At 73.8% G+C, this 230,686-nt stretch carries 215 protein-coding genes, 5 tRNA genes, 3 rRNA genes and 6 pseudogenes (2 of these 229 only partly in view); 154 read left to right on the forward strand and 75 right to left on the reverse strand.

Annotation, left to right across the window (positions count from 1 at the left end):
* The 5 genes from F1C76_18915 to F1C76_18935 all read right to left on the reverse strand — a co-directional run.
* Positions 1-316, reverse strand: partial view of a ferredoxin family protein gene (locus F1C76_18915; GenBank protein ID QNG38364.1) — the 5' portion only. Its footprint begins 14 nt before the window's first position; the window shows 316 of its 330 coding nt (coding positions 1-316); it begins with the start codon at positions 314-316; its stop codon lies off the left edge, out of view.
* 22 nt (positions 317-338) lie between these two features.
* A complete protein-coding gene (locus tag F1C76_18920; protein ID QNG38365.1) occupies positions 339-1,349 on the reverse strand; it encodes an NAD(P)/FAD-dependent oxidoreductase in 1,011 nt (336 codons plus the stop codon).
* Positions 1,346-2,917 (reverse strand): benzoate-CoA ligase family protein, encoded by a 1,572-nt coding sequence (locus F1C76_18925; GenBank protein ID QNG39372.1) that lies wholly within the window; start codon positions 2,915-2,917, stop codon positions 1,346-1,348. The genes F1C76_18920 and F1C76_18925 overlap by 4 nt, the downstream gene beginning before the upstream one ends.
* 78 nt (positions 2,918-2,995) lie before the next feature.
* Entirely contained in the window at positions 2,996-4,477 is a 1,482-nt protein-coding gene (gene boxB / locus F1C76_18930) for a benzoyl-CoA 2,3-epoxidase subunit BoxB (protein ID QNG38366.1), read from the reverse strand.
* A 2-nt stretch (positions 4,478-4,479) separates the two neighbouring features.
* Entirely contained in the window at positions 4,480-6,189 is a 1,710-nt protein-coding gene (locus tag F1C76_18935) for a benzoyl-CoA-dihydrodiol lyase (GenBank protein ID QNG38367.1), read from the reverse strand.
* Positions 6,190-6,322: 133 nt separating this feature from the next.
* Between F1C76_18935 and F1C76_18940 the strand changes: the two genes are divergently transcribed.
* Complete coding sequence (locus F1C76_18940) at positions 6,323-6,952, forward strand: hypothetical protein (protein ID QNG38368.1); 630 nt, start codon at positions 6,323-6,325, stop codon at positions 6,950-6,952.
* Between the two features lie 66 nt (positions 6,953-7,018).
* Complete coding sequence (locus F1C76_18945; GenBank protein QNG38369.1) at positions 7,019-7,879, forward strand: PaaX family transcriptional regulator; 861 nt, start codon at positions 7,019-7,021, stop codon at positions 7,877-7,879.
* 19 nt (positions 7,880-7,898) lie between these two features.
* Here F1C76_18945 and F1C76_18950 read toward each other — a convergent pair whose 3' ends face one another.
* The 7 genes from F1C76_18950 to F1C76_18980 all read right to left on the reverse strand — a co-directional run bounded on the left by F1C76_18950 (position 7,899) and on the right by F1C76_18980 (position 13,516).
* Entirely contained in the window at positions 7,899-8,324 is a 426-nt protein-coding gene (locus F1C76_18950; GenBank protein ID QNG38370.1) for a DUF1772 domain-containing protein, read from the reverse strand.
* Positions 8,321-8,635 (reverse strand): hypothetical protein, encoded by a 315-nt coding sequence (locus F1C76_18955; protein QNG38371.1) that lies wholly within the window; start codon positions 8,633-8,635, stop codon positions 8,321-8,323. Before F1C76_18955 ends, F1C76_18950 begins: the two co-directional genes overlap by 4 nt.
* A gap of 70 nt (positions 8,636-8,705) precedes the next feature.
* Positions 8,706-9,497, reverse strand: coding sequence for an ABC transporter ATP-binding protein (locus F1C76_18960; GenBank protein ID QNG39373.1), 792 nt, complete (start codon positions 9,495-9,497; stop codon positions 8,706-8,708).
* A gap of 56 nt (positions 9,498-9,553) precedes the next feature.
* Positions 9,554-10,585: an ABC transporter ATP-binding protein gene (locus tag F1C76_18965; protein QNG38372.1), complete on the reverse strand. Its 1,032-nt coding sequence runs from the start codon at positions 10,583-10,585 to the stop codon at positions 9,554-9,556.
* On the reverse strand, positions 10,575-11,573 hold the full coding sequence (locus tag F1C76_18970; protein QNG38373.1) for a branched-chain amino acid ABC transporter permease: 999 nt from the start codon (positions 11,571-11,573) through the stop codon (positions 10,575-10,577). The genes F1C76_18965 and F1C76_18970 overlap by 11 nt, the downstream gene beginning before the upstream one ends.
* 4 nt (positions 11,574-11,577) lie before the next feature.
* Positions 11,578-12,825 carry a branched-chain amino acid ABC transporter permease gene (locus F1C76_18975; GenBank protein QNG39374.1) on the reverse strand — a complete coding sequence of 416 codons (1,248 nt, stop codon included), beginning with the start codon at positions 12,823-12,825 and terminating at the stop codon, positions 11,578-11,580.
* Positions 12,826-13,117: 292 nt separating this feature from the next.
* The gene (locus F1C76_18980) at positions 13,118-13,516 is read right to left on the reverse strand and encodes a PaaI family thioesterase (protein ID QNG38374.1); all 399 of its coding nucleotides are present in this window, start codon (positions 13,514-13,516) and stop codon (positions 13,118-13,120) included.
* A 61-nt stretch (positions 13,517-13,577) separates the two neighbouring features.
* On the opposite strand from F1C76_18980, the gene polA reads away from it, so the two are divergent.
* A complete protein-coding gene (polA, locus tag F1C76_18985; protein QNG38375.1) occupies positions 13,578-16,331 on the forward strand; it encodes a DNA polymerase I in 2,754 nt (917 codons plus the stop codon).
* 3 nt (positions 16,332-16,334) lie between these two features.
* Here polA and F1C76_18990 read toward each other — a convergent pair whose 3' ends face one another.
* Positions 16,335-17,177, reverse strand: a complete 843-nt coding sequence (locus F1C76_18990; GenBank protein ID QNG38376.1) for a methyltransferase domain-containing protein — start codon at positions 17,175-17,177, stop codon at positions 16,335-16,337.
* Positions 17,178-17,377: 200 nt separating this feature from the next.
* On the opposite strand from F1C76_18990, the gene F1C76_18995 reads away from it, so the two are divergent.
* Positions 17,378-18,889 carry a 30S ribosomal protein S1 gene (locus F1C76_18995; GenBank protein QNG38377.1) on the forward strand — a complete coding sequence of 504 codons (1,512 nt, stop codon included), beginning with the start codon at positions 17,378-17,380 and terminating at the stop codon, positions 18,887-18,889.
* 182 nt (positions 18,890-19,071) lie between these two features.
* Here the strand turns inward: F1C76_18995 and F1C76_19000 are convergent, their stop codons facing one another.
* Positions 19,072-19,338: a hypothetical protein gene (locus F1C76_19000; GenBank protein QNG38378.1), complete on the reverse strand. Its 267-nt coding sequence runs from the start codon at positions 19,336-19,338 to the stop codon at positions 19,072-19,074.
* A gap of 193 nt (positions 19,339-19,531) precedes the next feature.
* Here F1C76_19000 and F1C76_19005 point away from each other — a divergent pair, with 193 nt between their 5' ends.
* Complete coding sequence (locus F1C76_19005) at positions 19,532-20,125, forward strand: dephospho-CoA kinase (protein ID QNG38379.1); 594 nt, start codon at positions 19,532-19,534, stop codon at positions 20,123-20,125.
* A gap of 42 nt (positions 20,126-20,167) precedes the next feature.
* Here the strand turns inward: F1C76_19005 and F1C76_19010 are convergent.
* The 5 genes from F1C76_19010 to F1C76_19030 form a co-directional block, all read right to left on the reverse strand.
* Positions 20,168-20,242: transfer RNA gene (locus tag F1C76_19010), tRNA-Val, on the reverse strand.
* 56 nt (positions 20,243-20,298) lie between these two features.
* A tRNA-Cys gene (locus tag F1C76_19015) sits at positions 20,299-20,369 on the reverse strand.
* 39 nt (positions 20,370-20,408) lie between these two features.
* A tRNA-Gly gene (locus F1C76_19020) sits at positions 20,409-20,480 on the reverse strand.
* 107 nt (positions 20,481-20,587) lie between these two features.
* The gene (locus F1C76_19025; protein ID QNG38380.1) at positions 20,588-21,481 is read right to left on the reverse strand and encodes a CapA family protein; all 894 of its coding nucleotides are present in this window, start codon (positions 21,479-21,481) and stop codon (positions 20,588-20,590) included.
* Between the two features lie 135 nt (positions 21,482-21,616).
* The gene (locus F1C76_19030) at positions 21,617-22,069 is read right to left on the reverse strand and encodes an SsgA family sporulation/cell division regulator (protein QNG38381.1); all 453 of its coding nucleotides are present in this window, start codon (positions 22,067-22,069) and stop codon (positions 21,617-21,619) included.
* 138 nt (positions 22,070-22,207) lie between these two features.
* On the opposite strand from F1C76_19030, the gene F1C76_19035 reads away from it, so the two are divergent.
* From F1C76_19035 to F1C76_19050, 4 genes and pseudogenes are all read left to right on the forward strand, one after another.
* On the forward strand, positions 22,208-22,864 hold the full coding sequence (locus F1C76_19035; protein QNG38382.1) for a sigma-70 family RNA polymerase sigma factor: 657 nt from the start codon (positions 22,208-22,210) through the stop codon (positions 22,862-22,864).
* Positions 22,861-23,729, forward strand: a pseudogene (locus F1C76_19040) (anti-sigma factor). Before F1C76_19035 ends, F1C76_19040 begins: the two are co-directional and overlap by 4 nt.
* 104 nt (positions 23,730-23,833) lie before the next feature.
* Positions 23,834-24,211: a TIGR02611 family protein gene (locus F1C76_19045; GenBank protein ID QNG39375.1), complete on the forward strand. Its 378-nt coding sequence runs from the start codon at positions 23,834-23,836 to the stop codon at positions 24,209-24,211.
* Between the two features lie 32 nt (positions 24,212-24,243).
* Positions 24,244-24,318 (forward strand) — tRNA-Val (locus F1C76_19050).
* A gap of 62 nt (positions 24,319-24,380) precedes the next feature.
* Here F1C76_19050 and F1C76_19055 read toward each other — a convergent pair.
* Entirely contained in the window at positions 24,381-25,583 is a 1,203-nt protein-coding gene (locus F1C76_19055) for an LLM class flavin-dependent oxidoreductase (protein QNG38383.1), read from the reverse strand.
* Between the two features lie 116 nt (positions 25,584-25,699).
* Here F1C76_19055 and F1C76_19060 point away from each other — a divergent pair, with 116 nt between their 5' ends.
* The 20 genes from F1C76_19060 (at position 25,700) to F1C76_19155 (ending at position 45,438) form a co-directional block, all read left to right on the forward strand.
* Positions 25,700-26,071: an HNH endonuclease gene (locus tag F1C76_19060; protein QNG38384.1), complete on the forward strand. Its 372-nt coding sequence runs from the start codon at positions 25,700-25,702 to the stop codon at positions 26,069-26,071.
* Between the two features lie 11 nt (positions 26,072-26,082).
* The gene (locus F1C76_19065) at positions 26,083-26,622 is read left to right on the forward strand and encodes a sulfurase (GenBank protein ID QNG38385.1); all 540 of its coding nucleotides are present in this window, start codon (positions 26,083-26,085) and stop codon (positions 26,620-26,622) included.
* 63 nt (positions 26,623-26,685) lie between these two features.
* The gene (locus tag F1C76_19070; protein ID QNG38386.1) at positions 26,686-28,707 is read left to right on the forward strand and encodes a threonine--tRNA ligase; all 2,022 of its coding nucleotides are present in this window, start codon (positions 26,686-26,688) and stop codon (positions 28,705-28,707) included.
* Positions 28,704-29,234 carry an HIT domain-containing protein gene (locus F1C76_19075; protein ID QNG38387.1) on the forward strand — a complete coding sequence of 177 codons (531 nt, stop codon included), beginning with the start codon at positions 28,704-28,706 and terminating at the stop codon, positions 29,232-29,234. Before F1C76_19070 ends, F1C76_19075 begins: the two co-directional genes overlap by 4 nt.
* Positions 29,234-29,860 carry a CDP-alcohol phosphatidyltransferase family protein gene (locus tag F1C76_19080; protein ID QNG38388.1) on the forward strand — a complete coding sequence of 209 codons (627 nt, stop codon included), beginning with the start codon at positions 29,234-29,236 and terminating at the stop codon, positions 29,858-29,860. The genes F1C76_19075 and F1C76_19080 overlap by 1 nt, the downstream gene beginning before the upstream one ends.
* Before the next feature lie 5 nt (positions 29,861-29,865).
* The gene (locus tag F1C76_19085; GenBank protein QNG39376.1) at positions 29,866-30,768 is read left to right on the forward strand and encodes a phosphatidylinositol mannoside acyltransferase; all 903 of its coding nucleotides are present in this window, start codon (positions 29,866-29,868) and stop codon (positions 30,766-30,768) included.
* On the forward strand, positions 30,765-31,976 hold the full coding sequence (locus F1C76_19090) for a glycosyltransferase family 4 protein (GenBank protein ID QNG38389.1): 1,212 nt from the start codon (positions 30,765-30,767) through the stop codon (positions 31,974-31,976). Before F1C76_19085 ends, F1C76_19090 begins: the two co-directional genes overlap by 4 nt.
* A 25-nt stretch (positions 31,977-32,001) precedes the next feature.
* Complete coding sequence (locus F1C76_19095) at positions 32,002-32,541, forward strand: hypothetical protein (GenBank protein QNG38390.1); 540 nt, start codon at positions 32,002-32,004, stop codon at positions 32,539-32,541.
* 45 nt (positions 32,542-32,586) lie between these two features.
* Complete coding sequence (gene pdxS, locus F1C76_19100; GenBank protein ID QNG38391.1) at positions 32,587-33,492, forward strand: pyridoxal 5'-phosphate synthase lyase subunit PdxS; 906 nt, start codon at positions 32,587-32,589, stop codon at positions 33,490-33,492.
* Positions 33,489-34,148 (forward strand): pyridoxal 5'-phosphate synthase glutaminase subunit PdxT, encoded by a 660-nt coding sequence (pdxT, locus tag F1C76_19105; GenBank protein ID QNG38392.1) that lies wholly within the window; start codon positions 33,489-33,491, stop codon positions 34,146-34,148. The genes pdxS and pdxT overlap by 4 nt, the downstream gene beginning before the upstream one ends.
* Entirely contained in the window at positions 34,145-34,903 is a 759-nt protein-coding gene (locus F1C76_19110; protein QNG38393.1) for a YebC/PmpR family DNA-binding transcriptional regulator, read from the forward strand. The genes pdxT and F1C76_19110 overlap by 4 nt, the downstream gene beginning before the upstream one ends.
* Before the next feature lie 77 nt (positions 34,904-34,980).
* Positions 34,981-35,586: a crossover junction endodeoxyribonuclease RuvC gene (gene ruvC / locus F1C76_19115; GenBank protein ID QNG38394.1), complete on the forward strand. Its 606-nt coding sequence runs from the start codon at positions 34,981-34,983 to the stop codon at positions 35,584-35,586.
* Positions 35,583-36,230: a Holliday junction branch migration protein RuvA gene (gene ruvA / locus F1C76_19120; GenBank protein QNG38395.1), complete on the forward strand. Its 648-nt coding sequence runs from the start codon at positions 35,583-35,585 to the stop codon at positions 36,228-36,230. The genes ruvC and ruvA overlap by 4 nt, the downstream gene beginning before the upstream one ends.
* The gene (gene ruvB / locus F1C76_19125; GenBank protein QNG38396.1) at positions 36,227-37,306 is read left to right on the forward strand and encodes a Holliday junction branch migration DNA helicase RuvB; all 1,080 of its coding nucleotides are present in this window, start codon (positions 36,227-36,229) and stop codon (positions 37,304-37,306) included. The genes ruvA and ruvB overlap by 4 nt, the downstream gene beginning before the upstream one ends.
* Positions 37,307-37,463: 157 nt before the next feature.
* A complete protein-coding gene (gene yajC, locus F1C76_19130) occupies positions 37,464-37,835 on the forward strand; it encodes a preprotein translocase subunit YajC (GenBank protein QNG38397.1) in 372 nt (123 codons plus the stop codon).
* A gap of 74 nt (positions 37,836-37,909) precedes the next feature.
* Positions 37,910-39,682: a protein translocase subunit SecD gene (gene secD, locus F1C76_19135; GenBank protein QNG39377.1), complete on the forward strand. Its 1,773-nt coding sequence runs from the start codon at positions 37,910-37,912 to the stop codon at positions 39,680-39,682.
* Entirely contained in the window at positions 39,679-41,064 is a 1,386-nt protein-coding gene (secF, locus tag F1C76_19140) for a protein translocase subunit SecF (GenBank protein QNG38398.1), read from the forward strand. The genes secD and secF overlap by 4 nt, the downstream gene beginning before the upstream one ends.
* 5 nt (positions 41,065-41,069) lie before the next feature.
* Positions 41,070-41,657 (forward strand): adenine phosphoribosyltransferase, encoded by a 588-nt coding sequence (locus tag F1C76_19145; GenBank protein ID QNG39378.1) that lies wholly within the window; start codon positions 41,070-41,072, stop codon positions 41,655-41,657.
* 90 nt (positions 41,658-41,747) lie between these two features.
* The gene (locus F1C76_19150; GenBank protein ID QNG38399.1) at positions 41,748-44,174 is read left to right on the forward strand and encodes a bifunctional (p)ppGpp synthetase/guanosine-3',5'-bis(diphosphate) 3'-pyrophosphohydrolase; all 2,427 of its coding nucleotides are present in this window, start codon (positions 41,748-41,750) and stop codon (positions 44,172-44,174) included.
* A gap of 238 nt (positions 44,175-44,412) precedes the next feature.
* A complete protein-coding gene (locus F1C76_19155; GenBank protein ID QNG39379.1) occupies positions 44,413-45,438 on the forward strand; it encodes a hypothetical protein in 1,026 nt (341 codons plus the stop codon).
* Here the strand turns inward: F1C76_19155 and F1C76_19160 are convergent.
* The gene (locus tag F1C76_19160; protein ID QNG38400.1) at positions 45,428-45,988 is read right to left on the reverse strand and encodes a DUF3105 domain-containing protein; all 561 of its coding nucleotides are present in this window, start codon (positions 45,986-45,988) and stop codon (positions 45,428-45,430) included. The genes F1C76_19155 and F1C76_19160 overlap by 11 nt on opposite strands.
* A complete protein-coding gene (locus tag F1C76_19165) occupies positions 45,985-46,830 on the reverse strand; it encodes a peptidylprolyl isomerase (protein QNG38401.1) in 846 nt (281 codons plus the stop codon). Before F1C76_19165 ends, F1C76_19160 begins: the two co-directional genes overlap by 4 nt.
* A 143-nt stretch (positions 46,831-46,973) precedes the next feature.
* On the opposite strand from F1C76_19165, the gene F1C76_19170 reads away from it, so the two are divergent.
* Genes F1C76_19170 through F1C76_19190 form a run of 5 tightly spaced genes read left to right on the forward strand, consistent with a single transcriptional unit; the run spans position 46,974 to position 52,791 of the window.
* Complete coding sequence (locus F1C76_19170; GenBank protein ID QNG38402.1) at positions 46,974-47,657, forward strand: MBL fold metallo-hydrolase; 684 nt, start codon at positions 46,974-46,976, stop codon at positions 47,655-47,657.
* Positions 47,654-48,919, forward strand: coding sequence for a histidine--tRNA ligase (locus F1C76_19175; protein ID QNG38403.1), 1,266 nt, complete (start codon positions 47,654-47,656; stop codon positions 48,917-48,919). Before F1C76_19170 ends, F1C76_19175 begins: the two co-directional genes overlap by 4 nt.
* Complete coding sequence (locus F1C76_19180) at positions 48,916-49,911, forward strand: aldo/keto reductase (GenBank protein ID QNG38404.1); 996 nt, start codon at positions 48,916-48,918, stop codon at positions 49,909-49,911. Before F1C76_19175 ends, F1C76_19180 begins: the two co-directional genes overlap by 4 nt.
* A gap of 28 nt (positions 49,912-49,939) precedes the next feature.
* Positions 49,940-51,682: an aspartate--tRNA ligase gene (aspS, locus tag F1C76_19185; protein ID QNG38405.1), complete on the forward strand. Its 1,743-nt coding sequence runs from the start codon at positions 49,940-49,942 to the stop codon at positions 51,680-51,682.
* 23 nt (positions 51,683-51,705) lie between these two features.
* Positions 51,706-52,791 carry an alanine--glyoxylate aminotransferase family protein gene (locus tag F1C76_19190; protein ID QNG38406.1) on the forward strand — a complete coding sequence of 362 codons (1,086 nt, stop codon included), beginning with the start codon at positions 51,706-51,708 and terminating at the stop codon, positions 52,789-52,791.
* Positions 52,792-52,877: 86 nt separating this feature from the next.
* On the opposite strand, the gene F1C76_19195 is transcribed toward F1C76_19190, so the two are convergent.
* Together F1C76_19195 and F1C76_19200 are read right to left on the reverse strand one after the other, a co-directional pair.
* The gene (locus F1C76_19195; GenBank protein QNG38407.1) at positions 52,878-53,747 is read right to left on the reverse strand and encodes a DUF559 domain-containing protein; all 870 of its coding nucleotides are present in this window, start codon (positions 53,745-53,747) and stop codon (positions 52,878-52,880) included.
* Between the two features lie 155 nt (positions 53,748-53,902).
* The gene (locus F1C76_19200; protein ID QNG39381.1) at positions 53,903-54,703 is read right to left on the reverse strand and encodes an aldo/keto reductase; all 801 of its coding nucleotides are present in this window, start codon (positions 54,701-54,703) and stop codon (positions 53,903-53,905) included.
* A 52-nt stretch (positions 54,704-54,755) separates the two neighbouring features.
* On the opposite strand from F1C76_19200, the gene F1C76_19205 reads away from it, so the two are divergent.
* The 15 genes from F1C76_19205 (at position 54,756) to nusB (ending at position 68,748) form a co-directional block, all read left to right on the forward strand.
* Complete coding sequence (locus F1C76_19205) at positions 54,756-56,174, forward strand: replication-associated recombination protein A (protein ID QNG39380.1); 1,419 nt, start codon at positions 54,756-54,758, stop codon at positions 56,172-56,174.
* A gap of 95 nt (positions 56,175-56,269) precedes the next feature.
* Positions 56,270-56,686, forward strand: coding sequence for a DUF948 domain-containing protein (locus tag F1C76_19210; protein QNG38408.1), 417 nt, complete (start codon positions 56,270-56,272; stop codon positions 56,684-56,686).
* On the forward strand, positions 56,686-56,991 hold the full coding sequence (locus F1C76_19215) for a hypothetical protein (protein QNG38409.1): 306 nt from the start codon (positions 56,686-56,688) through the stop codon (positions 56,989-56,991). Before F1C76_19210 ends, F1C76_19215 begins: the two co-directional genes overlap by 1 nt.
* A gap of 63 nt (positions 56,992-57,054) precedes the next feature.
* On the forward strand, positions 57,055-59,724 hold the full coding sequence (alaS, locus tag F1C76_19220) for an alanine--tRNA ligase (GenBank protein ID QNG38410.1): 2,670 nt from the start codon (positions 57,055-57,057) through the stop codon (positions 59,722-59,724).
* Complete coding sequence (gene ruvX, locus F1C76_19225; protein QNG38411.1) at positions 59,721-60,215, forward strand: Holliday junction resolvase RuvX; 495 nt, start codon at positions 59,721-59,723, stop codon at positions 60,213-60,215. The genes alaS and ruvX overlap by 4 nt, the downstream gene beginning before the upstream one ends.
* Positions 60,212-61,996 carry an endolytic transglycosylase MltG gene (gene mltG, locus F1C76_19230; GenBank protein ID QNG38412.1) on the forward strand — a complete coding sequence of 595 codons (1,785 nt, stop codon included), beginning with the start codon at positions 60,212-60,214 and terminating at the stop codon, positions 61,994-61,996. Before ruvX ends, mltG begins: the two co-directional genes overlap by 4 nt.
* Positions 61,993-62,799 carry a shikimate dehydrogenase gene (locus F1C76_19235; GenBank protein QNG38413.1) on the forward strand — a complete coding sequence of 269 codons (807 nt, stop codon included), beginning with the start codon at positions 61,993-61,995 and terminating at the stop codon, positions 62,797-62,799. The genes mltG and F1C76_19235 overlap by 4 nt, the downstream gene beginning before the upstream one ends.
* 4 nt (positions 62,800-62,803) lie before the next feature.
* Complete coding sequence (locus tag F1C76_19240) at positions 62,804-63,436, forward strand: prepilin peptidase (GenBank protein ID QNG38414.1); 633 nt, start codon at positions 62,804-62,806, stop codon at positions 63,434-63,436.
* Between the two features lie 36 nt (positions 63,437-63,472).
* Entirely contained in the window at positions 63,473-64,654 is a 1,182-nt protein-coding gene (gene aroC / locus F1C76_19245) for a chorismate synthase (GenBank protein ID QNG38415.1), read from the forward strand.
* A complete protein-coding gene (locus F1C76_19250; protein ID QNG39382.1) occupies positions 64,645-65,193 on the forward strand; it encodes a shikimate kinase in 549 nt (182 codons plus the stop codon). The genes aroC and F1C76_19250 overlap by 10 nt, the downstream gene beginning before the upstream one ends.
* A gap of 5 nt (positions 65,194-65,198) precedes the next feature.
* Positions 65,199-66,266, forward strand: a complete 1,068-nt coding sequence (locus F1C76_19255) for a 3-dehydroquinate synthase (protein QNG39383.1) — start codon at positions 65,199-65,201, stop codon at positions 66,264-66,266.
* On the forward strand, positions 66,263-66,697 hold the full coding sequence (gene aroQ, locus F1C76_19260) for a type II 3-dehydroquinate dehydratase (protein ID QNG38416.1): 435 nt from the start codon (positions 66,263-66,265) through the stop codon (positions 66,695-66,697). The genes F1C76_19255 and aroQ overlap by 4 nt, the downstream gene beginning before the upstream one ends.
* A complete protein-coding gene (locus F1C76_19265; GenBank protein ID QNG38417.1) occupies positions 66,697-67,776 on the forward strand; it encodes an aminopeptidase P family protein in 1,080 nt (359 codons plus the stop codon). The genes aroQ and F1C76_19265 overlap by 1 nt, the downstream gene beginning before the upstream one ends.
* The gene (gene efp / locus F1C76_19270) at positions 67,777-68,337 is read left to right on the forward strand and encodes an elongation factor P (GenBank protein ID QNG38418.1); all 561 of its coding nucleotides are present in this window, start codon (positions 67,777-67,779) and stop codon (positions 68,335-68,337) included. It begins immediately after the preceding gene.
* Between the two features lie 3 nt (positions 68,338-68,340).
* On the forward strand, positions 68,341-68,748 hold the full coding sequence (nusB, locus tag F1C76_19275) for a transcription antitermination factor NusB (GenBank protein ID QNG38419.1): 408 nt from the start codon (positions 68,341-68,343) through the stop codon (positions 68,746-68,748).
* A gap of 54 nt (positions 68,749-68,802) precedes the next feature.
* On the opposite strand, the gene F1C76_19280 is transcribed toward nusB, so the two are convergent.
* A complete protein-coding gene (locus F1C76_19280) occupies positions 68,803-69,348 on the reverse strand; it encodes a transcriptional regulator (GenBank protein ID QNG38420.1) in 546 nt (181 codons plus the stop codon).
* A 226-nt stretch (positions 69,349-69,574) separates the two neighbouring features.
* On the opposite strand from F1C76_19280, the gene pyrR reads away from it, so the two are divergent.
* The 15 genes from pyrR to F1C76_19355 all read left to right on the forward strand — a co-directional run bounded on the left by pyrR (position 69,575) and on the right by F1C76_19355 (position 86,065).
* A complete protein-coding gene (pyrR, locus tag F1C76_19285) occupies positions 69,575-70,171 on the forward strand; it encodes a bifunctional pyr operon transcriptional regulator/uracil phosphoribosyltransferase PyrR (protein QNG38421.1) in 597 nt (198 codons plus the stop codon).
* A complete protein-coding gene (locus tag F1C76_19290) occupies positions 70,168-71,085 on the forward strand; it encodes an aspartate carbamoyltransferase catalytic subunit (protein QNG38422.1) in 918 nt (305 codons plus the stop codon). The genes pyrR and F1C76_19290 overlap by 4 nt, the downstream gene beginning before the upstream one ends.
* The gene (locus F1C76_19295) at positions 71,082-72,365 is read left to right on the forward strand and encodes a dihydroorotase (protein QNG38423.1); all 1,284 of its coding nucleotides are present in this window, start codon (positions 71,082-71,084) and stop codon (positions 72,363-72,365) included. The genes F1C76_19290 and F1C76_19295 overlap by 4 nt, the downstream gene beginning before the upstream one ends.
* Positions 72,362-73,477 (forward strand): glutamine-hydrolyzing carbamoyl-phosphate synthase small subunit, encoded by a 1,116-nt coding sequence (gene carA / locus F1C76_19300; protein QNG38424.1) that lies wholly within the window; start codon positions 72,362-72,364, stop codon positions 73,475-73,477. The genes F1C76_19295 and carA overlap by 4 nt, the downstream gene beginning before the upstream one ends.
* Positions 73,464-76,784, forward strand: coding sequence for a carbamoyl-phosphate synthase large subunit (carB, locus tag F1C76_19305; protein QNG38425.1), 3,321 nt, complete (start codon positions 73,464-73,466; stop codon positions 76,782-76,784). Before carA ends, carB begins: the two co-directional genes overlap by 14 nt.
* Before the next feature lie 50 nt (positions 76,785-76,834).
* A complete protein-coding gene (locus tag F1C76_19310; protein QNG39384.1) occupies positions 76,835-77,740 on the forward strand; it encodes a dihydroorotate dehydrogenase electron transfer subunit in 906 nt (301 codons plus the stop codon).
* 50 nt (positions 77,741-77,790) lie between these two features.
* The gene (locus F1C76_19315) at positions 77,791-78,735 is read left to right on the forward strand and encodes a dihydroorotate dehydrogenase (GenBank protein QNG39385.1); all 945 of its coding nucleotides are present in this window, start codon (positions 77,791-77,793) and stop codon (positions 78,733-78,735) included.
* Entirely contained in the window at positions 78,732-79,562 is an 831-nt protein-coding gene (gene pyrF / locus F1C76_19320; protein ID QNG38426.1) for an orotidine-5'-phosphate decarboxylase, read from the forward strand. The genes F1C76_19315 and pyrF overlap by 4 nt, the downstream gene beginning before the upstream one ends.
* Positions 79,559-79,837, forward strand: coding sequence for a hypothetical protein (locus F1C76_19325; GenBank protein QNG38427.1), 279 nt, complete (start codon positions 79,559-79,561; stop codon positions 79,835-79,837). Before pyrF ends, F1C76_19325 begins: the two co-directional genes overlap by 4 nt.
* Before the next feature lie 351 nt (positions 79,838-80,188).
* The gene (locus F1C76_19330) at positions 80,189-80,515 is read left to right on the forward strand and encodes an integration host factor (protein ID QNG38428.1); all 327 of its coding nucleotides are present in this window, start codon (positions 80,189-80,191) and stop codon (positions 80,513-80,515) included.
* Positions 80,516-80,552: 37 nt separating this feature from the next.
* On the forward strand, positions 80,553-81,122 hold the full coding sequence (locus F1C76_19335; protein QNG38429.1) for a guanylate kinase: 570 nt from the start codon (positions 80,553-80,555) through the stop codon (positions 81,120-81,122).
* Positions 81,123-81,179: 57 nt separating this feature from the next.
* Positions 81,180-81,443 carry a DNA-directed RNA polymerase subunit omega gene (locus F1C76_19340; protein ID QNG38430.1) on the forward strand — a complete coding sequence of 88 codons (264 nt, stop codon included), beginning with the start codon at positions 81,180-81,182 and terminating at the stop codon, positions 81,441-81,443.
* A 77-nt stretch (positions 81,444-81,520) separates the two neighbouring features.
* Positions 81,521-82,741: a bifunctional phosphopantothenoylcysteine decarboxylase/phosphopantothenate--cysteine ligase CoaBC gene (gene coaBC, locus F1C76_19345; GenBank protein QNG38431.1), complete on the forward strand. Its 1,221-nt coding sequence runs from the start codon at positions 81,521-81,523 to the stop codon at positions 82,739-82,741.
* 118 nt (positions 82,742-82,859) lie between these two features.
* Entirely contained in the window at positions 82,860-84,065 is a 1,206-nt protein-coding gene (locus F1C76_19350; GenBank protein ID QNG38432.1) for a methionine adenosyltransferase, read from the forward strand.
* 44 nt (positions 84,066-84,109) lie between these two features.
* Positions 84,110-86,065 carry a primosomal protein N' gene (locus F1C76_19355; protein ID QNG38433.1) on the forward strand — a complete coding sequence of 652 codons (1,956 nt, stop codon included), beginning with the start codon at positions 84,110-84,112 and terminating at the stop codon, positions 86,063-86,065.
* 12 nt (positions 86,066-86,077) lie between these two features.
* Here F1C76_19355 and F1C76_19360 read toward each other — a convergent pair whose 3' ends face one another.
* Positions 86,078-86,584, reverse strand: coding sequence for a hypothetical protein (locus F1C76_19360; protein QNG38434.1), 507 nt, complete (start codon positions 86,582-86,584; stop codon positions 86,078-86,080).
* A gap of 65 nt (positions 86,585-86,649) precedes the next feature.
* Between F1C76_19360 and def the strand changes: the two genes are divergently transcribed.
* The 13 genes and pseudogenes from def to F1C76_19425 all read left to right on the forward strand — a co-directional run bounded on the left by def (position 86,650) and on the right by F1C76_19425 (position 98,597).
* Complete coding sequence (gene def / locus F1C76_19365) at positions 86,650-87,207, forward strand: peptide deformylase (GenBank protein QNG38435.1); 558 nt, start codon at positions 86,650-86,652, stop codon at positions 87,205-87,207.
* The gene (locus tag F1C76_19370) at positions 87,204-88,133 is read left to right on the forward strand and encodes a methionyl-tRNA formyltransferase (GenBank protein ID QNG39386.1); all 930 of its coding nucleotides are present in this window, start codon (positions 87,204-87,206) and stop codon (positions 88,131-88,133) included. Before def ends, F1C76_19370 begins: the two co-directional genes overlap by 4 nt.
* Before the next feature lie 3 nt (positions 88,134-88,136).
* Positions 88,137-88,217: pseudogene (locus F1C76_19375) on the forward strand (acetyl-CoA carboxylase biotin carboxyl carrier protein subunit).
* Complete coding sequence (locus F1C76_19380; protein QNG39387.1) at positions 88,217-89,572, forward strand: methyltransferase domain-containing protein; 1,356 nt, start codon at positions 88,217-88,219, stop codon at positions 89,570-89,572. Before F1C76_19375 ends, F1C76_19380 begins: the two are co-directional and overlap by 1 nt.
* 91 nt (positions 89,573-89,663) lie before the next feature.
* Positions 89,664-91,259, forward strand: a complete 1,596-nt coding sequence (locus F1C76_19385; GenBank protein QNG39388.1) for a hypothetical protein — start codon at positions 89,664-89,666, stop codon at positions 91,257-91,259.
* Positions 91,256-93,193 (forward strand): acetate--CoA ligase, encoded by a 1,938-nt coding sequence (gene acs, locus F1C76_19390; GenBank protein QNG38436.1) that lies wholly within the window; start codon positions 91,256-91,258, stop codon positions 93,191-93,193. The genes F1C76_19385 and acs overlap by 4 nt, the downstream gene beginning before the upstream one ends.
* A gap of 9 nt (positions 93,194-93,202) precedes the next feature.
* Positions 93,203-93,880 (forward strand): ribulose-phosphate 3-epimerase, encoded by a 678-nt coding sequence (rpe, locus tag F1C76_19395; protein ID QNG38437.1) that lies wholly within the window; start codon positions 93,203-93,205, stop codon positions 93,878-93,880.
* A 95-nt stretch (positions 93,881-93,975) separates the two neighbouring features.
* Complete coding sequence (gene ribD, locus F1C76_19400; GenBank protein QNG39389.1) at positions 93,976-95,007, forward strand: bifunctional diaminohydroxyphosphoribosylaminopyrimidine deaminase/5-amino-6-(5-phosphoribosylamino)uracil reductase RibD; 1,032 nt, start codon at positions 93,976-93,978, stop codon at positions 95,005-95,007.
* A 1-nt stretch (position 95,008) separates the two neighbouring features.
* Complete coding sequence (locus F1C76_19405) at positions 95,009-95,617, forward strand: riboflavin synthase (GenBank protein QNG38438.1); 609 nt, start codon at positions 95,009-95,011, stop codon at positions 95,615-95,617.
* The gene (locus F1C76_19410) at positions 95,614-96,918 is read left to right on the forward strand and encodes a bifunctional 3,4-dihydroxy-2-butanone-4-phosphate synthase/GTP cyclohydrolase II (GenBank protein QNG38439.1); all 1,305 of its coding nucleotides are present in this window, start codon (positions 95,614-95,616) and stop codon (positions 96,916-96,918) included. The genes F1C76_19405 and F1C76_19410 overlap by 4 nt, the downstream gene beginning before the upstream one ends.
* Positions 96,915-97,427 (forward strand): 6,7-dimethyl-8-ribityllumazine synthase, encoded by a 513-nt coding sequence (locus tag F1C76_19415; GenBank protein QNG38440.1) that lies wholly within the window; start codon positions 96,915-96,917, stop codon positions 97,425-97,427. Before F1C76_19410 ends, F1C76_19415 begins: the two co-directional genes overlap by 4 nt.
* Positions 97,424-97,708: a phosphoribosyl-ATP diphosphatase gene (locus F1C76_19420; protein ID QNG38441.1), complete on the forward strand. Its 285-nt coding sequence runs from the start codon at positions 97,424-97,426 to the stop codon at positions 97,706-97,708. Before F1C76_19415 ends, F1C76_19420 begins: the two co-directional genes overlap by 4 nt.
* A gap of 25 nt (positions 97,709-97,733) precedes the next feature.
* Positions 97,734-98,597 carry an ATP phosphoribosyltransferase gene (locus tag F1C76_19425; GenBank protein ID QNG38442.1) on the forward strand — a complete coding sequence of 288 codons (864 nt, stop codon included), beginning with the start codon at positions 97,734-97,736 and terminating at the stop codon, positions 98,595-98,597.
* Between the two features lie 72 nt (positions 98,598-98,669).
* Here the strand turns inward: F1C76_19425 and F1C76_19430 are convergent, their stop codons facing one another.
* Together F1C76_19430 and F1C76_19435 are read right to left on the reverse strand one after the other, a co-directional pair.
* Positions 98,670-99,782 carry an MFS transporter gene (locus F1C76_19430; GenBank protein ID QNG39390.1) on the reverse strand — a complete coding sequence of 371 codons (1,113 nt, stop codon included), beginning with the start codon at positions 99,780-99,782 and terminating at the stop codon, positions 98,670-98,672.
* Between the two features lie 261 nt (positions 99,783-100,043).
* Positions 100,044-101,033, reverse strand: coding sequence for a DUF2877 domain-containing protein (locus tag F1C76_19435; protein QNG38443.1), 990 nt, complete (start codon positions 101,031-101,033; stop codon positions 100,044-100,046).
* A 238-nt stretch (positions 101,034-101,271) separates the two neighbouring features.
* Between F1C76_19435 and F1C76_19440 the strand changes: the two genes are divergently transcribed.
* Positions 101,272-103,179, forward strand: a complete 1,908-nt coding sequence (locus F1C76_19440) for a PucR family transcriptional regulator (protein QNG38444.1) — start codon at positions 101,272-101,274, stop codon at positions 103,177-103,179.
* Between the two features lie 46 nt (positions 103,180-103,225).
* Positions 103,226-104,416 (forward strand): amidohydrolase family protein, encoded by a 1,191-nt coding sequence (locus F1C76_19445; GenBank protein ID QNG39391.1) that lies wholly within the window; start codon positions 103,226-103,228, stop codon positions 104,414-104,416.
* Here the strand turns inward: F1C76_19445 and F1C76_19450 are convergent.
* Positions 104,413-105,222 carry a DUF998 domain-containing protein gene (locus F1C76_19450; GenBank protein QNG39392.1) on the reverse strand — a complete coding sequence of 270 codons (810 nt, stop codon included), beginning with the start codon at positions 105,220-105,222 and terminating at the stop codon, positions 104,413-104,415. The two genes, F1C76_19445 and F1C76_19450, sit on opposite strands and share 4 nt — an antisense overlap.
* A gap of 79 nt (positions 105,223-105,301) precedes the next feature.
* Between F1C76_19450 and F1C76_19455 the strand changes: the two genes are divergently transcribed.
* The 3 genes from F1C76_19455 to F1C76_19465 all read left to right on the forward strand — a co-directional run bounded on the left by F1C76_19455 (position 105,302) and on the right by F1C76_19465 (position 107,345).
* Positions 105,302-105,694 carry a GntR family transcriptional regulator gene (locus F1C76_19455; protein ID QNG38445.1) on the forward strand — a complete coding sequence of 131 codons (393 nt, stop codon included), beginning with the start codon at positions 105,302-105,304 and terminating at the stop codon, positions 105,692-105,694.
* Positions 105,691-106,023 (forward strand): YnfA family protein, encoded by a 333-nt coding sequence (locus tag F1C76_19460; protein ID QNG38446.1) that lies wholly within the window; start codon positions 105,691-105,693, stop codon positions 106,021-106,023. Before F1C76_19455 ends, F1C76_19460 begins: the two co-directional genes overlap by 4 nt.
* Positions 106,024-106,202: 179 nt before the next feature.
* Positions 106,203-107,345: an alcohol dehydrogenase catalytic domain-containing protein gene (locus tag F1C76_19465; GenBank protein ID QNG38447.1), complete on the forward strand. Its 1,143-nt coding sequence runs from the start codon at positions 106,203-106,205 to the stop codon at positions 107,343-107,345.
* Here F1C76_19465 and F1C76_19470 read toward each other — a convergent pair.
* Complete coding sequence (locus tag F1C76_19470; GenBank protein QNG38448.1) at positions 107,326-107,751, reverse strand: hypothetical protein; 426 nt, start codon at positions 107,749-107,751, stop codon at positions 107,326-107,328. The two genes, F1C76_19465 and F1C76_19470, sit on opposite strands and share 20 nt — an antisense overlap.
* Entirely contained in the window at positions 107,748-108,704 is a 957-nt protein-coding gene (locus F1C76_19475; GenBank protein ID QNG38449.1) for a hypothetical protein, read from the reverse strand. Before F1C76_19475 ends, F1C76_19470 begins: the two co-directional genes overlap by 4 nt.
* A 191-nt stretch (positions 108,705-108,895) precedes the next feature.
* Between F1C76_19475 and F1C76_19480 the strand changes: the two genes are divergently transcribed.
* A complete protein-coding gene (locus F1C76_19480) occupies positions 108,896-110,020 on the forward strand; it encodes an MFS transporter (protein QNG39393.1) in 1,125 nt (374 codons plus the stop codon).
* A 3-nt stretch (positions 110,021-110,023) separates the two neighbouring features.
* Here the strand turns inward: F1C76_19480 and F1C76_19485 are convergent, their stop codons facing one another.
* The gene (locus tag F1C76_19485; protein QNG39394.1) at positions 110,024-110,350 is read right to left on the reverse strand and encodes a hypothetical protein; all 327 of its coding nucleotides are present in this window, start codon (positions 110,348-110,350) and stop codon (positions 110,024-110,026) included.
* A gap of 50 nt (positions 110,351-110,400) precedes the next feature.
* Positions 110,401-112,317, reverse strand: a complete 1,917-nt coding sequence (gene malQ / locus F1C76_19490; protein ID QNG38450.1) for a 4-alpha-glucanotransferase — start codon at positions 112,315-112,317, stop codon at positions 110,401-110,403.
* On the opposite strand from malQ, the gene F1C76_19495 reads away from it, so the two are divergent.
* Positions 112,316-112,981: an alpha/beta hydrolase gene (locus tag F1C76_19495; GenBank protein ID QNG38451.1), complete on the forward strand. Its 666-nt coding sequence runs from the start codon at positions 112,316-112,318 to the stop codon at positions 112,979-112,981. The two genes, malQ and F1C76_19495, sit on opposite strands and share 2 nt — an antisense overlap.
* A 1-nt stretch (position 112,982) precedes the next feature.
* Here the strand turns inward: F1C76_19495 and F1C76_19500 are convergent, their stop codons facing one another.
* From F1C76_19500 to F1C76_19510, 3 genes are read right to left on the reverse strand one after another with little or no spacing between them, the layout of a single operon-like run.
* Positions 112,983-113,822: a CoA ester lyase gene (locus F1C76_19500; GenBank protein ID QNG38452.1), complete on the reverse strand. Its 840-nt coding sequence runs from the start codon at positions 113,820-113,822 to the stop codon at positions 112,983-112,985.
* Positions 113,823-113,853: 31 nt separating this feature from the next.
* Positions 113,854-116,304 (reverse strand): ATP-dependent helicase HrpB, encoded by a 2,451-nt coding sequence (hrpB, locus tag F1C76_19505; GenBank protein ID QNG38453.1) that lies wholly within the window; start codon positions 116,302-116,304, stop codon positions 113,854-113,856.
* Between the two features lie 50 nt (positions 116,305-116,354).
* A complete protein-coding gene (locus F1C76_19510) occupies positions 116,355-116,831 on the reverse strand; it encodes a hypothetical protein (protein QNG38454.1) in 477 nt (158 codons plus the stop codon).
* Positions 116,832-116,915: 84 nt separating this feature from the next.
* On the opposite strand from F1C76_19510, the gene F1C76_19515 reads away from it, so the two are divergent.
* From F1C76_19515 to F1C76_19530, 4 genes are all read left to right on the forward strand, one after another.
* On the forward strand, positions 116,916-117,965 hold the full coding sequence (locus tag F1C76_19515) for a TIGR03885 family FMN-dependent LLM class oxidoreductase (GenBank protein QNG38455.1): 1,050 nt from the start codon (positions 116,916-116,918) through the stop codon (positions 117,963-117,965).
* Positions 117,962-119,641, forward strand: a complete 1,680-nt coding sequence (locus F1C76_19520; protein QNG38456.1) for a trehalose synthase — start codon at positions 117,962-117,964, stop codon at positions 119,639-119,641. The genes F1C76_19515 and F1C76_19520 overlap by 4 nt, the downstream gene beginning before the upstream one ends.
* Before the next feature lie 109 nt (positions 119,642-119,750).
* Positions 119,751-120,260: a hypothetical protein gene (locus tag F1C76_19525; protein ID QNG38457.1), complete on the forward strand. Its 510-nt coding sequence runs from the start codon at positions 119,751-119,753 to the stop codon at positions 120,258-120,260.
* A 75-nt stretch (positions 120,261-120,335) separates the two neighbouring features.
* On the forward strand, positions 120,336-120,899 hold the full coding sequence (locus F1C76_19530; protein ID QNG38458.1) for an isochorismatase family protein: 564 nt from the start codon (positions 120,336-120,338) through the stop codon (positions 120,897-120,899).
* Positions 120,900-120,901: 2 nt separating this feature from the next.
* Here the strand turns inward: F1C76_19530 and F1C76_19535 are convergent, their stop codons facing one another.
* The 4 genes from F1C76_19535 to mmuM all read right to left on the reverse strand — a co-directional run bounded on the left by F1C76_19535 (position 120,902) and on the right by mmuM (position 126,013).
* Entirely contained in the window at positions 120,902-121,663 is a 762-nt protein-coding gene (locus tag F1C76_19535; GenBank protein QNG38459.1) for a sulfite exporter TauE/SafE family protein, read from the reverse strand.
* The gene (locus tag F1C76_19540; protein ID QNG39395.1) at positions 121,660-122,436 is read right to left on the reverse strand and encodes a sulfite exporter TauE/SafE family protein; all 777 of its coding nucleotides are present in this window, start codon (positions 122,434-122,436) and stop codon (positions 121,660-121,662) included. Before F1C76_19540 ends, F1C76_19535 begins: the two co-directional genes overlap by 4 nt.
* 84 nt (positions 122,437-122,520) lie before the next feature.
* The gene (locus tag F1C76_19545; GenBank protein QNG38460.1) at positions 122,521-125,091 is read right to left on the reverse strand and encodes a DUF3516 domain-containing protein; all 2,571 of its coding nucleotides are present in this window, start codon (positions 125,089-125,091) and stop codon (positions 122,521-122,523) included.
* A gap of 25 nt (positions 125,092-125,116) precedes the next feature.
* Complete coding sequence (gene mmuM, locus F1C76_19550) at positions 125,117-126,013, reverse strand: homocysteine S-methyltransferase (protein ID QNG38461.1); 897 nt, start codon at positions 126,011-126,013, stop codon at positions 125,117-125,119.
* A 6-nt stretch (positions 126,014-126,019) separates the two neighbouring features.
* Here mmuM and F1C76_19555 point away from each other — a divergent pair, with 6 nt between their 5' ends.
* Positions 126,020-126,466 (forward strand): aminoacyl-tRNA hydrolase, encoded by a 447-nt coding sequence (locus tag F1C76_19555; GenBank protein ID QNG38462.1) that lies wholly within the window; start codon positions 126,020-126,022, stop codon positions 126,464-126,466.
* Between the two features lie 98 nt (positions 126,467-126,564).
* On the opposite strand, the gene F1C76_19560 is transcribed toward F1C76_19555, so the two are convergent.
* The 7 genes from F1C76_19560 to F1C76_19590 are packed head-to-tail and all read right to left on the reverse strand — an operon-like array spanning position 126,565 to position 132,662.
* Positions 126,565-127,170, reverse strand: coding sequence for a methyltransferase domain-containing protein (locus tag F1C76_19560; protein QNG38463.1), 606 nt, complete (start codon positions 127,168-127,170; stop codon positions 126,565-126,567).
* A 56-nt stretch (positions 127,171-127,226) separates the two neighbouring features.
* Positions 127,227-128,012 carry a hypothetical protein gene (locus F1C76_19565; GenBank protein ID QNG38464.1) on the reverse strand — a complete coding sequence of 262 codons (786 nt, stop codon included), beginning with the start codon at positions 128,010-128,012 and terminating at the stop codon, positions 127,227-127,229.
* Between the two features lie 41 nt (positions 128,013-128,053).
* On the reverse strand, positions 128,054-128,941 hold the full coding sequence (locus tag F1C76_19570) for a uroporphyrinogen-III synthase (protein QNG39396.1): 888 nt from the start codon (positions 128,939-128,941) through the stop codon (positions 128,054-128,056).
* The gene (locus tag F1C76_19575) at positions 128,887-129,765 is read right to left on the reverse strand and encodes a polysaccharide deacetylase family protein (GenBank protein QNG38465.1); all 879 of its coding nucleotides are present in this window, start codon (positions 129,763-129,765) and stop codon (positions 128,887-128,889) included. Before F1C76_19575 ends, F1C76_19570 begins: the two co-directional genes overlap by 55 nt.
* Positions 129,766-129,785: 20 nt before the next feature.
* On the reverse strand, positions 129,786-131,030 hold the full coding sequence (locus F1C76_19580; protein QNG38466.1) for a YeeE/YedE family protein: 1,245 nt from the start codon (positions 131,028-131,030) through the stop codon (positions 129,786-129,788).
* Between the two features lie 16 nt (positions 131,031-131,046).
* On the reverse strand, positions 131,047-131,637 hold the full coding sequence (locus F1C76_19585; GenBank protein ID QNG39397.1) for an AAA family ATPase: 591 nt from the start codon (positions 131,635-131,637) through the stop codon (positions 131,047-131,049).
* Complete coding sequence (locus F1C76_19590; GenBank protein QNG39398.1) at positions 131,616-132,662, reverse strand: MBL fold metallo-hydrolase; 1,047 nt, start codon at positions 132,660-132,662, stop codon at positions 131,616-131,618. Before F1C76_19590 ends, F1C76_19585 begins: the two co-directional genes overlap by 22 nt.
* Positions 132,663-132,698: 36 nt before the next feature.
* On the opposite strand from F1C76_19590, the gene F1C76_19595 reads away from it, so the two are divergent.
* The 10 genes from F1C76_19595 (at position 132,699) to F1C76_19640 (ending at position 141,738) form a co-directional block, all read left to right on the forward strand.
* Positions 132,699-133,163, forward strand: a complete 465-nt coding sequence (locus tag F1C76_19595; protein QNG38467.1) for a PH domain-containing protein — start codon at positions 132,699-132,701, stop codon at positions 133,161-133,163.
* A gap of 280 nt (positions 133,164-133,443) precedes the next feature.
* A complete protein-coding gene (locus tag F1C76_19600) occupies positions 133,444-134,112 on the forward strand; it encodes a translation initiation factor IF-3 (protein ID QNG38468.1) in 669 nt (222 codons plus the stop codon).
* A gap of 33 nt (positions 134,113-134,145) precedes the next feature.
* Positions 134,146-134,340, forward strand: coding sequence for a 50S ribosomal protein L35 (gene rpmI / locus F1C76_19605; protein ID QNG38469.1), 195 nt, complete (start codon positions 134,146-134,148; stop codon positions 134,338-134,340).
* A gap of 42 nt (positions 134,341-134,382) precedes the next feature.
* Positions 134,383-134,772, forward strand: coding sequence for a 50S ribosomal protein L20 (gene rplT / locus F1C76_19610; protein QNG38470.1), 390 nt, complete (start codon positions 134,383-134,385; stop codon positions 134,770-134,772).
* A gap of 76 nt (positions 134,773-134,848) precedes the next feature.
* Positions 134,849-135,640, forward strand: coding sequence for an RNA methyltransferase (locus F1C76_19615; protein ID QNG38471.1), 792 nt, complete (start codon positions 134,849-134,851; stop codon positions 135,638-135,640).
* A 144-nt stretch (positions 135,641-135,784) separates the two neighbouring features.
* Positions 135,785-136,531, forward strand: coding sequence for an ABC transporter ATP-binding protein (locus F1C76_19620; GenBank protein QNG38472.1), 747 nt, complete (start codon positions 135,785-135,787; stop codon positions 136,529-136,531).
* Positions 136,528-137,286, forward strand: coding sequence for an ABC transporter ATP-binding protein (locus F1C76_19625; protein QNG38473.1), 759 nt, complete (start codon positions 136,528-136,530; stop codon positions 137,284-137,286). Before F1C76_19620 ends, F1C76_19625 begins: the two co-directional genes overlap by 4 nt.
* Positions 137,283-138,548 (forward strand): MFS transporter, encoded by a 1,266-nt coding sequence (locus F1C76_19630; GenBank protein QNG38474.1) that lies wholly within the window; start codon positions 137,283-137,285, stop codon positions 138,546-138,548. The genes F1C76_19625 and F1C76_19630 overlap by 4 nt, the downstream gene beginning before the upstream one ends.
* The gene (locus F1C76_19635; GenBank protein ID QNG38475.1) at positions 138,545-140,026 is read left to right on the forward strand and encodes an ABC transporter substrate-binding protein; all 1,482 of its coding nucleotides are present in this window, start codon (positions 138,545-138,547) and stop codon (positions 140,024-140,026) included. The genes F1C76_19630 and F1C76_19635 overlap by 4 nt, the downstream gene beginning before the upstream one ends.
* Before the next feature lie 11 nt (positions 140,027-140,037).
* A complete protein-coding gene (locus F1C76_19640; protein QNG39399.1) occupies positions 140,038-141,738 on the forward strand; it encodes an ABC transporter permease subunit in 1,701 nt (566 codons plus the stop codon).
* Here F1C76_19640 and F1C76_19645 read toward each other — a convergent pair.
* The 3 genes from F1C76_19645 to F1C76_19655 are packed head-to-tail and all read right to left on the reverse strand — an operon-like array spanning position 141,715 to position 144,033.
* The gene (locus tag F1C76_19645) at positions 141,715-142,902 is read right to left on the reverse strand and encodes an MFS transporter (protein ID QNG38476.1); all 1,188 of its coding nucleotides are present in this window, start codon (positions 142,900-142,902) and stop codon (positions 141,715-141,717) included. The two genes, F1C76_19640 and F1C76_19645, sit on opposite strands and share 24 nt — an antisense overlap.
* Entirely contained in the window at positions 142,899-143,456 is a 558-nt protein-coding gene (locus tag F1C76_19650; GenBank protein QNG38477.1) for a TetR family transcriptional regulator, read from the reverse strand. The genes F1C76_19645 and F1C76_19650 overlap by 4 nt, the downstream gene beginning before the upstream one ends.
* Positions 143,449-144,033, reverse strand: coding sequence for a sugar O-acetyltransferase (locus F1C76_19655; protein ID QNG38478.1), 585 nt, complete (start codon positions 144,031-144,033; stop codon positions 143,449-143,451). Before F1C76_19655 ends, F1C76_19650 begins: the two co-directional genes overlap by 8 nt.
* A gap of 23 nt (positions 144,034-144,056) precedes the next feature.
* Here F1C76_19655 and F1C76_19660 point away from each other — a divergent pair, with 23 nt between their 5' ends.
* Genes F1C76_19660 through F1C76_19675 form a run of 4 tightly spaced genes read left to right on the forward strand, consistent with a single transcriptional unit; the run spans position 144,057 to position 149,077 of the window.
* Positions 144,057-144,746 (forward strand): TetR/AcrR family transcriptional regulator, encoded by a 690-nt coding sequence (locus F1C76_19660; protein ID QNG38479.1) that lies wholly within the window; start codon positions 144,057-144,059, stop codon positions 144,744-144,746.
* 29 nt (positions 144,747-144,775) lie between these two features.
* The gene (gene pheS / locus F1C76_19665; GenBank protein QNG39400.1) at positions 144,776-145,843 is read left to right on the forward strand and encodes a phenylalanine--tRNA ligase subunit alpha; all 1,068 of its coding nucleotides are present in this window, start codon (positions 144,776-144,778) and stop codon (positions 145,841-145,843) included.
* Entirely contained in the window at positions 145,840-148,302 is a 2,463-nt protein-coding gene (locus F1C76_19670; GenBank protein ID QNG38480.1) for a phenylalanine--tRNA ligase subunit beta, read from the forward strand. The genes pheS and F1C76_19670 overlap by 4 nt, the downstream gene beginning before the upstream one ends.
* Positions 148,295-149,077: an SDR family oxidoreductase gene (locus tag F1C76_19675; protein ID QNG38481.1), complete on the forward strand. Its 783-nt coding sequence runs from the start codon at positions 148,295-148,297 to the stop codon at positions 149,075-149,077. The genes F1C76_19670 and F1C76_19675 overlap by 8 nt, the downstream gene beginning before the upstream one ends.
* On the opposite strand, the gene F1C76_19680 is transcribed toward F1C76_19675, so the two are convergent.
* Entirely contained in the window at positions 149,074-150,006 is a 933-nt protein-coding gene (locus F1C76_19680) for a diacylglycerol kinase (protein ID QNG38482.1), read from the reverse strand. The two genes, F1C76_19675 and F1C76_19680, sit on opposite strands and share 4 nt — an antisense overlap.
* Positions 150,007-150,062: 56 nt before the next feature.
* On the opposite strand from F1C76_19680, the gene F1C76_19685 reads away from it, so the two are divergent.
* The 15 genes from F1C76_19685 to F1C76_19755 all read left to right on the forward strand — a co-directional run bounded on the left by F1C76_19685 (position 150,063) and on the right by F1C76_19755 (position 169,019).
* Positions 150,063-151,316, forward strand: a complete 1,254-nt coding sequence (locus F1C76_19685) for an MFS transporter (GenBank protein ID QNG38483.1) — start codon at positions 150,063-150,065, stop codon at positions 151,314-151,316.
* Positions 151,313-152,353: an N-acetyl-gamma-glutamyl-phosphate reductase gene (locus F1C76_19690; protein ID QNG38484.1), complete on the forward strand. Its 1,041-nt coding sequence runs from the start codon at positions 151,313-151,315 to the stop codon at positions 152,351-152,353. Before F1C76_19685 ends, F1C76_19690 begins: the two co-directional genes overlap by 4 nt.
* Positions 152,350-153,501 (forward strand): bifunctional glutamate N-acetyltransferase/amino-acid acetyltransferase ArgJ, encoded by a 1,152-nt coding sequence (gene argJ / locus F1C76_19695; GenBank protein ID QNG38485.1) that lies wholly within the window; start codon positions 152,350-152,352, stop codon positions 153,499-153,501. Before F1C76_19690 ends, argJ begins: the two co-directional genes overlap by 4 nt.
* 77 nt (positions 153,502-153,578) lie before the next feature.
* Entirely contained in the window at positions 153,579-154,490 is a 912-nt protein-coding gene (gene argB / locus F1C76_19700; protein QNG39401.1) for an acetylglutamate kinase, read from the forward strand.
* Positions 154,487-155,671 carry an acetylornithine transaminase gene (locus tag F1C76_19705; protein QNG38486.1) on the forward strand — a complete coding sequence of 395 codons (1,185 nt, stop codon included), beginning with the start codon at positions 154,487-154,489 and terminating at the stop codon, positions 155,669-155,671. Before argB ends, F1C76_19705 begins: the two co-directional genes overlap by 4 nt.
* A complete protein-coding gene (gene argF / locus F1C76_19710) occupies positions 155,668-156,600 on the forward strand; it encodes an ornithine carbamoyltransferase (GenBank protein QNG38487.1) in 933 nt (310 codons plus the stop codon). The genes F1C76_19705 and argF overlap by 4 nt, the downstream gene beginning before the upstream one ends.
* A 7-nt stretch (positions 156,601-156,607) precedes the next feature.
* Positions 156,608-157,129, forward strand: coding sequence for an arginine repressor (locus tag F1C76_19715; GenBank protein QNG38488.1), 522 nt, complete (start codon positions 156,608-156,610; stop codon positions 157,127-157,129).
* A complete protein-coding gene (gene argH / locus F1C76_19720) occupies positions 157,126-158,568 on the forward strand; it encodes an argininosuccinate lyase (protein ID QNG38489.1) in 1,443 nt (480 codons plus the stop codon). The genes F1C76_19715 and argH overlap by 4 nt, the downstream gene beginning before the upstream one ends.
* Before the next feature lie 70 nt (positions 158,569-158,638).
* A complete protein-coding gene (locus F1C76_19725; GenBank protein QNG39402.1) occupies positions 158,639-159,034 on the forward strand; it encodes a hypothetical protein in 396 nt (131 codons plus the stop codon).
* Entirely contained in the window at positions 159,031-160,326 is a 1,296-nt protein-coding gene (locus F1C76_19730) for a tyrosine--tRNA ligase (GenBank protein QNG38490.1), read from the forward strand. Before F1C76_19725 ends, F1C76_19730 begins: the two co-directional genes overlap by 4 nt.
* Positions 160,327-160,689: 363 nt before the next feature.
* A 16S ribosomal RNA gene (locus F1C76_19735) occupies positions 160,690-162,217 on the forward strand.
* Positions 162,218-162,671: 454 nt separating this feature from the next.
* A 23S ribosomal RNA gene (locus F1C76_19740) occupies positions 162,672-165,815 on the forward strand.
* A gap of 119 nt (positions 165,816-165,934) precedes the next feature.
* Positions 165,935-166,051, forward strand: a 5S ribosomal RNA gene (gene rrf, locus F1C76_19745).
* The 16S, 23S and 5S rRNA genes sit together here, the layout of an rRNA operon.
* Positions 166,052-167,546: 1,495 nt before the next feature.
* On the forward strand, positions 167,547-168,575 hold the full coding sequence (locus F1C76_19750) for a hypothetical protein (protein ID QNG38491.1): 1,029 nt from the start codon (positions 167,547-167,549) through the stop codon (positions 168,573-168,575).
* A gap of 84 nt (positions 168,576-168,659) precedes the next feature.
* The gene (locus F1C76_19755; GenBank protein QNG38492.1) at positions 168,660-169,019 is read left to right on the forward strand and encodes a single-stranded DNA-binding protein; all 360 of its coding nucleotides are present in this window, start codon (positions 168,660-168,662) and stop codon (positions 169,017-169,019) included.
* Between the two features lie 16 nt (positions 169,020-169,035).
* On the opposite strand, the gene F1C76_19760 is transcribed toward F1C76_19755, so the two are convergent.
* Positions 169,036-170,349: a DUF1015 domain-containing protein gene (locus F1C76_19760; protein ID QNG38493.1), complete on the reverse strand. Its 1,314-nt coding sequence runs from the start codon at positions 170,347-170,349 to the stop codon at positions 169,036-169,038.
* 78 nt (positions 170,350-170,427) lie between these two features.
* On the opposite strand from F1C76_19760, the gene F1C76_19765 reads away from it, so the two are divergent.
* On the forward strand, positions 170,428-171,486 hold the full coding sequence (locus F1C76_19765) for an HAD-IIA family hydrolase (protein QNG39403.1): 1,059 nt from the start codon (positions 170,428-170,430) through the stop codon (positions 171,484-171,486).
* A 13-nt stretch (positions 171,487-171,499) separates the two neighbouring features.
* On the opposite strand, the gene F1C76_19770 is transcribed toward F1C76_19765, so the two are convergent.
* The gene (locus F1C76_19770) at positions 171,500-171,838 is read right to left on the reverse strand and encodes a sterol-binding protein (GenBank protein ID QNG38494.1); all 339 of its coding nucleotides are present in this window, start codon (positions 171,836-171,838) and stop codon (positions 171,500-171,502) included.
* Positions 171,839-172,236: 398 nt separating this feature from the next.
* On the opposite strand from F1C76_19770, the gene F1C76_19775 reads away from it, so the two are divergent.
* Genes F1C76_19775 through recN form a run of 3 tightly spaced genes read left to right on the forward strand, consistent with a single transcriptional unit; the run spans position 172,237 to position 175,860 of the window.
* Positions 172,237-173,034, forward strand: coding sequence for a TlyA family RNA methyltransferase (locus F1C76_19775; GenBank protein QNG38495.1), 798 nt, complete (start codon positions 172,237-172,239; stop codon positions 173,032-173,034).
* Positions 173,031-174,080, forward strand: coding sequence for an NAD kinase (locus F1C76_19780; protein QNG38496.1), 1,050 nt, complete (start codon positions 173,031-173,033; stop codon positions 174,078-174,080). The genes F1C76_19775 and F1C76_19780 overlap by 4 nt, the downstream gene beginning before the upstream one ends.
* The gene (recN, locus tag F1C76_19785; GenBank protein QNG38497.1) at positions 174,067-175,860 is read left to right on the forward strand and encodes a DNA repair protein RecN; all 1,794 of its coding nucleotides are present in this window, start codon (positions 174,067-174,069) and stop codon (positions 175,858-175,860) included. Before F1C76_19780 ends, recN begins: the two co-directional genes overlap by 14 nt.
* Positions 175,861-175,869: 9 nt before the next feature.
* On the opposite strand, the gene F1C76_19790 is transcribed toward recN, so the two are convergent.
* On the reverse strand, positions 175,870-176,769 hold the full coding sequence (locus F1C76_19790) for a TetR/AcrR family transcriptional regulator (GenBank protein QNG38498.1): 900 nt from the start codon (positions 176,767-176,769) through the stop codon (positions 175,870-175,872).
* A 198-nt stretch (positions 176,770-176,967) separates the two neighbouring features.
* Between F1C76_19790 and F1C76_19795 the strand changes: the two genes are divergently transcribed.
* From F1C76_19795 to F1C76_19830, 8 genes and pseudogenes are all read left to right on the forward strand, one after another.
* Positions 176,968-178,152 carry a hypothetical protein gene (locus tag F1C76_19795; protein ID QNG38499.1) on the forward strand — a complete coding sequence of 395 codons (1,185 nt, stop codon included), beginning with the start codon at positions 176,968-176,970 and terminating at the stop codon, positions 178,150-178,152.
* Positions 178,149-179,234 (forward strand): annotated as a pseudogene (locus F1C76_19800) (copper transporter). Before F1C76_19795 ends, F1C76_19800 begins: the two are co-directional and overlap by 4 nt.
* Positions 179,123-179,953, forward strand: a complete 831-nt coding sequence (locus F1C76_19805; protein ID QNG38500.1) for a hypothetical protein — start codon at positions 179,123-179,125, stop codon at positions 179,951-179,953. The pseudogene F1C76_19800 and the gene F1C76_19805 overlap by 112 nt, the downstream one beginning before the upstream one ends.
* Before the next feature lies 1 nt (position 179,954).
* Positions 179,955-181,598 (forward strand): virulence factor MviN, encoded by a 1,644-nt coding sequence (locus F1C76_19810; GenBank protein ID QNG38501.1) that lies wholly within the window; start codon positions 179,955-179,957, stop codon positions 181,596-181,598.
* A complete protein-coding gene (locus tag F1C76_19815; GenBank protein ID QNG38502.1) occupies positions 181,595-182,713 on the forward strand; it encodes a glycosyltransferase family 4 protein in 1,119 nt (372 codons plus the stop codon). Before F1C76_19810 ends, F1C76_19815 begins: the two co-directional genes overlap by 4 nt.
* Positions 182,700-185,102, forward strand: coding sequence for a hypothetical protein (locus tag F1C76_19820; protein QNG38503.1), 2,403 nt, complete (start codon positions 182,700-182,702; stop codon positions 185,100-185,102). Before F1C76_19815 ends, F1C76_19820 begins: the two co-directional genes overlap by 14 nt.
* Positions 185,103-185,112: 10 nt before the next feature.
* Positions 185,113-186,810: a CTP synthase gene (locus tag F1C76_19825; GenBank protein QNG39404.1), complete on the forward strand. Its 1,698-nt coding sequence runs from the start codon at positions 185,113-185,115 to the stop codon at positions 186,808-186,810.
* A 74-nt stretch (positions 186,811-186,884) separates the two neighbouring features.
* The gene (locus F1C76_19830) at positions 186,885-187,391 is read left to right on the forward strand and encodes an NUDIX hydrolase (protein QNG39405.1); all 507 of its coding nucleotides are present in this window, start codon (positions 186,885-186,887) and stop codon (positions 187,389-187,391) included.
* Here the strand turns inward: F1C76_19830 and F1C76_19835 are convergent.
* Positions 187,356-187,991 carry a hypothetical protein gene (locus F1C76_19835; GenBank protein ID QNG38504.1) on the reverse strand — a complete coding sequence of 212 codons (636 nt, stop codon included), beginning with the start codon at positions 187,989-187,991 and terminating at the stop codon, positions 187,356-187,358. The genes F1C76_19830 and F1C76_19835 overlap by 36 nt on opposite strands.
* Before the next feature lie 84 nt (positions 187,992-188,075).
* Here F1C76_19835 and F1C76_19840 point away from each other — a divergent pair, with 84 nt between their 5' ends.
* The 13 genes from F1C76_19840 (at position 188,076) to F1C76_19900 (ending at position 199,270) form a co-directional block, all read left to right on the forward strand.
* On the forward strand, positions 188,076-188,999 hold the full coding sequence (locus F1C76_19840; protein ID QNG39406.1) for a site-specific tyrosine recombinase XerD: 924 nt from the start codon (positions 188,076-188,078) through the stop codon (positions 188,997-188,999).
* A gap of 185 nt (positions 189,000-189,184) precedes the next feature.
* Complete coding sequence (locus F1C76_19845; GenBank protein ID QNG38505.1) at positions 189,185-190,096, forward strand: ParA family protein; 912 nt, start codon at positions 189,185-189,187, stop codon at positions 190,094-190,096.
* Positions 190,093-190,614 carry a hypothetical protein gene (locus F1C76_19850; protein QNG38506.1) on the forward strand — a complete coding sequence of 174 codons (522 nt, stop codon included), beginning with the start codon at positions 190,093-190,095 and terminating at the stop codon, positions 190,612-190,614. The genes F1C76_19845 and F1C76_19850 overlap by 4 nt, the downstream gene beginning before the upstream one ends.
* Before the next feature lie 10 nt (positions 190,615-190,624).
* The gene (locus F1C76_19855; GenBank protein ID QNG38507.1) at positions 190,625-191,467 is read left to right on the forward strand and encodes a segregation/condensation protein A; all 843 of its coding nucleotides are present in this window, start codon (positions 190,625-190,627) and stop codon (positions 191,465-191,467) included.
* Positions 191,464-192,309: an SMC-Scp complex subunit ScpB gene (gene scpB / locus F1C76_19860; protein QNG38508.1), complete on the forward strand. Its 846-nt coding sequence runs from the start codon at positions 191,464-191,466 to the stop codon at positions 192,307-192,309. Before F1C76_19855 ends, scpB begins: the two co-directional genes overlap by 4 nt.
* Before the next feature lie 88 nt (positions 192,310-192,397).
* Entirely contained in the window at positions 192,398-193,180 is a 783-nt protein-coding gene (locus F1C76_19865; GenBank protein QNG39407.1) for an rRNA pseudouridine synthase, read from the forward strand.
* Positions 193,181-193,248: 68 nt separating this feature from the next.
* Complete coding sequence (gene aroH / locus F1C76_19870) at positions 193,249-193,611, forward strand: chorismate mutase (protein ID QNG38509.1); 363 nt, start codon at positions 193,249-193,251, stop codon at positions 193,609-193,611.
* Positions 193,608-194,300 (forward strand): (d)CMP kinase, encoded by a 693-nt coding sequence (locus F1C76_19875; GenBank protein ID QNG38510.1) that lies wholly within the window; start codon positions 193,608-193,610, stop codon positions 194,298-194,300. The genes aroH and F1C76_19875 overlap by 4 nt, the downstream gene beginning before the upstream one ends.
* On the forward strand, positions 194,297-195,634 hold the full coding sequence (locus tag F1C76_19880) for a ribosome biogenesis GTPase Der (GenBank protein QNG38511.1): 1,338 nt from the start codon (positions 194,297-194,299) through the stop codon (positions 195,632-195,634). The genes F1C76_19875 and F1C76_19880 overlap by 4 nt, the downstream gene beginning before the upstream one ends.
* A gap of 76 nt (positions 195,635-195,710) precedes the next feature.
* Positions 195,711-195,784, forward strand: a tRNA-Pro gene (locus F1C76_19885).
* Between the two features lie 898 nt (positions 195,785-196,682).
* Positions 196,683-197,033 (forward strand): peroxiredoxin, encoded by a 351-nt coding sequence (locus F1C76_19890; GenBank protein QNG39408.1) that lies wholly within the window; start codon positions 196,683-196,685, stop codon positions 197,031-197,033.
* Between the two features lie 122 nt (positions 197,034-197,155).
* On the forward strand, positions 197,156-198,292 hold the full coding sequence (locus F1C76_19895; GenBank protein ID QNG38512.1) for an ANTAR domain-containing protein: 1,137 nt from the start codon (positions 197,156-197,158) through the stop codon (positions 198,290-198,292).
* 342 nt (positions 198,293-198,634) lie between these two features.
* The gene (locus tag F1C76_19900; GenBank protein QNG39409.1) at positions 198,635-199,270 is read left to right on the forward strand and encodes a GAF and ANTAR domain-containing protein; all 636 of its coding nucleotides are present in this window, start codon (positions 198,635-198,637) and stop codon (positions 199,268-199,270) included.
* Between the two features lie 214 nt (positions 199,271-199,484).
* Here the strand turns inward: F1C76_19900 and F1C76_19905 are convergent.
* Positions 199,485-200,245 (reverse strand): annotated as a pseudogene (locus F1C76_19905) (NADPH-dependent F420 reductase).
* Between the two features lie 23 nt (positions 200,246-200,268).
* Positions 200,269-201,108, reverse strand: a complete 840-nt coding sequence (locus tag F1C76_19910; protein ID QNG38513.1) for an SDR family oxidoreductase — start codon at positions 201,106-201,108, stop codon at positions 200,269-200,271.
* Between the two features lie 179 nt (positions 201,109-201,287).
* Here F1C76_19910 and F1C76_19915 point away from each other — a divergent pair, with 179 nt between their 5' ends.
* Complete coding sequence (locus F1C76_19915; GenBank protein ID QNG38514.1) at positions 201,288-202,166, forward strand: helix-turn-helix transcriptional regulator; 879 nt, start codon at positions 201,288-201,290, stop codon at positions 202,164-202,166.
* Here F1C76_19915 and F1C76_19920 read toward each other — a convergent pair.
* Positions 202,163-203,056, reverse strand: a complete 894-nt coding sequence (locus F1C76_19920) for a helix-turn-helix domain-containing protein (GenBank protein ID QNG38515.1) — start codon at positions 203,054-203,056, stop codon at positions 202,163-202,165. The genes F1C76_19915 and F1C76_19920 overlap by 4 nt on opposite strands.
* 138 nt (positions 203,057-203,194) lie before the next feature.
* Between F1C76_19920 and F1C76_19925 the strand changes: the two genes are divergently transcribed.
* The gene (locus tag F1C76_19925) at positions 203,195-204,175 is read left to right on the forward strand and encodes an aldo/keto reductase (GenBank protein QNG38516.1); all 981 of its coding nucleotides are present in this window, start codon (positions 203,195-203,197) and stop codon (positions 204,173-204,175) included.
* A gap of 57 nt (positions 204,176-204,232) precedes the next feature.
* Here F1C76_19925 and F1C76_19930 read toward each other — a convergent pair whose 3' ends face one another.
* Positions 204,233-205,555 carry a metallophosphoesterase gene (locus tag F1C76_19930; protein QNG39410.1) on the reverse strand — a complete coding sequence of 441 codons (1,323 nt, stop codon included), beginning with the start codon at positions 205,553-205,555 and terminating at the stop codon, positions 204,233-204,235.
* Here F1C76_19930 and F1C76_19935 point away from each other — a divergent pair.
* Complete coding sequence (locus tag F1C76_19935) at positions 205,554-206,321, forward strand: SDR family NAD(P)-dependent oxidoreductase (protein ID QNG38517.1); 768 nt, start codon at positions 205,554-205,556, stop codon at positions 206,319-206,321. The genes F1C76_19930 and F1C76_19935 overlap by 2 nt on opposite strands.
* 32 nt (positions 206,322-206,353) lie before the next feature.
* Positions 206,354-207,409: an aldo/keto reductase gene (locus tag F1C76_19940; protein ID QNG38518.1), complete on the forward strand. Its 1,056-nt coding sequence runs from the start codon at positions 206,354-206,356 to the stop codon at positions 207,407-207,409.
* Positions 207,410-207,561: 152 nt separating this feature from the next.
* Here the strand turns inward: F1C76_19940 and F1C76_19945 are convergent, their stop codons facing one another.
* A complete protein-coding gene (locus F1C76_19945) occupies positions 207,562-208,542 on the reverse strand; it encodes a polyprenyl synthetase family protein (GenBank protein ID QNG39411.1) in 981 nt (326 codons plus the stop codon).
* A 116-nt stretch (positions 208,543-208,658) separates the two neighbouring features.
* The gene (locus tag F1C76_19950) at positions 208,659-209,333 is read right to left on the reverse strand and encodes a TetR/AcrR family transcriptional regulator (GenBank protein QNG39412.1); all 675 of its coding nucleotides are present in this window, start codon (positions 209,331-209,333) and stop codon (positions 208,659-208,661) included.
* Between the two features lie 195 nt (positions 209,334-209,528).
* On the opposite strand from F1C76_19950, the pseudogene F1C76_19955 reads away from it, so the two are divergent.
* A pseudogene (locus F1C76_19955) lies at positions 209,529-210,964 on the forward strand (MFS transporter).
* A gap of 252 nt (positions 210,965-211,216) precedes the next feature.
* Here the strand turns inward: F1C76_19955 and F1C76_19960 are convergent.
* Entirely contained in the window at positions 211,217-212,695 is a 1,479-nt protein-coding gene (locus F1C76_19960) for an aldehyde dehydrogenase (protein ID QNG38519.1), read from the reverse strand.
* Positions 212,696-212,993: 298 nt separating this feature from the next.
* Between F1C76_19960 and F1C76_19965 the strand changes: the two genes are divergently transcribed.
* A complete protein-coding gene (locus tag F1C76_19965) occupies positions 212,994-213,203 on the forward strand; it encodes a molybdenum-binding protein (GenBank protein ID QNG38520.1) in 210 nt (69 codons plus the stop codon).
* Between the two features lie 40 nt (positions 213,204-213,243).
* On the opposite strand, the gene F1C76_19970 is transcribed toward F1C76_19965, so the two are convergent.
* The 8 genes from F1C76_19970 to F1C76_20005 form a co-directional block, all read right to left on the reverse strand.
* Positions 213,244-213,711, reverse strand: a complete 468-nt coding sequence (locus tag F1C76_19970; GenBank protein ID QNG39413.1) for a DUF779 domain-containing protein — start codon at positions 213,709-213,711, stop codon at positions 213,244-213,246.
* The gene (locus F1C76_19975) at positions 213,708-215,231 is read right to left on the reverse strand and encodes an aldehyde dehydrogenase family protein (GenBank protein QNG38521.1); all 1,524 of its coding nucleotides are present in this window, start codon (positions 215,229-215,231) and stop codon (positions 213,708-213,710) included. Before F1C76_19975 ends, F1C76_19970 begins: the two co-directional genes overlap by 4 nt.
* A 131-nt stretch (positions 215,232-215,362) precedes the next feature.
* Positions 215,363-216,688, reverse strand: coding sequence for a GAF domain-containing protein (locus F1C76_19980; GenBank protein ID QNG38522.1), 1,326 nt, complete (start codon positions 216,686-216,688; stop codon positions 215,363-215,365).
* A 25-nt stretch (positions 216,689-216,713) separates the two neighbouring features.
* A complete protein-coding gene (modA, locus tag F1C76_19985) occupies positions 216,714-217,526 on the reverse strand; it encodes a molybdate ABC transporter substrate-binding protein (protein QNG38523.1) in 813 nt (270 codons plus the stop codon).
* Between the two features lie 255 nt (positions 217,527-217,781).
* A complete protein-coding gene (locus tag F1C76_19990; protein QNG38524.1) occupies positions 217,782-218,171 on the reverse strand; it encodes a hypothetical protein in 390 nt (129 codons plus the stop codon).
* 97 nt (positions 218,172-218,268) lie between these two features.
* Positions 218,269-218,877, reverse strand: a complete 609-nt coding sequence (locus F1C76_19995; protein QNG38525.1) for a DedA family protein — start codon at positions 218,875-218,877, stop codon at positions 218,269-218,271.
* A 50-nt stretch (positions 218,878-218,927) separates the two neighbouring features.
* Positions 218,928-220,247: a HAMP domain-containing histidine kinase gene (locus tag F1C76_20000; protein QNG38526.1), complete on the reverse strand. Its 1,320-nt coding sequence runs from the start codon at positions 220,245-220,247 to the stop codon at positions 218,928-218,930.
* Complete coding sequence (locus tag F1C76_20005) at positions 220,244-220,918, reverse strand: response regulator transcription factor (protein ID QNG39414.1); 675 nt, start codon at positions 220,916-220,918, stop codon at positions 220,244-220,246. The genes F1C76_20000 and F1C76_20005 overlap by 4 nt, the downstream gene beginning before the upstream one ends.
* Positions 220,919-221,026: 108 nt before the next feature.
* Between F1C76_20005 and F1C76_20010 the strand changes: the two genes are divergently transcribed.
* Complete coding sequence (locus F1C76_20010) at positions 221,027-221,833, forward strand: hypothetical protein (GenBank protein QNG38527.1); 807 nt, start codon at positions 221,027-221,029, stop codon at positions 221,831-221,833.
* Positions 221,830-222,645 carry a phosphatase PAP2 family protein gene (locus tag F1C76_20015; GenBank protein ID QNG38528.1) on the forward strand — a complete coding sequence of 272 codons (816 nt, stop codon included), beginning with the start codon at positions 221,830-221,832 and terminating at the stop codon, positions 222,643-222,645. Before F1C76_20010 ends, F1C76_20015 begins: the two co-directional genes overlap by 4 nt.
* A 438-nt stretch (positions 222,646-223,083) precedes the next feature.
* Here F1C76_20015 and F1C76_20020 read toward each other — a convergent pair whose 3' ends face one another.
* Positions 223,084-224,229, reverse strand: a complete 1,146-nt coding sequence (locus F1C76_20020; GenBank protein QNG38529.1) for a glycosyltransferase family 9 protein — start codon at positions 224,227-224,229, stop codon at positions 223,084-223,086.
* A gap of 128 nt (positions 224,230-224,357) precedes the next feature.
* Here F1C76_20020 and F1C76_20025 point away from each other — a divergent pair, with 128 nt between their 5' ends.
* From F1C76_20025 to F1C76_20035, 3 genes are all read left to right on the forward strand, one after another.
* Positions 224,358-225,203, forward strand: a complete 846-nt coding sequence (locus F1C76_20025) for a GNAT family N-acetyltransferase (protein QNG39415.1) — start codon at positions 224,358-224,360, stop codon at positions 225,201-225,203.
* 291 nt (positions 225,204-225,494) lie between these two features.
* Positions 225,495-225,758 carry a type II toxin-antitoxin system Phd/YefM family antitoxin gene (locus F1C76_20030; GenBank protein QNG38530.1) on the forward strand — a complete coding sequence of 88 codons (264 nt, stop codon included), beginning with the start codon at positions 225,495-225,497 and terminating at the stop codon, positions 225,756-225,758.
* Complete coding sequence (locus tag F1C76_20035) at positions 225,755-226,015, forward strand: type II toxin-antitoxin system RelE/ParE family toxin (GenBank protein ID QNG38531.1); 261 nt, start codon at positions 225,755-225,757, stop codon at positions 226,013-226,015. The genes F1C76_20030 and F1C76_20035 overlap by 4 nt, the downstream gene beginning before the upstream one ends.
* A 936-nt stretch (positions 226,016-226,951) precedes the next feature.
* Here F1C76_20035 and F1C76_20040 read toward each other — a convergent pair.
* The 4 genes and pseudogenes from F1C76_20040 to F1C76_20055 form a co-directional block, all read right to left on the reverse strand.
* Positions 226,952-227,779 carry a mycofactocin-coupled SDR family oxidoreductase gene (locus F1C76_20040; protein QNG38532.1) on the reverse strand — a complete coding sequence of 276 codons (828 nt, stop codon included), beginning with the start codon at positions 227,777-227,779 and terminating at the stop codon, positions 226,952-226,954.
* Between the two features lie 5 nt (positions 227,780-227,784).
* Positions 227,785-228,963 carry an LLM class flavin-dependent oxidoreductase gene (locus tag F1C76_20045; GenBank protein QNG38533.1) on the reverse strand — a complete coding sequence of 393 codons (1,179 nt, stop codon included), beginning with the start codon at positions 228,961-228,963 and terminating at the stop codon, positions 227,785-227,787.
* A 134-nt stretch (positions 228,964-229,097) separates the two neighbouring features.
* Positions 229,098-230,365, reverse strand: a pseudogene (locus F1C76_20050) (bifunctional 3,4-dihydroxy-2-butanone-4-phosphate synthase/GTP cyclohydrolase II).
* A protein-coding gene (locus F1C76_20055) for a flavin reductase family protein (GenBank protein ID QNG38534.1) crosses the window boundary here: on the reverse strand, positions 230,362-230,686 show its 3' portion. The gene runs 131 nt beyond the window's last position; 325 of the gene's 456 nt are visible here — the last part of the coding sequence; its start codon lies off the right edge, out of view; it ends in the stop codon at positions 230,362-230,364. The pseudogene F1C76_20050 and the gene F1C76_20055 overlap by 4 nt, the downstream one beginning before the upstream one ends.

The raw sequence follows: 230,686 nt of genomic DNA on the forward strand, positions 1-230,686 counted from the left end.
CCAGCTCGGTGTCCACGCCGATCCGGCCGGTCTTGCTCGCCCCGCCGGGGTTGCCCAGGGGCGCGTCCCGCCCGGGCAGCAGCTCCAGGAAGAACCGCCGGTTGTCCTCCACGTGCGGCTCGTTCTCCTCGGTGACCCGACGGTCCTGGGCGATGGCCTCGACCGGGCAGGCCGGCTCGCACGCCCCGCAGTCGATGCACTCCTTGGGGTTGATGTAGAGCTTGGTGTCGCCCTCGTAGATGCAGTCCACGGGGCACTCGTCCACGCAGGACATGTCGGTGGTGCCGATGCACTCGTTGCCGATCACGTAGGGCACGGTTGATCTGTCTCCAGTCGGTTCAGGCGGTGGCGAGCGCGGGGGTGCCGGTGCCGGCGGGGTCGTCGCTGCTGTGTCCGGGGAACAGCGGCTGGTCGGGTAAGAGGTGGGTGGCGGCGTTGTTCACGGCGGTGGCGGCCTCCCCGAACCCGACCGAGATCAACCGCACCTTGCCCGGGTACTCGGTGATGTCCCCGGCCGCGTAGACCCCGGGGACGGTGGTGCGCATGGCGGTGTCCACGGTGATCTTGCGGTCGACCACGTCGATGCCCCACCGCTCGAGCGGGCCGATGTCGGCGGTGAAGCCGAGCGCGGCGATGACGGCGTCGGCCCGGTGCTCGGTCACCGTGCCGTCCTTCGCGCGGACGTGCACGGCGCGCAGGACGTCGTCCCCGGTGAGCTCGTGCACCTGGGCGTCGGTGACGACGACGGTCGACCCGGCGTGCATGTCGGCCACGCTGGCCGCGTGCGCCCGGAAGGCGGCCCGCCGGTGCACGACGGTGACCGAGGCGGCCAGCGGTTCCAGGGCCAGGGCCCAGTCGACGGCGGAGTCCCCGCCGCCGACGACGACGACGTGCTGGTCGGCGTGGGCGGCGAGCTCGCGGACCACGTAGTGCAGGCCGCGCCCCTCCCAGACGTCCCCGCCGGGGAGCGGGCGGGGGGTGAAGGTGCCGATCCCACCCGTCACGACGATCGCACCGGTGTCGATCCGGGTGCCCCGGTCGGTGGTGACCACCAGCCGGCCGTCGGGACGGCGCTCCAGCTCCTCGGCCCGTTCGCCCAGCACGTAGGTCGGGTCGAAGCGCCCGGTCTGGGCGACGAGCCCGGCCACCAGGTCCCGGCCGCGGACGGCGGGCATGCCGGCGATGTCGTAGATCTGCTTCTCCGGGTAGAGCGCGGTGACCTGCCCGCCGGGTTCGCTGAGGCTGTCCACGATCGCGGTGCGCAGCCCGCGGAACCCGGCGTAGTAGGCCGCGTAGAGCCCGGCAGGTCCGGCACCGACGACGAGCAGGTCGACCTCGACGTCCCTCACGCGTCGGCCCCGGTCAGCCGGGCCACGGCCAGCTCGCGCACCCGGAAGCGCTGCAGCTTGCCGGTGGCGGTCATGGGGAGCTCGTCGAAGACCAGCACGTGCCGCGGGCGCTTGAACGCCGCCAGGCCCTCCCGGCAGAAGGCGACCAGGTCCGCCCCGGTCGTGTTCGAGGCGGGGTCGAGCACCACGCAGGCGACCGGCTTGTCCAGCCCGTCGGCGTCGGGGATGGACACCACGACCACGGAGCTGACGTCGACGTGCTCGCGCAGCCGGGTCTCCACCTCGGTGGGGGAGACCCAGATGCCACCGGCCTTGATGATGTCGTCGGTGCGCCCCAGGGAGGCGAAGTACCCGTCGGGCCCGCGGACGTAGGTGTCCCCGGTGCGCACCCACGGGCCCTGGAAGACCCGGCGGCTGACCTCGGCGCGCTGCCAGTACCCGGTGGCGGCCGAGGACCCGCGCACGTAGAGGTTGCCCGGGGTGCCGTCGGGGACGGGCCGGCCGTCGTCGTCCTCGATCTTGGCGTCGTACCCGGCCACCAGCTCCCCGGTCGAGCCGGCCCGCGCCCGCCCGGGACGGTTGCTGATGAAGATGTGCAGCATCTCGGTCGACCCGATGCCGTCGAGCATCTCCACGCCAAAGCGGTCGGTGAGCCGGGTGAACAGCGCGGCCGGGAACGCCTCGCCGGCCGAGACGCAGGCCCGCACGGAGGCGAACGCGTCGGGGGGCAGCTGGGCCGCCATCAGCGCGGCGAAGTAGGTGGGGCCGCCGAAGAACAGGGTGGGCCGCAGCTCGGTGAGCACGCGCAGCGTCCCCGCGGGGCTGGGCCGGTTGCGGTCCAGGACGGTGCTGGCCCCGGCGCCGAACGGGAAGGTGAGGGTGTTGCCCAGGCCGTAGGCGAAGAAGAACTTGGCCACCGAGAAGGTGACGTCGTCCGGACGCATCGCCAGCACGTCGCAGGCGTAGGTCTCGTAGGTGTCGCGCAGCGAGCCGTGCCGGTGCATCGCGCCCTTGGGGGTGCCGGTGGTGCCCGAGGTGTAGAGCCAGAACGCGGGGGAGTCGGCCACGGTCGGGTACGGGTGGACCTCCCGGCCCTGCCCGGTGGCCACGAAGTCCGTCCACCGGTGCACCCGGGCGCCCCGGACCTCGGGCAGGTCGCCGTCGGTGAGGACGACGACGTCGGCCAGGCCGGGCAGCCCGCCGACGGCCGGGGCCAGCGCGAGGAACTCCGAGCTCGTCGCGAACAGCCGGGCCCGGCTGTCCCGGGCCAGCACGGCGACGTCCTTGGGCGTGAGCATGGTCGACACCGGTACCGGGACCGCACCGATGCGCAGGCCCGCCAGGAACGCGGTGAGGAGCTCGGGGGTGTCGCCCATGCACAGCAGCAGGCGTTCCTCCGGCCGGACGCCGGAGGCCAGGAAGGCCGCGGCCAGCGCGGACACGGCCGCGTCGAGCTCGCCGTAGGTCAGCGTGCGGACGCTGCCGTCCAGGTCGATGGCGGTGATCGCGAGCCGGCCGGCGTCGGCCCGGGCGTGCCGGGTCACCAGCCACTCGGCGGCGTTGAACAGCTCCGGGCCCGCCGCCCCTGCGGCGGAGGGGACGGGCCCGGTCACGGCGTCGGCGCTGACGTCGAGGGTGGTCATCTCCTAGAAGCGGACGTAGTCGTACTCGACGGGCATGTCGTTGATGCCCACCGACGGCGGCGCGATCCAGGAGGCGAACTCGCCCTCCTCGTAGTGGGGCGTCATGAGCGCCGCGACCTGCTCGCGGTCGTCGGGGGTGGGCAGCCAGTCACCGACCGAGCGCTCCCAGGTGGCGTCGTCCACGATCTCGCCCTGCGGGCTGACGTGGTGGCCGGAGAAGGCCCCCACCCGGCGGTTGAAGCCGTCGTGGGGCAGGTAGAGGCGCTCCTCCAGGCCGGCGTCCTCCAGTGCCTGGTTCCAGCGGCGCACGCCGTTGACGCAGTCGGCGGTGTACTCGTTGCGCAGGTCCAGGTTCAGTGCGGTCAGCAGCGGGACGGTGCGGGTGGTCAGCGCGCCGTCCTCGATGCCCGGGACGTCCATGGTCAGGTCGTGCAGGAGGTGGTCGTCCTTGCGGCGGGTCTCCATCCACCGGCCCTTGAGCCCGGCGGTGTAGTACTTCGCCACGTTGGACGACGTCTCGGAGCCGAAGAGGTCCATCGAGACGGAGAACTGGAAGTTCAGGTACTTCTGGATCACGGTCAGCGGGATGGCCCCGTGCTGCCAGAGGTCCTCGGTGCCGTGCTCCGCCATCAACGCTGCCGTGCGCTCCACGGTCCGCTGCACCCCGGTGGTGCCCACGAACATGTGGTGGGCCTCCTCCTTGAGCATGAACTCGCACGTGCGGGCCAGCGGGTCGAAGGCGGACTCCTTCATCGTGCCGAGCTGGTACTTGCCGTCCCGGTCGGTGAAGTAGGTGAACATGAAGAACTGCAGCCAGTCGGTGGTCTCCTCGTTGAAGGCGCCCAGGATGCGGGGGGAGTCGAAGTCCCCGGAGTTGCGCTTGAGCAGCTCCTCGGCCTCCTCGCGGCCGTCCTTCCCGAAGTGGGCGTGCAGCAGGTAGACCATCGCCCAGAGGTGCCGGCCCTCCTCCACGTTGACCTGGAACAGGTTGCGCATGTCGTACAGCGAGGGCGCGGTCATGCCCAGGTGGCGCTGCTGCTCGACCGACGCGGGCTCGGTGTCGCCCTGGACGACGATCAGCCGGCGCAGGTCCGAGCGGTACTCACCGGGCACCTCCTGCCAGGCCTTCTCGCCCTTGTGCTGGCCGAAGGAGATGGTCCGGTCCGGGTCCTGCTCGGCCAGGAAGATGCCCCAGCGGTACTGCTCCATCGGCACCCGGTCGAAGTGCGCCCAGCCGTCCCGGCCGACCGCGATCGCGGTGCGCAGGTAGACGTCCTGGGTGGGGATCGACGGGCCGAGGCTGCCCCACCAGTCCAGGAACTTGGGCTGCCAGCCCTCCAGGGCGCGCTGCAGCTTGCGGTTCCCGGCCAGGTCCACGTTGTTGGGGATGCGCTCGGAGTAGTCGATGGTCGACGTCGGACCGGTGGGAGCCGGGGCCTGGCCGGTCAGCGTGCCGGTGCTGGGGGTCGATTCGGTCGTGGTCATGGTCAGACCCGCTTCCTGTCGTAGTCGGCCCGCTGGCCGGAGCCGTAGCGGCGCAGTGCTCCCTCGGGGCCAGCGGCGTTGGGCCGCTGGAAGATCCAGTTCTGCCAGGCGGTGAGCCGGCCGAAGACCTTGGTCTCGGCGGTCTCCTGGCCGGCGAAGCGCAGGTTGGCCTCCATGCCGGTCAGCGCGTCGGGGGAGAAGCTGGCCCGCTCCTCCACGACCAGGCGCACCTCGTCCTCCCAGTCGATGTCGTCCGGGGTCGTGGTCACCAGCCCGAGCTCCCGGGCGTCGGCGGCGAGCAGGTCGCGACCCACGGCACCCTCGGCCGCGGCCAGCTCGGCGGCGCTGCCCAGGAAGCGGACCTGCAGCCGGGTGAGGTCGTTGCCCATCGGCAGCGGCCCGGTGTTGGCCGGGGTGAGCCGGATCACCGCGGGTGCTGCGGGTTCCTCGTCGTCCTCGAACCGGCCCTCCAGCATGAACTGCCGGTCGGCGGACAGCGCGATCTCGGCGAGCAGGCCGACGAAGCAGGAGCCCGGCTCGATCAGCGCGAAGAGGCTCCGGCTGGTGGTGTCCAGCCGCTTCACGGTCCGCTTGTAGAAGCCCCAGGTCTCGTTGACCAGCCAGTCGTCGCGGTGCTCGAGCAGGAAGGCGTCCCAGGCAGCGGCGGTCTCGACGTCGCCCTCGGTGCGCAGCAGCCAGGTGCCGATGCCCAGCTCGTTGGTGCGCAGCCGCAGGATCGCGTCGTCCAGCTGGCGGGTGACGGCCAGCGGCCAGGCGGCGGCACCGGCGGCGTGCAGCTCCTCGACCGACCCCGGGAGGGTCGTGGGCCCCAGGACGGTGATCGTGGCTGTCCCGGCGGCCCGGTCCAGGACGACGCGGACGTGGGCGTAGGCCGTGGTGTCGCCGTCCACCTCGCGGACCAGCGGGGTGAGCTCGACCCCGGTGGCGCCGGCGCCCGGGCGGGAGGAGCCGGCGGCGGCCTCGGTGGCCCGGGTGCGGACGACGTCGTCGAAGTCGCGGGCCTTGGCGACGGCGTCGACCAGCCGCCACTGCACCGCGCGCTCCCCGCGCACGCCCTCCGAGGTGGTGGAGAAGACGTCGGCGAGGTCGCGGCGGACCCCGCGCTTGTCGACCAGCCGGGTGAGCCCGCCGGTGCCCGGCAGCACGCCGAGCAGCGGGACCTCGGGCAGCGAGACCGCCGAGGAGTTGTCGTCGACCAGCACGATCTGCTCGCAGGCCAGGGCGAGCTCGTACCCGCCGCCGGCCGCGGTGCCGTTGACCGCGGCGATGAAGGGCAGGCCCGAGTGCGCGGTGGCGTCCTCGATGCCGTTGCGGGTCTCGTTGGTGAACTTGCAGAAGTTCACCTTCCAGCTGTGTGCCGAGCCGGCCAGCATCCGGATGTTGGCCCCGGCGCAGAACATCCGGTCCTTGCCGCTGGCGACCACGACGGCCCGCACCTCGGGGTGCTCGAACCGGATCCGCTGGACCGCGTCGTGCAGCTCGATGTCCACGCCCAGGTCGTAGCTGTTCATCTTCAGCTCGTAGCCGGGCACGATCCCGCCGTCCTCGGCCACGTCGAGGGTGAGGGTGGCGATCTCCCCGTCGGTGCTCAGCGTCCAGTGCCGGTACTGCGCGGGGGAGGTGTCGAAGGAGACCTCGGCCGGGCCTGCTGGTGCCTCGTCGGTCTGTGGGCGGTCCTCGAGGGTGGTCACGCTGCCTCCTGGCCCGCCGGACGGCGGGGGGTCGGCCCGGTGTCCCGGGGGTGTCGCGGCTCACTATGACGTGCTACACCTTGCTGCGCAAGGTGCCCATGACGTGTAGACCGCAGTCGCCGAGGAGGCCGCCGTGCCCGAGACGTTGCAGTGGGTCGCCGATCCCGACCCGCGCTGGGACGACGACCGGACACGGGTGTTCGCATCCGTCCCACCTGGTGTCTTCCCCGACCAGGAGCGCACGGCGGGGGAGCAGCTGACCGGAGACTGGTGGTCGGTGCGCTCGGCCGGGGGCGAGGTGCTCGGCTACGGGTGGCTCGACGACGTCTGGGGCGACGCGGAGGTCCTGCTGGCCGTCGACGGCAGGGCCCGGGGCACCGGCGCCGGTTCGTTCTGCCTGGCCCGGCTCGAGGCCGAGGCGTCCGCGCGGGGGCTCAACTACGTGGTCAACGTGGTGCGGGACGCCCACCCCGACCGGGATGCGGTGACCGGCTGGCTGCTGGCCCGCGGGTTCAGCGCGGCCGAGGACGGGCGGCTGCGCAAGCGGGTGGGCGGCCGGCGGGTCGGCCAGGACACCGGCGGGTCACCGGCGACCGGACCGGCACCCCGCCCCGACGACGGCGCGCGGGCCCGGTACGAGGCCGAGCGGGACCGGGTCGCCGGGCACCGCCACGAGGGGTCCGACCCGGTCGGCTCCGCGCCTCGCGGGCCCGGTGCCGAGGAGAGCGGCGGGTACGTCGACCCCGAGCAGCACCGGTACTAGTCCGGGCGGGTGTCGGTCTCCCCACGTCCGGTGCCCGCGGCTGGCACCGGGTGCCACCATGGACCGGTGACAGCTGCGCGGGAGACGCCGATCGAGGGGCCGACCCTGACCCGGCGGCAGGAGCTCGGCGCGGCCAGCGCCCGCAGCCTGCTCCTGACGGTGCTCGGTGAGTTCGTGCTGCCGCGCGGGGAGCAGGTGTGGACCTCCACCCTCCTGGAGCTGGCCGCCGACCTCGACGTGGCCGAGAAGGCCGCCCGGCAGGCGCTGATGCGCACCGCCGACGACGGGTGGATCGCCGCCCAGCGGATCGGCCGGGAGACCCGCTGGGGGCTCACCGAGCAGGGCACCCGGCTGCTGACCGACGGCACCCGGCGGATCTACGACGCCGCGTCGGAGGAGCAGCCGTGGGACGGCAGCTGGCTGGTGCTCACCGTGACCGTGCCGGAGAACGCCCGGGCGCTGCGGCAACGGCTGCGCACCCAGCTCGGCTGGGCCGGGCTCGGCTCGTCCAGCCCGGGCGTGTGGGTGACCCCCCGGGTCGACCGCGAGGCCGAGGCCGCCCGGGTGCTCGAGGAGCTGGGCCTGACCGCGGGCAGCTGGTCGTTCGTGGCCCGGTCCGGACAGATCGGCGACCAGCGGTCGCTGGTGCGCAGCGCGTGGGACCTGGACGCGATCGAGACCCGCTACGAGGAGTTCCTGGAGCTGGTGGGCTCCCGTCGTCCGCGCACCGACCGGCAGGCGCTGGTGGCCCAGGTGCGGCTGGTCCAGGAGTGGCGGCGCTTCCCGCTGCTGGACCCGGGCCTGCCGCGGGAGCTGCTACCGCCGCGGTGGAGCGGCAACCGGGCCGCCCAGGTCTTCCGCGAGCGGCACGCCACCTGGGCCCCGCGCGCCCGCAGCGCCTGGGAGTCGCTGGCCCGCACCGACTGAGCGGCCTCGACGGGGTGCCTCAGCCCAGCACGAGCCACCCGGCGAGCACGACGTTCGCACTCGCAGCGGCCACCCGCACCGAGTCCACCCGCAGCAGCCGGCGGTGCGCGTCGGCGTCCCACCCGACGTCGAGCCGGCGGTGCAGCGGGACGGCGCCGGCTGCGGTGACGCCCAGGACGACGGCCAGGCACACCGCGCTGCCCAGCACGGGCAGGGTCGGGACGTCGCCGCGCAGCAGGAGCACCAGCAGCCAGACCGTGGTCGCGCCCTGGCCCACGAACAGCGGGCCGACCACCCGGGTCACCCGCTGCTGGTGGGCCCGCTCGTAGGCGGCGAAGCCCTCGCCCACCCCGGCGAACTGGGGGTAGACCAGCACCCGCACGGTCCACTGGAACCCGGCGTACCCGGCGACCAGCACGAGGTGGGCGACCGCGAGCAGGCTCATCGGGTCTTCGTGGGCTTGCCCCGCCAGACGAGGCTCTGCCGGTCGAGCTCGCGCAGCAGCGGGTCGCCCTCGGCGGCGATGCGGTCGGCCAGCGCCACGGCGGCGGCGAGGCGGTCGTCGTCCAGCTGGGCGAAGGCGGGGGAGCGACGGCGGTCGAGCACGTCGTACCAGCGGCCCCCGACGGCGTGGTCGAGCACGATCCGGCCGAAGCAGTGGTCGGCGGTCACCACCCACCCCTCGGCCCGAGCCCGGCGGGGCAGCTCACCGAGCACCAGCTCGCGGTAGCGGCCCACCAGCTCCTCCCGCGTCACCGGCCCATGACAGCACGATGCCGGCCGCCCCGCGTGTGCGGGGCGACCGGCATCGGGTGTGCTGCTGCGGTCACTGCGCCTTGGCGAGGGTGCCCAGGTACAGCTCGACGACCTTGGGGTCGTTCATCAGCGACTTGCCCGTGTCGGTGTAGGCGTTGCGGCCCTGGTCGAGCACGTAGCCGCGGTCGCAGATCTGCAGGCACCGGCGGGCGTTCTGCTCGACCATGATGATCGAGACGCCGGTGGCGTTGATCCGCCGGCAGCGGATGAAGACCTCGTCCTGGTAGGCGGGGGACAACCCGGCCGAGGGCTCGTCGAGCAGCAGCACCGACGGGTCCATCATCAGCGCCCGGCCCATGGCGACCATCTGCCGCTCGCCACCGGACAGCGACCCGGCCTTGCCGTTGCGCCGCTCACCGAGCAGCGGGAACAGGTCGATGACGTAGTCGAAGCGGTCCTTGAACGTCTTGGGCCGCAGGTAGACGCCCATCTGCATGTTCTCGGCGATGGTGAGGGAGGGGAAGACGTTGTTGTTCTGCGGGACATAGCCCACGCCCATCTGCACCAGCCGGTGGGCCGGTGCCGAGGTGATCGTCTCCCCGCGCAGGGTGACCCCGCCCGACCGGACCGGGATCAGCCCGAACAGTGCCTTGAGCAGGGTGGACTTGCCGGCCCCGTTGGGACCGATGATCCCGACCAGCTCGCCGTCCTTCAGGTAGAAGTCGCAGCCCCGGAGGATGTTGACCCCGGGGACGTAGCCGGCGACCAGGTCGTCGGCGCGCACCAGCGCACCCTCGGCGAGCTTGAGGTGCTCCTCGCGGGTGGCCGCCTTCTCCGCGGGGGAGAGCTCGGCCGAGGCCACGGTGTCGGCGCGGGTGACGTCCTCACCGGTCTCGTCGACCTCGAACAGCGGTTCGCTCATCGTGTGGTGTCCGTCCCGTCGGTGGTCGACCGGTGCGAGCCGGTCCGCTCGCTGGAGAGCGTCTCCGCGGGGCGGTCGCCGGTGGGGACGCCCTCCTCGCGGGCGATGGCAGCCTCCGCCTCGGCGAGGACGCGGTCCTCCTCCTCGTTGGTCAGCGGTGCGTCGTGGTGGGCGCCCAGGTAGGCGTCGACCACGTCCTTGTTCTGCGAGATCGACTCCGGGGGCCCCTCGGCGATGATCTTGCCGGCGGCCATCACCACGACCCAGTCGCTGATGTCGCGGACGACGTCCATGTCGTGCTCGACGAAGACGACGGTCATGCCGTCCTCGCGGAGGTCCTTGACGTGGCCCAGCAGGGACTGGGTCAGCGCCGGGTTCACCCCGGCCATCGGCTCGTCGAGCATGACGACCTTGGGGTCGCTCATGAGCGCGCGGGCCATCTCCAGCAGCTTGCGCTGCCCGCCGGAGAGGATGCCGGCGAAGTCGTCCTTCTTGGCGTCGAGCTTGAAGCGCTTGAGCAGCTCCATCGCCCGCTCGGTGTTCGCGGTCTCCTGGCGACGCCAGGTGCCGGGCACCAGGGCCTTGAGGAAGGACTCCCCGTTCTGGTCCTGGGCGCCCAGCAGCATGTTCTGCATGACGGTCAGGCGCGAGAGCGCCTTGGTCAGCTGGAACGTGCGGACGACGCCGAGACGGGCCACCTTGTGCGGGGACAGCTTGCCCAGCGACTGGCCGTCGAAGGTCCAGGTGCCGGTGTCGGGCTGGTCGAACCCGGTGAGCAGGTTGAACAGCGTCGTCTTGCCGGCGCCGTTGGGCCCGATCAGCCCGGTGATGCCACCGCGCTGGATCTCCAGGTGGTCCACCGACACCGCGGTGAGCCCACCGAAGGTGCGGGTGACCCCGTCGACGACGAGCGCCGGGTCGGGCTTGGCGACGCCGACCTGCCAGGGCAGGTCCGCCAGCGCCGCCTGCGCGAGGCGGGCCGGGGCAGGACGGTCGGCCGGCTGGACGGGAGTGGGGTCAGCGGGCATCGAGCATCACCTCTCGTCGGTCACCGAAGATGCCCTGGGGTCGGAACACCAACAGCAGCATGAGCCCGATGCCGACCAGGACGAAGCGGATCTGCGCGACGTCGGTGGAGGACAGCAGGGTGTCGGGGATGATCCCGTTGCTGATCAGCGAGCGCAGGCCGGTGTCGGCGAACTGCAGGATGAACAGCAGGATGATCGACCCCACGACGGGGCCCAGCACGCGGGCCGCGCCACCCAGGATGAGGGCGGCGTAGGCCAGGAACGTGTTGGCGTTCTGGTACTGGTCGGGGATCGCGGAGCCGGTGCCGACGGCGTAGACCATGCCGCCGAGTGCACCGAAGACCGCACCGAGCACGAGCGCCTGCATCTTGTAGCTGTAGACGTTCTTGCCCAGGGCGCGGACGGCGTCCTCGTCCTCGCGGATGGCCTTCAGCACGCGGCCCCAGGGGCTGCGCATGAGCTGGAAGACCAGCAGGCTGGCCAGCGCCACGAGCACCCAGCCGACGGTGGCGACCCAGAGCTCACCACCGCTCCACGAGGTGCCCAGGATCGCGTAGCGACGCTGGGTGTCCCAGGGGGCCAGGGCGATGAAGCTCTGGTTGAACGCCGACAGGCCGCGGGTGCCGTTGGTGACCGGGGTGGCCGAGACCGACCGGAACAGCAGGCGCAGGCCCTCGGCCGTGGCGATCGTGACGATCGCCAGGTAGTCCGCCCGCAGTCGCAGGGTGGGCAGACCCAGCAGCAGGGCCAGCACGACCGCCGCCACGATGCCGACGACGACGCCGACCCAGAACGGCATGCCCCACTTGCTGACCGAGATGGCGATGCCGAAGCCACCGAGCATGGCGAAGGCGATCTGGCCGAAGTTCAGCAGTCCGGTGTAGCCGAAGTGCACGTTGATGCCGATGGCGAGCAGCGCGAAGAAGATGGCCTGGAACCCCAGGCCGGACTTCAGCGCGATCGCGAGGGCGTCGAGGAGGTCGCTCACCGGGTCAGCCGATCCGGGCCCGGCTGCCCAGGATGCCCTGGGGCCGGATGACGAGGATGACGATCAAGAGGAGCAGACCTCCGACGTACTTCACGTCGTCCGGGATGACCAACGTGGACATCTGGACGAACACACCGATGATGACGCTGCCGACCAGGGCGCCGTAGGCCGTGCCCAGCCCGCCGAGGGTGACCCCGGCGAACATCAGCAGCAGCAGACGGAAGCCCATGTCCCACTGGACCTGGTCGGACAGTCCGAGCAGCACGCCGCCGAGGGCCGCGAGGGCCCCGCCCATCATCCAGACGATGAGGATGACGCGGTTGACGTCGATGCCCGAGGAGGCGGCGAGGTCCCGGTTGTCCGAGACCGCCCGCATGGCCTTGCCGATCTTGGTCTTCTGGAGCATGAGCGCGACGAGCACCAGCACGACCAGGGCGATGACGATCGACGCCAGGGCCCGGTTGGTCAGGGTGAACACGCCGTAGCTCTGGGCCCGCTGGGACTGGTACTCGGCGTAGGGGTTGGAGAACCCGCCGTAGATGATCTGCAGCAGGTAGCGCAGCAGCAGCGACAGGCCGATCGAGACCACCAGGGCCGCGACGAGGCCGGTGCCGCGCTTGCGCAGCGGGCGCCACAGGGCCAGTTCGTGGAGTGCACCGACCCCGGCCCCGACCACCATCGCGATGAGCGTCGCCGCGATGAGCGGCACCCCGCCCTGCACGTTGACGTACCAGGCGACGATGGCGCCGATGGTGACCAGCTCGCCGTGGGCGAAGTTGGTCAGCCCGGTGGTGCCGAAGATCAGCGACAGACCCACCGCGCAGACGGCGATGATCAGCCCGAAGCGCAGCCCGTCCACGAGCAGCTGGATCGCGCGGACGTTGCCGCCGCCGCTGTTCGCGGTGCCGTCCTGCAGGCCGAAGTTGACCGGCTGGGAGCGCCCGTTGTCGACGGTGACGTCGCGGGTGTCGCCCTGCGGCCCGAGGGTGACCCCGTCGGGCAGCGCGTCCCCGTCGATGCTGACGGTGTAGTCGCCGGCCCCGTCGGGGAGGTCGATGGCGAAGCGGCCGTTCTCGTCGGTGGTCGCGGAGTCGACCTCGTCGCCGCTCGCGGTGGTGACCGTGACCTCGACGTCGGGGATCGGGCCGCTGACGCTGGTCTGCAGGGTGCCGACGATGCGCTCGCCCTCGGCGCTGGCGACGCCCGAGGGCAGCAGCGTGGCCACCGACATCGCGAACGCGGCGACGAGCATGGCCAGCACGAGGGACCTGCGGCCCGCCGTCCCGGCGAACAGCCGGCGGAACCGGCCCGGCGGGCGCCCGCGGGGCGGGCCCGTCCGGGCACCGTGCTCGGGAGCACGGGTGAGTGCGTGCGTCACTCGACCTCCTGGCCGTGGAGTGGGGACGACGGCCGGGGTCGGGGTGGACACCGGGCAGCCGTCGGTTGAACGGGCGGAACCGTAACCCACGTTTGTTGCGGTTTCGGGTCCTCTGGACGGGCCGTGACCCTTTCGCGACCCGCCGCAGCCAGCAGGTCTTCCCGCGTCAGTCCTGCTTGACCAGACAGGTCAGTCGTGCTGTCGCCGTCGGGCGTCCCTGGTCGTCGGTGACCTCGACGAGGAAGGTGGCCAGCGTGCGTCCGCGGCGCACCGGGGTGCAGACGGCGGTGACGACGCCCTCGGTGGCCGCGCGCAGGTAGGAGGCGTTGAGCTCGATGCCGACCACCTGGCGGCCGGGGCCGGCGTGCAGGGCCGCGGCCCAGGAGCCGATCGACTCCACCAGGGCGCAGGTGGCCCCGCCGTGCAGCAGGCCGTGGGGCTGCTCGTTGCCCGCCACCGGCATGGTCGCGACCATCCGGTCGGCGGTGAAGTCGGTGATGACGATGCCGAGCTTGGCGTCGAGCCCGGTCGGTTCCGGGGCCCAGTCGGGGCGGGGGGTGGGCACCGGTGGACGGTAACCGCCGAGGGCTGCCGGACTGTCGTACCCCGGTCTTAGGGTGACCCCGATGTCCGCTCCGGTCTCCGCCCCCGCGTCCACGCCCACCGACCGCACCCCCGACGGCTCGCATCCGCGGCCCCGGCTGCTGCTGCTCGACGGCCACTCGCTGGCCTACCGCGCCTTCTTCGCGCTGCCGGTGGAGAACTTCTCGACCACGACGGGTCAGCCGACGAACGCCGTCTACGGGTTCACCTCGATGCTGATCAACGTGCTGCGCGACGAGGCGCCCTCGCACCTCGCGGTGGCCTTCGACGTGGGCCGGCAGACCTTCCGCAGCGAGATCTTCGCCGGGTACAAGGCCAACCGGAGCGAGAGCCCGACCGACTTCCGCGGCCAGGTGAGCCTCATCCAGGAGGTGCTGGCCGCCCTGCACGTCCCGGTGCTCACCGCCGCCGGCTTCGAGGCCGACGACGTGATCGCCACCCTCACGGTGCAGGCCGTCGAGTCGGGCATGGACGTGCTGATCTGCACCGGGGACCGCGACGCGCTGCAGTTGGTCAACGAGCACGTCACCGTGCTCTACCCGCGCAAGGGCGTCTCGGACCTGACCCGCTTCACCCCGGAGGCGGTCGAGGAGAAGTACGGCCTGACCCCCACCCAGTACCCCGACTTCGCGGCGCTGCGCGGCGACCCGTCGGACAACCTGCCGGGCATCCCCAGCGTCGGGGAGAAGACGGCCTCCAAGTGGATCCGCGAGTACGGCTCGCTCGACCAGCTCGTCGACCAGGTCGACACCGTCAAGGGCAAGGTCGGGGAGAAGCTGCGCGAGCACCTGTCCTCGGTGCTGCAGAACCGGCGGCTCACCGAGCTCGACCGTGCCGTCGCCCTGGACCTGCACCCGGTCGACCTCGCCGTCCAGGCCTGGGACCGCGCCGAGGTGCACACCCTGTTCGACAACCTGCAGTTCCGGGTGCTGCGCGACCGGCTGTTCTCCACCCTCACCAGCGCCGAGCCCGAGGTCGACGGCGGCATCGACGTGACCGTCGACGAGCTGGTCCCCGGTGGGTTGTCGGACTGGCTGGACGCCCACGCCCGCACCGGGCACACCGGCATCGTCTTCCGCGGCACCTGGGGCCGGGGCACCGGTGAGCTGACCGGCATCGCGCTGGCCGCCGGCGACGACCACACCGTCTTCGTCGACCTCGGTCCCGACCTCGACGTCACCGACGAGCAGGCGCTGGCCGCCTGGCTGGCCGACCCGTCGGCCAAGAAGGTCGTGCACGAGGTCAAGGGCCCGCTGCTCGCCGTCTGGGCCCGCGGCTGGGACCTCGCCGGCGAGGTCAGCGACACCGCCCTGGCCGCCTACCTGGCGCTGCCCGGCCAGCGGTCCTTCGACCTCGGCGACCTCGCCGTCCGCTACCTGCGCCGCGAGCTCACCGACCCCGAGCCGGTCGAGCAGCAGCTGAGCCTGGACGGCATGGGCCCGACCGAGGACGACGTGGCCCGGGAGGCCGCCGTCGCCGACGCCCGCAAGGCCGTCGCGGTCAACGACCTCTCCGACGCCCTGGAGCAGCTGCTCGGCCAGAAGGGCGGCGACCAGCTGCTCACCGGCCTGGAGCTGCCGCTCACCCGGGTGCTGGCCCGGATGGAGCAGCGCGGGATCGCCGCCGACGTCGAGCTGCTGCACGACCTGCAGGCGGAGTTCGCCTCCTCGGTCGCCGAGGCCGCCGCCGACGCCTACGAGGCGATCGGCGGCCAGGAGATCAACCTCGGCTCACCGAAGCAGCTGCAGGCGGTGCTGTTCGACCAGCTCGGCCTGCCGAAGACCAAGAAGAACAAGACCGGGTACACCACCGACGCCGACGCGCTCACCACGCTGCAGGCCACCGCCCCGCACCCGTTCCTCGAGGCGCTGCTTCGGCACCGCGACGTCACCCGGCTGCGCACCGTCATCGACGGCCTGATCCCGATGGTCGACGACGCCGGCCGGATCCACACCACGTTCCAGCAGACGATCGCGGCCACCGGACGGTTGTCCTCGACCGACCCGAACCTGCAGAACATCCCGATCCGCAGCGCCGAGGGCCGGCGGATCCGGCAGGCGTTCGTCGTCGGGCAGGGCTACGAGTCGCTGATGACCGCGGACTACAGCCAGATCGAGATGCGGATCATGGCCCACCTGTCCGAGGACGCCGCGCTCATCGAGGCGTTCACCTCGGGGGAGGACCTGCACACCTTCGTGGCCTCGCGGGCCTTCGACATCCCGATCGAGCAGGTCGACCCGGAGATGCGGCGCCGGATCAAGGCGATGAGCTACGGGCTCGCCTACGGGTTGAGCGCCTACGGGCTGGCCCAGCAGCTGCGGATCACCCCGGAGGAGGCGCGGGGCCAGATGACCGCCTACTTCGAGCGCTTCGGCGGGATCCGCGACTACCTGGACGGCGTGGTGGAGGACGCCCGCCAGACCGGGTACACCGAGACCACCATGGGTCGCCGCCGGTACCTGCCCGACCTGACCAGCGACAACAAGCAGCGTCGGGACATGGCCGAGCGGATGGCGCTCAACGCCCCCATCCAGGGCTCGGCCGCCGACGTCATCAAGGTGGCGATGCTGCGGGTCGAGCAGGGCATCGCCGAGCGGGGGCTCTCCTCCCGGATGGTGCTGCAGGTGCACGACGAGCTGGTGCTCGAGGTCGCTGCGGGGGAGCGGGAGCAGCTGGAGGAGCTCGTCCGCGCCGAGATGGCCGGCGCCGCCGACCTGTCGGTGGCCCTGGACGTGTCCGTCGGCGTCGGCCAGAGCTGGGACGCCGCGGCCCACTGAGGGTCAGGCAGGCAGGTCGCAGACCAGGACGAGGGTGCCGGGGACCAGGGCGCCGCGGGCGGGGGACCACTGGCCCCACGTCTGGGTGCGGCCCGGGATCCACTCCGGCTCGACCAGGTCGGTGAGCACGAAGCCGGCACCCACCACGTCGCGCACCCAGTCCCCGACCGTGCGGTGGTGCTCCACGTAGACCACGGTGTCCGCGCCGTCGGTCTCCACGTAGGGCGTGCGGTCGAAGTAGGAGCCCACCACGGTGAGGTCGGCCGGGTCGGGGGAGTCGGGGAAGGGCCAGCGCAGCGGGTGGTTCACCGACGCGACGAACCGGCCGCCCGGACGCAGCACCCGGGCCACCTCGCCCAGCGCGCCGCGGACGTCGGCCACGAACGGCAGCCCGCCGAACGCCGAGCAGGCCAGGTCGACGGAGTCCGTGGCCAGCGGCAGCGCCCCGACGTCGGCTTGCAGGAGCGTCGGGTGCAGCCCGGTCGTCTCCGCCAGCTCGCGGGCCCGGGCCAGCATCCCGGCCGACAGGTCCAGGGCGAGCACCTCGGCGCCGGCGGCGGTCAGCCAGCGGGCACACGGCGCCGAGCCGCAGCCCAGCTCCAGCACCCGCCGGCCGGCCACGTCGCCCAGCAGGTGCGCGTCGGCTTCGCGCAGTCCCTCCGGGCACCACAGGAAGTCCGCGTCACCGAGGTCGGCACCGTGCTCGGCGAGGTAGGCCGGGGCCGCGGCGTCCCACCAGCCCCGGTTGGCCCGCACCGACTCGGCGTCGCCGACGTCCCGGCGCTCGACCCCGCCGGCCAGCGGGTAGCCGTCGGAGGCCAGTGGCAGCGGAGCGTCGGTGGGCATCGGGGGATGGTGGCACGGGCGGGTCGGACCCTTGGTGGACCGGGCCGTCGGCGGTACGTACGATGGAGGGGCGCCAGAGGTCTGTGGTGCGGTGCCCGCTGCGGCGCCCTCCTCGCCTCTCCCGTGCACACCCCCTGCGGCCGCATCGGCGGCAGGTCGTCCCCGTCCCTCCACACCCCCCGTCCGGAGCACCCGACCACATGACCTCCACTCAGGTCCGTCCCGACAGCACCACCGCACCGCAGGTCGCCGTGAACGACATCGGCACCGCGGAGGACTTCCTCGCAGCCATCGACCAGACGATCAAGTACTTCAACGACGGCGACATCGTCGAGGGCGTCATCGTCAAGGTCGACCGCGACGAGGTGCTGCTGGACATCGGCTACAAGACCGAGGGCGTCATCCCCTCGCGTGAGCTGTCCATCAAGCACGACGTCGACCCCAACGAGGTCGTCTCCGTCGGCGACGAGGTGGAAGCCCTGGTCCTCCAGAAGGAGGACAAGGAAGGGCGTCTGATCCTGTCCAAGAAGCGCGCCCAGTACGAGCGCGCCTGGGGCACGATCGAGGCCAAGAAGGAAGCCGACGAGGTCGTCACCGGCACCGTCATCGAGGTCGTCAAGGGCGGTCTCATCCTGGACATCGGCCTGCGCGGGTTCCTCCCGGCGTCGCTGGTCGAGATGCGTCGCGTCCGCGACCTGCAGCCCTACGTGGGCCGCGAGCTCGAGGCCAAGATCATCGAGCTGGACAAGAACCGCAACAACGTCGTCCTCTCCCGTCGTCAGTGGCTGGAGCAGACCCAGTCCGAGGTCCGCAGCGAGTTCCTCAACAAGCTCGCCAAGGGCCAGGTCCGGACCGGGCAGGTCTCCTCGATCGTCAACTTCGGTGCCTTCGTGGACCTGGGTGGCGTCGACGGCCTGGTGCACGTCTCCGAGCTGTCCTGGAAGCACATCGACCACCCGTCCGAGGTCGTCGAGGTCGGCCAGGAGGTCACCGTCGAGGTCCTCGACGTCGACCTGGACCGTGAGCGCGTCTCCCTGTCGCTGAAGGCGACCCAGGAGGACCCGTGGCGTCAGTTCGCCCGGACCCACCAGATCGGGCAGGTCGTGCCCGGCAAGGTCACCAAGCTGGTCCCCTTCGGTGCGTTCGTGCGCGTCGACGAGGGCATCGAGGGCCTGGTGCACATCTCCGAGCTGGCCGAGCGCCACGTGGAGATCCCGGAGCAGGTCGCGCAGGTCGGCGACGAGCTCCTGGTCAAGGTCATCGACATCGACCTGGACCGTCGTCGCATCTCGCTGTCGCTGAAGCAGGCCAACGAGGGCGTCATCGCCGAGGACGACCAGTTCGACCCGGCTGCCTACGGCATGGCCGCTGCCTACGACGAGCAGGGCAACTACGTCTACCCCGAGGGCTTCGACTCCGACACCGGTGAGTGGCTCGAGGGCTTCGACGCTGCTCGTGAGGCGTGGGAGAAGCAGTACGCCGACGCCCAGGCGCGCTTCGAGGCGCACCAGAAGCAGATCACGGCGGCCCGCGAGGCCGACGCCGAGGCGGCTGCCGGTGGCAGCTACTCCAGCGACGCCCCCGTGGACTCGGACTCCGGTCCGGCTGCCAGCACCGGTTCCTCCTCCGGTGGCAGCAGCAGCGGCGGCGGCACCCTGGCCTCCGACGAGGCCCTGGCCGCGCTGCGCGCCAAGCTCGCCGGCGGCGAGTGAGCTCGTCCCCGCTGAGCTGATCAGCTGACGACGGTGCGCCGTCCACCTCCGGGTGGGCGGCGCACCGTCGTGTCCGGGGTCTGATCAGGGTCCGGACAGCACGACGACGTCCCCGTGGGCCGGTGGCCCACGGGGACGTCGTGGTCGGGGTGGTGCGACCCCGGGGGGTCAGCCGGTTCCCGTCAGAGGCTGAGGATGATCGCGAACGCGGTGCGCGGGCGGCCACCGGCCGAGGTCAGGGCGTCCCAGGTGTGCCGGCCGCTGGGCACCGAGCTCAGCAGCGAGCGCAGGAACGACGCCGTGGAGCGTGGGGTGCTCGGCTGCAGCCGGGCGGCGACGGCGGGCAGGTCGGCACACCGCACGCCACCGGGGACGTCGTTCCGGTGCCGGCCCGGGCCGCGACGCCTGCCGACGGCGGGCGAGGGCTCCAGGGACGTGTGTCGGGACATGGTCGGGTCCGCCTCTCTGCGCGGTGACCTCGGGAACGGTGGAGGTGAGGTCGCCGGGACGGACGCTAGGTCGTGTGACGGGTGTGACTGGTGCGACGCGCCGGACGGATGTGGTCACCCTGGGTGTTCGTGGCCGGATCGTGACCTGGGGGCTCGTGCGGTGCGCCGGCCGGAGCTGTGCCAGGGTCGGCCCGTGCTGAGGATCGGGTTGACCGGGGGCATCGGGTCGGGCAAGTCGACCGTGGCCGCCCGGCTGGTGGAGCACGGCGCCGTGCTGGTGGACGCCGACCGGATCGCCCGGGAGGTGGTGGAGCCCGGGACCGACGGCCTGGCGGCGGTGGCGGCGGCCTTCGGGGACGGCGTGCTCGCCGAGGACGGCTCGTTGGACCGTCCGGCGCTGGCAGCGGTGGTCTTCGGTGACGCCGGCCAGCGAGCGCGGCTTGACGGGATCGTGCACCCCCTGGTGCGCGCCCGGGCCGCCGAGCTGGTCGCTGCGGCCCCCCAGGACGCCGTGGTGGTCCAGGACGTGCCCCTGCTGGTGGAGACCGGCCAGGCCGGCTCCTACGACCTCGTGCTGGTCGTCCGCGCCGACGAGGGGACCCGGGTGGCCCGACTCGTCGGTCGGGGTCTCACCGCCGCCGATGCCCGGGCCCGGATCGCCAGTCAGGCCACGGACGCCGAACGGGCCGCGGTGGCCGACGTGGTGCTGGACAACGACGGCGACCGGGAGCAGCTCCTGGCGCAGGTGGACCGGTTCTGGTCCGACCGGGTCGCACCCGGCCGCTGAGACGACGAAGGCCCCGGAGCAGCTGCTCCGGGGCCTTCGTGCTGGTGGGCGATACTGGGATCGAACCAGTGACCTCTTCCGTGTCAGGGAAGCGCGCTACCGCTGCGCCAATCGCCCGTCTGTGACCTGACGGTCACCCCCGGCCCCGCCTCGAGCCAGCCCGGGGGCTGTCGAGGTGGAGACGGGATTTGAACCCGTGTAGACGGCTTTGCAGGCCGTTGCCTCGCCTCTCGGCCACTCCACCGCACACGAGCGCCGGTCTGAGACCAGCACCCGGGTTCCGAGCGGATGACGGGATTCGAACCCGCGACCCTCACCTTGGCAAGGTGATGCTCTACCACTGAGCCACATCCGCGACGCAGACGATCGCTCGTCTGCAGTGCATGGAGAACTCTAGACGACCCTCCAGGGGGGTGCGCACCGGGGGGTCCCGCGGCCGGCCTCCTCGCGCGTACCTGCAGCTCAGCGGCTCGTGGAAGGGGCGCAGGGGGGTGTCCGGGGCGGTGCTGCGGCCGCCGGCAGCGCCCGGCCGAAGGCGTCGGTCCGGAGGAGGACGGTCTCGACGTGCCGGACCCCGTCGGGGCCCACCCGGAGGACGACGACCTCGGAGTCCACCGGACCGCCGTCGGCTGCGAGGAGGAGGGGGCCGGGCGCAGGGAGCACCCAGGCCGCGTCGTCCGCGCCGGCCCACGACCCCGGCCTGCCCGCCGGGGCGCCGCCGACCACCACGTCGGCACCTGCGGCCACGAGAGCCGCGGTGAGCTCGGGGGGCGCCCCGCCGGGACAGCCCCCGCCAGGCGGGGCCGCGAGCCGGACGACGACGACGTCCCCGGCCCGGTCCGCCCCGGTCACACCGGCCAGCAGCCGGCTGCGGTCGGCGGGGTCGGCTGTTCCGTTGAGCACCGACACGGCCAGCGGACCCGTGTGCGCGACCCACGTGTCGCCGTGCCCGAGCCCGGCGGCGGCCAGCCCCGCCGTGCTCTCCGTCCCCGCCGGGCCGGACCACCGGGGGTCGAGTCGGGCGACGCCGTCGACCCCCGCATGGGCCAGGGCGGTGATCGCCGCCGCCGGGGGAGTGGACCCGTCCTCGGGGGCCACGAGGTCGACCAGGGCGACGTCGGCCGCCCGCAGGACGTCGGCCGTGCCGGCGAAGGGCCCCGCCGGGTCGTCGAGCAGGGGCAGTGTGCGGCCGCCGAACGAGACCGCACCGCCGATGGCGAGGCTGACCGTCGTCGGCGGGGCCCCGGTCCCCTCCTGCGCCGCGGGCGGCGCCGGGCGCAGCGTCTGGAGCAGGACGAGGGTGCCCGTGCCCACGGTCACCACCCCGACGGCGACGGCGACCGCGAGCGGCCGCACTGCTGCCCGGCGTGTCCGCCGGCGTGTCGTATGACGTCCCACGCCTCGACCGTACGAGACCGGAGCGTCTCGTGCTGCGCTGAACGCGCAGGTCAGCGCGCTGCCGACGGGGTGTGAGAGCCCCGTTGCAGTCGGTCAGCGACCGGTCGGGTCGGCACCGCCGTCGTGGAGCAGGGCCAGCAGCTCGGCGTCCACGCCCGGTGCCTCGGACTCGGCACCGCGGGGGACGAGCCGTTCGGTGGCCCGGAGGAAGTCCGCGACCACGCTGCGGGAGAGCTCGAACAGGGCGTGGCCCGAGGGCGCCCGCAGCTCGAGGAAGAGGACGTCCACGGCGGTGCGGGCCGGCCACAGGCGCACGTCGCCGTCCCCGGCGGGACGGGAGAGGCCGGCGTGCACGAGGTCGCGGCCCAGCAGCCACTCGACACCGTCGACGCCGCCGTCCTCGCCGGGCCGGCCACCGAAGCGGACGCGGACGGCGAAGGGGTCGGCCGGGTCGTAGACGAGGGTGGCGGGGACCTCGGTCCACGACCGCGGACCGACCAGGTGCAGCGTGGTCCGGGTCGTGCACCCCGGGGCAGGACTCGCCATGCCCGCACAACGACCCACCCCCCGGGAGGTGACGCGTCCCCGGGGTGTCGGGAGCAGGACCGCGGGACCGGTCCCACCCGACCGGGCTACGCCGAGGACCAGGTGAACCGCAGGACCCCCCGGTGGCGAACGCACCGTGTGACCATGGGACTCGTGACCCGACCTGCCAGGCGCCCGGAGGACTCCTCCGCCGGCGACCTCGAGCTGATCCGTCGGTTGCAGGCCGGGGACCGGACCGCCGTCGAGGACCTCTACGACCGCTTCCGCCGGCCCGCGTTCGCCCTCGCCCGGCGGGTGCTCGCCGACGACACGCTGGCCGAGGACGTGCTGCAGGACGTGTTCCTGACCGTCTGGAAGGCCCCGCACGCCTTCGACACCGCGCGGGGCTCCTTCGCCTCCTGGCTGTTGGCGATGGTCCACCACAAGGCGGTCGACGCGGTCCGGCGCGAGGAGTCCCACCGCCGCCGCCAGACCCGGGTCGAGGACGACCTGCGGCTCACCGAACCGGTCTCGCACCGGGACGTGGAGGACGAGGCGTGGGACCGGGTGGTCTCCGAGCGGGTGCGCACCGCCCTGCAGGCACTGCCGGCTCCCCAGCGCGAGGCGCTGACGCTGGCCTACTACGGCGGTTACACCCAGCGCGAGGTCGCGGCGTTGACCGGCACCCCGCTGGGCACGGTCAAGACCCGCATGCTGGCCGGGATGCGCCGGTTGAAGGAGAACCTGGGCGGCGTCGTCGTCGGGTCCGCCCTGGGCAGCGCCCTGGGTACGGCGGTCGAGGGGGGCACGCGATGACCCGCGACCAGGACGCCGAGCACGAGGCCTTCGACGAGCTCGCCGTCGGCTGGGCCCTGCACGCGTTGGAGCCCGAGGACGAGGACGCCTTCGCCGGCCACCTCGCCGGGTGTGCCCGGTGCACCCGCACCGTGGCCGAGACCCACGAGGTGATGGCCGCCATGGCCACCGACCTCCCGGTGGCCGAGCCCTCCGTGGACCTGCGGGCCCGCCTGCGCGCCGCCGTCGAGGCGACCGAGCAGGATCCCGCACCCCAGGCGGTGGCCCCGCCCACGCCGATCCGCCGTGCCCCGAGGCCGACCGTCCCCGCCGACGCCGACGGGCCGGTCTCCCGGCCCCGGTTCTTCGGGCCGCGCCCGGTGCGGCACAGCGAGCAGACCCCGGCGTGGCGCCGGGTGGTCCCGCGCGCCCTGGTGGCCGCGGGGGTGGCCGCCGTCCTGGGCCTGGGCGCCTGGAACGTCGCGGTCACCCAGGACCGGGACGCCGCCCGCGCCACCGCGTCCGCCCAGTCCGACGTCATGTCCGCCCTGCTGGCACCGGGCCGCGCCACCATCGCGCCGATGGAGCACGACGGGCGCACCGTGGCCACCGTGGTGGCCCGCGACGGTCAGGCCCAGGTGGTCACCGACGGCATGGGCGTGAACGACACCGCCGCCACGACCTACGTGCTGTGGGGGATGACGGAGGGCAGCCCGGTCGCGCTGGGCACCTTCGACGTGACCTCCCCGGGATGGACCTGCAGACCGTAGGCTCCGACGCGACCGGGCTGGACGACTACTCCGCCTACGGCATCAGCATCGAGCCCGGTCGTCAGGCTCCGTCCTCCCCGACGGACATCGTGGCGAACGGGCAGGTGACCAGCTGAGCGAGCAGGAGACCAGGACCCCGTCCCGGCGGCCGGAGCGCGAGACCTCCGAGCAGCGACGGACCCGGTACGACACCGACGAGCACCAGAGCCTCCGCGAGCGGATCGGCCGGCGGAAGTGGCGCCGACGGATCGCCGCGCGCAAGACCGTGGACACCGCCTACCGGGCCGGCGTCGGCGTCGTCGGTGCGCTGCTGCTCGCCGTCGGGCTGGTCACCATCCCGCTGCCGGGCCCCGGCTGGCTGACGGTCATCGCGGCGTTGTTCGTGCTGGCCTCGGAGTTCACCTGGGCCGAGCAGGTCCTGGAGTTCACCAAGCGCTACGTGAAGCTCTGGACCGACTGGATCGGCCGGCAGTCGATGTGGGTCCGGGTGCTCATCGGCCTGGCCACCGCGGCCTTCGTCTACGGCGTCATCGTGTGCGTGCTGCACCTGACCGGGGTGCCCGACTGGGTCCCGGGGTGGGTGCCGCTCTGGCGGTAGGCGTCTGGCATGATTGCCGGAGCACCGCAGCCGGGCGATTGGCTCAGCGGTAGAGCGCTTCGTTCACACCGAAGAGGTCACTGGTTCGATCCCAGTATCGCCCACCAGCACAGCAGCCCCCCTCCCGTCCGGGAGGGGGGCTGCTGTCGTCCGTGGTCCGGGACTCCGATCAGGCCTGCGCGGTGACGACCTTCCCGCCGGTGGCCTGGGCGCGCTCCTCGGCGTGCTGGGCGGTCCAGGAGTTGATCGCGTCCCACTGGCGGGCCGCGAGCGGCTCGCGGACGCTGCGGGTCCAGGCCTCGTTCGCCTTGAGCTTCCTCGTCGTGCCCTTGAACTGGGGGATCACGTGGTTGGCGAACAGGTGGTAGTGGTGCAGCGTCTGCTCCCACGGCGCCCAGTTGTGGGCGAACATGAGGTAGGCGCCGAAGCCGCCGTTGGACTGCTCCTCCAGCTGCTCGATCTTCTGGATCGCGTCGTCCACGGTCCCGATGACGCCCATGCCGCTCTCGATGACGAACTCGATGCGCTCCTTGGTGTTCTCCCCGAGCACGCCCAGCTGCGGGGCCGCCGCGGTGTGCTGCAGGTAGTCGAACCAGGCGTCGATGCCGTAGGCGACGTCCTTGATGGCCTGGTCGCGGGTGTCGGCGATGTGCATGGGGCCCACCAGGCGCCAGCCGGAGCGGTCGACGGTCTGGCCGAACTCCTGCGCCCGCTCCTCGACGACGTCCCAGTGCATCTTCAGCGCGTCGAAGCCGTCCTGGCTCATGGTCGCGCCGATGGAGATCATCCCGAGCCCGTGCTTGCCCACCAGGCGGGGCCCCGACGGCGACACGATGGCCGCGGTGGCGACCTCCAGGTGCGGGTCGGAGAAGGAGTCCAGCTGCAGCCGGGCGTCGACCAGCTCGTAGCGGTCGGTCTTGATCGAGATCGGCTCGTCGCTGCGCAGCAGGTGCATGAGCACCTCGACGTCGGTCTCCAGCGCCGCGCGGGTGTCCTTCGGGTCGATGCCCAGCATCAGCGCGTCGGTGGCCAGCGCGCCCGGGCCCACGCCCAGCATCGCCCGGCCGCGGGTCAGGTGGTCCAGCAGCACGACGCGGTCGGCCACCAGGAAGGGGTTGTGGTAGGGCAGGGAGAGCACCCCGGCGCCGAGCTTGATGTGCTTGGTGACCTGCGCGCAGTGCGCGATGAACATCAGCGGGTCGCCCAGCGGCTCGACGCCGCAGGAGTGGTGCTCGCCGAACCAGGCCTCGTCGTAGCCCATCTGGTCCAGGGTCTGGACGAGCTGGACGTCGCGCTGCAGCGAGTAGGTCGGGTTCTGGCCGACCGGGACGTGGTGCGGGGGCAGGAAGATGCCGAAGCGCTTGCGGGCCATGGGGGTCTCCTCGACGGTGGCGTCCGGTGTGCGGGTGTGACCCTGCCCACTCCCGGCTCGTCTGTCAACGACCCAGTTGACGGGCGGGAGACCGGACCGGGGACGACCATGGGAGCGTGACCTCCCAGCCCGACCGCGCCGCCCGGCTGGCCGCTGCGGTGGAGCGGGACGGGCCCACCTGCATCTGGTGCGGGCGGGCCTTCGACCGGTACGTGCGGCCCACCACCGAGCACGTGGTGCCCCGGGTCAAGGGCGGCCCGTCGTGGCCGGAGAACGAGGTCGCTGCGTGCAGTCGCTGCAACGGGGCCCGTGGGCACCGGGGCGCGGTGGAGTGGCTGGGGGAGTGCCGGGCCCGGGGGTGGTCCCCGGACGCCGAGCGGGTCGCCCGGGCGCTGGAGTCCCTGGCCGCGGCGGTCGCCCGACGGGGTGGCCAGCGGCGGGCCCGGCCGCACCTGGACGCCCAGCTGCGCCGGCTGCGGGCCGGGTAGCGTCCGCCGCCGTGGCGGTCGTCGGTCGGGTCGAGCAGCTGCTGGTGCACCCGGTGAAGAGCATGGCGGCCACCCCGCTGGAGCGGGTCGAGGTCACCTCCGCCGGCCTGGCCGGGGACCGGGGCCGGGTGGTGGTCGACGCGGCGACCGGTGAGCGGCTGCGGGAGAAGACCGCGCCGGGACTCGCTGCGATCGACCCGACCGGGGACGACGCCGCCGCCCGGGTCTCGGCGGCGCTGGGGCGGACCGTCCGCATCGAGGACGCCGGGGCACCGCAGGTCATGGTGGCTGCAGTGCACCTGGTGAGCCGCCAGGCCCTGGAACGGGCCGCGGCCGGGGACGTGCCGGCGGGCTGCTCGGCCCACGACCCGCGGGCCAACGTCCGGCTGGACCTGCCCGAGGACGACGAGCGGGACTGGGTCGGCCGTGAGCTCGTCCTGGGCGGCACCCGACTGCTGGTCACCCGGCTGCCCCGGCACTGCCTGGGCGTCTACGCCGACGTGGTGACCCCCGGCCCGGTCGGGGTGGGGGACCCGGTCGAACTCGGCTGAGACCGGGTCGGGTGGGCCGTACTCTCGGGACGTCCGTCCCGCCCCACCCCCAGGAGTCCTCCCGTGTCAGCCGCGCCTGCCGAGTCCGCCGTCGTCACCGTCGAGGTGCCGGCCGGGACCACGGCCACCCAGGCGCTCAAGGACGCCGGCGTCCCCCTGAAGGGCGCCGACGCCGCCGTCGTCGTCCGGGTGGACGGCGAGCTGAAGGACCTCGCGTGGACCCCGGACGTGGCCACCACCGTGGAGCCGGTCCCGGCGTCGAGCCCGGACGGGCGCGCGGTCATCCGGCACTCGGCCGCCCACGTGCTGGCCCAGGCCGTGCAGGACCTCTTCCCGGGCACCCGGCTGGGCATCGGCCCGCCGGTCACCGACGGCTTCTACTACGACGTGGACCCCGAGCGGCCCTTCACCCCCGAGGACCTGCAGGCGATCGAGAAGCGCATGCAGGCCATCGTCAAGGAGGGCCAGTTCTTCGCCCGGCGGGAGATCTCCGACGAGGAGGCCCGGGTCGAGCTGGCGCACGAGCCCTACAAGATGGAGCTGATCGGGCTCAAGGGCGGCGCGGGGGACGTGGCCGAGGGCGCCGACGTCGAGGTGGGCGGCGCGCAGCTGACCATGTACGACAACCTCGACCCGAGGTCGAAGGAGCGGGTCTGGACCGACCTGTGCCGCGGCCCGCACCTGCCCCGCACCTCGAACATCCCGGCGTTCGCGCTGACCCGGGTGGCCGCTGCCTACTGGCGCGGCAGCGAGAAGAACCCGCAGCTGCAGCGGGTGTACGGCACCGCGTGGGAGTCCAAGGACGCGCTGAGGGCGTACCAGGAGCACCTGGCCGAGGCCGAGCGGCGCGACCACCGCCGGCTCGGGGTCGAGCTGGACCTCTTCAGCTTCCCCGACGAGATCGGCTCCGGACTGGCCGTCTTCCACCCCAAGGGCGGGGTGGTCAAGCGGGAGATGGAGGACTACGTCCGCAACCGGCACATCGAGGAGGGCTTCTCCTACGTCGGTTCCCCGCACATCTCCAAGGGCGGGCTGTTCGAGACCTCGGGGCACCTGCCGTACTACGAGGACACGATGTTCCCGGCGATGGACCTGGAGAACTCGAAGTACTACCTCAAGGCCATGAACTGCCCGATGCACAACCTGATCTTCCGGTCGCGCGGGCGGTCCTACCGCGAGCTGCCGCTGCGGTTCTTCGAGTTCGGGTCGGTGTACCGGTACGAGAAGTCCGGCGTCGTGCACGGCCTGACCCGGGTGCGCGGGCTGACCCAGGACGACTCGCACTCCTACGTCACCCCGGAGGCGGCGCCGGAGGAGATCCGCCACCTGCTGGCCTTCGTGCTCGGACTGCTCAAGGACTTCGGCCTCGACGACTACTACCTGGAGCTGTCCACCCGCGGGGAGTCGGACAAGTTCATCGGCTCCGACGAGGAGTGGGCGGTGGCGACCCGGGTGCTGGAGGACGCGGCACGGGAGACCGGCCTGGAGCTGGTGCCCGACCCGGGCGGCGCGGCCTTCTACGGCCCCAAGATCTCGGTGCAGGCGCGCGACGCGATCGGCCGGACCTGGCAGATGTCGACCATCCAGTACGACTTCAACCAGCCGGCCCGGTTCGGCCTGGAGTACAGCGCCGCCGACGGCACCCGCCAGCAGCCGGTCATGATCCACTCGGCCAAGTTCGGCTCCATCGAGCGGTTCTTCGGCGTCCTCACCGAGCACTACGCCGGGGCGTTCCCGGCCTGGCTGGCGCCGGTGCAGGTGGTGGGCATCCCGATCACCGACGAGCAGGTGCCCTACCTGACCGACCTGGCCCGGGAGATGCGCAGGCAGGGGCTGCGGGTCGAGGTCGACGACTCCGACGACCGGATGCAGAAGAAGATCCGCACCGCCTCCAAGCAGAAGGTGCCCTTCGTGCTCATCGCCGGGGCCACCGACGCCGAGGCCGGCGCGGTGTCCTTCCGCTACCGCGACGGCAGCCAGCGCAACGGGGTGCCCGTGCAGGACGCGATCGAGGCCGTTCGGGAGTGGGTCGCATCGCGCCGCAACGACGACCCGACCGCCCCCGTGTCCGAGCCGGCGTCGTGACGGCCGGGGACGGCGGACCCACCTCGGTCTTCGAGCAGCTCTGGACGCCCTACCGGATGGCCTACATCAAGGGCGAGGGCAAGCCGACCGGCGACCACGACTGCCCGTTCTGCCTCATCCCGGCGATGACCGACGAGGACGGTCTGATCGTCTCCCGCGGGGAGACGGTCTTCGCCGTGCTCAACCTGTTCCCCTACAACGCCGGGCACCTCATGGTCGTGCCGTACCGGCACGTGGCCGACTACACCGACCTGACGACGGCGGAGGTGGCCGAGCTCGGCGCGGTGACCCAGACGGCGATGCGGGTCGTCCGCGAGGTCAGCGGTGCGCACGGGTTCAACGTCGGGATGAACCAGGGCGCGGTCGCCGGGGCCGGCATCGCCGACCACCTGCACCAGCACGCGGTGCCCCGCTGGGGCGGGGACACCAACTTCATGCCGGTGCTCGGGCTGACCCGGGTGCTGCCGCAGGTGCTGGCCGAGACCCGGCAGCTGCTGGCCGACGCCTGGCCCGAGGACGCCGCGTAGTGCTCGGGGTCAACCTCCGGCCCGCGGTCGGCCGGGTCTGGGCACCGGTGGTGCGGTTCCTGCTGCGGATCGGGGTCACCGCCGACCAGGTCACGCTGCTGGGCACCGTGGGTGCCGTCGGGTCGGCGGTGTTCCTGATCGGCAACGGGGTCCTGTGGTGGGGCGCTGTCGCGGTCACCGTCTTCGTGCTGCTGGACATGCTGGACGGGGCGCTCGCCCGGGCCCGGGGCGGTGGCTCGGTGTTCGGCGCGGTGCTGGACTCCACCGGCGACCGGGCGGCCGACGCGGCGGTCTTCGCGGGGCTGGCCTGGTGGTTCTCCGGCGGCGGCGACAACCGGATGGTCGTGTGGCTGTCGCTGGTCTGCCTGGTGCTCGGCGTGCTCACCTCCTACGTCAAGGCCCGCGCCGAGGGCATGGGCCTGACCTGCGACGTCGGGCTGTTCGAGCGCACCGAGCGGCTCATCCTGGTGCTCGTGGGCACCGGCTTCACCGGCATCGGCATCCCGTACGCGATCCAGGTCTGCCTCTGGGTCCTGATGATCGGCAGCGCCGTCACCGTCGGGCAGCGCTTCGCGACGGTGTACCAGCAGTCCCGGGGGCGCCCGCTGCCCAGCAGCACCCCGTGAGCGACCTGCGGGCCCGGCTGGTCGACGCCGGCTACGCCGCCGGGTGGGGCGCGGTAAAGGCGCTGCCCGAACCGCTGGCCGCGGCGGCGTTCTCCGGTGCCGGCGTCTGGGCGGCCGGCCGGGACGGGAAGGGGGTCCGGCAGCTGCGGGCCAACCTGCGGGTCGCCACCGGTGGCCGGCTGTCCGACACCGAGCTCGACGACCTCACCCGGGACGCCGTCCGGTCCTACGCCCGGTACTGGCTGGAGGCCTTCCGGCTGCCCACGCTGGGGACGGCGCGGGTGCTGCGGGACACCGTCGTGGTCGGCACCGAGCACCTGGACGCCGCGCAGGCCCAGGACCGGCCGGTCGTCCTCGCGCTGCCGCACAGCGGCAACTGGGACGCCGCCGGGGTCTGGTTCGTCGACCGGCTGGGCGGCCCGTTCATGACCGTGGCCGAGCGGCTGCGACCCGAGCAGCTCTACCGCCGGTTCCTGGCCTACCGGGAGTCCCTCGGGTTCCGGGTGGTGCCGCTCACCGGCGGCGAGCGGCCCAGCTCCACCCTGCTCAAGGAGTGGCTGGGCCAGGGTCGACCGGTGTGCCTGCTCGTCGACCGTGACCTGTCCGCGGCGGGCATCCCGGTCTCCTTCTTCGGCCGGCCCACCACCATGCCCGGCGGGCCGGCGCTGCTGGCCGCGCAGACCGGGGCCGCGCTGCACCCCGTCGTCCCGCAGTTCGACGGGGCCGGCTGGCGGCACGTGGTGCACCCCGAGGTGGACGTGCAGGGTGCCGGGCGGCTGCGCGAGCGGGTGCACGCCGGCACCCAGGGCGTCGCCGACGCCTTCGCCGTCTCGATCGCCGCCCGCCCGGTGGACTGGCACCAGCTGGGCCGCATCTGGGCCGACGTGCCCCCGGACCCGCCCCGGTGAGGGTCGGCCTGGTCTGCCCCTACATGTGGGACGTGCCCGGTGGGGTGCAGTACCACGTGCGCGACCTCGCCGAGACCCTGCGCGGGCTGGGCCACGAGGTCGAGGTGCTCACCCCGGCCGAGCACGAGGAGAACGTGCCCGCCGAGCACGTGACCTGGTCGGGCAAGGCCAACGCGGTGCCCTACAACGGGTCGATGGCCAGCTGGCAGTTCGGCCTGGTCTCCGGCGCCAGGGTGCGCCGCTGGCTGCGGGACGGGTGCTTCGACGTCGTCCACGTGCACGAGCCGGCGCCCCCGTCGGTGTCCCTGCTGGTGTGCATGCTCGCCCAGGGCCCGATCGTGGCCACCTTCCACGCCGCGGCCACCCGGTCGCTGTTCCTGTCGGCCTGGGGCCCGGTCGTGCGGCCGTGGCTGGAGAAGATCTCCGGCCGGATCGCCGTGTCGGACTTCGCCCGCCGGTTGCAGGTCGAGCACCTGGGCGGGGACGCCGTGGTGATCCCCAACGGGGTGCACGTGCCGGCCTTCGCCGACGGCCCGCTGCTGTCCCGGCCCCGCACCGGGCCCACCGTCGGGTTCCTGGGCCGCTACGACGAGCCGCGCAAGGGCCTGCCGGTGCTGCTGGAGGCGATGCGGACCGTCGTGCGGGCGCACCCGACGGCCGAGCTGCTGGTCGCCGGCCGCGGCGACCCCGAGGAGCTGCAGGCCCTCATCGGCCCCGACCTCGCCCCCCACGTGACCCTGCTGGGCGAGCTGGCCGAGGCCGACAAGGCGGCGTTCCTCCGCTCGGTGGACGTCTACTGCGCGCCCAACCTGATGGGGGAGAGCTTCGGCATCGTGCTGGTCGAGGCGATGGCGGCGGGCGCCCCGGTGGTGGCCAGCGACCTGGACGCCTTCGCCCGCGTGCTCGAGGACGGCGCGGCCGGGGTGCTGGTGCGCCGCGGGGACGCCACCGCGCTGGCCGCCGTCCTCATCGACCTGCTGGGTGACCCGCAGCGGCGGGCCGCGCTCACCGCGGCCGGCCGGCTGCGCGCCGTGGAGTACGACTGGTCCACGGTGGCCCAGCGGATCCTGGCCGTCTACGAGACGGTCGCCCCGGCCGGCGGGCGCGGGGTGACCGCCAGCGACGCCGAACCGGTGCTGGAGACCCCGGTCGATCCCGAGGACCGCTCGTTCCTGCCCCGGTGGCTGCGCCGCTCCGCCGAGGGGTGACCCGCCGCCGGTAGCGTGTCCGGGCGTGACGTCCTCGGCGTGGGTGCTGGTCGGCGTCGGGGCCCTCGTGCTGTTCGTGCTGGCCTGGGCGGTCTGGACCCTGACCCGGCTGCGCCGGCTGGCCTCGCGGGTGGCCCGCGCCTGGGACGTGCTGCTCGCCGCCCTGGCCCGCCGGGCCGAGCTCGCTGCGGCACTGGCCCGCGAGCGCCCCGGTGAGCTGGGCCCGGGCCTGGTCGCCGCACTTGAGCGCGCCGCCGCCGATGCCCGCACACCCGGGGGCGGGGACCGCGAGGTGGCGGAGAACGTGCTGGGCCGGGTGCTGCGCGACGTGCCCGCCGAGCTGCGCGCCGACGGGCTGGACGACGCCGGCTGGCGGGTCGGCCTGGCCCGCCGGTTCTACAACGACGCGGTCCGCGACACCCGGGCGCTGCGCCGGCGTCCGGTGGCCCGGGTGCTGCGGCTGCACGCCCGCCGTCCCCAGCCCCGGTTCTTCGACATCGACGACGGACTGGACGCCGTGGGGGCGACCGCAGGCGGGCGGGGGCCCGGCGTGCACCCCGCCTAGCATCTAGGGTCCCCCGACCCACCCTGAGAACCGCGAGGCCGCACCGTGACCGAGAACGTCACCCCCACCCCCAGCACCGGCACCGACCGGGTCAAGCGCGGCATGGCCGAGCAGCTCAAGGGCGGCGTCATCATGGACGTCGTCGACGCTGCGCAGGCCCGGATCGCCGAGGACGCCGGCGCGGTCGCCGTGATGGCCCTGGAGCGGGTGCCCGCCGACATCCGCGCGCAGGGCGGGATCGCCCGGATGAGCGACCCGGACATGATCGACGGGATCATCGCCGCGGTGTCCATCCCGGTGATGGCCAAGGCCCGGATCGGGCATTTCGTCGAGGCCCGGGTGCTCGAGAGCCTGGGCGTGGACTACATCGACGAGTCCGAGGTGCTCACCCCGGCCGACGAGGCGCACCACATCGTCAAGGGCGACTTCACCGTGCCCTTCGTCTGCGGGGCCACCGACCTGGGCGAGGCGCTGCGCCGGATCTCCGAGGGCGCGGCGATGATCCGCTCGAAGGGCGAGGCCGGCACCGGCAACGTCGTGGAGGCCACCCGGCACATGCGGGCCATCCGCGCGGGCATCCGCCGGCTGACCACCCTGGACGAGACCGAGCTGTTCGTCGCGGCCAAGGAGCTGCGCGCGCCCTACGAGCTGGTGGCCGAGATCGCCCGCACCGGGAAGCTGCCGACCGTGCTGTTCACCGCCGGTGGCATCGCCACCCCGGCGGACGCGGCGATGATGATGCAGCTGGGCGCCGACGGCGTCTTCGTCGGCTCGGGCATCTTCAAGTCCGGCGACCCGGCGCAGCGCGCCGCGGCCATCGTGCAGGCCACCACCTTCCACGACGACGCCTCGGTGATCGCCAAGGTCAGCCGCGGGCTGGGCGAGGCCATGGTCGGGATCAACATCGACTCGATCCCGGCCGAGCAGCGGTACGCGAACCGCGGCTGGTGAGCACGCCCCACATCGGGGTGCTCGCGCTGCAGGGCGACGTCCGGGAGCACCGCGCCGTGCTCGAGGCGCAGGGCGCCCGGACGTCGGCCGTGCGCCGGCCCGAGGAGCTCACCGGTCTCGACGGCCTGGTGCTCCCGGGCGGGGAGTCCACGACCATCGCCAAGCTCGCGCACCGCTGGGGGCTGCTCGAGCCGCTGCGGGCCGCCATCCGCAGCGGGCTCCCGGCCTACGGGTCGTGCGCCGGGATGATCCTGCTCGCCGACCGGCTGCTGGACGCCCCCGACGACCAGCAGACCATCGGCGGGCTGGACGTCACGGTCCGCCGCAACGCCTTCGGTCGGCAGGTCGACAGCTTCGAGTCGCAGGTCGACGTGGCCGGTGTCGCCGGCGGCCCGGTGCACGCGGTGTTCATTCGGGCGCCCTGGGTGGAGCAGGCCGGCGAGGGCGTCGAGGTGCTCGGCCGGGTCTCCGGTGGACCGGCCGACGGTAGGATCGTCGCGGTCCGCCAGGGCAGCGTCGTCGCCACCAGCTTCCACCCGGAGCTCACCGGTGACACCCGGCTGCACCGGTTCTTCGTCGAACTGGTGCGCCAGCGCCCGGCGGAGGAGACGTGGACGGCGCCGACGACGGCGCCAGGTGAGGAGACGCAGCGATGAGCGGCCATTCCAAGTGGGCGACGACCAAGCACAAGAAGGCCGGGATCGACGCCAAGCGGAGCAAGCTCTTCGCCAAGCTGATCAAGAACATCGAGGTCGCGGCGCGCACCGGCGGCGGTGACGTGCAGGGCAACCCGACGCTGTTCGACGCCGTCCAGCGGGCCAAGAAGTCCTCGGTGCCGATCGACAACATCAACCGCGCGGTCAAGCGCGGGGCGGGCCTGGAGGCCGGTGGCGTCGAGTACCAGGGCATCACCTACGAGGGCTACGCCGCGGCCGGGGTCGCGGTGCTCATCGAGTGCCTCACCGACAACAAGAACCGCTCGGCCATGGAGGTCCGCACCGCCATGACCCGCAACGGCGGGTCGATGGCCGACCCCGGGTCGGTGTCCTACATGTTCAGCCGCAAGGGCGTCGTGGTGGTCCCGTCGGCGGGCACCAGCGAGGACGCCGTCATGGAGGCCGTGCTGGACGCCGGCGCCGAGGAGGTCCGCGACCTCGGGGACACCTTCGAGGTGGTCAGCGAGCCGACCGACCTGGTCGCCGTCCGCACCGCCCTGCAGGACGCCGGGATCGACTACGACTCCGCCGAGGCCGCCTTCGTGCCCAGCGTGCAGGTCGAGCTCGACGAGGAGGGGGCCGGCAAGGTCTTCCGGCTCATCGACGCCCTGGAGGACTGCGACGACGTGCAGAACGTCTACGCCAACTACGAGGTCCCCGACGACGTCATGGAGAAGATCGCCGCGGACGACTAGGCGTGTCGCCGGCCGCCGCGGTGGCCGGTCCGCCTAGCGTCCCCTCGAACACCTGTTCGTCGGCGAGAGGGTCTCCAGTGCGCGTGCTCGGCATCGACCCGGGGTTGACCCGGTGCGGCTGGGGCGTCGTCGACGGCCGGCCCGGCGCCCGCCCCACCGCGGTGGGCGTCGGCGTCGTGCGCAGCGACGCCGACCTGGCCCTGGAGCTGCGGCTGCTCGAGCTGCACACCGCGGTGACCGCGCTGGTGCGCGAGCACCGGCCCGACGTCGTGGCCATCGAGCGGGTGTTCCTGCAGAACAACAAGGGGACGGCGACCGGCACCGCGCAGGCCGCCGGGGTGGCGGCACTGGCCGCGGCCCAGGCCAGCCGACCGGTCGCCTGGCACACCCCCAGCGAGGTCAAGGCCGCGATCTCCGGCAACGGCCGGGCGGACAAGGAGCAGGTGACCCTGATGGTGACGAGGGTGCTGGGGCTGACCGTGGCCCCCAAGCCCGCCGACGCGGCCGACGCGCTGGCCCTGGCGGTGTGCCACGTCTGGCGCGGGCCGACCCAGGACCGGCTGCGGGTCGCGGCGCTGGCCACCGGCGCCGGGATCGCCCAGGGACCGCTCACCACCGCGCCCCGCCCGGCCGTGCGGGCGAGCCGCTGGCAGGGCATCGGCACCGGCGGGGTGTACCGGTGATCGCCTCCGTCGCGGGCCGGGTCGCCGCGGTGTCCCCGGACGGCGCCGTGGTCGAGGTCGGCGGGATCGGGCTGGCCGTGCAGTGCACCCCGGGCACGATCGCCCGCCTCCAGGTGGGGGAGGCCGCGCGGCTGTCCACCAGCCTGGTCGTCCGGGAGGACTCGCTGACCCTGTACGGGTTCGCCGACGACGACGAGCGCCAGCTGTTCGAGCTGCTGCAGACCGCCAACGGCGTGGGCCCCCGGCTGGCCCAGGCCGTGCTGGCCATCCACCCGCCCCGTGAGGTGCGCCGCGCCGTCACCACCGGGGACCTGAAGTCGCTCATGCAGGTGCCCGGCATCGGCAAGAAGGGCGCCGAGCGGCTGGTGCTGGAGCTGCGCGACCGGCTCGGCGTGGGCTCCGGGGACGTCAGCCTGGACGCCGCCACCGCCGCGGCCGGTGCCACCGGGTCCTTCGTGGCCCCGGTCGCACCGTGGCGCGACCAGCTGACCACCGCGCTGGTCGGGCTGGGCTGGAGCGTCCGGGAGGCCGACGGCGCCCTGGGCCAGCTCGCCCCGGTCGCCGAGGAGCAGGTCGCCGACACCGGCAGCGTGGACGTCGCCGTCCTGCTGCGGCAGGCGCTGCGGATGCTGGGTCGGGCGTGAGCTCCCCCGAGGCCTCGGAGGCCAGCGCCTGGGCCGGTGAGGAGGAACGGGTCGTCGAGTCCGCGCTCCGCCCGCACTCCCTGGCCGAGTTCGTCGGCCAGCCCAAGGTGTCCCGCCAGCTGGACCTCGTGCTCGAGGGCGCCAAGCGGCGCGGCCGGCCACCGGACCACGTGCTGCTGTCCGGGCCGCCCGGGCTGGGCAAGACGTCGCTGGCGCTGATCATCGGCTCCGAGCTGGGCACGTCGGTGAAGATCACCTCCGGTCCGGCGATCGAGCGCTCGGGCGACCTGGCGGCGATGCTGTCCAACCTCGGTGAGGGCGACGTGCTCTTCATCGACGAGATCCACCGCATCGCCCGCCCGGCCGAGGAGCTCCTCTACATGGCGATGGAGGACTTCCGGGTCGACGTCGTGGTCGGCAAGGGGCCCGGTGCCACCGCGATCCCGCTGGAGATCGCGCCCTTCACCCTGGTCGGGGCCACCACCCGGGCCGGTCTGCTGACCGGTCCGCTCCGCGACCGGTTCGGCTTCGTGGGCCAGATGGAGTTCTACGACACCGCCGACCTCCAGCTGGTGCTCCAGCGCAGCGCCGACCTGCTGGGCGTGCAGATCGACGCCGAGGGGTCCGCGGAGATCGCCGGCCGGTCCCGCGGCACGCCGCGCATCGCCAACCGGCTGCTGCGCCGGGTGCGCGACTACGCCGAGGTGCGCGCCGACGGCCGGATCACCCTGCCCGTGGCGCAGGCCGCCCTGGCGCTCTACGACGTCGACGAGCTCGGCCTGGACCGCCTCGACCGCGAGGTGCTGCGAGCCCTGGTCGTCGGGTTCGGCGGCGGACCGGTCGGGGTGTCCACCCTGGCGGTCGCCGTGGGGGAGGAGCCGCACACCGTGGAGGCGGTCTGCGAGCCCTTCCTGGTGCGCGCCGGGCTGCTCGCCCGCACCCCTCGCGGGCGGGTCGCGACCGAGGCCGCGTGGCGTCACCTGGACCTCCCGGTGCCCCAGGGCACGTGGCTCACCGGTGGCTTCGGCGACCCGCCGCCGGACCGGGCTGCCTCACCCACGCTCTTCGACGCCTAGACTCACCGCCGCTGGAGCGCAACCGCACCGCACGTCGGTGCTGCGCCCTGCGCCGGTCGCGCCCCCCGGGCGGACCGCACCCGACGTACCCGAGTGACCGCCAGCGTGCGGTCACGATGACCGCGCGAACGCTGCGCGGTGGAGAGGCACGACAACCGTGGAGCAGTTCTTCCCGCTCATCCTGCTGGTGATCGCCTTCGCACTGCTCATCGTGCTGCCGGCCCGTCAGCGCAAGAAGATGGCCGCCAACGCGCAGACCCTGCAGGAGTCGCTGTCCGTGGGCGCCCCGGTCATGCTGACCAGCGGCCTGCACGGCACGGTCGCCGGCCTCGGCGACGGCACCGTGGACATCGAGATCGCCCCCGGGGTGGTGGCCACCTTCGCCCGCCCCGCGGTGATGGAGATCCGCAAGCCCGACGGTGCGGTCCTCGACGCCACCGCCGGGGAGATCGTGCCCCCCAGCGACGAGCGGCACGGCTACGTCGACGGCGACGGTGACCCCTCGGGTCCCTCCGACCGCACCCGCTGAGGCCGCGCACCGTGGCCGCTCGCCAGCTCCCCGCCGCCCGTTACTTCGGGGCCTTCGTCCTGATCGTCGCGGCCATGTACGGACTGGTCTTCGGGACCGGCTCCCAGCGCACCCCGCAGCTGGGCCTGGACCTGCAGGGCGGCACCACGGTGACGCTGACCGCCCAGGTCCCCGGCGGGGGCACCCCCGACCGGGAGGACCTGGAGCTGGCTCGGCAGATCATCGAGCAGCGCGTCAACGGCCTCGGTGTCTCCGAGGCCGAGGTGGTCACCGAGGGCGACTCCAACATCGTCATCTCGGTGCCCGGTGAGGACGGCGACCAGGCCCGCGAGCTCGGCCAGACCGCCCAGCTGCGGTTCCGCCCGGTGCTGCAGGGCCCGCTGCCGGCCACCAGCGACGCGACGACCACCGACCCGGCGACCACGGACCCGGCGACCACGGACCCGGCCACCACGGACCCCGCGACCACGGACCCGGCGACCACGGATCCCGCTGTGACGGATCCTGCGGTGACCGACCCGGCAGCGACCTCCTCGGCCGCGCCGGACTCCTTCGCGCCGGACTCCTTCGCCCCGGAGCCGACGGCCACCGAGTCGGCCGCTCCGACCAGCGACGCCGCCCCGGCGACCTCCTCCGCCCCGGCCTCGGACACCGCTCCGGCCACCGGCAGCTCCGCCGAGACCGACCCGGCCACCGGTGACCCGGTGGGCGCCACGCCGCTGACCGAGGAGCAGGCCACCGCCGACCTCGCGACGCTGACCTGCAGCCCCGAGGACACCCGCGAGATCGACCTGTCGGACTCCTACCTGGCGGCGTGCTCGGAGGACGGCACCGCCAAGTACCTGCTCGGCCCGACGGTCGTCGAGGGCACCCAGGTGTCCGACGCCAGCGCCGGCACCGCCCAGCAGACCGGCGAGTGGATCGTCAACGTCGACTTCACCTCCTCGGGCTCCTCGACGTGGGCGGCCTACACGGCGGCCAACGTCGGCAACCAGGTCGGCATCGTCCTCGACGGCCGGGTTGTCTCCGCCCCGACGATCAACAGCGCGATCACCGGCGGCACCACCCAGATCACCGGCTCCTTCGACCAGGAGACCGCCACCACGCTGGCCAACCAGCTCGCCTACGGCGCCCTGCCGCTGACCTTCACCCAGGCCACCGCGCAGTCCATTTCCACCGAGCTCGGCGGCGAGCAGCTGCGCGCGGGCCTGATCGCCGGCGGCATCGGCGTCGCGCTGGTCTTCCTCTACGCGCTGCTCTACTACCGGCTGCTCGGCCTGGTGATGATCGCCAGCCTGATCCTGTCCGCGGTCGTGGTCTACGCCAGCCTCGTGCTGCTGGGCCGGGAGATCGGATTCACCCTGAGCCTGGCCGGGATCGCCGGGTTCATCGTCAGCATCGGCATCACCGCGGACTCCTTCGTCGTCTACTTCGAGAGACTCAAGGACGAGATCCGCGAAGGCCGCACGCTGCGCAGCGCCGTCCCCCGCGCCTGGGTGCGTGCCCGCCGGACGATCCTCTCCGCGGACGCGGTCAGCTTCCTGGCCGCCGCGATCCTCTACGTGCTGGCCATCGGGGACGTGAAGGGCTTCGCGTTCACCCTGGGTCTGTCCACCGTGCTCGACCTGATCGTGGTCTTCCTCTTCACCCACCCGCTGATGTCGGTGCTGAGCCGGTTCAGGAGCTTCGGCTCCAGCCGGTTCTCCGGCCTCGGCGCCGTCGACGTCAGCCGCCGGCCGGCCACCGCGCCGCGTCCGGGTCAGCGGCCCGGTCGCACCGGTCTGGCCGCCGCCGGCACGGGCACCGGCAGCACCTCCGCGAGCGCCACCGACAGGAGCGACCGATGACCGGCACCCCCCGCGACGGCGACCCGCAGGACGCACCTCTGGACGACGCCGACGGCGACGGCCGTGACGACGCCACCGAGTCCGACGCCGAGGTGCGCGCGGACGCCGCGGCCGACGCCGACGACACCGCGCTGGCCGACGCCGGACTGCCCGCCGAGGGCGAGACGGAGGAGGAGGCCGCCGCGGTCCGCGCCGCCCCGAAGAGGGCCTCGCTGGCCCACCGGCTCTACAACGGCGAGGCCGGTCTGGACGTCGTGGGCCGCAGCCGGTTCTGGTACAAGGTCACCGCCGTCGTGGTGCTGGTCTGCATCGCCTCGATGGTGTTCCGCGGCTTCAACTTCGGCATCGACTTCGAGGGCGGCAACAGCTTCCGGGTGCCGGCGTCGTCGTCCCAGCTGACCGAGATCCGCGAGGCCGCCGAGGGCGCCGGGGCCGACGTCTCCACCGCCCAGGTGGTCGGCGGCAACACCGTGCTGCTGCGCACCGGGGCGCTGGACAACGACGCCGAGGCCACCGTCGTCTCGGCCATCGCCGACGCCGCGGGCGTCCAGCCCGCCCAGGTGAGCCCGGAGTCCGTCAGCGCGGACTGGGGCCGGGACATCACCGACCAGGCGCTCATCGCCCTGGTCGTGTTCCTGGCCGCGGTGGTGCTCTTCCTGGCGGTCCGGTTCCAGCCCAAGATGGCCGTGGGCGCGATGGTCGCGCTGCTGCACGACATCGTGCTCACCGCCGGCGTCTACTCCCTGGTCGGCTTCGAGGTGACGCCCTCGACGGTGATCGGGTTCCTCACCATCCTCGGGTTCAGCCTCTACGACACCGTGGTGGTCTTCGACAAGGTCGACGAGAACACCAAGGACCTGGAGAAGGGCGCCCGGATGACCTGGGGCGAGGCGGCCAACCTGGCGGTCAACCAGACCCTCATGCGCTCGATCAACACCTCGGTCATCGCGCTGCTGCCGGTGCTCGGCCTCCTCGTCGTCGGTGTCGGCCTGCTCGGCGTCGGCACCCTGCAGGACCTGGCCCTGGTGCTCACCGTCGGCCTGGCCGCCGGCACCTACAGCTCGATCTTCCTGGCCACCCCGGTGCTCGCCGACCTCAAGGACCGCGAGCCCGAGGTGCAGGCGCTGCGCAAGCGGGTGCTGGCCCGCCGGGCCGCCGACGCCCGGTCCGGTGGCACCGCCGCCGGTCCGGTCGCCAGCGCCCGCCGGACGCGTCCGGCCGCGGCGGCCGGCGGGGTCGCCCTCGCCGACCGCGAGACGCTGCCGGAGCGTCCCGAGGCCGTCGAGCAGGTCGAGTCCCCGGCATCGGTCACCCGCGGACCCGTCGCCGGCCCGAAGCCCGGCGCGCGCCCGCAGCGACCGGGGCAGAAGAAGCGCCGGTGACCTCGCTGGACGCCCACGGGGAACTGCCGCTGGACGAGCTGATCGCCTCGATCGCGGTCGACGTGCCGGACTTCCCCGAGCCCGGGGTCGTCTTCCGCGACCTGACTCCGGTGTTCGCCGACGCGCGGGCGTTCCGGCGCGTGGTCGACGCTCTGGCCGCCGGCCCGGTGGACGAGGACCCCCGGGCCGCGGCCCTGCGCACCGGTGGCGACGGCGACCCGGGGTTCGACGTGGTCGTCGGGGTGGAGGCCCGCGGGTTCCTGCTGGCCGCCGCCGTCGCCCTGGACGCCGGCACCGGCGTCGTCCCCGTGCGCAAGGCCGGCAAGCTCCCCCGGGAGCGGGTGTCCGCGGACTACGCGCTGGAGTACGGCACGGCGACGCTGGAGCTGCACACCGACTCGATCGTGGCCGGTCAGCGGGTGCTCCTGGTCGACGACGTGCTCGCCACCGGCGGCACCCTGGAGGCCGCGATCGGGCTGGTCGAGCAGCTGGGCGGCGTGGTCACGGCCGTGTCGGTCGTGGTCGAGCTGCCCGCCCTGGGTGGCCGCGAACGGCTGCGGCCGCACACCGTGCACGCCCTCTGGACCACCTGACACACGGCTCACCCCGCCGGGCGGCGTCGAGCCTGCTCGCCGTGGCTAGCATGGTGCGGGTCCCACCCCACCGGACCCCGAGGAGTGACCGTGGCCTCTGACGTCGTCGCCTCCTCCACCGCCGCCGCGCCGGCGGAACCCCAGCCCGGTGCCGAGCGCGCCACGCTGCCGGAGCGCCCCGCCGTGCAGGGCCCGGGTGTCAGCCGGCCCGCCGACGTCGCGAGCGAGCCGCCCTCGACCGGTGGCGCGCTGGACGCCGTCCCGCGTCGCCGGGTGCGCGACCGGCTGGCCCGCCGCATCGTGGCCGGTCAGCGTTCCACGGTCGTCCGTCCCGTGCTCGAACCCCTGGCTGCGCTCCACCGGCAGAACCACCCGAAGGCCGACCTGGCGCTGCTGCAGCGGGCCTACGACGTCGCCGAGGAGGCGCACGCCAGCCAGAAGCGGAAGTCGGGCGACCCGTACATCACCCACCCGCTGGCCGTGGCCACCGTGCTCGCCGGGCTGGGCATGGACACCACCACCTTGGTCGCCGCCCTGCTGCACGACACCGTGGAGGACACCGGCGTCGGGCTGGACACGATCACCGCGGACTTCGGGGCCGAGGTCGCGCACCTCGTCGACGGCGTCACCAAGATCGACAAGGTGTCGTTCGGGGACGGCGCGCAGGCCGAGACCATCCGCAAGATGATCGTCGCGATGGCCCGCGACCCCCGGGTGCTGGTCATCAAGCTGGCCGACCGGCTGCACAACATGCGCACGCTGCGCTTCCTCCCGCCCGAGAAGCAGGAGAAGAAGGCGCGCGAGACGCTGGAGATCCTGGCCCCGCTGGCCCACCGGCTGGGCATGAACACGATCAAGTGGGAGCTGGAGGACCTGGCCTTCGCCACCCTCTACCCCAAGCGCTACGACGAGATCGTGCGGCTGGTCGCCGAGCGGGCGCCGTCCCGCGACACCTACCTCGCCGAGGTCGCCGACGCGGTCACCGAGCAGCTCAAGGCCGGCAAGATCGAGGCCGACGTCACCGGCCGGCCCAAGCACTACTACTCGATCTACCAGAAGATGATCGTCCGCGGCCGGGACTTCACCGACATCTGGGACCTGGTCGGCATCCGGATCCTGGTCGACTCGGTGCGCGACGTGTACGCCGCGCTGGGCATCATGCACGCGCACTGGCAGCCGGTCCCGGGGCGCTTCAAGGACTTCGTGGCGATGCCGAAGTTCAACATGTACCAGTCGCTGCACACCACGGTGATCGGCCCGCAGGGCAAGCCCGTGGAGCTGCAGATCCGCACCCACGACATGCACCGCACCGCCGAGTACGGCATCGCCGCGCACTGGAAGTACAAGGAGAAGGCGCGCGGCGGCGGCCCCGTCACCCCGCCCAAGCCCGGCTCCTCCGGCGACGACATGCTCTGGCTGCGCCAGCTGCTGGACTGGCAGCGCGAGGCCCAGGAGCCCGGGGAGTTCCTGGAGACCCTGCGCTACGACCTGGGTCCGCAGGAGGTCTTCGTCTTCACGCCCAAGGGCGACGTGATCAGCCTGCCCGGGGAGTCCACGCCGGTCGACTTCGCGTTCGCCGTGCACACCGAGGTCGGCTACCGCTGCATCGGGGCCCGGGTCAACGGCTCGCTGGTGTCCCTGGACAGCAAGCTGGCCAACGGCGACGTCGTCGAGGTCTTCACCTCCCGGTCGCCCACCGCCGGTCCCAGCCGTGACTGGCTGGAGTTCGTCGGCTCCTCCCGGGCCCGCACCAAGATCCGCCAGTGGTTCACCAAGGAGCGCCGCGAGGACGCCGTCGACGACGGCAAGGACGCCCTCACCAAGGCCATGCGCAAGGCCGGGCTCCCGCTACAGCGTCTGATGGGCGGCGACGCCCTGGCCACGCTGGCCGCCGACCTGCACTTCAGCGACGTCAGCGCGCTCTACGCCGCCGTCGGGGAGCACCAGGTCTCCGCCGCCTCGGTGGTGGAGAAGCTGATGGTCGCCCTCGGTGGGTCCGAGGGCGCCACCGAGGACATCGCCGAGACCGCCATCCCCACCAAGCGCTCGGTGGCCCGCACCGCGGGTGGCGACCCCGGCGTCGTGGTGCACGGCATGACCGACGTGTGGGCCAAGCTCGCCAAGTGCTGCACCCCGGTGCCCGGTGACGACGTGCTCGGCTTCGTCACCCGGGGCGGCGGCGTCAGCGTCCACCGGACCGACTGCACCAACGCCGACGACCTGCAGCGCAAGCCCGAGCGGCTCGTCGAGGTCGAGTGGGCCTCTGCGCCGGGTGCGGTGTTCCTCGTCGCCATCCAGGTCGAGGCGCTCGACCGGCACCGGCTGCTCTCCGACGTCACCAAGGCCCTCGCCGACGAACGGGTCAACATCCTGTCCGCCTCGGTGCAGACCAGCCGCGACCGGGTCGCCGTCAGCCGGTTCACCTTCGAGCTCGCCGACCCCGCCCACCTCGGCGCGGTGCTGCAGACCGTGCGCAACGTCGACGGCGTCTTCGACGTGGAGCGAGTCACTGCGTAGACCGCGATCCTCCGGATCGCACCGCGGCCAGGAGCCGTCCCCCGGCTGAGACGAGCGTGTCCGTCCTTCGGTCGCGGGACCCTCCGGGCCCCACTCCTCAGGACCCTGCACGGGTGGTCGGCTCCCATACCCTTCGGGAGTGACGACCACGGTCCAGTCCACGACCCACCAACCGCCGGTGGCTGCTCGCTCCCGCCTGGTGGGGGTGGACGTGGCCCGCGGGCTGGCCGTGCTCGGGATGTTCGGGGCGCACCTGCTGACCACCGACGACCTCGTGTGGTCGGACCCGTCTTCCTGGGACGGGCTGGTGGACGGCCGGTCGTCGATCCTGTTCGCGACGCTGGCGGGGGTGTCGGTCGCGCTGCTGACCGGGCGGACGTCGCCGCCCTCGGGGGACGCCCTGGTGCGGGCGCGGCTGGTGTTGCTGGTCCGGGCCGTGCTGGTGTTCGCCGCCGGGTCCGCGGTGCAGCTGCTGATCACGCCGGTGGGGGTGATCCTCGAGTACTACGCGGTGCTGTTCGTGCTGGCGGTCCCGCTGCTGCGCTGGCGGCCCCGGTCGCTGTTCCTGCTGGCCGGCGGGCTGGTGGTGGTGCTCAACCCGCTGGTGCACCGTCTGCTGGTGCCCTGGGTGAGCGTCGAGACCGGGGGCGGGGGAGTGCTCGGCGGACTCGTGCTGCTCGGGCAGTACCCGGTCGCGATCTGGGTCGCGTTCCTCGTCGTCGGTCTGGGGGTCGGCCGACTCGACCTCACCGCGGTCCGGGTGCGGGTCGGGCTCGTCGTCGTCGGGCTCGTGGGGGCGGTCGTCGGCTACGCCGCCGGGCCGTTGCTCGGGGTGGGGGAGCAGGCCGAGACGTTCCCCGAGACGGCGCTGGGCGAGCTGCCGCGCTGGCAGGACCTGGTGCCGCCGGTCGGGCAGCTGCTGTCCACCGCACCGCACAGCGGCACCCCGGCCGAGGTGGTCGCCTCCGGGGGGTTCGCCCTCGCCGTCCTCGGGGTGTGCCTGCTGATCGCCGACCGGCTGCGCCTGGTGCTGTTGCCGCTGGCCGCCGTGGGCTCGATGCCGCTGAGCGCCTACTGCCTGCAGCTGGCCGGCATCGCCCTGCTCGGCGACAGCGTGTTCAGCACCGCCGACGGCGGGGTGGGGCACTGGGTGCTCTTCGCCGGCACCGCGCTGGTGGTGTGCACCGTGTGGTCGCAGACCCTCGGCCGCGGTCCGCTGGAACGCGGGATCGGCCTGGTGACCGCCCGCGCGCTCAGGGGGTGAGCGGGGCGGCCAGGAAGGCCGGGTTCTCGCAGGTCGCGCCGAGCTCCGGGGTGGTGTCGGGGTTGGACACCAGCAGCGTCGCGAAGGCCTCGATCCGCGGGTCGGCCGGGTCGTCGGCACGCAGCTGGTGGTTCCACGCCTGCGCCGACACCGGCGACCCCTGCCCCGGGTAGGGCGACAGGAACATCCCGGACGTGCCCTCGACCAGCGCGGCCAGGGTCGCCACCCCGTCCGCGTCGACCTCGGCCGGGTCGTAGGTCACCCACACCGCGCCGTGCTCCAGGGAGTGCACCGCGTTCTCCCGACGCAGCTCCACGTCGTACACCGACCCGGTGCAGTCGGCCCACTGCGGGTCGTGCTCACCACCGACCGGCGGGGTCTCGGGGTAGTCGACGTCCTCGTCGGTGTGCAGCTGCCCGGGCGGGTAGGCCGCCACCTCGGTGTCGGCCAGGGTCACCTCGACCCCCGGGGACGCCGAGCCCCCGACGGTCGAGGTGCAGCCGGTCAGCAGCAGCCCCGCGAGGGCCAGCCCGGCCGGAGCGGACCTCACGCGGCCGGGGTGACCGACTCGATCGTCACCGGGCTGGCCGGTGCGCCGTCGGAGGAGCCGTCGGCCACGCCACCGGCGGCGATGCCGTCCAGCACGGCCAGACCGGCCTCGTCGATGGTGCCGAAGACGGTGTAGTCGGCGGGCAGCTGGCTGTCGCCGTAGACCAGGAAGAACTGGCTGCCGTCGGTGCCCTGCCCGGCGTTGGCCATGGCCAGGGTGCCGCGGGCGTAGGTCTCGCTGCCGGCGGTCGAGGTCGGGAACGCGTAGCCGGGGCCTCCGCCGCCGGTGCCGCTGGGGTCGCCGCACTGGAGCACCTGCAGGCCCTCGCCGGTGGTCAATCGGTGGCAGGGGGTGCCGTCGAAGTAGCCCTGCGAGGCCAGGGACACGAAGCTCGCCGTGGCGCAGGTGGCCGGGGCGGCCTGGTCCAGGGTCAGCCCGATCGCGCCGGCGCTGGTGGTCACGGTCTCGGCGACGGTGCCCTCGGTGGCGGTGTCACCGCTGGGGGCGTCGTTGGCCACGCCCGAGCTGCCCTGGGCGTCGTAGGTGTAGGTGCAGGGCCCGGCGGTGGTGGTCTGCCCGGCCCGCTCGGCACCGGGACCCGGGGTCGGCGCCGCAGCGGCCGAGGTCGACGCGGCCGCGTCGGTGCCGCTCGCGGTCGTCGTGTCGTCGTCCCCGCCGAGGCCGGTGACCAGGAACGCCGCACCGGCGACCACCAGCACGGCCACCACGGTCACCAGGAGCAGCAGGTTGCGCCGCCGCTTCTTGGCCTGCTCGGCCCGCCGTTCCAGTTGGCGCTGCAGGTGACGCTGGGCGGCCTGGCGGCGCTGCTTGTTGCTGGGCACGGGTCTGGGGGCTCCTCGGTGCGGCTGCTCGGGGACAGCACACACGCACCGGCCCCGCTGGTCGAAGGGGGAGTCTAGGTGTCGGTGCTGGGCGTCCCCTGCAGGCAGACCGGGAGCGTCCCGGCCCCGCGTAACCTGGCCCGGTGCTCATCCGCTCCTTCCCCGCCGGCGCGTTCGGCACCAACTGCTACGCGATCGCCGCCGGACCCCGCTCGGAGTGCGTCGTCGTCGACCCCGGCATGGACGCCGTGGAGCCGCTGGCCCAGCTGCTCTCCGACGAGGGCCTCAAGCCCGTCGCGGTCGTGCTCACCCACGGCCACCTGGACCACACGTTCTCCGTGCTCCCGGTCTGCGAGGGCTACGACATCCCCGCCTGGCTGCACCCCGAGGACCTCGGGATGATCAGCGACCCGGTGGCCTGGCACGGCCCCGCGCTGGCCCCGCTGGCGCAGGGCGTGGCGCTGCCCGATCCCGCCGAGGTCCGCGCGCTGGAGGACGGGGCACTGCTGTCCCTGGCCGGTGTCGACCTCACCGTGCGGCACGCCCCCGGGCACACCCGCGGCTCGGTGGTCTTCAGCCTCGACCTCGACGAGTCGCCCGGCCTGATCGCGGGCGACGTCCTCTTCGCGGGCTCCGTGGGCCGGGTCGACCTGCCCGGCGGCTCGTGGGAGTCGATGCTGGGTTCGCTGCGCGACGTCGTCCTGCCGCTGGACGACGCCACGGTGGTGCTGCCCGGGCACGGCCCGGCCACCACGATCGGCCGGGAGCGGGCCACCAACCCCTACCTGGCCGAGGCCGCGGGCGCGCCGAAGGGCCGCGGGCTGTGAGCGACTCCCTGGTCGCCCCCAAGGGCACCTTCGACGTCCTGCCGCCGGACTCCGCCCGGTTCCTCGCCGTCCGGGAGACGCTGACCGCACCGCTGCGCCGGGCCGGCTACGGCTACGTGGAGACCCCGGTCTTCGAGGACACCGCGGTGTTCGCCCGGGGGGTGGGGGAGTCCACCGACGTCGTGAGCAAGGAGATGTACTCCTTCACCGACAAGGGCGGCCGGTCGCTGACCCTGCGCCCCGAGCTCACCGCCGGGCTGATGCGGGCCTTCATCGAGCACCGGCTCTACGCCGGCGCCCTGCCGGTCAAGCTGTGGAGCGTCGGCTCGGCGTTCCGCTACGAGCGCCCCCAGGCCGGGCGCTACCGGCACTTCACCCAGGTCGACGTCGAGGCCCTGGGCGTCGACGACCCCGCGCTGGACGCCGAGATGGTCGCGCTCGCCGACCAGGGCTACCGAGACCTCGGGCTCACCGACTACGAGCTGCAGCTCACCTCGCTGGGCGACGCCACCTGCCGGCCGCAGTACCGCGAGCTGCTGACGGACTTCCTGTCCCGGCTGGACCTCGACGAGGACACCCGGCGCCGGGCGCAGATCAACCCGCTGCGGGTGCTCGACGACAAGCGGCCCGACGTCCAGGCCCAGCTCGTGGACGCCCCGCTGATGGTCGACCACCTCTCCGACACCACCCGCGCGCACTACGACGCCGTCCGCCAGCACCTCTCCGACCTCGGCGTCTCGTGGGTCGAGGCCCCCCGGCTGGTGCGCGGGCTGGACTACTACACGAAGACGACCTTCGAGTTCGTCCACCACCGCCTGGGCTCGCAGTCCGGCATCGGCGGCGGCGGGCGCTACGACGGGCTCTCGGCCGCACTGGGCGGCCCGGACGTCTCCGGCATCGGCTACGCGGTCGGCGTGGACCGGACGATCCTGGCCGTCCAGGCCGAGGGGCTCGACATCGCCGTCGAGCCCGGGGTGCAGGCCTTCGTCGTCCCGCTGGGGGCCGAGGCCAAGTCCCTCGCCGTCCGGCTGGTGGGGCAGCTGCGCGCCGCCGGGGTCTCCGCCGACACCGTCTACGGCGACCGTGGGCTCAAGGGCGCCATGAAGGCCGCCGACCGCTCCGGGGCCGCGCAGGTCCTCGTCATCGGCGACCGCGACCTCGCCGCCGGGGTCGGGCAGCTGAAGACGATGGCCACCGGGGAGCAGGTCGCCGTCCCCCTCGGTGAGCTCGTCGAGCGCGTGCGTGCGACGGTTCTGCCGTGACTTCCTCCCTCGAACAGCGCCCGCTCGGCCGCACCGGCGCCGACGTCTCCGTGGTCGGCCTGGGCACGTGGCAGCTCGGCGGCGACTGGGGCGACGTGACCTCGGAGTCCGCCGCCGAGGTCCTCGACGCCGCCCTCGACGCCGGCGTCACCCTGCTCGACACCGCCGACGTCTACGGCGACGGCCGCTCCGAGGAGCGGATCCGCCAGGCGCTCACCACCCGCTCGGACCGGCCCTTCGTGGCCACCAAGGCCGGCCGCCGCGCCGACCCCTTCGAGGCCGCCACCTACACCCCGGAGAACCTGCGGGCGTGGGTCGACCGGTCCCGCCGCAACCTGGGCGTGGACACCCTGGACCTGGTCCAGCTGCACTGCCCGCCGCCGGCGGTCTACTCCGACCAGCGCGTCTACGACACCCTCGACGGGTTCGTCGCCGACGGCTCCATCGCCGCCTACGGCGTCTCGGTCGAGACCGTGCAGGAGGGCCTGACCGCCCTGGAGCACGAGGGCGTGCAGTCCATCCAGGTGATCCTCAACGTCTTCCGGCGCAAGCCGCTCGAGGAGCTGCTGCCCGCAGCCGTCCGCGCGCAGGTCGGGATCCTGGCCCGGGTGCCGCTCGCCTCGGGCCTGCTGACCGGCAAGTACGACGAGTCGACGACGTTCGCCGCCGACGACCACCGCAACTTCAACCGCAACGGCGAGGCCTTCGACGTCGGCGAGACCTTCTCCGGGGTGCCCTACGACGTCGGCCTGGCCGCCGCCCGCGAGGTCGCCGAGATCGTGCCCGCGGGCACCACGACCGCGGCGTTCGCGCTGCGCTGGGTGATCGACCAGCCCGGCGTCACCGCCGTCATCCCCGGCGCCCGCAACGTCGAGCAGGTGCTCGGCAACGTCGCCGCGGCCACCCTCGCCCCCCTCACCGCAGACCAGCTGGCCGCGTGCGAGCGGGTGTACGACGAGCGCATCCGCGCCCACGTGCACGACCGCTGGTGACCCCGAACCCCTTCTGAGAGGCACTCCCTTGTTGCGCACCCACGACGCCGGCACCCTCCGGGCCGCCGACGCCGGCACCACCGTCACCCTGGCCGGCTGGATCGCGCGCCGCCGCGACCACGGCGGGGTGGTCTTCCTCGACCTGCGCGACGGCTCGGGCTACGCCCAGGTCGTCGTGCGGGAGGAGGAGGCGCACGCCCTGCGCAACGAGTACTGCGTGCTCGTCACCGGAGCCGTGCAGGCCCGCCCGGCCGGCAACGAGAACCCCGACCTGCCGTCGGGGGAGATCGAGGTCGTCGCCACGACGCTGGAGGTGCTCTCGTCCTCGGCGCCGCTGCCGTTCCCGATCGAGACCACCCAGGCCGCCGGGGACGACGTCCGGTACTCCTACCGGTACCTCGACCTGCGCCGGCAGGGCCCGGCGTCGGTGCTCAAGCTGCGCAGCGAGGTCAACCGGGTGGCCCGCGGGGTGATGGCCGCCCAGGGCTTCACCGAGGTGGAGACCCCGTCGCTGACCCGCTCCACCCCCGAGGGCGCCCGGGACTTCGTCGTCCCGGTGCGGCTGCAGCCGGGCTCCTGGTACGCCCTGCCGCAGTCCCCGCAGCTGTTCAAGCAGCTGCTGATGATCGGTGGCCTGGAGCGCTACTACCAGATCGCCCGCTGCTTCCGGGACGAGGACTTCCGGGCCGACCGGCAGCCGGAGTTCACCCAGCTGGACTTCGAGATGAGCTTCGTCGACCGGGACGACGTCCTGGACGTCGCGTCGTCCGTGGTCACCGCGCTGTGGAAGGAGCTCGCGTCGCACGACGTGGGCGAGATCCCACGGATGACCTACCGCGAGGCGATGGACCGCTTCGGGTCGGACAAGCCCGACCTGCGCTTCGGTCTCGAGCTCACCGAGCTGACCTCGTTCTTCGCCGACACCCCGTTCCGGGTGTTCCAGTCGCCCTACGTGGGCGCCGTCGTCATGCCCGGCGGTGGCTCGCAGCCGCGCCGCACCTTCGACGCCTGGCAGGACTGGGCCCGCTCCCGCGGGGCCAAGGGCCTGGCCTACGTCACCATCGCCGAGGACGGCACCCTGGGCGGGCCGGTCACCAAGAACATCTCCGACGCCGAGCGCGCCGGGCTGGTCGAGGCCGTGGGGGCTTCCCCCGGGGACTGCGTCTTCTTCGCCGCCGGCCCGCGCCGGACGTCGCAGGAGCTGCTGGGGGCGGCCCGCAACGAGATCGCCAAGCGGCTCGAGCTGATCGAGCCCGGCTCTTGGTCGTTCCTGTTCGTCGTGGACTTCCCGATGTTCGAGGAGACCGAGGACGGCGGGTGGACCTTCATGCACCACCCCTTCACCTCACCCACCCCGGAGTGGCGGGAGCGGTTCGCCGAGGACAAGGGCGCGGCACTGTCCGACGCCTACGACCTGGTGATCAACGGCAACGAGTGCATGTCCGGCTCTGTCCGCATCCACGACGCCGCGCTGCAGGAACGTGTCTTCGAGACCCTGGGCATGTCCACCGAGGAGGCCCGGGACCGCTTCGGGTTCTTCCTGGAGGCCTTCGCCTACGGCCCGCCGCCGCACGCCGGCGCCGCGCTCGGCTGGGACCGGCTCACCGCGCTGCTGGCGGGGGTCGACTCCATCCGCGAGGTCATCGCCTTCCCCAAGACCGGGGCCGGCTACGACCCGCTGACCGGCGCTCCCACGCCGATCTCGGACGCCCAGCGCAAGGAAGCCGGCATCGACTGGACGGCGCCGCCGCCCGCCCCCGCGGAGGCCTGATCGGGCTGGGTAGCGTGGCTCACATGCTGCGCGCCCGTACCCTGCTCGGACCCGGACCCTGCAACCCCTACCCGGAGGCGACGGTCGCCCTCGGGCAGCCGTTGCTGGGTCACCTCGACCCGTTGTTCCTCCAGGTCCTCGACGAGACCTCCGACCGGTTGCGCACCGTGTTCGGCACCGAGAACCGGCGCACCCTGCCGCTGTCGGCGACCGGTTCGGCAGGCATGGAGGCCGCGTTCGTCAACACCCTGGGCCCCGGCGACGTCGCCGTCGTCGCGGTGAACGGGTTGTTCGGCAAGCGCATGGTCGAGGTGGCCTCGCGCACCGGGGCCGAGGTCGTGGCCGTCGAGCACGAGTGGGGCCAGCCGGTGGACGCCGACCGGGTGCTGTCGGCGCACCCCTCGCCCAAGGTGATCGCCGCGGTGCACGCCGAGACCTCCACCGGGGTCGAGTCCGACATGGCCGCGCTGGGTGCCGGCAAGGGCGACGCGCTGCTGGTCGCCGACTGCGTGACCTCCCTCGGTGGCATCCCGGTCGCGCTGGACGAGTGGGGCGTCGACATCGCCTACTCCGGTTCGCAGAAGTGCCTCGGCGTCGCCCCCGGGCTCGCCCCGTTCACGATCAACGACCGGGCCTGGGAGCGGCGGATCGCCCGCCCGCAGTCCTGGTACCTCGACCTCGGCCTGCTCGGCGGCTACGCCGGCGAGGCCGGTGGCTCCGGTGGCCGCACCTACCACCACACCGCGCCCACCGGCATGGTCGCGTCGCTGCACGCGGGCCTCGGGCGGGTGCTGGAGGAGGGCCTGGACGCGGTGCACGCCCGGCACGCCGCCGCCGGCGCTGCGCTGCAGGGCGGGCTCGAGGCGCGTGGCATGACGCTCTTCGCCGCCGAGGGCCACCGGCTCCCCGAGCTCACCACCGTCTGGGTGCCCGAGGGCGTGGACTCCGCCGCCGTGCGCAAGCAGCTCCTCGACGACTACGACCTGGAGATCGGCGGCGGCGTCGGCGAGTTCGCCGCCACCGTCTGGCGCATCGGCCTCATGGGCCACAACGCCACCCAGGCCAAGGTCACCGCCTTCCTGGCAGCCCTGGACGCCGTCCTCGCCTGACCGCCCCTGCGCGCCCAGAGTGCAGTTGCTGTCGCCCACCTCGGCGGGTCGCCGCGTGTCGCCGACGGCAACTGCACTCCGGACCCTCACCAGCGGGCGCCGCGGCTGAGGAGCGCGCGGCCCACCCGGTCCACGACCACACCGGGACGGGCCAGGTGGACGTCGGCGAACCTCAGCACGAGCCACCCGTCGGCAGCCGTGAGGGAGTACCGGTCGACGTCGCGACGGAACTGGTCCCGCTCGGCGTGCTGCCGACCCTCGTACTCGACCAGCACCTTCCACCGCCGATAGCCCAGGTCGCCGTGGACGACGACCCGCCCCCACCGGTCCAGCACCGGCACCTGCACCTCCGGGGCGGGCAGCGGGCTGTCGAGGAGGGCCCACCGGAGCAGGCTCTCGGGGCGTGATGCTGCGCCCGGGTCGAGCACCGTGGCCAACCGACGGGCCAGGACCACGCCGGGCGCGCCTGCTGCCCGGTCCAGACGGCGTTGCAGCCCGCCCGGGTCGAGGTGGCCGGCCCGCAGGAGCGCGTCCCCGACCGCCACGAGCTCGCCCGGTGTGGTCCCGGCGCACAGGTCCAGCCAGGTCTGGGCGGGGCTGGTCGTACGCAGACCCCGGTGCTGCCGCACGTCGTCGACGTCCAGCGTGCGGACGGCGACGACCAGGCGTCGCCGCCGGGGCCGGACCACCCCGCGGGGCACGACGAGCTGCAGGGGCCCGGAGGTGCTGACGGGGGCACCCCACAGCGCAGCAGCAGTGAGGTGGGAGAAGGCGGCCTGACGGGGGACGACGCGGGCGACGGCGTGGCACGCGGCATCCAGGGTGAGTGGCTGGGCCCGGGAGACGTAGGAGCCCCGGGTGACCCGGATCCCGTCGTCCCTCAGCTGGGCGCGGGTCAGTCCTGCCTGCTGGGCGTCCTGCCAGGTGTAGGAGGGCGCGAGCTCGCCGTCGGCCATGGGCGGCAGCCTGCGGTGGAGTCGTCCTCCGTGGGGCCGCCGTCCGAGATCTGTGGACGCCCGCTCACCCTGTGGACGACTCCCGGTGTGCAGTTGCGGTCGCCGACACGCGACGGCGCGCCGCCGTCGGCGACCGCAACTGCACTCTGGGCGGATCAGGCGGCGTTCAGGCGGCTCAGCTGGTCGGGCGACAGGGTGACCTCGGTGGCGCCGGCGGAGTCCTGGATGCTCCTGGGCTTGCTGGCGCCGGGGATGGGGATGACGACGTCGGCCTGGGCGAGGTGCCAGGCCAGGGTGACCTGGTAGACCGACACGCCCAGCTCCTCGGCGACCGCGGCGAACTCGCCGGCCGTAGAGGCCAGTGAGCCGGCGTCGCCCATGCCGCCGAAGGGGCTCCAGGGGAACCAGGCCAGACCGGCCTGCGCGCAGTGCGCCAGCTCGCCGGCCGAGGAGCGGAAGCCGGGGGAGAACTGGTTCTGCACGCTGACCAGGGCGTCGCCGCAGATGGCGCGCGCCTCGTCGATCTGGGCGACGTCGGCGTTGGAGATGCCGATCATCCGGATCTTGCCGGCGTCGTACAGGTCCTTCATGGCGCCCATCGAGTCCGCCCACGGGGTCTCCGGATCGGGGCGGTGGAACTGGTACAGCCCGATCGCGTCCACGCCCAGGGCCTCCAGCGAGGCGTCGCAGGCGCGGCGCAGGTGCTCCGGCGACCCGTCGAGGAGCCACTCGGTGCCCTCCCGGGTGTGCCCGCCCTTGGTGGCGATGAGGACGTCGGCCGACCCGCCCCAGGAGCGGACGGCGCGGGCGACGGTGCGCTCGTTGTGGCCCACCTCGGAGGCGTCCAGGCAGTAGGCGTCGGCGGTGTCGATCAGCGTGACCCCGGCGTCCAGGGCGGCGTGGACGACGGCGTCGGCCGCGTCGGGGGAGGGTCGGTCGCCGACGGAGAGCGGCATGGCGCCGAGCCCGATCGCGGACACGTCGACCCTGCCGACGACGTCGTTGCCGATGGTGCGGTGCTGCACGGGGTGGTCCTCTCGTCGTGGATCTCGGTCGGGACTGTCTGCCCCCGGCGGTAGCGTCGCAAGCGTGAGCACGCTGTTCGACCCCGAACCCGAGGAGGGCGCCCGTCCGGTGTTCGACCCCGGGGCGCCGCTGGCGGTGCGGATGCGCCCGCGCGGTCTCGACGAGGTGGTCGGCCAGAAGCACCTGCTGGGTCCGCGGGCGCCGTTGCGTCGGCTGGTCGAGGCCGACGAGCCGATGTCACTGGTGCTCTACGGCCCGCCCGGCACCGGCAAGACCACGCTGGCACACGTCATCTCGCTGGCCACGAAGCGCTCGTTCGTGCAGCTGTCCGCGCTGGACGCCGGGGTCAAGGAGGTGCGCGCGGTCATCGCCACGGCCAAGCGCGAGCTGACCCACGGCAACCGGCGCACCGTGCTGTTCATCGACGAGGTCCACCGCTTCTCCAAGACCCAGCAGGACTCGCTGCTGTCCGCGGTGGAGGACCGGATCGTCAGCCTGATCGCCGCGACCACGGAGAACCCGTTCTTCTCCGTCGTCTCGCCGCTCCTCTCGCGCTCGCTGGTGCTGGCGCTGCAGTCGCTGTCCGACGAGGACGTCCGCGAGGTGCTGCACCGGGCGATCGCGTCCGACCGCGGGCTGGACGGCGCGATCACCCTCACCGAGGAGGCCGAGGAGCACCTGCTCCGGGTCGCCGGTGGTGACGCCCGCAAGGCGCTGACCGCGCTGGAGTCCGGCGCCGGTGCCGCCAAGGCCGCGGGGACGACGACGCTGGACCTCGCCACCCTGGAGACCGCCGTAGCGCAGGCAGCGGTGCGGTACGACCGGCAGGGCGATCAGCACTACGACGTGGCCAGCGCGCTGATCAAGAGCGTCCGGGGCTCCGACGTCGACGCGGCGCTGCACTACCTGGCCCGGATGGTCGAGGCGGGGGAGGACCCCCGCTTCATCGCCCGGCGGCTGGTGATCAGCGCCAGCGAGGACATCGGGATGGCCGACCCCACCGCACTGGGCGTCGCGGTCGCCGCTGCCGACGCGGTGGCGTTCATCGGGATGCCCGAGGGGCACTTCGCCCTGGCCCAGGCCACCGTGCACCTGGCGACGGCGCCCAAGTCCAACGCGCTGACCACCGCGATCGGGGAGTCCGTCGGCGACGTCCGGGCCGGGTTGGCCGGGCCGGTGCCACCCGGGCTGCGCGACGCCCACTACAGCGGTGCCAAGAAGCTCGGGCACGGAGCCACGTACGCCTACCCGCACGACCACCCCGACGGCGTGCTGGCCCAGCAGTACCCGCCCGACGCGCTGGTCGGGCGGGACTACTACCGCCCCACCGGCCGCGGCGCCGAGGCTGCGATCGGCGCCCGGCTGGCCAAGCTGCGGGCCATCGTCCGGCGCACCCGGTGAACTCCCGCCGGACTGTCCGACCCCGCGGTTAGGGTGACCCGAGCCGCCGGACACCCCGGTGGGTGACGCGTTCGACCGACGAGAGGGACCACCCCGTGTCCGCAGGAGAGATCGCCGGGCTCATCGCCGCCGGCGCGCTGGTGGTGCTGGTGCTGCTGCTCGCCGTCCCGGTGCTGAAGCTGGGCCGCACGCTGGACGAGACCACGCTGACCATCCGGCAGGTCCGTGAGCAGAGCCAGCCGATCCTGAGCCAGGCCTCCACCACGGTGACCCACGTGAACGCCAACCTCGAGCGGGTCGACGACATCACCGGCAACGCCGCGAACGTCTCCAGCAACGTGGCTGCGCTGACCAGCGTGTTCGCCGCGACGCTGGGCAGCCCGCTGATCAAGGCCGCGGCGTTCAGCTACGGCGTGCGCAGCGCGGTCACCAAGAAGCGCGAGGGCCAGGCCGCCGCCACCGCCCAGCGTTCGGCCAAGGACGAGCGTCGCGCCCGTCGGCGGGCCGCCTGATGCGCCGGCTGTTCTGGCTGACCATGGGCATCACGATCGGCGTGCTCGTCGTCCGCAAGATGTCCCAGGCCGCCGAGAAGCTCACCCCGCAGTCGGTCGTCGGCCAGTTGGCCGACGGTCTGCGCGACCTCGGTGACGCGATCGCCGACTTCGGGGCCGACGTCCGTGCCGCCGCCGCCGGCCGCGAGGAGGAGCTGCGTTCGGGCACCGGCCTGGACGCCCCGCTCCCCACCCGCGAGGACGCCACCGCCGGTGGTCAGGCCGCGATCGCCGCCCGTCGCGGCGCGCACTCCGCCGACCACTGACCCCACCGGTCACCCCCGGCCCCGCACCTCCGCGCGGGGCCACCCCCACGAGATGAAGCAGAGATGAAGACCGCCGAGATCCGCCGCCGTTTCCTGGAGCACTTCGAGAAGCGCGGGCACACCGTCGTCCCCAGTGCCTCGCTGGTCTCCCCGGACCCCTCGCTGCTGTTCACCGTGGCCGGGATGGTGCCCTTCATCCCGTACCTGACCGGTCGGGAGCCCGCCCCCTACCCGCGGGCGACCAGCGTGCAGAAGTGCGTGCGCACCCTCGACATCGAGGAGGTCGGCAAGACCACCCGGCACGGCACGTTCTTCCAGATGAACGGCAACTTCTCCTTCGGCGACTACTTCAAGGAAGGCGCCATCGAGGCGGCGTGGGCGCTGCTCACCTCCTCCGTCGACGACGGCGGGCTCGGCTTCGACCCCGAGCGGCTCTGGGTGACCGTCTACCTCGACGACGACGAGGCGGCCGAGGCCTGGGCGCGGCTCACCGGGCTGCCCGCCGAGCGGATCCAGCGGCTGGGCAAGGAGAGCAACTACTGGTCCACCGGCGCGGCCGGCCCGGCCGGGCCGTGCTCGGAGATCTTCTTCGACCGCGGTCCCGAGCACGGCCCCGACGGCGGGCCGCTGGTCGACGAGGGCGGGGACCGGTTCGTCGAGATCTGGAACCTGGTCTTCATGCAGTACGAGCGGGGCGACGGCGAGGGCAAGGACTTCCCGATCCTCGGCGACCTGCCGAAGAAGAACATCGACACCGGCATGGGCCTGGAGCGGGTCGCCTTCCTCCTGCAGGGCGTCGACAACATGTACGAGATCGACGAGGTCTCCCCGGTGCTGCGCCGGGCCGCCGAGCTCGCGGGGGTGACCTACGGTGCCGACCACGACACCGACGTGCGGCTGCGCGTGGTCGCCGACCACGTCCGGTCCGGCCTGATGGTCATCGGCGACGGGATCACCCCGGGCAACGAGGGCCGCGGGTACATCCTGCGCCGCCTGCTGCGCCGCGCGGTCTACTCCATGCGGGTGCTCGGGGTCGACGAGCCGGTGCTGCCCACCCTGCTGCCGGTCAGCCGGGACGCGATGAGCCCCAGCTACCCCGACCTGGCCACCGACTTCGAGCGCATCGCCTCGGTGGCCTACGCCGAGGAGGAGGCGTTCCGCCGCACCCTGGTCTCGGGCACCACGTTGCTGGAGACCGCGGTCGCGTCGGCCCGGTCGGCCGGCACCACCCAGCTCACCGGTCAGCAGGCGTTCAGCCTGCACGACACCTACGGCTTCCCGATCGACCTGACCCTGGAGATGGCTGCCGAGCAGGGCGTCACCGTCGACGAGTCCGGCTTCCGCGCGCTGATGACCGAGCAGCGCGACCGCGCCCGGGCCGACGCCCGCGCCAAGCGCAGCGGGGGCGCCGACGTGTCGGCGTACCAGGAGCTGCTCGGTCTGCACGGGCCCACCGACTGGCGGGCCTACGACACCCTGACCACCACCTCCCGGGTGCTCGGCCTGGTCGGGGACACCCCGGTCGCCGGCCCCGGTGAGCTGACCCGCGTCGTGCTGGACAGCACGCCCTTCTACGCCGAGTCCGGTGGCCAGGTCGCCGACGCCGGCCACCTGGTCTGGGACGGCGGACGGGCCGAGGTCGTCGACGTGCAGCGCCCCGTCAAGGGCCTGGTCGTGCACCAGGTGCGGGTGCTGGAAGGAGAGCTGCGCGAGGGCGTCGAGCTCACCGCCGAGGTCGACCTGGAGTGGCGCCGTTCGGCGTGCCAGGCGCACTCGGGCACCCACGTGGTGCACGCCGCGCTGCGCCGGGTGCTCGGCCCGCAGGCGCTGCAGGCGGGTTCCTACAACCGGCCGGGCTACCTGCGGCTGGACTTCGCCTGGCAGGGCGCGCTGTCCACCCAGCAGCGCAGCGACATCGAGGAGGTCGCCAACGCCGCGGTCCGGGAGGACCAGGCCGTGCGCGCGCTGTGGATGACGCTGCCCGAGGCCCGTGAGTTCGGCGCGCTCGCCCTGTTCGGCGAGACCTACGGCGAGCAGGTCCGGGTCGTGGAGATCGGCGGCGAGTGGTCGCGCGAGCTCTGCGGTGGCACCCACGTGCGGGGCAGCGCCCAGATCGGTCCCCTGGCTCTGACCGGGGAGAGCTCGGTCGGGTCGGGTTCCCGACGCGTCGAGGCCGTCGTCGGCATCGAGGGCTTCCGCTACCTGGCCCGCGAGCGGGACCTGGTCCGTCAGCTGTCCGACCTGCTCAAGACACCGCAGGACGGTCTCCTCGACCGGGTCGGCAGCATGCTCGCCCGGCAGCGGGACGCCGACAAGGAGCTCGCCGACCTGCGCGGTGCCCAGACCCTGGCCGCGGCCGGTGACCTGGCCGGCACCGCCCGCGACGTCGGTGGCGTCCAGCTCGTCACCGGGTCGCCCGCCGGCCTCTCCGGGGGCGACCTCCGCACGCTCGTGCTCGACGTCCGCGGGCGGCTGGGCGCCGAGCGGCCGGCGGCGGTGGTGCTGGCCTCGGAGAGCGACGGCAAGGTCGCCCTGGTCGCGGCGGTGAACCCGGCGGCGCAGGAGCGCGGCGTGTCGGCCAGCGACCTGCTCAAGGCCGCGGCGGGTCCTGTCGGGGGCCGCGGGGGCGGCAAGCCCGACGTGGCCCAGGGCGGCGGCACCGACCCCGCCGGCATGCCGGCCGCACTGACCGCTGTCGAGCAGGCCGTGGGCACGGCCGCCGCCTCCGCGTGACGGCTCCCGACGACGCCGGGTCGGCGGCGGGCTTCCTGCCCGGCCGTCGGCTCGGCATCGACGTCGGCACCGTGCGGGTGGGCGTGGCGATGTCGGACGCCACCGGGTTCCTGGCCAGCCCGTTGCAGACCCTGCATCGGGCCAAGAACGAGGCCGACCTGGACCGGATCGCCGCGCTCGTGGTGGAACACGAGGTGGTGGAGGTGGTCGTGGGGGACCCGAGGCACCTGTCCGGTGCGTCCGGGGCCTCTGCCGCAGACGCCGGCGCCTACGCTGGTTCACTGGCCGCGCGCATCGGGGACGTCCCGGTGCGCCTCGTCGACGAAAGGCTCTCCACCGTGACCGCAGCCAGTCATCTGCGTGCCGGCGGCATCGACGCCCGTCGGCAACGCTCGGTGATCGACCAGGCGGCCGCCGTGGTCATCCTGCAGAGCCACCTCGACCGAGCACGAGCTGCGGGCAGCGCCGCGGCCGGGCGGCGCCACACGTGAGCGACCCGACCGACCGTCCGAGTCGCCGCGGACGCCACACCACCGGTGAGGGCGGCACGTCGGCCGCGGACTTCCTCGCCAGCTACCACACCGGCGAGTTCGCCGCGATCACCGACGAGCAGGCCACCGGCCCGGTCGCCGGTCAGTCCCGGGCCGAGCGCCGTCGGGCCGCCGAGGAGGCCGAGGCCGCCCGCCGCGCCGAGGAGCGTGCGCAGCTCGCCGCCCTCCGCGACGACGAGGACGACCAGGTCACCCGGCGCACCCCGCTGTCCGCGCCGGCCACCACCGAGCTGCCCGCGCCCCCGGCCGGCGGCATCCGGGCCACTCCGCCGGCCGCCCGGTCGGTGGCGTCCCGTCCGGCGCCGTCGTCCCTCCCCGCGCTGATCCTGGGCGCCTCGCGCAGCGACACCGGAGGCGTCGGTGGCCGCGGCCCCGAGCTGTACGACCAGGAGCGCGACCCGATCCCGGTGGAGGACCCCGACGCCGACACCGGCCGGGTCCTGACGGACGAGGCCTCAGCAGCCCCGGAGCCGGCGGCCGTCGTCCACCACGACCACCACGCCGACCACCACGCCGACGATCACGGCCACGCAGACCACGACGAGCCGCCCGCGCACCCGGCCTGGGACCAGACCGGTGGCTTGGACGTCATCGGCGCCGACGCCGAGGAGGAGCGCGGCCGCCGGGGCCGGAAGGCCCGCGCCCGCGCCGGGAAGACCCGCAAGCGCCGTGCCCGTCGGCCGATCACCATCGTGGTCTCCCTGCTCGTGCTGGCCGGGATCGTCGGCGGCATCGTCGTCGGGGGCCAGTGGCTGTTCACGAAGATCAACCCGGTCGCCGAGGACTACACCGGCCAGGGCACCGGCGACGTGCAGGTCCGGGTCGCCACGGGCGACTCGCTCACCGCCATCGGCCGCACGCTGGTCGAGGCCGACGTGATCGCCTCCACCGGCCCCTTCGTCGACGCCGCGCAGGCCAACCCGGCGTCCACCGGCATCCAGCCCGGCGTCTACGGCATGCGGCTGCAGATGAGCGGCCAGGCGGCGCTCGACCTGCTGCTGGCCCCGGACACCCGGTTGTTCTCCCGGGTCACCATCCCCGAGGGGTTCACGGTCACCCAGGTGCTGGACCGGCTCAGCGAGTCCACCGACACCCCGATCGCCGACCTGCAGGCCGCTGCGGCCGACACCGCGAGCCTGGGCCTGCCGAGCTGGTCGACCGGGCAGCTCGAGGGCTTCCTCTACCCGGCCACCTACGACTTCGAGCCCGAGACCACGCCCACGGAGATGCTGCAGCGGATGGTCGCGCAGTTCACCGAGGAGACGGCCTCGATCGACTTCGAGAGCCGGGCCGCGGCGATCGGCCGCACGCCCTACGAGGTGCTCACGATCGCCTCGATGATCCAGTCCGAGACCCTGCAGGACGCCGAGCGGGTGGACGTCTCCCAGGTCATCTACAACCGGTTGGCGCAGGGCATCCCGCTGGGCATCGACGCCACCACCGCCTACGGACTGGGCAAGAACGGCAACGACCTGACCACCGCGGACCTGCAGAGCGACAACCCGTTCAACACCCGCAACCGGTTGGGTCTGCCGCCGACCCCGATCAGCTCCCCGGGCGCGCCGAGCCTGGAGGCCGCGTTGGCCCCCAGCACCGGTGACCTGCTCTTCTACGTCCTCGAGGACGCGGAGGGCAACCACTTCTTCACCAACAACATCGACGACTTCAACGCCGCCCGGCAGCGCTGTGCCGACGCCGGTCTCGGCTGCGGAGCCGGGTGAACCGGGCCGCCGTCCTCGGTCGCCCCATCGGTCACTCGCTGTCCCCGGTGCTGCACCGGGCCGCCCACGCCGCCCTCGGGCTGACCGACTGGACCTACGAGGCGCTCGACCTGGGGGCTGACGAGCTGCCGGTGCTGCTGGCCGGGCTCGACGAGGAGTGGCGCGGCTTCTCGGTCACCATGCCGTGCAAGCAGGCCGCCGCCGCGGTCGCCGACGAGTCCGACGCGTTGCCCCGGCTGCTCGGGGCGGCCAACACCCTCGTGCGCACCCCCACCGGCTGGCGGGCGGAGAACACCGACGTCACCGGGGTCGGCATGGCCCTGCAGCTGGCCGGCGTCGAGCAGGTGGACCACGCCGCGGTGCTGGGCGGCGGCGGGACCGCGGCAGCCGCCGCGGTCGCGCTGGCCAGCCTGGGCGCCCAGACCGTGGACGTCGTCGTCCGCGATGCCGAGCGGGCGGCCGGGGTGCTGCACGTGCTGGACGCCCTGGAGGTCACCGGCCGGGTCCGGCTGTTCGCCGACACCCCCGAGGTCGCCGCCCCGGTGGTGGTCAGCACCGTCCCGGTCGACGGGCAGACCACGGTCGCCGGGCTGCACTGGACGGCCGGCCAGACCGTGCTCGACGTGCTCTACGCAGGCTGGCCGACCCCGTTGGCCTCGGCGGTGCAGGCGGCCGGTGGCACCCCCGTGCACGGTATCGAGGTGCTCTTCTGGCAGGCCACCGTCCAGGTGGAGCTCATCACCGGCCGGCCCGCCCCGATCGAGGCCATGCGCACCGCGCTCGACGCGGTCCTCGCCCGCTAGACCGGTGCTGGCGGCCGCGGCGGCCCTGCTGGGGCTCGCACTGGGTCCCCGGCTCGCCCGGGCCACCGTCCGGCTCGCCCGGCGCGGCCCGACGGTCTCCCGCCGCCGGGTCGTGGTCACCGCCGTCGGCGCGGCTGCCGCGCTCGCCGGGGCGGCAGCCACCACCGGCACCCGACCGGCGCTGGTCGGCGTGCTGTGGGTGGCGGGGGCCGCGGTCGTGCTCGCCGGGGTCGACCTCGCCGTGCACCGGCTCCCCGACGTCGTCACCGGGCCCGCGGTGGGCGTGCTGCTGGTCGCGTTCGTCGCGGACGCCGCGGTCGAGGGCGGCTGGTCCGACCTGGGCCGGGCCGCCGCGGCCGCCGGGATCGCGTTCGGGGTCGCGGCGCTGGCCCGGCTCGCAGCGCCGTCCGGGCTGGGGTTCGGCGACGTCAAGCTGCTCGGGCTGCTGGGCCTGCTGCTCGGCTGGCGGGGGTGGGACGTCCTCGTGCTCGGGGTGTTCCTCGGGCTGCTGGTCGGCGCCGTCGTCAGCCTGGTGCTGCTGGCCTCCCGACGGGCCGGCTGGCGCACCGCGATCCCGTTCGGCCCGCCCCTGCTGGTGGGCGCGGCAGCGGCCTGGGCGGTGGCCGGGCCGCTGTAGTCAGGACCGTCGTACCCGGCTGGCAGACTCACCCCCATGTTGCGCTGGTTGACCGCTGGTGAGTCGCACGGTCCGCAGCTCACCGCCATCCTGGAGGGGCTCCCGGCGGGGGTGGAGGTGCAGACCTCCGACCTCGACCACCAGCTGGCCCGGCGCCGGCTCGGCCACGGCCGCGGCGCCCGGATGAGCTTCGAGACCGACACCGTCACCCTCACCGGCGGCGTCCGGCACGGCCGCACCCAGGGCGGCCCGATCGCCGTCCAGGTCGGCAACACCGAGTGGCCCAAGTGGCAGACCGTGATGGCCGCCGACCCGGTCGACGCCGAGGTGCTCGCCGGGCAGGCCCGCAACGCCCCGCTCACCCGGCCCCGCCCCGGTCACGCCGACCTGGCCGGCATGCAGAAGTACGGCTTCGACGACGCCCGACCGGTGCTGGAGCGGGCCAGCGCCCGGGAGACCGCCGCCCGGGTGGCGCTGGGCACCGTGGCGCGCGCGTTCCTGGAGCAGGCCCTCGGCGTCCACGTGGTCAGCCACGTGGTGGGCATCGGCCCGGTGACCGTCCCCGACGGCGTGCTGCCCGGCGCCGACGACAACGAGCGGATCGACGCCGACCCGGTGCGCTGCGCCGACCCCGACACCTCGGGCCTGATGGTCGCCGAGGTCGACGACGCCCGGAAGACCGGCGACACCCTCGGCGGCGTCATCGAGGTCGTGGTCCACGGCCTGCCGCCGGGCCTGGGCAGCCACGTGCACTGGGACCGTCGGCTGGACTCCCGGTTGGCCGGTGCGCTGATGGGCGTGCAGTCGGTCAAGGCCGTCGAGGTCGGGGACGGCCTGGAGACCGCGCGCCGCCGCGGCTCGGTCGCCCACGACGAGATCGAGCTGACCGGGGACCGCGCCGTCCGCCGCCGCACCGACCGCGCCGGGGGCATCGAGGGCGGGATGACCAACGGCGAGGTGCTGCGGGTCCGCGCCGCGATGAAGCCGATCAGCACCGTGCCCCGCGCGCTGGACACCGTGGACACCGCCAGCGGCGAGGCCGCGGTGGCGATCAACCAGCGCAGCGACGCCTGCGCGGTGCCCCGCGGCTCGGTCGTGATGGAGGCGATGGTGGCCCTGGTGCTGGCCGACGCCGTGCTGGAGAAGTTCGGCGGCGACTCGGTCGCCGAGACCCGGCGCAACGTCACCGGCTACCTCGACGCGCTGACCTGGCGGTGAGCACACCGGGCACCGGGTTGGTGGTCCTCGTCGGGCCGCCCTCGTCGGGCAAGACCACGGTGGGGACGGCGCTGGCCCAGCGGCTGGGCGTGGTGTTCCGGGACACCGACCACGACGTCGAGGCCGAGGCCGGCACGACGATCGCCGACCTGTTCGTCACCCAGGGCGAGCCGCACTTCCGCGCCCTGGAGGAGCGGGCGGTCGCCCGTGCGCTGGCCGAGCACACCGGGGTCCTCGCCCTCGGGGGCGGCGCGGTGCTCAGCGCGCACACCCGGGCGCTGCTGGTCGACCTCGTCGCCGAGGGCGTCACCGTGGTCTGGCTGGACGTCGACCTGCCCTCGGCCGCCCAGCGGGTCGGCCTGAGCCGCGACCGGCCGATCCTGGGCATCAACCCGCGGCAGATGCTGCGCCAGATGCTGGAGACCCGGGCCCCGCTCTACACCGAGGTCTCCACGCTGCACGTGCGCACCGGCGGCCGCACCGTCGAGGACGTCGTCGCCGACGTGCTCGCCGAGCTGGGCCAGGAGAGCGCGCCGTGACCGAGCTGCAGCGGATCACCGTGGCCGGCCAGGTGCCCTACGAGGTCGTCATCGGCCCCGGGGCCACCGCCGAGCTCGTCCTGCTCACCGACACCGCGATCGCCGGGGCCACCCGGGCCGCCGTGGTGCACACCGCGTCGCTCGCGGCGGTGGCCGGCGGGGTCGTCGCGACCCTGCAGCAGGCCGGGCTGGCCGCCGAGGCGCTGGTGGTGCCCGACGGCGAGCAGGCCAAGACCGCCGAGGTCGCGGCGGGTCTCTGGGCCGAGCTCGGCCGGCTCGGGCTGACCCGCACCGACGTCGTCGTCGGGGTCGGCGGGGGAGCGGTCACCGACCTGGCCGGTTTCGTCGCGGCCACCTGGCTACGCGGTGTCCGGGTGGTGCAGGTGCCCACCAGCCTGCTCGGGATGGTCGACGCCGCCGTGGGGGGCAAGACCGGGATCAACACCGCGGCCGGCAAGAACCTGGTCGGTGCCTTCCACCCGCCGGTCGCCGTGCTGATCGACACCGACACCCTCGACGGCCTCCCGGAGGCGGAGTTCCGGTCCGGGCTCGCCGAGGTGGTCAAGTGCGGGTTCATCGCCGACGCCGCGGTGCTCGACCTGCTCACCGCCGACCCCACCGGCCGGTCCTCGACCACCGAGCTCATCGCCCGCGCCGTGCAGGTGAAGGCCGACGCGGTGGGCGAGGACCTCTACGACACCGGCCGCCGGGAGTTCCTCAACTACGGCCACACGCTGGCCCACGCCATCGAGAAGGTGGAGGACTTCGGCTGGCGGCACGGCGACGCGGTCGCCGTCGGCCTGGTCTTCGCCGCCGAGCTCGGTGCCGCGGCGGGGCGGTTGTCCCGGGCCGAGGCCGACCGGCACCGCGACCTGGTCGCCGCGATGGGCCTGCCGGTGACCTACGCCGGGGACTTCGCCGATCTGCGCGCCGTGATGGCCGTGGACAAGAAGTCCCGCGGGGCGAGCCTGCGGTTCGTTGTGCTCGACGGGCTCGGCCGACCGGGCATCCTCATCGACCCCGACGAGGCCTGGCTGCGGACAGCCTGGGCAGCAGTGGAGCAGAGCGCATGAGCATCGTCGTCCTCAACGGCGCCAACCTGGGGCGCCTGGGCACCCGGGAGCCGGAGAAGTACGGCTCGACCACCTACGCCGACCTGGTCGCCCGGATCGAGGCGGTCGCCGCCGAGCTGGGGCAGGACGTCGCCGTCCGGCAGACCGACAGCGAGGCCGAGCTGCTCGGCTGGGTGCACCAGGCCGCCGACACCGGCACCGCCGTGGTGGTCAACGCCGCCGGCTGGACGCACACCTCGGTCGTGCTGCGCGACGCGCTCGCCCAGGTCGACGCCCCGGTCGTCGAGGTGCACATCACCAACGTGCACGCCCGCGAGCCCTTCCGGCACCACTCCTACGTCTCCGCCGTCGCCGACGGGGTGATCGCCGGCCTGGGCGTCTTCGGCTACGAGGCGGCGCTGCGCTACCTGGCCGAGAAGGGGGTGCGGTGATGGACCACGCCGGACGGCGCGACCGGCTGAAGGCCCGGGCCGCGGAGGCCGGACTGGACGCCGTGCTGGTCACCAACCTGCTCAACGTCCGGTACCTGACCGGCTTCACCGGCTCCAACGGAGCGCTGCTGGTGCGCACCGACGGGGCCGACCTGTTCGGCACCGACGGCCGGTACACCACCCAGGCCGGCACGCAGGTGCCCGACGTCGAGCTGCTGGTCGACCGGGGCACGGTCGGCGCGTTGGCCCGCGCGGCCGCCGGCACCGGCCGCTTGGGGTACGAGTCGCACGAGGTCACGGTCGACGGACTGCGCGCCCTGGAGCAGTCGCTCGAGGGGAGCAGCACCGAGCTGGTCAGCGTCCGCCGTGCGGTCGAGGCGCTGCGCGCGGTCAAGGACGACGACGAGGTCGACGCGCTGCGCCGGGCCTGCACCGTGGCCGACCAGGCGCTGGCCGAGCTCGCCGCCGAGGGCGCGCTGCGCCCGGGCCGCACCGAGCTCGCCGTCGGCCGCGACCTGGACGCCCGGATGCTGGCCCTGGGGGCGGAGGCGCCGTCCTTCGAGACGATCGTGGCCGCCGGAGCCAACTCCGCGATCCCGCACCACCGGCCCGACGGCACCGAGCTGCGCGGCGGGGACTTCCTCAAGCTGGACTTCGGTGCCACCGTCGACGGCTACCACTCCGACATGACCCGCACCCTGGTGCTGGGCCACGCCGCCGACTGGCAGGTCGAGGTCTACGAGCTGGTGGCGGCCTCCCAGGCGGCCGGGCGGGCAGCGCTGGGCGTCGGTGTCGAGGTCACCGCGGTGGACGCCGCATCCCGCGACGTCATCGTCGCGGCCGGCCACGGGGAGCACTTCACCCACGGCCTGGGGCACGGGGTGGGGCTGGAGATCCACGAGGCTCCGGGCATCTCGGCGCTGGGCGCGGGTAGTCTGGCCGCCGGCATGGCCGTCACCGTGGAACCCGGTGTGTACCTCCCCGGTCACGGGGGTGTCCGGATCGAGGACACCCTGATCGTGGCTGATGGCGCGGCCGACCTCCTGACCCTCACGAGCAAGGAACTGCTGGTCCTCTAGATGGCAACCACCAACGACCTCAAGAACGGCATCGTCCTCAAGCTGGACGGTCAGCTGTGGACCGTCACCGACTTCCAGCACGTGAAGCCGGGCAAGGGCGGCGCCTTCGTGCGCACGACCCTGAAGAACGTGCTGAGCGGCAAGGTCGTCGACAAGACGTTCAACGCCGGCCTGAAGGTCGAGACGGCCACCGTCGACAAGCGGACGATGACCTACCTCTACCAGGACGGCGCCGACTACGTCTTCATGGACGGCGACACCTTCGACCAGATCCCGGTCTCCGCGGCCACCCTGGGCAGCGCCTCGGACTACCTGCTGGAGAACACCGAGGCCATGGTCGCCGTGCACGAGGGCGTCCCGCTGTTCGTCGAGCTGCCGGTCACGATGGAGCTCGTCGTCCAGCACACCGACCCGGGCCTGCAGGGCGACCGCTCCACCGGGGGCACCAAGCCCGCGACCCTGGAGACCGGTGCCGAGATCCAGGTGCCGCTGTTCGTCACCACCGGCGAGAAGCTCAAGGTCGACACCCGCGACGGCCGGTACCTCGGCCGGGTCAGCTGACCTGTGGCTGCCCGCTCCAAGGCCCGCAAGCGCGCGGTCGACGTGCTCTACGAGGCCGACCTGCGCAGCAGGGACGTCATCGAGCTGCTGCGTGAGCGCGTCGCCGACAGCAACCCGCCGGTCTCCGAGCACGCCGTCCGGCTGGTCGAGGGCGCGCACGAGCACGCCACCGAGATCGACCGGCTGATCGGCGAGCACGCCGACGGCTGGACGCTGGACCGGCTGCCCGACGTCGACCGGGCGATCCTGCGGATGGCGGTCTTCGAGCTGCTCTGGGTGCCCGACGTCCCGGACGCCGTGGTGATCGACGAGGCGGTGGAGCTGGCCAAGGCGCTGTCCACCGACGACTCGTCGTCCTACGTCAACGGCGTGCTCGGCGGCATCATCCGCCGGGAGATCCCCACCGCCTGACCGACGCAGAAGGGCCCCTCCCGCGGTGCGGGAGGGGCCCTTCTGCGTGGGGTGTCAGCGCGGGGAGCGGCGACGCTCCCAGTCCAGCGGCTCGTCCTCCTCCTCGGAGGTGGCGTAGCCGGTGCCGTCGGCGCCGGGGGAGAGCACGCCCCACTCGATGAGCCGGCTGGTGAGCTCGTCGGGGCTCATGTCGTAGATGATCGCCAGCGACTTCAGGTCCTCGGCGCGGATGGACAGCACCTTGCCGTTGTAGTCGTGCCGCTGGGCCTGGATGGTCGAGGCGTACCGGGCCAGCGGGCCGGCCTCGTCGGCGGGCAACGAGCCCAGAGACTCCAGGTTCAGCACGATCTTGGTGGTCTTGGTGACCGCCGAGCTCGGGCGGGGGTCGGGCAGCAGCTCGGCCACCGGGACGCCGTAGAACACGGCCAGCTCGGAGAGCCGCTGCACGGTCACCGCGCGGTCGCCACGCTCGTAGGACCCGACGACGACGGCCTTCCAGCGGCCGTGCGACTTGTCCTCGACGCCCTGCAGCGACAGGCCCTGCTGGTTGCGGATCGCCCGCAGTCGGGCGCCCAGCGCCCGCGAGTAGTCGGTGCTCATCGGTGTCCTGCTCACTGGAGGATCGGGGGGTCGGTCGTGCTGGTCACGCTGAGTACGGCCTGCTGGTCACGGAGAGTACGCGGTAGCGGGCCTGCGCGACACCGCTACCACCCCGATCGGGGGTGCGTCGTCGGGCGCAGGTCACACCGGGGGGTGCGCTAGCGTGCTCGCCGGACCAGAACCACTCCTTTAACGACCCGTCCCGTGAGGCGGGGAAGGAGGCCTGATGGCCCCGCCATCGACCTTGTCATCCGCCGGCCCCGGCGACCCCCAGCAGCTGCTCTCCGCCGACGACGTCCCCCGCGTGGTGGACCGGATCGCGCACCAGCTCATCGAGCGGGCGGCCAGCTCCACCTCCTCCGGCGACGGCCTCGCCGACCTGGTGCTCATCGGGATCCCCACCCGCGGCGCCCCGCTGGCCCGCCGGCTGGCCGCCCGCATCGAGGCCTTCACCGGCACCGCGGTCGACGTCGGCACCGTGGACATCACCCTGTACCGGGACGACCTGCGCACCCGCGGGGTCCGCGCCCTGGAGGACACCCGGCTGCCCGACGCCGGCATCGACGGCCGGCTCGTGGTGCTCGTCGACGACGTGCTCTTCTCCGGCCGCTCGGTCCGGGCAGCGCTGGACGGGCTGCGCGACGTCGGTCGCCCCCGGGCGGTCCAGCTCGCGGTGCTGGTGGACCGCGGACACCGGGAACTGCCGATCAAGGCCGACTTCGTCGGGAAGAACGTGCCGACCTCGCGCAGCCAGCAGGTCAGGGTCCGGCTGGCCGAGGTCGACGGCGAGGACGGCGTGACGATCACCGGGGGCGAGCAGTGAAGCGCCACCTGCTGGAGGCCGCCGACCTCGACCGTGCCGACGCCACCCTGGTGCTGGACACCGCCGCACAGATCGAGTCCGCGCTGGCCGGCCGCGAGGTCAAGAAGCTGCCCACGCTGCGCGGCCGCACGGTGGTCAACCTCTTCTTCGAGGACTCCACCCGCACCCGGATCAGCTTCGAGCTGGCCGCCAAGCGGCTCTCCGCCGACGTCATCAACTTCTCCGCCAAGGGCTCCAGCGTCTCCAAGGGCGAGAGCCTCAAGGACACCGCGCTCACCCTGGAGGCGATGGGCGCCGACGGCATCGTCGTCCGGCACGGGGCCTCCGGGGCACCGCACCGGCTGGCCACCTGGGTCGCCGGCAGCGTGGTCAACGCCGGCGACGGCACCCACGAGCACCCCACCCAGGCGCTGCTGGACGCGTACACGATCCGCCGGCGGCTGGGCCGGCTCGAGGGCGTGAGGGTGGTGATCACCGGCGACGTGCTGCACAGCCGGGTGGCCCGCTCCAACGTCTGGCTGCTGCACACCCTGGGCGCCGAGGTCACCCTCGTCGCGCCACCCACGCTGCTCCCGGTCGGTGTCGGCTCCTGGCCGGTCACGGTGTCCTACGACCTGGACGCCGTGCTGCCCGCCGCGGACGTCGTGATGATGCTGCGCGTGCAGGGCGAGCGGATGAACGCCTCGTTCTTCCCCTCGGCCCGGGAGTACAGCCGCCGCTACGGCCTGGACGCCGAGCGGATGGCCCGCCTCTCCGACGACGCCATCGTCATGCACCCCGGCCCGATGAACCGCGGCATGGAGATCGCCGCGGACGTGGCCGACTCACCCCGCTCGACGATCGTCGAGCAGGTCGGCAACGGCGTCAGCGTGCGCATGGCCGTCCTCTACCTGCTGCTCGGAGGCCCCGCGTGACCGTCCTGCTGAAGAACGTCCGGCCCTACGGCGAGGACGCCGTCGACCTCCTGGTCAAGGACGGCGTCGTCGCCGCGATCGGCGCCGACCTGTCCTCGACCGCGCAGACGATCGACGCCACCGGGCTGATCGCGCTGCCCGGCCTGGTGGACCTGCACACCCACCTGCGGGAGCCCGGCCGGGAGGACACCGAGACCGTCCTCACCGGCTCCCGGGCTGCCGCGCTGGGCGGGTACACCGCGGTGCACGCGATGGCCAACACCGACCCGGTCGCCGACACCGCGGGCGTGGTCGAGCAGGTGTGGCGGCTGGGCCAGCAGGCCGGGCTGGTCGACGTCGTCCCGGTCGGGGCGGTGACCGTCGGCCTGGGTGGCACCCAGCTCGCCGAGCTCGGCGCGATGGCCGACAGCGCCGCGACCGTGCGGGTGTTCTCCGACGACGGGAAGTGCGTCTCGGACCCCGCGCTGATGCGCCGCGCCCTGGAGTACGTCAAGGCGCTGGACGGCGTCGTCGCCCAGCACGCCGAGGAGCCCCGGCTGACCGTCGGCGCCCAGATGCACGAGGGCGACCGGTCGGCCCGGCTCGGGCTCACCGGCTGGCCCGCGGTCGCCGAGGAGGCGATCATCGCCCGCGACGTCCTGCTCGCCGAGCACGTGGGCGCTCGGCTGCACGTCTGCCACGTCTCGACCGCGGGCTCGGTGGAGCTGATCCGCTGGGCTAAGTCGCGCGGGGTGCAGGTCACCGCCGAGGTCACCCCGCACCACCTGCTCCTCACCGACGCGCAGGCCGAGGGCTACGACGCCACGTTCAAGGTCAACCCGCCGCTGCGCACGGCCGAGGACGTCGCGGCGCTGCGGGCCGGTCTGGCCGACGGCACGATCGACGCCGTGGCCACCGACCACGCCCCGCACGCCGGTGAGGACAAGGAGTGCGAGTGGGCGGCCGCCCGGCCCGGGATGCTCGGGCTGGAGCAGGCGCTGTCCGTCGTCGTCGACACCATGGTCGACACCGGGCTGCTCACCTGGCGCGAGGTGGCCGACCGGATGTCGGTGCGGCCCGCCGAGATCGGCCGGCTGACCCACCAGGGCCGCCCGATCGCCGTGGGCGAGCCGGCCAACCTGGTGCTGCTCGACCCCACCGCGCGCGCCGTGGTCGACCCGGCCGCGCTGGCCAGCAAGAGCCGCAACAGCCCGTACGCCGGGCGCGAACTGCCCGCCCGCGTGGTGCACACGCTGCTGCGCGGAGAACTGTCGGTGCTCGATGGGAAGGTCCAGAAGTGAGTGAAGCGCTGCTCGTCCTCGAGGACGGCCGGGCGTTCCGCGGCGAGTCCTACGGGGCCACCGGGACGACGGTCGGCGAGGCGGTGTTCTCCACCGGGATGACCGGCTACCAGGAGACGCTGACCGACCCCAGCTACCACCGCCAGGTGGTGGTGATGACCGCCCCGCACATCGGCAACACCGGGGTCAACGACGAGGACGACGAGTCCCGCCGCATCTGGGTGGCCGGCTTCGTCGTGCGCGACCCCGCCCGCCGCCCCGCGAACTGGCGGTCCACCGGCACCCTGGACGCCGAGCTGGTCGACAACGGCGTCGTGGGCATCAGCGGGGTGGACACCCGGGCGCTGACCCGGCACCTGCGCGACCGCGGCGCCATGCGGGTGGGCATCTCCACCGAGCTGCTGGACGCCGACGAGCTGCTGGCCCGGGTGCTCGCCGCACCCTCGATGAGCGGCGCGGACCTCGCGCCGGAGGTCACCACCGAGCAGGCCTACGTCGTCCCGGCGGTGGGGGAGCGGAAGTACACGATCGCCGCGCTGGACCTGGGCATCAAGGCCGCCACCCCGCGGCACCTGGCCGAGCTCGGCGTGGAGACCCACGTGCTGCCGGCCACGGCCACCGCCGCCGAGCTGCTGGCCGCCGGCCCCGACGGGGTCTTCCTGTCCAACGGGCCCGGCGACCCGGCGGCCAGCGACTACGCCGTCGACGCCGTCAAGGGCGTGCTCGACGCCCGCCGGCCGCTGTTCGGCATCTGCTTCGGCAACCAGATCCTCGGCCGCGCCCTGGGTCTGGGCACCTACAAGCTGCCCTTCGGCCACCGCGGGCTGAACCAGCCGGTGCTCGACCGGGTCACCGACTCGGTGCGGGTGACCAGCCAGAACCACGGCTTCGCCGTCGACGCCCCGCTCGACCGCGCCTCCGACACTCCCTACGGGCGGGTCGAGGTCAGCCACGTCGGGCTCAACGACCAGGTCGTCGAGGGCCTGCGCTGCCTCGACGTCCCCGCGTTCAGCGTCCAGTTCCACCCCGAGGCCGCCGCCGGCCCGCACGACGCCGCACCGCTCTTCCAGCGCTTCGTGGACATGATGGAGGCCGACCGTGCCCAGGCGTGACGACATCCAGCACGTGATGGTGATCGGCTCCGGGCCGATCGTCATCGGCCAGGCCTGCGAGTTCGACTACTCCGGCACCCAGGCCTGCCGGGTGCTCAAGGCCGAGGGCTTGCGGGTCAGCCTGGTCAACAGCAACCCGGCCACGATCATGACCGACCCCGAGGTCGCCGACGCCACCTACGTGGAGCCGCTGACCCCGGAGTTCGTCGAGAAGGTCATCGCGAAGGAGCGCCCCGATGCGCTGCTGGCCACCCTGGGCGGGCAGACCGCGCTGAACCTCGGGCTCGCGCTGCAGGAGAACGGCGTGCTCGAGCGCTACGGCGTCCGGTTGATCGGGGCCGACGCCGAGGCGATCAACCGCGGCGAGGACCGGCAGCTGTTCAAGGACATCGTCCGTTCCATCGGCGCCGACGCCCCGCGCTCCACGGTCTGCGGCACCGTCGAGGAGGCACTGGCCACCGCCGCCGAGGTCGGCTACCCGGTGGTCATCCGGCCCAGCTTCACCATGGGCGGGCTGGGCTCGGGCTTCGCCACCGACGAGGAGATGCTGCGCCGGATGGCCGGCCACGGCCTGGCCGACTCACCGGTGCACACCGTGCTCGTCGAGGAGTCGGTGCTGGGCTGGAAGGAGTACGAGCTCGAGCTGATGCGCGACCACACCGACAACGTGGTGGTCGTCTGCTCGATCGAGAACATCGACGCGATGGGCGTGCACACCGGTGACTCGGTGACCGTGGCGCCGGCGATGACGCTCACCGACCGCGAGTACCAGCACATGCGCGACGTCGGCATCGCCGTGCTCCGCGCGGTCGGGGTGGACACCGGTGGCTGCAACATCCAGTTCGCGGTCAACCCGGCCGACGGGCGCCTGGTCGTGATCGAGATGAACCCGCGGGTGAGCCGCTCGAGCGCGCTGGCCTCCAAGGCCACCGGGTTCCCGATCGCCAAGATCGCCGCCAAGCTGGCCATCGGCTACACCCTCGACGAGATCACCAACGACATCACCCGGGTCACCCCGGCGGCGTTCGAGCCCACGCTGGACTACGTCGTGGTGAAGATCCCGCGGTTCGCCTTCGAGAAGTTCCCCGGCGCCGACCCCCGGCTGACCACGACGATGAAGAGCGTCGGCGAGGTCATGAGCATGGGCCGCAACTTCACCGAGGCCCTGGGCAAGGCGATGCGGTCCACGGAGACGCCGCAGGTGGGCTTCTGGACCGGCCCCGTGCAGCCCGAGGCCACCGCCGAGGAGCTGGTGGAGCAGCTGCGCACCCCGCTGGACGGTCGGCTGTACGTGGCCGAGCGGGCGCTGGCCGCCGGGGCGAGCGTCGAGGCCGTCGCCGAGGCGTCCGGCTTCGACCCGTGGTTCGTCGACCAGGTGCTGCAGGTGCACGAGATCGGCACCGCCGTGCGCGAGGCGCCCTCGCTCACCCCGGAGCTGCTGCGCCGGGCCAAGCGGCACGGGTTGAGCGACCGGCAGATCGCCTCGCTGCGGCCCGAGCTGGCCGGTGAGGACGGCGTCCGGACGCTGCGGTGGCGGCTGGGCATCCGGCCGGTCTACAAGACCGTGGACACCTGTGCCGCGGAGTTCGAGGCCACGACGCCCTACCACTACTCGACCTACGACGAGGAGACCGAGGTGGCGCCGCGGGAGAAGACCGCGGTGCTGATCCTGGGCTCGGGGCCCAACCGCATCGGGCAGGGCATCGAGTTCGACTACTCGTGCGTGCACGCGGTGATGGCCCTGCAGGACGCCGGCTACGAGGCGGTGATGGTCAACTGCAACCCCGAGACCGTCTCCACCGACTACGACACCGCCGACCGGCTGTACTTCGAGCCGCTCACCTTCGAGGACGTGCTCGAGGTCGTCGAGGCCGAGCGCGCCGCCGGGCCGGTCGCCGGGGTGATCTGCACGCTGGGCGGGCAGACCCCGTTGGCGCTGGCTCAGCGGCTCAAGGACGCCGGTGTGCCGGTGCTGGGCACCGCCCCGGAGGCGATCGACGCCGCCGAGGACCGCGGCGAGTTCTCCCGGGTGCTCGCCGACACCGGGCTGCCCGCCCCCAAGCACGGCACCGCGTTCCGGTTCGACGAGGCCCGGGCCATCGCGGCCTCCATCGGCTACCCGGTGCTGGTGCGGCCCTCCTACGTGCTGGGCGGGCGCGGCATGGAGATCGTCTACGAGGACGCCACGCTGGAGGCCTACCTGGCCAAGGCCACCGACGTGAGCCCCGACCACCCGGTGCTCATCGACCGGTTCCTCGAGGACGCCGTGGAGATCGACGTCGACGCGCTCTACGACGGCACCGAGCTGTACCTCGGCGGGGTCATGGAGCACATCGAGGAGGCCGGCATCCACTCCGGTGACTCCGCGTGCGCGCTGCCCCCGATCACGCTGGGCTCCACCGACCTGCGGGCGATCCGGGCGGCGACGGAGAAGCTGGCCGCCCGGATCGGGGTGCGCGGGCTGATGAACGTGCAGTACGCGCTCAAGGACGACGTGCTCTACGTCCTGGAGGCCAACCCGCGGGCCAGCCGCACGGTGCCGTTCGTGTCCAAGGCGACCGCGGTCCCGCTGGCGAAGGCCGCGGCCAGGATCGCGGTCGGGGAGACCATCGTGCAGCTGCGGGCCGCCGGCGTGCTGCCCGTGCAGGGCGACGGCACCGACACCCCCGACGACGCCCCGATCGCGGTCAAGGAGGCGGTGCTGCCCTTCAACCGGTTCCGCACCGCCGAGGGCCTGGGCGTGGACACCGTGCTGAGCCCGGAGATGAAGTCCACCGGCGAGGTGATGGGCCTCGACGCCGAGTTCGGCACCGCGTTCGCCAAGTCCCAGGCCGCCGCCTACGGCTCGCTGCCCACCGGGGGCACCGTGTTCGTGTCGCTGGCCAACCGGGACAAGCGCTCGGCGGTCTTCCCGGTCAAGCGGCTGGCCGACCTCGGGTTCACCGTGCTGGCCACCGCCGGCACGGCGCAGGTGCTGCGCCGCAACGGGGTCGCCTGCACCGTCGTCGGGAAGTACTCCGACGGGCCGGGCAACGTCGTGGAGGCCATCCTGGCCGGGGAGGTGGACATGGTCGTCAACACCCCGTTCGGCGCCCCGGGCAACTCCGGTCCGCGGCTGGACGGCTACGAGATCCGCACCGCGGCGGTCACCGCCGGCATCCCGTGCATCACCACCGTGCAGGGCATGGCGGCAGCCGTGCAGGGCGTGGAGGCCCTGCGCCGGGGCGACATCGGGGTGCGCAGCCTGCAGGACCTGCACGCCGCCCTGGCGGTCTCGCGGGCCGCGGCGCTGGAGGCCGCCCGGTGACCGACGAGACCTCGACCGGTGAACGGGTGTTGCCCCCGGTGCCCGGCACGGTGCGGGAGAAGCTCGGTCAGCCCGCCCCGCCGCCCGAGCACGACCCGGTCCAGGGGCTGGCCGTGGTGGTCGGCAGCCGGCCGGTCAGTGCCTACACCGAGCTGACCCTGGAGGCGCCGGACATCGCCGACGTCGCCCAGCCCGGGCAGTTCGTCGCCTTCGCCGTCGGTGGGCCCACCTCGGCGATGCTGCTGCGCCGTTCCATCGCGATCGCCGGGGTGGGTGACGGCCGGTTCTCCGTGGTCGTGTCCGCCCGGGCCGCCGGGTCCACCTGGCTGGCGGGGCTGCGGCCCGGCGACGAGGTCGACGTGGTCGGCCCGCTCGGCCGGCCGTTCCCGCTGCCCGCGCCGGGCACGCCCGCGCTGCTGGTCGGCGGGGGGTACGGCGCGGCCGCCCTGGTCGGGCTGGGCGGGCTGCTGCGCTCGCGCGGGCACGAGGTGGCCGCGGTGGTCGGGGCCGGTGACGAGGCCCGGTTGTGCTCGGTCGACGAGCTCACCGAGGTGGCTGCGCCGTTCGTGGTCACCACCGACGACGGCAGCGTCGGACGCCAGGGGCGGGTGACCGGTCCGGTCGCCGAGCTGGTCAGTGGTGCCGGGGTGGTCTACGCCTGCGGTCCGATGCCGATGCTGGAGGCCGTCGCCGGCCTGGCCACCGACCGGGGCGTGCCGTCCTGGGTCGCGGTCGAGGAGTCGATGGCCTGCGGGATCGGGGTCTGCATGACCTGCGTGCTGCCGGTGGTCGGCGCCGACGGACGCAGCCGGTTCGCCCGGTCCTGCGTGGAGGGCCCGGTCTTCGCCGGGGACCGTGTCCGGTTCCGCGACGTGGGCACGCTGCCCCCCGACGTGGTCGGCGCCGACGCGATGGGCGTGGCCCACACGCCCGCGATCGAGGGGGAGACGCCGTGACCGCCGCATCGGAGCTGGCCGGATTCGACCTGGAGGCCCCCAGCGTGGACATGCAGGCCTCGATCGGCGGGAGGCCCGTGGTCAGCCCGGTGCTCACCGCCTCGGGCTGCTCGTCCTTCGGGCAGGAGCTCGACCCGTTCTTCGACCTGGCGTCGATCGGGGCGGTGGTGACCAAGTCGGTGCAGCTGCGCCCCCGGTCGGGCCGGGCCACCCCGCGGATGGCCGAGACGCCCAGCGGGATGATCAACTCGATCGGGCTGCAGGGGCCGGGCATCGAGGGCCTGCTGGCCGACGAGCTGCCGTGGTTGGCCGCGCGCGGCGCCCAGGCGTTCGTGTCGATCGCAGGGTCGCGCACCGAGGACTTCGCCGAGCTCGCCGAGCGGCTGCGCGGCGCCCCCGGGGTGCTGGGCCTGGAGGTCAACATCTCCTGCCCGAACGTGGAGAGCCGTGGCGAGGTCTTCGCCTGCAACCCCGACGCCTCGGCCGAGGTGCTCGCCGCGGTGCGCGCGGCCGCCGACCCCGCGCACCCGGTCTACGCCAAGCTCACCCCCGACGTCACCGACATCGTCTCGGTGGCCCGGGCCTGTGCCGATGCCGGCGCCAACGGCCTGTCGATGATCAACACCCTGCTCGGGCTGGTGATCGACACCGACACCATGCGCCCGGTGCTGGGCGGGGTCACCGGCGGGCTGTCCGGCCCGGCGGTCCGGCCGGTGGCCCTGCGCTGCGTGTGGCAGGTGCACCAGGCGCTGCCCAACGTGCCGATCCTGGGCATGGGCGGCATCCGCACCGGCCTGGACGCCCTGCAGTTCGTGCTCGCCGGTGCCGGGGCGGTCTCGGTGGGCACCGCGGTGTTCAACGACCCGTCCGCCCCGGCCCGGATCCACGCCGAGCTGGCCGAGGCGCTGGGGGAGCGGGGCTTCGGCCGGCTCGCCGACGCCATCGGTTACGCCCACCGGGCACCCGAGGAGTCCTCCGGACGGCACGGCCGGTGAGCGCCGCCTTCGGTGCGCGGCTGTCGGCCGTGGTCGCCGAGCGCGGCCCGTTGTGCGTCGGGATCGACCCGCACCGCGAGCTGCTGCTCTCCTGGGGTCTCGCCGACGACGTCGACGGGCTGCGCCGGTTCACCGACGTGGTGGTCGACGCGCTCGCCGGGTCGGTCGCGGTGCTCAAGCCCCAGTCGGCGTTCTACGAGCGGCACGGCTCCCGCGGTCTGGCGGTGCTGGAGGACGCCGTGGCTGCGGCCCGGTCGGCCGGGGCGCTGGTGCTCCTGGACGCCAAGCGGGGTGACATCGGCTCGACGATGGCCGGCTACGCCGCGGTGCTCGAGCCGGGCCACCCGCTGCACGTCGACGCGCTCACCGTCAGCCCCTACCTGGGCCCGGACTCCCTGCAGCCGGCGGTCGACGCGGCGCAGCGGCACGGCGGCGGGCTCTACGTGCTGGCCCGCACGTCGAACCCCGATGCGGGCACCTTCCAGCACGCCGTGGTCGAGGGGCGGTCGGTGGCGCAGGCCGTCGTGGACACGGTCGGCCGGTGGAACGGCCCGGCCTCCCGGTCCTGGGGGGCGGAGCTGGGCGCGTGCGGTGTCGTCGTCGGTGCCACCCTGCCCGGGCTCGACGTCGACCTGACCGGTCTCGGTGGCTCGGTGCTGGCACCCGGCCTGGGCGCCCAGGGCGGGACGCCGGAGGACCTGCGGCGGCTCTTCGGTGACACCCAGGCCGTCGTCCCCACCGTCTCGCGGGACGTGCTGGCCGCCGGCCCGGACGTCCCGGGCCTGCGGTCCGCGGCCGCCCGGTGGGCGCACGCCCTGCAGCGGTGACCCGGCTGCGGGTGGCCGCGGCGGTGGGCCTGCTGGTCGTGCTGTCGGGGGTGGCCACGTTCTGGTGGACGAACACCCACCCGTCGGTCTCCTACGCGGGGTCCTCCGAGCCGTCGCCGGCCTACGGGAGCACGCTGACCCTGCAGCTCGACGACCCGCCGTTCACGGTCTCCTGGGACACCGGACACCTGGTCGGGCTCGCCCTGCTCGTGACCGGCCTCCTGGTGCTCGCCGGCGTCGCCGGGTTCGCGCTGGGCCGCCGCAGCCGGGCCTGAGGCCCACGCCGGACCGCTGAGCAGGCCGGGGCCGGCAGGTGCGTCCTGGTCGGGTTCCGATCCCGGCCGTGACCAGATCCCCGGTGGACGACAGGTGACGCCGAGGTGGCCCCCGGCGCGACCAGCAGTCATCACGCTGAGTAGCCGGACGGGGGCGTGTCGTTTGGTGGAGCAGCACAACGGGTCCGCCCACGGGCCCCCGGGGGGCACGTGACCTGCGCGTTCACGGTGACTAGGTTGGCCGCCAGGCTCTAGCAGACGGGCCACCCCCGCACCCCCTGCTCGTCCACCCCCCACACCCGAGATCCCCCGCCGGCGGGAGAGCCGCCGGCACGACACGATTGGTTCACCGTGCCTCTCCCCGAGCTGTCCCCCGAACAGCGCGCTGCTGCCCTCGAGAAGGCCGCCGCCGCCCGCAAGGTCCGCGCCGAGCTCCGCGAGAAGCTCAAGAGCAAGGGCACCTCCGTCGGCGACGTCCTCAAGCAGGGCGACACCGACGAGATCATCGGCAAGATGCGCGTCTCCGCCGTCCTGGAGTCCCTCCCGGGTGTCGGCAAGGCCCGCGCTGCGAAGATCATGGAGCGGCTGGAGATCTCCCCGACCCGCCGCGTGCGTGGCCTGGGCGCCAACCAGCGCAAGGCCCTCGAGGCCGAGTTCGCCGGCGACCAGTCCGCCTGACCCGCACCCCCCGACCCGACCCCGAGGACTGCCGAGAGTGGCTCGACCGCCTGCCCGACTGACGGTGCTCTCGGGACCCTCCGGGGTCGGGAAGGGGACGGTCGTCGCCGAGGTACGACGACGGCACCCCGACGTGTGGGTGTCGGTGTCGGTGACCACCCGCAAGCCCCGACCCGGCGAGGTCGAGGGGGAGCACTATCTCTTCCTCGACGACGAGGCCTTCCAGTGGCTGATCGACAACGACGGGCTGCTGGAGTGGGCGGAGTACGCCGGCAACCGCTACGGCACCCCCCGGGCCCCCGTCGAGGAGCAGCTGGCCTCCGGCAACCCGGCGCTGCTGGAGATCGAGATGCAGGGCGCCCGCCAGGTGCGCAGCCGCGCTGCCGACGCCCAGCTGGTCTTCCTGGCCCCGCCGTCGTTCGAGGAGCTGACCCTGCGGCTGTCGGGTCGGGGGTCCGAACCGGCCGACGTGATCGAGCGTCGGCTGGCCATCGCGCGGGCCGAACTGGAGTCCGTCGGGGACTACGACGTGGTCGTGGTGAACGACGACGTCGCCCGGGCCGCCGACCAGTTGGTAGTCTTGCTGACTGCGCCACCACCGGCCTGAGCGCAGCACCCTGCGATCGGCCCCCAGCGCACCGTCCTACCGAGGAGTCCCACGCCCGTGTCCGGAGTCGCACCTGCCCCCGAGGGCATCACCAACCCGCCGATCGACGAGCTGCTCGAGCGCACCAGCAGCAAGTACGGCCTGGTCATCTACGCGGCCAAGCGGGCCCGCCAGATCAACGCCTACTACAGCCAGCTCTCCGAGGGCCTGCTGGAGTACGTCGGCCCGCTGGTCGACACCGCCCCCCAGGAGAAGCCCCTCTCCATCGCCCTGCGCGAGATCAACGAGGGCCTGCTGACCCACACCGCCGGCGAGAACTGAGCGCCGACACCCCCGAACTGAGGAGACCCCCGGCCGCACGGCCGGGGGTTTCGTCGTCCCTGGAGAAGATGGAGCCCATGAGCCGGATCGTGCTGGGCGTCGGGGGCGGCGTGGCCGCCTACAAGTCGGCGCTGCTGCTGCGCGCGCTCACCGAGCGCGGGCACGACGTGCGGGTGGTGCCGACGGCGTCGGCGCTGCGGTTCGTCGGCGCGGCGACCTTCGAGGCGCTCTCCGGCAACCCGGTCAGCACCGAGGTCTGGGACGACGTCCCCGAGGTCGCGCACGTCCGGATCGGCCAGACCGCCGACCTGGTGCTGGTCAACCCGGCGACCGCCGACCTGCTGGCCCGCGCGGCGTCCGGTCGGGCCGACGACCTGCTCACCGCCACCCTGCTCACCGCACACTGCCCGGTGGTCTTCGTGCCGGCCATGCACACCGAGATGTGGCTGCACCCGGCCACCCAGGACAACGTGGCCACCCTGCGCCGGCGCGGTGCCGTCGTCCTCCCGCCCGCGGTCGGCCGGCTCACCGGCCCGGACTCCGGGCCCGGCCGGCTCCCCGAGCCCGCCGACGTCGCCGCGTTGGCCGAGGTCGTGCTCGCCGGCGGGGCCGCGGCCCTGGCCCCGGACCTGGCCGGACGCCGCGTGCTGGTCAGTGCCGGCGGCACCCGTGAGCCGCTGGACCCGGTCCGCTACCTGGGCAACCGGTCCTCGGGCCGGCAGGGCTGGGCACTGGCCCGGGTCGCCGCTGCCCGCGGCGCCGAGGTCACCCTGGTCGCCGCCAACGTCGAGGACGGCGCCCCGTTCGGCTGCCGCGTCGTGCCGGTCGGCTCCGCCGAGGAGCTGCAGACGGCGATGGTCGAGCACGCCCCCGCTGCCGACGTCGTCGTCATGGCCGCCGCGGTCGCGGACTTCCGGCCCACCGCGGTCGCGACCACCAAGCTCAAGAAGGGCAGCGGGAGCGAGCCCAGCGAGGTCGCGCTCACCCGCAACCCCGACGTCCTCGCCGGGCTGGTCACCGCCCGACCGGCGGGGCAGCTGGTCGTCGGGTTCGCCGCGGAGACCGGGGACGCCGAGGCCGACGTGCTCACCCACGCCCGCGCCAAGCTCGCCCGCAAGGGCTGCGACCTCCTGGTGGTCAACGACGTCTCCGGCGGGCAGGTCTTCGGCCGGCCGGACAACGCGGTCACCGTGCTGGCGGCCGACGGGTCGGCCACCGAGGTGCCCACCGGACCCAAGGACGTCGTCGCGGCCGGGATCTGGCACGCCGTTGCAGACCGACTGGGTCCGCGCCGGTAACCTCGTCGACCGGTGCCCCGTCCGACCGGACCGGAGGCGCCGAAGACCGTCAGCAGGACCCAGCACCACCGGAGTGCGCAGCCGCGCAGCTCACCTCAGTCCGCCCAGGGAGTCCCGAGTGTCACGTCGTCTGTTCACGTCCGAGTCGGTCACCGAAGGACACCCGGACAAGATCGCCGACCAGATCAGCGACGCGATCCTGGACGAGATGCTCACCCAGGACCCGCGCAGCCGGGTCGCCGTCGAGACGATGATCACCACCGGCCAGGTGCACATCGCCGGTGAGGTCACCACCGGCGGCTACGTCGACATCGCCAAGGTCGTCCGCGAGACGATCCTGGGCATCGGCTATGACAGCTCGCGCAAGGGCTTCGACGGTGCCTCCTGCGGCGTCAGCGTCTCCCTCGGCGCCCAGTCGCCCGACATCGCGCAGGGCGTCGACGTCGGCTACGAGACCCGCACCGGTGCCGCCGACCGCGCCGCCGCCGCCGAGGACCTCATCGCCAGCCAGGGCGCCGGCGACCAGGGCCTGATGTTCGGCTACGCCAGCGACGAGACCCCCGAGCTCATGCCGCTGCCGATCGCGCTGGCCCACCGCCTCTCCAAGCGGCTGTCCGCGGTGCGCAAGGACGGCTCGGTGCCCTACCTGCGTCCCGACGGCAAGACCCAGGTCACCGTGGTCTACGAGGACGACCGCCCGGTGGGCGTGGAGACCGTGGTCGTCTCCTCCCAGCACGCCGAGGACATCAGCATCGACACGCTGCTGACCCCCGACATCGAGGAGCTCGTGGTCCAGCCCGAGCTCGCCGCGCTCGGCCTGCCCACCACCGGGCACCGGCTGCTGGTCAACCCGACCGGCAAGTTCGTCATCGGTGGCCCGATGGGCGACGCCGGCCTGACCGGTCGCAAGATCATCGTCGACACCTACGGCGGCATGGCCCGCCACGGTGGCGGTGCGTTCTCCGGCAAGGACCCGTCGAAGGTGGACCGCTCGGCGGCCTACGCCATGCGCTGGGTGGCCAAGAACGTCGTCGCCGCGGGTCTGGCCCGCCGCTGCGAGGTGCAGGTCGCCTACGCGATCGGCGCCGCGAGCCCGGTCGGTCTGTTCGTGGAGACCTTCGGCACCGGCACCGTCCCGGACGACGTGCTGGAGAAGGCGATCACCTCGGTGTTCGACCTGCGCCCCGGTGCCATCGTCCGCGACCTGGACCTGCTCCGGCCGATCTACCGGCCGACCGCGGCCTACGGGCACTTCGGTCGCACCGACCTGGACCTGCCGTGGGAGAAGACCGACCGCGTCGACGCGCTGAAGTCAGCCGTCTGACCACCCTCCCGATCCCCGACGACCCGGGTCGCCCGCAGCTGCGGGTGGCCCGGGTCGTCGTCGACGTGCCCCTGGCGCACCTGGACCGGCCCTTCGACTACGCCGTCCCCGACGACCTCGCCGAGGCCGTGGTGGCCGGCTGCCGGGTGCGGGTGCGGTTCTCCGGCCAGCTGGTGGACGGCGTCGTGCTCGAGGTCGGCTCGACCACGACGCACACCGGGAAGCTCGCCGCGCTGGCGAAGGTCGTGTCGTCCGAGCCCGTGCTCACCCCCGAGGTGGCCGAGCTGACCCGCGCGGTCGCCGACCGGCACGGCGGGGTGATGACCGACGTGCTGCGGCTGGCCCTCCCGCCGCGCCGCGGTGCCCCGGAGAAGCGGCCGGTCGCCGACCCGCCGCCGGCCCCGGAGCCGCCGGACCCAGCCGGGTTCGCCCGCTACCCGACCGGCGAGGCCTTCCTGGAGGCCCTCGCCCTCGGCCGTCCGGTCCGGGCGGTCTGGACGGCGCTGCCGGGGGAGGACTGGCCGACCCGGCTGGTCGAGCTGTGCCGGGCCACGTTGTCCGGCGGCCGGGGTGCGCTCGTCGTGGTCCCCGACGGCAAGGACCTCGACCGCCTCGCCGCGGCCGCGGCCACCCAGCTGCCCACGGGGTCGGTCGCGGTGCTGCGCGCGGACTCCTCGCCCGACACCCGCTACGGCCGGTTCCTCACCGTCTCCCGCGGCACAGCACAGGTCGTGCTGGGCACCCGGGGCTCGGTGTTCGCCCCGGTGCGGGACCTGGGCCTCGTCGTCGTCTGGGACGACGGCGACGACCTGCACGCCGAGCCCCGCGCGCCCTACCCGCACACGAGGGACGTCGTGGTCCAGCGCGCCCACCTGGCCGGCTGCTCCGCGGTGGTGGCCGGCACCGCGCGGACCGCAGAAGCGGCGCTGCTGGTGGAGTCCGGCTGGGCGCACGAGCTGGTCGCCGACCGGGCCACGGTCCGCCAGGCCGCGCCCCGGGTGCAGGCGCTGGGCGAGGACTCCGAGCTGGCCCGCGACGCCGCCGCCCGCAGCGCCCGGCTGCCCTCGCTGGCGTTCCGGGTCGCCCGGGAGGCCCTGGCCGCCGGTGCCCCGGTGCTGGTCCAGGTCCCGCGCGCCGGGTACGCCCCGGGGCTGGTCTGCGACCGCTGCCGGGCACCGGCCCGGTGCGTGCACTGCGCCGGCCCGCTGGGGGTCGCGGCCTCGCCCGGTGCCTCCGGTGCCCGGGTCGCGGCCTGCCGGTGGTGCGCCCGGCCCGCGGCGGTCTTCGACTGCCCGCACTGCCACGGCACGAAGCTGCGCGCCTCGGTCGTCGGTGCGTCCCGCACGGCGGAGGAGCTGGGCCGGGCGTTCGCCGGTGCACCGGTGCGGGTCAGCGGCCGGGGGTCGGTGCTGGCCGAGGTCGAGCCCGGGCCGGGAATCGTCGTCGCCACCCCGGGCGCCGAGCCCGTCGTCCCCGGCGGCTACGGGGCGGCGTTGCTGCTGGACTCCTGGGCGCTGTTGGGCCGGGCCGACCTGCGCGCGGGGGAGGAGACCATGCGGCGGTGGGCGAACGCCGCGGCCCTGGTGCGCCCGGCGCCTGCGGGCGGTCAGGTGGTGGTCGTCGCCGACGCCGGGCACCCGGTGGTGCAGGCACTGGTGCGCTGGGACCCGGCCGGGCTGGCGGCCCGGGAGCTCGCCGACCGCCGCGAGCTGGGCTTCCCGCCGGTGACCCGGCTGGCCGCGCTGAGTGCCTCACCGGCCGCGCTGGCGGAGTTCCTCGACGCGCTGCGGTTGCCCCCGGGTGCCGACGTGCTGGGTCCGGTGCCCGAGCCGTACCGGCCCGGTCAGCCAGCCGACGAGCAGCGCGAGCGGTTCCTGGTGCGGGTGCCCCGTCAGGACGGCGTCCCGCTGGCCCGCGCGCTGCACGACGTGCAGGGCGTGCGGTCGGCCAAGAAGGTCACCGAGCACGTCCGGGTGCAGCTGGACCCGCCGGAGCTCTAGCCGGGGACGAGGTCAGTGCTGGTCGGCCGCGGCCAGCTCGGCCTCCCACGCGGCGAGGTCGGCCTCCTCGGCGGCCAGGGCCACGTCGTCGGCGATCCGCACCGTCGAGCGTCGCCACCAGAACGGCAGCGTCGACGCCGCGGTGAGCAGCCCCACCCCGATGCCCAGCGCCAGGTGCGGGCGGTCGTGGCCGCGGCGGGCCAGCACCCGGGCCAGTGGCCCGTCCAGCACGGTGGCGGTCAGCCCCCAGCCGACCGCGATCAGCCCCGCGGTGACGCTGAGCTGCTGCTCCTCCGGGTGCGCCGGGCGGGGCGGTCGCCCGGCGGCCACGGCCTGCAGGGTGGGCAGCTCGGCGGCCAGGGCGTCGGTGGCGACGGCGGTGGCGATGCCGGCGTACAGCCGGCGGCGGCCCGGGGACCGGCGGGGGTGGTCCAGGGCAGCCTGGGCGGCGCCGACGACGACGCCGTCCAGGGCGCTGCTGAGCAGGGCGCGGGCGCGGTGCTGTGCATGGCGGGCCATGCCGGAACGCTACCGGGCCGGAGCAGGCGGCGTCGTCGTCCTCCCGGGGCCCGTATCCTCGCCCGGTGAGCGTCACCCCCATCCGGATCATGGGCGACCCGGTGCTGCGCGCCGTGGCCGCCCCCGTCGTCGACTTCGACGCCGAGCTGCGCACGCTCGTCACCGACCTGACCGAGACCATGCACGCCGCCGGCGGTGCCGGTCTGGCCGCCCCGCAGATCGGCGTGGGCCTGCGGGTCTTCACCTGGTACGTCGACGGCGAGGTCGGGCACATCGTCAACCCCGACGTCGTCCCGGTGGGCGAGGAGACCGAGGAGGACGCCGAGGGGTGCCTCTCCATCCCCGGCTACCGCTTCGACTGCCGCCGGCACCTCTACGTCGCGGCCACCGGCTGGGACGTGCACGGGGAGCCGATCCGGGTGGAGGGCTCGCACAAGCTGGCCCGGGCGATCCAGCACGAGACCGACCACCTCGACGGCGTGCTGTTCGTCGACCGCCTCGACGCCGAGGCCCGTGCGGCCGCCCTGTCCGTGCTCGGCGACGCCGAGTGGCAGGGCCATGCCGCCTGGCTGCCCGACGGCAGCCCGGCACCCGCCCCCGTCGTGAAGGTGAGCCCGCACTGAAGCTGCTCTTCGCCGGGACGCCGTCACCGGCGGTCCCGTCGCTCACCGCCCTGCTCGCCAGCGACCACGAGGTGGTCGCGGTGCTCACCCGCCCCGACGCCCGCGCCGGCCGTGGCCGCCGCGAGGTGCGCTCCCCGGTCGCCCAGCACGCCGACGAGGCGGGCATCCCGGTGCTGCAGCCCCGCTCGCCCCGGGAGCCCGAGTTCCTCGAGCAGCTCGCCGACCTCGCCGTCGACTGCGCCCCGGTGGTCGCCTACGGGGCGCTCGTGCCACCGGTCGCCCTCGACGTCCCGGCGCACGGCTGGGTCAACCTGCACTTCTCGTTGCTGCCGGCCTGGCGGGGCGCCGCCCCGGTGCAGCACGCGGTGATGGCCGGTGACGAGGTCACCGGCGCGGCCACCTTCCAGCTGGAGGCGGGCCTGGACACCGGGCCGGTCTTCGGCGTCGTCACCGAGGCGATCGGCCCGCGCGACACCGCCGGGGAGCTGCTCGACCGGCTCGCCGTCACCGGCGCCCGGCTGCTGGTCGCCACCCTGGACGGCATCGCCGACGGCTCGCTGGTGCCCGAGCCGCAGCCCGCCGACGGTGTCTCGCTGGCCCCCAAGGTCGAGACCGCCGATGCCCGCGTGGACTGGTCGCTGCCGGCGCACGTGGTCGACCGCCGGGTCCGCGGGGTCACCCCCGCCCCGGGAGCCTGGACGACGTGGCGCGGGGACCGGCTGCGGCTGGGCCCGGTCGAGCCGCTGGACAGCTCCCTGGCCCTGGCCCCCGGCGAGGTGTCGGTCGGACCGACCGGTGTGCTCGTGGGCACCGGTCGCGGTGCCGTCCGGCTCGGCGAGGTCCAGCCGGCGGGGAAGAAGATGCTGCCGGCCGTCGACTGGGCGCGCGGCGCCCGGCCGGCCGACGGCGAGCAGGTGGGCGCGTGACCGGCCCCCGCAAGGGCACCGGCCGCGGCACCGGTCGGGGCGGCGGCAACCGCGGCACCGGCCGCCCGGCCGGCCCGCGCACCGTGCAGGCCCGTCCGGAGTCCCGCCGGGTCCGCCCGGTGCTGGACGGCGCGCGGCTGACCGCCTACGACGTGCTCGACGGCGTCTCCTCCCGGGCCGCCTACGCCAACCTGCTGCTGCCCCAGCTGCTGCGCGAGCGCCGGCTGGAGCCCCGCGACGCCGGGTTCGCCACCCAGCTCGCCTACGGCACGCTGCGCGCCACCGGCACCCTGGACGCCGTCCTCACCGGGTTGGTCAGCCGCCCGCTGGCCGAGCTCGACCCGCGGGTGCTCGACCTGCTGCGGCTCGGCGCCCACCAGCTGGTCGACCTGCGGGTGCCCTCGCACGCCGCGGTCGACACCACCGTGGCCCTCACCCGGGCCATCGTGGGCACCGGCGCCTCCGGGCTGGTCAACGCCGTGCTGCGCAAGGTCGCCGCCGGCGGCTCGCGCGAGGAGTGGATCACCGCCCTCGGGGTGACCGGGGACGAGCGGCTGGCGCTCCTGACCGACCACCCACTGTGGATCGTGCAGGCCTGGCGGGAGGCGCTGGGCGCCGATGCCGAGCTCGAGGCCGCCCTGCTGGCCGACGACGCCGCCCCCGAGGTGCACCTGGTCGCCCGGCACACCGACCGGGACGCCCTGGCCGCCGATTCCGGCGGGGACCCCGGCCCGTGGTCGCCGTACGCGGTCCGGCTGCACGGCGGCGACCCCGGGAAGCTCACCGCGGTGAAGGACGGCACGGCCGCGGTGCAGGACGAGGGCTCCCAGCTGGCCGCCCTCGCGCTGTCCCGCGCACCGCTGGAGGGCACCGACACCCGCTGGCTGGACCTGTGCGCCGGGCCGGGCGGGAAGGCGGCACTGCTGGCGGCCGTCCGGCCCGCGGGCGTCCACCTCACCGCGGCCGACCGGTCCGAGCACCGGGTCGAGCTGGTCCGTTCTGCGCTGGGCCAGGAGCCCGACGTCGAGCTGCTGGTCGCCGACGGCCGCGAGGGCCCGTGGGAGCCGGGCTCCTTCGACCGGGTGCTGCTGGACGCACCGTGCACCGGGCTGGGCGCGCTGCGCCGTCGTCCCGAGGTGCGCTGGCGGCGCACGGCCGAGGACGTCGCCCCGCTGGCCGAGCTGCAGCGCGAGCTGCTCGACGCCGCGCTGGCCGCCGTCCGGCCCGGGGGAGTGGTGGCCTACGTGACCTGCTCACCGCACACCGCGGAGACCGTGGACGTGGTGGCGACCGTCGCCGGGCGGGACGACGTCGAGCTGCTCCCGGTCGCCGGGTTGTTCCCCGAGGTGCCCGACGCCGCGCGAGGGGACGCCCTGCAGCTGTGGCCGCACCGGCACGGCACCGACGCGATGTTCGTCGCGCTGCTGCGCAGGACCTGAGGTGCCGGCCCTGCTGGAGCGCCGGGGCTGGCGGTGGCTGCGGGTCGAGCCGATCGCGCTCGTCGTCGCCACGCTGTTCGCGCTGCTGGCGATGACGCCGTCCTTGCTGCCCCGGAGCTGGTACTTCCAGGCCGTGGTCAGCGGGATCAGCGCGGCGATCGGCTACGGGCTGACCTGCCTGGTGCTCTGGGGGCTGCGCCGATGGGGCCGGTGGCAGGGCTGGTCGGCCTGGCTGGTCGAGCACACCCACCGCCGGGTGCGACTGGCCGGCTGGGTGGTGCTGATCGTCGCCGTCCCGGTGTCGCTGCTGGTGGTGCTGACCATCGCCTCGGACTGGCAGCGGGAGGTGCGGCTGCTGATCGGGATGCCGCCGGAGACCTCGGCCGGGTGGCTGCGCGCGGCCCCGGCCATCGTGGTCGTCGCCGTCCTCCTGGTGCTGCTGGCCCGCGGGGTGCGCTGGATCGCCCGGGTGACCACCCGCTTCCTGCGCCGCCGGGTGCGGGTACCCCAGCGGCCGGCGCAGGTCGTCGGCGTGCTGGTCGCCGCAGCACTGGTGGTCGGGCTGGTCGAGGGCGTGGTGCTGCGCTGGGCGCTCTCGGCGGCCGACGCCAGCTTCAGCGTGGCCAACGACGAGACCCCCGAGGGCCTCAGCGCACCGCAGCTCGAGGAGCGGTCGGGGTCGCCGGAGTCGCTGGCGCCGTGGGACACCCTGGGCTCCGAGGGGCAGAAGTTCGTCGCCGGTGGCCCGTCGCGCGCCCGGATCGCCGAGGCCGCCGGCATCGCCGAGGACGACGTGACGGTGCCGATCCGGGCCTACGTCGGGCTGGAGTCCGCCGACTCGCCCGAGGAGCGCGCCGACCTCGCCGTCGCCGAGCTGGAGCGCACCGGGGCCTTCGACCGTCGAGTGCTGGCCGTGGTCACCACCACCGGCACCGGCTGGGTGAACAGCGCCTCCCCGCAGGCCCTCGAGCTGGTCCACGGCGGCGACACCGCGACCGTGGCCACGCAGTACTCCTACCTGCCGAGCTGGCTGTCCTTCATCGTCGACCGCTCCCGGGCCGCCGCGGCCGGCCGCACGCTGTTCGACGCGGTGTACGACCGGGTGCAGCAGATCCCCGAGGCCGAGCGCCCGCAGCTGCTGGTCTACGGGGAGAGCCTCGGGTCGGCCGGGTCGGAGGCCGCCTTCGACGGCCTGGCCGACATCCGGGCCCGGGCCGACGGGGTGCTGTGGGTCGGGCCGCCCAACAGCAACGAACTGTGGTCGGCCTTCGTAGAGCGCCGCGACCCCGGCTCCCCGGAGGTCGACCCGGAGTACGCCGGTGGCCTCGCGGTGCGGTTCGGCTCCGACGTGGCCGAGCTCGAGCAGCCCGACGAGCCGTGGCTGGAGCCCCGGGTGGTGTACCTGATGCACGCCAGCGACCCGATCGTCTGGTGGTCGCCGGACCTGCTCTTCTCCCGGCCCGACTGGCTGGTCGAACCCCGCGGCGAGGGCGTGTCACCGGCGATGAGCTGGTACCCCGTCGTGACCTTCTGGCAGGTCACGGTGGACATGGCCAACGCCCAGTCACCGCCGGACGGCTACGGCCACAACTACGGGAGCATGATGCTGGACGCCTGGTTGCTGATCTCCGCCCCCGAGGGCTGGACCGACGCCGACACCGACCGCGCCCGCGAGGTCGTCGGATGACCGGCTACCCGCCGCCACCGGAGTTCGCTGCCCGGGCCAACGTGGGCCCCGACGCCCACACCCACGCCGAGGCCGACCCGTTCGCCTTCTGGGCCGAGCAGGCCGGCCGGCTGCAGTGGGACACCCCCTGGGACACCGTCTTCGACGACGGCGAGATGCCGACCGCGCGCTGGTTCACCGGGGGTCGGCTCAACGTGGCGGTCAACTGCGTCGACCGGCACGTCACCGCCGGCCGCGGGGACGACGTCGCGCTGCACTGGGTGGGGGAGCCCGGCGACGGTCGCACCGTCACCTGGACCCAGCTCCAGGACGACGTCTGCCGGTTGGCCAACGCGCTGACCGCTCTGGGCATCGAGGCCGGTGACCGGGTGGTGCTGTACCTGCCGGTGCTCGTGGAGACCGTCGTCGCGACGATGGCCTGCGCCCGGATCGGGGCCGTGGTCAGCCTGGTCTTCGGTGGCTTCTCCGCCGACGCGCTGCGCTTCCGGGTCGCCGACACCGGGGCGAAGCTGCTGATCGCCACCGACGGGCAGTTCCGCCGGGGCTCGGCCGTCGCGGTCAAGGCCACCGCGGACGAGGCCGTCGCCGGGCTGGACCACGTCGAGCACGTGCTCGTCGTCCGCCGCACCGGGGAGACCGACGTCCCCTGGACCCCGGGCCGGGACCTGTGGTGGCACGAGCTGCTGGCCGAGCAGTCCCCGGTGCACGAGCCGGCGTCCTTCGACGCCGAGCACCCGCTGTTCATCGTCTACACCTCGGGCACGACGGGCCGCCCCAAGGGGCTGGTGCACACCAGCGGCGGCTACCTGACCCAGGCCAGCTGGACCCACTGGGCGCTCTTCGACGCCAAGGAGGACGACGTCTACTGGTGCCAGGCCGACCTCGCCTGGGTCACCGCGCACACCTACGTGCTCTACGGACCGACGTCCAACGGCACCACCCAGGTCCTCTACGAGGGCAGCCCGCTCACCCCGCACCCCGGCCGGCACTTCGAGGTGATCGCCGGCCTCGGGGTGACCGTCTACTACACCGCGCCGACGCTGGTGCGCACGTTCATGAAGCACGGCCCCGAGCTGCCGGCCGGGTACGACCTGTCCTCGCTGCGGCTGCTCGGCTCGGTGGGCGAGGCGATCAACCCCGAGGCCTGGCGCTGGCTGCACGAGCACGTCGGTGGCGGCCGCTGCCCGATCGTGGACACCTGGTGGCAGTCCGAGACCGGGGCCGCGGTCATCGCCCCGCTGCCCGGGGTGACCGTGCTGGAGCCCGGGTCGGCCACCGTGCCGCTGCCCGGCCTGGCCGCCGCCGTGGTGGACGACGCCGGCCGCCCCACCCCGCCCGGGGTCGAGGGCAACCTGGTGATCACCCGGCCGTGGCCGGCGATGGCCCGCACCGTCTGGCGCGACCACGCCCGATTCGTGGCCTCCTACTGGGCGCCCTACGCCGAGCAGGGCTGGTACCTGGCCGGGGACTCCGCCTCGGTGGACGAGGCCGGCTACGTGTGGATCGGCGGCCGGATCGACGACGTGCTCAACGTGTCCGGGCACCGGCTGTCCTCCATCGAGCTGGAGTCGGCGCTGGTGTCCCACCCACGGGTCGCCGAGGCCGCCGTCGTCGGTGCCCCCGACGACGTCACCGGCCAGCGGATCGTGGCCTTCGTCATCACCCGGGACGACGCCGGCGCCGACGACACCGGGCTCACCGAGGAGCTGCGGGCGCACGTGGCCCGGCGAGTGGGCGCGATCGCCAAGCCGCGCGAGGTCGTCGTCGTCACCGACCTGCCCAAGACCCGGTCGGGGAAGATCATGCGGCGGTTGATGGCGGACATGACCGCCGGCCGCGGGGGCGGGGACACCACCTCGCTGACCGACCCGGGCTCGATGACCACGGTCGAGCGGGCCTGGGACGCGCACGCCGCTCTCCGGGACCGGACCTAGGATCGCCCGGTGCCCCGCCGCCCCCTGATCGCGCCCAGCCTGCTGTCCGCGGACTTCGCCCGGCTCGCCGAGGAGACCGCCCGGATCGCCGACGCCGACTGGGTGCACGTCGACGTCATGGACGCCCACTTCGTGCCCAACCTGACCCTGGGCGCCCCCGTCGTGGAGGCGATCCAGCGGGTGAGCCCGGTGCCGCTGGACTGCCACCTGATGATCACCGACCCCGAGCGGTGGGCCCCCGCCTACGCCGAGCTGGGTGCCCGCAACGTCACCGTGCACGCCGAGGCCTGCACCGGCGACCCCCGCGCCGTGGCCCGTGACCTGCGCGCCGCCGGCGCCCTGGCCGGGCTGGCGGTCAAGCCGGGCACCCCGCTGGAGCCCTACGTCGAGGTGCTGCGCGACTTCGACACCCTGCTGGTGATGAGCGTCGAGCCCGGCTTCGGCGGCCAGTCCTTCATCGCCGACGTGCTCAGCAAGGTGCGCGAGGCCCGCCGGCTCGTCGACACCGGCCACCTCGAGCTGCTCGTGGAGATCGACGGCGGTATCAACGCCGACACCATAGAGGCCGCCGCCGAGGCCGGTGTCGACGTCTTCGTGGCCGGCTCCGCGGTCTACGGCGCCGACGACCCCGCCGCAGCGATCGCCGCGCTGCGGGCGCAGGCCGCCCGCTCGTTCCCCGCGTCGTGACCGACCCGGTCACCGCCGAGCAGGCCGCCGCCGCGAGCCGGGCCGCCGCCGCCGCCGGCCGGGCCGGCTCGACCTCCGCCCGCGAGCTGACCGCCATGGCCCGCGCCCGGGCCCTGGCCTGGGGCGCGCTGGGCACCACCAGCCCCAACCCCGCGGTGGGCGCCGTCGTCCTGGACGCCGGCGGTGCCGTGGTGGGGGAGGGCGCGACCCGGCCCCCGGGCGGCCCGCACGCCGAGGTCGTCGCGCTCGCGCAGGCCGGCGACCGGGCCCGCGGCGGCACCGCCGTGGTCACCCTCGAGCCGTGCGCACACACCGGACGCACCGGCCCCTGCGCCGACGCGCTGCTGGCCGCCGGGGTCGCCCGCGTCGTGGTCGCCGTCCCGGAGCCGACGTCGCTGGCCGGCGGCGGGGTGCAGCGGCTGCGGGACGCCGGCGTCCAGGTCGTCGTCGGGGTCGAGCAGCAGCAGGCCGAGGACGGCGCCCTCGCCCCGTGGCTGGTCGGCGTCCGGGAGCACCGGCCCCAGGTGGTCTGGAAGACCGCCAGCACGCTGGACGGCCGGGTCGCGGCCGCCGACGGCACCAGCCGCTGGATCACCGGTCCGGTGGCCCGCGCCGCGGTGCACCGGCTGCGCGCGACCTGCGACGCCGTCCTCGTCGGGTCGGGCACGGTGCTCACCGACGACCCCCAGCTCACCGTCCGCGACGACGACGGGCACGACGTGGCGCACCAGCCGCTGCGGGTCGTGCTGGACCGCCGCGGCCGGGTGCCCGCCGGCGCCCGGGTGCGCGACGACGCCGCCCGCACCCACCTCAGCACCGCCACCGAGCCGGCCGCACTCCTCGCCGAGCTCTGGGACCTCGACGTCCGGCGGGTGCTGCTGGAGGGCGGCCCCACGCTCGCCGCGGCCTTCCTGCAGGCAGGGCTGGTCGACGAGCTCGTGCTGCACCTGGCACCGCAGCTGCTGGGCGCCGGGCCCTCCCTGGTCGGCGACCTGGGAATCACCACGATGGCCGCGGCGCTGCAGCTCGAGACCCTGGACGTCACCCCCCTCGGGAGGGACGTGCAGGTACGACTCCGGCCCACCCGGCACACTGGTGGACCGGACCAGACGGAAGAAGGCAGCTGACGTGTTCACCGGCATCGTCGAGGAGGTCGGCACCCTCGTCGTCCGCGACGACCAGGGCGACTCCGCACGACTCCAGGTCCGCGGGGCGAAGACCCTGCAGGGCGTCGCGCTCGGGGACTCCATCGCGGTCAACGGCGTCTGCCTGACCGTCACCGGGGTCACCGACGACGTGTGGTCCACCGACGTGATGGCCGAGACGCTCAAGCGCAGCAGCCTGGGCGCGCTCACCGACGGCGACCCGGTCAACCTCGAGCGTGCGGTCACCGCCGACACCCGGCTGGGCGGCCACATCGTGCAGGGCCACGTCGACGGCGTCGGCACGGTCGCGAGCGTCAGCCCCAGCGAGCACTGGACCGTCGTGCGCATCGCGCTGCCGGCCGACATCAGCCGCTACGTCGTCGAGAAGGGCTCGATCACCCTGGACGGAGTCTCCCTCACGGTGAGCGCGCTCTCTGCGGCCACCGACCCCGAGCCCTGGCTCGAGGTCTCCCTCATCCCCACCACCCTGCGCGAGACGACCCTCGGCACGCGCGCCCCGGGTGACCCGGTCAACCTGGAGGTGGACGTCATCGCCAAGTACGTCGAACGACTGTTGGGAGCCCGGGCATGACCGCTGTCGACACCGGTCGCAGCCACCTCGACTCGATCGAGGACGCGATCGCCGCGATCAAGAGCGGCAAGCCCGTCGTCGTCATCGACGACGAGGACCGGGAGAACGAGGGCGACCTGATCTTCGCCTCCGAGCTCGCCACCCCCGAGCTGGTGGCCTTCATGGTCCGCTACACCTCGGGCTACATCTGTGTCGCGGTCACCGAGGAGGACGCCGACCGGCTGGACCTCCCGCCGATGTTCCGGGTCAACCAGGACCGCCGCGGCACCGCCTACACGGTCACCGTCGACGCCCGCGAGGGCATCAGCACCGGCATCTCGGCCACCGACCGGGCGCACACCATCCGGCTGCTGGCCGGTGCCGAGACCTCCAGCGCCGACCTCTCCCGGCCTGGGCACATCGTGCCGCTGCGGGCCCGCGACGGCGGTGTGCTGCGGCGTCCCGGGCACACCGAGGCCGCCGTCGACCTGGCCGTGCTGGCCGGGCTGCGCCCCTCGGGCACCCTCTGCGAGGTCGTCAGCGAGAAGGACCCGATCGGGATGGCCCGCGGGGAGGAGCTGCGCGTCTTCGCCGACGAGCACGACCTCGTCATGTGCTCCATCGCCGACCTGATCGCCTACCGCAAGCGCTTCGACAAGCTGGTCGAGCGCGTCGCCGAGGCCCAGGTGCCGCTGGCCCCGGGCCTGTTCACCGCGGTCGGCTACTCCAGCTCCTACGACGACCGCGAGCACGTGGCCTTCGTCTACGGCGACATCAGCGACGGCGAGGACGTGCTGGTCCGGGTGCACTCCGAGTGCCTCACCGGCGACGTGTTCGGCTCGCTGCGCTGCGACTGCGGCCCCCAGCTGCAGGCCGCGCTGGCGGCCGTGGCCGAGGAGGGGCGCGGGATCGTGCTCTACATCCGCGGGCACGAGGGGCGCGGCATCGGCCTGCTGCACAAGCTGCAGGCCTACCAGCTGCAGGACGCCGGGGTGGACACCGTGGACGCCAACCTCGACCTGGGGTTGCCCGCCGACGCCCGCGACTACGGCACCGGGGCGCAGATCCTGGTCGACCTGGGCGTGCACTCGATGCGGCTGCTGACCAACAACCCGGCCAAGCGGGCTGGCCTGGAGGGCTACGGCCTGACCATCACCGGCCGGGTCGGGCTGCCCAGCCACGTCACCCCGGAGAACATCGGCTACCTGCGCACCAAGCGCGACCGGATGGGCCACCTGCTGGAGATCGTCGAGCCCGAGGACGACGTCCCGGTGCCCGTGGGCACGCACACCCCGATCCGCACCACGGAGCAGCAGCTGTGAGCGGCGCGGGTGCGCCCCAGCTGACGCCGGTGGACGCCGCCGGCCTGCGGCTGGGGATCGTGGCCACCACCTGGCACCTCGAGGTCACCGAGCAGCTGCTGGCCCGCGCGATCGCCTGCGCGCACGCCTCCGGCATCCCCGAGCCCACCGTGGTCCGGGCCCCCGGGGCCGTCGAGCTGCCGGTCGTCGCCCAGGCGCTGGCGGCCGACCACGACGCCGTCGTCGCGCTGGGGGTCGTTGTCCGCGGCGGCACCCCGCACTTCGAGTACGTCTGCGACGCCGTCACCGCCGGCCTGACCCGGGTGTCCCTGGACGCCGGTGTGCCGGTCGGCAACGGCGTGCTCACCGTGAACGACGACGACCAGGCCCGCGACCGCGCCGGTCTGCCCGACTCCGCCGAGGACAAGGGCTGGGAGGCCTGCTCGGCCGCCCTGCAGACCGCGCTCACCCTGCGCTCGATCCGCACCCCCCGCCGGGACACCGGCTTCGGCATCGGGTCCTCGTCGTGAGCGCGACCCCGGGCAGCGGGACGACGTTCGACGACCTGTTCGCCGCTCTCGCCGCCAAGGTCGAGGCCGGCGACCCGGACTCGGGCACCGTGCGCGCCGTGCGGTCCGGCGTGCACACGGTGGGCAAGAAGCTCGTCGAGGAGGCCGCCGAGAGCTGGATGGCCGCCGAGCACGAGAGCCCCGAGCGGGCCGCCGAGGAGCTGAGCCAGCTCCTGTACTGGGTGCAGGTCATGATGATCGCCCGGGGACTCACCCTGGACGACGTCTACTCCCACCTCTGATCCACCACCTCTAGGAGCTCCTGCAGTGCTGCGCGTCGCCGTCCCGAACAAGGGCGTCCTGTCCGAACCCGCAGCCGAGATGCTGTCCGAGAGCGGCTACCGCCAGCGCCGGAGCACCAAGGACCTCGCGGTCTACGACCCGGACAGCGACACCGAGTTCTTCTACCTGCGCCCGCGGGACATCGCCGTCTACGTCGCCGCCGGCACGCTGGACGTCGGGATCACCGGCCGGGACATGCTGCTGGAGACCACCCCGGCCGACACCGACTCACCCGCGGTCGAGGTCATGCCGCTGGGCTTCGGCCGGTCCTCCTTCCGGTTCGCCAGCCCGCTGGACGCCGGGATCGAGAGCATCGACGCGCTCGCTGGCAAGCGGATCGCCACGGCCTACCCGGTGGTGCTCGAGCGGTTCCTGGCCGAGTCCGGCATCGACGCCGCGGTGGTCAAGCTCGACGGTGCGGTCGAGACCGCCTGCCGGCTAGGTGTCGCGGACGCGGTCTGCGACGTCGTCGAGACCGGGACGACGCTGCGTCAGGCCGGCCTGCACGTCATCGGCGACCCGGTGCTCACCAGCGAGGCGATCCTGGTACGCCGGGCCGGTGCGGAGGAGAACCCGGCCGTGGCCCAGCTGCAGCGCCGGCTCAAGGGCGTCCTGGTCGCCCGGCAGTACGTGATGCTCGACTACGACTGCCCCGACGACCTGCTGGAGCGGGCCACCGCGATCACCCCCGGGCTCGAGGGCCCCACCGTGAGCCGGCTGCAGACCCCGGGTTGGTCCGCCGTCCGGGCGATGGTGCCCCAGGGCGACACCAACCGGTTGATGGACGAGCTCTGGGACCTCGGCGCCCGCGCCATCCTGGTGACCTCGATCCACGCCTGCCGCATCTGACCCCACCACCTGCAACAAGCGCCCTTCTCGTCAGGACTCCTGACGAGAAGGGCGCTTCTCGTTCGTGCCGGGTCAGCTGACGCGGAGCCGGTGGACGCCGACGGCGAGCAGGACGGCGATGCCGCCGACGACGGCCACGGCGGCGGGGATGCCCGACAGCGCGCCGGACAGCGCGATCACCAGCAGCGGGCAGAGGAACTCACCCAGGAAGAGCGCGGCGGTGAAGCGGCCGGTGCCACGGCCCCGCTCGGCGAATGACAGCCGGGAGACCACCCAGGTCAGCAGGCTGGGCAGCATCAGCCCGGTGCCCGCACTGGCGACGACTGCGCCGAGCACCGCGACCGGGACGACGGGCGCCAGGCCCATGACGAGCAGGCCGAGACCGGCCAGACCGAACGCGACCGGCAGCAGGAAGCCGGGTCCGCGGTGCACGACCCGGGAGAAGGACGCGGCACCGGCCGCGGTGGCCAGCGAGGCCAGGGCGGCCAGTCCGCCGATCGTGGCCGTGGCGGTGACGCCGAGGGCGTCCAGCACGAAGGAGAGCTCGACGATCGGGGTGTAGAAGACCACGCCACCGACGAGGGTCACGCCCAGCGGCAGCAGCATCGAGCGCCAGGGGAGCGGCGGCAGGGCGGCGTCGGCGGCGGTGCGCACCGGGGCGGTGGGGGTCCACAGCCGCCAGGCGGCCAGCGCGGCGAGCGGCAGGCCGACCAGGTACAGCCAGAACGGGGTGCGCCAGTCGTTGCTGCCCAGCGCCCCGCCCAGGCCGAAGAACACGGTGGCGGCCAGCGTGGTGACGATGGTCTGCAGGCCGAAGAGCTTGGCCCGGCGTGCACCGGCGGAGTAGTCGGCGATCAGCGTGGTGCAGCAGGTCATGATCGCGGCCTCGGTGATGCCGACGCCGACCCGGGTGGCCAGGATTGCCGGCAGCGAGTCCAGCAGCACCGGCGCGGTGCCGACGAGGGCGTAGACGGCGAGCGCGCCGACCAGCAGCCGCTTGCGGCCCACCGCGTCCACCAGCCGCCCGGCGAACGGGGCGAGCAGTGCGATCAGCAGGGCCGGGGCGGTGAGCACCAAGGGCGCCAGCGCGTCGACCCCGGGGGTGTCGGCGAAGGCCCGCTGCAGGGTGGGCAGCACCGGGGACAGCAGCACCGCGCCCAGGATGGGCATGCAGCTGGCCGCCATGAGCAGGGCGATCTCGGTGCGCCCCGCCGGGCGGCCGGTCGCCGGGTGCAGGGCACCGGTGGCGGCCGGTACGGCGATGGCCGCGGCCCCCGGGACGGGGGCGTCGATGGTCTCGGACACGGGCTGGCTCCAGGTGTCGGGTGCCGGTCGTCGGTGACGGGCATCACTGGAGCAGGAGTGTGCAGAGCAGGGGGTCGGGGCGGAAATAGATCCGCCGACCCGTGGCATCACCGCCGTGGATGACCACGGCGGTGCCGGACCTCAGCGGACCCGGGTGGTCCGTTCGGCCAGGTCGATCGCGGTGCACAGGCCCAGCGCCATGGCCCGGCCACTGGTCGACCCGGTGGTCAGCAGCGTGGCGATCGCGGGCTCCAGCGCGCCGTGCCCGACCAGCCCACGGACGACGGCGGCGAACTCCCCGCTGACCCGTCCGGCGGCGGCGTGCTTGAGCAGCGCCCGGGACAGCTCGGTGGTGCGGCCGGCGGCGAGTGCGTGCACGCCGGCCCCGAAGCGCTCGGCGGCGGGGTGCCCCAGCAGGACCAGACCGGCGACGGTGCCGGCGAGGACGTCGTCGCCCGCGGGGGTCAGGCCCGGGCCGAGACCCACGAGCCGGGTCGCGGTGCGCAGCGCGGCGTCCAGGTCGGCCCGGCGGACAGCGCCGCGCAGCGCGGCCAGCGGCCCGCTGGGCCCCCCGGGCAGGCCGGGGAGGGTGAAGGAGCTGTGCGGGCCGTCGCCGTAGAGGGTGGTGCGCAGCGTGCGGACGCCCTCGGGGAGCAGGGACGGCGTGGCACCGGGCAGCTTCGGGCGGGGGTCCCACCAGGCGGCCGCGGACACGGTCAGGTCGCCCACGGTGAGCCGGCCGGCGCCCACGGTCGCCGGCGCCCCGGACGGGACCGACACCAGGGGACGGCCGTTGGAGGGCCGGGAGAGCACCAGGCCCAGCGGCAGCCGGGCGGCGTCGGAGGTCAGCACGCCCACGACGTCGGTGCCCTGCGGGGTGGTCACCGACAGGTAGACCGCAGCCGGGACGCTGAGCAGCACCCGGGCCTGGCGGACCGGACCGCGCAGCAGCTCGGCGACGCCGGTGCTGGCGGCGGCCGGGACGGTGGGTCCGGGACCGCGGGCCGGCCGGCCCGTGCGGGCGGTGGCCTGGGCCGAGTCGTGCGGGAGCGCGAAGGTGGGCACCCCCACCCGCGCTGCCCGGCCGGGCCGCGTCGGGGGTGACTGGGCGACGGTGTCGGCGGTGCGCATGCAGGACCCTCCGTGGGTGACCGGCGGCCGGGGGCACGGCCTACCATCCGGGCACGGTGACGCCGCCCGGGTCTCGAACCTATGCGGCGCGTCGAGCGCCTCTGTATGGCGGAAGTCGCCAAGAATGGTTCGGGTGGACCGGGCAGCTCTGACAGGATCACCCCTGATCGGGGCAGGTGTGGCGACATGGGGGAGACGACCAGTGACAGAACGTGAGTCCTGGGTGACGCCATCATCGATGGGTCATCGGACGGCTCCGCTGAGTGAGGTGCGGGAGCGGCTGGAGCCGGTGCTCTCCCGGGTCGCACCCGGTGAGCGGACCGCCTTGGAGGACAGCATGGGGCTGTCGGTCACCCAGCTCCTCGCGCTCACCGACGGCACCCTCGTCGCCGGTTCCTCCGGGGCCGGCCGGGTGGTCCGTCAGGTCGTCGTCGACGACCCCGCCGACCCGCTGGCCGGCGCCGGACCGGACGTGCTGGTCGTCCTCGGTGCCCGGCTGCCCCCGGCCGACCCGGCCCAGTGCCGGGCGCTGATCGAGCGGCTGCAGGCCCTCGGCACCGCCGCGCTGGCCTACCGGGACGCGGACGGACCCCCGGCGGTGCCCGCCGAGGTGCGTGCCGAGGCCGACCGGCGCGGGTTCCCCGTGGTCGCGCTGCCCCGGGCGTCCCGGCTGGACCTCGTCGTCGCCGAGGTCTTCGGCGCGATCGTGAGCAAGCAGGCCCAGGCGCTGGACCTGGCCAACCGGATGCACAACCAGTTCATCGACGTCGCGCTCACCGGTGGCGGGCTGACCGAGGTCACCACCCAGGCCGCGTCCTTCCTCGACGGTGCCGCGGTGCTCGGACTGGGGCCGGACCGCGAGATCGTCACCAGCGCCGGCCCCGCCGAGGACGTCGTCGAGGTCCGGGACTGGCTGTGGCTGCTCGACGCGGCCGCCGACGACGCGTTCGCCGACCTCGCGCCGTCCCGGCGGTTGTCGGAGAACCGGGCCGACCAGGCCATCGTCACCCCGGCCGACGTGCTCGCCGACGCCGACCTCTCCCCGGCCGACGGCATCCTGCTCGTCCCGGGCCACCACGAGCTGCCCGGCGGGGTGGGTGAGTACGCGGTCGCCCCGATCATGGCCGGGGACCAGCGGCACGGCTGGCTGGTCGCGGTCAACCGGCGCGGACCGATGCTGGTCGGGGCCGGGGCGGTGTTGGAGCGCGGCGCGGTCATCGCGGCGCTGTCGGAGATCCGGCACCAGGCCGTGCACTCGGTCGAGCTGCGCTTCCAGGGCGACCTGGTGCGCCGCCTGGTCAGCGGCACCGTCGGGCACACCGAGCGGACGCTGGCCTACACCCGGTCCTTCGGCTGGCGGCTGGACGGCCCGGTCGTCGTCCTGGTCACCGCCACCGAGACCGTCGCCGACGCCTCCGCCGACCCCACCCGCGCCCTGGACGTGCTGGACCGGCTGGCCGACGGCTGGCGGTCGGCGATCGACGGCGAGGTCGCCGGGGCCGCCGTCGCGGGTCTGGCCACCGAGATCGTGACCGTGCTGCCGCTGGACGGCCGTACCGCCGACGAGCTCACCGCCCTGGTCTCGGCCGTGACCGGCCGGGTCAACGCCCGGCTGCGCCGGGTCGGCCGGGTGCTGGCCACCGGGATCGGCCGCCCCGCCGCCTCGCTGTCGGGGCTGGGCGACGCCCACCAGCAGGCCCAGCGGGCCCTGCAGGTCGGCCAGGAGATCCACGGCGAGGCCACCGCGACGCACTTCGACCAGCTCGGGGTGTTCCGGCTGCTGTCGCTGATCCCGGACAGCAACGAGCTGCGGTCCTACGTCGACGAGGTGCTCGGCCCGCTGGCCGACGCCTCCGACGCCGACTCCGCCGACCTTCGGGACACGCTGCGGGTGCTGCTGGAGACCAACCTCAACGTCGCGGAGTCCGCCCGTCGGCTGCACTTCCACTACAACACCATGCGGTACCGGATCGGGAAGCTGGAACGGATGCTCGGCCCGTTCACCTCCGACCCGACCCTGCGGCTGAACCTGCTGCTGGCGCTGCACGCGGCCCGGATGCGCGGGCTGGACCAGTCGCACCGGCCGCCGGTGGAGGTCGGCCCGCTCGTGCTCGACGACGGCCTGGAGGCCCTGACGCAGTTCTGAAACTCGGGTGCGGTGGGATGCCCCCGTGCTGAACCCGGACCTCGTCGTGACCGCCGCCCGCCTCCGAGACGGGCGGGTGGTCGACGTCCACACCGCCGGGGGGCGGGTCACCGCCCTTGCCCCGGCCGGGGAGCTGCCGCCCCCGACCGGCGTCCCGGTGGTGGACGCCGCCGGCGGACTGGTGACCGAGCCGTTCGTGGACGGTCACCTGCACCTGGACAAGGTGCGCACGCTGCCCTGGATCGGGGACGCCGCCCTGCAGGCCTACACCGCCGGCGGGATGGCGGAGTCCGCGGCCAGCATCGACCTGGCCAGCGCGGTCAAGGACCGGTACTCCGTCGAGGCGCTGCTGCCCGGGGTCCGCGAGGCCCTGGAGCTCGGGGTCACCCACGGGGTGCTGCACGTCCAGGCCTTCGCCGACGTCGACACCGCCGCCGGTCTGGCCGGGGTGCAGGCCGTGCTCACCGCCCGCGAGGAGTTCCGCGACCGGGTCGACGTCTCGGTGGTGGCCTTCCCGCAGGACGGGCTGCTGCGCGACCCCGGCGCCGCCGAGCTGGTCGAGCAGGCCATGGCACTGGGGGCCGACGTGGTCGGCGGCATCCCCTGGATCGAGGACGGCGAGGACGACCAGGCCGCGCACGTCGAGTGGGCGTGCGCGCTGGCCGCCCGGCTGGGCACCCGGGTGGCGATGCTCACCGACGACGCCCCCGACCCCTCCTACGCGACCACGACGATGCTGGCCCACGCGATGGACCGGCACGGCCTGCGCGGGCGGGGGGTGGCCTGCCACGCCCGGGCGATCGGGCACTACGACACCGCCCGGCAGGACGCGTTCCTGGCACTGGCCCGCGAGGTCGGGTTGGGCCTGGTGAGCGACCCGCACACCGGGTCGGTGGCGCTGCCGGTGGAGCGGGCGCTGGCCGCCGGGGTGGCCGTGGGTCTCGGCCAGGACGACATCGAGGACGCCTACTACCCGTTCGGCCGGCACAACCTGCTGGAGGTGGCGTTCCTGGCCGCGCACCTGTTGGACATGCGCTCGGCCCCGCAGCTGGAGACCCTCGTCGACCTGGTGACGACGTCGGCGGCCCGGGTGCTGGGCCTGACCGACCACGGGCTGCGGGTGGGCGGTCCGGCCGACCTGCTGGTGCACGACGCCGAGCGGACCGTGGACCTGCTGGCCCGGCACGCCGCGCCGCGGGCGGTCGTCCGCGGCGGGCGGGTGCTCCTCGGGGGCTAGCGCTGGCGGGGGGTGCGCCAGGCGCGGTCCTCGTCGAAGTCGTCGTCCTCGTCGGTGTCCTCGGCCGTGGCGGCCACCCGGTCCTGCTCCTTCTTGCGGGCGAGGGCCTCCAGCGCCTCGTCCCGCTCGCGGGCCCGGTCGAAGGCCTCGGCCCGCTCCAGCTCGCGGCGCTGCCGGCGGGTGAGCGTGCCGTCGTCCCCGTCGGGGGTGGCGACCCGCCAGTCGTCCTGCTGGCGCCACAGGAGCACGGCCGTGACCGCCAGTGCGACCGGCAGCACGTAGGCGGCCAGCCGCTCGGTGCCGCCCTCGCCGAGCAGCTGGTGCACCCCGGTGCCGAAGAAGACCGTGCCGATGACGCCGACCAGGCCGAGCAGGGCGACGGCCGTGCCGACGGGCTCCGAACGCGGCCGGATGCCGTAGGCCAGCGCGATGAGCCCCAGGCCACCCACGAGCAGGTACAGGATCGCGCCGACGGTGTGCAGGGTGCCGCCGGTGTCGGAGGGGAACAGCCCGACCAGCAGCGTGCCGACCCCGGCCGCCGAGAGCAGCACGGTGGCCAGCCGGCCGCCCAGCCCGATGAGGGCCGGGAGCAGCAGCACGGCGCCGAGGACGATCAGCACGGCCTGGGCGATGAAGGAGGCGTTCATCAGCGCAGCGCCGGGGGAGGCCTCGGTGCCCAGGTCGCTGATCACCTGGTCGACCCGGCTGTACCCGGGGAAGCGGCTGACCGCGACGGTCTCCAGCACGAAGAACTGCAGCGTGAGCAGCCAGGCCAGGCAGCCGACCAGGTAGCGGGTGCGGCTCACCGAGGTCGTGGGGGCGGGGGTCGGTGCCGGGCTGTCGCTCACGAGGAGCCATGGTCCCAGGGCGCGGCACACTGTGCGCATGGCCGCCCACCCCGCTCCCGACCTGGCAGCGCAGCTGACCGTGGACGTCGGCAACGGCACCCCGCCCTACGAGCAGGTCCGCGCCCAGGTGGCCGACCTCGTGCACGCCGGGCGGCTCGTCGAGGGGGACAAGCTGCCCCCGGTGCGGGCGCTGGCCGCCGACCTGGGGATCGCCGCGGGCACGGTGGCCCGGGCCTACGCCGAGCTGGAGACCGACGGCCTGGTCGAGGGCCGTGGGCGGGCCGGCACGGTGGTCACCGGGGTGGACGGCGACCCGGCGCGGGCCCGGCTCCGCGCCGCAGCCAACCGGCTGGTCACCGCGGCCCGGGCGGACGACCTGGACGACGCCACGGTGCTCGCCGTCGTGCACGACGCGCTGACCGCCCGGTGACCGTCCGCTCGATCGCGCTGTTCGTCCTGGCGGCGGTGCTGGAGATCGGCGGCGCCTGGCTGGTCTGGCAGGGCGTGCGCGAGCACCGCGGCTGGCTCTGGATCGGGGCCGGGGTCATCGCCCTCGGGCTGTACGGGCTGGCTGCCGCGCAGCAGCCGGACGCCGCCTTCGGTCGGGTGCTGGCCGCCTACGGCGGGGTGTTCATCGTGGGCTCGCTGCTGTGGGCGGCGGTGGCCGACGGGTTCCGGCCCGACCGCTGGGACGTCACCGGCGCGCTGGTCTGCCTGGTCGGGGTGGGCCTGATCATGTACGCGCCCCGCTCGGGCTGACCGGCCGGTTGCGACTCCCGGCAGTCCCACCGCTGCCGGACGGTTGAGCCCCCGGGCGCCCCGGGCATGTCGGTTGTGCACGACATGCGTCCGGCGGCATGCCACCCCTGGGGGTGGCGAGGCGGTCGAGACCAGGGCCCCCCTCCCGGACGCACCCACCGATCTCCCGGAGGACCCCCATGCGCGCACTCGTCTACAACGGCCCCCACGACGTCTCGGTCCAGGAGGTGCCCGACGCGAAGGTCGAGCAGCCCACCGACGCCGTCATCCGCATCACCGCGACCAACATCTGCGGCTCGGACCTGCACATGTACGAGGGCCGCACCGACCTGGAGACCGGCATGGTCATCGGGCACGAGAACCTCGGCGAGGTGATCGAGGTCGGGGCCGGCGTGACCAAGCTCAGCGTCGGCGACCGCGTCGTCCTGCCGTTCAACATCGGCTGCGGGTTCTGCGAGAACTGCGAGCAGGGCCGCACCGGCTTCTGCCTCACCGTCAACCCGGGCGTCGCCGGCGGCGCCTACGGGTTCGCCGGCATGGGCGGCTACAGCGGCGGCCAGGCCGAGTACCTGCGGGTGCCCTTCGCCGACTTCAACGCCCTCCAGCTCCCCGAGGACAGCGTGGAGAAGGAGAACGACTACGTCATGCTCGCCGACATCTTCCCCACCGGCTGGCACGGCACCCGGCTCGCGAAGGTCGCTCCCGGCGACTCGGTCACCGTCTACGGCGGTGGCCCGGTCGGCCTGATGGCCGGCTACTCGGCGGTGCTCCAGGGCGCCAGCGAGGTCTACGTGATCGACCACCTGGCCGAGCGCCTCGCGCTGGCCGAGGAGTTCGGTGCGATCGGGATCAACTCGAGCACGGGCGACCCGATCGAGCAGATCAAGGACGCCACCCAGGGCCGCGGCACCGACCGTGGCGTCGAGGCGATCGGCTACCAGGCGCACGACAGCCAGGGCGTCGAGCAGCCCAACATGACGATGAACGGCCTGGTCGAGGTCGTGAAGGCCACCGGCACCATCGGCGTGGTCGGGCTGTTCCTGCCCGAGGACCCGGGTGCCTCCGACGAGCTCGCCAAGAAGGGCCAGCTGGCCTTCGACTACGGCAAGTTCTGGTTCAAGGGCCAGACGGTCGGCAACGGCCAGGCCAACGTGAAGAACTACAACCGCGCGCTGGCCCGGCTCATCCACCAGGGCAAGGCCCAGCCCTCGAAGCTGGTCAGCCACAACCTGGGTCTGGACGAGGCGCCCGAGGCGTACCGGCACTTCGACGCCCGCGACCAGGGCTGGACGAAGGTCGTCCTCAACCCCACGAAGGGCTGAGCGCGCGTACCGCCTGCCACTGGGGCGGTGAGAGCCACGACGGGTTGCTGCCCGCCGGCATCCGGACCACCTCGGCGGTCCGGGCGACCGGGTCGGTGAGCAGCGCCTCGCGGGGCACCGGCGTCGCCAGGCGGCGCCACCGCACGACCACGACGGGACCGTCGTCGGAGCCCTCCACGGGCCCGGCGACGGTCCCGGTCGCGTGCACGCCGGGGTCGACCCGGCCGCTGCACCACAGCAGGACGGGCTGGCCCGGCTCCACCAGGTCCAGCCGGTAGGAGGGCCGCACACAGCGGGCCAGCTCCACCTCACCGCCCGGCGCCCAGCCCTCGGCCATCAGGTCGGGGAGCCGGGCGGACTTCAGCACCCAGCAGGCGATGTCGGCGGCGGTCAGCCGCGGCGTCACAGGCCCAGCGACTCGAGCCTGTCGGCGTACCTCGCCACCGCCCGCTCGGCCACGCCCGGCTGCGCGGCGTACAGCGCGAGCTGGGCGTCGGCGATCTCGGCCCACGGCACGTCCCGGCCGGCCAGCGACCAGCCCGGGCGCGCGGCCGTGGGATCGAGGTCCAGGGCGGTGAGGACGGCGGCGTCCAGCGGCGACAGGCTCGAGCCGAGCATCTGGTGCTCGGGGACGGCGGGTTCCCCGGCCCAGTCCAGCGTGTCGAGCACCCCCGCGCCGACCGCGTGCAGCGTGGCGTTGGCCGGGTGGTTCACCGTCCACATCGCCTCGGCGCCCCCGGCCACGACCGCGTCGGTCGTGTCCACGTCGAGGTCGGCGTTGCGCCGGCGCAGCTCGGCCTGGGAGCGGGCGGCCAGGTCCCGCACGCCGTCCCCGGTGGCCTCGTGGGACTCGATCCGGGCGACCGCCTGCTCGGTGGACCAGCCGCGGACGGCGGCGTCGAGCAGCCGCAGGTCGTGGTAGTCGGTCAGCGGGGCGTCCACCCGGGCGCCGGCCTCGTCGTGGGCGTGCACCTGCCAGGGGAACAGGCCCTCGTAGTACGTCGTCGGCACCCGGACGACGCGGGCCCCGGCCGGCAGCAGTGCGACCAGCTGCTCGCTGCCGCAGCCGGGCACCCGGTACTCGTCCTTCACCGGCTGGGTGACCAGCACCCCGGCCACGCCCATCAGCGCGTGCAGCCGGCCCACCTCGGCCTCGTCCATCTCGAACACCGGGGGCAGCCGGACGAACTCCACCCCGTGCCCGGCGCCGGCCGGGGCGACCATCCGGCGGATCGACTCGGCCTGGCAGTTGCCCCAGACGAACCCGACGCTGCCCGGCTCGACGGTGTCCGGGTCCAGCTCGGACCAGCGGCGCAGGTGCTCGGGGACCGACGGTGCCTCGACCTCGTGTGTCGTCACCGACCCAGCATGAGGGTCCGGACGTGACATCGCCGACCCCGGCTGGCCCCGGGGCCGGTCGTTGACAGAAGGTGGGGCACGTGCCTGCGACCCCGTCGACCCCGCAGCTGCCGGACGGGCACCGGGCGGGGGACCGCGGGCTGCAGCGTGCGTCCCTGTCGGTGTTCCTCGCCGGCCTGGCCACCTTCGCGATGCTCTACGAGCCGCAGGCGCTGCTGCCCGAGCTGGCGCGCGCCTTCGACGTCAGTCCCGCCGGGTCGACGCTGTCGATCTCGGTGTCCACCGTGTCGCTCGCGGTGGGCCTGCTGGTGCTCGGGCCGGTGTCCGACCGGCGCGGCCGGACCGGGATCCTCCAGCTGAGCCTGGCCACCTCGGCGGTGCTGGCCGTGCTCATCGCGCTGACCCCCACCTGGGAGCTGCTGCTGGTGCTGCGCGGGTTCCAGGGGTTCGCCCTGGCCGGGCTCTCCTCGGTCGGGGTGGCCTACCTCCGGGAGGAGCTGCACCCCACGGTCAGCTCGCGGGCGATCGGGCTGTTCATCGCCGGCAACGCCATCGGCGGGCTGACCGGACGGCTGCTGGGCGGGTTCCTCACCGACCTCGGCGGCTGGCGGGTGGCGCTGGGCGGCGCGGCCGTGCTCGGGGTGGGGTGCGCGGTCGCCGTCCGCCTGCTGCTGCCCCCAGCGCGCCGCTTCGTGCCCGTCGACCGGCAGGGGTCGCTGCTGCGCTCGCTGGGCAGCGTGTTCACCGACCCGGCGCTGCTCATGCTCTACGCGGTCGCGGCGTTCCTGATGGCCGCGTTCGTCGCGGTCTACAACGCCGGCACCTTCCGGCTGGAGTCCCCGCCCTACGACCTGACGCCGTCGCTGGCCTCGCTGGTGTTCCTGGCCTACCTGCTGGGCTCGGCCAGCTCGCCCACCGCGGGGTGGCTGGCCGACCGGACCAGCCGGCGCCTCGTCGTCCCGGTGTCGGTGGTGGTGATGGGCGGCGGGCTGGCCCTGACCCTGCTGGAGCCGCTGTGGTGCTTCGTGCTCGGGCTGTGCGTGCTGACCGTGGGGTTCTTCTCCGCACACGCGGTGGGCAGCGCGTGGGTGGCCGCCCGGGCGTCCCTCGGTGGGCGGCCGGTCGGGCAGGCCGCCTCGCTGTACTCGTTCTGGTACTACGTGGGGTCCTCGGTCGGCGGCACGCTCGCCGGGCGGGCCTGGCAGGGCTCGGGCTGGACCGCGGTCGCCCTGCTGGCCGGCGGCTTCACCCTGGCCACCCTGCTGCTCACCCTGGCGCTGGGCCGCACCCGCTCGCTGGACCCGCTCTCCCGCTGAGCCTCAGCCCTGCTTGAGCTGCTCGGCGGACAGCCAGGCCTCCACGAGCACCGGCCCGTGCTCGCCGACCACCGCGTAGGCGACCCGGCCGTGCCAGCCGTCCTCGCGCTGGCGCCACTCGACCAGCAGGCCCGGCCAGATGCCCGGGGCGTCGGGTGGGTCGCGCACCCAGCAGTGCCGGCCGTGCCCGGCGCCGGCGGGCCGGCCGGGCAGCTGCTCGCGCACCGGACCGCCCAGCCCGCCGCGCAGCGTGGACGGTGCCGTCGAGGGCGGCACGCCCGAGCTCGCCGCCCGCTCGGCGAGCGAGGGCCCCCGTCGTCCCAGGTTCATCCCACCGGCCATGAGGACAGCATGGCACGTCCCTCGAACAGGTGTTCGAACTACAACGGTGGAATTCCCGTGCCCAGCGCGCGTGCCACGGAGCGCACCCCGCGGTGCCCGGCGAGCTCCTCGACCGGCACCGGGAGGGGCAGCCGCCAGTTCGGCCGCTCCATCGCACCGGGCACGTTCGGCCGCCGCTCGACGGCCAGCGCGTCGTCCAGGGTGGCCGACAGCAGGGTGCACGGGGCGGTCGCCAGCAGCCGGTGGGCGGCCTCCACGGCCCTGCCCGGGGTGGCCCGCTTCGCCGGCCCCTCGGCGTGGTCGGTGAGGTGCGCCAGCAGCTGCCTGCGGTCCTTCTCCAGCTGCTCCTCCTCGCCGGTGCCCAGCTCCACCTGCTCGCGCACGTCGGACCCGGTCCACAGCCCGGCCACGGTCGGCAGGTCGTGGGTGGTGATCGCCCCCATCGAGGCGGCCGGCCAGGAGCTCGGCGCGTCGTCCTCGAACCAGAGCAGCCGGTAGGAGAGCACCCCGTGCTCGGCCATGGCCTCCCGGACGCCGTCCTCGACGGTGCCCAGGTCCTCCCCGACGACGACGGCCTGCGCGCGGTGGCTCTCCAGCGCGACGATCCCCAGCATGTCCTCGGCCGGGTAGCGGACGTACGCCCCGGCGGTCGGGTCGTTGCCCGGCACCCACCACAGGCGGAACAGGCCCATCACGTGGTCGATCCGCAGCCCACCGGCGCCGGCCATGGTCGAGCGGATCGACTCGACGAACGGCTCGTAGTCCGCCGCCCGCAGCCGCCATGGCACCAGCGGCGGGGAGCCCCAGTCCTGCCCGGCGGCGTTGAACGCGTCCGGGGGAGCCCCGACGCTCACCCCGCCCTGGGCGAGCACGTCCTGCCAGGCCCACGCGTCCGCGCCGCCGCCGGAGACGCCGATCGGCAGGTCCTGGATGACGGTGAGGTCGCCGGTCGCCACGGACAGCTGGCCGTCGAGCAGCCACTGCAGCCAGGCGTGGAAGGCGACCTGCTGCTCGTGGTCGGCCACCCAGCGGCGGACGCCGTCCGAGCGGGGGTCCTGCAGCTCCGCTGGCCAGTCGGGCCAGTTCGCGCCGTGCGCGTCGGCGACCGCGGCCCAGGTGGCCCAGTCCTGCAGCGGCTGGCCCTGGTGCCACCACCAGTCCCGGAAGCCCTCGGCGCCCGCGTCGAAGGACCGCTCGAGCACCGCGCGCTTGAACGCCCAGACCGCATCCCGGTCGATCAGCTCGGCGCCGTTGAGCTCGGCGGCCCGGGCCCGGTCGGCGTCGGTGAGCTGCACCCCGGGGACGTCGTCCAGGCGCAGGTAGAGCGGGTTGCGGAAGCGGCGGGTGGCCGGCAGGTAGGGGCTGTCCTCCTGCTCGGGGCCCGGGCCCACCGCGTGCAGCGGGTTGACCAGCACGAACCCGGCGCCCTGGCTCTCGGCCAGCTCCCGGACCGTGCGCAGGTCGGCCAGGTCGCCGATGCCCGCCGAGCCGGTGCCCCGGGCGGCGTAGAGCTGCACGGCCCAGCCCCAGCTGCGGTCCTCGGGGAGCCAGCAGCGGCTCGGCGTCACCACGAGCAGCCGGTCCCGGCCGTCGGGCGTGCGGATCCGGTGGTAGCCCAGCGGGAAGTCCTCGGGCAGCTCGCCGTCGACGTCCCGGCTGGTGCCGTCCTCGAGGACCACGACGGCCTCGTCGACCTCCAGGGCGTCCCCGGGGCGGACGACGATCGGGGCGGTGTCCTCGAGGTCGGCCGGCGGTTCGCCGATCACCTCGCGCAGCAGGTCGATCGTGGCCTGCTCGACGGTGTGTTCGGTGTCGAGGGCGTCGAGCCAGGAGGCGTCGATGCCCCAGCGGTCGGTGACGGGCGGGGACGGGTCCTGGCTCACCGGTCCATCCTCGTCGCTGCCGGTCGCACCCGCCGGGCGGCGGCCCGCGCACCGGGGTGTGATGGTCGGCATGTCGTCCTGGCTGCTGTGCCACCCGCCCCTGCTCAGCGCTGCCGTCCTCGGGCCGTTGCGCGACGGGCTGCGCGCGCGGGGTCACGAGGTCGTCGTCCCCGACCTCCGGTCGGCGGTGGAGACGGCCGGGGAGTGGTGGGTGCGGTACGCCGAGCAGGCCGTCGCCGACGGCTTCGGGTCGGACCGCCCGGTCGACGTGGTGGTCGGGTACTCGGGGGCCGGCGTCGTCCTGCCCCGGGTCGCCGCGGCGGTGCGAGCCGCGCGGGTGGTGTGGGTGGACGCCGTCGTCCCGGCCCGCTCGGGGGTGACGCTGCCCTCGCCGGACCTGCGGGCGATGGTCCGGGGGATGGCCCGGGACGGTCTGCTCCCGCCCTGGCCGACGTGGTGGGGCCCCGACGCCCTGACCGAGCTCGTGCCCGACCCGGAGCTGCGGGCGCAGATCACCGCCGAGGCGCCGTCACTGCCGGTCGACCTGTACGACCAGGCGGTCCCGGTGCCGGACAGCTGGCCCGATGCCGACGTCACCTACGTGCACCTGTCGCCGGCCTACGACGCCGACGCCGAGGAGGCCCGCCGGCGGGGGTGGCGGGTGGTCGGTGACGGCGCCGGCATGCACACCGACGTCGCCACCGACCCCGCGGCCGTGCTGGAGCTGCTGGGCTGACTCAGGAGGGCTGGATGCCCAGCGCCGTCGCCAGCGTGGTGATCTTGCGTGCGCGACCGAGCCGGGGCAGGTCGCTGCCGTCCCGGATGACCTGGCCGCGGGCCTCGAAGTCGGCCAGGAAGTCTGTGGCCCAGGCGACGTCGGAGGGGGTGGGGCTGATGACCTCGTTGATCACCGGTAGCTGCTCGACGTCCAGGCAGAGCTTGCCGGTGAGGCCCAGGGAGACGGTGACGCCGGTGGCCTCGCGCAGCACGCCGTGGCTGGAGCCGACGGTCGGGCCGTCGATCGGGCCGGGCAGGCCGCCGATCCGGCTGCCCACGACCAGGCGGGAGCGCGGGTAGGCCATCGCCAGGTCGTCGGCGGCGGTGCCGGTGTCGCGGCGGTAGTCACCGGAGCCGAAGGCCAGCCGGAAGGCGCCGCGCGCCGAGGCGATCCGCACCGTCTCCTCGATGCCCAGGGCGGACTCCACGAGCGCCAGCACCCGGGTGGAGCCACCGAGCCGGTCGTAGGTCTCGGTGACGTGCTCGGCGGCCTCGGTCTTGGCGAGCATCACGCCGGCCAGGCCGGGCAGGCCGGCCAGGGCGGTGACGTCGTCGGCCCAGAACGGGGTGGAGTGGTCGTTGATCCGCACCCAGGCCTGGCGGTCGCGCTCGGTGGAGAGGTACTCCACGACCGAGGCGCGGGCCTGCGGCTTGGCCTTGGGGTCCACCGCGTCCTCGATGTCGAGGATCACCTGGTCGGCCCGGGAGGCCAGCGCCGCGTCGAACTCGGCGTGGTCGCGGGCGCCGTTGACCAGCAGCCAGGAGCGGGAGATGTCGGGGGCCACGTGTCGTCTCTGCACGCCGAGATCATGCTCGGCCCCCCGGTGTGACTCAGCTCCGGGGCTTGACCCGCCGGATCGGCAGCGCCCGGGCGGGGTCCTCGGGCCAGGGGTGCTTGGGGTAGCGGCCCTTGAGCTCGCTGCGCACGGTCGGGTAGCCCGTCTGCCAGAAGCCGGCCAGGTCGCCGGTGGTGGCCACCACCCGGCGGGCGGGGGAGAGCAGCTCCAGGCGCAGCGGCCGCCCGGCCACCGTCGGGGTCGTCTTCCAGCCGAAGGCCTCCTGCACCCGCATCGAGGCCGTCGGGCTCTCCGGGTTGGAGTAGTCGACCGTGTGCCCGCCGCCGCCGGGGACGGTCACCTTCTCCGGGACGGCGTCCTCCAGCGTGGCGGCCAGCTCCCACGGCACCAGCGCCCGCAGCGCGGCGAGGACATCGAGCCGGCGCAGGTCGTGCCGGTCGCGGGCGGCCCGCACCTGCGGGGTGGCCCCCAGGGCGTCGCTCAGCGTGCGGTCGTCGACGGCCGGCCACGGTTCGCCGAGCCCGGCGTGCGCGGCGGCCAACCGCTCGCGCAGCGATGTCGCAGCCGGGGTCCAGCGCAGCAGCGCCAGCCCCTCGGTGCGCAGGCCCTCGGCGACCGCGGCCGCGACCAGGTCGGGGTCGGGGTCGGGCAGCGGGCGCTGGGTGAGCACGATCGCGCCGAGCCGCTCGACCCGGGCGGCCCGCACGTCGCCGTCCCGCCAGACCACCTCGGGGCCGTCGGTGTGCGCGCCCACCTCGAGCGCGGTGTCCTGGTCGACGGCGACGGCCAGCCGGACCCGGGCGTCCCGGCGGCCCGGTGCGCGGTCGGCGGCGGCCACCGCGATCCACTCCGCTCCGCCCAGGGCGGTGCCCTGGGGCAGCTCCGCCCCGGTGCCGGCGGCGAGCAGGTAGGTGCGCTCGGTCTTCGGTCTGCGGCGGGCCAGCCACTCGGGGTGGGCCAACGCGGTGACCAGGCCGGCTGCGGCGTCGTCGGTCAGGTCGGTGCGGCCGACGTCGGGCACGGCGCGCTCCAGCCGGCGCACCTCCTCCCGCCACGGCCCGTGTCCTTGCCGGGCCTCACGCAGTGCCGCGACCAGGTCGTCCGAGCGCGGGCTGCCGTCGGCCGACAGCAGCGCGACCACCTCCGCGGCTCGGCGCCGGCCGACCAGCGGGGTGCCGTCGACCAGGGCGCGGGCCAGCCGCGGGTGCGCGCCGACCCCGGAGAGCTGGCGACCACGGTCGGTCACCCGGCCCTCGTCGTCGACCGCGCCGAGGGTGCGCAGCGTCTGCCCGGCCACGGCCATCGCGGCCTCCGGGGGCGGGTCGAGCAGTGCCAGCCCGACGCCGCCGGGGGCGCCCCAGGTCGCGAGCTCCAGGGCGACCGGGGTCAGGTCGGCGGTGGCCATCTCCGGCTCCGGGGCGGCCGGACGGCGACCGTGCTCGGCCTCCGACCACAGCCGGTACACCCGCCCCGGCCCCTCGCGCCCGGCCCGGCCGGCGCGCTGGGTGGCTGCGGCGACCGACGCGGGCACGGTGACCAGCGCGCCCAGACCGCGGGAGAGGTCGACCCGGGGGGTGCGGGCCAGTCCGGCGTCGACGACCACCCGGACGCCGGGGACGGTGAGGCTGGACTCGGCGACGTCGGTGGCCAGCACCACCCGGCGCCGCGGTCCGGGGGTCAGGGCGGCGTCCTGCTCGGCGCTGGGCAGCCGGCCGTGCAGCGGGCGGACGTCGACGTCCAGACCGCCGAGCCGGTTCTGCACCCCGCCGATCTCCGCGGCCCCGGGCAGGAAGACGAGCACGTCGCCGGTGGTCTCGGTCAGCGCCCGGCGGACGGTGTCGGCGACGGCGTCCAGCAGCCGCGGGTCGACCCGGGTGCCCAGCGGTGGCTGCACCGGAGGTCGCGGGGGACACCACACGGTCTCCACGTCGAACAGCGCCCCGGTGGCCTCGACGACGGGCGCGGCGCCCAGGAGCTCGCTCAGCCGCTGTGCCTGCGCGGTGGCCGACATGGCCAGCAGCCGGAGCTCCGGGCGCAGCGTCGCCCGCACGTCGAGGGCGAAGGCCAGCGCGAGGTCGGTGTCGGTCTGCCGCTCGTGCACCTCGTCCAGGACCACCGTGTCGACGCCGGCCAGCTCGGGGTCGGCCTGCAGCCGGCGGAGCAGCAGCCCCGTGGTCACCACCTCGATCCGGGTCGCCGCCGACCTCCTCGACTCCCCGCGCACGCTGAACCCGACCCGGTCGCCCACCCGCTCGCCGACCAGCGAGGCCATCCGGCGGGCCGCGGCGCGGGCGGCCACCCGGCGCGGCTCGGCGACCAGCACCGTGCCCGTCGCGGCCAGCTCGAGGGGGACCAGCGAGGTCTTCCCGGTGCCGGGCGGTGCGACCAGCACCGCGGTGCCGTGCCGGGTCAGGGCGTCGGTCAGCTCACCGAGCACCGCCCGCACCGGCAGGTCGGTGCCGGGGGTCCCGGGAGGTGGCAGCACGGGACCAGTCTCCCTGCGCCGGGCGTGCCCGTCGCCGGCGGACCCGGGGCTCAGGGGCCGGAACCCAGGACCTCCACCAGCCCACCGAGCACGCTGCCGCGCCCGGGGCGCAGCACGTGTCCCAGGAGCGCGCAGGCCAGCTCGTCGTCCGGGGTCAGCACCGTGCGCACCTCGATGCGGGGACCCGCGACCTCCCGCAGCGCGGTGGCGATCCAGGCGCCGTCCCGCAGCACCCGGGCCCGCCGGCTGCTGCGGTGCTGGAGGACGTAGGTCGACCCGGCCAGCGGCAGGATCCCGCGGGTCCGCGCCCGGCGGCCGCCCCACCAGCGGGTGCCGTTGGTCAGCGTCGTGGCCGAGCCGTCGGGGAGCAGCACCTGGAGCACCTGCCGGCCCCGCGGGGTGAGCCGCCGTGGGCCCGGTCCGGCCACCCGCGCCCGGGGGTGCCCGGTGGCGTCCACCACGTCCAGGTACGCCCGGTCGGGGGACGGTTCCACGCGCCAGCCGCGGACCAGCGGGAACGGGTGCACGACGGGGGATCCTGCCGTCGTGGGTCCTGGTTGACCAGTGCAACCCGGGATGCCCGGACCCCCGGGAGCCGATAGACAGCCCCCATGACCGTGATCGGCTTCCACGCCAGCCACGAGCAGATCCCACCGCGGGACCTGCTCGCCGCCGTCCAGCACGCCGAGCAGGTCGGCTTCACCGCCGCGATGTGCTCCGACCACTTCGAGCCGTGGAGCGTCCGCCAGGGCCAGTCCGGGTTCGCCTGGGCCTGGCTCGGGGCCGCGATGGCCACGACGTCGCTGCCCTTCGGTGCGGTGAACGCACCGGGGCAGCGGTACCACCCGGCCGTGATCGCCCAGGGCATCGCGACGCTGAACCAGATGTTCCCCGGCCGGTTCTGGATCGCCCTGGGCAGCGGCCAGCTGATGAACGAGCACATCACCGGCGGGAAGTGGCTGCGCAAGGAGCTGCGCGACGCCCGGCTGCGCGAGTGCGTCGACGTCATCCGCGCCCTGCTGGCCGGCGAGGAGGTCACCCACGACGGGCTGGTGACCGTCGACCGGGCCCGGCTGTGGACCCTGCCCGAGCAGCAGCCCGCCCTCATCGCCCCGGCCGTCACCCCGGAGACCGCGCGCCGCGGCGCCGACTGGGCCGACGGGCTGATCACCATCAACCAGCCGCACGACCGGCTGCGCGAGGTGCTCGCCGCCTACCGCGACGCCGGCGGCCACGGCCCGGCCACCCTGCAGCTGCACCTGTCCTGGGCGCCGGACGCCGACGAGGCGATGGAGACCGCCTACGACCAGTGGCGCTCCAACGTGCTGCCCCCGCCGCTGTGCTGGGAGCTCGAGGGCGCGAAGAGCTTCGACCAGGTCGCCGCGCTGGTCAGCCGCGAGGACGTCGCCCAGGCCGTGCGGGTGTCCGCCGACCTCGGCCAGCACGCGGCCTGGATCGCCGAGTACGCCGAGCTCGGGTTCGACCGGGTCGTGCTGCACCACGTGGGCCAGACCCAGACGGCGTTCCTGGACGCGTTCGGGGAGCACGTGCTGCCCCAGCTCGACGTCGAGGTGCCCGAGCCGACGCTGGCCATCGACCCGCCCGGGCCGCCCGGCATCCGTCGTCCCGAGCAGGAGCCCCAGCCGGCGGTGCTGGCGTGAGGATCACCGACACGGCCGACCTGTGGTGGAAGAACGCCGTCCTCTACTGCCTGGACGTCGAGACGTTCATGGACTGGAACGACGACGGGGTCGGGGACTTCACCGGCCTGGCGCAGCGGCTGGACCACCTGGTCGACCTCGGCGTCACCTGCCTGTGGCTGATGCCCTTCTACCCGACCGCCGAACGGGACGACGGGTACGACATCACCGACTTCTACGGCGTGGACCCCCGGCTGGGCAACCACGGCGACGTCGTGGAGGTCATCCGCACCGCCCACGACCGGGGCCTGCGGGTGATCGCCGACCTCGTGGTCAACCACACCTCCGACCAGCACCCCTGGTTCAAGGAGTCCCGGAGGTCCACCGACAACCCGTACCGCGACTGGTACGTCTGGCGCTCGGACACCCCGCCCGACACCAGCGACCAGGTCGTCTTCCCCGACCAGGAGGACTCGATCTGGGAGCTCGACGAGAAGACCGGGGAGTACTACCTCCACCAGTTCTACAAGACCCAGCCCGACCTGAACGTGACGAACCCGGTGGTCCGGGACGAGATCGCCAAGATCGTAGGGTTCTGGACCCAGCTGGGCCTGGACGGCTTCCGGATGGACGCCGTCCCCTTCCTCATCGACACCTCCGGCAACACCGAGGGCCAGGCCGAGACGCTGCCCGACCCGCACGCCTACCTGCGCGACATCCGGGCGTTCCTGGACCGGCGGACCAACGGCGGCATCCTGCTCGGCGAGGTCAACCTGCCCTTCGAGGAGCAGCTGGAGTTCTACGGCGGCACCGACGGCGACGAGCTGACCATGCAGTTCGACTTCATCGGCATGCAGGCCACCTACCTCTCCCTGGCCCGCGGTGACGCCGGCCCGCTGGTGACCGCCCTGCAGGGTCGCCCCGCCACGTCGCCGGACTCGCAGTGGGCCACGTTCGTGCGCAACCACGACGAGCTGACCCTGGACAAGCTGACCGAGGACGAGCGCCAGGAGGTCTTTGCCGCGTTCGGCCCCGACCCGGAGATGCAGGTCTACGACCGGGGCCTCATCCGGCGGCTGCCCCCGATGCTGGCCGGGGACCCCCGCCGGGTGCGGATGGTCTACAGCCTGCTGTTCTCCCTGCCCGGCACCCCCACGCTGTTCTACGGCGAGGAGATCGGCATGGGGGAGGAGCTGTCGGTGGGCAGCCGGCTGGCCGTCCGCACCCCGATGCAGTGGACGTCGGGCGTCAACGGCGGCTTCTCCCGGGCGAGGGCGTCGAAGCTGCCCGGTCCGGTGGTGACCGGCGGGTACGCACCGGAGTTCGTCAACGTGGCCGACCAGCGCAAGGACCCCGACTCGCTGCTGTCGTTCATGAAGCGGTTGATCGCCCGCCGGCGGGAGTGCCCCGAGCTCGGGTGGGGTGCCCTCGAGGTGCTCGAGCAGCCGCACGCCGCGGTGCTGGCGCACCGCTGCACCTGGGACGACGGGAGCCTGGTCGCGGTGCACAACCTGTCCGCCGAGCCGGTGCGGGTGCCGCTGGTGCTCACCGACTGCGCCGAGGGCCACCTGCTCGCCGACCTGCTGCAGGACGGTTCGACGCCGATCGACGACCGCGGTCGGGTCGAGCTGGCGCTGGAGGGCTACGGCCACCGGTGGCTGCGGGTGGTCGAGCCGGGCACCCGTCGGCTGCTCTGACCACCGCCGACCACAGCCGGGTCGAGGAGTCGACACGTCGACTCGTCGACCCGGCGGTCCCTCGTGCGCCCCGCCCACCCCCTACGGTCGTCCCTCGAGGTGATCACCGATGACCGATCGACCGACGGGTGTCCCCACCGCGCCGCCGTTCCCCGCCGAGCCCCCGGCCCCGCCGGCCGCGGTGGTCGCCGGCCTCTCCCGCGACGGTGACGTCTGGCCCGAGGTGCCCCACGAGGCGCCGGCGGACCCGGTCGACCCGCCTCCCCGACGGACTGCCGTCGCACCCCGGGCGGTGCGCACCCGGATGGGCCCCTGGGCCCCGGTCGCCGGCGCCGCCCTCGGCCTGGTCGTCGGCGTCCTGGTGGTCGTCCTCGCGCTGGCCCCGGTGGCCGACGGGTTCCCCGAGCGGCTGGCCGCGGTCTTCCTCTGCCTGGGCCTGGCCCTGCTGGGGGCCGGCGGGGTGCTGCTCGCCGACGAGGTGCGGGTCCGCCGCAGCACCGTGGGAGCGCAGTCGGTGTCGGAGGCGGCCGGCCTGCTCAACGGACTGACCCCGGCCCGGCTGCTGGTGGGTGCGGCCGGGTTCGTGCTGCTGCTGGCCGCCTACACCGTCCGGGGCTGACGCGGCCTGGGTGGAGTGACTCCACCGGACGTGGCAGCCTGGGCCGCTCGCCCCCCGCTCCCGGAGGTCCCACCCGTGCCCGTCGCCACGCTCGACCCCACCCGCAGCGCCCTGGTGCTGGTGGACCTGCAACGGGGTCTCGTGAGCCGGGACGTCGCCCCGCACCCGGCGGACACCGTGCTGGACAACGCCCTCGAGCTGGCCGAGGCGTTCCGGGCCGCGGGTGCCCCGGTGGTGCTGCTGCAGATGGAGCCGCCCGTCGGGGGCCTCCGGCAGCCCACCGACGTCGGCACCCGCTCCGACGGCCTGCAGCCCACGCTGGGGGAGGTCGTGGACGAGATCCGTCCGTTGGGCGACGTGGTGCTCACCAGGCACGGGTGGGGCGGCTTCCACGGCACCGCGCTGGACGCCGAGCTGCGCTCCCGCGGGGTGGACACCGTCGTCCTCGGCGGGCTGGCCACCAACCTCGGGGTGGAGTCCACCGCCCGGGCCGCGCACGAGCACGGGTACGCCGTGGTGCTGGTGGAGGACGCGATGAGCAGCATCGACGCCGTCATGCACGAGTTCGCCGTCGCCCGGGTGTTCCCGCTGCTGGGCCGGGTGACGACCACGGCGGCCGCCGTCGCCGCGCTGCGCTGAGCTCAGCCGAACGCGTCGAAGCCCAGCTTCAGCGCCAGGCCCAGACCGAGGACGGCGATCACCCGGCGCAGCCAGGTGCCGTCCACCCGACGCACCACCCGCGGCCCCAACCGCCCGCCCACGAAGAACCCGATGGCCAGGGGCAGCACCGCGGCCCAGGCGACATCGGCGAACAGCGCGAAGCCGACCGCGGCCACCAGGTTCGCCACGAACAGGAGCACGTTCTTGGCCGCGTTGCCGCGGGGCACGGTGGTGCCGGTGGTGAGCAGGAACATCGCCAGCATCAGGACACCGGCCGCAGCCCCGAAGTAGCCGCCGTAGATGGCGATCGCGTAGACGCCCAGGGCCAGGCCCCACTGCGACCGGGTGGAGTGCCGGGCCCCCTCGGCGGCCAGCTCCCGGGGCGGGCGCTGCACGAGGATCGCCACCGAGGCCCCGGCGATGAGGAAGGGCACGATCCGCTCGAAGCCCCCGGCCGGGGTGAGGAGCAGCAGCACGGTGCCGGTGATCCCGCCGAGCAGCGCGGCCCCGGACAGCGGGACGAGCCGGCGTGCCTGCCCGACGAGCTCGGGGCGGGAGGCGCTGATCGAGCCCACCCCGTTGAAGACCAGGGCGACGGTGTTGGTCACGTTCGCCGTCACCGGCGGCAGTCCGGAGGCCAGCAGCGCCGGGTAGCTGACCAGCGAGGCCAGCCCGGCGATCGACCCGGTCAGCCCGCCACCGACGCCGGCCAGGAGCAGCAGCGCCCACTCCCACCAGCTCACCGGGTCACCAGCACGACGATGGCGGTGATCCCGAGCGCGACGATCGCCGTCCGCAGCACCGGTGCCGGCAGCCGGCGCCCGAAGGTGGAGCCCAGGTACCCGCCGACCAGGGAGCCGCCGGCGACCAGTCCGGCGGCGACCCAGTCGATCCGGTCGGTGGCCACGACCACGTAGGTCAGCGCGGCGACCGCGTTGACCCCGAGGGTGAGCACGTTCTTGATCGCGTTCAGCTGCTGCAGGGAGTGCGGCAGCAGCAGGCCGAAGACGCCGATCTGCAGCACGCCCTGGCTGGCCGCGAAGTACCCGCCGTAGGTGCCGGTGGCGTACGCCCCGGCGAACAGCGCGGCGAGCCGGCCGCCCCGCACCCGCACGTCGGCCAGCGGGACGGCGCCGGCCCGCTCCCGGCGCCGGGCGAGCCACCGCTGCAGCAGCGGCTGGGTGGCGACCAGGACGACGGCGAGCGCGACCAGGCCGGGGACGACGGTCTCGAAGGCCGCGGCGGGCAGGTGCAGCAGCAGGAACGCCCCGGTCAGCGCGCCGAGCACCGAGGCGGGCAGCAGCGAGAGCACCAGCCGGCGCTGGCCGGCCAGCTCGCGCCGGTACCCGATCGCGCCGGTGAGGTTGCCCGGCACCAGCCCCAGGGAGTTCGACACCGTGGCGGTCACCGGCGGGAGACCGACGGCCAGCAGCACCGGGAAGGTGACCAGCGTCCCCGAGCCGACGACGGCGTTGATCGACCCCGCGGCCAGCCCGGCCAGGGCGACCGCGACCATCTCCCACACCGTCACGACGACATCGCCGGGACCCTCCCACAGCGGGCCCCTGTGACCGGGCACACGGTTGCGCCCGGCAACTCCTCAGTCCTTGCGGCCGGCTCCCACCAGGCGGATGACCGCCGAGCCCTCCTCGTCGGAGGCCTCCAGGTCGACCTCGACGTCGAAGCCCCAGTCGTGGTCCCCGGCCGGGTCGTCGACGATCTGGCGCACCCGCCACAGGCCGGGCTCGGCCTTGTCGACCACCAGCAGCGCCGGGCCGCGGGCGTCGGCGCCGGTCTGCACCTCCTCGTGCTCGGCGAAGTAGGCCTGCACCACGTCGCCCCAGGCCTCGGCGTCCCAGCCGGCGGCGGCGTCGAGCTGCCCCAGGTCGTACCAGCGGCGGCGGGCCCACAGCTCGACCCGGCGGAAGAGCTGGTTGCGCACCATCGCGGTGAACGCGCGCTCGTTGCCGGTGACCGGCCGCGGCCGGGCGGGGACGGCGACCGGCGCGTCCAGCGGGGCCGAGGGGTTGGTCAGCTCCTCCCACTCGTCCAGCAGCGAGGAGTCGACCTGCCGGACCAGCTCGCCGAGCCACTCGACGATGTCGGTGACCTCCTCGGTGCGGGCGTCGGCCGGCACCCCGGAACGGAGCGCCTTGAACGCGTCGGACAGGTAGCGCAGCACCGCCCCCTCCGAGCGCGTGAGCTGGTACTCGTTGACCAGCTCGCGGAAGGTGAACGCCTTCTCCCACATGTCCCGCACGACCGACTTGGGCGACAGCTGGGCGTCCGCGGCCCACGGGTTGCCCGCCCGGTAGGTCTCGAAGGCGTACTCCAGCAGCTCCTCCAGGGGCTTGGGGTACGCGATCTCCTCCAGGAGCTCCATCCGCTCCTCGTACTCGATGCCCTCGGCCTTCATCTGCGCCACGGCCGCGCCCTTGGCCTTGTTGAGCTGGGCGGCCAGGATCTGCCGCGGGTCGTCGAGGGTGGCCTCGATGACCGACACGACGTCCAGGGCGTAGGTGCTCGAGCCGGGGGACTCCGGCACCGAGGGCGACGGGGCGGCCGAGTCGGGGTCCAGCAGCCCGATCGCGGCCAGCGCGAACGTCGACAGCGGCTGGTTGAGCGCGAAGTCCGGCGGCAGGTCGACCGTGAGCCGGTAGCGCCGTCCGTCGGGCTCGGGGACGTCGAGGCGCTCGAGCACCCCGGCGGTCACCAGGCCGCGGGTGATGCCGATGGCCTCCCGGACCAGCCGCAGCTGGCGCTTGCGCGGCTCGTGGTTGTCGGTGAGCAGGTGCCGCATGGCCGCGAACGGGTCGCCGGGGCGGGCGACGACGTTGAGGATCATCCCGGTCGAGACCCTCAGGTGGCTGCTCAGCGGCTCGGGGTCGGCGGCGATCAGCCGCTGCTGGGTGGCCTCGCTCCACGGCACCATGCCCTCGGGCACCTTGCGGCGGACCAGCTTGCGGCGCTTCTTGGGGTCGTCGGCGACCTTGGCGAACTGCTTGAGGTTCTCCACCTCGTGCTCGGGTGCCTGGACGACGACGGTGCCCGCGGTGTCGTAGCCCGCGCGTCCGGCGCGGCCGGCGATCTGGTGGAACTCACGCGCGTTGAGCAGCCGGGTGCGCGTGCCGTCGTACTTGGAGAGCGCAGAGAACACCACGGTGCGGATCGGAACGTTGATGCCCACGCCCAGGGTGTCGGTGCCGCAGATGACCTTCAGCAGCCCGGCCTGGGCGAGCTGCTCGACCAGCCGGCGGTACTTGGGCAGCATCCCGGCGTGGTGCACGCCGATGCCGTGCCGCACGAGCCGGGACAGCGTCGTCCCGAAGGCGCTGGAGAACCGGAAGCCGCCGATCATGTCGGCGATCGCCTGCTTCTGCTCCTTGGTGGAGACGTTCACGCTCATCAGCGCCTGCGCGCGTTCCAGCGCCGAGGCCTGGGTGAAGTGCACGACGTAGACCGGGGCCTGCCGGGTGTCCAGCAGCTCCTGGATCGTCTCGTGCATCGGGGTGGTCGCGTAGTAGTGCGTCAGCGGCACGGGGCGCTCGGCGTTGGCCACCAGCGCGGTGTCCCGGCCGGTGCGGCGGGAGAGGTCGGCGCGCAGCTCGGTGGTGTCGCCCAGGGTCGCCGACATGAGCAGGAACTGGGCCTTCGGCAGCTCGATCAGCGGCACCTGCCAGGCCCAGCCGCGGTCGGTGTCGCCGTAGAAGTGGAACTCGTCCATCACGACCAGGCCGATGTCGGCCCCGGCGCCCTCGCGCAGCGCGATGTTGGCCAGCACCTCGGCGGTGCAGGCGATGATCGGCGCCGAGGCGTTGACCGAGGCGTCACCGGTGAGCATGCCGACGTTCTCCGCGCCGAACACCCCGCACAGGGCGAAGAACTTCTCGCTGACCAGCGCCTTGATCGGCGCGGTGTAGAACGACACCCGGTCCTGGGCCAGGGCGGCGAACAACGCGCCGGTGGCGACCAGCGACTTGCCCGACCCGGTCGGGGTGGCCAGCACGACGTTGGCCCCGCTGACCAGCTCGATCAGCGCCTCCTCCTGCGCCGGGTACAGCACGGTGCCCGTGTCGGCCGCCCAGCCGGCGAACCGCTCGAAGAGCGCGTCGGGGTCGTTGCCCTGGTCGAGCAGCGCGACGAGGTCGGGGGTGGTGTCGGAGAGGGTCATCGTGCTGTCCAGCGTCCCCTACGGCTCAGACCTTCCCGGCGACGGTGGCCGCGATCGCGGCCACGTCGTCCGGGCGCACCCGGCAGCAGCCCCCGACCAGCCGGGCTCCGGCCGACAGCCAGGCCGAGACGTCGCCGACCCCGGGGGTGCCGGTCCAGGCGCGGGCGTCGGCGTCCCAGGTCTCGCCGCTGTTGGGGTAGACCACCACCGGCTTGCCGCTGGACACCCTCGCCCACACCACGGCCGGGACGACGGCGGCCGGGTCGGTGCAGTTCACCCCGACGGCGACCACCTGGTCGATGCCGCGGGTCATGCCCAGGACGTCGGACAGCGGCTCGCCCCGGCGGGTGCGGGTGACCCCGTCCGGGCCGGTCACCGCCGACACGGAGACCCAGGCCGGGGCGTCGAGCGCGGTGACCTCGGCCAGCAGCGCCTCCACCTCGGCCGCGCCGGGCAGCGTCTCCAGCGCGAGGACGTCGACGCCGGCCTCGACCAGGGTGGCCAGCCGTGGGCGGTGGAAGGCCCGCAGCTCGTCGATGGACACGTCGTCCAGGTAGGCGCCGGTGTACTCCGACCCGTCGGCCAGGTACGCCCCGTACGGGCCGACCGACCCGGCCACCCACGACCCCGGGGCGCCCTCGCGGGCCAGCTGCACCGAGCGGGCGATCAGCCCCCGGGCGTCGTCGAACCCGGCGGCCTCGAAGCCGGGCACCGTCGCCTGGTAGCTGGCCGTGGTGGCCACCTGGGCGCCGGCGGCGGCGAACGCCGCGTGCGCGTCCCGGACCGCACCGGGGTCGTCGCGCAGCAACCGGGCCGACCACAGCGCGCTGGTCACGTCGTGCCCGCGGGCCTCCAGCTCGGTGGACAGCCCTCCGTCGAGGACGACGGGACCGGCGGCGAGGGCAGCTGCGAGGGTGGACACGGGAGGATGGTCCTCGTGCCCACCGACGACGCCTCCGGCGACCTCCCGGTCACCCCGCGCCTGACGGTGCCCGCGGCGATGCTCGGCTGGCGGTTCAGCCGCTCGAGCGGACCGGGTGGGCAGGGCGTGAACACCGCCGACAGCCGGGTCGAGCTGTCGGTCCGTCCCCTGGACATCCCCGGGCTCACCGAGCACCAGCTGGCCCGGCTCACCGAGCGGATCGGGGGCCGGCTGGTCGACGGCGTCCTGACGATCGCGGCGTCCGAGCACCGCCAGCAGCTGCGCAACCGGGAGGCCGCCCGCGCCCGGATGGCGATGGCCATCGGCCAGGCCCTGGCACCCCCCGCCCCGCCCCGCCGGAAGACCAAGCCCACCCGCGGGTCCAAGGAACGCCGGATCACCGCGAAGAAGCAGCGCGGCCAGCTGAAGAAGCAACGCGGCTCCCTCGACTGACCCCGCCCCCCGGGCGTCGATCAGCTCCGACGAGCACCGTGCGTCCTCAGCCACCGACGTCGGTGGAGGAGGACGCACGGAGGCGGCTGAGGACGGCGTCAGCGCAGCCGGCGGGCCCGGAGGACGACGTCGTGGGTGTGGTGCGCGCCGGCGCCGCCGGTGACGTGCCGGGGGCGTTCCTCGTGCACCTGCACCTCCCAGTCGGCGTCCAGAGTGGCGGCGACGTCGGCCGGGCTCACGTAGTCGGCGGGGTCGAAGCCGGCGGCGGCCGCCTCGGCGGTGTCGACGAGGGCGTGGTGCACCACCAGCAGCGTCCCGCCGGGCGCCACCGCCGTCCGCAGCGCTTGTTCGGCGTCGCGGCCCGGGGTGCTGCGCAGCGCCGGGTACTGGGCGCTGACCAGGTTGAACGACCCGGCCGGCAGGCCGGCGTCGAGCAGGCCGGTGGGCACCCAGGTCATCTCCACCCCGGCGTCGGCGGCGTGCCGGGCGGCCCGGTCCAGGGCGACCCGGGAGACGTCGAGCGCGGTGACCTGCCAGCCCTGCCCGGCCAGCCACACCGCGTCGGCGCCCTCGCCGCACCCCACGTCGAGGACCCGCCCCGGCGTCAGGCCGGCGACCTCGGCGACCAGGGTGCCGTTGGGCTGCCCGCTCCAGATCTGCTCGGGTCCGTAGCGGTCGTCCCACTCGATGGCATCGGTCGTCATGGCCCCAGCCTGCCCGGTCGGTGCGTCGCAGGAGAGGGTCCTTGCCAGATCGGCAATCAGCCCGGGACGAGGGCGGCCAGCGCCGCGTCGACCTCGTCGGCCCGGACGACGTCCAGGGCCAGCAGCCGGTGCACCAGCACCCCGCGCCGGGTGAGCCGCAGGTCGGCGGGGCGCAGCCGGGCCAGCGCGGCGCCACCGGGCCGGGGGACGGCGACCGGGGGGTCGAGCAGCCCGGTCTGCTGCAGCTCGGTGAGGTCCTCGACGGCGCCCCACGTCGTCCAGGCACGGGCATCGACGGGGACCGGGGTCAGCGGCAGCGGTGAGCGCTCCCGGCGGCCGACCGCGGCCAGCAGGACCAGCTGCCGCCAGGACAGCCGGGCCGTCGTCCGGAGCACCCGGTCGGCCAGCGCGGCGTCCACGTCGGGGGAGACGACCACCTCGGCCAGCAGGTAGCCCAGGTGCCGCACCCGGCGGTCGTCGGCCGAGCCGCGGGCGGCCCAGAGCACGCCCTCGCCGATCTCGCGGGCCGCGACCCGGCCACCGGCGCGCTCGGTGAAGAACCCGTCGGCGCGGACCCGGCGGTCCCGGCGGCTGAGCGTCACGCCGTGCTCGACGGCGAAGGCCAGGGCGGCGCCGGCCCGGGCCCGCTCGCGGCGGGGCAGCGCGGCGTCGGCGAGGTCGTCGGCGAGCTCGCGCAGGCAGCCGCCGAACCGGTCGTCGAGCTGGAGGGCGGCGTCGGCGGGGGAGTAGACGACGGTCGCGGCCGCCGCGGTCATCGACCCGGCGATGCCGAACCCGGACTCGATCAGCTGGCGCCCGGGCTCCGTCACAGGCGTGATCATCCTGGTCGGGCGGGTGATCCGCAGTGGCACGGTCGCCGACGTCATCCCCGCGGGGCAGGTCCCCGCTCGGGCAGCCGGGCCACGACCTCGCGGGCCAGGTCGGCCAGCCGGGCCCGGACGGGTTGCTGCGTGACCACCCCGAGGGCCTCGAGCGGGGCCGCGGTCACCGGACCCACGCACACTGCGAGCACCCCGGACCCGAAGCCGGCCAGCACCTCGTCCCGCACGCCCTCCTCGGCCGCCACCTGCAGCAGGCTGGCCGCCGCGGGCGCCGAGGTGAAGGTGACCGCGTCGAGCTCCCGGGCGGCGACGGCGTGCACCAGCGCACGCAGCGGCCCGGTGTCCTCCGGGAGCACCCACCGGTAGACCGGCACGGTGACCACCTCGGCACCGGCGCCGCGCAGGCCGTCGACCAGGTCGTGCAGCGGGTCCCCGTGCAGCTGCACGGCGATGCGGCGCCCGGCCAGCGGGCCCTCGGCGCCGGACAGCAGGTGCGAGAGCACCTCCGTCGAGCTCTCCGACTCCGGCGACCAGGCGTCGACGAGGCCGGCACCGCGGATCGCACCGCGGGCCTTCGGGCCGCGGGCCAGCACCCGGGCAGGGGTCAGGTGCTCGACGAGCGGGAGCTCCCACGCCGCCGCGGTCTCGACCCAGCCGCGGAAGCCGACGCCGGTGGTGGCCACCGCCAGGTCGACCGGCGCGGCGAGGACGGCCCGGGTGGCGGCGACCAGGTCGGTGTCGTCGGCCAGCGGCACGACCCGGATCGCCGGGGCGTGCACGACCCGGGCCCCCCGCCGCTCCAGGAGGGCCACGAGCTCGGCGGCGCGCCGCTCGGCGGTCACGGCCACCGTGTACCCGGACAGCGGCAGGTCGGTCACGGCGCCACCGTCGCGGCGTGCGCGGCGACGGCTCCGGCGGTGGTCAGCCAGACCTCGTCGCGACGGGCTGCGACGTGCGCCAGTGCCGTGCGCAGCGGCCGCAGCCGGTGCGGCTGGCCGACCACGTAGGGGTGCAGCGCGATGCCCATGACCAGCGGGGCGCTGCGGGACTGCTCGACCATCTCGTCGAAGGTGGCGACCACCATGTCGGCGAACTCCTGGCCGGACACCTGCCGGGACACGACGGCCGGGATGTCGTTGAGCTCCTGCGGGTAGGGCAGCGACAGGATGCGGCCGCCCCCGCGGGTGGCGAACCAGGTCGGCTGGTCGTCGTGCGCCCAGTCCAGCAGGTAGCCGTAGCCGGCCTCGGCCAGCAGGTCGGGGGTGTGGTGGCTCTGCGAGATCCAGGGTCCCAGCCACCCGGCCGGTGCCGTCCCCGTCGCCCCGGTCAGCTCCCGGGTCACCTCGGCGATCAGCGCCCGTTCGTCGTCCTCGGACAGGTCGGCCTGCCGCTCGGCGTTGGTGCGGCCGTGCCCGACCAGCTCGTCGCCGCGGGCCAGGTGTGCCTCGACCAGGCCCGGGCACTCGGCGAGCACCCGGCTGTTGGCGAGCACGCTGGCCGGCAGGCAGAGGGTGTCCAGGGTCTCCATCAGGCGCCACGCGCCGACCCGGTTGCCCCAGTCGCGCCAGGAGTAGTTGAGGACGTCGGGGTCGCCGCCGCCCGGGGCCAGTTCGGCGCCCCGGCCGCCGCCGAAGTCGAAGACCTCGAGGTTGACCGCGACGTAGACCGCCAGCCGCTTCCCGTCGGGCCAGTCGTAGACCGGGCGGTCGGGCAGCGCGCTGTAGGCGTACCGGCCGTGCTGGGGGAGGCTCACGCCCACGAGGATGCCGCTCCTCAGCAGACGCTGTCGCGCGGGGCGGGGACGCCGAGGCCGAAGACCCGGCGGGCCCGGATGCCGAGCCAGGTGCCGGCCAGCGCGGCGATGCCCCAGATCCAGCCGGACGCGCTGCCCGAGGCGATCCCGGCCAGGTAGGCGCCGATGTTGCAGCCGCTGGCCAGCCGGGCCCCGACGCCCATCAGGACCCCGCCGATCACCGCAGCTGCCGCGGTGCGGGCCGGGATGCCGCGGTGCAGCACCCAGGCGCCGCCGGCGGCCGAGGCGAGGGCCGCCCCGACCATGATGCCGATGTTGGTCAGCGAGACGGTGTCGGTGAGCACCGGGGCGGCGAGCTGGGCCGAGCGCGAGCCCGACCAGTACAGCCACTCCTCGGGGTGCAGGCCGACCAGCTGCAGCAGCTTGGAGCCCCACAGGGTGAACGCGCTGGTGATGCCCCAGGCGCCGCCGGAGACCAGCAGCACCCCGGCGCCGAGCACCGACAGCACCAGCGCGCCGACCCACAGCGGCCAGGAGCCGCGCAGCACCCGGGCCACGCCCCGCGCCGAGGGCGGGGGCTCGGTGGGCGGGGGCACCCGGCGGCGCTGCACCGCGGCCGAGACGAACCACACGACGGCCAGCAGCGCGATGGTCACCGCCCACGAGCCGGCCCAGCCGACGTGGTCGGACAGCAGGAACGCGGGGAAGGCGGGGAGGTCGTCGACCAGCGGGAACGCCCACGCGTAGAGCACCGTGCCGGCGATGAACCCGCCCAGGGTCAGCAGGATCGAGGACTGGCCCGAGCCGACGGCGAACAGCGTGCCCGAGGCGCACGCCCCGCCCAGCTGCATGCCGACCCCGAACAGCACCGCCCCGGCCACCAGCCCGACGCCCAGCGACCCGGCCGAGGGGCCCGGCGTCGTCCCGAACAGGCCCGTGCCGGTGCCCAGCACCAGCGCGAAGAGCGTCGCCGTCGTGCCCAGCAGGAGCGTGTGGGCCCGCAACCCGCTGCCGTTGCCCACCGCGACCAGCTGTCGCCAGGCGGAGGTGAACCCGAACCGGCTGTGGAACAGCGCCGCCCCCAGGCCGAGGCCCAGGCCGAGCAGCACCGCCTGCTGCGCCCCGTGCCGGACGGCGACGAACGCGACCAGTCCGGCGGCGAGGACGGCGGCCACGCCCAGCGGCACCCAGCGGACACCCGGCGCGGGCGCCGGCGGCGGGGTGGGGGAGGACGTGGGCGGTCGGAGCAGTGCGGTGGTGGCCACGTCGGGCCACGGTAGGTCAGAGCACCGCGAAGGCCGCCGGCCCCGGGTCCTCGCCGGGGTCGCCGTCCACGAGCACGTCGGCCCGGGCGCGGGTGTCCTCGCGGGCGAAGACGACCGCCTCGGCGCGCGCCCACTCGGGCTGGAACGCCGTCATCGCGGCACCCCCACGCTCGGCCCAGCGCCGCGCGCACACCTTCGGCGGGGCCTGCACCCAGACCCGCACGGTGACCAGGTGGTCGATCGCCCGGGCGGCCGCGCCGCAGCCCTCCACCACCAGGTGTGCTCGCGCCGGCACCGTCGTGGGCACCGTGAAGGCGCCGGCGTGCCAGTCGTAGGCGGCGAAGACGGCGTCCTGGCCGGCCGCCACCGGCGCCAGCACCTGATCGGTGAGGCGCCCGGTGACCCCGTCCAGCGTCCAGCCGGCGTAGAGGTCGTCCAGGTGCACCACGGGCGCGGCCAGCTCTGCGGCCAGCCGGTCGGCGAACGTCGTCTTGCCCGACCCGGCGGGGCCGTCGACGCAGACCAGCCGGGTGTCGCCCAGCAGTGGGGGAGCGGCCCGCACCCGGTCGGCGAGGTCGGCGAACCTCACGGCGCGACGGCGGTCCAGGTCTGCACCGCGTCGCCTGTGCCGACGACGTCCCCGCGGCTGGCCAGCAGCCGGACGTGCGCGTCGGTCTCGGTCACCGCGAACACCCGCATGCTGCGTTCGTAGGACGACCAGGGCCGCGACCAGGTCAGGTGGGCCGCCAGCTCCCAAGGGGTGCTGCCCGGGTGCGCCCGGACGGCGGCCAGGAGCTCGGCCAGCCGGGTCTCGTGGTGGGCCTGCAGCTCGGCGGCCCGGGCGGCGAGGCCGGTGAAGCGCCACTCGTGGGCGGGGAGGACCTCGGTGGGCTCGGGCCGGTCCCCGACGGCGGCCAGCGAGGACAGGTAGTCCCGCAGCGGGTCGGGCGCGCCGCCGGACTCGGTGGAGATGTTGGGGCTGATGCGCGGGAGCACGTGGTCCCCGGACAGGAACAGGCCGGTGCGCTCCTCGGCGAAACAGAGGTGCCCGGCCGTGTGGCCCGGGGTGTGCACCGCGCGCAGCGACCAGCCGGGGAACGCGGCCAGGTCGCCGTCGACCAGCTCGCGGTCGGGGACGGCCATCTGGGTGAACCGGGTCCAGCGCTCGGGGTCGCCGACGTCGGCTGCGGCGGTCGCGGGGTCGGCGCCCAGCCCGACCATGAACGCCACGTTGCGCTCCACCGCCTGGTCGCCGGAGCGCTGCGACCACTGCCGGACGACGTCGCCGTCGGCGGGGTGCATGGCGATCCACGCGCCGCTGGCCTCCCGCACCCGCGCGGCCAGGCCCAGGTGGTCGTAGTGCATGTGGGTGACCAGCACCCCGGCCACGTCGCCGACGTCGGCGCCGATGCCGGCCAGCCCGCCGGTCAGGGCCTCCCAGCCGGCGTCGGACTCCCAGCCGCAGTCGACCAGCCCGATCCCGCCGCCCTCGAGGGCGAAGGCGTAGACCGACACGTAGCGCAGCGGGTTGTGCGGGATGGGGACCGGGATCGACCAGAGGTCCGGGCGCAGCTGCTCGACCGCGGGGAGTTCGCGCGCCTGCCACGCGGCGTGCTGGATGCTCCCGGTGATCTCGCTGCTGGTCGACACCCCTGGGACAGTAGGGGGGTGACCACTCCAGCGACGCCGCCCACCGTCGAGGCCACCCCGCTCCGGATGAGGATCTGGTTCGCGATCAGTGCGGCCCTGGTCGTCGGGGTGATGGTCGCCGTGTCGGTGCTGCTCAAGACCTCGACCACCGGTGTGGTGGCGTTCCGGACGTCGGACCAGGTGGCCACCATGGGCATCGGGCTCCTGCTGGGCGGGGCGATCCTCTACTGCGCCCGGCCGCGGATGACCGCCGACGCCGACGCGGTGACCGTGCGGAACATCGTGGGCACCCACGTGGTGCCCTGGGAGCACGTCCGGGCGGTGCGGTTCGACGAGCACTCGCCCTGGGCCAGCCTGCTGCTCAGCGACGACGACGAGATGTCGGTGCTGGCCGTGCAGGCCGCCGACGGCGAGCGTGCGGTGCGCGCGGTGGAGGGCATGCGCGCCCTGCTGGCCGCCAGCCGGGTGGACGGGGTAGTCTGAACGACGCCTCACCCCGCTACATGAGGCGCACCACCGCGACGACCCCGCCCCGGGCCGTCGCACCAAGAGGAGCCCGCTCCCACCTGGCGCCGTCACAGGCACCCAGGTCACCCGGAAGACCGGGGCCGATCCGTCGGTCCTGGCTCGCCCCACCCCTCACCGGGTCGAGGGCGTGACCGGACGAGTGGGCCCCGTCGGCACAGCCGACGGGGCCACCACTCGTTGCCGGACTGCCGGGCCGGGACGCTGACTCCTCACCGCAGAACGCAGAGGAGAGGCCATCACCGAGCCCCGCATCAACGACCGCATCCGTGTCCCCGAGGTCCGCCTCGTCGGACCCGAGGGCGAGCAGGTCGGCATCGTGCCGATCGGCGAGGCCCTGCGCCTGGCCCAGGACTCCGAGCTCGACCTCGTCGAGGTCGCTCCCATGGCCCGGCCGCCCGTCGTCAAGCTGATGGACTACGGCAAGTACAAGTACGAGGCCGCTCAGAAGGAGCGCGAGGCCCGGCGCAACCAGACGCAGACCGTCATCAAGGAGATGCGTCTGCGCCTGAAGATCGACCCGCACGACTACGAGACCAAGAAGGGCCACGTCGTCCGCTTCCTCAAGGGTGGCGACAAGGTCAAGATCACGGTCATGTTCCGTGGTCGTGAGCAGTCGCGGCCCGAGATGGGCTACCGACTGCTGCAGCGGCTGGCCGGCGACGTCACCGAACTGGGCGTCGTGGAGTCCAACCCCAAGCAGGACGGCCGCAACATGGTCATGGTCATCGCCCCGCACCGGAACCAGGCGGCGCAGCAGGCCCAGATCGTGGAGCGCAAGAAGGCCAAGGCCGCGGAGAACGAGGCCGGGTCCGAGGCCGCCCCCGAGCAGGAGATGCGGCCCCTGGCCCCCCAGGCGCCGCCGAAGCCGGCGCCGATCGAGCCCGCCGAGGCCGACCAGGCCTGAGCCGGCCCCACACACCGAACGAGGACTGAGGACATGCCGAAGAACAAGACCCACAAGGGCACGGCCAAGCGCATCCGCGTGACCGGCACCGGGAAGCTCGTCCGCGAGCACACGAACAACCAGCACAAGTTCGAGGTGAAGTCCTCCTCGCGCAAGCGCCGGGTCAAGGGCGCCGCCGTGCTGTCCCCCGCCGACGCCCCCCGGATGAAGAAGCTGCTCGGTCTCTGACCGGCGCCCCTCTCTCCCCCCTAGACAGACAGGAGCTATCACGTGGCACGCGTGAAGCGGGCGGTCAACGCCCAGAAGAAGCGCCGGACGACCCTCGAGGCAGCCAGTGGCTACCGGGGTCAGCGTTCGCGGCTGTACCGCAAGGCCAAGGAGCAGCTGCTCCACTCGGCCACCTATGCCTACCGCGACCGCAAGGTGCGCAAGGGTGACTTCCGCAAGCTGTGGATCACCCGCATCAACGCCGCGGCGCGGCAGAACGACATGACGTACAACCGCTTCATGCAGGGCCTGAAGCTGGCCGGCATCGAGCTGGACCGCAAGGTCCTCGCCGAGCTGGCCGTCAACGAGCCCGCCGCCTTCGCGGCCCTGGTGGAGACCGCGCGCGCCGCGGTCGCCGCCGCCCCGAACCAGACCGGCGTCGCCGCCGCTTGAGTTCCTCACGACGCCGTCGGCGCCGGGCACCCGCCCGGCACCGGCGGCGTCGTCGTGTGTCCAGGGAGGACCCGCGTTGACCGAACCGCTGACCGAGCGCAACGCCCGCGTCGCCGCCGCCCGCAAGCTCACCCGCCGGGCCGGCCGGGACGCCGCCGGGCTGTTCCTGGCCGAGGGCCGGCAGTCCGTCGTCGAGGCGCTGGAGGCCGGGGCAGCGGCCGAGGTGTTCGCCACCGAGGCCGCCGCCGACGCCCACCGCGAGCTGCTCGCCGGCGCCGGCGTCCCGGTCCGGCTGGTCACCGAGAAGGCCGCCGCCGGGCTGAGCGAGACCGCCACCCCGCAGGGCCTGGTCGCCGTCTGCCCCCTGCGGGACGTGCCGGCCTCCTCGTTGGCCACCGACCCGCCGCAGCTGGCCGTCGCGTTGGCCGAGCTCAACGACCCGGGCAACGCCGGCACCGTGCTGCGCACCGCCGATGCCTGCGGGGCCCGGACCGTCGTGTTCGGCGCGGGCTCGGCCGACCCCTTCCAGGGCAAGGTCGTCCGGTCCAGCGCCGGCAGCCTCTTCCACGTCGACGTCGTCCGCAGTGCCCCCCTCGAGCCCCTGCTGGACGACGTCCGGGCCGCCGGGGTCACCGTGCTGGCCGCCGCCGGCGACGGCGAGGTGGACCTGGACGTCGCCGGGGACGACGGGCTGCTGGCCGGCCCGGTGCTGTGGCTGTTCGGCAACGAGGCCCGGGGCCTGGACCCCGCCCTGGCCGCCCGCGCCGACCACCGGGTCCGGGTGCCCATGCGCGGCCGCGCCGAGAGCCTCAACCTCTCCGTCGCCGCCGCCATCTGCCTCTACGCCACCCAGCTCGCCCAACGCTGACGAGGAGCGCCCTTCTCGTCAGGACCCCTGACGAGGAGGGCGCCCCTCGTCGGCGGGTGGGTGCGTAGCTGCACCCATGCGCAGTCGTTGATGCGAACGTCTTGCAGTTAGGGTCGCCGGACACCCACCCGAGGAGTCCGCCGCGTGCTGCACGTGCACGACCTGTCCGTCACCAGCCCCACCCGCACGCTCCTCACCGGGGTCTCCTTCGAGCTGTCCGCCGGTGAGCGGGTCGGGATCGTGGGGGCGTCGGGGGCCGGCAAGTCCCAGCTGGTCGGCGCCGTCCTCGGGCTGACCCCGCCGGGGCTGACCGTCTCCGGCAGCGTGCAGATCGAGGGCACCGAGGTGGTCGCGGCCCGGCCCGGCGTCTGGCGCCCGTTGCGCGGTCGGGCCACCGCCCTGGTCGCCCAGGACCCGGGCACGGCGCTGGACCCGCTGACCCGGGTGGGCCGACAGGTGGCGCTGCCGCTGCGGGCCCAGGGCGTGGCCCGCGCCGGGGCCCGGGACCGCGCCCGCGCGCTGCTGGCCGAGGTCGGGCTGCCCGACGCCGACCGCCGGTTCCCCAGCCAGCTCTCCGGCGGCCAGCGGCAGCGGGTCGCACTGGCGATGGCCCTGGCCGGCGCACCCCGGCTGCTGGTGGCCGACGAACCGACCTCGGCCCTGGACCCCACCGTGCAGGCCGACGTCCTCGACCTGCTCGACCGGGTGACGACGGAGGGGGCGCTGCTGCTGGTGACCCACGACCTCGCCGTCGCCACCCGGCTCTGCACCCGGCTGCTGGTGCTCGCCGAGGGCCGCCTGGTCGCCGACGGGCCGGTGGCGCAGGTGCTGGCCGACCCGCTGCTGGCCGACGTCGTGGCCGCGTCCCGCGAGCTGGCGGTGCACCGGTGACCGCCCCGTTGCTGGAGGCCCGCGGGCTCTCCCGCCGGTACGGCCGGACGACGGCCCTGGACGACGTCTCGCTCACCCTGGCCGCCGGCGAGCGGCTGGCGGTGGTGGGGGAGTCCGGGTCGGGCAAGTCCACGCTGGCCCGGCTGCTGCTGGCTCTGGACACCCCCGACGCCGGCACCGTCGCCCTCGACGGGCGGGCCGTGCGGCCGGGGTCGTCGCGGTCGCTGCGCTGGTTCCGCCGGCGGGTGCAGACCGTCCCGCAGGACCCCTCCCGCTCGTTCAACCCGCGGATGCGGGTCGGCGCGGCCGTCGCCGAGCCCCTGGCCTGCCTGCAGGTGCACGGTGACCACTCCGCCCGGGTCGCCGAGCTGCTCGTCGCCGTCGGCCTGGAGCCCGACGCCGCCACCCGCTGGCCGCACGAGTTCTCCGGCGGTCAGCGGCAACGGCTGGCGATCGCCCGGGCGCTGGCCCCGCGTCCGGAGCTGCTGATCGCCGACGAGCCGGTGAGCGCGCTGGACGTCGTCGTCCGGCTGCAGGTCGTGGACCTGCTGGCCGAGCTCTCCGCGGCCGAGGGCCTGGCGCTGCTGGTGGTCTCCCACGACCTGGGCGTCGTGCAGCACCTCTGCGACCGGGTGCTGGTCCTCGACGGGGGCCGGGCGGTGGAGGAGGGCCCGGTCGACCGGGTCTTCGCCGCACCCGCCAGCCCGGTCACCGCCCGTCTCCTGGACGCCGTCCCCACCCTGGCTCCGGCGTGAGCTGGGCGCCCTGGGTGCTGGTGCGCCGGCTCCCTGCCGTCCCGCGGCTGCTGCTGGCCAGCCAGCTCGCCTTCAACATCGGCTTCTACCTCGTCGTGCCGTTCCTCGCCGTGCACCTGAGCGAGGACCTGGCGCTGGCCGGCGGGGTGATCGGTCTGGTGCTCGGCATCCGCACCTTCAGCCAGCAGGGGCTGTTCTTCCTCGGTGGCGGACTGGCCGACCGGTTCGGGGTGAAGCCGGTCGTCGTGGTCGGCTGCCTCATCCGGATCGCCGGGTTCGGGGTGCTCGCCGTCGTGCAGAGCCTGCCCGGGGTGCTCGTCGGGGTGGTGCTGGTCGGGTTCGCCGCGGCGCTGTTCTCCCCGGCCGTGGAGTCCGCGCTGGCCGACCAGGGCCGGCAGCTGGAGGAGGCCGGGGTGGCCACCCGGGCCGAGGTGTTCGGGCTGGACGCGATCGCCTCCAAGCTGGGCTCGGTCACCGGGCCGGTGCTCGGTGCGCTGCTGCTCGGCGTCCCGTTCGGGATCACCTGCCTGGTCGCGGCCGGGGTCTTCGTGGTCGTCCTGGTCGCCCACGTGGTGCTGCTCCCGCGGGACCTGCGCACCGGGGTCGGCGAGGTCGAGCCGATGACCGCCGGGTGGGGGCAGGTGCTGCGCAACCGCCGGTTCCTGGCGTTCACCGCCTGCTACTGCACGTACCTGCTGTCCTACAACCAGCTCTACCTGGCGCTGCCCGTCGAGCTCACCCGGGCCACCGGCGGGCAGGGCGCGCTGGGCTGGCTCTTCGTGCTCGCCGCGGTGAGCGTGCTGCTCTTCCAGCTGCCGGTCACCGGTCGGGCCCGCCGCGTCGGCCCCCGCGTGGCCCTCCCGCTGGGCTTCGCGCTGATGAGCGCCTCGTTCCTGCTCGTCGCCGTGCTGGCCCCGCTCACGCCACCGACCGGCATCGGGGCGCTGGCCCCCGCCGTCGGGTTCGTGCTGCTGCTCTACACCGGGCAGATGATCGCCGTCCCGGTCGCCCAGGACCTCGTGCCCCGGCTCGCCGGTGAGCGCCGGCTCGGGGCGCACTTCGGCGTCCTGGCCTCGGCCGGCGGCCTGGCCGTGCTCCTCGGCAGCACCGGCGTCGGGGCCCTGCTCGACCTCGCCGAGACCCCGCAGCCCGCGGCCGCCGTCCCCTGGCTCGTCCTCGCCGCCCTGCCCGCCGCGTCCGCGGTCGGGTTGTGGGCGCTGACCCGTCGTCCCGTCCCCACCCCCGTAGGAGCCCCCTCGTGAAGCGCCGCACCGCCCTGCTCGCCGCCCCCGTCCTGCTGGTCAGCGGGTGCTTCTCCGGAGGCGGGGGGAGCAGCAGCGACGACGGCGCCGACCGGATCCGGCTCGCGCTGGCCTTCCCGCCGGTCGCCGCCCTCTCGCCGTGGACCGACGACGCGGTGCTGCTGACCCGGATGGGCGTCGCCGAGAGCCTGGTGGCCTTCGACGCCTCCGGTGCCGCGCAGCCCCAGCTCGCCGAGTCCTGGGAGTACACCGACGACCGGACGGCGCTGCTCGAGCTGCGCGACGACGTCGTCTTCCACGACGGCACCCCGATGGACGCCGAGGCCGTCGCCGGGTCGCTGAACGCCGCCGCCGCGGCCGACCCGCCGGTGCGGGTGCTCACCGGGGTGGGCCTGACCGCCACCGCCGTGGACGAGGACACCGTGCAGGTCCAGGCCGCGCAGGCCGACCCGTTGCTGGTGCAGCGCCTGGGCGCCCCGGCCCTGGTGGTGCTCGCCCCGGACGCCTACGGCGAGGGTGCCCCCGACCCGGTCGGGCACGGCACCGGCCCCTACGCGATCACCGCGGTGCAGGGCACCCAGTCCGCGACGCTGGACGCCGCCACCGCCTACTGGGACGGCACCCCGGCCGCCGACGGGGTGGACGTCCGCTTCGTCGACGACGCCGGGGCCCGCACCGCCGCGCTGCGGGCGGGCGAGCTCGACGTGGTGCAGGGCGTGCCGGTCGCGCAGCTGCCGACCCTGGGCGAGGACCAGCGGGTGGTGACGACGTCGCTGCCACGGGTCACCGCCCTGTCGCTGAACACCTCCACCGGGGTCTTCGCCGACCCGGCGCTGCGGGCCGCCGCCGTGGCCGCGGTCGACGCCGAGCCGGTCGTGGAGGGCGTCTTCGAGGGCCAGGCCGACGTCGCCCCGGGACTGCTGACCGATGCCACCCTGGGCTCGGCCGCCCGGCCTGCACCGGTGCTGCCGACCGCCGCCGACCCGGCCGGTGCCTCGATCCGGCTGGCCACCTACGACGACCGGCCCGAGCTGCCCGAGGCCGCCGCGGTGCTCGCCGAGCAGCTGCGCGCCGCCGGGTTCACCGTCGAGGTGGTCGTGCAGACCTACGCCACGCTGGAGCCCGACCTGCTGGCCGGCGCGTTCGACGCGGTGCTCGGCAGCCGGCTCACCCTGCTGGACACCGGCGACCCGATCGGCTTCTTCGGCACCGACTACACCTGCGACGGCGGCTACAACCTGGCCCGGCTGTGCGACCCGGCCGTCGACGCCGCGGTCGAGGCGGCCGGGGCGCTGACCGACCCGCTGGAGCGCCGGCAGGCAGCGGCCGACCTCGAGGCGGCCGTGCTGTCCACCGGTGCCGTCGTCCCGGTGCTGCACGAGCAGAGCCGGACCGGGGTCGCCCAGGGCGTGCAGGGCGTCGGCGAGGACCCCTTCGAGCGGCAGGTCGTCACGGTCGCCACCACCACCGGCCGGTGACGACGGCGGTCCTGCAGCGTTCGGCCGGGGTCGCCGGCGCGCTGGCCGGCACCGCGCTGCTCGTCGGCGCGCTGCCCTGGCTGTCCGGGGAGGACCCGGCCCGGTCGGTGCTGCGCGCCCGGGAGATCGACAGCGCCGCCGACGCGGCCACCCTGGACGCCGTCCGGGACCAGCTGGACCTGCCCGCGGACCCGGTCACCGGGACGCTGGGCTGGGCCGGCCGGGTGCTCACCGGCGACCTGGGAACCTCCTGGGTGTCGGGCACCCCGGTCGCCGACACCGTCCTGCCCGCCCTCGGCGTCTCGCTGACCCTGGCCGGCACCGCGAGCCTGGTCGCGCTGGTGCTGGCCGGGCTGCTGACCGTGCCCGCGCTGCTGCGGGCCGCCGACGGGCGGCTCACCGGGGGCGGGGTGGGCGCGGCGGTCGGCGGTGCGCTGGCCGCCCTGCCGGAGTTCGTGCTGGCCGTGCTGCTGGTCTCGGTGGTCGCCGTCGGCTGGGGGCTGCTGCCCACCTCGGGCTTCACCGGGCCGGCGAACCTGGTGCTCCCGGTGCTCGCTTTCGGCATCCCGGCCGCGGGCGTGCTGGCCCGGCTGCTGGCCGGCGCGGTGGCCGCGGCGGCGGGGGAGTCCTGGGTGCGCACCTGGCGGGCCGCCGGCGTGCGGCGCGGGACGATCGCGGCGTCCCTGGGCCGGCGGGCGGTGAGCGTCGTCGTCCCGCAGGTGCTGCTCCTGCTGGTCGGCACGCTGGGTGCGGCCGCTGTCGTGGAGGCCGTCTTCGACGTGCCCGGGCTGGGCGGGGTGGCCCTGGCCGCCGCGCTGGACCAGGACGTCCCGGTCGTGCAGGCCGCGGTGGTGCTGCTGGTCGGGCTCGGGTTGCTGGTCGGCGGCGGCGGGCTGCTGGCGCACCGGCTGCTGCTCGGCCCGGCGCTCCGCGGCAGCGGCTTCACCCCCGAGCTGCTTCCGGCCGGACGGCGGCCGCGCCGGGTGGCGGTCGCGGTCACCGTCGTCCTGGTGGCCGCCGTGGTCGCCGGGCTGCTGCGCGATCCGGCGGCGCAGGACGTCGCGGCGAGGCTCGCCGCACCCTCGTGGACGCACCCCTTCGGTGCCGATCCGCTGGGCCGCGACGTGCTCGCCCGGTTCGGGCACGGCGCACTGCTCAGCGTCGGGCTGGCCGTCGTCCTCGCCGCGCTGGCGCTGGTCGTAGGGCTCGCGGTGGGCCTCCTGGGCCGGGGCGACCGCTCCGGGCCGGCCGACGTGCTGAACGCACTGCCCGCCGTCGTCGTCGGCATCGTGGTCGCCGCGGTCACCGGGCCGGGGCTGCTCGCCGCCTGCCTGGCGGTGAGCCTGGTCGCCTGGATCCCGCTGGCGGTGCACACCCGCACGCTGGCCGCCGAGGCCCGCGCCTCCGGGTTCCACGTCGCCGCGGTGGCCGGTGGCGCCGGGCGCTGGCACGTGCTGCGCCGCCACCTGCTGCCCGTCGTCGGGCCCCCGGTCGTGCGGCACGCCCTGGTGCGCGTGCCGCACGCCTCGCTGGCCCTGGCCGGCCTGTCCTTCCTCGGCCTCGGCGCGGGCGCCGAGTCCCCGGAGTGGGGTCGGGCGCTGGCCGAGACCACCGGCTACCTGGAGCGCGCGCCCTGGGTGGTCGCCGCCCCCGCGGCCGGGCTCGTGCTGCTGGGCGTGATCGCCGCGTCAGCCGACCCGTGTGCGCAGTGACCGGCCGAGCACCAGCACCAGCAGCCCGGCCAGCACCACCGACAGCAGCCCCACCCGCAGACCCACCGCGTCCGCGACGAACCCGATCAGCGGCGGGGAGACCAGGAAGCCGATCCGGAGCAGCAGGTTGACCGCGGTGAGGCCCACCCCGGTCGGCAGGCCGGGCAGCGCGTCGGCCGCGGCGTAGACCGCCGGCACCAGGGTGGCCACGCCCAGACCGGCCAGGGCGAACCCCACCACGGTCGTGGGCACCGACGGGAGGCCCAGCATCAACCCGAACCCGGCGGCGATCACCGCGCCACCGACCCGGGCGACGACCCGCTGACCGAACCGGTCGACCACCCGGTCCCCGGTCAGCCGGCCCACGGTCATCGCCACCTGGAACGCCACGAACCCCAGCCCGGCGGTCACCACGGTCGCGCCCAGGTCGTCGCGCAGCCAGATCGCGCTCCACGACGCGGCGGAGTCCTCGACGAACGCGGCCGCCGCGGCCAGCAGCCCCAGCACCACCAGCGCGAGGACGGCGGTCCGGCGCGCGCTGCGGGCCCCGGGCGCGGTCGGGGCCGTCTCGGGGGCGGGCTCGGCGTCGTCCCGACCGGGCAGCATCCACCGCCGGATCAGGACGGCGACAGCACCGAACACCACGGCCGAGACGCCTAGGTGCACCTCCAGCGGCACACCGAGCCCGGCCACCACCGAGCCCAGGAGCCCGCCGGCGACCGCACCCAGGCTCCAGAGCCCGTGCAGCGCGTTGAGGATCGACCGGCCGTACCCGCGTTGCACCCGCAGCCCGTGCGCGTTCTGCGCCACGTCGACGATCGCGTCCAACGCCCCGACCAGCAGCAGGGCCAGCGCCAGCACCCACCAGCTCGGTGCCGCCGCCGCCCCGGCCACCCCGACGCCCAGACCCAGCAGGCCCAGGGAGGCCACCGGCCCCGACCCGAGCCGCGCGATGAGGACGGCGGCGAGCGGGCCCATCACCAGCGCGCCCAGCGGGGCGGCGGCCAGCGCCGTGCCGAGGGCGGCGTTGGAGAGCCCGAGGTCGTCGCGCAGCTCGGGCAGCCGGGGGATCAGGTTGGCGTAGAAGACCGCGTTGAGCGCGAAGCAGGTGGCGACGGCGACCCGGGCGCGCTGCAGCGGACGGGTGGGAGCGGCGGCGGTCACGGGGTGACCTCCAGGACGCGGGCGAGCACGGCGCGGGTCTCCTCGCGGGTGGGTGGGGCGGTGGTGAGGATGGCGTGCATGGTCAGGCCCTCCATGACGCCGTCGAGGGCGCGGGCCAGGCCGGGCTCCAGGACGCGCTGCAGGGTCTCCCGGCTGCTGCCCATCCAGGACTCGGTGACCTCGCGCAGCGCCGGGTCGCGCAGCGCGGCCAGGTAGAGCTCGTAGGCCACGGCCCACTCGCGCGGTGAGGCCCGGTGGCCCTCCAGCACGAAGTCGGTGGCCGCCTCGAGCATCGAGGCCCGGTCGGTCACCCCGGCGAAGTGCGCCCGGAAGACCTCGGCCATCGTCGCGGCGTACCGGGCGAAGGCGGCCCGGACCAGGTCGCCGAGACCGTCGAAGTGGTAGGTCACCGAGCCCAGCGGCACGTCGGCGGCAGCAGCGATCCGGCGCGAGGTCAGACCGGCCAGGCCGTGCTCGGCGATCACGTCGAGGGTGACGTCGACCAGCCGGTCGCGGCGGTCGGGGTCGAACCGGCGGGTCGGGGCGTCACCCACCGTCGACCGACCGGACCACCCGGGCCGGGTTGCCCACGGCGACCACCCCGGCCGGCAGGTCGCGGGTGACCACCGAACCGGCCCCGACGACGGTGTCCCGGCCGATGGTGACCCCGGGCAGCACGACCACGCCGCCCCCGAGCCACACGTTGTCCTCCAGCGTGATCGGCGCCGAGCCCTCCCACTTGTCCCGCCGCGGGCCGGGCTCGACCGGGTGGGTGGCGGTCAGCAGCTGCACGCCGGGGCCGATCTGGACGTCGTCCCCGATCGTGATCCGGCCGACGTCGAGGGCGACCAGGCCCCAGTTGACGAAGGTCCGGGCGCCGACGGTGGTCTGGTACCCGTAGTCGCAGTGGAACGGGGCGCGGATGGTGCTGTCCGGGCCGAACGCGCCGAGCAGGTCGGTCAACAGCTCCCGGCGGGCGTCGACGTCGGCCGGGTCCAGGCCGTTGTAGCGGTGGGCCAGCGACTGGGCGCGGGCGTTCTCCCGGGCCAGGTCGGGGTCGTCGGCGGTGTAGGCGTCACCGGCCAGCATCCGCTCGCGCATGGTCCGGGTGTCCTCGACGGGGGAGCTCATGGCGGCAGACCCTAGCCGACGATGTGTACGTCCGTACACAAGCGGGACGACCGCGGGGCTGGGAGACTCGCCCGGTGACCCCAGCCGGACGCTCCGACGGCCGCTCCTCGCGGTGGACCGAGCACCGGCGGGCGCGTCGGGTGGAGTTCGTCGCCGCCGCCGTGGAGTCGGTCCGGCGCACCGGTCCCGAGCTGGCCGTCGAGGACGTCGCCCGCACCGCCGGGGTCAGCAAGACCGTGCTCTACCGGTACTTCGCCGACAAGGACGAGCTGGTCGACGCCGTGCTGGAGCGGGTCAGCACCGAGATCCTGCTGCCCCGGCTGCTGGGGGAGCTCGCCGCCGACCGGCCCGGCGACGTCGACCGGCTGCGCGCCGTCGTCGCCGCGTTCGTCGCGATCATCGAGGACGAACCGGCGCTCTACCGGTTCGCCTACGCCCAGGCCGGGCGCGCCGGGCGGGCCGACCTCGTCGCCCAGACCGAGCGCGAGGTGGCCGAGGCGCTGGCCTGGGTGATGGGGGAGCGGCTGGTCGACCACGGCCTGGACCCCGCCCCCACCGCCACCTGGGCCTACGGGGTGGTCGGCATGGTCCAGCTGGCCGCGCACTGGTGGTCCACCGCGCGCACGGTGCCGGCCGCGGAGCTGGTCGACCAGCTGACCGCGCTCGCCTGGGGCGGGCTGTCCACCCTGCTGCCCCCGGCCCCGACCGACTGAGCAGCCCGCGGCAGGCAGAATGGCCTCCCGTGTCTGGTGCCAACGACCCCTACGACCCCAAACAGGTGGCGGCCCTCTCGGCCGACGCCCTGGACGCCGCCGTCGCGGCCGGGGTGGAGGCCTTCGCCGGGGCGGGTGACCTGGAGTCCCTCGCCGCCGTCCGGCCCGCCCACCTGGGCGACCGCGCGCCGGTGTTGCTGGCCCGCCGCGAGCTCGGCGCGCTGCCCCCGGCGGCCCGCAAGGACGCCGGTCAGCGGGTCAACGCCGCCCGGGTGGCACTGACCGACTCCTACGCCGAGCGGCTGGCCACCCTGGAGGCCGAGCGCGACGAGCGGGTCCTCGCCGAGGAGCGGGTCGACGTCACCCTGCCCTGGGACCGCACCCCCCGCGGCGCCCGGCACCCGCTGACCACGCTGAACGACCGGATCGCCGACGTCTTCGTCGGGATGGGCTACGAGGTCGCCGAGGGTCCGGAGCTGGAGAGCGAGTGGCTCAACTTCGACGCCCTCAACACCGGCCCCGACCACCCGGCCCGCTCGCTGGCCGACACCTTCTTCGTCGCGCCGGAGGGCTCGGGTCTGGTGCTGCGCACGCACACCAGCCCGGTGCAGGCCCGCACCATGCTCGAGCGCACGCCGCCGATCTACGTCGTCGCGCCCGGGCGGGTCTACCGCACCGACGAGCTCGACGCCACGCACACCCCGGTCTTCCACCAGGTCGAGGGCCTGGCCGTGGACCGCGGGCTCACCATGGCCCACCTGCGCGGCACCCTGGAGGCGCTGGCCAAGGCGCTGTTCGGGGAGGACTCGCAGATCCGCTGGCGGCCGCACTTCTTCCCCTTCACCGAGCCCTCGGCGGAGTTCGACGTGTTCTTCCCCGAGCACCGCGACGGCCCGCAGTGGGTCGAGTGGGGCGGCTGCGGGATGGTCAACCCCCGGGTGCTCACCGCCTGCGGGATCGACCCCGAGGAGTACAGCGGGTTCGCCTTCGGGATGGGCATCGAGCGCGCCCTGCAGTTCCGCCACGGCGTGGGCGACATGCGCGACATCGTCGAGGGCGACGTCCGGTTCACGCGAGCGTTCGGAGTAGAGCAGTGAAGGTCCCCGTCAGCTGGTTGTCCGAGCACGTCGACCTGCCCGCGGGCACCGGGGTCACCGAGCTCGAGGACGTCTTCGTGCGGCAGGGCCTCGAGGTGGAGGACGTGCTGCGCGCACCGGTCACCACCGGCCCCCTCGTCGTCGGCCGGGTGCTGGAGATCGAGGAGCTCACCGGGTTCAAGAAGCCGATCCGGTACTGCCAGGTCGACGTCGGCAACCCCGAGCCGCAGGGCATCGTCTGCGGCGCGCGGAACTTCGCCGTCGGCGACCTCGTCGTCGTCGCGCTGCCCGGGGCCGTGCTGCCCGGTGACTTCGCCATCGCCGCCCGGACGACGTACGACCACGTCTCCGACGGGATGATCTGCAGCTCCCGCGAGCTGGGCGTGGGTGAGGACCACGACGGCATCCTGGTGCTGGGCACCGACGGCATCGCTCCGGGCACCCCGGCGGCCGGCGTCGTCGGGCTCGACGACGTCGTCTTCGACCTCGAGGTCACCACCGACCGCGGCTACTGCATGGCCATCCGCGGCATCGCCCGCGAGGTCGCCGGCGCGCTGGCCGCCGACTGGCGTGACCCGGCCGCGGCCACCCCGCCCGCCTGGTCGGGCGAGCCGGCCTGGACCGTCGAGGTCGCCGACCCGCAGCGCTGCGACCGGTTCTCCATGATCGCGATGGAGGGCCTGGACCCGGCCGCGCCCAGCCCGTGGTGGCTGCGTCGCCGGCTGGCCCAGTCGGGCATCCGCTCCATCTCACTGGCCGTCGACGTCACCAACCTGGTGATGGTCGAGCTCGGCCAGCCGATGCACGCCTTCGACCGGGCCGCCGTCCGCGGGCCGATCGGGGTGCGCACGGCGGCCGCCGGCGAGCGGCTGACCACCCTGGACGGCGTCGACCGCGCGCTGGACCCCGACGACCTGCTGATCACCGACGAGAGCGGCCCGATCGGCCTGGCCGGGGTGATGGGCGGCCGGTCCACCGAGATCGGCGACGGCACCACCGCGGTGCTGCTGGAGGCCGCGCACTGGGAGCCCACCGGCATCGCCCGCGGCGTCCGCCGGCATAAGCTGCCCAGCGAGGCGGCCAAGCGCTTCGAGCGCGGCACCGACCCCGACGTCACCGTCGTCGCGCTGGCCCGGGCCGCGGCCCTGCTGGCCGAGTACGGCGGCGCCACCGTGGTCGGCGGCGTCGTGGACGTCGACGCGCGTACCCCGCGCCCGGAGATCTCCCTGGCCGTCGACCGGCCCAGCCGCACCGCGGGCATCCCGATCAGCACCGACCAGGTCGTGGACGCCCTGCGCACGGTGGGCGCCTCCGTCGAGCTGTCGGGCGACCGGCTGCTCGTCGTCCCGCCGTCCTGGCGCCCGGACCTCACCGACCCGGCCGACCTGGTCGAGGAGGTCGTCCGGGCCGTCGGCTACGACGAGATCCCCTCGGTGCTGCCCACCGTGCCCCCGGGCCGCGGGCTCACCGCCACCCAGCGCCGCCGGCGCTCGATCGGCCGCGCGCTGGCCGAGGCCGGGTACGTGGAGGCGCCGTCCTACCCGTTCCTGGGCGCCCGGGTGCTCGACTCCCTCGGCCTGCCCGACGACGACCCGCGCCGGGACGTCGTCACCCTGCGCAACCCGCTCTCGGAGCAGGAGCCGTCGCTGCGCACCACGCTGCTGCCGGGCCTGCTGGCCACCCTGGCCCGCAACCTGGGCCGGGGCCAGCGCGACCTGGCCGTCTTCGAGCACGGCGCGGTGTTCCCCGCCGGTGACGGCGCGGTCGCCCCGCTGCCCGGTGTCGACCGGCGTCCCGACGACGAGACGCTCGCCGCGCTGCTGGGCGCGGTCCCGGTGCAGCCCTGGCACGTCGGGGTGGTCCTCGCCGGCACCCGGGAGCCCCGCGGCTGGTGGGGTCCCGGCCGTCCGGCCGTGTGGGCCGACGCCGTGCAGGCCGCCCGGCTCGTCGCCGACGCCGCCGGGGTCGAGCTGACCGTGCGCGCCGCCGAGCACGCGCCCTGGCACCCCGGCCGCTGTGCCGAGCTGCTGGTGGGGGAGGCCGTCGTCGGGCACGCCGGCGAGCTGCACCCCCGGGTCTGCGCCGCCCTCGAGCTCCCGCCCCGCACGTCGGCGATGGAGCTGGACGTCGACGCGCTGCCGGACAAGGCGGTCGCCCAGGGCCCGCACGTCGCGTCGTTCCCGCCCGTGCGGATGGACGCCGCGCTCGTGGTGCCCGCGGAGCACCCCGAGGCCACCGTGCGTGCGGCGCTCGCCGCCGGCGCCGGGGAGCTGCTGGAGGACCTGCGGCTCTTCGACGTCTACACCGGCTCGCAGGTCGCCGAGGGGCAGCGGTCGCTGGCCTACGCGTTCGTCTTCCGGGCGCCGGACCGCACGCTCACCGGCGAGGAGGCCCAGGCGGCCTTCGACGCCGCCGTCGAGTCCGCCCGCGCCGCGACGGGGGCGGTGCTGCGTGGGTGACCTCGACGGGACCGTCGCGCTGGTCACCGGCGCCTCCACCGGGATCGGCCGGGCGCTCGCCGAGGGCCTGGCCGCCCGCGGTGCCTCGGTGGCCGGCCTGGCGCGCGGCGCCGACCGGCTGACCGCGGCCATGGCCGAGATCCCCGGCCGGACGTTCGCGGTGCCCGCCGACGTCACCGACCTCGCTCACGTCCGTGCTGCCGTCGCCCGGGTGGAGGCCGAGCTCGGCCCGGTCGACCTGCTGGTCAACAACGCCGGGCTCATCGACGCCGCCGAGGTGCCGGTCTGGGAGGCCGACCCGGAGCAGTGGTGGTCGGTGGTGGAGAGCCAGCTGCGCGGCCCGTTCCACCTGGTGCAGGCCGTCGTGCCGTCGATGGTCGCCCGCGGCACCGGCCGGGTGGTCGACGTGACCAGCGGCCTGGCCACCCGGGTCGACCCGCACTACAGCGCCTACTGCGTCGGCAAGGCCGGCCAGCTCCGGATCACCGAGTCCCTCGCCGCCTCGGGCGTGCTCGCCTTCGACGTGGCCCCCGGGGTGGTCGACACCCCGATGACCCGCTCGATGGCCATGTGGGACGGCTACGAGGACTGGACCCCGGTGTCCGCCGTCGTCGACCTCGTGGCCGCGATCGCCGAGGGGCGGCTCGACGCCTGGTCGGGACGCTTCGTCCGGGCCGGCAAGGACACCCTCGACGCGCTGGCCGCGGCCACCCCGACCGACGCCGAGCGCCGGCTCCGGCTGCTGCCGTACGGGACGACCGACCCGGTCGCCTAGAACAGCGTGCGCAGCGCCCCCGGGGCGATGTCGACGGTGACGGTGGTGTCGGCCTCGAGCTCGACCAGCTCACCGTCGAGCTGCAACGGCATGGGGGTCAGCACGGTCAGCTCGTGGTGGGTCGCGGTGGGCTGGGCGCCCAGGCCGACCGTCGCCGCCTTGACCGCGGTGGCGAGCACCTTCAGCTTGCTGGTGCGCCGGTTGACCACCAGCTCGAACCGGCCGTCGTCGGGCCGGCCGCCCTCGGACAGCTTGGCGACCTTGGCCATCTGGGCGATGTTGGCGTACAGCAGGCTGTCGATCTCGATCTGCTGGCCGTCCTCAAGCCGCACCGGGAACGGCCGGAAGCTGCGGAACCCGCGGACCACCGAGGCGATCTCGCGCCACGAGCCCTTGCCGCCGGCCTCGATGTCCACCGCGACGACCGGGGTGATCCCCAGGCCGATGTAGGAGTGGGCGTAGCGCACCTCGTCGTGGCCGCCGCCGGCCAGGGTCAGCCGGAGCAGGTCCATCTGCGTGGTGTCCCCGGCGACGATCGCGTCGGCCAGCGGCCGGGTGCGGGTGACCCGCCGGTGGTCGTTGGCGTTGCCCGCGGCGCGCACCGCGGCGGTCGCCTCGGGGTTGTCGGCCTGCATGACGCCGTCGACGACCTCGTTGTAGCCGCCGTCCCCGCTGACCGAGACGACCAGCGGCCGCCCGTGCGCCGCCGCCTCCCGGGCCAGGTCGCGGGCGTGCCCGGCGTGCTGGGTGGGCGCCATCTCCAGCGGGGTGCCGGGGAGCCGGCGGGCCAGCTCCTCGCTCAGGTCCTCGGCGAGCGCGGGGGCGTCCCCGGTGCTCTTCGGGTTGAACACGATCACGATCTTGTCGAACGACACCGTCGGCCTCTCGTCGAACGTCGGGGGAGGGCGTCGTCCCGACCGGCTGATCATGGCCGACGGCGACGTGCCCCGCCGGGTGGACCCGCGGGGCCCCCGCGTGCGGCAGGCTGCCGGGCGTGGCGGACGGGGAGCGGCTGTCGGCGGACTTCTGGCGGCTCTGGGGCGCCGGCGTGGTGTCCCGGCTGGGCGGCGGGATGCAGAGCGCCGCCGGTCCGCTGCTGGCCGCAGCGCTCACCCGGGACCCGCGGCTGGTCGCGCTGGTGTCGGTGTCGGCGGGGCTGCCCTGGCTGCTGTTCGCGCTGCACACCGGCGCACTGGCCGACCGCTGGGACCGGCGCCGCACGATGGTGGTCTGCGACGTGGTGAGTGCAGCGCTCCTGGCCGTCCTGGCCGTGCTGGTGCTGGTGGACGGCGCCGGGTTGTGGGTGCTGTGTGCCGTCGCCTTCGCCGCGGCCACGGTGAGCACCCTCTTCGACAGCGCGAGCCAGGCCGCGCTGCCCTCGATCGTGCCCACGCCGCTGCTGGGAGCGGCCAACAGCCGGCTGTACACCGGCGTCGTCCTGACCGGGCTGTTCGCCGGCCCGCCGCTGGGCAGCTGGTTGTTCACCCAGGCTCCGGCGGTGCCCTTCGCCGCGAACGCCGTCTCCTTCGTCGGCTCGGCGCTGCTGGTGGCCGCGATCCGCCGTCGCTTCACCGCCGCCGAGCGCTCGGGCACCCGGATCGGCACCGAGATCGCCGAGGGCGTCCGCTGGTTGTGGCAGCACCGGCAGCTGCGCGCCCTGGTCGTCCTGCTCACCGCCTGGAACCTCACCGAGACCGCCTACCTGGGCATCCTCGTGCTGTACGGCCTGGAGGTCCTGGGGCTGCCCGCGTCCGGCTACGGGGTGCTGCTCACCGGGGTGGCGGTCGGTGGGGTGCTCGGTGCGCTGGCTGCGCCCCGGGTGGAGCGCCGGATCGGCACCGGGACGACGATCGCCGGCACGGTCGGGCTGACCGTGCTGGGCACCGTCGTGCTGTCGGTGACCCGGGAACCGGTCGTGGCAGTGGTGGCCCTGGGCGTGGTCGGGCTGGCCGCCTTCGCCTTCAACGTGGTGTCGGTCAGCTACCGGCAGGCCGTCGTCCCGGACCGGTTGCAGGGGCGGGTCTCCAGCGCCTACCGGTTCGCCACGTGGGGCGTCGCCCCGGTCGGTGCCGGTCTCGGGCGGGGTGGCCGCGTCGGCCTTCGGCGTCCCCGCGGTGTTCGTCGGGGCTGCCGTCGTGCTGACCGCCGCAGGAGCGGTGGTGCTGCCCCGGTTGACCGACCGCCACCTGCAGGCGGCACTGCACGATCATCCGGCCTAGTGCATACTCATGCATCGTGAGTGGACAACAGACGTGGACGGTCGGGGTCACCGGCGCCACCGGGTACGCGGGCGGTGAGGTGTGCCGGCTGCTGGCCGGGCACCCGCAGCTGCAGCTGACCGGGGTGCACGCAGCATCGAGCGCCGGCCGACGCCTGGGGGAGTCCCAGTCCCACCTGCTGCCCTACGCCGACATGGTCGTGCAGCCCTCCGACCCGTCCGACCTGGCCGGTTACGACGTCGTCGTCCTGGCCCTGCCGCACGGTGCGTCCGGCGCCATCGCCGCGGGGCTGCCCGACGACGTCCTGGTGCTCGACTGCGGCGCCGACCACCGGCTCAGCGACCCCGCGGCCTGGGAACGGTGGTACGGCAGCGAGCACGCCGGCACCTGGCCCTACGGCCTGCCCGAGCTCCCCGGCCAGCGCGCCGTGCTCGCCGACGCGCGGCGGATCGCCGTCCCCGGCTGCTACCCGACCAGCGTGACCCTCGCGATGGCCCCCGCCCTGGCGGCCGGTCTGGTCGAGCCCGAGGTGGTCGTCGTCGCGGCCTCGGGCACCTCCGGTGCCGGCCGGGCCGCCAAGCCGAACCTGATCGGTTCGGAGGTGATGGGGGCCGCCAGCGCGTACGGCGTGGGCGGTGTCCACAGGCACACCCCGGAGATGACGCAGAACCTGTCGGTGGCCGCCGGTAGGACCGTCGGCGTGAGCTTCACCCCGACCCTGGTGCCCATGGCCCGCGGCATCCTCGCCACCTGCTCGGCCAAGGTGCTGCCCGGCGTCGACGCCGCAGCTGCCCGGGCCGCCTACGAGCAGGCCTACGCCGACGAGCCCTTCGTGCACCTGCTCCCGGAGGGCCAGTGGCCCACCACCGCCGCCGTGCTCGGCGCCAACACCGTCGCGCTGCAGGTGACCGTCGACCCGGATGCGGGCCGGCTGGTCGTCGTCGCGGCGGTGGACAACCTGACCAAGGGCACGGCGGGCGGGGCGCTGCAGTGCGCCAACATCGCCCTCGGCCTCCCCGAGACCACCGGTCTCCCGCTCGTCGGAGTCGCACCGTGACCACCACCGCACCCCAGGGCTTCCGGGCCGCCGGCGTCGCCGCCGGGCTCAAGTCCTCCGGCGACCCCGACGTCGCCCTCGTCGTCAACGACGGGCCGGACGACGTCGCCGCCGCCGTCTTCACCACCAACCGCTTCCCGGCCGCCCCCGTGCTGTGGAGCCGCCAGGTGCTGGGCAACAGCCGGGTCCGCGCCGTCGTCCTCAACTCCGGCGGGGCGAACGCCTGCACCGGCCCCGAGGGCTTCGGTGACACGCACGCCACCGCCGAGCACGTCGCGCAGACCCTCGGGCTGGGCGCGATCGACGTGGCAGTGGCCTCCACCGGGCTCATCGGTGTCCGGCTGCCGATGGACAAGCTGACCGCCGGCGTCACCGCCGCCGCGGCCCAGCTGTCCACCGACGGCGGTCCGGCCGCCGCGCGGGCGATCATGACCACCGACTCGGTGCCGAAGACGACGGTGCAGACGCGCGAGGGCTGGACGGTCGGCGGGATGGCCAAGGGCGCGGGCATGCTGGCGCCCAGCCTGGCCACCATGCTCGTCGTGCTCACCACCGACGCGGTGGTGACCGCCGACGTGCTGGCCCCGGCCCTGCGGCACGCGACGGAGCACTCCTTCGAGCGGGTCGACAGCGACGGCTGCCTGTCCACCAACGACACCGTGCTGGTGCTGGCCAACGGCGCCTCCGGCGTCACCCCCACCGCCGAGGAGCTCGGGGCCGCCCTCGACGCGGCCTGCCTCGACCTGGCGATGCAGCTCCTGGCCGACGCCGAGGGCAGCACCAAGGACATCGCGATCGAGGTCCGCAACGCCGCGTCCGTGGCCGACGCCCTCACGGCGGCCCGGGCCTGCGCCCGCAACAACCTGCTCAAGACCGCGCTGTTCGGCAACGACCCCAACTGGGGCCGGGTGCTCGCGGCGATCGGCACCACCGACGCCGCGTTCGAGGCCGACCAGGTCGACGTGACCATCAACGGGGTCACCGTCTGCCGGGGCGGGGCGATCGGCGACAGCCGGGACGGCGTGGACCTCACCGGCCGGGGCATCAGCATCGACGTCGACCTGCGGGCCGGCTCCGAGCGCGCCACGGTGTGGACGAACGACCTGTCCATCGCCTACGTGCACGAGAACTCGGCGTACTCGACGTGACCGCCGAGGACCCCACCCGGCCCGACGTGCGGCCGGACGAGGTGCCCCCGAAGCGCCGGGTCGGTACCAGCCGTGTCATGCGCACCCAGGACCCCGAGGGCGACGCGGCGAAGGTCGCCGTCCTCACCGGGGCGCTGCCCTGGCTCAAGGAGTTCCACGGCAACGTCGTCGTCGTGAAGTACGGCGGGCACGCCATGGTCGACGACGAGTGCCGGGCCGCGTTCGCCGAGGACATGGTCTTCCTGCGGACCTGCGGCATCCTGCCCGTCGTCGTGCACGGCGGTGGACCGCAGGTGAGCCGGATGCTGTCCCGGCTGGGTGTGGAGAGCGAGTTCCGCGGCGGCCTGCGGGTCACCACCGAGGAGACCATCGGCGTCGTCCGGATGGTGCTCGTCGGACAGGTCGGCCCCGAGGTGGTCGGGCTGATCAACAGCCACGGGCCGCTGGCGGTCGGGCTGAGCGGTGAGGACGGCGGGCTGTTCACCGCCGAACGCACCCAGGCCGTCGTGGGCGGTCAGCCGGTCGACGTCGGGCTGGTCGGTGACGTGGTCGCGGTCGACCCGGCGCCGGTGACCGCGCTCCTGGAGGCCGGGCACATCCCGGTCGTGGCCACGGTCGCCCCCGACGTGGACGGCCAGCTGCACAACGTCAACGCCGACACCGCGGCGGCGGCCCTGGCCGTGGCGCTGGGTGCGGTCAAGCTCGTCGTGCTCACCGACGTCGAGGGCCTGTACTCCGACTGGCCCGACCGGGACTCCCTCGTCGAGCAGATCGACAGCGCCGAGCTGGCCGAGATCCTGCCGACCCTGGACGCCGGGATGATCCCGAAGATGGCCGCGTGCCTGCGCGCCGTGGAGGGCGGGGTGGACCGGGCGACCGTCGTGGACGGCCGACTGCCGCACGCCCTGCTGCTGGAGATGTTCACCACCGAGGGCACCGGGACGATGGTCGTCCCTGCCGCACCGACCCCCGAGGAGGGTTCAGCATGACGAGCACAGAGGAGCTGACCCGCCGCTGGTCGGCGGTGATGATGGGCAACTACAAGACCCCGCCGGTCGCCCTGGCGTACGGCCGAGGTGCCAGCGTGTGGGACGTCGACGGGCGCGAGTACGTCGACCTGCTGGGCGGCATCGCCACCACGATCCTGGGCCACGCGCACCCGTCGGTGGTCGCCGCGATCACGAAGCAGGCCGCGGTGCTGGGCCACGTGTCGAACCTGGCGATGCACGAGCCCGGGGTGACCCTGGCCGAGCGGCTGCTGGAGCTGGCCGGGCGCCCGGGACGGGTCTTCTTCTGCAACTCCGGCGCCGAGGCCAACGAGGCCGCCTTCAAGATCAGCCGGCTCACCGGCCGGCCCGAGGTGGTCACCGCCCTGGGCTCGTTCCACGGTCGGACCATGGGCTCGCTGGCCCTGACCGGCCAGCCCGCCAAGGCGCAGGCGTTCGCCCCGCTGCCCGGCGGCGTGCGGCACGTGCCCTACGGCGACCCCGACGCCCTCGAGCTCACCGAGCAGACCGCGATGGTGCTGCTGGAGCCGATGCTCGGTGAGGGCGGCGTGCTGCCGGCCCCGGCCGGCTACCTGGCCGCCGCGCAGGACCAGGCCCGCGAGGTCGGCGCGCTGTTCGCCGTCGACGAGGTGCAGACCGGGTCCGGCCGCACCGGGCAGTGGTTCGCGCACGCCGCCGACGGCGTCACCCCCGACGTGATCACCCTGGCCAAGTCGATCGGCGGCGGACTCCCGCTGGGCGCGACCCTGGCCTTCGGGGACTCCGCCGAGCTCCTCGGCGCCGGTTCGCACGGCTCCACCTTCGGCGGCAACCCGATCGCGGCTGCCGCGGCTCTCGCGGTGCTCGACACCATCCGCGACGAGGGCCTGCTCGAGCGGGCCAAGGACCTCGAGCACCGGTTCACCACCGGCATCGAGGGCCTGGGCCACCCCGCGATCCGCAGCGTCCGGGGACGCGGTGCCCTGCTCGGCGTCGTCCTCACCAGCGAGGTCGCGCCGCAGACCGAGGTCGCACTGCGCGGTGCGGGGTACCTGACCAACGCGGTCGCCCCCGACGTCGTCCGGCTGGCGCCCTCGCTCGTCGTCACCGACGCCCAGGTCGACGCCTTCGTCGAGGCCCTCCCGGCCGCCCTGGACACCGCACTGCAGGAGTCCGGCCAGTGAGCCCGCGGCACTTCACCAAGGACGACGACCTCAGCCCGGCCGAGCAGGCCGAGGTCCTCGCGCTGGCGGCGGAGCTCAAGAAGACGCGGCACACCGCCGACGCCCCGACGCCGCTGGCCGGCCCCCGCTCGGTCGCCGTCGTGTTCGACAAGCCCTCCACCCGCACCCGGGTGTCCTTCTCCATCGGGGTCGCCGAGCTCGGTGGCTACCCGCTGGTGATCGACGCGGCCGGCAGCCAGCTCGGCCGGGGGGAGCCGATCGAGGACACCACCCGGGTGCTCGACCGGCAGGTCGCCGCGATCGTCTGGCGCACGTTCGGGCAGGACCGTCTGGAGGCGATGGCCGCGGTCAGCAGCGTGCCGGTGGTCAACGCACTCACCGACGCCTACCACCCGTGCCAGATCCTGGCCGACCTGCAGACCATCGCCGAACGCCGGACGACCCTGGCCGGACTCACGCTGACCTACCTGGGCGACGGCGCCAACAACATGGCGCACTCCTACGCCCTGGGTGGCGCCACCGCCGGCATGCACGTGCGGATCGGCTCTCCGGAGGGCTTCGCTCCCGCCCCCGCGATCATGGCCCGCGCGGCCGAGGTGGCCGCGCAGACCGGTGGCTCGGTCACCTGGACCGCCGACCCCGCCGCGGCAGCCGACGGGGCGGACGTGCTGGCCACCGACACGTGGGTGTCGATGGGCCAGGAGGACGACGGCATCGACCGGGAGGCCCCGTTCCGGCCCTACGCCCTGGACGAGCAGGCGCTGGGCCGGGCGGCCTCGGACGCCGTCGTGCTGCACTGCCTGCCCGCCTACCGCGGCAAGGAGATCGCCGCGTCGGTCATCGACGGCCCGCAGAGCGCGGTGTTCGACGAGGCGGAGAACCGGCTGCACGCCCAGAAGGCCCTGCTCACCTGGCTGCTGTCCCGGTGACCCGACGATGACCTCGGCGCTGAGCCGGCCGGCCCGGCACGCCCGGATCGCCGAGCTCATCACGGCCCAGCCGGTGACCAGCCAGGCACACCTGGCGCGGTTGCTGGCCGAGGCCGGCGTCGACGTCACCCAGGCCACGCTGTCCCGGGACCTGGAAGAGCTCGGGGCGGTCAAGATGCGCGGTTCCGACGGGGTGCCGGCGTCCTACGTGCTGCCCCCGGAGAACGCCCCGCTGCGCCCGGCGCAGTCCGCCCCCGGTCGGCTGACCCGGATGCTGGGCGAGCTGCTGACCAGCGCCGAGGGCAGCGCCAACCTGGCCGTGCTGCGCACCCCTCCAGGGGCAGCGCAGTTCCTGGCCTCGGCCCTGGACAAGGTTGGCCTCCCCGACGTCCTGGGCACCATCGCCGGCGACGACACTCTGCTGGTCGTCTCCCGCGACCCGGTCGGCGGCGCCGCGCTCGCCGACCGCCTGCTGGCGCTGGCCGCCGGCAACCCCGCCTCCGACCCCGAAGGACGTCCCGCACCGTGAGCACCGCACCGACCGGTTCCGACACCAGGCTCTGGGGAGGCCGGTTCGGCGGTGGCCCGTCCGCGGCGATGGCCGCCCTCTCCAAGTCCACCGACGTCGACTGGCGGCTGGCCCCCTTCGACCTGGCCAGCTCCCGGGCGCACGCCCGGGTCCTGCACCGCGCGGGGCTGCTCACCGCCGACGAGCTCGAGCAGATGGTGGGTGCGCTCACCGAGCTCTCCGCCGAGGTCGCCGACGGCACCTTCACCGCGATCGAGGCCGACGAGGACGTGCACGAGGCCCTCGAGCGCGGCCTCACCGCCAAGCTCGGCACCCTCGGCGGCAAGCTGCGCGCCGGCCGCTCCCGCAACGACCAGGTCGCCACCGACCTGCGGCTCTACCTCCGGCACCACGTCCGGTCCCTGGTGGGCGACCTCGCCGACCTCGAGCAGGCGCTGGTCGGGCTGGCCGAGCGGTACCGCACGGTGGCCGCCCCCGGCATGACCCACCTGCAGCACGCCCAGCCGGTGCTCATCGCCCACCAGCTGCTGGCACACGCGCACTCCTTCGCCCGCGACGTCGACCGGCTGCTGGACTGGGACCGCCGCACCGCGGTCAGCCCGCTGGGTGCCGGTGCCCTGGCCGGCTCCTCGCTGCGGCTGGACCCCGATGCCGTCGCCGCCGAGCTCGGCTTCGACCGCGCCGCCGACAACTCCATCGACGCCGTCAGCGACCGGGACTTCGCCGCCGAGTTCTGCTTCGCGGCCGCCCTGCTCGGGGTGCACCTGTCCCGGCTGGGGGAGGAGGTCGTGCTCTGGACGTCGACCGAGTTCGGCTGGGCCCGGCTCGACGACGCCTGGGCCACCGGGTCCTCGATCATGCCGCAGAAGAAGAACCCCGACATCGCCGAGCTGGCCCGCGGCAAGGCCGGCCGCTTCGTCGGCAACCTGACGGGCCTGCTGACGATGCTCAAGGGGCTGCCGCTGGCCTACGACCGCGACCTGCAGGAGGACAAGGAGCCGGTCTTCGACTCCATCGAGCAGCTCGCCCTCCTGCTGCCCGCGGTCACCGGGATGATCGCCACCCTCACCCTGCGCCCCGAGGTGCTGGAGGCCGCCGCCCCCCAGGGGTTCGCGCTGGCCACCGATGTCGCCGAGTGGCTGGTGTCGGCCGGGGTGCCGTTCCGGTCAGCGCACGAGATCAGCGGCGCCATGGTCGCCCGCTGCGAGGAGCTCGGCGTCGAGCTCGACGAGCTCACCGACAGCCAGCTCAGCGAGGTCTCCGAGCACCTGACGCCCGAGGTCCGCACCGTCCTGTCGGTACCGGGCGCCCTGGCGGCGCGCAAGGCCCGCGGCGGGACGGCGCCCGAGCGGGTCGCCGAGCAGCTGGAGGCGCTGACCGCGCTGGTGGCCGACCACCGCTCCTGGGCCGGGGCCTCCCCGGTCGCTGCCGCACTCTGAGCCGGTGGACCGCCCTGGGCCGCTCGTCACCCCCGACGAGCTGCTCGGGCGCGTGTACTTCAGCTACGGCATGCACTGGTGCGCCAACGTGGTGGTGGGCCACGAGGGGGAGGGGTCGGCCGTCCTGCTCCGGGCCGGGGAGGTGGTGGCTGGCCTCGAGCCGGCCCGGACCCGGCGGCCGGCGTCGTCCACGGATCGCGACCTCGCCCGGGGGCCGGCCCGGTTGACCTCCGCGCTCGGGATCGGCGCGGACGACCGGGACGCCTGGTTGCTGTCGCCGTCCTCGCCGGTGCGCCTGCACCACGGCACACCACCGGCGTCGGTGACCGCCGGACCCCGGGTCGGGATCACCCACGCGGCGGACCTGCCGTGGCGGTTCACCGAGACCGGCGCCCCCACCGTGAGTGCCTTCCGTGCAGGGGTGCGGACGACGCGACGGGCTGCCGGGCAGGATGGAGCCCCGTGAGCACCCCTGACGTCGTCGACGAGCTGCACCGCCGCGGGCTGATCGCCCAGAGCACCGATGAGACCGCCCTGCGCGCCTCGCTGGCCGAGGGCACGGTCACCTACTACTGCGGCTTCGACCCCACCGCGGCCTCGCTGCACGTCGGCCACCTGATCCAGTTCATGGTGCTGCGCGCCCTGCAGCGCGCCGGCCACCAGCCGATCGTGCTGGTCGGGGGAGCCACCGGTCTCATCGGTGACCCCCGCCCCTCGGCCGAGCGCACCCTGAACTCACCGGAGCTGGTCGCCGAGTGGGTGGAGCGCATCCGCGCCCGGGTGGCGCCCTTCCTCGACCGGCCCGCCGCCGAGGAGGGCCTGCGGGCACCGGTCTACGTGAACAACCTGGACTGGACGGCGCCCCTGTCGGCGATCGACTTCCTCCGGGACCTGGGCAAGAACTTCCGGGTCAACCGGATGCTGGCCAAGGAGGCCGTCTCGGCCCGGCTGAACAGCGACGCCGGGATCAGCTACACCGAGTTCAGCTACCAGATCCTGCAGGCCAACGACTTCCGCGAGCTGTTCGAGAGGCACGGCTGCACGCTGCAGACCGGGGGTTCGGACCAGTGGGGGAACATCACCGCCGGCACCGACCTGGTCCGGCGCACCCACGCCACGTCCGTGCACGCACTGGGGACGCCGCTCATCACCCGGGCGGACGGCACGAAGATCGGCAAGACCGAGGGTGCGACGGTCTGGTTGGACCCCGAGCTCACGAGCCCCTACCGGTTCTTCCAGTACTGGTTGGGTCTGGACGACGTGGACGTGCGCGCCTGGTTGCCGTTGTTCTCCGAGCGCCCTCCCTCCGAGGTGGCGGAGCTGATCGCGTCGTCGGAGGAGAAGCCGCAGGCACGCGAAGCCCAGCGGGCCCTCGCCGAGGAGCTCACCCGACTCGTGCACGGGGACGACGAGCTGCGCCAGGCGGAGGCGGCCGGGCGCGCGCTCTTCGGCCGGGCCGAGCTCACCGACCTGTCGCCGGACACCCTCGAGGCGGCGCTGTCCGAGGCCGGGGTGACGACGGTCGAGGGGGAGTGGCCCACCCTGGCCGCGCTCTTCCAGCAGTCCGGCCTGTGCTCCTCGCTGTCGGACGCCCGACGCACGATCAAGGAGGGCGGGGCGTACCTGAACAACGTCCGGGTGACCGACGGGGAAGCGGTTCCGGGGGCCTCGGACGTCCTGCCAGGAGGATGGCTCGTCCTGCGCCGCGGGCGTCGCACGGTCGCCGGCGCCCGCCAGAGCGCCCCCACCGGGGTCTGACCTGCGCCTCAGCGTCGTGTGAACGGCGCGTGACGGGCGGGTTCCGACCAGGTGGCGGGCGTCACCCGGTCGCGGGTTTGACAGCCCCCGCCGCGGCACGTAACTTTCTCTCTGCGCCGGGAACGACCGCGAGGTTGGGCCTGAGACGCCGAGCAGGACAATCCACTGGGAAGACGAAGCTCCTCTGGGGCTGGCGTTCCTGAGTGTCCGCTCCTTGAGAACTCAACAGCGTGCTGAAAGTCAGTGCCATATGTTTTACCCCAGTCCTGGGGTGTCTCTTCGGGGGCTAGCCGGGATGGGTTCCTTTGGTTGATTGACATCGAGAGTGCCAACTCTTGGTTCTCAGCCGTGATCAAATCATCTACGGAGAGTTTGATCCTGGCTCAGGACGAACGCTGGCGGCGTGCTTAACACATGCAAGTCGAGCGAGGCCCATCTTTCGGGGTGGTGCCCTAGCGGCGAACGGGTGAGTAACACGTGGGCAACCTGCCCTCAGCTCTGGGATAACTCCAAGAAATTGGTGCTAATACCGGATATGACTACTGGCCGCATGGTCTGGTGGTGGAAAGATTTATCGGCTGAGGATGGGCCCGCGGCCTATCAGCTTGTTGGTGGGGTGATGGCCCACCAAGGCGACGACGGGTAGCCGGCCTGAGAGGGTGACCGGCCACACTGGGACTGAGACACGGCCCAGACTCCTACGGGAGGCAGCAGTGGGGAATATTGCGCAATGGGCGGAAGCCTGACGCAGCGACGCCGCGTGAGGGATGACGGCCTTCGGGTTGTAAACCTCTTTCAGCAGGGACGAAGCGAAAGTGACGGTACCTGCAGAAGAAGCACCGGCCAACTACGTGCCAGCAGCCGCGGTAATACGTAGGGTGCAAGCGTTGTCCGGAATTATTGGGCGTAAAGAGCTCGTAGGCGGTTTGTCGCGTCGGCTGTGAAAGCCCGGAGCTCAACTCCGGGTCTGCAGTCGATACGGGCAGACTTGAGTGTTGCAGGGGAGACTGGAATTCCTGGTGTAGCGGTGAAATGCGCAGATATCAGGAGGAACACCGGTGGCGAAGGCGGGTCTCTGGGCAACAACTGACGCTGAGGAGCGAAAGCGTGGGGAGCGAACAGGATTAGATACCCTGGTAGTCCACGCCGTAAACGTTGGGCGCTAGGTGTGGGGGCCATTCCACGGTCTCCGTGCCGCAGCTAACGCATTAAGCGCCCCGCCTGGGGAGTACGGCCGCAAGGCTAAAACTCAAAGGAATTGACGGGGGCCCGCACAAGCGGCGGAGCATGTTGCTTAATTCGATGCAACGCGAAGAACCTTACCTAGGCTTGACATGTGCGGAAATCCTCCAGAGATGGTGGGTCCGTAAGGGTCGCACACAGGTGGTGCATGGTTGTCGTCAGCTCGTGTCGTGAGATGTTGGGTTAAGTCCCGCAACGAGCGCAACCCTCGTTCCATGTTGCCAGCGGATAATGCCGGGGACTCATGGGAGACTGCCGGGGTCAACTCGGAGGAAGGTGGGGATGACGTCAAATCATCATGCCCCTTATGTCTAGGGCTGCAAACATGCTACAATGGCCGGTACAAAGGGCTGCGATACCGCGAGGTGGAGCGAATCCCAAAAAGCCGGTCTCAGTTCGGATTGGGGTCTGCAACTCGACCCCATGAAGTTGGAGTCGCTAGTAATCGCAGATCAGCAACGCTGCGGTGAATACGTTCCCGGGCCTTGTACACACCGCCCGTCACGTCACGAAAGTCGGTAACGCCCGAAGCCGGTGGCCCAACCCCTTGTGGGAGGGAGCCGTCGAAGGCGGGATCGGCGATTGGGACGAAGTCGTAACAAGGTAGCCGTACCGGAAGGTGCGGCTGGATCACCTCCTTTCTAAGGAGCACTGGCCGCCACACTCGTTGTGGTGGTCCAGAGCCGTGCACGGGCCGTGAGGTCCCCGCATTCTGTGGGGGTCCTGGTGTTCGTGACGGAGCTCAAGGGTGGAACACTGACCAGTTCGGTTGATGATGGTCATCGGCCCCTAGTACAGCTGCCTTCGGGTGGTGGGAACGGGGATGGTGGCGGTCGGAGGCCGTAGGCACGCTGTTGGGTCCTGAGGGAGCGGACCTTGCGCCGGTAGGCGCGGGGGAGGCGATCTCGTGGGGGACCAGCCGTCCGTCACACCGCCGCAGCGATGCGGGTCTGGTGGCGGTATGGGGTTGGTCGACTCTCCGTACTTTGAGAACTGCACAGTGGACGCGAGCATCTTGTAGGAAACAATGACTCCTGCACCGTGACCGTGAAGCACGTATCGCTTTCGGGTGGTCGTGTGGATGGCCGGGATGTGGGTTTGTGTGTGTTCAAGTTAGTAAGGGCACACGGTGGATGCCTTGGCACCAGGAGCCGATGAAGGACGTAGGAGGCTGCGATAAGCCTCGGGGAGCTGTCAACCGAGCGTTGATCCGAGGATTTCCGAATGGGGGAACCCCGCACCAGTCATGTGGTGTGACCCTCGCCTGAACACATAGGGCGAGTGGAGGGAACGTGGGGAAGTGAAACATCTCAGTACCCACAGGAAGAGAAAACAACCGTGATTCCGTGAGTAGTGGCGAGCGAAAGCGGATGAGGCTAAACCAGTCACATGTGACAGCCGGCAGGCGTTGTGTGGTTGGGGTCGTGGGACGTTCTTAGATCTTCTGCCGAAGGTCTGGAGAGTCAGAAAAGTGTGTTGTTAGTGGAAGGCCTCTGGAAGGGGTCGCCATAGAGGGTGAGAGCCCCGTACACGAAAACGCGCACTCTCTCTTGAGCTCATCCCAAGTAGCACCGGGCCCGTGAAATCCGGTGTGAATCTGGCGGGACCACCCGCTAAGCCTAAATACTCCCTGGTGACCGATAGCGGACAAGTACCGTGAGGGAAAGGTGAAAAGTACCCCGGGAGGGGAGTGAAATAGTACCTGAAACCGTGTGCCTACAAGCCGTGGGAGCCTTATGCGTTTTCGGACGTGGGGGTGACTGCGTGCCTTTTGAAGAATGAGCCTGCGAGTTAGCGGTACGTGGCGAGGTTAACCCGTGTGGGGTAGCCGTAGCGAAAGCGAGTCCGAACAGGGCGTTTGAGTCGCGTGCTCTAGACCCGAAGCCGAGTGATCTACCCATGGCCAGGTTGAAGCGCGGGTAAGACCGCGTGGAGGACCGAACCCACTTCAGTTGAAAATGGAGGGGATGAGCTGTGGGTAGGGGTGAAAGGCCAATCAAACTCGGTGATAGCTGGTTCTCCCCGAAATGCATTTAGGTGCAGCGTCACGTGTTTCTTGCCGGAGGTAGAGCACTGGATGGTCTAGGGGCCCCACAAGGTTACTGAAATCAACCAAACTCCGAATGCCGGTAAGTGAGAGCGTGGCAGTGAGACTGCGGGCGATAAGGTTCGTAGTCGAGAGGGAAACAGCCCAGATCAACAGCTAAGGCCCCTAAGCGTGTGCTAAGTGGAAAAGGATGTGGAGTCGCAGAGACAACCAGGAGGTTGGCTTAGAAGCAGCCACCCTTGAAAGAGTGCGTAATAGCTCACTGGTCAAGTGATTCCGCGCCGACAATGTAGCGGGGCTCAAGCACACCGCCGAAGCTTTGGCATTCATGCAATAGCCTGCCTTTCGATCAAGGTCGTTGGGCCAGGTGTGTGGATGGGTAGGGGAGCGTCGTGTGGCGGTGGAAGCGGCGGAGTGATCCAGCCGTGGACGCCACACGAGTGAGAATGCAGGCATGAGTAGCGAAAGGGGAGTGAGAAACTCCCCCGCCGGATGACCAAGGGTTCCTGGGCCAGGCTAATCCGCCCAGGGTGAGTCGGGACCTAAGGCGAGGCCGACAGGCGTAGTCGATGGACAACGGGTTGATATTCCCGTACCCGCGAAAGAGCGTCCATGCTGAGCTCAGCGATGCTAACCACCTGAAGCCCCGTGATGGCTTCCCTTCGGGGGAGTCGCGTGTGGGTGGAACGTGGGACCCGGACTGGTAGTAGGCAAGCGATGGGGTGACGCAGGAAGGTAGTCCTACCGGTGAGTGGTAGTACCGGTGCAAGGGTGTGGCCCGTTCGATAGGCAAATCCGTCGAACACACAGGGTGAGACCTGACGCATAGCCGAATGAGGCGAATTGGATGATCCTATGCTGCCGAGAAAAGCCTCTAGCGAGCTCTGAGCGGCCCGTACCCCAAACCAACTCAGGTGGTCAGGTAGAGAATACCAAGGCGATCGAGCGAACTGTGGTTAAGGAACTCGGCAAAATGCCCCCGTAACTTCGGGAGAAGGGGGGCCATTGTCTGTCAACCGACTAGCTCGGGGCAGCAGATGGTGGCCGCAGAGACCAGTGAGAAGCGACTGTTTACTAAAAACACAGGTCCGTGCGAAGTCGAAAGACGATGTATACGGACTGACGCCTGCCCGGTGCTGGAACGTTAAGGGGACGGGTTAGCTTTACGGCGAAGCTCAGAACTCAAGCGCCAGTAAACGGCGGTGGTAACTATAACCATCCTAAGGTAGCGAAATTCCTTGTCGGGTAAGTTCCGACCTGCACGAATGGCGTAACGACTTCTCAGCTGTCTCAACCACAGGCTCGGCGAAATTGCACTACGAGTAAAGATGCTCGTTACGCGCGGCAGGACGGAAAGACCCCGGGACCTTCACTACAGCTTGATATTGGTGTTCGGTTCGGTTTGTGTAGGATAGGTGGGAGACTGTGAAGCGGGCACGCCAGTGTTCGTGGAGTCGTCGTTGAAATACCACTCTGGTCGAATTGGATGTCTAACCTCGGTCCGTGATCCGGATCAGGGACAGTGTCAGGTGGGTAGTTTAACTGGGGCGGTTGCCTCCCAAAATGTAACGGAGGCGCCCAAAGGTTCCCTCAGCCTGGTTGGCAATCAGGTGTTGAGTGCAAGTGCACAAGGGAGCTTGACTGTGAGACCGACGGGTCGAGCAGGAGCGAAAGCTGGGACTAGTGACCCGGCACCGGCATGTGGAAGCGGTGTCGCTCAACGGATAAAAGGTACCCCGGGGATAACAGGCTGATCTTCCCCAAGAGTCCATATCGACGGGATGGTTTGGCACCTCGATGTCGGCTCGTCGCATCCTGGGGCTGGAGTAGGTCCCAAGGGTTGGGCTGTTCGCCCATTAAAGCGGCACGCGAGCTGGGTTTAGAACGTCGTGAGACAGTTCGGTCCCTATCCGCCGTGCGCGTAAGAGACTTGAGAAGAGCTGTCCCTAGTACGAGAGGACCGGGACGGACGAACCTCTGGTGTGCCAGTTGTTCCGCCAGGAGCACTGCTGGTTGGCTACGTTCGGCAGGGATAACCGCTGAAAGCATCTAAGCGGGAAGCTCGCTTCGAGATGAGGTCTCTCACCGGGTCAACCGGGTAAGGCCCCCGCCCAGACCAGCGGGTTGATAGGCCGGAAGTGGAAGCACAGCAATGTGTGGAGCTGACCGGTACTAATAGGCCGAGGGCTTGACCAACACACCTTGCATTGATTGATCTACTGTCTCGCGTCCACTGTGCGGTTCTGAAAGTGCGGAACCCATGGTTCCACCACCCCCCTGTCTTGACCGGATGGGTGTGGGTGGAGACTTTCACAGCGTTACGGCGGTCATGGCGAGAGGGAAACGCCCGGTCTCATTCCGAACCCGGAAGCTAAGCCTCTCAGCGCCGATGGTACTGCCCGGGGGACTGGGTGGGAGAGTAGGACGCCGCCGGACATCATTCCGAGAAGGGGGTCAGAGCACAGCTCTGGCCCCCTTCTCGCTTTTGTGTTTTCAGCAGGTCCCGAGCACTGAACCAGTGGCACACGCCCTGGTGCACCGATGAGCGATGAGGTATCGACACACCATGACTTCCCCCCGACGCGGCAACAGCGGATCCGATCGCGGCGGTGCCCCCCGCGGGGGTGCCGGCGGTGGACGCGGCAACGCAGGTCGGCCCACCGGTGGGGGAGCCGGCCGCCCGGGTCGCCCGGCGGGGCACCGAGGACAGTCCGGCGGCCAGGGCAGACCGACCGGCGGCGGGTCGTCACGTGACGATCGTGGCGGCCAGGGCGGGCGTCCCTCCGGCGACCGCCCGCAGTACCAGGACCGTCGTCCTTCCGGAGGCGACGACCGTCCCCGGGGTGACTGGCAGGACCGTCGTCCCTCCTCCGGTGGTCGTCCCTCCGGCGGCGGACGTCCGCAGTCCGGCGGTGGCCGGCCGTCCGGTGGCGGTCGTCCCGGTGGGGACCGCCCGCAGTGGCAGGACCGCCGTCCGGCCGGACCGCGCGACGCTCGCAACGGTGCGGACCGTCCGGTCTACGACCGCCCTGACCGGGTCCGCCGTCCCGAGGGTGACCGACCGCAGGGCCAGGACCGCCGTCCCGGTGGCGGGCGCCCCTCCGGCGACCGTCCGCAGTGGCAGGACCGCCGTCCGGCCGAGCCCCGGTCCGAGCAGCGTCCCCCGGGCGCCCGTGAGCGGGAGCGCCTCCAGGGTGGGTGGCAGCCCCGGTACGCCGGTGGCTCGGCTCGGCCGCGAGTGGGGGACGACCAGGACCGACGTCCCTCCGGTGACCGTCCCGACCGGGGTGGCCGGCCTTCTGGTGACCGTCTGGCGTGGCAGGACCGTCGTCCGTCCGGTGACCGCCCGCAGGGTGGCGGTCGCCCTTCGGGTGATCGTCCGGCGTGGCAGGACCGTCGTCCGTCCGGTGACCGCCCCCAGGGCGGCGGCCGCCCCTCCGGTGACCGTCCCGCGTGGCAGGACCGTCGCTCGCCCGGTGACCGCCCCCAGGGTGGCGGCCGCCCCTCGGGTGACCGGCCGCAGGATGGCGGTCGCCCTTCCGGTGATCGTGCGGGCTGGCAGGACCGCCGCCCGTCCGGCGATCGCCCGCAGGGTGGTGGCCGCCCCTCCGGTGACCGTCCCGCGTGGCAGGACCGTCGACCGACCGGTGACCGCCCCCAGGGCGGTGGCCGCCCCTCGGGTGACCGGCCGGCGTGGCAGGACCGCCGGCCCTCCGGGGATCGCCCCCAGGGCGGCGGCCGTTTCTCCGGTGACCGGCCGCAGGGCGGTGGCCGCCCGGATCGTGGGGGGCGACCCTCGGGTGACCGGCCGGCGTGGCAGGGCCGTCGTCCCTCCGGTGGGGAGCGCGGCGGGGACAGTGGCTTCGCCGACCGTCGACCCGCGGGACCCCCCATCCCCGAGTGGGCCGACCCCCGCCAGCTCGACGGCAGCGTGAAGCAGGCTCTGCGCAGCCTGGACTCACGCAACGCCGATGTCGTCGGACAGCACCTGGTGGCCGCCGGCGGTCTGCTGGACGAGGACCCCGAGACCGCCCTGGCGCACGCCCGCGCAGCCCGGGACCGGGCCTCCCGCATCGCCGCCGTCCGTGAGGCCGTGGGCGTGGCCGCCTACCACGCCGGTGACTTCGGCGAGGCTGCTCGCGAGCTGCGCGCGTACCGGCGGATGAGCGGTGACGAGTCCTACCGGGCGGTCCTCGCCGACTGCGAGCGCGCCCTCGGCCGGCCCGAGATCGCGCTGCGGATCGTCTCCGACGCCCTCGCCGCCGGCGTCGACGCCGAGGAGACCGTCGAGCTGCAGCTGGTCGAGGCCGGTGCCCGGCAGGACCTCGACGAGCTCCCTGCCGCTGCTCTCGTGCTCGAAGGCGCACTGGGCGGGCGGCCGACGCCCGAGCAGCTGTCCCGGGGCGACCTGGGCCAGCTCCGGCTGGCCACCGCCTACGCCGACCTGCTGGTCGCCCGCGGTGACGCGGAGCTGGCCGACCAGTGGTTCGCCGCGATCATCGCCGCCGACCCCGACGACGAGACCGGCGTGGCCGAGCGCTTCGACGGCATCGAGTTCGACGAGGACGACGACGAGGAGGACGTCGACGCTGCCGACGACGTCGCGGACGAGACCGACGGCGATGGGGACGACGACCTCCAGGACACCGAGGTGGCCGAGTCGGTCGACGAGGCACCCACGTCCGAGGCCACTCCCGACGCCGACGCCGACGAGGCCACGGACGACCTCGGCGAGCTGGCCGGTGACGGCATGGCCGAGGACCCCGACGTGGGCCCCGGCTACGACCCCGACGAGGACGACATCGAGGCCGAGGTCGCCGAGCTGCTGGGCGAGATCCCGGCGCCCGGGTTCTCCGACGAGCAGACCGCCGCGCCCGTCGTCCCCCCGGTGACCCGGCCGGCCGCCGGCACCACGGGGCTGTTCTCCGCCGCCGACGAGCAGGACCGTCCGACAGACTGACCCCGGCTGTCCACAACCACCGGGCCCGTCCACAGATCGTGGGCGGGCCTGGTGCGTGGGGGACCCGGTGGACAGGCTCCTGTCATGAGCCTGTCCCTGATCGACCGCAACGACGTCGTCCTGCGTGGGCGGCTCGCCGCCCCGGTCGAGCTGCGTGAGCTGCCCAGCGGCGACACGCTGCTCTCCTTCACGCTGACCGTCCGCCGACCCGCACCCCGCCCGCGCGCTCCCCGGGCCGACACGATCACCTGCATCAGCTTCACGGAGTCGCTGGTGGCCCGGGCCCCGGGGTGGAAGGTCGACGACGTGATCGAGGTGGAGGGCGCCCTGCAGCGCCGGTTCTGGCGCGGCGAGTCCGGTGTCCGCGTGGCCCACGAGGTCGAGTGCCGCAAGGCCCGGAAGGTCCGGACCCCGGCCCGGCCGGCCGAGGCGGAGACGGCCTGACCCGGTGGCGGCCTGCTCAGTCGGGGGCGCCCCGGTGCGGTCGGAACACCAGCCCGGTGCGGGGCTTGGGCACGAAGAGCGTGCTCTTGCGCGGCATCCGGGCGCCGGCCCTGGCCACGGCGGCGACGTCGCCGGGCGAGGGCGAACGGAGCAGCACGGCCACCCCGCCGGTGTCCCGGGCGCGGGTCAGCGCCTCGTCGACGTCGTGCGCGATGAGCACCGACCGGGGGTCAGCCGGGTCGCGCCCCCACGCGCCGCGCACCAGCCCGTGGTGGGCCAGCACCACGTCCAGCGACCGCCACGCCGCCGGGGCCTCCCCAGGCACCCGGGCGCGCACCTCGGCGGAGGGGTCGCCCACCTGCAGCAACCGGGTGCCGTCGGTCAGCAGGAAGCACCCGCACTCGGGACGGTCGACCCACGCGCGGGCGGTGGCCTCCGGGGTGGACGTCGACACGGGGGTGACCGTGAAGCCGGAGCGGGCGAGCTCGGCGGCGGTGTCCAGGTCCAGGTCGGGCACCACGCGGTGGATGGCACGCACCCGCAGGCCGCCCCAGCCGGTCGGGGTCATCAGGGCCAGGACGGCACCGGACCCCGCTGCGCCCGTCGCGGCGTGCGCCCGGGCGGCGGCGAACCGGTGGTGCCCGTCGGCGATGTAGGCACCGGTCCGGGCGAACCCGGCCGACAGGCGGTCCATTGCGGCAGGGTCGGTGACCCGCCACAGCTCGTGGGTCACGCCGTCGACGTCGGCGACCGTGGCGTCCGCCGTCCCGCGGCCGAGCTCCTCGGTCACCGCGGCGACGTCGGTGTCCCGGTCGTGGGAGAGCACGATCGGCTCGAGGTCGGTCCGGGTGGCGTCCAGCAGCAGGCGGCGGCCCTCCACGGCGGGCGGCCAGACGTCCTCGTGCGGCAGCACTGCGGCCGATCCCGGCGGGGGCAGGGTCACCGCTCCCAGCCATCCGGTGGTGACCTCGTCGCCCGGGCCGCTCATCCGGTACAGCCAGAAGGCGGGCGTGGCGTCGTCGACCAGCACCCCCTCCTCCTGCCACCGCGTCCAGGTGAGCGCGGCCTGGGTGGCCGACAGCTGGTCCCGGGCCGCCCGGGAGGCGGGGGGCGGACCGTCCAGCTCCGGGAGGATCAGCCGGACGACGTTGTGCGGGTCGGCCGCGGCGAGTCGGGCGCGGCCCTCGGCGCTGACCAGGTCGTAGGCAGGGGAGCTGACCCGGGCGAGGTGGTCGGGGTCGTGCACCGCGTAGGTCGTGGCCCGGAACGGCCGCACCTCGAGGGTGTCCGTCGCGGCGGGCGGTTCGTCGTCCGCGGGGGAGGGGGCCACCGGTCGATCGTAGGAGCCGGGCGGCGGGCCGCCCCGGGCCTGTGGTCACATCAGCGCGTGACCGTCGACCACCCCGAGGTGCCGCTGCTTGCCCGCGGCGCCGAGCAGCCCCCCACCCAGACCCACGACGTCGCGTTGCTCGACCTGGACGGCGTCGTCTACGTCGGTCCCGACGCCGTGCCCGGGGTGCCCGCGGCGCTGCAGTCGGCCCGGGACGCCGGCATGCAGCTGGGCTTCGTCACCAACAACGCCGCCCGCACCCCGGCCGAGGTGGCCACCCACCTCACCGAGCTCGGGGTGCCCGCCGAGCCGGCCGACGTCATCACCAGCTCACAGGCCGCCGCCACCGTGGTGGCCGAGCGCTTCGGTGCGGGCGCGAGCGTCCTCCCGGTCGGCGGGCCCGGCGTCGCGGCCGCGCTCCGGGAGGCCGGTCTCGAGGTCGTGGACGCAGCCGGGCAGTCGCCGGTCGCGGTGGTGCAGGGCTACGGCCGGGACGTCGGCTGGGTCCAGCTGTCCGAGGCCGTGGTGGCGGTTCGCGGTGGGGCCACCCACGTCGCCACCAACACCGACGCCACCATCCCCTCGCCCCGCGGCGTGCTGCCTGGCAACGGCGCACTCGTCGGGGTGGTCAGCGCGGTGACCGGGCAGCAGCCGCTGGTCACCGGGAAGCCCGACCCGGCCATGCACGCCGAGTGCGTCCGGCGGACCGGGGCGCGCAGCCCGCTGGTGGTCGGCGATCGGCTGGACACCGACATCGAGGGTGGCCGTCGTGCCGGGGCGCCCAGCCTGCTCGTCTTCTCCGGGGTCACCACGCCGACCTCGCTGCTGGCCGCGGGCCCGGAGCACCGCCCCGACCTGATCGCCGACGACGTCGCCGGACTGGGGCGCGCCCACCCCTCCGTGGTGCAGGACGGCGAGGGCTGGCGCTGCGGTGCCTGGACGGCCACGGCGGGTGCCGAGGAGTCCCTGGCCCTCACCGTCACGGGGGACACCGCCGACGACGACGGGCTCGACGGGCTGCGCGCGCTGTGCGTGGCGCACTGGGCCCGGCACCGGCACGACGGTGCCGCTCCGACCGTGCAGCCGGGGCAGGGCGCGGTGTCCGAGGCGCTGACCCGCTGGGGGCTGGCGGGGTGAGCCGCCGCGCGGGTCAGAGCAGGGAGCGCAGCCGGAGCATGTCGCGGAGCCCCGCCTCGAGCTTGACCCGCCCGGTCGCCCACGCCGAGGCGAAGGTCAGGTCGCCGTCAGTGAGGTCCAGCAGGTCGTCGGACGTCATGGTCAGCCGGATGTCGGCCTTGGGCAGGTCCGGGGCGTCCGGCACGGCCTCCATGTCGTGCGCGTGCCCGTTGGCCAACCGACCCCGGACGACCTGCTCCAGGTCGGTCAACCGGCAGGAGACGGTCCGGTCCAGGCCCTGGGCGGCCGGCTTGGCGGCCAGCGTGGACACGAAGCCCTCCAGGGCGGTCATGCACTGCTCGAGCGTGGCCACGGGCGGGGTCTCCTCAGCGGGTCGACGAGGTGTCGCGGTGCACCGGGGCGGGGGCGCCCCGGGCTGCGGGGACGCTACCGCGAGCCCCTCCGGCACCCGGGGGCCCGCGGTCACGGCCGGTAACCTGCAGGGGTCGGCACCCGCTCCGGCAGCACCCCCCGACCAGCCGTCCCGTCGCGAGGAGGAGAGCCCGGTGACCGAGACCTCCCGGCCCGTCCCGGGGCCCCCGCGCCCGACGCCCGCTCCGGTGGACGGGGCCCCCGACCTGGCCGCCCGCCTCGCCGGTCTCCCGGTCGCCGAGCACGCCGCGGAGTTCGAGCTCGCGCACGCCCACCTGCAGCGGCGGCTCGCCACGATCGACCAGCTGTGAACCCGGTCGCGACACCGGGGTGCCGCTGATGGCCCGGCGTGCCCGGCTGGACGCCGAGCTGGTCCGTCGCTCGCTGGCCCGCTCGCGCGAGCACGCCCAGGCCCTGATCGCCGACGGCCGCGTCACGGTCTCCGGCCAGACCGCCACGAAGGCCGCGACGGGGGTGGAGGCGGGCACCCCGGTCGTCGTCCGCACCGACCCTGACGAGCCCAGCTGGGTCTCCCGCGGTGCGCACAAGCTCATCGGCGCGCTCGACGCGTTCGGGGTCGACCTGACCGGCACCCGGGTGCTCGACGCCGGCGCCTCGACCGGTGGGTTCACCGAGGTCTCGCTCAGCCGGGGCGCGCGCCAGGTCGTGGCGGTCGACGTCGGCTACGGGGAACTGGCCTGGTCGCTGCGCACCGACGAGCGGGTGGTGGTCCACGAGCGCACCAACGTCCGGACGCTGACCCCCGAGGCGATCGACGGGCCGGTCGACGTCGTGGTCGCCGACCTGTCCTTCATCTCCCTGCGACTGGTGCTGCCCGCGCTGACCGCCTGCACCGATCCGACAGGAGAGCTCCTGCCGATGGTCAAGCCGCAGTTCGAGGTGGGTCGCGAACGGCTGGGCACCGGCGGCGTGGTGCGCGACCCGGAGCACCGGGCCGACGCCGTGCTCACCGTGGCCACCGCAGCGGCCGCCCTCGGGTGGGGCACCGCCGGTGTCGTGGCCAGCCCGCTGCCCGGCCCCGCCGGCAACGTCGAGTTCTTCCTCCGGCTGCGGCGCGACGCCGCGCCGCCGGACCCCGCAGCCGTCCACCGAGCCGTCCAGGAGGGCCCCCAGTGAGCACCGACAGCAGCCCCCAGCCCCCCACCACCGCCTGCGCACCGGCCGCCGACGGGGTGCGCCGCGTCCTGCTCGCGGTGCACACCGGTCGCGCCGACATCATCGACCTGGCCCGCACGGCCGCCGCCCGCCTCACCAGGGCCGGGCTGGTCGTGCGGGTGCTCGACGACGAGGCCGCCGACCTGGCCATCGAGGGCGCCGAGGTGGTCCCCTTCGGCCCCACCGCCGCCGAGGGCGCCGAGGTCGTGCTGGTGATGGGCGGCGACGGCACCTTCCTGCGCGCCGCCGAGCTGGCCCGGGCCACCGACGCGGCGCTGACCGGGGTGAACCTGGGCCGGGTCGGGTTCCTCGCCGAGACCGAGCCGGAGACCGTCGAGGAGACCCTCCTGGCGATCGAGCAGTGCGCGTACTCCGTGGAGGAGCGGCTCACCCTCGAGGTCGCGGTCTTCGACGCCGACGGGGAGCAGACCGGCGGCACCTGGGCCCTGAACGAGGCCTCGGTGGAGAAGGTCGAGCGGTCCCGGGTGCTCGACGTGGTGCTGGCCATCGACGGCCGCCCGCTGACCAGCTTCGGCTGCGACGGTGTGCTCGCGGCCACCCCCACCGGGTCCACCGCCTACGCCTTCTCCGCCGGCGGTCCGGTCGTGTGGCCCGACGTCGAGGCCATCCTCGTGGTGCCCACCAACGCGCACGCGCTCTTCGCCCGGCCCCTGGTCACCTCCCCGGCGTCGGTGCTGACCGTCGCGATCCCGGCCGACGGCACCCGCGCCCGGGTGTCCGCGGACGGTCGCCGGACGGTGGAGATCCCGGTCGGTGGCCGGGTCGACGTCCGGCGCTCGGACCGCCCGGTGCGGATCGCCCGCGTGCAGCCGCGCAGCTTCGGCGACCGGCTGGTCGCCAAGTTCGGCCTGCCGGTGCGTGGGTTCCGCGACGCCCGCACCGCCGGGCACGCCGGCCCGGGGCACGAACTGGCCCCGACCCGGCGCAACGTCCTGCTGCGGGACGACACCGCGGAGAGCGGGGAGGTCGACCGTGGCACGGCGTGAGACGGCGGCTGCGGCGAAGAAGGGCCCAGCGGTGACCGGGCCGCCCCGCAACGGGGCGCTCAGCGAGCTGCACATCCACGGCCTGGGCGCGATCGACGACGTGACCCTCGACCTCAACCCGGGGTTGACGGTCGTGACCGGGGAGACCGGCGCCGGCAAGACCATGGTGGTCACCGGGCTGACCCTGCTGTTCGGCGGGCGGGCCGACCCGGGCCGGGTGCGCGCCAACGGTCGAGCCGGGGTCGAGGGTCGGCTGCAGCTCCCGGCGGACTCCCCGGTCTGGGCGCGGGCCGCCGACGCCGGCGCCGAGCCCGACGAGGACGGCACCCTGATCCTGGCCCGCACGGTCAGCGCCGAGGGCCGGTCGCGGGCACACCTGGGCGGGCGCAGCGTGCCCGTCGGGGTGGTCGCCGAGATCGCCGAGGACCTGCTGGCCGTGCACGGCCAGACCGACCAGCTGCGGTTGACCCGTCCGGCCGAACAGCGCCGCGCCCTGGACCGCTACGCCGGCGTCGCGCACCTGGACCTGGTCGAGCAGCACCGCACCGCACACGCGGCCTGGCGGCAGCTGGCCACCGACCTGGAGCGCCGCCGCACCCAGACCCGCGAGCTCGCGCAGACCGCCGAGGTGCTCCGCCGCGGTCTCGAGGAGATCGCCGCGGTCGCCCCGCAGCCCGACGAGGACACCCTGCTCGACACCCAGGCAGCCCGCCTGGGGGACGCCGACGCCCTGCGTGGCGGCGCCGACGAGGCCCGGTTGGCCCTGGTCGGCGACACCACCGGCGACCTCGGCGGCGGGGACGACCTGCCGCAGGACGCCACCGCCGCGCTCGCCGCCGCGCAGCGTGCCCTGGCCGCCTCCGGCGACCCGGCACTGGTGGGCCTGGCCGAGCGGCTGGGCGACGTGGGTGCGGTCGTGGCCGACGTCGGGGTCGAGCTGGCCGGCTACGTCGCCGACCTGGACGCCGACCCGGCCCGCCTCGCCGAGGTGCTCGACCGGCGCGCCGCCATCACCGCGCTGGTGCGCGCCTACGCCGACCCCGGCGACGGCGTGAACGGCGTGCTCGCCTGGGCCAGGGACGCCGAGGAGCGGCTGGACCGGCTCGACGTCTCCGACGAGGCCCTGGCCGCCCTGGAGGCCGAGCGGGACCAGGCCCGGGCCGCTCTCCGTGAGCTGTCGACACGGGTGACCGCGGGACGGACCGCCGCGGCCGAGGGCTTCGCCGCCGACGTCGGGCACGAGCTGGCCGGCCTGGCGATGAAGAGCGCCCGGGTGTCGTTCTCGATCACCACCGACGCCGACACGCCGGGCCCGGACGGCGCCGACGAGGTGGCGCTGCTGCTGGCCGCCCACCCCGGTGCGCCGGCCCGGCCGGTGCACAAGGGCGCGTCGGGCGGTGAGCTGTCCCGGGTGATGCTGGCCATCGAGGTGGTCTTCGCCGGGGCCGACCCGGTCCCGGTGATGGTCTTCGACGAGGTCGACGCCGGGGTCGGCGGTCAGGCCGCCGGGGAGATCGGGCGCCGGCTGGCCCGGCTCGCCGTCGAGCACCAGGTCGTCGTGGTCACCCACCTCGCCCAGGTGGCGGCGTTCGCCGACACCCACCTGGTGGTGGACAAGTCCCCGGACTCCGGCGCCGGGGTGACCGCCACCGACATCCGCGCGGTGGTGGGGGAGGACCGGGTCCGCGAGCTGGCCCGGATGCTCTCGGGTCTCACCGACAGCGACACCGGCCAGGCCCACGCCCGCGAGCTCTTGACGGTGGCCGCCGACCGCAGCTGAGGGGGTCCTTCAGCGTCGCTTCGAGTACCCCGCGAGGCCGAACTGGAGGAGGGCCAGGCCGCGCTCACCGCTCTGCCGCAGCTCCTCGGTGAGGTCGGCCGAGGGGGCGGTGGAGACGGCGAGCACGCGGTCGCGGGCCAGCTCCAGCAGGCCCTGGTACAGGCCCAGGACCGCGTGCGCGGTCAGCCACGGCTCCAGCTCGCCGGGCTCGGCGCGGGTCTCCAGGGTGATCTGCTCGGTGAGGGCGTCGGTGAGCTGACCGAGGATCTCCCGCTCCCGCACCTGCAGGGTGCGCGAGCCGCGGATGACCCGGGCCATCTCGGCCACGGTCGCGGTGGCGGCGGGGTCTCCGAGCCGGCTGCACGCGGCGACGATGAACGTGCCGGCGGCGGCCGCGGCGGACTCACCCACGGGGCGACGGCGGACGGCGTCGAGGAGCGCCGCCTGCATCGGCGGGTCGGCCTCGAAGACCAGGCCCTCCTTGACCGGGAAGTGGTTGAAGACGGTCTTCTCCACCACGCCGGCCCGCTGGGCGATCTCCAGCACGCTGACGTGGTCGAAGCCGCGCTCGGCGAACAGCGCGGTGGCCGCGTCGACGATGGTCTCCCGGGTCTGCTGCCGGCGGACCTCGCGGACGTTGGGCCCGGCCGGCTTCCGGGTCCGCTTGGCCGGGGCGGCAGCCGCGGCGGGCTTCGGCGCACGCGCCCGGCGGGCCTTGGGCGGGGCGACCGGCCCCACGGCGGCCAGCTCCGCCTCGGTGGTCGAGCCGGTGTGCGCCTCGGCCCGGGCCTGCGCCGCGACGACGTCCTCGGGCCGGGGGTCGGGTACAGCGGCTGTACCGCCCTCGCTCCCGGTCGCCTCGGACAGGACAGTCGATGCAGCTCGCCTCGCCCGGGCCCCACCAGTCACCCGGGCGACGGTAGACACCCCGGCTGTGGCCTCCGGAGGCGCGGTCGGGGGCGCGCCGGGCGTGTCGCCCACCGGTGGTGTCGGACACGCACAGTCATCGGACGACTCCGTCCCCTCGGCGCTCCACGGGGGCCGTCGGGCCGGACCGGAGCGCGTCGTCGTCCCGGCGCCCCACGCCGACGTGCGACGATCGCCGCCATGCGCATCGGCACCCTGCGGCGTGGTCGCGCCGCCGACACCGCTCCCGGGGCGACCGGCACCGTGCGGTTGGACCGCCGGACCAAGAACCTCACGAAGCGTCTGCGACCCGGCGACATCGCCGTCATCGACCACGTCGACATCGACCGGGTCAGCGCGGACTCCCTGGTCACCTGCAAGGTCGCCGGGGTGGTCAACGCCGCGGCGAGCACCTCCGGCCGCTACCCCAACCTGGGCCCCGGGATCCTGGCCGCCGCCGGCATCCCGCTGCTGGACAACGTGGGCAAGGAGGTCTTCGCCGACCTCAAGGAGGGCACCACCGTCCGGCTCGACGGCGACACCCTCTACGCCGGGGACACCGTGGTGGCCACCGGCACCGAGCAGACCGAGGAGACCATCGCCGAGGCGATGACCGAGGCGCGCGCCGGGCTCTCCACCCAGTTGGAGGCCTTCGCCGCCAACACGATGGAGTACATGAAGACCGAGCGGGCGCTGCTGCTCGACGGCGTCGGCGTCCCGGACGTGGCCACCCAGATCGAGGGCCGGCACGTGCTCATCGTCGTGCGGGGCTACGACTACAAGGAGGACCTCGGCGCGTTGCGGTCCTACGTCCGGGACTACCGCCCCGTCCTCATCGGGGTCGACGGCGGGGCCGACGCGCTCATCGAGGCCGGCTACCAGCCGGACATGATCATCGGGGACATGGACTCGGTGTCGGACTCCGTGCTGCGCTGCGGTGCCGAGGTGGTCGTGCACGCCTACGCCGACGGCCGCGCCCCGGGCCTGCAGCGCGTCCTGGACCTCGGCGTCGAGGCCATCACCTTCCCGGCCGCGGCCACCAGCGAGGACATCGCGATGCTGCTGGCCGACGAGAAGGGCGCCACGCTCATCGTCGCCGTCGGCACCCACGCCACGCTCGTGGAGTTCCTGGACAAGGGCCGTGGCGGCATGGCCTCGACGTTCCTCACCCGCCTGCGGCTGGGCGGCAAGCTGGTCGACGCCAAGGGCGTCAGCCGGCTGTACCGCAGCCGCATCTCGACCCTCGCCCTCGTCCTGCTCGTGCTCGCCGCCCTCGTGTCGATCGGCGCCGCGCTCGCGGTGTCCACGGCCGGGCGGATCTACGTCGACCTGCTGGTCGACCAGTGGGACAGCTTCGTGTTCTGGTTGGAGAACCTCTTCTCGTGATCGACTTCCGCTACCACCTCGTCTCCCTGATCGCGGTCTTCCTGGCCGTCGCGCTGGGGATCGTCATCGGCACCACCGCCCTCAACGGGGGCCTGCTGGACAACCTGCAGACCCAGGTGGCCGGGCTGCAGGAGGACAAGCGCGCCCTGGAGGACGAGACGCAGGGGCTGCAGGCCCAGCTCGACGCCACCGGCGGCTTCGCCGAGGAGGTCGGGCCCGCGCTGGTCGCCGGCACCCTGACCGGGTCCTCGGTCGTGCTGGTGCTCGGCAACGAGGACGTCGACACCGACCTGGTGGACGAGGTCACCTCGCTGATCGAGGCGTCCGGTGCCACCGTGACCGGCGCCGTCCGGCTCACCCCGGCCTACAGCGACCCGCAGACCGCCCAGAGCCTGCAGAGCTTCCTCACCAGCCCCGGCGGGCTGCCCTCGGGCGTGACGCTGCCGGAGACCGACGACACCGGCGAGCTGGTCGCCGCCCTGCTGGCCCAGGTGCTCCAGATCCCGGCGCCCGCCGTCGAGGGCGGGGAGTCGGTCGTGCCGGACTCCACCGCCACCGCCCAGGTGCTCGCCGGGTTGTCCGCGCTCGACGTGCTCAGCCTGGACAGCCCCGACGTCGCCGCCGCCGAGCACGCGGTGTTCCTCACCTCCGGCGCCCTGACCGGGGACGACGCCGAGGCCCGCAACACCGCGCTGTCCCAGCTCGCCGTGGCCCTGGACGAGCGGGGCCAGGGCACCGTGGTGTCCGGGGACTCCGCCGCCGCCGGCGAGACCGGTCTGGTCGGCACCATCCGCGCCGACACCGAGGCCTCCACCCAGGTGTCCACGGTGGACAACGTGAACGCCCCCGAGGGCCGGATCAGCACCGTGCTGGCGCTGTCCAGCGAGGCGCAGGGCACCTCGGGCAAGTACGGCACCGGCGAGGACGCCCAGCCCGTCCCGCCGGTCCCGACGCCGGCCCCCGCCAACTGATGGCCCGCCGGCTGCTGCTGGCCGCCGCCGGGGCAGGGCTCGCCCGGGCCGGGCTGGCCGCCTCGGGCGCCGTCGCCGACCGCCCGGGTGCCGCCCGGTGGGCCCGGGTGAACTACGCCGGCCGGCCGCTCACGCTGCTCGGCGGTCCGGTCCTGGCCGCGGCCGCCACGGCCACCTCGGCGGCCGGGGCGCCGGCCGGGTGGGCAGGCGCGTCCGCGCTGGTCGGCACGGTGTCCGCCGTCGTCGGCGGCTACGACGACCTCGCCGGGGCCCGCCCCGAGCAGGCCCGCGACAAGGGCCTGGCCGGCCACCTCGCCGCGCTGCGCGCCGGGCGGGTGTCCGCCGGTGCGGTGAAGGTCGCCGGCATCGGCGCCGCCGGGGTGGCGGCGGCCCTGCTGACCCGCCGCGGCTCGGGCGTGGGTGCCCTCGTGGACGGCGTGCTCACCACCGGCCTGGTCGCCGGCACCGCCAACCTGGTCAACCTGCTGGACCTGCGGCCCGGCCGGGCCGCCAAGGCCGGCTCGCTCCTGGCCGCCGCCACCCTCGGCGGTCCCGCCGGCGGGCTGGTCGCCGGCCCGGTGGGCGCCGCGCTCGCCACCCTGCCCGACGACCTGGGGGAGAAGGTGATGCTCGGGGACTGCGGGGCCAACGCCCTCGGTGCCCTGCTCGGCCTGCGGTTGGCCGCCGGGGGGTCCCGGCCGGCCCGGATCGCCGCCCTCACCGTGGTCACCGCGCTCACCCTGGCCAGCGAGAAGATCAGCTTCACCTCGGTCATCGAGGCCACCCCGGGGCTGCGCGAGCTGGACCGGCTCGGCCGGCAGCCCGCCTGAGGTGACCCGGCAGCAGGCCGTCCGGGGCGTGGCCGGGGCGGCCGCGCTCATCGCCGTGCTCACCGTCGTCGCCCGGGTCGCCGGCTTCGGCCGCACCGTCGTCTTCACCAACACCGTCGGAGCGGCCAGCACCGGGGACACCTACCAGGCCGCCAACAACGTCCCCAACATCGTCTTCGAGGTCGTCGCCGGCGGCGCGCTGGCCAGCCTCGTCGTCCCGATGCTGGCCGGTGGGATCGCCGCCGGGGACCGCGAGCAGGTGCGGCAGACCGCCTCGGCGCTGCTGGGCTGGACCCTGCTGGTGCTCACCCCGTTGGCCGTGGCGCTGGCGCTGCTGTCCCGGCCGATCGCCGAGGGCCTGCTCGGGGACGACGCCGCCGACCCGGCCAAGGTCGACCTGGCCGCGCGGTTCCTGGTCGTGTTCGCCCCCCAGGTCGTGCTCTACGGCCTGGCCGTCGTGCTCACCGGCGTGCTGCAGGCGCACCGCCGGTTCGCCGGGCCGGCACTGGCCCCGCTGCTGTCCAGCGTCGTCGTCGCCGGGGCCTACCTGACCTTCGCCGGGATCGGCGGTGGCCGGGACGTCGCCGACCTGTCCCGGCGCGCCGAGCTCGTGCTGGGCGTGGGGACGACGCTCGGGGTGGTCGCCCTGGCGGCGTGCCTGCTGCTCCCGTTGCGTGGCCTGCGGCTGGGCCTGCGCCCCCGGCTGCGCTTCCCGGTCGGCGCGGCCCCCCGGGTGCGCCGGCTGGCGCTGGCCGGGGTGCTCACCCTCGCCGGGCAGCAGCTGGTCGCCGTCGTCGCGATCCGGCTGGCCAACGACGCCGCCGTCCCCGACGGCACCCAGGTCGTGTACTTCGCCGGCATGACGCTCTTCCTGCTGCCCTGGGCGGCGCTCGCGGTGCCGCTGGCGACCTCGGCGTTCCCGGGCATGAGCGAGCGCGCGGCGCAGGGGGACGACGCCGGCTACCGCCGGGTGGTCGCGCCGGTCACCGTGCTGGTGGTGGTGTTCTCGGCCGTCGCCGCGGCGGGTCTGGTCGCGGTGTCCGGGCCGATGGCGCGGGTGTTCTTCGCCGCCGCCCGGGACGCCGGCTCGGCCGCCGCACTGCAGCCGACGATCGTCGCGTTCGTGCCCGGGCTGGTCGGCTACGGCCTGGTCGCGGTGCTCACCCGCGCGCTGTACGCCCGCGGGCTGTGGCGGTCCCCGACGGTGTGCGTGTGCGGTGGCTGGCTGGTGGCCGTCGCCGCGGACCTGGTGCTCGCCCGGGCGCTGCCGGTCGAGGACCGCGCGGTCGCGCTCGGGCTGGGGCACACGGTCGGCGTCACCGTCGCCGGCATCGGCCTGCTCGTCGTCGTCGCCCGGGTGACCGGACGGGAGACGCTGGCCGGGCTGGCCCGCACGGGGGTGCCCGCCCTCGTCGCGGCTGTCCTGGCCGGCGCTGCCGGGCTGTGGGTGGCCCGCACGCTGGGGGACGGGGCGGTGCCCCGGGGCGGGGTGCTCGGGGCCGTCGGGATCGGCGTCCTCGCTGGTGGCGTCGTGCTCCTGGTCGCCGCGGCGGTCATGATGGGGACGGCGCGGCGGCCGCTGCTGGCCGCCGTCCGAGGACTCCGGGGAGCCGACGCGACAGCACAGGGGGAGGGGACGCCGTGACGGGACAGCCGCTGGCCGGACGCCGGATCGCCGAGGTGCTGGCCACCAGCACCGGCGGTGTGGGCACCCACCTCCGCTCGCTGCTGACCCCGCTGGGCCGGGCCGGCGCGCTGGTGCGGGTCTGCGGTCCGGCCGCCACCGACGAGCTGTTCGGGTTCTCCGCCGCCGCGGCCTTCCGGCCGGTCGGCATCTCCGGCGGGCTCGACCCGGTCGCCGACGTCCGGGCCGTCGCCGCGCTGGCCCGGGCCACCCGCGGAGCGGACCTGGTGCACGCCCACGGCCTGCGCGCCGGCCTGGTCGCCGCCGCGGCCCGCCGGGGCACCCGCGTCCCGCTGGTGCTCACCCTGCACAACGCCCTCCAGCCCGGCGGTGGGCTGAGGACCCGGGTGCTCGGCCGGCTCGAGGCGGCCACCGTGCGCAGCGCGGACCTGGTGCTCGCCGCGTCGGCGGACCTGGCCGAGAACGCGCTCGCCCAGGGCGCCCGCGACGTGCGGCTCGCCCCGGTGTCGGCGCCCCCGCTGCCCCCGCCGACCCGGTCCCGGGCGCAGGTGCGGGCCGAGCTGGGCCTGGACGACCGTCGCCCGCTCGTCGTGGCGGTGGGCCGGCTGCACCCGCAGAAGGGCTACGACACCCTGCTCGCCGCGGCCGCACGCTGGGCGCAGGCCCCCGGCCCCACCCCGCTGACCGTGGTCGCCGGCGACGGCCCGCTGGAGGCCGAGCTGACCCGGCGGATCGACTCCGAGCGGCTGCCGGTCCGGTTGCTGGGGCGACGCACCGACGTGGCCGACCTGCTCGCCGCCGCCGACGTCGCCGTCCTGCCCTCGGTCTGGGAGGCCCGCTCGCTCACCGCCCAGGAGGCGCTGCGCTCGGGCACCCCGCTGGTGGCGACGCGGGTCGGGGGCGTGCCCGAGCTCGTGGGCGAGGCCGCCGAGCTGGTCCCGCCCGGTGACCCGGTGGCGCTGGCCGAGCGGGTCACCGCCGTCCTCACCGACCCCGAGCGCACCGCCCGGCTGTCGGCCGCGGGGCGGGCGCAGGCCGCCGGTTGGCCCGACGAGGCCGGCACCGCCGCCCAGCTGGTCGCCGTCTACCGGGAGCTGCTCGGTGCGCCGGGCTGAGCGTGCCCTGCTCGGGCTCCTCGCCGTCGTCGCGCTCCTGCTCGGCCTGGCCCCGCCGGCGGCCGCGGCCACCGGCGACGACGCCTACGCCGCCGACCGGGTGGTCGTCGTCGGCGTCCCCGGGTTGGTGTGGTCGGACCTGGACCCCGACCGCACCCCGACGCTGTGGGCGCTGGCCGGGGAGTCGTCCATCGGTGCGTTGTCGGTGCGGGCCGCCCGGCCCACCACGTGCGTGCTCGACGGCTGGGCCACGCTGGGCGCCGGCAACCGGGCCCGCTGGGCGGCCCCGGAGGACCCGATCCCGCCGGTCCCGCTGCCCACAGACGAGACCGGTGCCCCCCTCGACGGCGGCACCCCGGTCCCCGAGCCGGGCTTCCTCGGCCGCGACGCCGCGCAGGACACCTCGTTGTCCTACTGCGGCACCCAGGAGCAGATCGGCAACATCGGGCTGGCCGACCCCACGGCCGCGGTCGCGGCCATCGCCGCGGACCCCGCCACCGACCGCTTCGGCGCCGAGCCCGGTGCGCTGGGCGACGCGGTGGGGTGTGCGTCGGTGGTGAGCCGGGCCGCGACGGTGGCCGTGGCGGCCGAGGGCACCGCGGTGGACCTGCGGGAGGAGCTGCCCGACACCGGCACGCTCAGCGCGCTGCTGGGGGCCTGTCCGCTCGGGCTCGTGGGCCTGGACCAGCTGACCGACGCCGGGCAGCCCAGTGCCGACGAGACCGACACCGGCACCGAGCCGCTGCCCCGGGCCGGCGCGCTGCTGCAGATCGACCAGGCGCTGGCCACCGTGCAGGACGCCCTCGCGACATTGCCCGGCTCCACCCTCCTGCTCGTCCAGGGCGTCTCGGAGGTCAACGACGGCCGGCCCCAGCTGCACGTGTCCATGGCCTCGGGTCCCGGCTTCGGCACCGGCTGGCTGACCTCCGCGAGCACCGGCCGGGCCCCGTTCAGCCAGCTCATCGACACCGCCCCCACCGTGCTGCGCGCCCTCGGGCTGCCCGAGCCCGCCTCGATGAACGGCCAGGCGGTCCGGGCCGAGGGGGACCGGCCCGCGCTGGCCGGGGCCACGCAGCTGCTGGACCAGGCCAACACCCGGGCCGTCGTGCACTACCGCAGCACCGGCGACGTGTTCTGGCTGCTCGTGCTGGTGTCAGCCGCCGTCGTCGGGTTGGGCATGCTCACCCTCGGCGGGGGCCGCAGCCCCGGGTTCACCCCGGTGCGGCTGCGCCGCTGGTGGAGCCGGCACCGGCCCAGCCTGGCCACCCGCAACCGGCTGCGGCACTGGGTGCGCCCGGTCTGCCTGGTCGCCGCGTCCCTGCCGGTGGGCACCTACCTGGGCAACGTCGCGCCCTGGCACCTCGCCGACTCCCCGCGGCTGGCCCTGGCCGGGTCGATCGCCCTGGCCACCGTGCTGGTCGCCGGGCTGGCCTGGGCCGGGCCGTGGCGCCGCCGACGGTTGGGTCCGCCGGTCGTCGTCCTCGGGGTCACGGTGGCCACGCTGGCCCTGGACGTGCTCACCGGCTCGCACCTCGAGCTGGACGGGATGCTCGGCTACGACGCGATCGTGGCCGGGCGGTTCACCGGCTACGGCAACCTCACCTTCGGCCTGATGCCGGTCGCAGCGCTGCTGCTCACCGCCGGGGCCGCGGCCTGGGTCGCCCGCCGCGGCGCGGGGGAGGGACGGCGGCGGGCGCTGGTCACCGTGCTGGTGGTCGGCGTGGTCACCGTCGGGCTGGTCGGTGCGCCCTCGCTGGGCCGGGACTTCGGCGGGGTGCTCGCCGCGGTGCCCGGGTTCCTGTTGCTGGCGATGCTGCTGGGCGGCATCCGGGTGACCGTCGTCCGGCTGGTCGGGGTACTGGCCGCCGCGGTCGTGGTCGTCGGCTCGGTGGCGGTGCTGGACTGGACCCGGCCGGCCTCCGAACGCAGCCACCTCGGACGCTTCGTCGCGCAGGTCCTGGACGGGCAGGCCTGGACCGTGGTCACCCGCAAGGCCGAGGCCAACCTCGGCATCCTGCTCGGCAGCCCGCTGGCCTACACGCTGCTGGTCGCGGCGGTGGCCGCGTTCTGGCTCCTTCGCCCGGGCGGTCTGCTGCGCAGCCGACCCGAGCGCGGGCCCGACGCCAGCCCGGGTGGCCTGCCGGCCGCCGACGTCCGGGTGCTGCGGGCCGGGCTGCTGGCGGTGGCCCTGAGCCTGACCGTGGCGGCCGCGGTGAACGACTCCGGGGTCGCGGTCCCGGCGACGGCGGCGACCCTGCTGGTGCCGCTGCTGGTGTGGCTGGCCGCGGCTCCCCGCACCGTCGAGACCGGTGACGCAGCACCCTCTGCCGACGGCGGGGTGGGGGAGTCCGACCGTGTTAGCGTGACCGCCCGTGGCGCGACTGGCTGAACCTCGGAACCTGCTCCCCAACTCCGCCCCGACGAAGTTCGTCTTCGTGACCGGTGGCGTCGTGTCCTCCCTCGGCAAGGGACTGACCGCGAGCTCGCTGGGGGCCCTGCTGTCCGCCCGTGGGCTGCGGGTCACCATGCAGAAGCTGGACCCCTACCTGAACGTGGACCCCGGGACGATGAACCCGTTCCAGCACGGCGAGGTGTTCGTCACCGAGGACGGCGCCGAGACCGACCTGGACATCGGGCACTACGAGCGCTTCCTGGACACCGACCTCACCGGCCGGGCCAACGTGACCACCGGGCAGGTGTACTCCGACGTCATCGCCAAGGAGCGCCGCGGTGAGTACCTCGGCGACACCGTCCAGGTCATCCCGCACATCACCAACGAGATCAAGGCCCGGATGCTGTCCGGGGCCGAGGCCAGCGGCCGGGACGGCGACCCGGTCGACGTGGTCATCACCGAGATCGGCGGCACGGTCGGCGACATCGAGTCGCTGCCCTTCCTGGAGGCCGCCCGCCAGGTGCGGCACGAGATCGGCCGGGACAACGTCTTCTTCCTGCACATCTCGCTGGTGCCCTACATCGCGCCCTCCGGCGAGCTGAAGACCAAGCCGACCCAGCACTCGGTGGCCTCCCTGCGCAGCATCGGCATCCAGCCCGACGCGCTGGTCTGCCGGGCCGACCGGGAGATCGGCACCGGCCTCAAGCGCAAGATCAGCCTGATGTGCGACGTCGACCTCGAGGGCGTCATCTCCTGCGCCGACGCCCCGTCGATCTACGACATCCCCAAGGTGCTGCACGGCGAGGGGCTGGACGCCTACGTCGTCCGCCGGCTCGGGCTGCCCTTCCGGGACGTCGACTGGACCGTGTGGGGCGACCTGCTCGAGCGGGTCCACGGCCCCAAGACCACCGTCACCATCGGCCTGGTCGGCAAGTACATCGACCTGCCCGACGCCTACCTGTCGGTCACCGAGGCGCTGCGCGCAGGCGGGTTCGCCCACCGCACCCGGGTGCAGATCCGCTGGGTGCCCTCCGACGACTGCCAGACCCCCGAGGGGGCGGCGACCGCGCTGTCGGGCGTGGACGCCGTCTGCGTGCCCGGCGGGTTCGGCGTGCGCGGCATCGACGGCAAGCTCGGCGCCCTGCGGCACACCCGCGTCAACGGCATCCCGACGCTGGGGCTGTGCCTGGGCCTGCAGTGCATGGTCATCGAGACCGCCCGCAACCTGGCCGGCATCGAGGACGCCAACTCCGCCGAGTTCGACCCGGAGACCGAGCACGCGGTGGTCTCCACGATGGCCGAGCAGCTCGACGTCGTCGCCGGCGACCGCGACATGGGCGGCACCATGCGGCTGGGCAGCTACCCGGCCACGCTGGTGAAGGGCTCGGTCACCGCCGGCGCCTACGGGGCCACCGAGGTCACCGAGCGGCACCGGCACCGCTACGAGGTGGCCAACGCCTACCGCGACCAGCTCACCGCCGCCGGTCTCGTCGTCTCCGGCACATCCCCGGACGGCACCCTGGTCGAGTTCGTCGAGCTGCCCGCCGACGTGCACCCGTTCTACGTCGGCACCCAGGCCCACCCCGAGCTGAAGAGCCGGCCCACCCGGCCGCACCCGCTCTTCGCCGGGCTGGTGAAGGCCGCGGTGGACTTCCAGGAGTCGGCACGCCTCCCGGTCCCCGGCCACGCCGAGATGGGCATCTGACCGTGTACGAGGTCCTCGAGACCGAGGAGGTCTACAGCGGGCGGGTCATCTCGCTGCGCAAGGACACCGTGGCCATGCCCGAGGGCGGTTCCTCGGTGCGCGAGATCGTCACCCACCCGGGCGCGGTCGGCGTCCTGGCGCTGGACGAGGACGGCGCGGTCGTGATGCTCAAGCAGTACCGGCACGCGATCGGCGAGCACCTGTGGGAGCTGCCGGCCGGGCTGCGGGACGCCGACGGCGAGCCCCCGCTGGAGACGGCGAAGCGGGAGCTCGCCGAGGAGGTGGGGCTCGCCGCCGAGCGGTGGCAGCTGCTGACCACCTCGCTGTCCACCCCCGGCTTCTGCACCGAGATGGTCGGGCTCTACCTGGCCGAGGGGCTCTCCCCGGTCGAGCGGCCCGAGGGGTTCGTCGTCGAGCACGAGGAGCTGGACATGACCGTCGAGCGGGTGCCCTTCGACCGGGCCGTGCAGATGGTCTTCGACGGCACGGTGAAGAACGCCCTCGCGGTCATCGGCATCCTCGCCGCGGCGGCGCAGCGGGCCGGGTCACCGACCCTGCGGGCGGTCGACAGCTCCTTCTGAGGGCGCCGCCAGCCCGAGCCGGCGCAGTTCGAGACCGGCCAGGGCCCGGGTCGCGGCGGGGTCCCCGGCCCGCCAGGCCGCCCCGGTCCCGGCCGGCAGCCCGGCGAGCGCCGGCAGCGACGCCGTCGCCACGGCCCGGGCGGCCAGCAGCTCCAGGTCGGGGGCGGTGACCGACAGCCGGGTCGCCGCCGTGGCCTCCCGGGCCCACCGCAACCGCCAGGGCAGCCACCTGCTCAGCGCCCAGCCGACCGGCAGCACCACCAGGGCGACGGCGAGCACCAGGGCCAGGGTGGCGACGGCGTCCTGCAGCCCCTGTCCGGCGCCGGCCACCCCGCTGCCGGAGTCACCCAGCGCCTGGAACGGGACGGCGAGGTCGTCGCCGACCAGCGGCACGTCCTCGGCCACCCCGGCGGCGTCGCCCATCGTCGAGCTGATCGAGGCGCCCAGCTGCTCCAGCTCCACCCCCGGACCGGCCAGCACCAGCACCGCCTCGTGCACCACCCGGGCCACGGTCACCCACAGCACCGTCCAGCCCAGCAGGAGCAGGTCGAGGAGCACCTGACGGGTGCGGTGGTCGGGGCGGTCGGCGTACAGGCGCATGCGGTGATCCTCCGGGCTGCCCTGCGGTGCGCCGGGATCCCGGGGGGTGTCGGCCCTAGGGTCGAGGGTGTGGGCATCGAGCGGGTGGTCACCGGGTGGCTGGACCACCTCACCGTCGAGCGCGGGCTGGCGGCCAACACCGTCAGCTCCTACCGCCGTGACCTGCGCCGCTACACCGCCTTCCTCGCCGCCACCGGGGTGCGCGGCCTCGACGAGGTGGGCGAGTCCGACGTCGCCGCGTTCCTGGTCGCGCTGCGCGCCGGGGACGACGAGCACCCGCCGCTGTCGGCCACCTCGGCGGCCCGCGCGGTGGTCGCCGTCCGGGGGCTGCACCGGTTCGCCCTGCTCGACGGTCTCGTCGGGGACGACGTCGCTGCCGAGGTGCGCCCGCCCACCCCGGGCCGCCGGCTGCCCAAGGCGATCACCGTCGAGCAGGTGGAGCAGCTGCTGGAGGCCGCCGGGGCTCTGGAGGGCCCGCGCGGGCTGCGGGACCGGGCGCTGCTGGAGCTGCTCTACGGCACCGGGGCCCGGATCTCCGAGGCGGTCGGGCTCGCCGTCGACGACCTGGACGTGTCCGGCGACCCCGCGGCGTCGGTGGTCCGGCTGGCCGGCAAGGGCGGCAAGCAGCGGGTGGTGCCGGTCGGGAGCTTCGCCGTCCGGGCGGTGCAGGACTACCTGGTGCGGGCCCGGCCGGCGCTGTCGGTCGGGCGGGCGACCCGGGGGGCCCTGTTCCTCAACGCCCGCGGTGGTCCGCTGTCCCGGCAGTCGGCGTGGACGGTGCTGCGGCAGGCGGCCGAGCGGGCCGGGCTGGCCGAGCTCGCCGACCTCTCCCCGCACACGCTGCGGCACTCCTTCGCCACCCACCTGCTCGACGGTGGCGCCGACGTCCGGGTGGTGCAGGAGCTGCTCGGTCACGCGTCGGTGACGACCACCCAGGTCTACACGCTGGTGACCGTGGACCGGCTGCGCGAGGTCTACGCGACCAGCCACCCCCGCGCCCTGCGCTGACCTGCAGTGACGTCGCTCTCGGTCGGGTTCCGATCACCCCGGGTGGTCAAGGACGGCGCGTCGGCTGCCGATGACGTGTCTGTACGGCGACATGTCGACACGGCGAGCCTGCACCGGACCTCCGGGTCTCGTAGCTAGGTTCGCCCGGGAGAGCACCGCACCACCATGGGGAAGAGGCACCGAGGATGGCGACACCGGTCGTGACGAGCTCAGCCGTCGCGCAGCCGTACGCAGGCGATGCGCCGATGGGCGTGCCCGCCGGCCGTGCCGACCCGGCGAAGGCCCGCCAGCGTCCGCTGCCCGACCCCAAGCCGATCGAGCGGCACGGGCCGGCCCGCATCGTGGCGATGTGCAACCAGAAGGGCGGCGTCGGCAAGACGACGTCGACGATCAACCTGGGTGCCGCCCTCGTCGAGCAGGGCCGCCGGGTGCTGCTGGTCGACCTCGACCCGCAGGGCGCGCTGTCGGTCGGGCTCGGCGTCCAGTCCCAGCAGCTCGAGCGCACCGTCTACAACGCGCTCATGGAGCGGCACACCACGCTGCGCGACGTGATCATCCGCGATGTCGGCCACGTGCGCGGGCTGGACCTGGCGCCCTCGAACATCGACCTGTCCGCTGCCGAGGTGCAGCTGGTCAGCGAGGTCGCCCGCGAGCAGTCGCTGCTGCGCGTGCTGGCCGAGGTGCGCCAGGAGTACGACTACGTGCTCATCGACTGCCAGCCCTCGCTCGGGCTGCTCACGGTCAACGCGCTCACCGCCGCGCAGGGCGTGATCATCCCGCTGGAGTGCGAGTTCTTCTCCCTCCGCGGGGTGGCGCTGCTGGTGGACACCATCGACAAGGTCAAGGAGCGGCTGAACCCCTCCCTGGAGGTCGACGGCATCCTCGCCACCATGTACGACTCGCGCACCGTGCACGCCCGCGAGGTCTTCAGCCGCGTCGTCGAGGCCTTCGGCGACACCGTGTTCCAGACCGTCATCACCCGCACCGTGCGCTTCCCCGAGACCACGGTCGCCGGGCAGCCGATCACCACCTGGGCGCCCACCTCCACCGGTGCCGAGGCCTACCGCAACCTGGCCAAGGAGGTCCTGGACCTGTGACCCGTCGCCCCGTCCTCCCCGGCGCGAGCGAGCTGTTCTTCCGACGCACCGACGCTGCCTCCGGCGGCGCCGGTGGCACCGCGCCGGTCTCCGAACTGCCCTCCCTGGCCGCCGCAGCCGCCTCCCCGGCGCTGCGCGGCAACGCCGGCCGCCGGCCCGTCGAGCCCGAACCCGAGGCACCCGTCGTCGAGGCGGTGCCTGCGGCCAGCCCGCTGCAGCTGGTGCGGGAGGCCCCCGTCGACGAGCTCGCCGGCATCCGGGCGACCCTGCCGGTCACCGGCCCGGCCACCCGCCGTCGGTCGACCCGTGAGCGCACCAAGCACGAGGAGAAGATCACCGTCTACTGCTCGGCCGAGGAGCTGCTGGCCATCGAGGGCGCCCGGCTGACTCTGCGCGGTCAGCACGGCGTGGTGGCCGACCGCGGGCGGATCGTCCGCGAGGCACTGGCCGTGCTGCTGGCCGACCTGGACGCCAACGGCGAGGACTCCGTGCTGGTCCGGCGGTTCCGCAGCTCCTAGGGTCGACGTCGTGATCACGTCGGCCGCACCTCCGACGGGGGCGGCCGACGACGGCCGTTTCCGGGTGCGGCTGACCAACTTCGAGGGCCCGTTCGACCTGCTGCTGCAGCTGATCGGCAGGCACCAGCTCGACGTCACCCAGATCGCGCTGTCGCAGGTGACCGACGACTTCATCGCCCACCTGCACGGCCTGGGCGACGTCCTGGACCTCGACCAGGCCTCGGAGTTCCTGCTGGTCGCAGCAACCCTGCTCGACCTCAAGGCGGCCCGGCTGCTGCCGGCGGCCGAGGTGGAGGACGACGACGACCTCGAGGTGCTCGAGGCCCGCGACCTGTTGTTCGCCCGGCTGCTGCAGTACCGGGCCTACAAGGAGGTCGCCGGGTTCCTCCGGGTCCGGGAGAGCGAGGCCGCCACCCGCTTCCCCCGCGACGTAGCGCTGGAGCCGCGGTTCGCCGCGTTGCTGCCCGAGGTGCTGCTGGGCGTCACCCCCGAGCAGTTCGCCGCCCTGGCTGCCCAGGCGCTCACCCCCACGCCGCCGCCGACGGTGGCCACCGGGCACCTGCACGCCCCCGCCGTCAGCGTCGCCGCCCAGCTGCTGCTGGTGCGCAGCCGGGTGGCCCGCGCCGGGCAGCTCTCCTTCGCCGAGCTGTCGGCGGACTGCGGGCACCGGCTCGAGGTGGTGGCCCGCTTCCTCGTGCTGCTCGAGCTCTACCGGCAGCGGCTCGTCGACTTCACCCAGGAGACCCCGCTGGGTGAGCTGTCGGTGCACTGGACCGGGCCGCGGCTGGTCGGGGGCCGGCTGCCCGGGGAGGACGCCGACGCCGACGCGGGGGCGTTGGAGGAGTACGCGTGAGCTTCTCCTGGGAGCGGATCGCCGCCGAGCTCGCCGCCGCGGAGGCCGACGACCGGACCGGACGCACCGCCGACCCGGACGCCTGGGACGCCGCAGCCCGCGCGCTGGCGGCCTCGCTGGGGGTCCCGGCGGCGCCGGACCTCCCGCCGGTGCCCGTCGAGACCCACGCCGCCCCCGTCCGGGTCCGCCCGGACCCCGACGGCCCCCCGCTGCGGCCGCTGGACGAGGTGCCGGTCGAGGAGGCCGATCCGGACGCCGCACGGTCGCAGCTGGGCGTCGTCCCGGACGAGGTGGACCCCGCCGAGCTGCGCGGCGGGCTGGAGGCGCTGCTGTTCGTCGTCGACACCCCGGTGGACGACGGGACGCTCGCGGCCACCCTGCGCTGCACCGTCGGCCAGGTGCGCCGGGCGCTGGTCGAGCTGGGCGCGGACTACGACGCCCGCGGGGCCGGCGTGGTGCTGCGCCGGGTGGGGGAGGGCTGGCGGCTGTACACCCGGGAGGACCACGCCGCCGTCGTCGAGCGGTACCTCACCGACGGCCGCCGGGCCCGGCTCACCCAGGCCGCACTGGAGACCCTGGCCGTCATCGCCTACCGCCAGCCGGTCACCCGGGCCCGGGTCTCGGCCATCCGCGGGGTGGGCGTGGACGCGGTGGTGCGTACCCTGGCCTCCCGGGGACTGGTGTACGAGTGCGGCACCGACCCCGACAGCGGCGGTGGGCTCTACGCCACGACCCCGCTGTTCCTCGAACGGCTGGGCTTGACCGGCCTCGACGAGCTCCCCGAGCTCGCCCCGTTGCTGCCCGAGGCCCGGACCGTGCTCGACGAACACCCTGAATCCTGAGGACCTCCCCATGACCGACCCCCGCCCCACCGACGACACCGACCTCGACCCCGCCCAGGGTGACGAGCAGGGCGTGTGGTCCGAGGACATGGAGCTCGCCCCCGCGCACCCCGGTGACCGCGAGGCGGTCGTTCCGCTCGCCGAGGGCCAGGGCGAGCGGCTGCAGAAGGTGCTCGCCCGCGCCGGCGTGGGCTCGCGACGGGTCTGCGAGGACATGATCGAGGAGGGCCGGATCGCCGTGGACGGCAAGGTCGTCCTGGTCCAGGGCATGCGCGTCGACCCGGCGACCGTGCAGGTCGCCGTCGACGGCACCCGGATCGAGATCCGCAACGACCGCGTCACCTACGCCATGAACAAGCCCTTCGGCGTCATCACCGCGATGAGCGACGACCGCGGCCGGCCCACCGTCGGGGACATGGTCGGTGACCTGCAGAAGGGCATCGTGCACGTCGGCCGTCTGGACCAGGACACCGAGGGCCTGCTCATCCTGACCACCGACGGCGAGCTCGCCCACCGGCTGGCGCACCCCTCCTACGAGGTCAAGAAGACCTACATGGCGCAGGTGTCGGGCTCGGTCTCCCGTGACCTGGGCCGCCGGCTCAAGGCCGGGATCGAGCTGGAGGACGGGCCGGTCTCCGTCGACGGCTTCGAGCTGATGGACACCCACGCCGGGCAGTCCGTCGTCGAGCTGGTGCTGCACGAGGGCCGCAAGCACATCGTGCGTCGGCTGCTCGCCGAGGTCGGCCTGCCGGTCTCCCGGCTGACCCGCACCGCCGTCGGGCCGGTGCAGCTGGCCCGGATGCGCACCGGCGTCATCCGCAAGCTCTCGCGCGCCGAGGTCGGCTCGCTGCAGGAGCTCGTCGGGCTCTGAGCCCGACCTAGACTCGATCGAGGCGCCCGGCTCACCGGGCGCCTGTTCCACGATGTCAGGAGAACGCAGTGGCCGTCCGAGCCATCCGGGGCGCGACGCAGGTCGACGCCGACGACCGCGACGAGGTCCTCGAGGCCACCGCCGAGCTGGTCAGCGCCGTCCTCGAGCGCAACGAGCTGGCCTCGGAGGACCTGATCAGCATCCTGTTCACCGCGACGCCCGACCTGACGTCGGAGTTCCCGGCGCTGGCCGCGCGCCAGCTCGGGCTCGGTGACGTGCCGCTGATGTGCGCGACCGAGATCGCCGTCCCGCACGCCCTGCCCCGAGTGCTGCGGCTGATGGCCCACGTCGACACCCCCCGCCCGCGCGCGGACGTGCAGCACGTGTACCTGCGTGGCGCCGTCGCCCTCCGCCGGGACATCGCCCAGTGACCGCCTTCGTCGGACAGGTCACGCTCGACGGTCCCTCCGGGACCGGCAAGTCCAGCGTCGCGCGCCTCGTCGCGGCGCGTCTGGACGCCGCCTACCTCGACACCGGGGCCATGTACCGCGCCGCGACGGTCGCCGTGCTGGACGCCGGGATCGACCTCGAGGACGCCGAGGCCGTGGCCAAGACGGTCACCGCCGCCGACATCCGGGTGGGGACGACGGCCGGCACCGAGACCGTCACCGTGGACGGCGTCGACGTGGTGCAGCGGATCCGCGGGGGAGAGGTCACCCGCGCGGTGTCCCCGGTCTCCGCCGTCCCCGCCGTCCGCCGGCAGCTGGTCGACCAGCAGCGCGCCCTGGTCGCCGGCGCCACCGCCGTGGTGGTGGAGGGGCGGGACATCGGCACCGTCGTCCTGCCCGCCGCGACCTGCAAGGTCTACCTGACCGCAGCCCCCGAGGCCCGCGCCCAGCGCCGGGCCGGCCAACTGGGCCTCACCGACGCCGCCGAGGTCGAGGCACTCGCTGCCGACCTGCGCCGTCGGGACGAGTACGACAGCAGCCGCGCGGACAGTCCGCTGCGGCCCGCCGAGGACGCCATCGTCGTCGACAGCACCGACCTGGACCGCGACGCGGTCGTCGAGGCCGTCGTCGCGCTGGCGTTGCGAGCGGTAGGAGCAGGAGAACGCACATGAGCAAGGCCCCCAACCCCGTCGTCGCCGTCGTCGGACGGCCCAACGTCGGCAAGTCCACGCTGGTCAACCGGTTCATCGGCCGCCGCGCCGCCGTCGTGCAGGACGTCCCCGGCGTCACCCGCGACCGCATCTCCTACGAGGCGCTGTGGAACGGCAAGACGTTCAGCGTCGTCGACACCGGCGGCTGGGAGCCCAAGGCGTCGGGCATGGCCGCCTCGATCGCCCGGCAGGCCGAGTACGCGATGAAGACCGCCGACGTGATCGTGCTCGTCGTGGACGCCTCCGTGGGCGTCACCGAGACCGACCTCGCGGCCGCCCGGGTGCTCCGGCGCTCGAAGACCCCGGTGATCGTGGTCGCCAACAAGGTCGACGACGAGCGCGGCGAGGCCAACGCGGCCGAGCTGTGGTCGCTGGGTCTGGGCGAGCCGTTCAGCGTCAGCGCGCTGCACGGCCGCGGCGCCGGCGACCTGCTCGACCTGGTGCTCGAGGCGATGCCCGAGGCGCCGCGGGAGTCCCTCGAGGAGGGCGGCCCGCGCCGGGTGGCGCTGGTCGGGCGGCCCAACGTGGGCAAGTCCAGCCTGATCAACCGGCTGTCGAAGTCCGAGCGCTCCGTCGTGGACTCCGTCGCCGGCACCACCGTCGACCCGGTCGACTCCCTGGTCACCCTGGGCGGCGAGCCCTGGCGGTTCGTCGACACGGCGGGCCTGCGGCGCAAGGTGGGGACGGCGAGCGGCACCGAGTACTACGCCAGCCTGCGCACCGAGGCCGCCATCGAGGCCTCCGAGGTCGCCATCGTGCTGCTGGCCGCCGACGAGGTGATCAGCGAGCAGGACCAGCGGGTGATCACCCAGGTGATCGAGTCCGGCCGGGCGCTGGTCATCGCGATCAACAAGTGGGACACCCTCGACGAGGACCGGCACGCCCAGCTGGAGAAGGAGATCGAGCGTGACCTCTCCCGGGTGAAGTGGGCACACCGGGTGAACATCTCCGCGCTCAAGGGCCGCGGGGTGAACAAGCTCGCTGACCACCTGCGCGACGCCCTGGCCTCGTGGGAGTACCGCATCCCCACCGCCGAGCTGAACAACTTCATCCGCGCCCTGGTCCAGGAGACCCCGCCCCCGCCCCGCGGCGGCAAGGTCTCCAAGATCAAGTACGTCACGCAGGCCGACGTCCGCCCGCCGCGCTTCGTGGTGTTCTCCACCGGCTTCCTCGAGGCCGGCTACCGCCGCTTCCTGGAGCGCAAGCTCCGCGAGAAGTGGGGCTTCGAGGGCACCCCGATCGACGTGTCGGTCAAGGTGCGGGAGAGCAAGGCGCGGGACGCCCGCAAGGGCTGACCCGCCTCCCGGAGGCCACCACCGCGTGGGGTAATCTCCTCCACGCAGCTCACCGGCGCCCCGCGCGCCGCGAGCTCGGGCTGTAGCGCAGCTTGGTAGCGCACTTGACTGGGGGTCAAGGGGTCGCAGGTTCAAATCCTGTCAGCCCGACAGAGAAACAGCAGGTCAGAGGCGGGTCGTCCCATCGGGGCGGCCCGCTTTTGTGCGCACTTGACGGTCGGACAAGGGGTAGCCATCCCCGGGTGCGGCCGAATACGTGCAAACATGCTGGTCAAGCGGTTGTCGGGCCGTGACCGTCACGACCAGGGTTGCAGTGAGTACAGCAACGCGCTGGCGTCAGTTTGAGTGGATCACAGGGGTCGGTGACTCTGGCCGGGCACGAAACACCTGGTCAGGGACTCCCTCAGGACATACGCAGTGGTGTGCTCACGCGGGGGCGGTACAGCAACCGGTGCAGCAACCAGCCATCAGCCGTGTCTCCTGGTAGCGCCCGGGGCTGCTGATCGGAGGCTGTGCAGCGGCCACCCCAGAGCACCCCCGGCGAGGGGTGCGGCGCGGGCGGAGGGCTCCAGAGGGAGACGTGCTGGGCGGTGGAGAGGTCGACTGCTCCGACCGGGCGCGCCGGCAGGGCTTCTCCTGGCTGCCCGCGATCCCTAGTCTCCCGTCATGACGGCGACGGTGCCGCAGGAACCCGAGCAGCAGTGCTGCAGCCGAGTCGCGCCATGGCGTCGTGCGAGCCGGGGGCTGCGGCCCGTGCAGCTCTCCCCAGCGACGACACGGTGGACCGCGCCGGTCACGCGGTACCAGGCGGCGACACACGGTGTGCCCGGCGGTTGCCGCAGGCCGAACCGTGAGACGTCCGTGGCGCACGTCCCCGCACCCAGCCCTCTCCACTCGGTGGGCAGGAGAGCCAGCGAGGAGGTGGACACGTCCCTCACCGGGCTCGACGAACAGCTCGGACGGCGGGGGCACGGCACGACGGTGTGACGGTGTCACCGGCACGCTGATCCGTTTCGCATCGAAGGAGAAGCACGTGTCCAACAAGGCAGTGATCAGCTTGACCACCGGGCTCGAGGATGCCGAGAAGGTGACGGTCGCCTTCCTCGTCGCCGTCGGTGCCGCGGAATCGGGCCGGCCGACGTTGATGTTCTTGACGAAGGAAGCGGTCCGTCTCGCACTCGAGGGCTTCGCGGTCGGCGTGGCCTGCGACGGCTGTCCGCCGCTGCGGGATCTCCTCCGGCGCTACGCCGATGCCGGTGGCCGCTACTTCGTGTGCCCGATCTGCTTCGACGCGAAGGCCCTCGACGGGGGCAGCCTGATCGCCAATGCCGAGCTTGCCGGGACCGTTCCGATGTGGTCGTGGATCGGTGACGAAGCGGCCACCACCTTCAGCTACTGACGCCGGCCGTCTGCACTCCGCCATCGCGCCTGCCGAGGGTGGCTGGGCTCCGGCCGGCGGGCCACGGCGCCACGTGACAGGGACCGACGGGGCCGCCGGCCTGAGAACTCCCGTTCACCGCCATGTCGGGCTCTGAACCGGAGGGAAGACGGCCACCCGTCGGCGATCGCGACACGGCCCTTACAGTCGGGACACCGGTTCAGGCCGGCGGGACGTCCAGCAACTGGCATCCCCTAGGGACGCTGTGGATGTTCATCGGCGGCGGCCCGCCCGCAGGCGTGCCTGCCAAGAGGCCCCACATGAGCTCCCCAGCTGACCCGATCCGCTCTGGACCGAGCACGACCTCCACTCAGCACGAAGGGCCGGGATCGGTCACCCCTGCAGCGGTACCGCGACGGGTCATCGTGAGACCGCCGGCACCGACCCCCGCGGCTGTGCAACCAGGGCCCTATGTCCCCACCGCGGCCGGGGACGCCGTCCTTGCCGGGGTGATGGCCGGTACCGCCGAGTTGGGTCAGATGCTGCTCGTGGAGTACTCCACGACGGCGGTGCTGCAGAAGGTCGCCGAGATGGCCCGCGCCCACGTACCTGGGGTGGCCGAGGCGTCGGTGACGTTGATGCGCGGGGGGAAGGTGTCCTCGGTGGCGTGGACCGGGCTGCTGGCTTACGAACTCGATGAGGCGCAGTACGGATCCGGGTTCGGCCCGTGCGTGGATGCCGCCCGCACCGGCACCGCCCGGTGGGTGAGGAACAGTCGGGAGGACAGGCGCTGGCCGGTCTACCTGGCCGGGGCTGTGCGCCGGGGTGCGCTCAGCTCGTTCTCTGTGCCTGTACCGGTGGCCATGGACGGGGTGAAGGTGGGGCTGAACCTCTACAGCACCACCGTCGACGGCTTCACCGACGCGGCCCGCCATGCGTCCCTCAGATTGGCCCGGCAGGCCGCGGTCTCCGTGGCCAACCGGCACGCCTATGACCTCGCAGTGGAGGAAGTGGAGGGCCTGCGCCGGGCCATGGAGAGCCGTGCGGTCATCGACCTGGCCAAAGGGATCCTCAGCTTCGCGCTCACGATGACGGCCGACGAGGCTTTCGCTGCACTGTCACAGCGTTCGCAGAACACCAACATCAAGGTGCTCGAACTGGCCGCCGAGCTGATCAGCCGCGTTGCCGACGGCGACGGACAGGCAGCCACCCAGCACTTCCGCGTCTCCCCACCCGACCCGGAGCCGACCCCCGGCGAGGGCGTTTGCCACAGCACGTGATGGCAAGGGCGCGTGGTGCGTACCGGTCGGGGGAATTGCGTCGCGACCGTTTCAGATTGCCGCATTCGGACCGGGACAAGACGGGGCGTCGTGTGGTGCCATGGCCCTAACCCAGGTGGCGAGCCATGGATCGCGATTGGGGCCAGGCCCGGCGTGTCCAGCCCGGTGCGCGCGGGGCCGCCTCACTGCGGCCATGCCCGAGTCCCCCACCCACGGAGAGTGGCCCCCTTGCTGTCGCACGACGACACGTCTCTGACCGCGGGTCAGCCATCAGGGCATGACAGCGGGTCCACCGCGGGCGCCGACGAGCTGGCTGAGCAGTTGACCGTGCTGGCCCGGGACATGCAGCGGTTCTCCAGCTCCCAAGAAGTGCTGGACCACATCGTGGTCAGCGTCGTCCAGATGGTCCCCGGGGCCGAGGACGCCACCATCACCGTGGCCGAGCAACGAAGGACCGCCCGTTCTGCAGCGGCCAGCAGCGACCGGGCTCGGCTGTTCGACGTCCTGCAGTCACAGACCAGGCAGGGCCCCTGCCTGGACGCCCTGTTCGACCAGGAGACGGTGCGGGTGGCCGATCTGGCCACCGATGAGCGGTGGCCGGAGTTGTCGGCCCGGGTCGCCGAGCTGGGCGCTCGCAGCATGGTCTGCTTCCAGCTGTTCGTCACCGGGACCACCCTGGGCTCCCTGGACGTGCTGGCCACCGGACCAGCGGCGTTCGATGAGGAGTCCGAGCGGGTGGGGCTGCTGATCTCCTCACACGCTGCGGTCGCTCTGGCCGGCGCCCAGGAGCTGGAGGGCGTGCATTCGGCGCTGAGCAACCGCGACGTCATCGGGCAGGCCAAGGGCATCCTCATGGAACGCTTCAAGATCACCGCCGATGAGGCGTTCGCTCTGCTGGTGACAGCCAGCCAGCACACCAACCGCAAGGTCCACACCGTCGCCGCCGAACTCGCCATGACCGGTGCCCTCAAGCGCTGACCGCAGCCGATCGCTTCGACTCCCACCCCACATGGCGGGTCTGGTCACGGTCCATCTGCAGCGCACAAACCCCCGTATCCGGTCCTGCGGACACGGCTCACGACCTGGTCTGAAACTGGAATGCCTTCTGCACGATTCCTAGAAGGTGTCGCCGGAGGCAGCCCGTGGCGAGGTGACCGCTCGCGCGCGACGCGAGGTCGCGCGCGAGCGAACGTCAGGTGGTTTCGGGGAAGGAGCCCCCTGCCGGGCCGCGGGTGGCTGAGGAGACCAGGTCGGTCAGCTTGTCCGTGGACATCGGATCACCGGGGCGGCGAGCAGCCAGCCGAGGAGTTCGTCCAGGCTGAGCTTCTCGGTGGGCCAGGCCGGCATGTAGGGGTCGCAGTAGGCGGGCGTGCCCGGTTCGGTGCGCCAGCTGTCGGCCAACCCTCCGATGTCGACTGCGTCGTAGCCCAGGACGTCGAGCAGCGCGACCACCTGCTGCTTGGCGTCGGCGTCCTCCCCGGCGATGGGCAGGGCGCTGCGGTCAGCGGCCCCGGTGGCGCGGGCACCGTTGCCGAGGCTGGCGAAGGTGATGTTGTTGAACGCCTTCACCAGCCGGGTGTTTGGGAGGTGGGCCTGGACGAGCTCGCTAGCCGTCATCTGCTGCTCGTCGAGTGCAGCGATCTGCCCATCGCGCTGGGGGTAGTAGTTCGTGGTGTCGACGAGGGTCTTCCCGGCGAGTGCGTCGGCGGGCAGCGCGGTGTGGGCGATCAGCGGGATCGCGGCGATGACGACGTCGGCCTGGCGGGCAACCTCGGCCGCGGTGGCGGCGCGAGCTCGTACGCCGAGTTCGGCGACCAGGTCGGTCAGGGTCTCCGGGCCGCGGGAGTTCGCGATGACCACGTCGAGGCCGGCACGGACGGCGAGGCGGGCGAGCGTGCTGCCGATCGCACCGGCGCCGATGATGCCGAGCGGAGTGGTCGTGGGTGCTGTCATGGCAGGGGGTCCTCTACTGGGGTTCAGGCGTCGTGGGAGAGGGACGAGCTGAGCTCGCGGAGGGCGTCGATCTCGGCCTGCAGGGTCGCGAGGCGGGCCTCGATGCCGGCCATGGCGTCGGCTCCGGCGACGAAGCGGGCCGGGACCTGCTCGCGGGTGGCCAGCTCGATCAGGGCGGTGGCGAGCTTGGCCGGGTCGCCGACCTGCTGGCCGTTCATCCCGGCGAAGGCGGCGACGGTGGCCTCGGTGCCGGCGGCGTAGTCCTCGATCGTCGAGTCGGGGACGGTCGTGGACTCGGGGGTGAGCAGCTCGGTGCGGAAGAAGCCGGGCTCCACGGTCAGCGTCTGGATGCCGAACGGGGCGACCTCGGGGGCCAGGGACTCCATGAAGCCCTCGAGGGCGAACTTGGAGGACGCGTAGGCCGAGGTGAAGGCACCGCCCACGATGCCCGCGGTCGAGGTGATCGTGACGACCACGCCCGAGCGCTGGGCCCGCAGCAGCGGCAGCACCGCGCGGGTGACGGTGAGCGGGCCGGTGAAGTTGGTGTCCATCTGGGCCTGGAAGTGCTCGGGGCTGATCTGCTCGAAGAACCCGGCCTGGAACGACCCGGCATTGTTGACCAGCACGTCGATCCGGCCGAACCGCTGCACGGCGGCGTCCACGGCGGCCTGCACGCTGGTCGGGTCGGTGACGTCGAGGGTGACGGCGAGGACGTCGTCGGACTCACCGAGCACGGCGGTGACGCGGGCGGCGTCGCGGGCGGTGGCGACCACCTGGTGGCCGGCGGCCAGCGCGGCGCGGGCGATGTCGATGCCCAGACCGCGGGCGGCTCCGGTGACAAGTACGACCTTCTTCTCCGACACGGTGATCTCCTCCTGGCGGTCGAGGTGGCCCTGCTGCTGCAGGGCGGGTGCGCCTCGGTGTCGCCGGAGACCAGGGAACGCCGATCGGCGGTGGTCAACCAGGCCCGCTGGATGGGGGTACTGGCAGTGACCCTCTGGGGTGTTCCGGCATGGTCGTCCCCGCTCCTACGCTCGGCTCCGTGGATGACAGGGAGCGGGCACGCGCCGCGGTGCAGGACTTCCTCGGCACCCGGCGCGAGCGGATCACCCCCGCTGACGTGGGGCTGCCGGCCACCGGCACCCGACGGCGGGTGAAGGGGCTGCGCCGCGAGGAGGTCGCTCTGCTGGCCGGGATCAGCCCGGAGTACTACGTGCGGTTGGAGCGCGGCCAGGCGACCGGTCCCTCGCCCGGCGTGGTGGAGGCGATCGCCCGGGTGCTGCGCCTGGACGAGGACGAGCGGATCCACCTGGACCGGGTCCTGGCCGCCCTCGTGCCCGGCCCCCGCCGACGGCCGCGCCCGCCGAAGGAGGCCCTGAGCCCCGGGATGCAGGTCCTGCTGGACTCCTTGACCCACCTGCCGGCGATGGTGTTCAACCCACGGCTGGACGTGCTCGCGTTCAACCCGCTGGCCCGCGCGCTCTACGCCTCGGTCCTCCCTGAGGAGGGGCCGGTGAACACTGCCCGGCTGCTCTTCCTGGAGGAGGCGCGGTTCCGGACGCTCGTCCCGGACTGGGAGGACCTGGCCGACGACGCCGTCTCGGTGCTGCGCGTGGAAGCCGGCCGACGTCCCGACGACCCCGCGTTGACCACCCTGGTCGGGCAGCTGTCCACCCGGAGTGCCGCGTTCCGCACCCGGTGGGCGGCCAACGACGTCCGAGCCCACCGGGGCGGGGTCAAGACCTTCGACCATCCGCTGGTCGGTCATCTGCAGCTGCCCTACGAGAACCTCACCGTCGACGCGGCCGGGGACCAGGTGCTCAACGTCTTCACCCCGCAGCCGGGCTCACCGGCGCACGACTCGCTTCAGCTGCTGGCCAGCCTGGTCGTCACTGCGCAGCCCAGCGGCCCGACAAGCTAGTCCAGCTGGTCCTGGGGGGAGGTGGTAGCTCGTGACCCGGCGTGCCAGCTGGCGAGCAGCTGGACGGCGTCGTGCCCAGGCGACCCGGGTTGGGGTGCGAACACGGTCAGTGTGTGGTCGGCGGCAGCGTCGACCAGCAGGTTCTCGTAGGGCAGCGTCAGCTCGCCGACCACCGGGTGGTGGAACACCTTCACCCCGGCGGCGTGCGCCCGGACGTCGTTGCGGGCCCATCGGGTGCGGAACGTGGCGCTGCGGGTGGACAGCTGCCCGATGAGCTCCACGATGGCCCGGTCGTCGGGGTGCCGGGCGGCCTCGATGCGCAGCAGGGCGACCGTGTCGTCGGCGATCCGTTCCCAGTGCGGGAACAGCTGGCGGGCTCGGTGCTCGTCGAGGAACAGGAACCGCGCGGTGTTCGGCGTCCCCTCCAGGTCGAAGACCGGGGCGTAGAGCACCCTGCCCAGGGTGTTGGTGGCCAGCACGTCCAGCCGGGCGTTGAGCACGACGGCGGGCAGCGTCGTCATGGCGTCGAGCACCACCTGCACGCCGGCGCTGGCGGTCTCGGTGACCGGGCGGCGGCGGTGTTTGCGCGCCTCGGGGGTGAGCTCGGCGAGCAGCCGGTCCAGGTGCGCGCGTTCGTCCTCGTCCAGCCGCAGTGCCGCGGCGACGGCGTCCACGACGCTGGGGGAGGGGCCGGTGGCCAGGCCGCGCTCGAGGCGGACGTAGTACTCGGCGCTGATGCCGGCCAGCATCGCCACCTCCTCGCGGCGCAGGCCGGTCACCCTGCGGCGGGTCCCTACGAAGGAGAGTCCGGCCTGCTCGGGGGAGACCTTCTCGCGGCGGCTGCCCAGGTAGGCGCGCAGAGCGGCGCGGGCTGCGTCCTTGTCGACCATGCACCCGAGGCTAGGGCCGCCCACGTCCGGGAGAGAGTCACTGTCAGTACCCCCTCTGGACAGGGGCTGCCAGCAGTCGGCGCGTGGAGGCACCGTCGAGGAGACCGCACGACCGACCCCGAACGACGGGAGCACGACATGCGCACCGCACACCTGGGCGCCCTGGAGGTGTCCCGGATCGGCCTGGGCGCCATGACCATGGCTGGCACCTACACCTCCGGCGGCGGCCTGGACGACACCGAGTCCATCGCGACCATCCACCGGGCGCTGGAGCTGGGCGTCACCCACATCGACACCGCCGAGATCTACGGCCCGTACCACTCCGAGGAACTGGTCGGGAAGGCGATCGCGGGACGCCGGGACTCCGTTGTGGTGGCCACCAAGTTCGGGCTGGTGTCCCACTCCGGCGGTGGCCCGGGCACGATCGACAGCAGCCCGGCCAACGTGCGGGCGGCCGTGGAGGGCTCGCTGCGCCGGTTGGGCACCGACCGGATCGACCTGTACTACCAGCACCGCGTCGACCCGAACACCCCGATCGAGGACACCGTGAGCGTGCTGGCCGAGCTGGTCGCCGAGGGCAAGGTGCTGCACATCGGGCTGTCGGAGGCCGCCCCGGCCACCATCCGGCGCGGGCACGCGGTGCACCCGATCGCTGCCCTGCAGACCGAGTACTCGTTGTGGGCCCGGGACCCCGAGGACGTGCTGCTGCCCACGCTTCGGGAGCTGGGCGTCGGCTTCGTGCCCTACTCCCCGCTCGGGCACGGCTTCCTCACCGGACAGCTCACCAGCCCCGCCGACATCCCCGACGACGACTGGCGCAAGACCAACCCCCGGTTCGTGGGGGAGGCGTTCGAGGCGAACCTCCGGCTGGTCGAGGAGGTCCGCGCGGTCGGTGACGAGGCCGGCGCCACCCCGGGCCAGGTCGCGCTGGCGTGGCTACTGGCCCAGGGCGAGGACGTCGCCCCCATCCCCGGCACCCGCCGGGTGGCGAGGGTGGAGGAGAACACCGTGGCCGACGCCGTGGTCCTGACCGACGAACAGCTCGCTCGGCTGGACGCACTCACCCCGGCCACGGGCGAACGGCACGACGAGGCGAACATGGCCAGCATCGACCGCTGACCGATGCGTCTGCAGGGGGCGCGTGACCCATGGGTCACGCGCCCTTGCGACGTCCGGTCAGCCCTGCGCGAGCTCGATGACGGTCAGCTCGGGCCGGGCCCCGACCCGCATCGGTGGCCCCCAGTACCCGACCCCGGCGGTGACGTACAGCTGGGTGTCACCGTGCTGGGACAGACCCTGCACCGCCGGCTGCTCGAGACCCACCAGGTACGGGAAGGGCCACAGCTGCCCGCCGTGGGTGTGCCCGGACAGCTGCAGGTCCACCCCGGCGGCACGAGCCTGATCCACCTGGACGGGCTGGTGGGCCAGCAGCACGACCGGGGTGGTGGTGTCCCGGCCCGCCAGTGCTGCGGTCAAGTCCGCGCCGTGCCCGCGGACCCCCGAACCCCCGGCGGTCGCGTCATCGATGCCGGCGAGGTCGAAGAACCCCGCCCCGCGGGAGAGGGTCACCCGTTCGTTGCGCAGTACGTCGACCCCCAGGGTGGGCAGGTGCGCCATCCACTCGGCGGTGTCCACGTAGTACTCGTGGTTGCCGGTGACGAAGAACGCGCCGTCCCGGGCGGTCAGGTCGCCCAGGGGCGCCACGTCGCGCCGGAGGTCGGCGACCGAGCCGTCGACGAGGTCACCGACGACAGCGACCAGGTCGGGCTCGGTTGCGTTGACCATGCTGACCAGTCGGGCGAAGCGGTCCCTGCCGTACAGGGAGGACAGGTGCGCGTCGGAGAACGTGGAGATCCGGTAGCCGACGAGTTCCGGGGCCAGGCCCGACAGGGTGATGCGCACCCGGCGGACCACCGGCGGGGCGGCCGCCGCCCACGTGCCGTACCCGACCGTGCCCGCCGCGACGACCCCGGCGGTGACCGCCAGGGACCGGGACAGGAACAGCCGACGGGAGGCGTCGACCTCCTCGGCGGGGCCAGATGCCGCGATGCGGCGGCGCAGCCACCACCGCACCGGCTCCAGGACGACCAGCGCCAGCACCAGGTAGACCAACGCACCCAGCCAACCGAAGCCCACCAGGTCCAACGGCTGCTGCACCTGCCTGGGCAACACCTGACGCCCGGCATCGGCAGCGACCGAGCTCGCCATCAGCACCACCAGCACGACCGTGGCGGTCCGACGGACCCACCCCGGCCTCGTCGTGTCCCGGACCAGCCGCACCCACAACGGCGCGAGCGCGCCGATCAGGACGGCTGCGAGCAATGCGTAGAACACCAGTGCGGACACCCAGCCGACGGTCCGGCCAAGCACCGGCCGCGAGACAGACCCTGTCAGTACCCCCACTCGACAGGCTCTGCCACGCAGCCCAGGTCCGGCGTGCACTGGGCATGAGCCCAGGGACACCGCCCCGGGCCGTGACCGGACGGAGCCCCCGCACATGCCCTCGACACTCGAGAAGACCGTCGCGATCGTCACCGGAGCCAGCAGCGGCATCGGGGAGGCCACCGCGAAGGAGCTCGCCGCCCTCGGCGCCAGCGTCGCCGTCGTCGCCCGCCGCGCGGACCGGCTCGACACCCTCGTCGCCACCATCGAGGCCGCCGGCGGTACCGCGTTCGCGGTGGCCGCCGACATCGGCGACCGCACACAGGCCGAGTCCGTCGTGCAGACCGTCCTCGACCGGTTCGGCCGCCTGGACGTCCTGATCAACAACGCCGGGCTGATGCTGCTGGGCACCGTCCTGGACCAGGACGTCGAGGAGTGGGAGCGGATGATCTCGGTCAACCAGAAGGGCCTGCTCTACCTGACCAAGGCCGCCCTGCCGCACCTGCTCGCCGCCGCCGAGGACGACCTGCGCGGGGTCGCCGACATCGTCAACGTCTCCTCCATCGCCGGCCGCGAGGCCTACCCCCAGTTCGGCGTCTACAGCATGACCAAGTTCGGCGTGCAGGGCTTCACCTCGGCCCTGCGCCAGGAAGTCACCCAGAAGCACGTGCGAGTCGGGGTCCTGGAGCCCGGAGCGGTGGCCACCGAGCTGGTCTCGCGCAACAACCAGGCCGTGCAGGACCAGCTGGCCGCCTCCGACGCCGAGAACATCCCCGAGCGCCTGCAGCCCGAGGACATCGCAGAGTCCATCGCCTACATGGTGACCCGCCCGCGCCGGTCCTCGATCGCCGAGCTGTGGGCCATGCCCACCTCGCAGGCCTGACCCTCCACGACCTACTGAGAAGGAGCTCCACCATGCAGTACCGCCTGCTGCCCGGGACCGGCATCGCCGTCTCGAACCTCGCCCTGGGGACCATGGGCTTCGGCACCGAGACCGAGGAGGACGAGGCCTTCGCGATCCTCGACCGGTTCGTCGAGGCCGAGGGCAACCTGGTCGACACCGCCAACGTCTACGGCGCCGGGGCGTCGGAGGAGCTGCTGGGCCGCTGGTTCGCCAGCCGCCCCGCCGAGGTCACCGACCGTGTCGTGCTGGCCACCAAGGCCCGCTTCGGCACCGGCCCGGACACCAACGAGGCCGGCACCTCGCGGCGCAACCTGACCCGCGCGCTGGACGCCTCGCTGCGCCGACTCGGCCGGGACACCGTCGACCTCTACCAGCTGCACGGCTGGGACCCGCTCACCCCGATCGAGGTGACGCTGCGGGCCCTGGACGACGCCGTGCGCGCCGGCAAGGTGCTCCACATCGGGCTGTCGAACTTCACCGGCTGGCAGCTGCAGCTCGCCGTCAGCACCGCCCGCGCCTCGGGCCTGGCGGTGCCGGTGACGCTGCAGCCGCAGTACAGCCTGGTCTCCCGCGAGATCGAGTACGAGATGGTGCCGGCTGTGCTGCACAACGGCCTGGGCCTGCTGCCCTGGTCCCCGCTGGCGTCGGGGTTCCTCAGCGGTAAGTACCGCCGCGGGGAGCAGGCAGCCACCGGCACCCGGGCGGGTGCCGGTGACGCGATGTACGGGCACATCTTCGGCGACCTCGCAGCCAAGGAGCAGAACTGGGACACCCTGGACGTCGTCCGGGAAGTCGCCGAGGCACACGGCGTCACCCCGAGCCAGGTCGCCTACAGCTGGGTGACGAACCGGCCCGGCGTGACCGCCCCGATCATCGGTGCCCGCACGCTGGACCAGCTGGAGCAGAACCTCGTCGCCGGTGACCTGACACTGGGTACTGCGGAGACCGCTCGTCTCGATGAGGTCAGTGCGCCGACGTCGAACGACTACCCGTACGGGCCGTTCGGCGCCAAGCAGCGGGAGCGCTACCTGGACTCCAGCGACCAGGCCATCGGCGAGCTGTTCTGACCTACCGCGGCCGCCGCCTCATGGGCCGGCGGCCGCGGCCACCAACGTTATCCCCTGTCGGCTCACAAACCCCCGTATACGGGCCGACGGATTCTGGCCCACAACCTGTTCCGCTACCCGCAGGTGGCTGGGGCGTGATGGGTTCAGGATGTTTATGCGGTGCGGGTGGTGGCGGCGACGGCGAGGGCGTCGAGGGCGGTGCGGGCCTCGACGGTCACCGGGGCGTCGGCGATGGCCTGGCGGGCGGCGGTGGTCTGGGTGCTGATCCGGTCCTCCACCTGCTGCAGGGCGCCGGTGCTGCGCATCAGGTCGCGGACGACGTCCAGCTGCTCAGGCGTGGAGTCGGCGTGGCCCAGGACCTCGGCCAGCAGCGCGCGACCCCCGGCGTCGGCCGCCTCCTCGGTCAGCGCGACGAGCAGGGTCTGCTTGCCCTCGCGGAGGTCCTCGTCGGCGGACTTGCCGGTCACCGCGGGGTCGCCGAAGACGCCGAGGACGTCGTCGCGGAGCTGGAAGGCCTCGCCCAGGGGGAGCGCGATGCCGGTGTGGGCCTCGACGACCTCGGGGCCGGCGTCGGCGATGGCCGCGCCCAGGTGCAGGGGGCGCTGCACGGTGTAGCCGGCGCTCTTGTACCGGGCGACCTTGAGCGCGCCCTCGGGGCCGGGCAGGCCACCGGCGGCGCGCAGCAGGTCCAGGTACTGACCGGCGGTGACCTCGGTGCGCATGGTGTCCCAGACCGGGCCTGCCCGGCCCAGGGCCTCGGCGGAGATGCCCGACCGGCGCAGCAGCTCATCGGACCACACCAGCGCCAGGTCCCCGACCAGGATCGCAGCGCCGGTGCCGAACAGGGCGGGGTCGCCGGTGAGTCCGCACCCGCCGTGCCGGCCGGCGAAGCCGACGTGGGTGGCGGGCCGGCTGCGGCGGGTGGTGGCGGCATCCATGACGTCGTCGTGGACCAGGGCGGACCCGTGCACGAACTCCAGGGCGGCCACCGCGCGCAGCACCGCGGTCTCCTCCTCGGGGTGGGGGGTGGCCACCGAGCGCCAGCCCCAGTAGGCGAAGGCAGGGCGCAGCCGCTTGCCGCCCCCTGCCACCGCGGCCACCTCGTCGACGACCGGCAGCAGCTCGTCGTCCATGCCGGTCAGCACACCTCGCTTCTCGTCCAGGAACGACGCTAATGTCCTGCTGACCGCTTCCCGCAACCGACCGAGCTCAGCCAGGTCGGCCGATGTGCACGCCGATGGCACCGTGGTCACAGCCCGCTCCGCCGCAGCGCCGGCTCGGTCAGCGATGGCAACAGGAGTCGGGCGACGAGGTCGGCGCCGGTGCTGACCTCCTGGCGGACGTAGTCCTTTGTGTCGGCCAATGAGAGTGCCCGGTGGTCGGCTTCCAGCAGGGCGGTCAGGTGCAGCCGCCACAGGCTGATCAGCGCGCCGGCCGCGATGTGGTGGTGGGCTGAGGTGGCGGGGGTGCCGGTTCGGACGGCCAGGGCATCTGCAGCCAAGCGCGTCAACTGCTCGACACGGTCGGCGACAGCCGCGCGCAGCCCAGGGTTGGTCTCGACCAGAGCCACGAAGGCCCGCGCGTCGCGTGCATAGGCCGCAGGGCCCGTTGCCAGCTCATCGATCTCATCGTGGATGCAGGACACGACCACACCCAGGAGATTCGACCGGGTGTGCGTGGCTTCGCGCAGGGCGGTCGCCAACCGATCCCCACGGTCCATGAGCAGGGATTCCTTGGTCGGGAAGTGGTTCCAGACGGTCTTGGTCGACACGCCGCACGCCGCGGCCACGTCGGCGACCCGGACGGCGTCGAACCCCTCGCTCAGGAACATCGCGGTGGCCGTCTCCGACAGACGGCGCCGCAGCTCGAGCCGGTTGCGTTCACGGACACCGACCGACTCGTTGAGGTGACCTGAGGTTCGCATGTTCAACCCCCACTTTTACGCTTAGTGTAGAAAATTACTGCACTCCGTGTAGCTTACAAGACGCCCAGGCGGGTGCTGGCTAAACCCACACACCCACCCCATCTCGCCCAGGAGACACCCATGACTGACCGAACTGCGATGGTCGGTGACCCCGATACCCGCGGTGCTGCCGTAGCGGGGAGCCGCAGGAAGTGGATTGCCTTGCTGGTGTTGAGCCTGGCGCAGCTGATGGACGTGCTCGACGGCACGATCATCAACATCGCGCTCCCCAGCGCTCAGGCCGATCTCGGGTTCGACCTGGAGAACCGGGAGTGGCTGGTCACCGGTTACGCACTGGCGTACGGCAGCCTGCTGCTGTTCGGCGGACGCCTGGCGGACCGGTTCGGCCGCCGACGCTCCTGTTCATCGGTCTGGTGGGCTTCGCCGTCTCCTCCGCCGTGGGCGGGGCGGCGACCAACTTCGACGTCCTGCTGGTCGCCCGCGTCGCCCAGGGGTTGTTCGCCGCCGCGCTGGCGCCGGCCGCGTTGTCCCTGGTGTCGGTGACCTTCGCCGACGACCCGCGCGACCGCGGCCGCGCCTTCGCCGTCTTCGGTGCGGTGTCTGGCATGGGCGGGGCGATCGGACTGGTTCTCGGAGGTGTCCTGACCGACCAGCTCTCATGGCGGTGGTGCCTGTACATCAACGTCGCGATCGCAGCCGTGGCCCTCCTCGGGGCCGTCGTGTTCGTCCGCGACCGGCACGCGGCGGGTTCCAGGACTGCTCAGCAGTCGGTGGACCTCCCGGGCGCGGTCCTGGTCGTCGCCGGCCTGGCTGGCGTGGTGTTCGGCCTGGGCAACTCCGCCGTGGATGGATGGGCTGCCCCCGCTACATGGGTCCCCCTTGCGGTGGGCGCCGGCCTCGTCGCCGCCTTCATCGGCCGGGAAGCACGGACCGCGCATCCCCTGCTGCCGTTGTCGGTCGTCCTGGACCGCAACCGGGGAGCGGCGTTCCTGGCCATCGCGCTGTCCGGTGTCGGGTCCTTCGCGATCTTCTTGTACCTGTCCTACTTCCTCCAGCAGACCCTCGGCTGGTCGGCCTCCGGCGCCGGCCTGGCGTTCCTGCCCTTCGCCGGGGTGCTCGTCCTCGGAGCCGGCATCTCCGGCTCCGTCCTGCTGCCCCGGTTCGGACCACGTCCGACCATCCCCGCGGGGCTCGTGTGCGGCGCGGCGGCACTGGTGCTCCTCACCCGCATCAGCCAGGACTCCACCTATGCAACCGGTGTCTTGCCCGCGGTGCTGCTCGCCGGGCTGGGAACCGGCCTGATCTTCGGGTCCGCGCAGAACGTCGCGACCTCCAACGTCGGCACCGCTGACTCCGGGGTCGCCTCGGCGATGGTCAACACCATGCAGCAGATCGGCGGGGCGATCGGCCTGGCCGTCTTCACCTTCCTCAGTGCCAGCGCCGTCGACCGGTACACCGCCGACAACCCCGACCAGCCGACCCAGCAGCTCCAGTCCATGGCTGCGCTGTCCAGCTACCACTTCGTGTTCTGGATCGCTGCAGCCGTCTACCTTGCCGGTGCCATCGTGACTGCTGCATTGTTCCGCGCCGGACCAGTGGTCCTCCGCGAGCAATCACGGCCCGCCCACTGACCGTGGCTCATGACCGGCAGGCCCGGCGACGTTCCAAAACCAGCCAGACCGTGGGCGCCACAGCTGTGATCGGACGGCAGCAGTCACATCCAGGATGGTGGAAAGTTCTCGAACGGCTTGGTCTTCGACCGGACCTGCCGATGCTCACAAACCCCCGTATACGGGCCTATAGAATCCGTTTCACAACTAGTTCCGAAACCTAGGAGTCGAGTGCCGGGGTGCTGGCTGGGTGTGCCAGCACCCCGGTGTCTCTCAGCTGGGGAGTTGGTCGGCGCTGACGAACACGGACTTGTACTCGAGGTAGGCGTTGATGGCCTCGGGGCCTAGCTCGCGCCCGACACCGCTTGCCTTCATGCCGCCGAAGGGCGCTCCGAGGTCGAGCTGGTAGTAGTTCACGCCGATCGTCCCGGTGCGGACCCTGCGGGCAAAGTCGATGCCGCGGGACTCGTCGGTGGTGAACACCGAGCCGCCCAGACCGAACTCGCTGTCGTTGGCGATGGCGGCGGCCTGCTCGTCGGTGTCGTAGGGGATGACGGCGTAGACGGGGCCGAAGACCTCCTCGCGGGCCAGGCGGTCGGCGTTGTCGACGTCGGCGAAGACCGTGGGCTCGACGAACCAGCCCTTGTCCAGCCCCTGCGGGCGTCCGCCGCCGGTGATCAGCCGGGCGTTGGAGCTCTTGCCGATGTCGATGTAGCTGTTCACCCGACCCAGGTGCACCTCGCTGGCCATGGGGCCCAGCGTGGTCGAGGTGTCGAGCGGGTTGCCGACGACGAGGTTCTTGCAGTAGTCGGCGAGGGCGTCGATGACCTCGTCGTAGCGGCTGCGGGGGGCGAGGATGCGCGACTGGGTGGTGCAGGTCTGGCCGTTGTTCATGAACGAGGCGCCGTCCAGGCCGGCCAGGAAGGTGCCCATGTCGGCGTCGTCGAGGACGACGGCGGCGGACTTGCCGCCCAGTTCCAGGGTCATCCGGCGGATGAGCCGGCCGCACTCGGCGCCGATGAGCCGGCCGGCGGCGGTGGACCCGGTGAAGGCGATCTTGTCCACCAGCGGGTGGCTCACCAGCGAGGCACCTGCCTCGCGCCCGGCCAGGACGATGTTCAGGACGCCCGGGGGCAGACCGGCCTCGGTGGCGGCGTCAGCGAAGACGTAGGTGTCCAGCGCGGTCTCGGGGGAGGGCTTGAGCACGATCGTGCAGCCGGCGGCCAGCGCGGGGGCGATCTTCATCATGGCCAGCACCTGGGGGTAGTTCCACGGTGTGATCGCGCCGACGACACCGACCGGCTCGCGGCGGACGATGGTGGCCCCGGACAGGCTGGGCCGCACCGACTCGAAGTCGGTCTGGCGGCCGATCTGGGCGTACATGCGGAGCAGGCCGGCGGGGGCGGCGCCGTTGAAGGCGTGCGAGAGGCCGATGGGCATCCCGTTCTCCTGGCTGACCAGGGTGCTGGTGGCATCGGCGCGGGCCTCGAGGGCGTCGGCGAAACGCTCCATGAGAGCGGCCCGCTCCTCGATGGTGGTGCGACCCCAGGGGCCCTCGTCCAGGGCTCGGCGGGCGGCCTTCACGGCGGCGTCGATGTCGGCCTCGGTGCCCATGGCCGCGGTGCCGAGGACCTCCTCGGTGGCTGCCTCCAGGGCGGTGTGGGTCTCCCCGCCGCGGGGGGCGACCCACTCACCGTCGATGAAGAAGCGGAGGCGGTCGAGCTGGGTGCTGGGTTCTGCGGTGAGCGTCACGGAGTACGTCCTCCCAGGGTGCCCGGGGATGCCGGGGCCGGGCGGACCGGGGACGGCGTCGTCCCCCGTGACCTGCCCGGCACCCCGACGGTGCGCCGCTGACCGTTGCACGCCGGTTGCGGCCGCAGCGGTCGTGCAACGTCCCGGGTGTGGCGTCGGACTCACCCCTTCCCGACCTGCGGTCGGCGCAGCGTGCGGCTCGCCGCAGGTGCGCTGTCGGCACTGGGAGGTGGCGACGGGGCAGGTGAGCGGCCCCTAGCGTCGGGTCCGACCACCCCCCTGAACCGAGGAGACCACCATGCGTCTGTCCACCCGTAACCAGCTCGCCGGCACCGTCACCGAGATCAACGTCGGCTCGGTCATGACCACCGTGAAGATCGACGTCTCCGGCCAGACCGTCACCGCGGCCGTCACCAAGGAGGCCGTGGAGGACCTGGGTCTGGCCGTGGGTTCCCCGGTCGTCGCGCTGGTGAAGTCCACCGAGGTCATGCTCGGCGTCGAGGACTGACCCGCTGCCCCGCCGCCGGACCGGCGGCGGGGCGCGCCCCTCAGCCCGGGGCCTGCAGGTCCCGACCCCTCGGTGCGGGGCAGGCGTCCAGCCAGGCCTGCTCGTCGGCGTCGAAGACCCGGCTGCGGGTGAGGAAGCGGACCCCCTCCGGTGCCTCCAGGCTGAACCCGGCGCCGCGGCCGGGGACGACGTCGAGCAGCAGCTGGGTGTGCTGCCACAGGAGGAATTGGGGACCGGAGATCCACACCGGTGACAGCTCGTCGGGGACCGGTTGCCCCGGCGTGAGGGCCGGTGCGGGGGTCCCCGGGGAGGTGTCGTCCAGCAGGCCGAGGAGCACGTCCTCGTCGCCGACGATGAAGTCGCCCCGCGGGTAGCACATCGGGGCCGACCCGTCGCAGCAGCCGCCGGACTGGTGGAACATCAGCGGGCCGTGCGTCCCCCGGAGGCGGCGGATGACGACCGCGGCCTCCGGGGTGATCGCGACGCGATCGACGGCGGGCCCGGTCAGAAGAAGCCCTGGGCCTGGTCGGTGTAGCTGACCAGCAGGTTCTTGGTCTGCTGGTAGTGGTCCAGCATCATCTTGTGGTTCTCCCGGCCGATCCCGGAGGCCTTGTAGCCGCCGAAGGCCGCGTGCGCCGGGTAGGCGTGGTAGCAGTTCGTCCACACCCGGCCGGCTTGGATCTCCCGTCCGGCCCGGTAGGCGGTGGTGCCGTTGCGGGACCACACCCCGGCGCCCAAGCCGTAGAGCGTGTCGTTGGCGATGGACATCGCCTGGTCGTAGTCGGCGAACGCGGCCACGGACAGCACCGGCCCGAAGATCTCCTCCTGGAAGACCCGCATGTCGTTGCGGCCCTCGAAGATGGTCGGCTGGACGTAGAACCCGCCGTTGAGGTCCCCTCCGAGCATGGACCGCTCGCCGCCGGTGACCAGCCGGGCGCCCTCGGCCTTGCCGATGTCGATGTAGGACAGGATCTTCTCGAGCTGGTCGTTGCTGGCCTGCGCGCCGATCATCGTGTCGGTGTCCAACGGGTTGCCCTGCCGGACGGCCTTCGTGCGGATGGCTCCCAGCTCGAGGAACTCGTCGTAGATCGAGGCCTGGATCAGGGCCCGGGACGGGCAGGTGCACACCTCGCCCTGGTTGAGGGCGAACATCGTGAAGCCCTCCAGTGCCTTGTCCTGGAAGGCGTCGTCCTCGGCCATCACGTCGGCGAAGAAGATGTTCGGGCTCTTCCCGCCCAGCTCCAGCGTCGTCGGGATCAGGTTCTGGCTGGCGTACTGCAGGATCAGCCGCCCGGTCGTCGTCTCCCCGGTGAAGGCGATCTTCCGGATCCGGGAGGAGGAGGCCAGCGGCTTGCCGGCCTCCACGCCGAACCCGTTGACGATGTTCAGCACACCGGCGGGCAGCAGGTCCCCGACCAGCTCGATCAGGTGCAGGATCGAGACCGGGGTCTGCTCGGCGGGCTTGAGGACGACGCAGTTGCCGGCGGCCAGCGCGGGGGCGAGCTTCCAGACCGCCATGAGGATGGGGAAGTTCCACGGGATGATCTGCCCGACCACGCCGAGGGGCTCGTGGAAGTGGTAGGCCACGGTGTCGTCGTCGACCTGGGAGATGCCGCCCTCCTGCCCGCGGATGGCGCCGGCGAAGTAGCGGAAGTGGTCGATGGCCAGCGGGAGGTCTGCGGCCAGGGACTCCCGGATCGGCTTGCCGTTGTCCCAGGACTCGATGATCCCCAGGTCTTCGAGGTTCGCCTCCATCCGGTCGGCGATCTTGAGCAGCACCCCGGCGCGTTCCTGGGGGGAGGTCTTGCCCCAGGCGGGCGCGGCGGCCCAGGCGGCGTCCAGCGCGGCGTCGATGTCGGCGGCGGTGCCACGGGCGACCTGGGTGTAGACCTCGCCGGTCACCGGGGTGGGGTTGTCGAAGTACTCACCCGTGGCCGGTGGGGCCCACTGCCCGTTGATCCAGTTGTCGTAGCGCGGCTTGACCGCGACCGTGCTGTCGCTGCTGCCCGGCGCTGGGTAGACGGCCATCTGGTCCTCCTCGACCTGGGGGCACCGGAGGTGACCGGCGCCACACCAGACTGGGAGGTCGGGGGTTGCATCGAGGTGGCGGCGGCAACCGTCGCGCAACGCAGCCTCAGGCCCCGCCGGTGGAACCGGGGTCAGTAGCCCAGCAAGCGGGCCTCCACCTCACTCAACCGCAGTCGGGCCTCGGTGTGGCGGGGACTGCCCGGCGGCACCCGGTCCAGCACCGCCTGCCAGATCGCAGGATCGTCGCCGTCCACGGTGTCGGCGAACTCCATCAGCAGGTCGACGTGGGCGTGCGCGACCAGCGCCTGCCGCACGTGCCGGGTCACCCGGTCCCGCAGCACTGCCGTCGACGGGGCGGTCGAGCGGGGCAGCAACGGCCCCCGGTAGAGCTCCAGCGCCCGGCGGTGCGATCCCCGCCGCAGCAGCGCCAGCACCTCCAGGGCGTCGACCCGGATCGGGTGCTCCAACCGGTAGGGGCGGGAGCTGACGAGGGTGCCTGGTAGGAACCGTCGCAGCCGGTACATCTCCGCCCGCACGGTGATGGCCTGGACCTCGGGGTCCCAGCACTGCACCGCGAGTTCCTCCGCGTGCCGGCCCTGGGCCCGCTCGGCGGCAACGGCCAGGCACAGCAGCAGGTCGGTGTGCCGGGGAGAGAGCTCGACCACAGCACCGGCTCCGCGCAGCAGGCCACGGCTGCGCCCCAGCACCAGCAGCTCGATCGGCGGTGACCCCGGCACCGACCGCCCCGTCGACACCGGCGACGGGTGCCCCGAGTGCGTCTGGCTCAGTGCACGGGCCACGAAGCGCACCAGTGCCAGCACAGCAGGGGTGGCGACGTGGTCCCCACCCATCAAGGCCACCGTGCCCCATACCTGCCCGTGCTCGTCTCGCAGCGGCGCAGCCGCGCCGGCAAAGGGCCGCAACGCCACCACGTGGTGCTCAGCCCGCAACACCTGAGAGCACTCCCCGGTGGCCAGCGAGGTGCCCACGGCGTTCGTGCCGATGGCGCTCTCGGCCCAGCGGGCCCCGGGTACCAATCCCACTGCTGCTGCGCGCTGGGCCATGCTCCACGCCCCGCCGGTCCAGACCACGTGCCCCTCGGCGTCGGCCAGCACCACGACCATCCCGTCGGCGGCCGCGTCGTCGACCAGCATCGACCCGACCACCTCGACCGCGTCGGCCCAGCGGTCCTGACCGGTCAAGGCCTCGATCGCCGCGCCCCCCAGCCACTCCGGCGCCCGGGACAGGGTCGAACTCACCCCGGCATCGATCGACCGCTGCCACGACGCCCACACCTCCGGGCGCACCGCCGGCAGAGCCGGCTCCACCGTCATGTCGCCGCCCAGAGCACTCAGCCAGGCATGCGCCTCCTCGATGGCCCGCTGACTGTCCAACGGAAGGGGTGCGGAGAGGGCAAACCGGGGACGGCGCACGACGCCACCGCTGGCATCAGACATCAGTTCCCCACCCGCACGGGCCGGCTCACGCAGACGGGCTGCGGAAGCCGGCGTCGGTGAGGGCCTGCTGGCCGGCGTCGGACTCCACCAGGTCGATGAAGGCCTGCGCCGCGTCCGGGTTCGGGGCGGCAGCCAGGGCGGCGATCGGGTACTCGTTGACGGCGTCCTCGGCCTCGGGGAACGTGATGCCCTCCACGGCGTCCCCGGCCGACTGCACGTCGGAGGCGTAGACCAGCGCGGCGTCGACCTCACCGAGCTCGACTTTGGTCAGCGCGGCCCGCACGTCCTCCTCGAGGGTGTCGGGCTGTGCGGTGACCCCGGCGGCCTCGAAGACCTGCTCGGCGGCCGCGCCGCAGGGCACGTCGGGGGCGCAGATCGCCAGCGTCAGGTCGGGGTCGCCGAAGTCGTCGATGCCGGTGACGTCGGCGGGGTTGCCCTCAGGGACGGCGATCTCCAGCACGTTCTCGGTGAACACCGTGGGGTCGCCCTCGGCGAGGCCGGCGTCGGTGACCACGGTCATCTGGGTCTGGTTGGCGCTGGCGAACACGTCGGCCGGGGCGCCCTGGCCGATCTGGGTGGCCAGCGCCGAGCTGCCGGCGAAGTTGAACTCGACGGTCAGGTCGGGGTTCTCGGCCATCAGCTGGTCACCGAGGTCGGTGAACACGTCGGTGAGCGACGCCGCGGCGAACACCGTGAGCGTGCCGGTGAGCTCCCCGCCGTCGGCACTGCTGGAGGCCGCGGACGACGTCGACGCGGTGTCCTCGCTGGAGGACCCACCGCAGGCCGTGAGAGCCAGGAGCCCGGCAGCGGTCAGGGTCAGGGGGGCGCGCAGACGCATCAGGTCACTCCAGAGGCTGGTCCCGCAGTCGCGGGTTGCTGGAGCCTATACAGCCGCGTGCGCGGAAGTCCTGTCTGACCTCCAGGTGGTTGCCGCCCCGCGACCGAGGGAGTGGCTCGGCACCCTCGCCAGCCGCGTCCGTGGCGGCCAAGGCACCCACAGAGGTTCAGAAGACCCGTATGCGGTCGTACGGATGTGGGCGCACGACGTTCTTGGAAACGTTCTCAGCGCCGGTCACCCGGCTCCGGCGACTGGTCAGGCGCGCCTTCCGATCGGGACGACGAGGACGAGCAGCCAGATGACGCCTGCGGTGAGCACCATCGCGCCGGGGACGTGGATCCAGAGCGTGTCGCGTCCGCCGATCGCGGCTTGCACGAGCGTGGCCAGGAACACGACCACTGCCAGGACGGGGAGCAGCACCGTGGTGTGCGCCTGGCGCCACAGGACGATCGCGGCGAGAGCGGCGACCCCGGAGAACACGTGCAGGGCGATGGCCCCGCCGGCGTGGAGCTCCTCGGGTCCGCCCTCGGGGAAGAGCTGCCCAGCGGTGATGAACTGCAGCAGCACGTTGAGCGTGGTCAGCACGGTGGCGACCTGCAGGACGCGGACGACGGCTGTCGGGGCTGCGGTGGCGGCTCGGGTCATGGGGTGTTCCTCTCGAACGGGGGCTGTGCGGTGGTCGTGCGGAGTGTGACGCGCGGTACGCGGGCCGGTGCAGTGGTGCCGACCCGTCCGGGGGGCCTCAGGCCGGAGTGGCCTGTCGGCGGGCGCGGAGGGCCTCGAGGGCGACGGGCACCAGGGACAGGACGACGACGCCGAGGACGGCGAGCTCCACGTGGTCGCGGACGAGTGCGATGTGCCCGAGCCCGGCGCCCAGCAGGGTCAGGCCCCCGGCCCAGAGCACACCGCCCAGCACCGACCAGAGCGCGTAGCGGCGCAGGTCCATCCGGGCCGCCCCGGCCATCACGGTGGCGAAGGTGCGCACGACCGGGACGAAGCGGGCGAGCAGGACGGTGCGGGCGCCGTGCCGGTCGAAGAAGGCCTGCGCCCGGTCGACGTACTGGGCCTTGAACAGCCGGCTGTCGGGACGCCGGAAGACCGCGGGTCCGGCCGTCCAACCGATCCAGTACCCGACCAGGTTGCCCGCGACCGCCGCTGCCGGGAGGACCAGCAGCAGCACCCACAGCGGGGCGATGCGCCCGGTGGCGGCCAGCAGCCCGGCGGTGAACAGCAGCGAGTCCCCGGGGAGGAAGAAGCCGACCAGCAGTCCGCACTCGGCGAACAGCACGACGGCGATGCCGATCAGCCCGAACGTGTCGATCAGGTGCGTCGGGTCGAGGAAGGAGCTCACGGCCGGGGACGGTAGTTGCGGGCACCTGAACACGACCTGAACGCAGCTGCTCACCCGGCGGGCAGCACCAGCTCGAACCGTCCCCCGGGTCCGGGCTCCGCCCGCACCTGACCACCGGCGGCCTCGAGGAGGCGACGGGTCAGGGCCAGGCCGAGTCCGGCGCCGTCGTGTCCGTCGTCGGGTGCCGCGCGCCACCCCGGGGCGAAGACCCGGTCCACGTCGCCGGCGGCCACGCCCGGACCGTCGTCGACCACACGCACCCGGACGCCGTCGGTGCTGGCCGTGCCGATGAGGTCGACCCGGGTGCGGGCGTGCCGGACGGCGTTGTCGACCACCGGCTGCAGCACCCGGCGCAGGAGGGCCGCATCCAGTCCGACCACCGTCCCGGCCGGTGCGTCGACGTACACGAGCGGTGAGTCGGCGAGCTCGGTGAGCACGGGGGTGAGCTCGCTCCGGCCCGGTGCGACCGTCTGGCCGCCCCGGGCCGTCGTCATCAGCGTCTGCAGGATGTCGGCCAGCTCGGTGGCCGACGCCCCGATGGTCCGGGCGGCCGCAGTGGTCTCGTCCGGGTCGCCGGGGTGGGCTGCCAGCAGTTCGGCCTCGGCCCGGATCCGGGCGATGGGCGTCCGCAGCTCGTGGGAGAGCTCGGCGGACAGCCGCTGCTCGTGCCGCAGCACCGCCGACAGCCGGTCCAGCACCCCGTCCAGGGTGCCGGCGAGCTCGGCGAGCTCGGCCGGCCGCGGCTGCGCACCGAAGCGCCGGTCGACGTCATCGGCGCTCCACCGAGCTGCCTGGCCGCTCATCTGCTGCACCGGCCGCAGCGCCCGCGTGACGTTGGCACGCAGCACCAGGTGCACCACCACGAGAAGCAGCAGGGCGACGCCGATGCTGCCCCACAACGCGATCCGCTCCAGCTGCCGGTAGGGAGCCAGGGACGTCGACGTCACCACCGTCGCCACCTGGGCGCCGTCCACGACCACGGGTTGGGCCAGCAGGCGCACCGGGTCGGCGACCCCCAGCTCGGCCGTCTGCTCCCCGCGCCCGGCCAGGTCCCGGGCGGCCGCGTCCTCGGTGGCCGAAGAGCCCGGTGGGGCCTCGACGATGCCGCCGTCGGACCCCAGGATCCAGGTGCCCACGTCCAGCGCGCGGTCGTCGGCGCTCTCGTCCACGGAGACCGAGCCGTCCGCAGCGACCCCGACCGTGGCGGCGGTGGCCTGCGCCCGGGCCCGCAGCACGGAGTCGGCCTGCCCGGACAGCGCCTGGGCCAGCAGCAGGTTCGCCCCGAGGGCGAGCAGCAGCACCCACACGCCGACCACGGCCGAGGCCGACCAGGACAACCGGCTCCGCAGGCTGCTCGAGCGGCGGCTCACCGGAACCGGTACCCGACGCCGACGACGGTGCCGATCGTGTGGCCGCCCCCTCCGGCGGCGGCCAGCTTGCGCCGGAGCCGGGCCAGGTACTGGTCCAGGGTGTTGTCGGCGACGCGGGCCCCGTCGGGCCAGCCTGCACGGATGAGGTCCCTCCGCCGCACGACGTCGTCGGGGGCGGCCATCAGCGCCGCCAAGAGCCGGAACTCCGTCGGGGTCAGCGGCTGCCGTCCGTCGGGGCCGTCGAGGGCGTGGGCGGCGGGATCGAGCTGCAGGTCGGTGGCCGCCGGCACCGCGGTCCGGGGGATGCCGCGCCGGAGCAGGGCCTGGAGGCGGACGACGAGTTCGCGCACGTGGAAGGGTTTGGTCAGGTACTCGTCCCCGCCGGCGGCGTAGCCCGACAGCAGGTCGTGCAGCTGGTCGCGGGCGGTGAGGAACAGGACGGGGACGGTGATGCCGCGGGCCCGCATCGCCTGGCAGACGTCCCGGCCGTCGGAGTCGGGCAGCCCGATGTCCAGCACGACGGCGCCGAACGAGGTGCCCGGACCCGGGCCGACGGCGGCGAGCGCCCCGCTGCCGTCGGCCGCGGTGGTCACCACGAGGTCCTGCTCCCGCAACGCGCGGGCCACCGCACCGCGCAGCGCGTCGTCGTCCTCGACGACCAGCACCTGCACGCCCCTGGGGTCCACGGCAGCGATGGTGCACCAGCCCGGCGTCGGACCGGTCGTGCTGCCCCCTACGCGTTCAGGCGCCGTTCAGGCCCACGGCGCGAGGCTGCGGCCATGACGGACACTCACCGCCGGGCCGGCTCGGCGCGGCAGCTGCTGAACAAGGTCCCCGAGGTCACCCTCTTCTTCTGGGTGATCAAGATCCTCGCCACCACCGTGGGGGAGACATTCGCGGACTTCCTCTCCGGGCTGGGGCTCGGGCTGGGCGGCACCACCGTGGTGATGACGGTGGTGTTCCTCGTCGTGCTGGCCGCCCAGTTCCGGGCCCGCCGCTACGTGCCCGCCCTCTACTGGCTGACCGTGGTGCTGATCAGCGTGGTGGGCACCTTGCTCACCGACAACCTCACCGACGCCCTCGGGGTGTCCCTGGTGGTCAGCACCCTGGCCTTCTCCGTGGCACTGGCCGCGACCTTCGCCGCCTGGTATGCGAAGGAGGGCACGCTGTCGATCCACTCGATCGTCACCGGCCGACGTGAGGCCTTCTACTGGCTGGCCATCCTGTTCACCTTCGCGCTGGGCACCGCGGCAGGGGATCTCGTCGACGAGCGGCTGGGCCTGGGCTACTGGCCCACCGCGCTCATCGTGGCCGTCCTCATCGCCGCCGTCGCCGTGACCCACCGGGTGTTCCGGGCCGATGCCGTCCTGGCGTTCTGGGTCGCCTACGTGCTCACCCGCCCCCTCGGCGCCTCGCTCGGGGACGGGCTGTCCCAGCCCCGCGCCGACGGCGGACTCGGGCTGGGCACCACGGTGACCAGCCTGGCCTTCCTCACTGCGATCCTGGTCGTCGTCTCCTACCTCGCCGTCAGCAAGCGGGATCAGCTGCCCCCGGTCCCGGCCGACGTCCCCCCGCACTCCCGGTGACCGCAGTCCTCACCCGCCGGCGCGCGCACCTGCTCGTGGCGGTGGCGTGCGCCCTGGCCTGGCTGGCCTGCTGGGCCATGGTCGCGACCGGCGAGGGTGTCGCCGAGGACGACGGGACGGTCTTGAGGTGGCTGGTCGGCCACCGCGACCCGACGGCCACCCGGGTCCTCGGCGGGATCAGCAGCACCCCGGTCGACCTGCTGCTGGTGCTGGGCGCGGCGGCCGTCGTTGCGGTGGTGGCGTCGCGCGCGCGCAGCTGGTGGCCACTGGTCGTACTGGGCACGGCCACCACCGCGGCCGTCGTCCTGGCCGAGACGGTGAAGGCCGTGGTGGGGCGCGCGCGGCCCGCGGCGACCGCGATGCTCGGTCGGCCCGAGACCGGTTCGGGGTTCCCCAGCGCGCACACACTGGTCCTGGGTGCGGTCCTGGGCGCTGCCGCTCTGAGCGTGTGGCGCTGGACGACCACGCAGCTGGCCCGAGTGGCCGCGACCACGACAGCGGTCGGGTTGTCGGCGGCGATGGGGCTGAGCCGGCTGTACCTCGGCGACCACTGGCTCACCGACGTGCTGGCCTCCTACGCACTCGTCGGCGTCGTGCTCGCCGGGGCCGCCTGTCTGCCCCATCCGCGTCGCGATCTCGGGGCGGCAGCGACGCGCCCCCGTGACCCTGAACCCCCGTTCTCGGATCGACGGGTCCAGCGCTACAACCTCGTCCGAACCCCGTCGGTCGTGGTGCTGGGGCAGTCAGTTGCGATTGCTGGCCTCATGCCGATGCTCAGGGGGCGGCGGTGTTCAGCTCGGCGACGTCCTTGAGCGGGGCGATCGTGGCGTAGCTGGAGGAGCTGGTGCTGCACCTGGCGTGAGCCGCATCCCACCTTGATGAGGCCCCGTACAGATCGCCCATGTCACCCCGTCCCTTGTGACCCGTTCCTGGTCGCCGCTGACACCAGAAGCAGGGTGCTCGATGCCCCGAAGCCCGAGGGGTTGCCACCCGTGCCAACGACGGCAGTACCAACATCCCGTTGGGCGATCTGCCCGTCCAGGGGCGAGCTCGAACCACCCAGCCCGGCCTTCACCGTGTGCCGGAGCGAGCGGCGCGAGAAGGCAGGCCGCCGAGATGCTTGCGCAGCCGGCTATGAGGTCCGTAGCACCGCCGGCGGGATGAACGCCTGGCACGAGGAAGGTCTGGCTGGGTGTGAGCGGCGGCAGTTGGTTCGACTGACGGCTCGGGGCGATCGCGCCCTGGGTGTGTCAGAGGTGGTCGAGGTGTACGGAGTCGATCGACCAGATCGCTGATGTGTCGCCCCCGTGGACGTCTCGCAGGTCGGAGAAGTAGTCCTGCAGCGCTCGTTCATAGGGCAGCCGGCCGTCCACGAGCTCGTGCGCGGCGCTGATGAGGCGGTCCAGGTCCTCATGGATTCGGGCGCGGGTCATGCTCGGGGTCCGTGGTCCCTCGTCGCCGTCGGTGATCACCGCAGCCGGGTCGAACTGGGTGAAGCTGGGGTAGCGGCCCGGGTCCGGGAGCAGCGAGCGGAACGGTATGTGGTTGAAGTAGTACTCGAACCAGCGTCCTCCAGACAGTGACAGCCACGGTGTGCCCACGGCGAGTGCTGCCAGGCCGAACCCGGTGTGGGGTGCCAGGAACACGTCGCAGGCCTCGACGACGGCCAGCTGCTCGGCGAGGGGCAGATCGAAGCAGTCGACCGGGGACACGCGATGGCTCCTGAGGCGTACGAGGCCCTCGGTGGAGAGCGCTGTGCTTGTTCGCGCATCCTTCGCCGTCCGACCGACCAGCACGACCTGGACGTCGGGGAAGGCGTCGGCCAGCGCGTCCAGGACCAGGAGCCACGACGTGGGGGAGGGGTACAGCGAGGGGTCACTGGAGCCGGCGGGCATCAGCGCGATGCGGGCCCCGTTCCGGCGGTGGGGGGCAAGCCGCATGGTGGCGGCGTCTCGAGCGGCCGTGGGCAGTTCCAGCCGCAACTGCTGATGCCGGCGGTACCCGGCCCGATCGGCTCCGACGACCGACCGACTGACCGCGGTCCGGAGGTGTGCGTCGGAAGCGGCGTAGTAGTCCCGCATGCCCGGGAAGAGCTCGTACTGGAGGGGCTGGTGACGTCTGGTGTCATCGACCACCCAGTCCCAGTCCTGAGGCAGTCCTCCCAGGCGTGATGCCGAATCCGGACACGGTTCGAGGAACGGGTGGTCGACGGGGTACGTCGCTGTGATGAACGGGCAGAACGCCGCGAGCTCGGTGGCGGTGGCCGCGTTCAGAGCCACCGAGACCTCACGACCAGGCTGGGCCAGGGCGTGCCCCTGGGCATGGTGGAGGGCCTCGATCGCGTGGCCGACGGGCTGCGCGTAGAAGAAGTTCACCAACATGCGCTCGGCGTTCACCCCACCAGTTTGCCCGGCAGGCAAGGCCATTGTGACGGTCCGTCAGGGTCCGTCGGTCGCGCCGACACGGGCTACGTCCGGAACCCGGTTGACACTTCGAGTCGAATGACAACGTGTCGATCGACCAGATGGCGCCCGCTGTCGCCGACCTGCCCGTGGTGCTGGACTCCCTCGCCCGGTGGCAGGAGGACTGGCTGCCCGTTCAGCTGCACCCCGGCGACCTGGGCTGGGCCTGGCGGGCCGGCGCCGAGTCGGCCGCTGCCGCAGTGCGCACTTGGTGTCGCGGCGGGGAGCTGCTGGCCGTGGGACTCCACGACGGTCCGGTGCTCCGGCTGGCGATCGCCTCGCACGCCGGTCAGGATGCCGAGCTCGCCGACCGGCTGGTCAGCTACGTCATCGACCCGGGTGGCCCGGCCGACGTCGAGGTCCGTTTTGGCGACGCGGTCGAGGCCGGGTTGATCGCGGCCGGCTGGACCCCGGGGGAGTCGTGGACCCCCTTCACCTGGGACCTCGGCCCCCCGGTGCCCGGACCGGGCATGGACGTCCAGGTCGTCACCGCGGCGGAGGCGCCGGAGTGCGTTGCCGTCCACCGCGCGGCCTTCGGGTCCGCACCGGGGAGCGTCGAGCCGTGGCATCGGATGGTGACCGGACCGGCCTGGTCCGGCGGCACGTGCTTGCTGGCCCGGGACGCAGCGGGGACGGCTGTGGCCGAGGCCGTCGTCTGGTCGGCGGGTCCCGGGCGCCCGGGGTTGATCGAGCCGATGGGCGTCCATCCCGACCACCGGGGGCATGGCCACGGCGTGGCCGTCACCCGGGCCGGCGCAGCGGCCCTGCGGGCCGGCGGTTCGTCGTCGGTGCGGGTGGCCACCCCGACGGCACTCACCGGTGCCGTGGCCACCTACGCGGCGGCCGGTCTCACCCGCCTGGACGACGTCCGTGACCTCCGTCGGCCGGCGCCTCCCACCCGCAGATGATCGGGGGTGGGAGCGGCCGACTCAGACGAGGGGGTCCTGCGGGCGGTCGGTGCGGCTGCAGCTCACAAGCCCCCGTTTGTGGGCCGCTGGACTGACGTCGGAGCGGTCGCACAAACCCGCATGTCGAGGTGTGCGAACGGTGACCGAAACTCGTTCCGGAAACAACGGACCACAACTGTGCACGTCGCTGGTTGTGGATTGACAGCGGGATGGCACCGGTCGATCGGGTGGGTGGGCGTGACCTGCGCTGAATCTGTGTACACAGTTGCATGTCCGGCGTATGGTGGGGGCATGGACACCATCTCCGGTGAGGTCACCACTCGCGAGCTGCGCGGTCAGCTGTCCGACGTGTTGGGTCGCGCGATGTACGGCGGGGAGCGCATCGGGGTGACCCGCAACGGGAAGCTGGCTGCGGTGGTGGTCGGGGTCGCCGACCTGGAAGCCCTGGAAGCGCTGGAGATGGCTCAGGACGTGGCGGCCTATCGGGCGGCCAAGGTCGAGGACGACGGGGAGCGGGTGTCGTTGGCCGAGGTGCGTGACGAGCTCGCTGGGTGACGTACTCCGTCGAGTTCACTGCCGCGGCGGCCCGGCAGTTGCGCAAGCTCGACAGGCCGGTGCGTGCGCGGCTGGTCGCTGCCATCGGTGGCCTCGCTGAGGAGCCCAGACCCGCGGGTGCGATCAAGCTGGTGGGGGAGCAGACCGCCTGGCGCATCCGGGTGGGCGACTTCCGCGTCGTCTACGACGTCCTCGACGAGTTGCTGGTCGTGACCGTCGTCCGCGCGGGGCACCGCCGGGAGGTCTACGACCGCTAGGCGCTCGCCTCCCGCAGTGAGCCGAGTACAGCAACCGGTACAGCAACGCGGTCTGGACGAGACCGCACCACGACAGACGACCTCGGACGCTGAACTGGTCTGACCTGCGGAAACGGGACGTGCGCGGACGGCCACGGACCCCCCGCTGCTGGCTGGGGGTCAAGGGGTCGCAGGTTCAAATCCTGTCAGCCCGACAGAGGAACAGCAGGTCAGAGGCGGGTCGCCCCATCGGGGCGGCCCGCTTCTCTGCGCACCTGACCCTGAGTCACGTGGTCGCCGCCGTCCAAGACATCCACGCGACCACATGAGCGCTGGTCACGAGGCTGTTCGACACCAGCCCGAGTCCTCGCCGAATCGACAGGTACAGCAACCGGTACAGCAACGCGCTCTCGATGACGTCGGCCGGACCGGTCAGGATGATGGCGGCAGCGCGGACGTCGGGCTCTCCTGGGCAGGTGGCGACGGGGTGGTCAGCTGCCGGTGGGCGTGGCGGTGAGACCGAGCATCGACCTGGACGAGCCCACGATCGACGTCGACGCCTCATGGACGTCAGCGCGTTCATCGCCCCGTGCCAGCTGCTGCGCAGGCAGTCTCACTGGCTCAGCGGCAAGCAGGCGCGGGTGGAAGCCTGCGCGGACCCGTGGTGCGGGTCCGGCCTGGACCGGCCGGGCGCGCAGGCGGTGTTCGCCGGCGCCCAGGCCCTGGCCGATCTCGGGGGTGTCCCGCGGTGCGGTCGGACCTGCCGGTCTGCGTCGTCGTCGGCGAGGTGGACCCGGTAGACGGCCAGTTCGCCCTCGAACGCGAGCTCGTGCGGCGAGACCAGGCGGGGATGCACCCCGGTGACGGCACGGGGCTGGGGCCCGGCCCAGGTTGGCAGGGGCGTCCCCCGAGAGGGGCGCCCCTGCACCCGGTGCTCCTCAGTTCACCAGCGGCCCGTCACAGTGACGCCCCCGCATCCACCACCAGCGTGGTGCCGGTGACGTACCGGCCGCTGTCGGCCACCAGGTAGACGATCGCCTCGGTGACGTCGTCGGACTCGATCGCGGCGACCGGGAGCGCGTTGAGGGTCACGCCGGCCACCTCGAAGTCCTCCCGTGTCGGCTTCTCCAGGTCGGGTCGGAAGAGCTGGTAGAAGGCGTCGTTGAGGATCATGTCGGTCGCGACCGTGGTCGGGTGCACGCTGTTCACCCGGATCCGGTCGGCCGCCAGCTCCTTGGCCGCGACCTTCATCAGCCCCACCAGGCCGGCCTTGGCGGCCGAGTAGTGGGCCATGTTCTCGTTCGCGGTCAGCGCAGCCAGCGAGCTGATGATCACGATCGAGCCGCCCCGCCCGCCGGCCACGACGTGCGGGGCCGCCGCCCGGATGGTGCGCCAGGCACCGGACAGGTTGACGTCGATCATCGTCGACCAGGTGTCGTCCTCCATCTCCAGCAACCGGCTCGAGCTGAAGATGCCCGCGTTGACCAGCACGATGTCCAACCGGCCGAGCTCGGCCACCCCGGCGTCGACGGCCGACCGCAGGGCCGCGAGATCCCGGATGTCGGCGGTCGAGGCGACGATGCGCCGGTCGAGGGCCTCGACCTGCCGCACCGTCTCGGCGAGGTCAGCCTCGGTGGCCGTGTCGTAGGCGACCGTCTCCACCGGGGCGCAGACGTCCACGGCGATGATGTCGGCTCCCTCGGACGCCAGCCGGACGGCGTGGTTCCTCCCCTGTCCGCGGGCGGCCCCGGTGATGAACGCGACCTTGCCCTCGAGCAGGCCCATGCCGGTCAGGCCCGACCGGCGCGGTCGGCGGCGTACTTCTCGGTCATCGCGTCGACGGCCGCCTGGCTCTTGGTCACCAGGCCCTCCCGGCTGCGGCTGGCTCGCTCCTTGGCTGCGCGCAGCGATGCTGCCTGCCCCTGGAACTCGGGCATGACCAGCCGGGCCAGGAGCTGGTGGGACCGGAGGGTGGCGTCCGGGTCGGCGAACTCGTGGTGCAGCAGCATGCAGGTGCCGAAGCCCCCGGACTGGTCCTGCCACTTCTGCATGAGCTCGACGAACATCTCCGGCGTGCCGATGACACCCAGACCGTTGTCGTTGACGAAGTCGATCATCTCGTCGACGTTCTCGCCCTGGACGGCGAACTGCGGGAACGCGGCCACGTGCTGGAAGTAACGGAAGAAGTCGGCGATGCCGAAGGCGACGTCCTTGCGGGCCTGCTCCTCGGTGGCGGCGAGGTGGACGATCGTCATGACCCGCCAGGTGGCGCGGTCGGCGACCTGGCCGTGCTCCTCCGCCTGCTCCTCCACGATGTTCCAGTGCTGGGCGAAGGTGTCGATGCCCTCGCCGGCGGCGGCGCCGATGGTCAGCAGGCCGATGCCGTGCTTGCCGGCCAGCTTGGCCCCGGTGGGGGAGACGACACCGGGGACGGCCATCTCGATCCGTGGCCGGGTGTACGGGCGCAGCTGCAGCACGGCGTCCTTGAGCGTGAACCAGTCGGTCTCCATGGTCAGCGGCTCATCGCTGCTGAGCAGGTGCAGCACTGCCTCGAGCCCCTCCTCCAGGCGCGGCCGGAGGACGGCGGGCTCGATGCCGATCATGGCGGAGTCCGTCGGCAGCGACCCGGGACCGACCCCGAGCATGAACCGGCCGCGGGTGAGGTGGTCCAGCAGCATCGCGCGATCGGCCACCCAGAGCGGGTGGTGGTAGGGCAGGGAGACCACTCCGGTGCCGAGCTTGATGTGCTTGGTGCGTTCGGCGGCGGCGGCGATGAAGACCTCCGGGGAGGCCACCAGCTCGGAGCCGGCGGAGTGGTGCTCGCCGATCCACACCTCGTCGTAGCCGAGCTGGTCCAGCCGCTGGATGAGCTCCAGGTCGCGCTGGAGCGCCAGGGTCGGGTTCTGCACCGAGTTGTGCATGGGTGCCATGAACATCCCGAACTTCATGTGGCCTTCTGCGGTGTTCATCAGGTGGTCCCTTCGCTCGACTGCGCTGTCGTTGCCGGGTGACGTGCTGGGTGCGCCGAGGCGCAGACGACGGTCGTCGACGACCGTCCACCGGGCGACCGTGTCCTGCGTCACACCGGCTGTCAAGGGGGAGGTCAGGTGCCTCCGACGGGTCGCTCCAGTGCGAGGGCGGCCCGGTGCGCGGGGTCGATCGCGTGGCCCATCCGCTCCCGCTTGGTGCGCAGGTACCGCACGTTGTGCGCGGTCTCCACGGTGGGGAGGGCGACCCGGCCGGTGATGGTGAGGCCGTAGCCGTCCAGGCCGCCGTACTTGGCGGGGTTGTTGGTGATCAGCCGGATGCGGGTGGCGCCGAGGTCGCCGAGGATCTGGGCGCCGACGCCGTAGGAGCGGCTGTCGACGGGGAGTCCCTGGGCGGTGTTGGCGTCCACGGTGTCCAGGCCCTGCTCCTGCAGGGCGTAGGCGCGGATCTTGTGCCCCAGCCCGATGCCGCGTCCCTCGTGCCCACGCAGGTAGACCACCGCCCCGGCGCCCTCGGCGGCGATCGCGGCCAGGGCCTGCTCGAGCTGCCCGCCGCAGTCACAACGCAGCGACCCGAGGATGTCCCCGGTCAGGCACTCCGAGTGCACCCGCACCAAGGCGCCTTCGGAGGTCCGGGAGGCTGCGGCGAGGTCGCCCATGACCAGGGCGAGGTGTTCGGTGCCGTCGAGGGTGTTGCGGTACGCGGTGGCCCGGAAGTCCCGAACTCCGTCGGCATGGCGGAGGTGCCGACGACCTCGACGAGGCGTTCGGTGGCCCGGCGGTGCCGGACGAGGTCGGCGATCGCCAGCACGGGCAGGCCGTGTTCGGCGGCGAAGGCGGTGAGGGAGGCACCGGCGCGCATGGAGCCGTCCTCGTCGACGATCTCCCCGATCACCCCGACCCCGCTCAGGCCGGCCATGGTGGTGAGGTCGACGGCGGCCTCGGTGTGCCCGGCCCGGACCAGCACCCCGCCGGCGCGGGCGATGAGCGGGAACACGTGCCCGGGACGACGCAACTGCGCCGGTGTGGTGGCCGCCGAGGCCAGGGCCTGGACGGTGGTGGCGCGGTCGGCGGCCGAGACACCGGTGGAGGTGTCCAACGCGTCGACGGTGATCGTGAACGCGGTGCCGTGGGCGTCGGTGTTGTCGGTGACCATCAGCGGCAGCTGCAGCTCCGCAGCCCGGCTGGCGGGCATGGGGGCGCAGACGATGCCGGTGGTGTGCCGGACGAGGAACGCCATCTGCTCGACCGTGCACAGTTCGGCGGCGAGGATGAGGTCGCCCTCGTTCTCCCGGTCCTCGTCGTCGACGACGATCACCATGCCGCCGGCGGCGATCGCCGCGACGGCGGTCTGCACGGCCTCGGTGGGTGTCCTGCGGGTCATGCCGTGGCCTCCAGGGCGGCGTGGGTGCCGAACACCCTCGAGTGGTAGGTCAGCGGCGCACCGTCGGCGGTGTCCGCGGCCAGCACGGTGCCCAGTGCCACGACGTGGTCCCCGCCCTCGACCAGGGAGGCCACCTCGCAGGCCAGCCAGCCCGGCGCCCCGGGCAACCGGGGCAGGCCCTGGTCGGGCACCCAGTCGACGCTGGCGAACTTGTCGGTGCCCTTGCGGGCGAAGGACAGCGCCAGCGCCGACTGGGTGGAGCCCAGCACGTTGACCCCGAACCGGCCGGTGTCCCGGACCAGGGCCAGCAGGTCCGACCCC

Source organism: Geodermatophilaceae bacterium NBWT11 (assembly GCA_014218215.1).
Taxonomy (GTDB): Bacteria; Actinomycetota; Actinomycetes; order Mycobacteriales; family Geodermatophilaceae; genus Klenkia.

Coding starts and splice junctions, on each gene's coding strand:
- F1C76_19835 (QNG38504.1), bottom strand. CDS start 187,991: ATGCGCCTGTACGCCGACCGCCCCGACCACCGCACCCGTCAGGTGCTC.
- F1C76_19465 (QNG38447.1), top strand. CDS start 106,203: ATGCGCGCACTCGTCTACAACGGCCCCCACGACGTCTCGGTCCAGGAG.
- F1C76_19680 (QNG38482.1), bottom strand. CDS start 150,006: ATGATCAGCCGGTCGGGACGACGCCCTCCCCCGACGTTCGACGAGAGG.
- rpmI (QNG38469.1), top strand. CDS start 134,146: ATGCCGAAGAACAAGACCCACAAGGGCACGGCCAAGCGCATCCGCGTG.
- boxB (QNG38366.1), bottom strand. CDS start 4,477: ATGACCACGACCGAATCGACCCCCAGCACCGGCACGCTGACCGGCCAG.
- pyrR (QNG38421.1), top strand. CDS start 69,575: ATGGCCCCGCCATCGACCTTGTCATCCGCCGGCCCCGGCGACCCCCAG.
- F1C76_19495 (QNG38451.1), top strand. CDS start 112,316: ATGTCGTCCTGGCTGCTGTGCCACCCGCCCCTGCTCAGCGCTGCCGTC.
- F1C76_19715 (QNG38488.1), top strand. CDS start 156,608: ATGACCTCGGCGCTGAGCCGGCCGGCCCGGCACGCCCGGATCGCCGAG.
- polA (QNG38375.1), top strand. CDS start 13,578: ATGTCCGCTCCGGTCTCCGCCCCCGCGTCCACGCCCACCGACCGCACC.
- F1C76_19315 (QNG39385.1), top strand. CDS start 77,791: ATGCAGGCCTCGATCGGCGGGAGGCCCGTGGTCAGCCCGGTGCTCACC.
- F1C76_19925 (QNG38516.1), top strand. CDS start 203,195: ATGCGCACCGCACACCTGGGCGCCCTGGAGGTGTCCCGGATCGGCCTG.
- F1C76_19480 (QNG39393.1), top strand. CDS start 108,896: ATGCTCTACGAGCCGCAGGCGCTGCTGCCCGAGCTGGCGCGCGCCTTC.
- F1C76_19920 (QNG38515.1), bottom strand. CDS start 203,056: ATGGTCGACAAGGACGCAGCCCGCGCCGCTCTGCGCGCCTACCTGGGC.
- F1C76_19155 (QNG39379.1), top strand. CDS start 44,413: ATGTTCGGGGCGCACCTGCTGACCACCGACGACCTCGTGTGGTCGGAC.
- F1C76_19945 (QNG39411.1), bottom strand. CDS start 208,542: ATGGACGACGAGCTGCTGCCGGTCGTCGACGAGGTGGCCGCGGTGGCA.
- F1C76_19805 (QNG38500.1), top strand. CDS start 179,123: ATGGCCCGCCGGCTGCTGCTGGCCGCCGCCGGGGCAGGGCTCGCCCGG.
- F1C76_20040 (QNG38532.1), bottom strand. CDS start 227,779: ATGGGCCTGCTCGAGGGCAAGGTCGCGTTCATCACCGGGGCCGCCCGC.
- efp (QNG38418.1), top strand. CDS start 67,777: ATGGCAACCACCAACGACCTCAAGAACGGCATCGTCCTCAAGCTGGAC.
- F1C76_19455 (QNG38445.1), top strand. CDS start 105,302: ATGGCCGCCCACCCCGCTCCCGACCTGGCAGCGCAGCTGACCGTGGAC.
- F1C76_18990 (QNG38376.1), bottom strand. CDS start 17,177: ATGCCCACCGACGCTCCGCTGCCACTGGCCTCCGACGGCTACCCGCTG.
- F1C76_19055 (QNG38383.1), bottom strand. CDS start 25,583: ATGGCCCGCAAGCGCTTCGGCATCTTCCTGCCCCCGCACCACGTCCCG.
- modA (QNG38523.1), bottom strand. CDS start 217,526: ATGCGTCTGCGCGCCCCCCTGACCCTGACCGCTGCCGGGCTCCTGGCT.
- F1C76_19215 (QNG38409.1), top strand. CDS start 56,686: ATGCGCCGGCTGTTCTGGCTGACCATGGGCATCACGATCGGCGTGCTC.
- F1C76_19110 (QNG38393.1), top strand. CDS start 34,145: ATGAGCGGCCATTCCAAGTGGGCGACGACCAAGCACAAGAAGGCCGGG.
- F1C76_19280 (QNG38420.1), bottom strand. CDS start 69,348: ATGAGCACCGACTACTCGCGGGCGCTGGGCGCCCGACTGCGGGCGATC.
- F1C76_19205 (QNG39380.1), top strand. CDS start 54,756: ATGGTGCGGTGCTGCACGGGGTGGTCCTCTCGTCGTGGATCTCGGTCG.
- aroQ (QNG38416.1), top strand. CDS start 66,263: ATGAGCATCGTCGTCCTCAACGGCGCCAACCTGGGGCGCCTGGGCACC.
- F1C76_19775 (QNG38495.1), top strand. CDS start 172,237: ATGGCCCGGCGTGCCCGGCTGGACGCCGAGCTGGTCCGTCGCTCGCTG.
- F1C76_19000 (QNG38378.1), bottom strand. CDS start 19,338: ATGTCCCGACACACGTCCCTGGAGCCCTCGCCCGCCGTCGGCAGGCGT.
- ribD (QNG39389.1), top strand. CDS start 93,976: ATGGCCCGCGCCCGGGCCCTGGCCTGGGGCGCGCTGGGCACCACCAGC.
- F1C76_20025 (QNG39415.1), top strand. CDS start 224,358: ATGGCGCCCGCTGTCGCCGACCTGCCCGTGGTGCTGGACTCCCTCGCC.
- F1C76_19725 (QNG39402.1), top strand. CDS start 158,639: ATGCACTGGTGCGCCAACGTGGTGGTGGGCCACGAGGGGGAGGGGTCG.
- F1C76_18950 (QNG38370.1), bottom strand. CDS start 8,324: ATGAGCCTGCTCGCGGTCGCCCACCTCGTGCTGGTCGCCGGGTACGCC.
- F1C76_19975 (QNG38521.1), bottom strand. CDS start 215,231: ATGGCCGTCTACCCAGCGCCGGGCAGCAGCGACAGCACGGTCGCGGTC.
- aroC (QNG38415.1), top strand. CDS start 63,473: ATGTTGCGCTGGTTGACCGCTGGTGAGTCGCACGGTCCGCAGCTCACC.
- F1C76_19795 (QNG38499.1), top strand. CDS start 176,968: ATGCGCATCGGCACCCTGCGGCGTGGTCGCGCCGCCGACACCGCTCCC.
- F1C76_20010 (QNG38527.1), top strand. CDS start 221,027: ATGACGGACACTCACCGCCGGGCCGGCTCGGCGCGGCAGCTGCTGAAC.
- F1C76_19560 (QNG38463.1), bottom strand. CDS start 127,170: ATGACGACCGATGCCATCGAGTGGGACGACCGCTACGGACCCGAGCAG.
- F1C76_19030 (QNG38381.1), bottom strand. CDS start 22,069: ATGGCGAGTCCTGCCCCGGGGTGCACGACCCGGACCACGCTGCACCTG.
- F1C76_19540 (QNG39395.1), bottom strand. CDS start 122,436: ATGGTCGCGGTCGCCCTGGCCGGGCTGGCCGCGGGGTCGATCAACGCC.
- malQ (QNG38450.1), bottom strand. CDS start 112,317: ATGCCGACCATCACACCCCGGTGCGCGGGCCGCCGCCCGGCGGGTGCG.
- F1C76_19940 (QNG38518.1), top strand. CDS start 206,354: ATGCAGTACCGCCTGCTGCCCGGGACCGGCATCGCCGTCTCGAACCTC.
- F1C76_19410 (QNG38439.1), top strand. CDS start 95,614: ATGACCGCTGTCGACACCGGTCGCAGCCACCTCGACTCGATCGAGGAC.
- F1C76_19990 (QNG38524.1), bottom strand. CDS start 218,171: ATGACCCGAGCCGCCACCGCAGCCCCGACAGCCGTCGTCCGCGTCCTG.
- acs (QNG38436.1), top strand. CDS start 91,256: ATGACCGGCTACCCGCCGCCACCGGAGTTCGCTGCCCGGGCCAACGTG.
- argB (QNG39401.1), top strand. CDS start 153,579: ATGCGCACCCAGGACCCCGAGGGCGACGCGGCGAAGGTCGCCGTCCTC.
- F1C76_19545 (QNG38460.1), bottom strand. CDS start 125,091: ATGACCCTCTCCGACACCACCCCCGACCTCGTCGCGCTGCTCGACCAG.
- F1C76_19900 (QNG39409.1), top strand. CDS start 198,635: ATGCAGCGGTTCTCCAGCTCCCAAGAAGTGCTGGACCACATCGTGGTC.
- F1C76_19965 (QNG38520.1), top strand. CDS start 212,994: ATGCGTCTGTCCACCCGTAACCAGCTCGCCGGCACCGTCACCGAGATC.
- F1C76_19865 (QNG39407.1), top strand. CDS start 192,398: ATGGAGCTCGCCCCCGCGCACCCCGGTGACCGCGAGGCGGTCGTTCCG.
- F1C76_19190 (QNG38406.1), top strand. CDS start 51,706: ATGCTGCGCGCCCGTACCCTGCTCGGACCCGGACCCTGCAACCCCTAC.
- F1C76_19440 (QNG38444.1), top strand. CDS start 101,272: ATGGGTCATCGGACGGCTCCGCTGAGTGAGGTGCGGGAGCGGCTGGAG.
- F1C76_19935 (QNG38517.1), top strand. CDS start 205,554: ATGCCCTCGACACTCGAGAAGACCGTCGCGATCGTCACCGGAGCCAGC.
- F1C76_19525 (QNG38457.1), top strand. CDS start 119,751: ATGACCGATCGACCGACGGGTGTCCCCACCGCGCCGCCGTTCCCCGCC.
- F1C76_19485 (QNG39394.1), bottom strand. CDS start 110,350: ATGAACCTGGGACGACGGGGGCCCTCGCTCGCCGAGCGGGCGGCGAGC.
- F1C76_19430 (QNG39390.1), bottom strand. CDS start 99,782: ATGGCGGCCAGCTGCATGCCCATCCTGGGCGCGGTGCTGCTGTCCCCG.
- F1C76_19555 (QNG38462.1), top strand. CDS start 126,020: ATGGTCCTCGTGCCCACCGACGACGCCTCCGGCGACCTCCCGGTCACC.
- F1C76_19435 (QNG38443.1), bottom strand. CDS start 101,033: ATGCGCACCGCCGACACCGTCGCCCAGTCACCCCCGACGCGGCCCGGC.
- F1C76_19265 (QNG38417.1), top strand. CDS start 66,697: ATGGACCACGCCGGACGGCGCGACCGGCTGAAGGCCCGGGCCGCGGAG.
- F1C76_19195 (QNG38407.1), bottom strand. CDS start 53,747: ATGGCCGACGGCGAGCTCGCGCCCTCCTACACCTGGCAGGACGCCCAG.
- alaS (QNG38410.1), top strand. CDS start 57,055: ATGAAGACCGCCGAGATCCGCCGCCGTTTCCTGGAGCACTTCGAGAAG.
- secD (QNG39377.1), top strand. CDS start 37,910: ATGTACGGACTGGTCTTCGGGACCGGCTCCCAGCGCACCCCGCAGCTG.
- F1C76_19200 (QNG39381.1), bottom strand. CDS start 54,703: ATGCCGCTCTCCGTCGGCGACCGACCCTCCCCCGACGCGGCCGACGCC.
- coaBC (QNG38431.1), top strand. CDS start 81,521: ATGAGCCGGATCGTGCTGGGCGTCGGGGGCGGCGTGGCCGCCTACAAG.
- F1C76_18965 (QNG38372.1), bottom strand. CDS start 10,585: ATGCCCGCTGACCCCACTCCCGTCCAGCCGGCCGACCGTCCTGCCCCG.
- secF (QNG38398.1), top strand. CDS start 39,679: ATGACCGGCACCCCCCGCGACGGCGACCCGCAGGACGCACCTCTGGAC.
- F1C76_19895 (QNG38512.1), top strand. CDS start 197,156: ATGTCGGGCTCTGAACCGGAGGGAAGACGGCCACCCGTCGGCGATCGC.
- F1C76_18975 (QNG39374.1), bottom strand. CDS start 12,825: ATGCTCGTCGCCGCGTTCGCGATGTCGGTGGCCACGCTGCTGCCCTCG.
- F1C76_19930 (QNG39410.1), bottom strand. CDS start 205,555: ATGTGCGGGGGCTCCGTCCGGTCACGGCCCGGGGCGGTGTCCCTGGGC.
- F1C76_19515 (QNG38455.1), top strand. CDS start 116,916: ATGACCGTGATCGGCTTCCACGCCAGCCACGAGCAGATCCCACCGCGG.
- F1C76_19565 (QNG38464.1), bottom strand. CDS start 128,012: ATGATCACGCCTGTGACGGAGCCCGGGCGCCAGCTGATCGAGTCCGGG.
- F1C76_20045 (QNG38533.1), bottom strand. CDS start 228,963: ATGAACACCGCAGAAGGCCACATGAAGTTCGGGATGTTCATGGCACCC.
- F1C76_19360 (QNG38434.1), bottom strand. CDS start 86,584: ATGGCCCGCCATGCACAGCACCGCGCCCGCGCCCTGCTCAGCAGCGCC.
- F1C76_19980 (QNG38522.1), bottom strand. CDS start 216,688: ATGTCTGATGCCAGCGGTGGCGTCGTGCGCCGTCCCCGGTTTGCCCTC.
- F1C76_19880 (QNG38511.1), top strand. CDS start 194,297: ATGAGCAAGGCCCCCAACCCCGTCGTCGCCGTCGTCGGACGGCCCAAC.
- F1C76_19655 (QNG38478.1), bottom strand. CDS start 144,033: ATGAGCTCCCCCGTCGAGGACACCCGGACCATGCGCGAGCGGATGCTG.
- F1C76_19950 (QNG39412.1), bottom strand. CDS start 209,333: ATGCGAACCTCAGGTCACCTCAACGAGTCGGTCGGTGTCCGTGAACGC.
- F1C76_19755 (QNG38492.1), top strand. CDS start 168,660: ATGAGCCTGTCCCTGATCGACCGCAACGACGTCGTCCTGCGTGGGCGG.
- F1C76_19845 (QNG38505.1), top strand. CDS start 189,185: ATGGCGACACCGGTCGTGACGAGCTCAGCCGTCGCGCAGCCGTACGCA.
- F1C76_19385 (QNG39388.1), top strand. CDS start 89,664: ATGACGCCGTCCTTGCTGCCCCGGAGCTGGTACTTCCAGGCCGTGGTC.
- F1C76_20030 (QNG38530.1), top strand. CDS start 225,495: ATGGACACCATCTCCGGTGAGGTCACCACTCGCGAGCTGCGCGGTCAG.
- F1C76_19830 (QNG39405.1), top strand. CDS start 186,885: ATGCCCGAGGGCGGTTCCTCGGTGCGCGAGATCGTCACCCACCCGGGC.
- F1C76_18995 (QNG38377.1), top strand. CDS start 17,378: ATGACCTCCACTCAGGTCCGTCCCGACAGCACCACCGCACCGCAGGTC.
- F1C76_19705 (QNG38486.1), top strand. CDS start 154,487: ATGACGAGCACAGAGGAGCTGACCCGCCGCTGGTCGGCGGTGATGATG.